The 230,686-nt window shown below is 44.9% G+C and carries 206 protein-coding genes, 1 tRNA gene and 1 riboswitch (1 of these 208 running past the window's edge); of the genes, 128 read left to right on the forward strand and 79 right to left on the reverse strand.

Annotation, left to right across the window (positions count from 1 at the left end):
- The 7 genes from MADE_RS00700 to hemC all read right to left on the reverse strand — a co-directional run.
- On the reverse strand, nucleotides 1-115 hold the 5' portion of the coding sequence (locus tag MADE_RS00700; protein ID WP_012516665.1) for a HesA/MoeB/ThiF family protein. Its footprint begins 665 nt before the window's first position; only the first 115 of its 780 coding nucleotides appear in the window; it begins with the start codon at nucleotides 113-115; the stop codon falls past the left edge of the window.
- Nucleotides 108-1,688 carry a thiamine phosphate synthase gene (thiE, locus tag MADE_RS00705; protein ID WP_012516666.1) on the reverse strand — a complete coding sequence of 527 codons (1,581 nt, stop codon included), beginning with the start codon at nucleotides 1,686-1,688 and terminating at the stop codon, nucleotides 108-110. Before thiE ends, MADE_RS00700 begins: the two co-directional genes overlap by 8 nt.
- The gene (thiC, locus tag MADE_RS00710; protein WP_012516667.1) at nucleotides 1,685-3,613 is read right to left on the reverse strand and encodes a phosphomethylpyrimidine synthase ThiC; all 1,929 of its coding nucleotides are present in this window, start codon (nucleotides 3,611-3,613) and stop codon (nucleotides 1,685-1,687) included. The genes thiE and thiC overlap by 4 nt, the downstream gene beginning before the upstream one ends.
- Before the next feature lie 248 nt (nucleotides 3,614-3,861).
- Nucleotides 3,862-3,973, reverse strand: a riboswitch (TPP riboswitch).
- 131 nt (nucleotides 3,974-4,104) lie between these two features.
- Nucleotides 4,105-5,280, reverse strand: a complete 1,176-nt coding sequence (locus tag MADE_RS00715) for a heme biosynthesis HemY N-terminal domain-containing protein (RefSeq protein ID WP_012516668.1) — start codon at nucleotides 5,278-5,280, stop codon at nucleotides 4,105-4,107.
- A complete protein-coding gene (locus MADE_RS00720) occupies nucleotides 5,277-6,449 on the reverse strand; it encodes a uroporphyrinogen-III C-methyltransferase (protein ID WP_012516669.1) in 1,173 nt (390 codons plus the stop codon). The genes MADE_RS00715 and MADE_RS00720 overlap by 4 nt, the downstream gene beginning before the upstream one ends.
- Nucleotides 6,450-7,181 carry a uroporphyrinogen-III synthase gene (locus MADE_RS00725; RefSeq protein WP_012516670.1) on the reverse strand — a complete coding sequence of 244 codons (732 nt, stop codon included), beginning with the start codon at nucleotides 7,179-7,181 and terminating at the stop codon, nucleotides 6,450-6,452. It abuts the gene before it with no gap.
- Nucleotides 7,182-7,278: 97 nt separating this feature from the next.
- Complete coding sequence (gene hemC / locus MADE_RS00730; protein ID WP_012516671.1) at nucleotides 7,279-8,217, reverse strand: hydroxymethylbilane synthase; 939 nt, start codon at nucleotides 8,215-8,217, stop codon at nucleotides 7,279-7,281.
- Between the two features lie 195 nt (nucleotides 8,218-8,412).
- Here hemC and MADE_RS00735 point away from each other — a divergent pair, with 195 nt between their 5' ends.
- Nucleotides 8,413-9,474 (forward strand): GGDEF domain-containing protein, encoded by a 1,062-nt coding sequence (locus MADE_RS00735; RefSeq protein WP_012516672.1) that lies wholly within the window; start codon nucleotides 8,413-8,415, stop codon nucleotides 9,472-9,474.
- 113 nt (nucleotides 9,475-9,587) lie between these two features.
- On the opposite strand, the gene MADE_RS00740 is transcribed toward MADE_RS00735, so the two are convergent.
- Nucleotides 9,588-10,259, reverse strand: coding sequence for an alpha/beta hydrolase (locus MADE_RS00740; protein ID WP_012516674.1), 672 nt, complete (start codon nucleotides 10,257-10,259; stop codon nucleotides 9,588-9,590).
- 287 nt (nucleotides 10,260-10,546) lie between these two features.
- On the opposite strand from MADE_RS00740, the gene gmk reads away from it, so the two are divergent.
- The 12 genes from gmk to MADE_RS00800 all read left to right on the forward strand — a co-directional run bounded on the left by gmk (nucleotide 10,547) and on the right by MADE_RS00800 (nucleotide 23,262).
- Nucleotides 10,547-11,188 carry a guanylate kinase gene (gene gmk, locus MADE_RS00745; protein ID WP_023559475.1) on the forward strand — a complete coding sequence of 214 codons (642 nt, stop codon included), beginning with the start codon at nucleotides 10,547-10,549 and terminating at the stop codon, nucleotides 11,186-11,188.
- 170 nt (nucleotides 11,189-11,358) lie between these two features.
- The gene (gene rpoZ, locus MADE_RS00750; protein WP_012516676.1) at nucleotides 11,359-11,631 is read left to right on the forward strand and encodes a DNA-directed RNA polymerase subunit omega; all 273 of its coding nucleotides are present in this window, start codon (nucleotides 11,359-11,361) and stop codon (nucleotides 11,629-11,631) included.
- A gap of 143 nt (nucleotides 11,632-11,774) precedes the next feature.
- Nucleotides 11,775-13,886 (forward strand): bifunctional GTP diphosphokinase/guanosine-3',5'-bis pyrophosphate 3'-pyrophosphohydrolase, encoded by a 2,112-nt coding sequence (gene spoT, locus MADE_RS00755; RefSeq protein ID WP_012516677.1) that lies wholly within the window; start codon nucleotides 11,775-11,777, stop codon nucleotides 13,884-13,886.
- A gap of 24 nt (nucleotides 13,887-13,910) precedes the next feature.
- On the forward strand, nucleotides 13,911-14,297 hold the full coding sequence (locus tag MADE_RS00760) for a RidA family protein (RefSeq protein WP_012516678.1): 387 nt from the start codon (nucleotides 13,911-13,913) through the stop codon (nucleotides 14,295-14,297).
- 3 nt (nucleotides 14,298-14,300) lie between these two features.
- Complete coding sequence (gene trmH, locus MADE_RS00765) at nucleotides 14,301-15,008, forward strand: tRNA (guanosine(18)-2'-O)-methyltransferase TrmH (protein ID WP_012516679.1); 708 nt, start codon at nucleotides 14,301-14,303, stop codon at nucleotides 15,006-15,008.
- 174 nt (nucleotides 15,009-15,182) lie between these two features.
- Complete coding sequence (gene recG / locus MADE_RS00770) at nucleotides 15,183-17,255, forward strand: ATP-dependent DNA helicase RecG (protein WP_012516680.1); 2,073 nt, start codon at nucleotides 15,183-15,185, stop codon at nucleotides 17,253-17,255.
- Nucleotides 17,248-18,024, forward strand: coding sequence for a class I SAM-dependent methyltransferase (locus MADE_RS00775; protein WP_012516681.1), 777 nt, complete (start codon nucleotides 17,248-17,250; stop codon nucleotides 18,022-18,024). Before recG ends, MADE_RS00775 begins: the two co-directional genes overlap by 8 nt.
- A 9-nt stretch (nucleotides 18,025-18,033) precedes the next feature.
- On the forward strand, nucleotides 18,034-18,507 hold the full coding sequence (locus MADE_RS00780; protein WP_012516682.1) for a peroxiredoxin: 474 nt from the start codon (nucleotides 18,034-18,036) through the stop codon (nucleotides 18,505-18,507).
- Between the two features lie 347 nt (nucleotides 18,508-18,854).
- Nucleotides 18,855-19,664, forward strand: coding sequence for a hypothetical protein (locus tag MADE_RS00785; protein ID WP_012516683.1), 810 nt, complete (start codon nucleotides 18,855-18,857; stop codon nucleotides 19,662-19,664).
- Between the two features lie 9 nt (nucleotides 19,665-19,673).
- The gene (locus MADE_RS00790) at nucleotides 19,674-20,708 is read left to right on the forward strand and encodes an extracellular solute-binding protein (protein ID WP_012516684.1); all 1,035 of its coding nucleotides are present in this window, start codon (nucleotides 19,674-19,676) and stop codon (nucleotides 20,706-20,708) included.
- Complete coding sequence (locus MADE_RS00795; protein ID WP_012516685.1) at nucleotides 20,705-22,228, forward strand: ABC transporter permease; 1,524 nt, start codon at nucleotides 20,705-20,707, stop codon at nucleotides 22,226-22,228. Before MADE_RS00790 ends, MADE_RS00795 begins: the two co-directional genes overlap by 4 nt.
- The gene (locus MADE_RS00800) at nucleotides 22,228-23,262 is read left to right on the forward strand and encodes an ABC transporter ATP-binding protein (RefSeq protein ID WP_012516686.1); all 1,035 of its coding nucleotides are present in this window, start codon (nucleotides 22,228-22,230) and stop codon (nucleotides 23,260-23,262) included. Before MADE_RS00795 ends, MADE_RS00800 begins: the two co-directional genes overlap by 1 nt.
- A gap of 114 nt (nucleotides 23,263-23,376) precedes the next feature.
- Here MADE_RS00800 and MADE_RS00805 read toward each other — a convergent pair whose 3' ends face one another.
- A complete protein-coding gene (locus tag MADE_RS00805) occupies nucleotides 23,377-24,207 on the reverse strand; it encodes a mechanosensitive ion channel family protein (RefSeq protein ID WP_012516687.1) in 831 nt (276 codons plus the stop codon).
- Between the two features lie 280 nt (nucleotides 24,208-24,487).
- Here MADE_RS00805 and MADE_RS00810 point away from each other — a divergent pair, with 280 nt between their 5' ends.
- A complete protein-coding gene (locus MADE_RS00810) occupies nucleotides 24,488-25,669 on the forward strand; it encodes a BaiN/RdsA family NAD(P)/FAD-dependent oxidoreductase (protein ID WP_012516688.1) in 1,182 nt (393 codons plus the stop codon).
- A 150-nt stretch (nucleotides 25,670-25,819) separates the two neighbouring features.
- On the opposite strand, the gene MADE_RS20545 is transcribed toward MADE_RS00810, so the two are convergent.
- The gene (locus tag MADE_RS20545) at nucleotides 25,820-25,996 is read right to left on the reverse strand and encodes a hypothetical protein (RefSeq protein ID WP_158318437.1); all 177 of its coding nucleotides are present in this window, start codon (nucleotides 25,994-25,996) and stop codon (nucleotides 25,820-25,822) included.
- Between the two features lie 441 nt (nucleotides 25,997-26,437).
- Between MADE_RS20545 and MADE_RS00815 the strand changes: the two genes are divergently transcribed.
- Nucleotides 26,438-27,472 carry an Abi family protein gene (locus tag MADE_RS00815; RefSeq protein WP_012516689.1) on the forward strand — a complete coding sequence of 345 codons (1,035 nt, stop codon included), beginning with the start codon at nucleotides 26,438-26,440 and terminating at the stop codon, nucleotides 27,470-27,472.
- Nucleotides 27,473-27,519: 47 nt separating this feature from the next.
- Here MADE_RS00815 and MADE_RS19940 read toward each other — a convergent pair whose 3' ends face one another.
- Entirely contained in the window at nucleotides 27,520-28,119 is a 600-nt protein-coding gene (locus MADE_RS19940) for an HNH endonuclease (protein WP_012516690.1), read from the reverse strand.
- A 1,233-nt stretch (nucleotides 28,120-29,352) separates the two neighbouring features.
- Here MADE_RS19940 and MADE_RS00830 point away from each other — a divergent pair.
- Nucleotides 29,353-30,381 (forward strand): Abi family protein, encoded by a 1,029-nt coding sequence (locus MADE_RS00830; RefSeq protein WP_012516693.1) that lies wholly within the window; start codon nucleotides 29,353-29,355, stop codon nucleotides 30,379-30,381.
- Between the two features lie 125 nt (nucleotides 30,382-30,506).
- Here MADE_RS00830 and MADE_RS00835 read toward each other — a convergent pair whose 3' ends face one another.
- Nucleotides 30,507-30,974, reverse strand: coding sequence for a hypothetical protein (locus MADE_RS00835; RefSeq protein WP_012516694.1), 468 nt, complete (start codon nucleotides 30,972-30,974; stop codon nucleotides 30,507-30,509).
- Between the two features lie 339 nt (nucleotides 30,975-31,313).
- On the opposite strand from MADE_RS00835, the gene MADE_RS00840 reads away from it, so the two are divergent.
- Nucleotides 31,314-32,948, forward strand: a complete 1,635-nt coding sequence (locus MADE_RS00840) for an IS1634 family transposase (RefSeq protein WP_012516695.1) — start codon at nucleotides 31,314-31,316, stop codon at nucleotides 32,946-32,948.
- A 240-nt stretch (nucleotides 32,949-33,188) separates the two neighbouring features.
- Nucleotides 33,189-34,361, forward strand: coding sequence for a diguanylate phosphodiesterase (locus MADE_RS00845; protein WP_012516696.1), 1,173 nt, complete (start codon nucleotides 33,189-33,191; stop codon nucleotides 34,359-34,361).
- Between the two features lie 48 nt (nucleotides 34,362-34,409).
- Here the strand turns inward: MADE_RS00845 and MADE_RS00850 are convergent, their stop codons facing one another.
- On the reverse strand, nucleotides 34,410-35,294 hold the full coding sequence (locus MADE_RS00850; protein WP_012516697.1) for an ArgP/LysG family DNA-binding transcriptional regulator: 885 nt from the start codon (nucleotides 35,292-35,294) through the stop codon (nucleotides 34,410-34,412).
- A 192-nt stretch (nucleotides 35,295-35,486) separates the two neighbouring features.
- Between MADE_RS00850 and MADE_RS00855 the strand changes: the two genes are divergently transcribed.
- Both MADE_RS00855 and MADE_RS00860 read left to right on the forward strand, forming a co-directional pair.
- The gene (locus tag MADE_RS00855; protein ID WP_012516698.1) at nucleotides 35,487-36,089 is read left to right on the forward strand and encodes a LysE/ArgO family amino acid transporter; all 603 of its coding nucleotides are present in this window, start codon (nucleotides 35,487-35,489) and stop codon (nucleotides 36,087-36,089) included.
- A 107-nt stretch (nucleotides 36,090-36,196) separates the two neighbouring features.
- A complete protein-coding gene (locus tag MADE_RS00860) occupies nucleotides 36,197-36,514 on the forward strand; it encodes a DMT family transporter (RefSeq protein ID WP_012516699.1) in 318 nt (105 codons plus the stop codon).
- A gap of 114 nt (nucleotides 36,515-36,628) precedes the next feature.
- Here MADE_RS00860 and MADE_RS00865 read toward each other — a convergent pair whose 3' ends face one another.
- Complete coding sequence (locus MADE_RS00865; protein ID WP_012516700.1) at nucleotides 36,629-37,345, reverse strand: DUF1499 domain-containing protein; 717 nt, start codon at nucleotides 37,343-37,345, stop codon at nucleotides 36,629-36,631.
- Nucleotides 37,346-37,509: 164 nt separating this feature from the next.
- Between MADE_RS00865 and MADE_RS00870 the strand changes: the two genes are divergently transcribed.
- The 6 genes from MADE_RS00870 (at nucleotide 37,510) to MADE_RS00895 (ending at nucleotide 46,359) form a co-directional block, all read left to right on the forward strand.
- The gene (locus MADE_RS00870; RefSeq protein WP_012516701.1) at nucleotides 37,510-38,193 is read left to right on the forward strand and encodes a DNA-J related domain-containing protein; all 684 of its coding nucleotides are present in this window, start codon (nucleotides 37,510-37,512) and stop codon (nucleotides 38,191-38,193) included.
- Between the two features lie 311 nt (nucleotides 38,194-38,504).
- Nucleotides 38,505-39,650, forward strand: coding sequence for an efflux RND transporter periplasmic adaptor subunit (locus MADE_RS00875; RefSeq protein WP_012516702.1), 1,146 nt, complete (start codon nucleotides 38,505-38,507; stop codon nucleotides 39,648-39,650).
- A 21-nt stretch (nucleotides 39,651-39,671) separates the two neighbouring features.
- Nucleotides 39,672-42,773 (forward strand): efflux RND transporter permease subunit, encoded by a 3,102-nt coding sequence (locus tag MADE_RS00880; RefSeq protein WP_012516703.1) that lies wholly within the window; start codon nucleotides 39,672-39,674, stop codon nucleotides 42,771-42,773.
- A gap of 57 nt (nucleotides 42,774-42,830) precedes the next feature.
- Complete coding sequence (locus MADE_RS00885; protein WP_012516704.1) at nucleotides 42,831-43,328, forward strand: alpha/beta hydrolase; 498 nt, start codon at nucleotides 42,831-42,833, stop codon at nucleotides 43,326-43,328.
- Between the two features lie 212 nt (nucleotides 43,329-43,540).
- On the forward strand, nucleotides 43,541-45,382 hold the full coding sequence (locus MADE_RS00890; RefSeq protein WP_012516705.1) for a bifunctional acetyl-CoA hydrolase/transferase family protein/GNAT family N-acetyltransferase: 1,842 nt from the start codon (nucleotides 43,541-43,543) through the stop codon (nucleotides 45,380-45,382).
- Nucleotides 45,379-46,359, forward strand: coding sequence for a histone deacetylase family protein (locus MADE_RS00895; protein WP_012516706.1), 981 nt, complete (start codon nucleotides 45,379-45,381; stop codon nucleotides 46,357-46,359). The genes MADE_RS00890 and MADE_RS00895 overlap by 4 nt, the downstream gene beginning before the upstream one ends.
- 42 nt (nucleotides 46,360-46,401) lie before the next feature.
- On the opposite strand, the gene MADE_RS00900 is transcribed toward MADE_RS00895, so the two are convergent.
- The 3 genes from MADE_RS00900 to MADE_RS00910 all read right to left on the reverse strand — a co-directional run bounded on the left by MADE_RS00900 (nucleotide 46,402) and on the right by MADE_RS00910 (nucleotide 49,299).
- On the reverse strand, nucleotides 46,402-47,145 hold the full coding sequence (locus tag MADE_RS00900; RefSeq protein WP_012516707.1) for a MauE/DoxX family redox-associated membrane protein: 744 nt from the start codon (nucleotides 47,143-47,145) through the stop codon (nucleotides 46,402-46,404).
- A 121-nt stretch (nucleotides 47,146-47,266) separates the two neighbouring features.
- Nucleotides 47,267-47,785, reverse strand: coding sequence for a DUF6436 domain-containing protein (locus tag MADE_RS00905; protein WP_012516708.1), 519 nt, complete (start codon nucleotides 47,783-47,785; stop codon nucleotides 47,267-47,269).
- Between the two features lie 32 nt (nucleotides 47,786-47,817).
- A complete protein-coding gene (locus MADE_RS00910; RefSeq protein WP_012516709.1) occupies nucleotides 47,818-49,299 on the reverse strand; it encodes a methyl-accepting chemotaxis protein in 1,482 nt (493 codons plus the stop codon).
- 165 nt (nucleotides 49,300-49,464) lie between these two features.
- Between MADE_RS00910 and MADE_RS00915 the strand changes: the two genes are divergently transcribed.
- Nucleotides 49,465-50,337 carry an ATP-grasp domain-containing protein gene (locus MADE_RS00915; RefSeq protein ID WP_012516710.1) on the forward strand — a complete coding sequence of 291 codons (873 nt, stop codon included), beginning with the start codon at nucleotides 49,465-49,467 and terminating at the stop codon, nucleotides 50,335-50,337.
- Nucleotides 50,338-50,478: 141 nt separating this feature from the next.
- Here the strand turns inward: MADE_RS00915 and MADE_RS00920 are convergent, their stop codons facing one another.
- The 4 genes from MADE_RS00920 to MADE_RS00935 all read right to left on the reverse strand — a co-directional run bounded on the left by MADE_RS00920 (nucleotide 50,479) and on the right by MADE_RS00935 (nucleotide 56,025).
- Nucleotides 50,479-51,801: a DUF3300 domain-containing protein gene (locus tag MADE_RS00920; RefSeq protein ID WP_012516711.1), complete on the reverse strand. Its 1,323-nt coding sequence runs from the start codon at nucleotides 51,799-51,801 to the stop codon at nucleotides 50,479-50,481.
- Between the two features lie 168 nt (nucleotides 51,802-51,969).
- Nucleotides 51,970-52,584, reverse strand: a complete 615-nt coding sequence (ribA, locus tag MADE_RS00925) for a GTP cyclohydrolase II (RefSeq protein WP_012516712.1) — start codon at nucleotides 52,582-52,584, stop codon at nucleotides 51,970-51,972.
- Nucleotides 52,585-52,716: 132 nt separating this feature from the next.
- Nucleotides 52,717-55,554 carry an EAL domain-containing protein gene (locus MADE_RS00930; RefSeq protein ID WP_012516713.1) on the reverse strand — a complete coding sequence of 946 codons (2,838 nt, stop codon included), beginning with the start codon at nucleotides 55,552-55,554 and terminating at the stop codon, nucleotides 52,717-52,719.
- 153 nt (nucleotides 55,555-55,707) lie between these two features.
- On the reverse strand, nucleotides 55,708-56,025 hold the full coding sequence (locus MADE_RS00935) for a DUF3630 family protein (RefSeq protein WP_012516714.1): 318 nt from the start codon (nucleotides 56,023-56,025) through the stop codon (nucleotides 55,708-55,710).
- A gap of 104 nt (nucleotides 56,026-56,129) precedes the next feature.
- Here MADE_RS00935 and MADE_RS00940 point away from each other — a divergent pair, with 104 nt between their 5' ends.
- Nucleotides 56,130-56,798: a glutathione S-transferase gene (locus MADE_RS00940; protein ID WP_012516715.1), complete on the forward strand. Its 669-nt coding sequence runs from the start codon at nucleotides 56,130-56,132 to the stop codon at nucleotides 56,796-56,798.
- A gap of 14 nt (nucleotides 56,799-56,812) precedes the next feature.
- Here MADE_RS00940 and recQ read toward each other — a convergent pair whose 3' ends face one another.
- Nucleotides 56,813-58,654 carry a DNA helicase RecQ gene (gene recQ / locus MADE_RS00945; protein WP_012516716.1) on the reverse strand — a complete coding sequence of 614 codons (1,842 nt, stop codon included), beginning with the start codon at nucleotides 58,652-58,654 and terminating at the stop codon, nucleotides 56,813-56,815.
- Between the two features lie 346 nt (nucleotides 58,655-59,000).
- Here recQ and MADE_RS00950 point away from each other — a divergent pair, with 346 nt between their 5' ends.
- Both MADE_RS00950 and rarD read left to right on the forward strand, forming a co-directional pair.
- A complete protein-coding gene (locus MADE_RS00950) occupies nucleotides 59,001-60,338 on the forward strand; it encodes a magnesium transporter (protein WP_012516717.1) in 1,338 nt (445 codons plus the stop codon).
- A gap of 187 nt (nucleotides 60,339-60,525) precedes the next feature.
- Nucleotides 60,526-61,440 carry an EamA family transporter RarD gene (gene rarD / locus MADE_RS00955; RefSeq protein WP_080652882.1) on the forward strand — a complete coding sequence of 305 codons (915 nt, stop codon included), beginning with the start codon at nucleotides 60,526-60,528 and terminating at the stop codon, nucleotides 61,438-61,440.
- Nucleotides 61,441-61,464: 24 nt separating this feature from the next.
- Here the strand turns inward: rarD and MADE_RS00960 are convergent, their stop codons facing one another.
- Nucleotides 61,465-62,745, reverse strand: coding sequence for a GGDEF domain-containing response regulator (locus MADE_RS00960; RefSeq protein ID WP_012516719.1), 1,281 nt, complete (start codon nucleotides 62,743-62,745; stop codon nucleotides 61,465-61,467).
- A 42-nt stretch (nucleotides 62,746-62,787) separates the two neighbouring features.
- On the reverse strand, nucleotides 62,788-64,959 hold the full coding sequence (gene uvrD, locus MADE_RS00965; RefSeq protein WP_012516720.1) for a DNA helicase II: 2,172 nt from the start codon (nucleotides 64,957-64,959) through the stop codon (nucleotides 62,788-62,790).
- Between the two features lie 428 nt (nucleotides 64,960-65,387).
- On the opposite strand from uvrD, the gene cysE reads away from it, so the two are divergent.
- A complete protein-coding gene (gene cysE / locus MADE_RS00970) occupies nucleotides 65,388-66,194 on the forward strand; it encodes a serine O-acetyltransferase (RefSeq protein WP_012516721.1) in 807 nt (268 codons plus the stop codon).
- A 91-nt stretch (nucleotides 66,195-66,285) separates the two neighbouring features.
- Here cysE and MADE_RS00975 read toward each other — a convergent pair whose 3' ends face one another.
- Genes MADE_RS00975 through MADE_RS01010 form a run of 8 tightly spaced genes read right to left on the reverse strand, consistent with a single transcriptional unit; the run spans nucleotide 66,286 to nucleotide 72,606 of the window.
- A complete protein-coding gene (locus tag MADE_RS00975) occupies nucleotides 66,286-67,026 on the reverse strand; it encodes an HAD-IA family hydrolase (RefSeq protein ID WP_015065945.1) in 741 nt (246 codons plus the stop codon).
- A gap of 21 nt (nucleotides 67,027-67,047) precedes the next feature.
- Nucleotides 67,048-67,968 (reverse strand): tyrosine recombinase XerC, encoded by a 921-nt coding sequence (gene xerC / locus MADE_RS00980; protein WP_012516723.1) that lies wholly within the window; start codon nucleotides 67,966-67,968, stop codon nucleotides 67,048-67,050.
- Nucleotides 67,969-67,973: 5 nt separating this feature from the next.
- The gene (locus tag MADE_RS00985) at nucleotides 67,974-68,669 is read right to left on the reverse strand and encodes a DUF484 family protein (protein WP_012516724.1); all 696 of its coding nucleotides are present in this window, start codon (nucleotides 68,667-68,669) and stop codon (nucleotides 67,974-67,976) included.
- On the reverse strand, nucleotides 68,666-69,496 hold the full coding sequence (dapF, locus tag MADE_RS00990) for a diaminopimelate epimerase (RefSeq protein WP_012516725.1): 831 nt from the start codon (nucleotides 69,494-69,496) through the stop codon (nucleotides 68,666-68,668). Before dapF ends, MADE_RS00985 begins: the two co-directional genes overlap by 4 nt.
- 35 nt (nucleotides 69,497-69,531) lie before the next feature.
- Nucleotides 69,532-70,782: a diaminopimelate decarboxylase gene (gene lysA / locus MADE_RS00995; RefSeq protein WP_012516726.1), complete on the reverse strand. Its 1,251-nt coding sequence runs from the start codon at nucleotides 70,780-70,782 to the stop codon at nucleotides 69,532-69,534.
- Nucleotides 70,782-70,973: an LPS translocon maturation chaperone LptM gene (gene lptM / locus MADE_RS01000; RefSeq protein WP_232363092.1), complete on the reverse strand. Its 192-nt coding sequence runs from the start codon at nucleotides 70,971-70,973 to the stop codon at nucleotides 70,782-70,784. The genes lysA and lptM overlap by 1 nt, the downstream gene beginning before the upstream one ends.
- 51 nt (nucleotides 70,974-71,024) lie before the next feature.
- Nucleotides 71,025-72,092 (reverse strand): MJ1255/VC2487 family glycosyltransferase, encoded by a 1,068-nt coding sequence (locus tag MADE_RS01005; RefSeq protein ID WP_012516728.1) that lies wholly within the window; start codon nucleotides 72,090-72,092, stop codon nucleotides 71,025-71,027.
- Nucleotide 72,093: 1 nt separating this feature from the next.
- Complete coding sequence (locus tag MADE_RS01010) at nucleotides 72,094-72,606, reverse strand: phosphatase PAP2 family protein (RefSeq protein WP_012516729.1); 513 nt, start codon at nucleotides 72,604-72,606, stop codon at nucleotides 72,094-72,096.
- A 351-nt stretch (nucleotides 72,607-72,957) separates the two neighbouring features.
- Here MADE_RS01010 and rraA point away from each other — a divergent pair, with 351 nt between their 5' ends.
- Nucleotides 72,958-73,443, forward strand: coding sequence for a ribonuclease E activity regulator RraA (gene rraA, locus MADE_RS01015; protein WP_012516730.1), 486 nt, complete (start codon nucleotides 72,958-72,960; stop codon nucleotides 73,441-73,443).
- Nucleotides 73,444-73,575: 132 nt separating this feature from the next.
- On the opposite strand, the gene MADE_RS01020 is transcribed toward rraA, so the two are convergent.
- The 3 genes from MADE_RS01020 to mpl form a co-directional block, all read right to left on the reverse strand.
- Nucleotides 73,576-74,382, reverse strand: coding sequence for a S1/P1 nuclease (locus MADE_RS01020; protein ID WP_012516731.1), 807 nt, complete (start codon nucleotides 74,380-74,382; stop codon nucleotides 73,576-73,578).
- A 2-nt stretch (nucleotides 74,383-74,384) separates the two neighbouring features.
- On the reverse strand, nucleotides 74,385-75,017 hold the full coding sequence (locus tag MADE_RS01025) for a flavin prenyltransferase UbiX (protein WP_012516732.1): 633 nt from the start codon (nucleotides 75,015-75,017) through the stop codon (nucleotides 74,385-74,387).
- A 73-nt stretch (nucleotides 75,018-75,090) separates the two neighbouring features.
- Nucleotides 75,091-76,449, reverse strand: a complete 1,359-nt coding sequence (mpl, locus tag MADE_RS01030; RefSeq protein ID WP_012516733.1) for a UDP-N-acetylmuramate:L-alanyl-gamma-D-glutamyl-meso-diaminopimelate ligase — start codon at nucleotides 76,447-76,449, stop codon at nucleotides 75,091-75,093.
- A 313-nt stretch (nucleotides 76,450-76,762) separates the two neighbouring features.
- Here mpl and MADE_RS01035 point away from each other — a divergent pair, with 313 nt between their 5' ends.
- The 3 genes from MADE_RS01035 to MADE_RS01045 all read left to right on the forward strand — a co-directional run bounded on the left by MADE_RS01035 (nucleotide 76,763) and on the right by MADE_RS01045 (nucleotide 79,074).
- Complete coding sequence (locus tag MADE_RS01035) at nucleotides 76,763-77,740, forward strand: class 1 fructose-bisphosphatase (RefSeq protein ID WP_012516734.1); 978 nt, start codon at nucleotides 76,763-76,765, stop codon at nucleotides 77,738-77,740.
- A 164-nt stretch (nucleotides 77,741-77,904) separates the two neighbouring features.
- Nucleotides 77,905-78,435, forward strand: a complete 531-nt coding sequence (gene ppa / locus MADE_RS01040) for an inorganic diphosphatase (RefSeq protein WP_012516736.1) — start codon at nucleotides 77,905-77,907, stop codon at nucleotides 78,433-78,435.
- Between the two features lie 141 nt (nucleotides 78,436-78,576).
- A complete protein-coding gene (locus MADE_RS01045; RefSeq protein ID WP_012516737.1) occupies nucleotides 78,577-79,074 on the forward strand; it encodes a DUF3299 domain-containing protein in 498 nt (165 codons plus the stop codon).
- A 20-nt stretch (nucleotides 79,075-79,094) separates the two neighbouring features.
- Here MADE_RS01045 and MADE_RS01050 read toward each other — a convergent pair whose 3' ends face one another.
- Nucleotides 79,095-79,793, reverse strand: coding sequence for a 2OG-Fe(II) oxygenase (locus MADE_RS01050; RefSeq protein ID WP_012516738.1), 699 nt, complete (start codon nucleotides 79,791-79,793; stop codon nucleotides 79,095-79,097).
- A gap of 22 nt (nucleotides 79,794-79,815) precedes the next feature.
- Nucleotides 79,816-80,235, reverse strand: a complete 420-nt coding sequence (locus MADE_RS01055; protein WP_012516739.1) for an acyl-CoA thioesterase — start codon at nucleotides 80,233-80,235, stop codon at nucleotides 79,816-79,818.
- 185 nt (nucleotides 80,236-80,420) lie between these two features.
- Between MADE_RS01055 and MADE_RS01060 the strand changes: the two genes are divergently transcribed.
- Nucleotides 80,421-81,923 carry an Hsp70 family protein gene (locus tag MADE_RS01060; RefSeq protein WP_012516740.1) on the forward strand — a complete coding sequence of 501 codons (1,503 nt, stop codon included), beginning with the start codon at nucleotides 80,421-80,423 and terminating at the stop codon, nucleotides 81,921-81,923.
- Between the two features lie 65 nt (nucleotides 81,924-81,988).
- Here MADE_RS01060 and MADE_RS20630 read toward each other — a convergent pair whose 3' ends face one another.
- Together MADE_RS20630 and uvrA are read right to left on the reverse strand one after the other, a co-directional pair.
- Entirely contained in the window at nucleotides 81,989-82,156 is a 168-nt protein-coding gene (locus MADE_RS20630; RefSeq protein ID WP_012516741.1) for a hypothetical protein, read from the reverse strand.
- A 203-nt stretch (nucleotides 82,157-82,359) separates the two neighbouring features.
- Complete coding sequence (gene uvrA / locus MADE_RS01070; RefSeq protein WP_012516742.1) at nucleotides 82,360-85,191, reverse strand: excinuclease ABC subunit UvrA; 2,832 nt, start codon at nucleotides 85,189-85,191, stop codon at nucleotides 82,360-82,362.
- Nucleotides 85,192-85,787: 596 nt separating this feature from the next.
- On the opposite strand from uvrA, the gene MADE_RS01075 reads away from it, so the two are divergent.
- Complete coding sequence (locus MADE_RS01075; RefSeq protein WP_012516743.1) at nucleotides 85,788-87,125, forward strand: MFS transporter; 1,338 nt, start codon at nucleotides 85,788-85,790, stop codon at nucleotides 87,123-87,125.
- A 68-nt stretch (nucleotides 87,126-87,193) separates the two neighbouring features.
- Nucleotides 87,194-87,778 carry an HAD family hydrolase gene (locus tag MADE_RS01080; protein ID WP_012516744.1) on the forward strand — a complete coding sequence of 195 codons (585 nt, stop codon included), beginning with the start codon at nucleotides 87,194-87,196 and terminating at the stop codon, nucleotides 87,776-87,778.
- Between the two features lie 74 nt (nucleotides 87,779-87,852).
- Here MADE_RS01080 and MADE_RS01085 read toward each other — a convergent pair whose 3' ends face one another.
- Nucleotides 87,853-88,467: a hypothetical protein gene (locus tag MADE_RS01085; RefSeq protein ID WP_232363007.1), complete on the reverse strand. Its 615-nt coding sequence runs from the start codon at nucleotides 88,465-88,467 to the stop codon at nucleotides 87,853-87,855.
- A gap of 211 nt (nucleotides 88,468-88,678) precedes the next feature.
- On the opposite strand from MADE_RS01085, the gene MADE_RS01090 reads away from it, so the two are divergent.
- Nucleotides 88,679-89,542 (forward strand): alpha/beta hydrolase family protein, encoded by an 864-nt coding sequence (locus MADE_RS01090; protein WP_012516746.1) that lies wholly within the window; start codon nucleotides 88,679-88,681, stop codon nucleotides 89,540-89,542.
- A gap of 431 nt (nucleotides 89,543-89,973) precedes the next feature.
- Here MADE_RS01090 and MADE_RS01095 read toward each other — a convergent pair whose 3' ends face one another.
- Nucleotides 89,974-90,975 (reverse strand): LacI family DNA-binding transcriptional regulator, encoded by a 1,002-nt coding sequence (locus MADE_RS01095; RefSeq protein ID WP_012516748.1) that lies wholly within the window; start codon nucleotides 90,973-90,975, stop codon nucleotides 89,974-89,976.
- A gap of 326 nt (nucleotides 90,976-91,301) precedes the next feature.
- Between MADE_RS01095 and MADE_RS01100 the strand changes: the two genes are divergently transcribed.
- The 6 genes from MADE_RS01100 (at nucleotide 91,302) to MADE_RS01130 (ending at nucleotide 98,639) form a co-directional block, all read left to right on the forward strand.
- Nucleotides 91,302-92,324, forward strand: coding sequence for an aldose epimerase family protein (locus MADE_RS01100; protein ID WP_012516749.1), 1,023 nt, complete (start codon nucleotides 91,302-91,304; stop codon nucleotides 92,322-92,324).
- Nucleotides 92,325-92,493: 169 nt separating this feature from the next.
- On the forward strand, nucleotides 92,494-93,549 hold the full coding sequence (locus MADE_RS01105) for a UDP-glucose--hexose-1-phosphate uridylyltransferase (RefSeq protein ID WP_012516750.1): 1,056 nt from the start codon (nucleotides 92,494-92,496) through the stop codon (nucleotides 93,547-93,549).
- Nucleotides 93,542-94,681, forward strand: coding sequence for a galactokinase (galK, locus tag MADE_RS01110; RefSeq protein ID WP_012516751.1), 1,140 nt, complete (start codon nucleotides 93,542-93,544; stop codon nucleotides 94,679-94,681). Before MADE_RS01105 ends, galK begins: the two co-directional genes overlap by 8 nt.
- A 367-nt stretch (nucleotides 94,682-95,048) precedes the next feature.
- Nucleotides 95,049-96,611, forward strand: coding sequence for a sodium/sugar symporter (locus tag MADE_RS01120; protein WP_012516752.1), 1,563 nt, complete (start codon nucleotides 95,049-95,051; stop codon nucleotides 96,609-96,611).
- Between the two features lie 264 nt (nucleotides 96,612-96,875).
- On the forward strand, nucleotides 96,876-97,466 hold the full coding sequence (locus MADE_RS01125) for a single-stranded DNA-binding protein (protein ID WP_012516753.1): 591 nt from the start codon (nucleotides 96,876-96,878) through the stop codon (nucleotides 97,464-97,466).
- A gap of 219 nt (nucleotides 97,467-97,685) precedes the next feature.
- The gene (locus MADE_RS01130) at nucleotides 97,686-98,639 is read left to right on the forward strand and encodes a hypothetical protein (protein ID WP_023559479.1); all 954 of its coding nucleotides are present in this window, start codon (nucleotides 97,686-97,688) and stop codon (nucleotides 98,637-98,639) included.
- A gap of 216 nt (nucleotides 98,640-98,855) precedes the next feature.
- Here the strand turns inward: MADE_RS01130 and MADE_RS01135 are convergent, their stop codons facing one another.
- From MADE_RS01135 to glpK, 5 genes are all read right to left on the reverse strand, one after another.
- Complete coding sequence (locus MADE_RS01135; RefSeq protein ID WP_012516755.1) at nucleotides 98,856-101,432, reverse strand: CIA30 family protein; 2,577 nt, start codon at nucleotides 101,430-101,432, stop codon at nucleotides 98,856-98,858.
- A gap of 17 nt (nucleotides 101,433-101,449) precedes the next feature.
- Nucleotides 101,450-102,466 carry a UDP-glucose 4-epimerase GalE gene (galE, locus tag MADE_RS01140; protein WP_012516756.1) on the reverse strand — a complete coding sequence of 339 codons (1,017 nt, stop codon included), beginning with the start codon at nucleotides 102,464-102,466 and terminating at the stop codon, nucleotides 101,450-101,452.
- A 10-nt stretch (nucleotides 102,467-102,476) separates the two neighbouring features.
- On the reverse strand, nucleotides 102,477-104,768 hold the full coding sequence (locus MADE_RS01145) for a glycoside hydrolase family 2 TIM barrel-domain containing protein (RefSeq protein WP_012516757.1): 2,292 nt from the start codon (nucleotides 104,766-104,768) through the stop codon (nucleotides 102,477-102,479).
- A gap of 168 nt (nucleotides 104,769-104,936) precedes the next feature.
- Nucleotides 104,937-107,594, reverse strand: a complete 2,658-nt coding sequence (locus tag MADE_RS01155; protein WP_012516758.1) for a TonB-dependent receptor — start codon at nucleotides 107,592-107,594, stop codon at nucleotides 104,937-104,939.
- A 445-nt stretch (nucleotides 107,595-108,039) separates the two neighbouring features.
- Nucleotides 108,040-109,524 (reverse strand): glycerol kinase GlpK, encoded by a 1,485-nt coding sequence (gene glpK, locus MADE_RS01160; protein WP_012516760.1) that lies wholly within the window; start codon nucleotides 109,522-109,524, stop codon nucleotides 108,040-108,042.
- Nucleotides 109,525-109,685: 161 nt separating this feature from the next.
- Between glpK and MADE_RS01165 the strand changes: the two genes are divergently transcribed.
- The 29 genes from MADE_RS01165 (at nucleotide 109,686) to tldD (ending at nucleotide 141,860) form a co-directional block, all read left to right on the forward strand.
- Complete coding sequence (locus MADE_RS01165; RefSeq protein WP_012516761.1) at nucleotides 109,686-110,444, forward strand: DeoR/GlpR family transcriptional regulator; 759 nt, start codon at nucleotides 109,686-109,688, stop codon at nucleotides 110,442-110,444.
- 263 nt (nucleotides 110,445-110,707) lie between these two features.
- Nucleotides 110,708-112,246: a glycerol-3-phosphate dehydrogenase gene (gene glpD / locus MADE_RS01170; RefSeq protein WP_012516762.1), complete on the forward strand. Its 1,539-nt coding sequence runs from the start codon at nucleotides 110,708-110,710 to the stop codon at nucleotides 112,244-112,246.
- 144 nt (nucleotides 112,247-112,390) lie between these two features.
- Nucleotides 112,391-112,975, forward strand: a complete 585-nt coding sequence (locus tag MADE_RS01175; protein ID WP_012516763.1) for a phosphoglycerate mutase family protein — start codon at nucleotides 112,391-112,393, stop codon at nucleotides 112,973-112,975.
- Nucleotides 112,976-113,097: 122 nt separating this feature from the next.
- The gene (locus MADE_RS01180) at nucleotides 113,098-113,601 is read left to right on the forward strand and encodes a hypothetical protein (protein ID WP_012516764.1); all 504 of its coding nucleotides are present in this window, start codon (nucleotides 113,098-113,100) and stop codon (nucleotides 113,599-113,601) included.
- Between the two features lie 166 nt (nucleotides 113,602-113,767).
- Nucleotides 113,768-114,682: a hypothetical protein gene (locus MADE_RS01185; RefSeq protein ID WP_012516765.1), complete on the forward strand. Its 915-nt coding sequence runs from the start codon at nucleotides 113,768-113,770 to the stop codon at nucleotides 114,680-114,682.
- A complete protein-coding gene (locus tag MADE_RS01190) occupies nucleotides 114,679-115,305 on the forward strand; it encodes a PilN domain-containing protein (protein WP_012516766.1) in 627 nt (208 codons plus the stop codon). The genes MADE_RS01185 and MADE_RS01190 overlap by 4 nt, the downstream gene beginning before the upstream one ends.
- Nucleotides 115,280-115,927 (forward strand): type II secretion system protein M, encoded by a 648-nt coding sequence (locus MADE_RS01195; protein ID WP_012516767.1) that lies wholly within the window; start codon nucleotides 115,280-115,282, stop codon nucleotides 115,925-115,927. The genes MADE_RS01190 and MADE_RS01195 overlap by 26 nt, the downstream gene beginning before the upstream one ends.
- A 6-nt stretch (nucleotides 115,928-115,933) precedes the next feature.
- A complete protein-coding gene (locus MADE_RS01200; RefSeq protein WP_012516768.1) occupies nucleotides 115,934-116,263 on the forward strand; it encodes an agglutinin biogenesis protein MshK in 330 nt (109 codons plus the stop codon).
- The gene (gene mshL, locus MADE_RS01205; protein WP_012516769.1) at nucleotides 116,247-117,995 is read left to right on the forward strand and encodes a pilus (MSHA type) biogenesis protein MshL; all 1,749 of its coding nucleotides are present in this window, start codon (nucleotides 116,247-116,249) and stop codon (nucleotides 117,993-117,995) included. The genes MADE_RS01200 and mshL overlap by 17 nt, the downstream gene beginning before the upstream one ends.
- Before the next feature lie 2 nt (nucleotides 117,996-117,997).
- Complete coding sequence (locus tag MADE_RS01210; protein ID WP_012516770.1) at nucleotides 117,998-118,900, forward strand: ExeA family protein; 903 nt, start codon at nucleotides 117,998-118,000, stop codon at nucleotides 118,898-118,900.
- Nucleotides 118,897-120,153 (forward strand): tetratricopeptide repeat protein, encoded by a 1,257-nt coding sequence (locus tag MADE_RS01215; protein ID WP_012516771.1) that lies wholly within the window; start codon nucleotides 118,897-118,899, stop codon nucleotides 120,151-120,153. Before MADE_RS01210 ends, MADE_RS01215 begins: the two co-directional genes overlap by 4 nt.
- Entirely contained in the window at nucleotides 120,153-121,865 is a 1,713-nt protein-coding gene (locus MADE_RS01220) for a GspE/PulE family protein (RefSeq protein ID WP_012516772.1), read from the forward strand. The genes MADE_RS01215 and MADE_RS01220 overlap by 1 nt, the downstream gene beginning before the upstream one ends.
- Entirely contained in the window at nucleotides 121,865-123,100 is a 1,236-nt protein-coding gene (locus tag MADE_RS01225) for a type II secretion system F family protein (RefSeq protein ID WP_012516773.1), read from the forward strand. Before MADE_RS01220 ends, MADE_RS01225 begins: the two co-directional genes overlap by 1 nt.
- Nucleotides 123,101-123,128: 28 nt before the next feature.
- Nucleotides 123,129-123,623, forward strand: a complete 495-nt coding sequence (locus MADE_RS01230) for a hypothetical protein (RefSeq protein ID WP_012516774.1) — start codon at nucleotides 123,129-123,131, stop codon at nucleotides 123,621-123,623.
- 44 nt (nucleotides 123,624-123,667) lie between these two features.
- On the forward strand, nucleotides 123,668-124,255 hold the full coding sequence (locus tag MADE_RS01235) for a prepilin-type N-terminal cleavage/methylation domain-containing protein (protein ID WP_012516775.1): 588 nt from the start codon (nucleotides 123,668-123,670) through the stop codon (nucleotides 124,253-124,255).
- Between the two features lie 22 nt (nucleotides 124,256-124,277).
- Nucleotides 124,278-124,769: a type II secretion system protein gene (locus MADE_RS01240; protein ID WP_012516776.1), complete on the forward strand. Its 492-nt coding sequence runs from the start codon at nucleotides 124,278-124,280 to the stop codon at nucleotides 124,767-124,769.
- 1 nt (nucleotide 124,770) lies between these two features.
- Nucleotides 124,771-125,232, forward strand: coding sequence for a type II secretion system protein (locus MADE_RS01245; protein ID WP_012516777.1), 462 nt, complete (start codon nucleotides 124,771-124,773; stop codon nucleotides 125,230-125,232).
- Nucleotides 125,222-125,815, forward strand: coding sequence for a prepilin-type N-terminal cleavage/methylation domain-containing protein (locus MADE_RS01250; RefSeq protein ID WP_012516778.1), 594 nt, complete (start codon nucleotides 125,222-125,224; stop codon nucleotides 125,813-125,815). Before MADE_RS01245 ends, MADE_RS01250 begins: the two co-directional genes overlap by 11 nt.
- Nucleotides 125,815-126,570: a PulJ/GspJ family protein gene (locus MADE_RS01255; RefSeq protein WP_012516779.1), complete on the forward strand. Its 756-nt coding sequence runs from the start codon at nucleotides 125,815-125,817 to the stop codon at nucleotides 126,568-126,570. The genes MADE_RS01250 and MADE_RS01255 overlap by 1 nt, the downstream gene beginning before the upstream one ends.
- A complete protein-coding gene (locus tag MADE_RS01260; RefSeq protein ID WP_012516780.1) occupies nucleotides 126,560-127,021 on the forward strand; it encodes a hypothetical protein in 462 nt (153 codons plus the stop codon). The genes MADE_RS01255 and MADE_RS01260 overlap by 11 nt, the downstream gene beginning before the upstream one ends.
- Before the next feature lie 32 nt (nucleotides 127,022-127,053).
- Nucleotides 127,054-130,707, forward strand: coding sequence for a DUF6701 domain-containing protein (locus MADE_RS01265; RefSeq protein ID WP_041912799.1), 3,654 nt, complete (start codon nucleotides 127,054-127,056; stop codon nucleotides 130,705-130,707).
- A gap of 354 nt (nucleotides 130,708-131,061) precedes the next feature.
- Nucleotides 131,062-132,105, forward strand: a complete 1,044-nt coding sequence (locus MADE_RS01270; protein WP_012516782.1) for a rod shape-determining protein — start codon at nucleotides 131,062-131,064, stop codon at nucleotides 132,103-132,105.
- Between the two features lie 37 nt (nucleotides 132,106-132,142).
- Nucleotides 132,143-133,033, forward strand: coding sequence for a rod shape-determining protein MreC (gene mreC / locus MADE_RS01275; protein WP_012516783.1), 891 nt, complete (start codon nucleotides 132,143-132,145; stop codon nucleotides 133,031-133,033).
- Nucleotides 133,026-133,502, forward strand: a complete 477-nt coding sequence (gene mreD / locus MADE_RS01280) for a rod shape-determining protein MreD (RefSeq protein ID WP_012516784.1) — start codon at nucleotides 133,026-133,028, stop codon at nucleotides 133,500-133,502. The genes mreC and mreD overlap by 8 nt, the downstream gene beginning before the upstream one ends.
- Nucleotides 133,503-133,538: 36 nt before the next feature.
- Complete coding sequence (locus MADE_RS01285; protein ID WP_012516785.1) at nucleotides 133,539-134,129, forward strand: Maf family protein; 591 nt, start codon at nucleotides 133,539-133,541, stop codon at nucleotides 134,127-134,129.
- A complete protein-coding gene (rng, locus tag MADE_RS01290; protein ID WP_012516786.1) occupies nucleotides 134,126-135,592 on the forward strand; it encodes a ribonuclease G in 1,467 nt (488 codons plus the stop codon). Before MADE_RS01285 ends, rng begins: the two co-directional genes overlap by 4 nt.
- Before the next feature lie 26 nt (nucleotides 135,593-135,618).
- Nucleotides 135,619-139,614 (forward strand): YhdP family protein, encoded by a 3,996-nt coding sequence (locus MADE_RS01295; protein WP_012516787.1) that lies wholly within the window; start codon nucleotides 135,619-135,621, stop codon nucleotides 139,612-139,614.
- Nucleotides 139,607-140,425 (forward strand): carbon-nitrogen hydrolase family protein, encoded by an 819-nt coding sequence (locus MADE_RS01300; RefSeq protein ID WP_012516788.1) that lies wholly within the window; start codon nucleotides 139,607-139,609, stop codon nucleotides 140,423-140,425. Before MADE_RS01295 ends, MADE_RS01300 begins: the two co-directional genes overlap by 8 nt.
- A complete protein-coding gene (gene tldD, locus MADE_RS01305) occupies nucleotides 140,418-141,860 on the forward strand; it encodes a metalloprotease TldD (RefSeq protein ID WP_012516789.1) in 1,443 nt (480 codons plus the stop codon). The genes MADE_RS01300 and tldD overlap by 8 nt, the downstream gene beginning before the upstream one ends.
- A 99-nt stretch (nucleotides 141,861-141,959) precedes the next feature.
- On the opposite strand, the gene yjgA is transcribed toward tldD, so the two are convergent.
- Nucleotides 141,960-142,517: a ribosome biogenesis factor YjgA gene (gene yjgA, locus MADE_RS01310; RefSeq protein ID WP_012516790.1), complete on the reverse strand. Its 558-nt coding sequence runs from the start codon at nucleotides 142,515-142,517 to the stop codon at nucleotides 141,960-141,962.
- Nucleotides 142,518-142,589: 72 nt separating this feature from the next.
- On the opposite strand from yjgA, the gene pmbA reads away from it, so the two are divergent.
- Nucleotides 142,590-143,921 (forward strand): metalloprotease PmbA, encoded by a 1,332-nt coding sequence (pmbA, locus tag MADE_RS01315; protein WP_012516791.1) that lies wholly within the window; start codon nucleotides 142,590-142,592, stop codon nucleotides 143,919-143,921.
- A 79-nt stretch (nucleotides 143,922-144,000) separates the two neighbouring features.
- Here the strand turns inward: pmbA and MADE_RS01320 are convergent, their stop codons facing one another.
- Nucleotides 144,001-144,855: an AraC family transcriptional regulator gene (locus tag MADE_RS01320; protein ID WP_012516792.1), complete on the reverse strand. Its 855-nt coding sequence runs from the start codon at nucleotides 144,853-144,855 to the stop codon at nucleotides 144,001-144,003.
- A 104-nt stretch (nucleotides 144,856-144,959) separates the two neighbouring features.
- On the opposite strand from MADE_RS01320, the gene MADE_RS01325 reads away from it, so the two are divergent.
- Nucleotides 144,960-148,085, forward strand: a complete 3,126-nt coding sequence (locus MADE_RS01325; RefSeq protein ID WP_012516793.1) for a beta-galactosidase — start codon at nucleotides 144,960-144,962, stop codon at nucleotides 148,083-148,085.
- Between the two features lie 181 nt (nucleotides 148,086-148,266).
- Here the strand turns inward: MADE_RS01325 and arcA are convergent, their stop codons facing one another.
- The 6 genes from arcA to MADE_RS01355 all read right to left on the reverse strand — a co-directional run bounded on the left by arcA (nucleotide 148,267) and on the right by MADE_RS01355 (nucleotide 155,076).
- Nucleotides 148,267-148,974 carry a two-component system response regulator ArcA gene (arcA, locus tag MADE_RS01330; RefSeq protein ID WP_012516794.1) on the reverse strand — a complete coding sequence of 236 codons (708 nt, stop codon included), beginning with the start codon at nucleotides 148,972-148,974 and terminating at the stop codon, nucleotides 148,267-148,269.
- A gap of 154 nt (nucleotides 148,975-149,128) precedes the next feature.
- Nucleotides 149,129-150,775 (reverse strand): sensor histidine kinase, encoded by a 1,647-nt coding sequence (locus tag MADE_RS01335; protein WP_012516795.1) that lies wholly within the window; start codon nucleotides 150,773-150,775, stop codon nucleotides 149,129-149,131.
- A gap of 108 nt (nucleotides 150,776-150,883) precedes the next feature.
- A complete protein-coding gene (gene glgA / locus MADE_RS01340; protein ID WP_012516796.1) occupies nucleotides 150,884-152,308 on the reverse strand; it encodes a glycogen synthase GlgA in 1,425 nt (474 codons plus the stop codon).
- Nucleotides 152,309-152,478: 170 nt separating this feature from the next.
- Nucleotides 152,479-153,561: a methyltransferase gene (locus tag MADE_RS01345; RefSeq protein ID WP_012516797.1), complete on the reverse strand. Its 1,083-nt coding sequence runs from the start codon at nucleotides 153,559-153,561 to the stop codon at nucleotides 152,479-152,481.
- Nucleotides 153,561-154,280, reverse strand: coding sequence for a tRNA (guanosine(46)-N7)-methyltransferase TrmB (gene trmB / locus MADE_RS01350; RefSeq protein ID WP_012516798.1), 720 nt, complete (start codon nucleotides 154,278-154,280; stop codon nucleotides 153,561-153,563). Before trmB ends, MADE_RS01345 begins: the two co-directional genes overlap by 1 nt.
- A 91-nt stretch (nucleotides 154,281-154,371) precedes the next feature.
- Entirely contained in the window at nucleotides 154,372-155,076 is a 705-nt protein-coding gene (locus tag MADE_RS01355; RefSeq protein WP_012516799.1) for an alpha/beta fold hydrolase, read from the reverse strand.
- A gap of 134 nt (nucleotides 155,077-155,210) precedes the next feature.
- Here MADE_RS01355 and mutY point away from each other — a divergent pair, with 134 nt between their 5' ends.
- The 6 genes from mutY to MADE_RS01385 all read left to right on the forward strand — a co-directional run bounded on the left by mutY (nucleotide 155,211) and on the right by MADE_RS01385 (nucleotide 160,312).
- Entirely contained in the window at nucleotides 155,211-156,278 is a 1,068-nt protein-coding gene (gene mutY / locus MADE_RS01360) for an A/G-specific adenine glycosylase (RefSeq protein ID WP_012516800.1), read from the forward strand.
- Nucleotides 156,279-156,331: 53 nt separating this feature from the next.
- A complete protein-coding gene (locus tag MADE_RS01365; protein WP_012516801.1) occupies nucleotides 156,332-156,604 on the forward strand; it encodes an oxidative damage protection protein in 273 nt (90 codons plus the stop codon).
- A 487-nt stretch (nucleotides 156,605-157,091) separates the two neighbouring features.
- Nucleotides 157,092-157,167, forward strand: a tRNA-Phe gene (locus MADE_RS01370).
- Nucleotides 157,168-157,475: 308 nt separating this feature from the next.
- Nucleotides 157,476-158,573 (forward strand): nucleoid-associated protein, encoded by a 1,098-nt coding sequence (locus tag MADE_RS01375; protein ID WP_012516802.1) that lies wholly within the window; start codon nucleotides 157,476-157,478, stop codon nucleotides 158,571-158,573.
- A complete protein-coding gene (locus MADE_RS01380) occupies nucleotides 158,566-159,717 on the forward strand; it encodes a hypothetical protein (RefSeq protein WP_012516803.1) in 1,152 nt (383 codons plus the stop codon). Before MADE_RS01375 ends, MADE_RS01380 begins: the two co-directional genes overlap by 8 nt.
- Nucleotides 159,718-159,970: 253 nt before the next feature.
- The gene (locus MADE_RS01385; RefSeq protein WP_012516804.1) at nucleotides 159,971-160,312 is read left to right on the forward strand and encodes a DNA cytosine methyltransferase; all 342 of its coding nucleotides are present in this window, start codon (nucleotides 159,971-159,973) and stop codon (nucleotides 160,310-160,312) included.
- Between the two features lie 82 nt (nucleotides 160,313-160,394).
- On the opposite strand, the gene MADE_RS01390 is transcribed toward MADE_RS01385, so the two are convergent.
- Nucleotides 160,395-161,414 (reverse strand): DUF429 domain-containing protein, encoded by a 1,020-nt coding sequence (locus MADE_RS01390; RefSeq protein WP_012516805.1) that lies wholly within the window; start codon nucleotides 161,412-161,414, stop codon nucleotides 160,395-160,397.
- A 128-nt stretch (nucleotides 161,415-161,542) separates the two neighbouring features.
- Here MADE_RS01390 and MADE_RS01395 point away from each other — a divergent pair, with 128 nt between their 5' ends.
- Together MADE_RS01395 and MADE_RS01400 are read left to right on the forward strand one after the other, a co-directional pair.
- Nucleotides 161,543-162,301: a DUF2034 domain-containing protein gene (locus MADE_RS01395; protein ID WP_012516806.1), complete on the forward strand. Its 759-nt coding sequence runs from the start codon at nucleotides 161,543-161,545 to the stop codon at nucleotides 162,299-162,301.
- A gap of 21 nt (nucleotides 162,302-162,322) precedes the next feature.
- A complete protein-coding gene (locus tag MADE_RS01400) occupies nucleotides 162,323-163,072 on the forward strand; it encodes an NYN domain-containing protein (protein WP_012516807.1) in 750 nt (249 codons plus the stop codon).
- A gap of 1 nt (nucleotide 163,073) precedes the next feature.
- Here MADE_RS01400 and MADE_RS01405 read toward each other — a convergent pair whose 3' ends face one another.
- The 6 genes from MADE_RS01405 to MADE_RS01430 all read right to left on the reverse strand — a co-directional run bounded on the left by MADE_RS01405 (nucleotide 163,074) and on the right by MADE_RS01430 (nucleotide 168,270).
- Complete coding sequence (locus tag MADE_RS01405; RefSeq protein WP_012516808.1) at nucleotides 163,074-163,367, reverse strand: RNase H1/viroplasmin domain-containing protein; 294 nt, start codon at nucleotides 163,365-163,367, stop codon at nucleotides 163,074-163,076.
- 58 nt (nucleotides 163,368-163,425) lie between these two features.
- Nucleotides 163,426-163,833 (reverse strand): DUF2787 family protein, encoded by a 408-nt coding sequence (locus MADE_RS01410; protein ID WP_012516809.1) that lies wholly within the window; start codon nucleotides 163,831-163,833, stop codon nucleotides 163,426-163,428.
- Nucleotides 163,834-164,099: 266 nt separating this feature from the next.
- Nucleotides 164,100-164,567, reverse strand: a complete 468-nt coding sequence (locus MADE_RS01415; protein ID WP_012516810.1) for a hypothetical protein — start codon at nucleotides 164,565-164,567, stop codon at nucleotides 164,100-164,102.
- 18 nt (nucleotides 164,568-164,585) lie between these two features.
- A complete protein-coding gene (locus MADE_RS01420) occupies nucleotides 164,586-166,616 on the reverse strand; it encodes an AAA family ATPase (RefSeq protein WP_012516811.1) in 2,031 nt (676 codons plus the stop codon).
- Nucleotides 166,617-166,628: 12 nt separating this feature from the next.
- Nucleotides 166,629-167,522, reverse strand: coding sequence for a tyrosine-type recombinase/integrase (locus MADE_RS01425; protein WP_012516812.1), 894 nt, complete (start codon nucleotides 167,520-167,522; stop codon nucleotides 166,629-166,631).
- A gap of 121 nt (nucleotides 167,523-167,643) precedes the next feature.
- Nucleotides 167,644-168,270, reverse strand: coding sequence for a hypothetical protein (locus MADE_RS01430; protein WP_148291018.1), 627 nt, complete (start codon nucleotides 168,268-168,270; stop codon nucleotides 167,644-167,646).
- A 328-nt stretch (nucleotides 168,271-168,598) separates the two neighbouring features.
- Here MADE_RS01430 and MADE_RS01435 point away from each other — a divergent pair, with 328 nt between their 5' ends.
- The 5 genes from MADE_RS01435 (at nucleotide 168,599) to MADE_RS01455 (ending at nucleotide 173,946) form a co-directional block, all read left to right on the forward strand.
- Entirely contained in the window at nucleotides 168,599-170,704 is a 2,106-nt protein-coding gene (locus MADE_RS01435; protein ID WP_012516814.1) for a DUF3987 domain-containing protein, read from the forward strand.
- A gap of 168 nt (nucleotides 170,705-170,872) precedes the next feature.
- Nucleotides 170,873-172,096, forward strand: coding sequence for a hypothetical protein (locus MADE_RS01440; protein WP_012516815.1), 1,224 nt, complete (start codon nucleotides 170,873-170,875; stop codon nucleotides 172,094-172,096).
- A 304-nt stretch (nucleotides 172,097-172,400) separates the two neighbouring features.
- Nucleotides 172,401-173,288: a DNA-processing protein DprA gene (locus tag MADE_RS01445; RefSeq protein ID WP_012516816.1), complete on the forward strand. Its 888-nt coding sequence runs from the start codon at nucleotides 172,401-172,403 to the stop codon at nucleotides 173,286-173,288.
- Complete coding sequence (locus tag MADE_RS01450) at nucleotides 173,285-173,518, forward strand: hypothetical protein (protein WP_023559480.1); 234 nt, start codon at nucleotides 173,285-173,287, stop codon at nucleotides 173,516-173,518. The genes MADE_RS01445 and MADE_RS01450 overlap by 4 nt, the downstream gene beginning before the upstream one ends.
- Before the next feature lie 83 nt (nucleotides 173,519-173,601).
- Nucleotides 173,602-173,946 carry a hypothetical protein gene (locus MADE_RS01455; protein WP_012516817.1) on the forward strand — a complete coding sequence of 115 codons (345 nt, stop codon included), beginning with the start codon at nucleotides 173,602-173,604 and terminating at the stop codon, nucleotides 173,944-173,946.
- A 790-nt stretch (nucleotides 173,947-174,736) separates the two neighbouring features.
- On the opposite strand, the gene MADE_RS01460 is transcribed toward MADE_RS01455, so the two are convergent.
- The 9 genes from MADE_RS01460 to MADE_RS01500 form a co-directional block, all read right to left on the reverse strand.
- Nucleotides 174,737-175,096, reverse strand: a complete 360-nt coding sequence (locus MADE_RS01460) for a DUF6488 family protein (RefSeq protein ID WP_012516818.1) — start codon at nucleotides 175,094-175,096, stop codon at nucleotides 174,737-174,739.
- Between the two features lie 17 nt (nucleotides 175,097-175,113).
- Nucleotides 175,114-175,626, reverse strand: coding sequence for a hypothetical protein (locus MADE_RS01465; RefSeq protein ID WP_012516819.1), 513 nt, complete (start codon nucleotides 175,624-175,626; stop codon nucleotides 175,114-175,116).
- Nucleotides 175,627-175,646: 20 nt separating this feature from the next.
- A complete protein-coding gene (locus MADE_RS01470) occupies nucleotides 175,647-176,345 on the reverse strand; it encodes a HupE/UreJ family protein (protein WP_012516820.1) in 699 nt (232 codons plus the stop codon).
- A gap of 4 nt (nucleotides 176,346-176,349) precedes the next feature.
- A complete protein-coding gene (locus MADE_RS01475; protein WP_012516821.1) occupies nucleotides 176,350-179,496 on the reverse strand; it encodes an efflux RND transporter permease subunit in 3,147 nt (1,048 codons plus the stop codon).
- A 12-nt stretch (nucleotides 179,497-179,508) separates the two neighbouring features.
- A complete protein-coding gene (locus MADE_RS01480) occupies nucleotides 179,509-180,747 on the reverse strand; it encodes an efflux RND transporter periplasmic adaptor subunit (protein WP_012516822.1) in 1,239 nt (412 codons plus the stop codon).
- Nucleotides 180,744-182,033 (reverse strand): TolC family protein, encoded by a 1,290-nt coding sequence (locus MADE_RS01485; RefSeq protein WP_012516823.1) that lies wholly within the window; start codon nucleotides 182,031-182,033, stop codon nucleotides 180,744-180,746. The genes MADE_RS01480 and MADE_RS01485 overlap by 4 nt, the downstream gene beginning before the upstream one ends.
- 87 nt (nucleotides 182,034-182,120) lie before the next feature.
- Nucleotides 182,121-183,065, reverse strand: coding sequence for a M56 family metallopeptidase (locus tag MADE_RS01490; RefSeq protein ID WP_012516824.1), 945 nt, complete (start codon nucleotides 183,063-183,065; stop codon nucleotides 182,121-182,123).
- Nucleotides 183,066-183,073: 8 nt separating this feature from the next.
- Nucleotides 183,074-183,460 carry a BlaI/MecI/CopY family transcriptional regulator gene (locus MADE_RS01495; protein ID WP_012516825.1) on the reverse strand — a complete coding sequence of 129 codons (387 nt, stop codon included), beginning with the start codon at nucleotides 183,458-183,460 and terminating at the stop codon, nucleotides 183,074-183,076.
- 144 nt (nucleotides 183,461-183,604) lie between these two features.
- Nucleotides 183,605-184,894, reverse strand: a complete 1,290-nt coding sequence (locus MADE_RS01500) for a tyrosine-type recombinase/integrase (protein ID WP_012516826.1) — start codon at nucleotides 184,892-184,894, stop codon at nucleotides 183,605-183,607.
- Nucleotides 184,895-185,989: 1,095 nt separating this feature from the next.
- On the opposite strand from MADE_RS01500, the gene MADE_RS21140 reads away from it, so the two are divergent.
- The 3 genes from MADE_RS21140 to MADE_RS01510 all read left to right on the forward strand — a co-directional run bounded on the left by MADE_RS21140 (nucleotide 185,990) and on the right by MADE_RS01510 (nucleotide 187,890).
- The gene (locus MADE_RS21140) at nucleotides 185,990-186,280 is read left to right on the forward strand and encodes a hypothetical protein (RefSeq protein WP_404978260.1); all 291 of its coding nucleotides are present in this window, start codon (nucleotides 185,990-185,992) and stop codon (nucleotides 186,278-186,280) included.
- 104 nt (nucleotides 186,281-186,384) lie between these two features.
- On the forward strand, nucleotides 186,385-186,876 hold the full coding sequence (locus tag MADE_RS01505) for a DUF411 domain-containing protein (protein WP_012516827.1): 492 nt from the start codon (nucleotides 186,385-186,387) through the stop codon (nucleotides 186,874-186,876).
- A 177-nt stretch (nucleotides 186,877-187,053) separates the two neighbouring features.
- A complete protein-coding gene (locus MADE_RS01510; RefSeq protein ID WP_012516828.1) occupies nucleotides 187,054-187,890 on the forward strand; it encodes a formyltransferase family protein in 837 nt (278 codons plus the stop codon).
- A 935-nt stretch (nucleotides 187,891-188,825) separates the two neighbouring features.
- Here MADE_RS01510 and MADE_RS01515 read toward each other — a convergent pair.
- Together MADE_RS01515 and MADE_RS01520 are read right to left on the reverse strand one after the other, a co-directional pair.
- The gene (locus MADE_RS01515) at nucleotides 188,826-190,232 is read right to left on the reverse strand and encodes a heavy metal sensor histidine kinase (RefSeq protein WP_012516829.1); all 1,407 of its coding nucleotides are present in this window, start codon (nucleotides 190,230-190,232) and stop codon (nucleotides 188,826-188,828) included.
- The gene (locus MADE_RS01520) at nucleotides 190,216-190,899 is read right to left on the reverse strand and encodes a heavy metal response regulator transcription factor (RefSeq protein ID WP_012516830.1); all 684 of its coding nucleotides are present in this window, start codon (nucleotides 190,897-190,899) and stop codon (nucleotides 190,216-190,218) included. Before MADE_RS01520 ends, MADE_RS01515 begins: the two co-directional genes overlap by 17 nt.
- A gap of 747 nt (nucleotides 190,900-191,646) precedes the next feature.
- On the opposite strand from MADE_RS01520, the gene MADE_RS01525 reads away from it, so the two are divergent.
- The 9 genes from MADE_RS01525 (at nucleotide 191,647) to MADE_RS01570 (ending at nucleotide 201,963) form a co-directional block, all read left to right on the forward strand.
- Nucleotides 191,647-192,156, forward strand: coding sequence for a DUF411 domain-containing protein (locus MADE_RS01525; RefSeq protein ID WP_012516831.1), 510 nt, complete (start codon nucleotides 191,647-191,649; stop codon nucleotides 192,154-192,156).
- Entirely contained in the window at nucleotides 192,156-193,520 is a 1,365-nt protein-coding gene (locus MADE_RS01530) for a TolC family protein (RefSeq protein ID WP_012516832.1), read from the forward strand. The genes MADE_RS01525 and MADE_RS01530 overlap by 1 nt, the downstream gene beginning before the upstream one ends.
- Complete coding sequence (locus tag MADE_RS01535) at nucleotides 193,517-195,535, forward strand: efflux RND transporter periplasmic adaptor subunit (protein ID WP_012516833.1); 2,019 nt, start codon at nucleotides 193,517-193,519, stop codon at nucleotides 195,533-195,535. Before MADE_RS01530 ends, MADE_RS01535 begins: the two co-directional genes overlap by 4 nt.
- Nucleotides 195,532-198,669, forward strand: coding sequence for an efflux RND transporter permease subunit (locus MADE_RS01540; RefSeq protein WP_012516834.1), 3,138 nt, complete (start codon nucleotides 195,532-195,534; stop codon nucleotides 198,667-198,669). Before MADE_RS01535 ends, MADE_RS01540 begins: the two co-directional genes overlap by 4 nt.
- A gap of 257 nt (nucleotides 198,670-198,926) precedes the next feature.
- A complete protein-coding gene (locus tag MADE_RS01550) occupies nucleotides 198,927-199,319 on the forward strand; it encodes a copper resistance CopC family protein (protein WP_012516837.1) in 393 nt (130 codons plus the stop codon).
- Between the two features lie 8 nt (nucleotides 199,320-199,327).
- On the forward strand, nucleotides 199,328-200,242 hold the full coding sequence (locus MADE_RS01555) for a copper resistance D family protein (protein WP_012516838.1): 915 nt from the start codon (nucleotides 199,328-199,330) through the stop codon (nucleotides 200,240-200,242).
- A gap of 11 nt (nucleotides 200,243-200,253) precedes the next feature.
- The gene (locus MADE_RS01560) at nucleotides 200,254-200,733 is read left to right on the forward strand and encodes a YybH family protein (RefSeq protein ID WP_041912803.1); all 480 of its coding nucleotides are present in this window, start codon (nucleotides 200,254-200,256) and stop codon (nucleotides 200,731-200,733) included.
- Between the two features lie 34 nt (nucleotides 200,734-200,767).
- On the forward strand, nucleotides 200,768-201,250 hold the full coding sequence (locus MADE_RS01565) for a YybH family protein (RefSeq protein ID WP_012516840.1): 483 nt from the start codon (nucleotides 200,768-200,770) through the stop codon (nucleotides 201,248-201,250).
- Between the two features lie 68 nt (nucleotides 201,251-201,318).
- Nucleotides 201,319-201,963 carry a heparan-alpha-glucosaminide N-acetyltransferase gene (locus tag MADE_RS01570; RefSeq protein ID WP_012516841.1) on the forward strand — a complete coding sequence of 215 codons (645 nt, stop codon included), beginning with the start codon at nucleotides 201,319-201,321 and terminating at the stop codon, nucleotides 201,961-201,963.
- A gap of 503 nt (nucleotides 201,964-202,466) precedes the next feature.
- On the opposite strand, the gene MADE_RS01575 is transcribed toward MADE_RS01570, so the two are convergent.
- From MADE_RS01575 to MADE_RS01585, 3 genes are all read right to left on the reverse strand, one after another.
- On the reverse strand, nucleotides 202,467-203,222 hold the full coding sequence (locus tag MADE_RS01575) for a hypothetical protein (protein ID WP_012516842.1): 756 nt from the start codon (nucleotides 203,220-203,222) through the stop codon (nucleotides 202,467-202,469).
- Nucleotides 203,223-203,231: 9 nt separating this feature from the next.
- Complete coding sequence (locus MADE_RS01580) at nucleotides 203,232-203,543, reverse strand: hypothetical protein (protein ID WP_012516843.1); 312 nt, start codon at nucleotides 203,541-203,543, stop codon at nucleotides 203,232-203,234.
- A gap of 99 nt (nucleotides 203,544-203,642) precedes the next feature.
- Entirely contained in the window at nucleotides 203,643-205,760 is a 2,118-nt protein-coding gene (locus MADE_RS01585) for an SDR family NAD(P)-dependent oxidoreductase (RefSeq protein WP_012516844.1), read from the reverse strand.
- A gap of 433 nt (nucleotides 205,761-206,193) precedes the next feature.
- On the opposite strand from MADE_RS01585, the gene MADE_RS20635 reads away from it, so the two are divergent.
- The 27 genes from MADE_RS20635 (at nucleotide 206,194) to MADE_RS01710 (ending at nucleotide 228,055) form a co-directional block, all read left to right on the forward strand.
- Nucleotides 206,194-206,367, forward strand: coding sequence for a hypothetical protein (locus tag MADE_RS20635; protein ID WP_012516845.1), 174 nt, complete (start codon nucleotides 206,194-206,196; stop codon nucleotides 206,365-206,367).
- Nucleotides 206,368-206,375: 8 nt separating this feature from the next.
- Nucleotides 206,376-206,591, forward strand: coding sequence for a hypothetical protein (locus tag MADE_RS20790; RefSeq protein ID WP_012516846.1), 216 nt, complete (start codon nucleotides 206,376-206,378; stop codon nucleotides 206,589-206,591).
- Nucleotides 206,592-206,606: 15 nt separating this feature from the next.
- Nucleotides 206,607-206,900: a c-type cytochrome gene (locus MADE_RS20795; RefSeq protein WP_226434253.1), complete on the forward strand. Its 294-nt coding sequence runs from the start codon at nucleotides 206,607-206,609 to the stop codon at nucleotides 206,898-206,900.
- Between the two features lie 96 nt (nucleotides 206,901-206,996).
- Complete coding sequence (locus tag MADE_RS01595; protein ID WP_012516848.1) at nucleotides 206,997-207,428, forward strand: hypothetical protein; 432 nt, start codon at nucleotides 206,997-206,999, stop codon at nucleotides 207,426-207,428.
- A 72-nt stretch (nucleotides 207,429-207,500) separates the two neighbouring features.
- Nucleotides 207,501-207,857 carry a hypothetical protein gene (locus MADE_RS01600; RefSeq protein ID WP_012516849.1) on the forward strand — a complete coding sequence of 119 codons (357 nt, stop codon included), beginning with the start codon at nucleotides 207,501-207,503 and terminating at the stop codon, nucleotides 207,855-207,857.
- Nucleotides 207,858-207,885: 28 nt separating this feature from the next.
- A complete protein-coding gene (locus tag MADE_RS20550) occupies nucleotides 207,886-208,731 on the forward strand; it encodes a hypothetical protein (protein ID WP_020742694.1) in 846 nt (281 codons plus the stop codon).
- Nucleotides 208,728-210,662 carry a 2Fe-2S iron-sulfur cluster-binding protein gene (locus MADE_RS01610; RefSeq protein WP_012516851.1) on the forward strand — a complete coding sequence of 645 codons (1,935 nt, stop codon included), beginning with the start codon at nucleotides 208,728-208,730 and terminating at the stop codon, nucleotides 210,660-210,662. The genes MADE_RS20550 and MADE_RS01610 overlap by 4 nt, the downstream gene beginning before the upstream one ends.
- Entirely contained in the window at nucleotides 210,662-211,420 is a 759-nt protein-coding gene (locus tag MADE_RS01615; RefSeq protein WP_012516852.1) for a hypothetical protein, read from the forward strand. The genes MADE_RS01610 and MADE_RS01615 overlap by 1 nt, the downstream gene beginning before the upstream one ends.
- A complete protein-coding gene (locus MADE_RS01620) occupies nucleotides 211,417-212,211 on the forward strand; it encodes a cytochrome c3 family protein (RefSeq protein ID WP_012516853.1) in 795 nt (264 codons plus the stop codon). The genes MADE_RS01615 and MADE_RS01620 overlap by 4 nt, the downstream gene beginning before the upstream one ends.
- Before the next feature lie 12 nt (nucleotides 212,212-212,223).
- Nucleotides 212,224-213,447 carry a hypothetical protein gene (locus MADE_RS01625; RefSeq protein WP_023559481.1) on the forward strand — a complete coding sequence of 408 codons (1,224 nt, stop codon included), beginning with the start codon at nucleotides 212,224-212,226 and terminating at the stop codon, nucleotides 213,445-213,447.
- A 14-nt stretch (nucleotides 213,448-213,461) separates the two neighbouring features.
- On the forward strand, nucleotides 213,462-214,016 hold the full coding sequence (locus MADE_RS01630; RefSeq protein ID WP_012516855.1) for a HyaD/HybD family hydrogenase maturation endopeptidase: 555 nt from the start codon (nucleotides 213,462-213,464) through the stop codon (nucleotides 214,014-214,016).
- Nucleotides 214,013-214,447, forward strand: coding sequence for a hydrogenase expression/formation C-terminal domain-containing protein (locus MADE_RS01635; RefSeq protein ID WP_012516856.1), 435 nt, complete (start codon nucleotides 214,013-214,015; stop codon nucleotides 214,445-214,447). Before MADE_RS01630 ends, MADE_RS01635 begins: the two co-directional genes overlap by 4 nt.
- A 1-nt stretch (nucleotide 214,448) precedes the next feature.
- Nucleotides 214,449-215,447 carry a hydrogenase small subunit gene (locus MADE_RS01640; protein WP_012516857.1) on the forward strand — a complete coding sequence of 333 codons (999 nt, stop codon included), beginning with the start codon at nucleotides 214,449-214,451 and terminating at the stop codon, nucleotides 215,445-215,447.
- 17 nt (nucleotides 215,448-215,464) lie between these two features.
- Nucleotides 215,465-217,342 (forward strand): nickel-dependent hydrogenase large subunit, encoded by a 1,878-nt coding sequence (locus MADE_RS01645; RefSeq protein WP_012516858.1) that lies wholly within the window; start codon nucleotides 215,465-215,467, stop codon nucleotides 217,340-217,342.
- An 18-nt stretch (nucleotides 217,343-217,360) separates the two neighbouring features.
- Complete coding sequence (locus tag MADE_RS01650; RefSeq protein WP_012516859.1) at nucleotides 217,361-217,576, forward strand: hypothetical protein; 216 nt, start codon at nucleotides 217,361-217,363, stop codon at nucleotides 217,574-217,576.
- Nucleotides 217,577-217,593: 17 nt separating this feature from the next.
- A complete protein-coding gene (locus MADE_RS01655; protein WP_231497906.1) occupies nucleotides 217,594-217,803 on the forward strand; it encodes a HypC/HybG/HupF family hydrogenase formation chaperone in 210 nt (69 codons plus the stop codon).
- Nucleotides 217,796-218,182, forward strand: coding sequence for a hydrogenase maturation nickel metallochaperone HypA/HybF (locus MADE_RS01660; RefSeq protein ID WP_012516861.1), 387 nt, complete (start codon nucleotides 217,796-217,798; stop codon nucleotides 218,180-218,182). Before MADE_RS01655 ends, MADE_RS01660 begins: the two co-directional genes overlap by 8 nt.
- Nucleotides 218,172-218,918, forward strand: a complete 747-nt coding sequence (gene hypB / locus MADE_RS01665) for a hydrogenase nickel incorporation protein HypB (protein ID WP_012516862.1) — start codon at nucleotides 218,172-218,174, stop codon at nucleotides 218,916-218,918. The genes MADE_RS01660 and hypB overlap by 11 nt, the downstream gene beginning before the upstream one ends.
- Nucleotides 218,919-218,924: 6 nt before the next feature.
- Complete coding sequence (hypD, locus tag MADE_RS01670; protein ID WP_012516863.1) at nucleotides 218,925-220,058, forward strand: hydrogenase formation protein HypD; 1,134 nt, start codon at nucleotides 218,925-218,927, stop codon at nucleotides 220,056-220,058.
- Complete coding sequence (gene hypF / locus MADE_RS01675) at nucleotides 220,058-222,364, forward strand: carbamoyltransferase HypF (RefSeq protein WP_012516864.1); 2,307 nt, start codon at nucleotides 220,058-220,060, stop codon at nucleotides 222,362-222,364. The genes hypD and hypF overlap by 1 nt, the downstream gene beginning before the upstream one ends.
- Entirely contained in the window at nucleotides 222,364-223,416 is a 1,053-nt protein-coding gene (gene hypE, locus MADE_RS01680) for a hydrogenase expression/formation protein HypE (protein WP_012516865.1), read from the forward strand. Before hypF ends, hypE begins: the two co-directional genes overlap by 1 nt.
- Before the next feature lie 118 nt (nucleotides 223,417-223,534).
- The gene (locus MADE_RS01685; protein ID WP_012516866.1) at nucleotides 223,535-223,945 is read left to right on the forward strand and encodes a MerR family transcriptional regulator; all 411 of its coding nucleotides are present in this window, start codon (nucleotides 223,535-223,537) and stop codon (nucleotides 223,943-223,945) included.
- Between the two features lie 24 nt (nucleotides 223,946-223,969).
- Entirely contained in the window at nucleotides 223,970-226,318 is a 2,349-nt protein-coding gene (locus MADE_RS01690; protein ID WP_012516867.1) for a heavy metal translocating P-type ATPase, read from the forward strand.
- A 9-nt stretch (nucleotides 226,319-226,327) separates the two neighbouring features.
- The gene (locus tag MADE_RS01695; RefSeq protein ID WP_012516868.1) at nucleotides 226,328-226,684 is read left to right on the forward strand and encodes a cupredoxin domain-containing protein; all 357 of its coding nucleotides are present in this window, start codon (nucleotides 226,328-226,330) and stop codon (nucleotides 226,682-226,684) included.
- A 46-nt stretch (nucleotides 226,685-226,730) separates the two neighbouring features.
- A complete protein-coding gene (locus tag MADE_RS01700) occupies nucleotides 226,731-227,054 on the forward strand; it encodes a DUF2933 domain-containing protein (protein ID WP_012516869.1) in 324 nt (107 codons plus the stop codon).
- Nucleotides 227,044-227,697 (forward strand): methyltransferase family protein, encoded by a 654-nt coding sequence (locus MADE_RS01705; RefSeq protein WP_012516870.1) that lies wholly within the window; start codon nucleotides 227,044-227,046, stop codon nucleotides 227,695-227,697. The genes MADE_RS01700 and MADE_RS01705 overlap by 11 nt, the downstream gene beginning before the upstream one ends.
- A gap of 10 nt (nucleotides 227,698-227,707) precedes the next feature.
- On the forward strand, nucleotides 227,708-228,055 hold the full coding sequence (locus tag MADE_RS01710; RefSeq protein ID WP_012516871.1) for a hypothetical protein: 348 nt from the start codon (nucleotides 227,708-227,710) through the stop codon (nucleotides 228,053-228,055).
- Nucleotides 228,056-228,083: 28 nt separating this feature from the next.
- Here MADE_RS01710 and MADE_RS01715 read toward each other — a convergent pair whose 3' ends face one another.
- The 4 genes from MADE_RS01715 to tnpA are packed head-to-tail and all read right to left on the reverse strand — an operon-like array spanning nucleotide 228,084 to nucleotide 230,671.
- Nucleotides 228,084-228,479: a hypothetical protein gene (locus MADE_RS01715; RefSeq protein ID WP_012516872.1), complete on the reverse strand. Its 396-nt coding sequence runs from the start codon at nucleotides 228,477-228,479 to the stop codon at nucleotides 228,084-228,086.
- Complete coding sequence (tnpC, locus tag MADE_RS01720; RefSeq protein ID WP_012516873.1) at nucleotides 228,451-230,028, reverse strand: IS66 family transposase; 1,578 nt, start codon at nucleotides 230,026-230,028, stop codon at nucleotides 228,451-228,453. The genes MADE_RS01715 and tnpC overlap by 29 nt, the downstream gene beginning before the upstream one ends.
- Nucleotides 230,029-230,051: 23 nt before the next feature.
- A complete protein-coding gene (gene tnpB / locus MADE_RS01725; protein ID WP_012516874.1) occupies nucleotides 230,052-230,387 on the reverse strand; it encodes an IS66 family insertion sequence element accessory protein TnpB in 336 nt (111 codons plus the stop codon).
- Entirely contained in the window at nucleotides 230,387-230,671 is a 285-nt protein-coding gene (gene tnpA, locus MADE_RS01730; RefSeq protein ID WP_012516875.1) for an IS66 family insertion sequence element accessory protein TnpA, read from the reverse strand. Before tnpA ends, tnpB begins: the two co-directional genes overlap by 1 nt.
- Nucleotides 230,672-230,686: the final 15 nt, after the last annotated feature.

Raw genomic sequence — 230,686 nt, forward strand, 5'->3', positions numbered from 1 at the left:
GTGAGTTTGCAAGCTTAGCTTGGCCGTCTTCTTCCACGCTCTCAAGCATAAGTTGTCTGCTGTATCGCTGGATATCTTGTTTGTCTAGGGGCTGGGTAAATGAATGGCTATGCAAAACCCGCCTCCTTCGATAGTTTGCAAAACGCATTTAACGGTTCATCAGCTTGGGTAATTGCACTGACGACGGCAATACTATTAACCCCGGTTTTTGCTACATCGGCAATGCGCGCTAAATTGATACCGCCTATCGCGACCGTAGGAATTCCTTCGCATAGGGCTACGTATTTACGCAGCCTCTCAACCCCTTGAGGCTTAGATGGCATGTCTTTGGTATTCGTAGGAAATATGTGCCCTAGGGCTATGTACGAAGGGTGCAAAGCACGTACGCGCTGTATTTCAGCAAAGCCGTGGGTAGAAATACCAAGCCGTAAACCTGCCTGTCGAATGGCCTCTAAATTTGCGGTGTCGATATCTTCTTGCCCTAAGTGAACGCCGTACGCACCTAGCGCAATAGCTAACTCCCAGTAGTCGTTAATGAACAGTTGGCAGTGTGTGTTTTTCGTAAGTGCTATGGCTTCTTTTATCTGTTGGCGAATCTCTTCCTGCGTTCCGTGCTTTACGCGAAGCTGAATGATGTTAACCCCGGTAGGTAATAAGCGTGCTATCCAGTCAACGCTATCAACAACAGGGTATAAGCCCAAGTCGGTTTGCGTAAGGGCGGGAAAGGGGCGTTCTATAGCTTGGCTTTGAACGTGTGACACCTGTTTGGCGCTTAGCAATGACGGCTGCGAGGGCGCGTGTTCCCGTTGATAAAATTTTACCGAAGGAAAGCACAATGGGTTATTGGGGAAACCTATACAGTGCCCAAAGGCAGGGCTGCTTGTTTGTGATGTAAGAGTATACGCTGTGTTCGCACAAGAAGCATGCCTAACCTGGCTAACATAAGCGTTGGCAAGGGTAAGGGCATCTTCAATGCAGTAGTCGTTTACCACAAAAGCCGCTATGGCACTGGCTAACATACAGCCCGTACCGCGAAGCTTGCTGGTCTCTTTTCTTGGCTGACTAAACTGTATGGTTTGGGTGGGGCTGATGAAGGTATCGCATACGTGTGCTTGCCAGTTGGCGTGTCCCCCTTTTATGTAAATCGCGTGCGCGCCCTTGGTTATGAGTTGGTGGGCTGCAGTAAGCAAGCTATCTTCGCTTTTTATCGATAGACGAGTTAACCACGAAAGCTCTTGGGTATTAGGCGTGACTAAATCTACGGTATTTAAAAGTTCTTCTACTACAGGTTCAGACAGTTCGCTTAATTTTCCACCTGATGATGTGCGTATTACCGGGTCCCACAATACAAATGGCCGAGGTTTATCCATTGAGCGAATGCGCGCGCACAACAACAGCGCTTGTTCATCGTTAGCAATAGCGCCAATTTTTATCGCGCTGGCTGGTGTGCTCTCGCTAAGTACCTGCCACTGTTGATTCAGTGCTGAAGCCGTCATACTTTCTTTGCTTAGCATTATCGAATTCGACTGCACAGTGGCCTGCGTAGTAATGACGCAGGCGTGAACGTTTAAGTCGGCAAGGGTAATGGCATCGCGGGTAATACCCGCGCCGCCACTAGAATCTATACCGCCTATACACCATACAACCGGCTGTTTAACCGCAGGCTGCTGCAAGGCGTTCTCTGTCATGGCAATTCAACCTTACTGTCGGCGGTATGATAAAGCTCGGCGCCCGATTTATTAAATGCGTTCGCCATGTCCTTCATGCCTTTTTCCTTTTCTTTTTCTGCGGCTTGGGCGGGAGCTAGGTTTTCCGCCTGCTTAGCGACATCCCGTACTTCCTGAGATATTTTCATGCTGCAGAATTTAGGCCCGCACATAGAGCAAAAGTGTGCGACTTTGCCAGAGGCTTGCGGAAGGGTTTCATCGTGATACGCACGCGCGGTATGTGGGTCTAACGCTAAATTGAACTGATCTTCCCATCTAAACTCAAAGCGCGCTTTCGACATGGCGTTGTCGCGAATTTGCGCGCCCGGGTGGCCTTTAGCTAAATCAGCGGCGTGAGCAGCAATTTTGTAGGTAATTAAGCCTTGTTTAACGTCTTCCTTGTTAGGTAAACCAAGGTGCTCTTTAGGGGTTACATAGCAAAGCATGGCGCAGCCATACCAGCCAATCATGGCGGCACCAATGCCGGATGTGAAATGATCGTAGCCCGGTGCAATATCTGTGGTTAGTGGCCCCAGGGTATAAAACGGTGCTTCATGACAGTGCTTAAGCTGCTCTTCCATGTTCTCTTTAATCATGTGCATTGGCACATGCCCTGGGCCTTCAATCATTACCTGAACATCGTATTCCCAGGCAATTTTAGTTAGCTCACCAAGGGTACGTAGTTCAGAAAACTGCGCATCGTCGTTAGCGTCTGCTACGCTGCCCGGGCGCAAGCCATCACCTAGCGACAGCGCTACATCGTATTTCGCGCAAATTTCGCAAATATCGTTGAAGTGCTCGTACAAAAAGCTTTGCTGGTGATGACTTAAACACCACTTCGCCATAATCGACCCGCCACGAGATACAATGCCGGTTACCCGTTTTGCGGTAAGGTGTACATATTCAAGCAGTACGCCTGCGTGAATAGTGAAGTAATCTACCCCTTGCTCGGCTTGTTCGATAAGCGTGTCTTTAAACATCTCCCACGTTAAGTCTTCGGCTACGCCATTCACTTTTTCCAGCGCTTGGTAAATAGGTACGGTACCAAGGGGGACTGGGCTATTTCGCAGCAGCCACTCGCGGGTTTCGTGAATATTCCTGCCGGTGGATAAATCCATGATGGTGTCGGCGCCCCAGCGCGTAGACCACACCAGCTTTTCTACCTCTTCTTCAATTGATGACGTTACTGCAGAATTACCAATGTTGGCGTTAATTTTCACTAAGAAGTTACGGCCAATAATCATTGGCTCGAGTTCGGGGTGATTAATGTTACACGGAATAATAGCGCGCCCTGCGGCCACTTCTTGTCGCACAAATTCAGGGGTTATCGTCTCGGGTAAATTGGCGCCAAAGTGCTCGCCTTTGTGCTGCTGAGTTAGCTCGGCGTCTTTAATGGCTTGGCGGCCCATGTTTTCGCGTATGGCAATGTATTCCATTTCAGGGGTAATAACGCCCTGTCTGGCGTAATGCAGCTGTGTAACGTTTTTGCCTGCTTTTGCTTTTAGCGGTTTGCGACTGCGTATAAAGCGAAAGTCTTCGGTAAAAATGTCGTTTTCACGTTCTTTGGCAAAGCTTGATGAAACGCCATCAAGCTCACGGGTATCGCTGCGCTCTTCAATCCAGGTTTTACGCAAAGGCGATAAACCTTTGTGTACGTCAATATTTTCCTTTGGGTCGCCGTAAGGGCCTGATGTGTCGTAAACCGGAATGGGTGGGTTGGGTTCTAAGATAGGGTTGTCTTCTGTGCCGCCTACCAAGCTGTCGTGCTGGTGAATAAGGCGCATGGCCACACGGATATCGTCTCTACTTCCACTTTCATAATGGCGTGTTGAGTTGGGGTAGGCTTCGCCCGCTAGTTCATTAATGAATTGTTGCGCTTGTTGGCGCTGTTCGCGTCTGTTCGACATAGCATTTTGGCCTTTTACGTTTAGGTTTAAAAATGCTTGTCAGGAGTGAAGGAGAATACAGTGTGTGAGGTTGAGTGATTTTAACCGCGATTCTAGCTAGAAGGTAATTAACATTGAGTGGTGAAAACTTATCGCAGATAAGAAGTAAATGTTTGCGCCTTGTGCTGCGCTAATCACTTACCATTTACATCACTCGTTGTTACTTACACATTCAAATCACAGCGTTACGCTTATTAAAAGCACTGTGCACATTGTATTTTCTTGTTCCCTTCGCAGGTATTAGCCTGATCAGGTTCTACGGATCCCACTTTCGCGGTCTCAGCTTACTGGGTTACCAGTGAAGCACTCCGACAAGTAATTTGTTTCTATTCGCACTTTATAACCACCTATGCAGGTTGTAAATTAAAGTGCGAATTCAAAATTCCCTTTTACTATATCGCCAATTTTACGAACAATACAAGTACTACCAGCTCGGCTAAATGAAATTTCACTTAGCCCGCTAGCTGCTGACCTTCTTTATAAAGTTGAAGGGCCGTGGCTGTATCTTGGTGGCGCTCACTTATCGCTGAAAGAAGCAGTAAGTCTTCTTTGCGCGACTTCATTTTAGTGGCTTTAAGCAAGGCTTTTTCAGCCAATACATCGTCACCCGAATTAAACGCAACTTGGCCTAGGGTTGAGTAAAGGGCCACGTTTTCTTCATCTTGCTTAATCCAACTTTCTAGTAAGCGAAGCGAGGGGGAAGCATCAGGTAAATTCAGCTGTGTAAACAGCGGGAATAACGCGCTATTAGGCCCGCGCTTTTGCCACTCGACAAGGTGTTGCTGTGCGTCGGCATGCATACCTTGATCAAGCAGCTGCTGAACGTAGGCGGCGCGATAGGCATCGTCATGACGCAGTTTGCGTGGCAGTGTATCCCAGTAGGATTTCAGCTCGACAGCGCCTTGTTTACTGGCAATTTCAGCAAATTTACCTTTTGCAATTCGCTGGCTCCAGGCGGTGTAGTCGGCTTTAGGCAGTGCTTTGCGCCACGTAGATAAGTTTTCCTGAAGCACTTGCCATTTGCCAAGCTTGGCAAGAATTTGCGCTTTTAACTGCACAACTTGCTTGTTCTCGCGCTCTTTTTCGTCTAGTTCGTCAAGCTTTTCCAGTGCCGCGTCGTATTTCTCTTCAGCCACGTCAATACGCGCATGCATCACCGTAGCGGCGACTTTAGCATTAGGAAAATCGGTGGCTTGAACCAGGAAGTACCGGGCTTTAGACAAGTCGTTATTGGCAAAAGCAATTTGCGCAGATGCTAAGTAGTTTACACCTTCAAAATCACCGTTGGTGGTTTTACCCAAAGACTTTTGAGCACTCTCAAAGTCGCCTGCGGCCATAGCGTGAAGACCGTCGTAAAATGCACGTTTGCGTTTGCGTTCGCCAAGGGTCCCAAACCACTTGTGAGAGCCGGTAATTAGGCTTAGCGCCCACAGTGCAAAGCGCGATAGTACGTACCACGCAATAACGGCACCAATAACCAGAATACAAAAACTGATCACCGTCATCTCAATGGCGGTACTACCTAATGAAATTAGTACGTAGCCTTTATCGCCAAGTAGCATGGGGCCGACAATTAACGCAACAACGAATGCGGCTAATACCGCAAGGGCAATAGCTAACCATTTCATAGTGCGCTAGCTCCTTGTCCAAATACCTGTTTAACACGGCTATCGAGTAAACGCTCCAATGGCTTTTGAGACGCAAGCTCGGTTGGAATAGGGCGTGCAATATCGGTAGCACTTAAGTTTTGTAGCGCATCCATAAAACCGGTAACTTGGCTTTTTTCGGTATCAAACTTTTCAGTAAGTAGGGTTTGCGCATATTGCAGTGACTGACTGTACAGGCCTTCATCACCCTGAAGGGCAGCTGTTTGCGCATGCATAAGCTGTAATCTAAGCTGCTCTTTTGCTAGGAACTGCGCTTCTAGCGAAAGCACTGGCTCTACCGGGCCTTCAATGCTTTTTACGGTAAGAAAATCGTCAACCAATGAACGCCACACCTTCGCAAGATTTTCTTGCCAATCGTCAGCCGATTCCGACAATGTCGTGTCTTGTGCATTGCTATCTTCTGGTTTTTCAAAGGTATTCAGAGGAAGCTTATCGATTTGCGCCATCATGCCGGTAAGTGCTAGCGCCACCGAACTTTGCGATACGGGGTTTAACTGCTGTAGTGTTTGAATATCTTCGGCAAGGGTAGCGCGAACCGGTAACACCGATGGGTCAGCCAGTGACTTTAGGCGCTTGTCAGCATTAACTAACAATAGAATTGCCGTGCGAACGTCGTTTTCTAGCCATAGCTTTCTTCCTGCCATACGCACAAGGTAGTCAGCTTCAGCAATTAGCCAATCAGCTGGGCGTCGGCCTTCCATGTTGTTAAGCTGCTGCAGGGTTGATTCTGCTTGAAGCGCTAGCTGTTCGTTTTGTGACTTAAGTTCCGCAACTGTACTTTCTAGCGCTTGGTTTGTTCGCGTGACATTTTCAATTGATGCCAAAATGTCTGCGCGCTCGCGCTCAATCGCGTTTAACTGAGATGCGTTATTTTGCTGTGCAATAACCGTTTCTTGGCTTGCTGATTGCTGCTGCATGTAATACCAATAACCTGCGCCTGCCATACCGAGCACAAGTAAAAACAGGATAATTACAACAAACCAAAGTAGACCATTACCCGATGATTTTTTTTGTTTAGCGCCAGACTTTGAAGATTCACTCTGCGTGGCAGAAGACTCTATTACTTCTTTTTCAGCATCCACTTTCACGAGTTCCTCTTTGTGTGGGCTATTTTCATTATTGTTGGCCATTCAATACTCCCAGTTTTCCTTTACCCAGGCGATGAGTGCCTGATCGGTGGCTCGCTGACAAACGGCAACCTCTTCAATACCTTTATTGGTGAGGGTTTTAGCAATGCGGCTGCTTACTGTTAGCCATGGATAAGCTAAAAGCGCGTTGCCAAATTGTTCTATAAGCTGCAGTGCCATTGCTTCGCTTGTAGCGATAATGCCGCTAACTTCGCCCAGTTTCCACCGTTTTGTGTAAATTGGGCGCGTAAGTGGTTCCCTTTTATAAACGCAAAAGCTGTTCACTGACATCCCTTTTTCGTCTAATCCATTAGCGATAGCGTCCCTTCCACCTTCACCTTTAATAATAACGACTTGTTGACAGTTTGCCTCATTAAGTTGGTGCATTGCCAGTATACCTTCGGATGTATGAACCTTAGGAATGGCAATATTGACGGATGATAGCTCGCTCAGCCCTGCACGAAGTTTATGTGCGGTGGCGTCGCCCACTGCAACAACAAGGGGAGGGGCTGCCGCTGTTTTCTTCAACCCCGAAACGACGGTATCTACAGCATATACGCTGGTAACAATAATTACGTTTATCGCGTTGTGAGATAAAAATTCAGCTGCAGCATATTGCTCTGAAAGTACTGGGACAATATCAGACGTAGCTACACCTACCGCATCAATTCCAGCATTTTCAAAAGCTAACGCGCTCGCTTTTAATTTTGGTAAAGGGCGTGTGAACAGTAGCATTAATACGAAGCCTCATCCTTTTAGTTTTCGAAATACTGCTTAAAAAAGGGAAGGTAAACGGGATAAGAAAATATCCCTATCCCGTTTAGCGTGCATTTTAGCTATAAAGTGCTTTCAAAATTTCGCCAGCACCTTGCTCTAAAAGGGCTTCAGCTACCTCAATACCCATGTCTTTGGCTTTCTCTCTAGACGCGGTAGCTGAGGCAAAAAGAAGCTCAGAGCCATCGGGCTTTCCTACCATGCCAGTGAGCGTTAGCACATCGTTATCCAGTGTAGCAAAACTGCCAATAGGGACTTGGCATCCGCCTTCTAGCCTTTCATTCATGGCGCGTTCTGCAGTAACACGGGTGTGCGTATCTGCGTGGTTTAATGCTTGAAGTAGCGCTATTAGTTCTTCATCGTCGTTGCGACATTCAATGCCTACAGCGCCTTGGCCTACAGCCGGAAGAGAGATGTCAGCAGGCAGAGCCATGCGAATACGCGATTGCATTTTAAGGCGAATAAGCCCTGCAGAGGCTAAAATAATGGCGTCGTATTCGCCTGCATCAAGCTTAGCTAAACGGGTATTTACGTTACCGCGAAGGTCCTTGATGATTAGATCAGGGCGGTATTTGCGAATTTGACATTGTCTGCGTAGGCTAGATGTACCCACTATTGCGCCTTCTGGCAGTGCATCTAGGCTGTCGTGGTTGTTAGACACGAAGGCATCGAACGGATTCTCACGCTCACATATAGCGTGTAACCCAAAGCCTTCCGGGAATTCTACCGGTACGTCTTTCATTGAGTGCACAGCAATATCGGCACGGCCTTCAAGCATGGCAATTTCAAGCTCTTTGATAAAAAGGCCTTTGCCGCCAATTTTGGCCAGCGGCGTATCGAGAATTTTATCGCCTTGGGTGCTCATGGGCACAAGCTCAACGGTCATTGATGGGTAATGCTCCAACAATTTTGCCTTCACATACTCTGCTTGCCAAAGCGCTAAGGCACTTTTTCTAGTAGCAATTCGAACGGTGCGGGTGGTGTTGAGATGACTCATGCTTATTCCAAACTATTAAAAAGATAAACAAAACGACGTATCACAGAACGTCATACGAGATACGTTGTAGTATACGCATTTTCTTGGTTAATGTTTGGAAATAGCGGTGATTTTCTACTTGGTTAATCGTTAACTTTCAGACTATGCTGAGTTGGGCTAAGGGTGTCTGGTAATAAAAGTGGAGAAGGTTCTAGTATGGACTACTCGTCGTTAGGGAAACTGTTAAGAAGCGCTCAACAAGACGAAGCGGAGGCAAAACGCAGAAGACTGACACTGTATTTTATTTCTTATGTTGGCGGCACCATCATGGCCTTTATGGCGTGGCTTAATGTGGGAAATAATACACCGCTCCTTGTAGGAACCCTTACAGCCTCAGCAGCCGTTGTATACATAAACGTGTTGTTGTCTCACATATTCCCGCGAGTCGACGTGTTTTACTACGTTGGCGGCCTTGTTGCAATGTTTACTGTTAACGGCTTGGTGTATACCGGGGGATTAAATAATACCGGCCTTTACTTTGTGTTTCCGCTGTTGTTCTTGCAGATCATAGTGGTGCGTTTTAGGCCCGCGTTGATTTATGTTTCGGTAACATTGGCCATCACTACTTTTATGCTATACAACCAAGAGAATATAATTGCTCAGTATTCCGATGAACACGTATCTCGCTTCCTAATCTCTACGCTTTGTTTTGTTTGTGTGGCCTTTATTGGCGAAAATTTTTGGCATCAAAGCCGAAAGGAGATGTTGAAAGAAAACTTTGAGCGTATGCGCCAAGCCAATACCGACCCGTTAACCAAACTGCCCAACCGCCGTTTTCTAGAAGCCGTTTTTTTTGAAAAGGCCATGCAAGACCCTGCTACATATTTTCCTTTAAGCGCGGTAGTGGTAGATATCGATCACTTTAAAAAGATTAACGATAGCTATGGTCACGATGTGGGCGATCAGGTGCTTATTCATGTTACCAGTTTGATGAAAGAAGCGGTCAGATCTTCTGATGTGGTAGCACGCACTGGCGGTGAAGAATTTTTGGTGCTTTTTCCTCATGCTACGTTGACGCAAGCGGTTAAGTTGGCTGAAACAATGAGGAGGCTAATAGAAGAAAGACCTTTTGTAGCAGGAGACATTAATCACCCTATCACCGCAAGTTTTGGTGTTGCCACAGCGTTAACCGATACCAACCTACATGCCAGTTTAAAACAGGCTGATGATAACTTATACAAAGCGAAAAATGCGGGCAGAAACCGCGTGATGGAATGACAGACGCAAAAAGCGTTAATGCTTCAAATATGTCTTGGCGAGCACAACAGCAAGTAAAAAACGCTGGTAGTAATGGTACGCCAGCGTTTCGAAAAAATTAGCGACAGCAAGTGTTAGTTAAGCAACTTTTGTAACCATGCACTGATGTCATTAAGTTCTTGCATACAAACGTTGTGTTGCATGGTGTAAGTCTGCCACGTTGCCTTAAAACCGCATTCGTTTAGTGTCTTAAAAGCAGCGTTGCCCATGAAAACCGGTACAACCTCGTCCTGCTCACCGTGGGCCATCATTATGGGTGTCTCGCGGTTCACGTCTAGTGCTTCACTACTTAGTAATGCGGGTTCACACATGTAGGTAGAAAGCGCCATAACGCCGGCCAGTTTTTGCGAAAATCTAGGGGCAAGGTGCAAGGCGATAACGCCCCCTTGGGAGAACCCTGCTAAAACGATACGTTCTGCTTTAATGCCGCTTTCAATCTGCGCTTTGATAAGTTGCTCAACCTGTTCTGCCGATTCTTTTACCCCTTCAAGATCTGCGCGGCTTTCAAAATCTAGCGATTTGATGTCGTACCAAGCACGCATGCGCATTCCGCCATTTATCGTGATGGGGCGCTCCGATGCATGGGGAAACAGGAATTTTACGGCCATTGAATCTGGTAATTTAAGCTCGGGCACAATAGGAGCAAAGCCGTGGCCTGAATCGCCAAGACCGTGAAGCCAGATAACGCAGGCATCAGGCGCTGTTGACGGATTTATCTCTACGCACGGCAGAAGTTGCTGAGTCATTCTATATTTCCTAGTTTTGTTGTTGCTTCATTACCAATGGTTATCCTTTCTCACGGGCAATCTCTGTCTTTCGCAAGAATGGTGGGGGGTCAGAGTACTTTTTCTGCCCCACCATTCTTAGAAACTTATTATTGTTATGTATTTTGCTAACGCCGATCGGCAACTTAAATACAGGTCATCATCGATCATCAATGCATAAACCAGATAATCACAGTTACGGCGCAAGGGCTTAATATGCTATCATTGCTACTTGAAATCACCACATCTTGATAAACTTTTAATATCCTATGGCTTCACTACTTGGCAATTTATTTATACTTGCAGCTCCTTCAGGGGCGGGAAAATCTAGCCTTATAAAGGCGCTAATGGAAAAGTACGAAGGTAATGAAACTACGCCTATGCAGGTGTCGGTATCTCATACCACGCGTCAGCCTCGTCCGGGTGAAGTAGACGGCGTACACTACCACTTTGTAAGTCGAGAGCAGTTTGAAGCGCTTATCGAACAAGGCGTATTTTTTGAGTACGCAGAGGTGTTCGGCAATTATTACGGCACATCACGGGTTACCATTGAACAAACCCTTCACCGCGGAATTGATGTGTTTTTGGATATCGATTGGCAAGGTGCTCGCCAAGTCAAAAAGCTTATGCCAGATACCTGTGGTATTTTCATTCTTCCTCCGTCGCTAGATGTTCTTGAGCAGCGTTTAAATAACCGCGGTCAGGACAGTGAAGAAGTCATTGCTGGGCGCATGGCACAAGCGGTGGCGGAAATGTCACACTTTAGTGAGTTCGATAGCGTAATTGTTAACGATGACTTTGCCACAGCACTAGGTGACTTAGAAGCGATAGTGACTGCGCAGCGTCTTCGTACGATGAAACAACAAATGCGTCATCAGGTGCTATTGGACGAATTGCTTGGTAGCGCGTAAGCTTATCAGCATAGACAAATGTTTTAGTTTAAAGGCAGACGATCAGCACATAGCTATAACGATCTGACTGCTTCAAATTCAAACAAAATACTAGGATCGCGCGGTGTATTTGTGTATACTACGCGGCCGTTTTTTGAATAACTTGCTCAACCTAATTTTCGGAGAAATACATGGCTCGCGTAACTGTAGAAGATGCCGTAGATAAAATTGGTAACCGCTTTGACCTAGTGCTTGTTGCTGCACGCCGTGCACGTCAAATTGCCACTGAAGGCAAAGATCCTATGGTTGACGTTCAAAACGACAAGCCAACTGTGACAGCACTTCGTGAAATTGAAGAAGGTTTAGTAACGGCTGCTACGCTTGAACAAGCAGACCTTCAAGCGCAAGAACAGCAAGAACACGCTGAATTTGCGTCTGTTGCAAATATTTTATCTGATCAGTAAAACCCGCTTTTAAGGGCTTTTATCAGTTATTTGGCGCCAGTGCTTTGAAAAAAGCACTGGCGCTTTAGTTTTGGTGTATTGGCTTCTAGCACAATTAAACGTATTCTTAGTGGTGTAACGTTATATAAGGGTCGCGCTTCACTGTGTATTTGTTTGAAGGTTTAAAGCAGAAAGTTTTAGAGTATTTATCAGCCGACCGTGTTCAGCTGGTGCAAGATGCTTTTGTTCTCGCTCAAGAGGCCCATGACGGCCAAATGCGCTCCAGCGGCGATCCGTATATCACTCACCCGGTAGCGGTGGCAGGCATTCTTGCCGATATGCACCTTGATCATGAAACGATCATGGCGGCACTGCTTCACGATGTCATAGAAGATACCCATTATAGCCAAGAAGACCTTGCCGAGGCCTTTGGCGATACGGTTGCTGAGCTGGTAGAAGGGGTCAGTAAACTCGACAAGCTTGCCTTTAGCACCAAACAAGAAGCCCAGGCGGAAAACTTCCGCAAAATGATGATGGCCATGGTGCAAGACATCCGAGTTATCCTCATTAAACTGGCCGATCGCACACATAACATGCGTACGCTAGGCTCTCTGCGCCCTGATAAGCGCCGCCGCATTGCCCTAGAAACGCTAGAGATTTACGCCCCTATAGCTCATCGCTTGGGTATTCACGATATTAAAAACGAGCTGGAAGATTTAGGTTTCCAAGCCATGTACCCCATGCGCCATCGCGCATTGAAATCGGCGGTACGCCAAGCCCGTGGTAATCGCAAAGAGATTATCGAGAATATTCGTGGAGAACTGAATACGCGTCTAGATGCCTACGAAATAACATCAAACGTGATAGGCAGAGAAAAACACCTGTACTCCATTTACCGCAAAATGAAAAACAAAGAACTGATGTTCAACGAGGTAATGGATATTTATGCGTTTCGCATTGTGGTGAGTTCGGTAGACAACTGCTACCGCGCACTAGGCGCTATGCACGGGCTATACAAGCCTATTGAAAACCGTTTTAAAGACTATATCGCTATTCCGCGTACTAACGGCTACCAGTCGTTACATACATCGCTGATTGGCCCGCATGGTATTCCTGTTGAAATTCAAATTCGAACACAGGAAATGGACCAAATGGCGGATAAAGGGGTAGCAGCACACTGGCTTTACAAGGAGCCGGGTGACAACGGTACTACTGCACAGCTTCGTGCACGTAAGTGGATGCAAAGCTTGTTAGAACTGCAGCAGTCGGCAAGCTCGTCGTTTGAATTCATCGAGTCGGTCAAAACCGACCTTTTCCCTGATGAAATTTACGTGTTTACGCCAGACGGACGTATTATAGAACTACCTACAGGCGCAACGGCCGTGGATTTTGCCTACGCCGTACACTCTGACGTGGGCAACACGTGCGTAGGTGTGCGCGTTGAACGGCGCAACTTCAGCTTAAGTAAGCCGCTGCAAAATGGGCAAACCGTCGAGATTATTACCTCTCCAAAAGCGAAGCCGAATGCGAATTGGCTCAATTTTGTGGTGAGTGCTCGCGCGCGTACCCGTATTCGCCAGTATCTGCGTAAACAGCATTCACAAGAAGCGGTGAACATGGGTAATCGTCTACTTCGTCATGCGTTAGGTAGCGTGAAACTCGATGATATTCCAAATGCAGATATAGAACGGGTTGTAGCAGAAACTAAGCATGCAAACTTCGACGACTTGCTAGTAGACATTGGCCTTGGCAACGAACTAAGCGCTATTGTTGCTCGCCGTTTGTTAGGCGAAAGCACCACTGATTTGTCAGACAAAAAGGGCAATGTGGCTATTCGCGGTACAGAAGGCCTGCTTGTGCACTACTCTCGTTGTTGCCACCCTATTCCTGATGATGAAATTGTGGCGGTATTAAGCCCGGGGCGCGGTATGACCATTCATCAGATTGGTTGTAATAACATTCGCAAACTCACCCGTGAAGAGCCGCAACGTGTGCTGCCCATGCAGTGGGACGACAACCCGCAGGGTGAATTCAAAGCGTCGTTACGCATTGAATTAATTAACCATCAGGGCACACTGGCAACTTTAACGAACACCATTTCAGGCTGCGATTCCAACATCATTGGTCTGCAAACTGAAGAGAAAGAGAGTAATATCTACTTTATTGACCTAGAACTTACCACACACAACCGTGTGCACTTGGCCCGCGTAATGAAGAAAATACGCACCATGCCGGAAGTTCAGAAAGTGTCTCGTCATAGTCAATCACGACACTAATTACTACAAAATTTAGGAACTACTATGTCTAAGTCTATTATTCAGACCGATAAGGCACCTGCTGCTATTGGTACTTACAGCCAAGCAGTTAAAGCAGGCACTACCGTTTATCTTTCTGGTCAAATCCCTCTAGTTGCTGAAACCATGGAAATGGTGTCGGACGACTTTGAAGCGCAAGCCGTACAGGTATTTGAGAATATTAAAGCTGTGTGTGAAGCTGCAGGCGGCACCACCAACGACCTAGTGAAAGTTAACATTTTCCTTATCGACCTAGGTCACTTTGCGACGGTTAACGAAATAATGAGCCGTTACTTCACTAAGCCTTATCCAGCACGTGCTGCCGTTCAGGTATCTGCACTGCCTAAGGGCGCACAAATTGAAATTGATGGTGTAATGGAACTGCCGGAGTAAGTCATGTCACCTGAGCGTTACCAGCGCATTAGAGATGTGTTGGAAAAAAGGCAAACCGACCTTACGGTATGCCTTGAAAATGTGCATAAGCCCCATAATGTTTCTGCCATAGTGCGAACCTGTGATGCCGTGGGTATTCACAGGGTTCACACCGTATGGGAAAAGAAATATCAGTTTCGTCGCGGTACGGCAATGGGCAGTCAGCAGTGGGTGCGCCAGACTAACCATGATGGCATTAACGATGCGATGGCTGAGCTTAAAGGTCAAGGCATGCAGGTGTTGGTTACCCATTTATCTGATACGGCGGTAGATTTTCGTGATGTGGATTACACCAAGCCGACCGCTATATTATTTGGTCAAGAAAAATACGGTGCCACTGATGAAGCCAAGGCGCTGGCCGATCAGGATATCGTCATTCCTATGATGGGCATGGTGCAGTCGCTAAACGTGTCGGTGGCCGCAGCGTTAGTGCTTTATGAAGCGCAGCGCCAGCGCACTATTGCGGGTATGTACAATACACAGCAGTTGCCGGAAGAAGAGTGCCAGGCTTTGGCATTTCAAAATGGTTATCCTCGCTTGTATAAACTCTGCCAACGCAAAGGCTTGCCACTGCCTGCGATTAACGCTATCGGTGAAGTGGATGCCGACGATAGCTGGTGGCGAGAAATGCAAATTACCAAAGCGGAAGCTGACGCATTAGAAGCAGGCTAAGTAACTGGTTTCGCTTTTAGTTTTGTTTAGGCCAGTTAAGAAAACTGGCCTAAAGCGTACTCGCCAACCCCGCAACAATCCTTTACACTTCCTTTCTAATAATACGTTGATTAACACCCGCTTGCGCCTTCCAGCGTGAAAGCAATGTAGGTTTTAAAAGAAGGATGTCGCTTGATGCAAGCACTGGCCACTACACCCATAACTGCGCTTAAAGGCGTAGGCGCAAAGGTGGCAGAAAAACTCAATAAAATAGGCTTGTTTACCCTTCAAGATATACTGTTTCACCTTCCTCATCGCTACGAAGACAGAACCCGCATTTACAGCGTGGCTGAGTGCCGCCCGTTTACCCATGTAAGCGTACAAGGCGAGGTAATGGGCGCCGACATTCAATACGGCAAAAAACGCATGCTAGTGGTAAAGCTTAGTGATGGCACAGGCACTATAACCCTAAGGTTTTTCCACTTTGGCGCCGTGCAGCGTTCTATCATGACGCCGGGCAACACGGTACGCTGTTTTGGTGAGGTGCGTACTGGCAAGTGGGGTATTGAAATGATGCACCCCGAATTCAAGCTAGTGGACGAGGACGCGCCACCGACAGAAGAATCACTGACACCGGTTTACCCCACCACAGACGGGGTTAAGCAGCTAACCCTTCGCAATTTAACCGACCAAGCGCTAAAGCTTTTGGACAAAGGGGCGCTGGCCGATTTACTGCCCGAAGGTATATACGATAATCAAATTAGCCTTAACGAAGCCCTTCATTTGGTCCATCGCCCGCCGCCAGATGTCGATGTACACGAAATGGAAGAGGGGCTTCATCCTGCTCAGTATCGGTTAATTCTTGAAGAGTTGTTGTCACACCATTTAAGTGTGTTGAAAGTACGCAAGTTATCTGATGCACAGCCCGGTATTCCAATTAGTGTTAATCAGCCGCTTATCGATAAAATGCTCGCTCAGCTGCCGTTTTCACCCACTGGTGCTCAGGCAAGGGTAGTAGAAGATATTCAAAAAGATATGCAGCACGCACGGCCTATGATGCGCCTGGTACAAGGCGACGTAGGTTCGGGCAAAACTTTAGTAGCGGCATTGGCTGCACTATCCGCCATTGGTGCCGGGCATCAGGTAGCGTTAATGGCGCCGACAGAACTGTTGGCGGAACAGCACGCGAATAACTTTCGCGGTTGGTTAGAGCCACTCGGTATAGAAGTTGGTTGGCTTGCTGGAAAGCTAAAAGGCAAGGCCCGCAATGAGGTTTTAGCGCGCTTAGAAGCCGGTGACATTCAAATGTTGGTGGGCACTCACGCTATTTTCCAAGAAAGCGTGACCTACCAGCAGCTAGCGCTGGTTATTGTGGATGAGCAGCACCGCTTTGGTGTACATCAGCGTTTGGCTTTGCGCGATAAAGGCGAGCAACAAGGCCGCTATCCGCACCAGTTGATCATGACGGCAACGCCTATTCCAAGAACGCTGGCCATGACAGCCTATGCCGATTTAGATACCTCGGTCATAGACGAACTGCCACCGGGCAGAACGCCGGTACAAACCGTGGTGCTCCCTGATACACGCAGAGCGGATGTGATAGAGCGCGTGCGCCAAGCGTGTAAAGATAACGGCCGCCAAGCCTATTGGGTGTGTACGCTTATTGACGAGTCCGAAGTGTTGGAGTGTCAGGCCGCTGAAGACGCAGCGGTTACCCTGCGTACCGCGCTGCCAGACTTACAAGTAGGCTTAGTACACGGGCGGTTAAAGCCCGCTGAAAAAGCGCAGGTTATGGCTGATTTTAAAGACGGTAAGCTTGATTTACTGGTGGCAACGACGGTTATTGAAGTAGGCGTAGATGTGCCTAACGCTAGCATTATGATTATTGAAAACCCTGAGCGTTTGGGCTTAGCCCAGCTCCACCAGTTACGTGGCCGAGTAGGGCGGGGAGCGGTAGAAAGTCAGTGCGTACTTATGTATCAAAGCCCCTTATCTAAAACGGCGACCCAGCGCTTAGGGGTACTGCGTGAGTCGAACGATGGGTTTTACATCGCACAGCGCGACTTAGAAATTCGCGGGCCGGGGGAATTCATGGGTACGAAACAAACCGGAATGGCTGAACTTAAAATAGCAGATCTTGTACGCGACGCCGCCCTTATTCCAAAAGTTCAAGAAATTGCCTATACCCTTTGGGATAAATACCCGTCTCACGCCCAAGCAATCATCAATAGATGGATAGGGCATAAGGAGCAATACGGCCATGCTTAACAGTGTGCCTTTAGTTATCGCACAACACAGTACTCAAGATGATACTTCACTACTAAATAGTATTGGGAATAAGTGGGGCTTCCCCGTTGTTTCTCACAGCGAAAAGCCTGCCGAAGGGTTTTATCTTCAGATACAAAATGGTGTGTTGGGCCTTGCTGATGCAAGCGAGAAAAAAGTGCTGCCGGTTGAGGTTGATTTTGCTTCACCGGCCAGTTTGTATCGCAAACAACACGGCGGCGGACGTAAAGAGCCTATTGTTAAGGCGATTGGCCTTAAAGGTAATGAAGGCTGGCATGTCGTGGATGCCACACCTGGGCTAGGTCGTGATGCGTTCGTTTTAGTAAGCGTTGGCTGTAAAGTAACTATGATAGAGCGTTCGCCGATTGTGGCCGCGCTGCTTGAAGACGGCATACGCCGTTTAGCGCTTAGTTTTCCCGAACTTGCAGCTAAAATGTCGCTTCAACATGGAAATAGCGCTGAGGTAATGCAATACTTCACTGGTGAGAATGTGAACGCTATTTATTTAGACCCCATGTTCCCACATAAAAAGAAGTCAGCCTTGGTGAAAAAGGAAATGCGGCTGTTTCAGCAACTGCTTGGGCATGATCCCGATGCCGATGCGCTGTTACCGCCAGCACTTAAGCTAGCTACGCACCGGGTAGTCGTTAAACGCCCAAATAGTGCAGACGTGCTGGCAGGAGAAAAACCATCAATGGCAATAGAAAGTAAAAAACATAGATTTGATGTGTATTTGTGTCAAAAACCCTAGGAGAGCAACATGATACAAGTTGGTAGCACCTTGCCCGAGGTGGATTTCGGTCTTTTAGTCGATGGAGAAATGACAAACCCAGGCACTAATGAACTTTTCTCGGACAAGCGCGTTGTGTTGTTTGCAGTACCAGGGGCGTTCACGCCAACCTGTTCACAGGCTCATTTGCCGGGCTATGTGGCACTAGCAGACAAAATTAAAGCGAAAGGTATTGATAGCATTATCTGTCTTTCTGTAAACGATGCGTTTGTTATGGATGCATGGGGTAAGGCTAATAATGCAGAAGAAATTATTATGCTAGCCGATGGGAATGGTCATTTCACAAAGCAAATTGGCTTGGATATGAATACCAGTAACTTCGGTGGCTTGCGTTCATTGCGTTATTCAATGTTAATTGAAGACGGTGAAGTGAAGAAAATAAACGTAGAAGACCCGGGTCGCTTTGATGTGAGCGATGCGCAAAGCATGCTAGATAGCTTGTAAATACGTTTCATCACCAAACGTTTCGTTCAAAAGCCCGCAACCATTGTTGCGGGCTTTTTTCTTTTAGCTTTTTGTGAACATTCATTAATTTATATATGCGTATACTTGCCCGTGATTTTCATTAAAATGTAACCCAACTATGATCTGACAGTTTGCTAATTGCGTTGAATATCAATGTGTTCAGCAAAGGTTAATGAACTAATATGCAATATTCTGTATCGAAAATGCAGAAAAATGAAGGGTTAACGTACTGCGTTACGTAGCATGTAGCCTCGTTTAGTTACCTTTACTTGCTTAATGATAATAAGTATCATTTGCGCATTAAGGCAAATGTTTTAGGAATAATGATGACAATAACACTGAAAAAAATGGGGGCGTTGGTGCTGGCCTCTGCCGTAACGTTCTCTATGCTATCGTCTCAAGCGCTTGCGAACGGGTCTATTGGCGATCACGTTAACAACCTTCATGCCCATATCGGTGAGTACACCGAAGAGGTGCACTGGCTAGAAAGCAAGTTTGGCAGTGTTGTTGATGCGTACGAAGCAAAAGACAAATCGTTAAAAACAGACGCGTTAATCGAGTACTGGGAAGAAGTGGACTTTCACTCTGCCATTGAAACCCAATATGTGCCTATTTACGCGTCTATTTGGCAGGGCATTTACGGCGTAAAAGTCGCCATTGATGAAGGCAAGCCAGTTGCAGATGTACGCGTTGAGCAAGAGAAGCTAAATCATGCCTTGTGGCAGGCGCTAGGCGCAGTTAAACTTGCGTCCCAGTACCAAAAGAAAGGTCTGGTTAACAAGGTTCAAACGACTGAAAAAGAGCCGACAACTGGCCCTGAAGTCATCGACGATATTAAAACCCGTCTTGATCGCGTGGTAGCTAAATATGCAGAACAGCTACACGAAGTGGCAACTACGCTTGTTCACGACACCTATCTACAGCGTTTTGAAGGCGTAGAAGGTGATTTGATTGCCAAAGACGCAGCCTTGGTTGAAGACCTAGAGAAAGACTTTAACGTTACGCTTCCTCAAGCCATTTCGAAAGATACTGGCGTAGACGCAGTTCGCAAGGTAGTGGAGTCAATGCAGGCTAAGCTTGACCGCGCTCGCGCACTTTTAGTTGAAGTAGAGCAAAGTCGTAAAGACGTTTTTTAAGGAAGGTGTATGCAACGTAGAACATTCTTACAAGGCTTAGCTGCAGCCGGTGCTTTATCTGGCTTGCCGCTAGGCTTTGCAAACGCTATGACACAAACCGGTAGTGTGTCAGTAGAATCCCTGCCTAAATTAGAAGGTGATCTCACCTTGTACTTGGGGCGCGGTGAAGGCGGCTTGTATGAGAATGTTCTTAAAGCCATTGAAAAGCGCAACCCGAAGTTAAATTTAAAGGTAAGACGTGGTGGCTCAGCAGCATTGGCGAACACGATTGTGGCTGAAACCAAAGCGGGCGTTAAACGCGCAGACCTTTTCTGGGCAGTAGATACTGGCTCAATTGGTGTGGTGACGGACATCGGTGCCGCCAAGCCATTACCTAACGATTTAACGGCACAGCTTCGTGAAGATTTTCAATATCCCAGCTGGTCGCCGGTAACGGGCCGAGTACGTACGCTGCCATATAACACCGAGCGCGTTAAGCCAGAGCAGATACCCGAAAGCGTAATGGCGCTTGCTGATAGCGACCTAAAAATAGGTTGGGCACCCGCTTATTCGTCGTTCCAATCTTTTGTTACTGCTATGCGTATTTTAGAGGGTGATAAAGCGACAAAGTCGTGGCTTAAAGGCATCAATAAGCATTCTAAAAAGTATGCGGGCGAACTTGGCGTGGTAATGGGCGTTGAGCGTGGCGAAGTGGATATTGGTTTTGCTAATCACTATTACACGCTGCGCCTTAAATCAGGCAAGCCCGATGCGAATGTAGCGCTAGCTTACACTAAAGGCGATGCCGGTTGCTTAGTGAATGCGTCTGGTATTGTGGCATTAAGCGAAGGCGACTTACCGGTTAACTTTATTCGTTACTTACTGTCGCAGGAAGTGCAGTCGTATCTTGCTCGTGAAGCCTACGAAATACCGCTTGTTCAGGGCGTCGACCAGCCGCAAGGCTTAGCAAGTTTGAGCACGCTTTCGCCGCCTGAAATGGACCTTCGTAAGCTGGCTGATTTACGCCCCACACTTAACCTTATGAGGGAAGTTGGCGTACTGTGACAAACTGGCCAAAGTCGTATCCACTGGCACTGCTTATTGCGCTGATGGCTTTATTGCCCGTCGGTGTTTTATTTTCTTTAGCCCAAGACAGTGCGCAACTTTTCGATACCCATAATCTTCGTGTTCTAGGTAACACGGTTTCACTGGTGGTACTTACCATTATTGGTTCGGTGCTAATTGGTGTGCCGCTTGCCTTTCTCACTGCCTATGTGCAAATGCCGTTTAAGCGCTTTTGGTTAATTTTACTTGCCGCGCCACTGGCACTACCCAGTTATATTGGCGCGTTTGCTATGTACTTCTCATTTGGCAGAGGCGGTGAAATAGAAAATATATTAGGTATTACCACGCCGTCCATCAGCGGATTGTGGGGCTCTGCGTTAGTGATGAGTCTTTACACTTACCCCTTTGTGATGATGACTACCCGTTCTAGCCTGTTAAGCTTAGATGCAAGCTTGGTGAATGCGGCTCGCACGTTAGGGCTCTCATTAGGCGCTAGCCTATGGCGTGTTGTGCTACCGCGCGTGGTAAATAGCGTAGCGGCAGGCGCTTTACTTGCTGCGCTTTATGCACTATCTGACTTTGGCACGCCGGCCATTATGGGCTTTGACACTTTCACCCGCGTTATTTTTGTTGAATACAATGCCTTTGGCTTGAGTCAGGCGGCGATGCTGAGCTTACAGCTTATGGTTATTGTCGGGCTAATTCTATTTATTGAAAGCCGCATCAGCGGCGCCTCAGAGCGTCCCGGCAGGCATTTATCACTCTTTCCTGGACGATGGCAGCGCAACCTTATGTTGCTCGCTACTATGCCGATAGTGCTGTTAGCTATAGTGCTTCCGTTAGCCATTTTTACCCTTTGGTTAATACGTGAAGGCACTAGGGGGTTCGAGTTAAGCTACGCATGGAACTCTGCTCACGCGTCTTTTATTGCCGCGGTTGTTGCGGTATTGCTGGCTATTCCAGTTGCCCATGCCGCTATTGCGGGTAAGGCAGGGCGCGTTATGGAGCGTATTACTTATTTTGGTTTTGGTGTACCCGGTATCGTTATGGGAACGGCGCTGGTATACGTAGGGCTTAAATATTTACCTGCGCTATATCAAACGTTAAGTTTATTGGTAATGGCCTATGTGCTGCGTTTTATTCCACTTGCGGTGGGTAGCGTAAGAAGTACAGCAGAGAATATCGACTCTGGTTTGGTGAAGGCGGCCCGCGTGCTAGGCGCAAGTCCTCGCGAGGCATTTATGCGTATTACGTTACCGTTAACCCTTCGTGGTATGATAGCGGGCGCAGCCTTGGTGTTCTTAGAGGCAATGCGAGAACTTCCCGCTACTTTAATGCTTGGGCCAACGGGGTTTGAAACCTTAGCCACTTACATGTGGCGTGTGTATGAAGCCGGTTATTTTGGTCGTGCCGCCGTACCGGGGTTATTATTAGTTTTATTATCAGGCGTGGGGTTAATTCTCATGCTGTCGGGCGAGAAAAAAGCCCAATTTACCGTTACCGAGGATGAGCGTTCGTAATGCTAAGTGTAAGTAATTTGTCAGTGAATTATGGGTCTACCCGCGTAGTCGACAAGTTAAATCTAGAACTGGGGCAAGACGAAATTCTCATGTTGGTTGGGCCGACAGGGTGCGGTAAAACCACAATCTTACAAGCGCTCGCGGGGCTTATTCCTATTTCTGAAGGCACCATGCGTTTAGGTAAATGGGAAAGTAGTGCAAATAAGCACATTCCGCCTGAAAAACGCAACGTGGGTATGGTGTTTCAAGATTTTGCACTTTTTCCTCACTTAACTGTTCAGCAAAACGTGTGCTTTCGTTTAAAAGATACATCCCTTGCCGATCACTGGCTTACCTTACTCGGCCTAGATAATTTCCGCGATGTTAAGCCAGCGCGACTTTCCGGCGGTCAGAAGCAGCGCGTAGCCTTGGCGAGAACCTTAGCCCACGAACCGGCCTATGTATTACTTGATGAACCGCTTTCAAACCTAGATGCCGCGTTAAAAGACAGCCTGCGTTGGGAAATTCGCGATGCGCTTAAGAAAGCGGGTGTGCCCGCTATCTGGGTTACCCACGACCAAGAAGAAGCGCTTAGCGTCGGTGATAGGGTAGGTATTTTAAATAAAGGCGTGTTAGAGCAGTTAGACACCCCGGAAGCCTGTTATTCATCACCTGCCAGCCGTTTTGTTGCGCGCTTTATGGGCGAAGCAAGCTTCTTGAGCGCAACATTTGATGCTAGTGAAGCAGATACAGACAAAACGGTCGTTACTGAAATTGGCAAGGTGCCAGGCACGCCGCTTCAAGGTGCTAACGGTAATGTAGATTTACTCGTGCGCCCTGACGATTTAAGCCTAGATGCCACGGTTAGTGAGACCAATTGTACGGTTGAATGGGTGCGCTATGAAGGCGAAAGCCGATTGTATGCGGTTATGCTAGATAGCGGTGATGAACTTAAAGTACGTGTAAGCCACGAAAACGCGATTAAGCCCAGTACCCGCGCTTTTGTTCAGTTAATTACTACGCACCCGCTAGCCGTGTTTCCTAAAAACGTTTAGCAGCGCTTCTTTAAATAAGCGTAGCGCTCAATAACTGGCTTAAAAACAGAATATAACAAGGGCAGCCGTTTGGCTGCCCTTTCACTAACTAAGACATTCTTTATAACATACGCACTATGCGTTTTCGTTAACCACAATGACTTTGCGATGCGGGAATGGAATTTCGATGTTCGCTTCATCTAGCGCTTTCTTAATTTGCTCAGGTACTGAGAAAAGAATGTTGAAATAGTGCTCGCCGTGACAAAACGGCCGAACAATAAAGTCTACAGAACTGTCGTTAAGCGTAGATACTTCTACAAATGGCGCAGGGTCTTTAAGTACATGCGGGTGGTTTGCTAATACTTTGTCGATAACCGCGCGAGCAGCATCAATGTTTTCGTTGTAAGCAATACCAAACGTCATATCTACACCACGAATTTCATGGTGCGAGTGGTTAACGATTTGCTCGCCCCAAATTTGGCTATTTGGAATGATAATTTGCTTATTGTCGAAGGTTTGCAAGATAGTCGTGAATAAGTCTATCTCGGTAACTTTACCAAATTTACCTGCTGCATCGACAAAGTCATTCACTTTATAAGGGCGGAAGATAAGTAACATAACCCCAGCCGCTAAATTAGACAGCGTTCCCTGAAGGGCAAGGCCAATAGCTAAGCCAGCTGCTCCTAAAAGTGCGATGATAGAAGCGGTTTGCACACCGAAGCGGTTAAGAACAGCAATACCTACAAAGGCCAAGATGGTATAACGCGCTACACTGCCAAAAAACTTAAATAACGTATCATCAAGCTGAGGGTGGCTGCTAGCAATAGCAGCAATGGCGTTATAAACCTTACTTGCTATCCAAAGGCCAATAATAAGGATGGCTAGGGCAAGTAAAATATTGGTGGCCCATGCTAACGCAGCAGGCAGGTATTGATTAATATCGAGTGACGCTAAGAACTCTTCCATGGATACAATCCTCTGTAATTTGTGAAGTCGTCGCTATTTCGTTTGTTTGTTCAAATTGAGTTGCACCTCAATTGTGGCGCATAGTTATAAGCGAATTGATTTTTCTTTAGTATTGTTAAAAAGTATTAAAATTTATCAATGTCGACTAAAGAACAAGATTAAATTTCTCGGTAAAATAGGCTTTGCATTGTGCGGTGGGGCTTATTACGTATAATCCCGAATTCCTAATTAGCGCTGAGGCTGGCGTAAGTTATTTGGCTTGAATTAAGGTAAACCGATAGTGATAAAGCGCGATGTAATAGTGATTGGGGCCGGCGCAGCTGGGCTTTTTTGTGCAGCACAGGCAGGCGCGCGCGGACGCAGCGTAGAGGTGCTTGACCATGCCAAAAAAGTTGGGCGTAAAATTCTTATGTCGGGCGGCGGTCGTTGTAACTTTACCAATATGTATGCCGGGCCTGAAAACTTTCTATCGCAAAACCCCCATTTTTGTAAGTCGGCGCTTAGCCGCTATACCCAATGGGACTTTATCGGTTTAGTGGCCGAACATGGCATTGCCTATCATGAGAAGACATTGGGCCAATTATTTTGTGATGATAGCGCCAAAGACATCGTTGACTTACTGCTTAATGAATGTAGTAAAGCGGGCGTTACCATTACTACCCGCTGTGAAATTTTAAGCGTAGAAAAAAACGAAAGTGGGTATTCACTTACAACGTCGAGCGGCGAATATAGCTGTGAATCTTTAGTTATCGCGACGGGCGGTTTAAGCATGCCAAAGCTGGGGGCCACACCGTTTGGTTACAAAGTTGCCGAGCAATTTGGTCTTAAGGTTTTACCTACTCGGGCAGCCCTTGTTCCCTTTACCCTGCACGATAAAGACAAAGATATCTTGGCAGAACTTAGCGGTATCGCGGTAGATGTATACGCAAGCTGTAACGACACCACGTTTAAAGAAGCCATGCTGTTTACCCACCGCGGTTTAAGCGGCCCAGCCATGCTACAAATATCTAGCTACTGGGAAGCGGGTGACAGCTTAAGTATCAACACGCTTCCCAATGACGATGCCACTGCGCTTGTACAAACCGCGCGTAACGAAACGCCCGATGCCCTGCTTGCTACCTCTTTAAATAAAGTATTCCCCAAGCGCATGGTACAGAGCTTTATTGAGTATCATAACTGGCGCAATGTGCCGGTAAAACAGCTTACCCACAGCGAATGTGATGCCATTGCTGATACGTTAGAAAATTGGCAGGTGAAACCCAATGGCACCGAAGGTTACCGCACCGCAGAAGTCACCATTGGTGGGGTAGATACCAACGAGTTATCGTCTAAAACCATGATGGCCAAAAACGTGGAAGGCCTCTACTTCATTGGCGAAGTGGTAGACGTCACTGGCTGGCTAGGCGGCTTTAATTTCCAATGGGCGTGGAGCAGCGGCTGGGCAGCAGGGCAGGAGGTTTAATGTTTTCGTGGAATAGTTTCGAAGACAGTTTTGCCAATTCGAAGACAAGAAGATTTTATTTAAAGCGGTACAGCAAGCTAACTAAATAAGAAATATAAGAATATTTTTGTCTTCGATTCTTGGTTCGTTGATACCGCTCCATATGAAACGTTAATGTCGGAATGTTGTGGTTTTTAATGCTTCTATCTGCTCAGGGCTGAAACCACTGCGAAGTAATTCAAAATCACAGAGTTCAACAGCATGACACGTTGGGCAACCACGCGTATTGATAACCACAGCCTCGCCCGTTTTATCGGTCCCCATCCCTATGTGGTGCTGTCGTGTCATGCCAATATTCCAGAGCCTCACCTTTTCCTTTTTTACGCCTGATGCGTGATCTCAATACACTCGGCACTGGCGGTTGTGAGTTTCATATCTTTTACATTGATATTGATGAGAAAGCCGGCTTCCTACACCGCAGGTGGATCTGATAGGAAGTCACTCGTTGTGGTTTGATGAAATTGCAGAAAGGTACGAAAAATTGTATCAATGCTGAAGATAAACCTTCAGTTATCTGTATTTCACGTATTGATACATCGCCGTAGATAAAGCCTTTTAGGGACAAAGATTAACTGTTGATCTTTAAGAACATGGGTTTACCATACCCCTAAAAAGCGAAAACCCGAGAGGGACTGTTGTCTGTCTCGGGTATCTAGATAGATTGTTGAAGGCGCATGATAATAAATCAGAGGGACCGTTCAACTGCTCTAACAAGGATTCTAGTAAAATATGGCAGAAAGTCAAGTCCCGTATACCTATAACAACAGTGGCGAATTGAAGTCTAACTTATCGGAAGAACGATTTAAGCCCTTTCTGATGAAGGCAGGCTTCAATGAGGAATATGCTTTTAATCTATATTTATACAATGCAAGACTTGCTAAGTCCTTCTTGTATCCATTACACATCTTGGAAGTAACGCTTCGCAACAAGATGAGCGGTATTTTTTCTACTCTTTACGGTCCGGATTGGCCACGCTCCACCACCTTTCGAGGCGAGCTAAGTCAACAGAGCGAAGATGCGTTAGATAAGGGGATCCAGAGGGCGAAATCTCATGACACAGAAGACATCGTGGCAACCCTCACGTTTGATTTTTGGTCAAATCTTTTTCGTTCGGAGTATGACAGGCCATTTTGGCAGTCAAATATGCAAACATTACTGCCAAACACGACCAAAACACGGCATGAATTTCAGCAGCATGTCAAAGATCTGAATAGATTTAGAAATCGGGTCGCCCATCATGAGCCAATATATGGTCTAAATATTTCCAAATATCACACAGACTTACTCGACGTCATTAAGTGGATAAGCAAAGAAACGCATGACTGGACGAAGCATCATTCAACCGTCAATGGTATTTTACGTACGTCACCTAGCGCCAATGGTGAGCCGAAACCACATTTTGGCGAACGGTGTGATAACCAATTTTTGAGAGTCGACAACACCACGACACTGAACGATATCCCGAGCTGTCGATTTTATTATTATGACGGCGATGTGCCGCTGATCATTGAAAAATCGCACCTTCTCGATTTTATGCTCCGAAACAAAGAGTGTGATGGCACTTTAATGCTGGACTTAACGGAAATTACCTTTGGTGAGATCATTAGCACCCTTCAGCTGCCGTCAAACACTCAACGGTGTGGAAGTACTGAAAGTTTAATAAAAGCGAAACAGATATTTAAGCAGCGAGGCATTGATTACATCATCGTTGAAGAAGCGAGTAATGTTGTTGGCATCATAGCGAAAGCGCATAGACAATATTAATAAAGGAACGTAAGCCCAATAAAGCAACGTTCCCTTCCGTTATTCGGTTAACCAAAATGCTTTTGCCTATGACAATTGGGGCATAATGCGATTGCATTTTCCAAGGTATCTTCCCCTCCATGGGCCAACTGCTGAATGTGGTGCACTTCTAGATAAGGGGAGCCATCTTTTCTTCGCGAAAAAGGAGCAGGGTTCTTGCACGATCCACAAATGCCCTTGGCACGAAAGAGGACTTCAGCCACCACATCTGGGTTACGTTGAAGTACGCTCACTTCAACAATGGAGGTCTGTGGGATTTTAGGCGCTTTTTGCAATCGACGTTGCCGCTCTTCAGCGGAACGTTGCTGAGCACGGACAACGTCTTTCTCAAAGTCTTTGTCTATGTCAGAGAGTACCACCGCTTTTGGGGCGAGCAGTGCCGATAAAATATGCCTGACGTCGGTTGAGATAGGAGCTCTGAATGACACGCCTTGCGCACAGAAGTGGCGCTTAAAATTGCTCCAATTCTTATTCCCTCTTGTTTCATGGGGAAGTAACTCGCTAAGTACCCATTCATCCAGTGTGATTGATTTATCGGGGACGGTCTCTTCTCGGAGATGAAAGCGTAAAGGACGATTAGCGGTGGGCTCATGATATCGACCTGTCACTTCGTACAACCCACACAGTTCAAACGTGGGCTACTCTTTTAGTTTTTGAATGATAAAGACTTTATCGTTCGGTTGTACGCGTTCGTACTTCCATCGTTGCTTCTCACTCAGTCCGTAGCCCATGTCAGTGGTAAATGCTGAAGTATTTTCAGGACCATGATAAGCATAATAATAGTGAGACATAACCTCTCCATGTCAGGCGTTTTTCAACATATTGCATATTGCATCAACGCCAATGAAATTGGAAAAGCCGGAATATGCGAAAATAAAGTAAAGCGGACTATATCTTAATGTGAAAATAAACAACAGGTTGGTGGGAAATGGCTACACGTGCCGTTAAAAAAAGCAAAAAATAACGCTACCCAAGAAACGTTGCGTGAACGCGCCAAAAAGATAAGTTTTAAACGCGTCAAACATGCAGAACTGTGCTTGAAAATGTATTAAACATAATGTCTTTTACGGTTTCTTCTTTAATACCAAGTATTTTTTATCTCTTGATAAGCATGACAAGGCAAGTTTGCATACCTTAAAGTTCGTACAAACACGTCTTCGTTTTAATTTGAGATTTGTGCAAGTTTTTAAGGCGATAGCAAAACAGCTGCGTAGAAACTTTGTCTTCGTTACAGTTAAAAGAGTTCAACAGATGAAGATGTATCGAAGGCGGTCTTTCCTTTTTTCGAACTGAAAAGGCTCAAATTTTGATAGTTAAGCCTAAAATAGAGGCTGTCTTCTTTATAGCAAAGCTATTTAAAACCACCACTGCAATACCAGTTGGTTTTGTTCAAGGCCTGATGCATAGCGGTTTTCTGCGTTTAATTTACCAAATACTAATTCTACTTCTTGTTCTCAAAAAGCGCCTCTTACTATATCCCTGGACTAATCCCCTGTGAACGGCATTAGCTGACATTGACGGGCGAGCTGTACGGAATTGGGCTACGTACACTGCTTGATCATATCGCCAGGAACAAGGCTTTACGTATATAAAACCGGCTTTAAGTTCAGTATTCTTATTACTGAATAAGGATTACTGTTTTGCTCTGGTATAAAAGGGGTTATGTTGAAATTTTCGTAGTGTATTGGGTTAATACTCTAAGGAGAATAGATGAATGTGGTTGACGGGCGGTAAGCGTATCACTAATATTAAAAATAACACGCCCGCCAAGCCTCTTAACAATGCTCAAATTGTGCGGGCTTTTTTATGCCTGAATTTTACGTCATGGAAGATAAGGCATAATGAATCAATTCAACAAACCCGCGGTTAGTGTTACAGAACAAATCAGCATTCTTAAAAATCGCGGTCTAGCCATTCAATTTCCAGAGCGTGCGGAAAGATATTTAGAAGTAATAAGCTATTTTCGCCTTAGCGCATATATGCGCCCCTTCCAAAAGAATATAAACAAACGAGGTGTAGACCATCAATTCAAAGATGGAACTGAATTTAAACAAATAGTGAACTTGTACTCTTTTGATAGAGAATTGCGATTGCTCATTATGGACGCTATTGAGAGAGTAGAAGTTGCAATTCGAGCTACCTTGAACAACGTGATGGCTAACAAGTATCAAACTGATGATATATGTAGTGGTTCTCACTGGTACTTGAATAAATCATTATTTAAATCATCATATCAGCACAAACGACTGTTAAAAGAAATCGAAGACAAGCAATCAAAAGAATTCAACGATCTTCAGAGAGACGTAAAAAAGATTGAACGAACTTCAGCTGCCGCAGAAATTAAAGTACGGCGGATTGAAAGAAGAGTTAGAGAGAATTATGCCCGCTTTTACCAACATACATATGATTCGCCTCAGCTTATGCCTGGTTGGGCGATGGTAGAAGAACTAACTCTCGGGAGTATATCTCACCTATATCGGGGGCTAGCAAGAGATAGCGACCGTAAAGACATAGCTAGAAGATTTGACTTACCTCAAGAGGTTCTTGAAAGTTGGTTGCATACGCTAAACTTTGTGAGGAATTGTTGCGCACATCATAGTCGGCTTTGGAATAGAGAGTTGTCTGTTCAGCCCAAAATTCCCAATGGTGATAACTGGCAGATGCCAGATAGATTAGAGCCCAGCCAGGTTCAGCCTAAGCGTCGTATCTATATGGTGTTACTTATGTTAGGTCACCTGATGAGACAGGTTAGTCCAGATAGTCAATGGCATAAGAAAGTAAAAGCGCTGGTTACACTTCATCCCGAAATCCCAATATTTCCTATGGGCCTTCCTGATGATTGGCTTACCCACGAATTCTTCAGTAGTTAAGTACCACTAGACATCAAAACATCTTCATGAAATACAAATTTGCAAAGCCAATGAGTGAGATTAAGTAAAAATCATTCATAATAAAATATATTCGTTTTACTTATCCTCATTTGCAGCCTCTAACATTAAAACGACATACCTATCGCCAAACCCGCTACCACCGCACTTTTATGGTTTCGATGGTAGTCGTAATGAAGCTGGGGCGACACGGTAATACCAGCCATTTCAAATTCGTACAAAAGGCCTAAGCGAGCGACTTCCATTTTATGACTGCCATGAAATTCTAGGCCTGGGCCAATTTGAGCAATGAAGTGGTTAGTAATATGAAGGTCGGCAACCAGTAAGTAGGTATAGGCATCTAAGTCTTCGTATGCGTACTCTGCAACAAAGCCAACGCCTAAAAAGTCATTAAGTCTGTATTCGTAATCGATACCTAGCGTAAATGCGTTGTCGCACTCTTTTGTGTAGGTTGTGCCTACAAGCGCAGACAAATGGTGTGGTGTTGATTGCCAGTGATGAGCATTTTCTTTTGCACCAACGCCAGAGGCATAAGCTGAGGCACCCAGCAAAACGGTTGCTAAATATACTCGCATAGTCTTACTCACTTACGTTCTAATCGTGACTTCCCAGAAAGTTGTACTTCCTAGCACTCATTAAAGCGTAGGTATGATTCACGCCTCTTGCCAATGGACTTTAGTTTAACGACTTTACCAGATAGGAGGTTGATAAGGTTATAGGTTGAGCTAATTGATTAAGGTAATAGAAGTTACCGCCTATCCATACCGCTAAAGTTTCGTTAGATTTTAGTACAAGTGGTGAGCGCAAAGAGTATGAAGAAACTTAATCCGTCATTCCGCACCTAATTAACTGATTTATTTTTCTTGACACCGATCCCCCATTTTGATCTATTACTCATCTTTGGGTGCAGCAAAATGGCTATTTCTACTTCCTCCCTATCAGGGTTAACTATCAAACGCATGGACCATCTTGGTTTAGTATCCGGTATGTGTCGGGAGCTTGGTATCGCTAAGATGATTGATGCGGTTATCCCAAAAAACAATGAGCATAAGGTGACTCATGGAGAAGCCTTTGTCGCCATGCTTCTCAATGGTTTGGGTTTTCACAGTCGCACCCTACACATGTTTGCAGATTTTTTCGCTGACAAACCCACTGAACGCCTGATTGGTCCGGGTGTACAGGCCAAGCACCTAAATGATGATGTACTTGGTCGGTGTCTTGATGCCCTCTATGAAGCAGACGTGTCGTCGCTATATCAAGTCATGGCTGAGCGAGTGGTCGACACGCTGGGGTTAGCCAGTAACGCTGTGCACCTGGATATCACCAGTTTTCATGTCGATGGTGAATACGCTGTTGATGAACAAGATAGCGAGACTAAACGCATTGAGCTGGTTAAAGGTTACAGCCGGGACCACCGGCCAGAATTAAACCAGGTGATACTGGAGCTGATTTGTGAAAATCAAGCCGGTATCCCTGTCTATATGCAGGCTTTAAGTGGCAATACGAATGACCAGAAAGCTTTTGCAGAAGTCACCCGTCACCATATTCAGTGTTTAAAGGCCGCACAACAATGCCGATATTTTGTTGCCGATGCGGCGCTTTATACCGAAGAATCTATCACTGCCCTGGCAACACAGAACCAATTGTTTATCTCACGAGTCCCCATGACCATCAAAGACGCCAGGCAGCACGTAAGCAACGTGACGGAAGCCAGTCTCACTGCCATGGGTAACGGTTACCACGGTTGTTGGGTGGATGCAGACTATGCCGGAGTGAAACAGAAATGGTTGATTCTGCGCAGTGAGCAGGCGACTAAACGGGAGCAGCAGACGCTGGCCCGCAATTTACTTAAAAGCAGTGAAAAAGAGCACAAGCAATTTATTAAATTGTGTAAGCAACGCTTTGCCTGCCAGACCGATGCCGAGACGGCAATGAAAGTCTTTAGCAAGACGTTAAAAACAACCCGCATCAGTGAGTTTGACTGTATAGCCCACCCCGTGTTCTTAGGTAAAGGTCGCCCCAAAAAAGGACAACAGCCAGCATACTATGAATACCAACTCGATGGGCTGATAGCCACCTGTTTGGATAAAGTTGGAATAGCTCAGGCGCAAACCGGGATGTTTATCCTCGCAACCAATGATTGTAGCGGGGAACTCAGTATGCAGACATTGTTAGATACCTACAAATCCCAGCAACATGTTGAGCGGGGATTTCGTTTTCTCAAAAGTCCGGAATTTTTGACATCCTCACTGTTTCTAAAGAAACCGGAAAGGATTGAAGCGCTGCTCATGGTGATGACGTGCAGTCTGATGATATACGCCGCCCTTGAACACCGGATCCGAACGTCATTAAAAGAAAGACAACAATACTTCCCTGACATGAAAAAGAAACCGTCCCAGAAGCCAACGGCACGATGGGTATTTCTGTGTTTTAGTGGGATCCACGAAGTCAGCATTGGTGACTCTCCCCCCGTAATCACAGACAAACAGGAGCGCCAGCAGGTGATCATTGATGTACTTGGCACATTATACCAAGAGATTTATTCCTGAATTTGATGCGGAATGTCGGTAATAGATATGACATAGACAAATTTAATAATGCCTACACTAACATGCCCGCGATAGGAAGCCTTAGGCCTAATTAACGTTGTTTTTTCTTATAACTTTGTCGTGAAGCGGTAGTCTTGTCTATACTCGGATAGTGCGAACAAATATAGGCTTGCTCAGCAGGAAATATATCGTCAAAACCACAATAGAGGAGTGTCATTATTTTAATACGCGGAGTGTCACGTGCTTAAGCAGTTGGTTTATCGAAGCAAAGCTACGGAAAAATTTAGTGAGGAAGACTTATCGAAAATAATGTCAGACTCCCTACCGTACAATGAGCCAAATGGCATTACAGGTATTTTGTTATTCGATGGTGAATACTTTTTTCAAGTGCTTGAAGGAGAAAGCGAAAAAGTCGAAGCGCTCTATGAACATATCAAAAAGGACAGGCGTCACAGTGCTATCGTAAAGGTAACAGAAATTGTTATTCACGAACGTAACTTTGGTGCTTGGCTTTTAAGAACCCTGCTGGTTAATCAAGGTAGTCGCTGTTACTGGCTGCCCACAGACCTAAACCTTAATCGAGAAAGTCGAATATTTGCGTTACTAAACAGTTTTGCTTCAGGTAAATGGCGAAACTGCTTGAGTGATGACGATCGCAAGAAAATTAACGCGAAAGTGGCAGTTAAAGCTGCATCTGTTGATGCTTTCGAAAACTCCAACATTCAGTTCGCTTTCCAGCCCATTGTTGATACGTTTAAAGGCAGAGTCTCAACAATAGAAGCATTGATAAGAAGTGACGACGGCAGATACCCTGAAGCTATCCTCGACAGTTTACACGGTGATGAAAAATATAAGTTTGACCTTGAGAGTAAGGCTATAGCAATAGCCCAAGGGGCTAAGTTACTCAACCCATCCCAATCACTTTCGGTAAATTTATGCCCGGGCGCTATCACACATATGCCGAATGTGGCTGACTATTTGTGCTCTTTATTAAATCAACATAAATTAAAACCAAAACAACTGGTGCTAGAGGTCACGGAAACGGAAATTATTAGTGAAAGTGCTGCATTCTACGACGTTATTGCGCGTATACGCTCGCGCGGAATTCAAATCGCTATCGATGACTTTGGTGCAGGGTACGCTGGTTTATCTCTGCTCGCAGATTTTTCGCCCGATATAATAAAACTCGATAGAAAGATTACTACAGGTATTCATGAAGACGGTCATCGTCAGGCAATTACTGAAGCTGTGTTAGAGTTTGGTAACGCGATGGGCATTCCACTGGTTGTGGAAGGCGTCGAAACCATGGAAGAGTGGCTGTGGCTTCAGCATGTAGGTGTTCAAAGGTTTCAGGGCTTTTTGTTTGCAAGGCCGCGGCTTAATGGTCTATCGGAAATAAATTTCAAGTGTTAAAGAGCAACACACAAGCACTGGGTTCGCGCCTTTATAGCGAATAAAAATTCAGGTGAGTTGTGCCTTGGCCACTTTTTTAACTGCTGTGGTTAAATCGGCAAGTGCTGCTGACTCAAGCGTAGTCCAATGCCAAAACAGCGGTACTCCCAGCTCTTTTTGGGGAAACAGTGGGATTAACTCACCCTCTTTGACCTCTTGCGCTACCTGAAGTGTTGGCAGCAGGGCCCAAACCACGCCATCTAACGCCATTTTCACGAAGCCGTGAGACGAGGGATACCAGTGACAGGTAGTAAACGTAGGCGCAATATTTAAACATTCCCTTTGATAATCGGTAAGTAGCGTCACATCGTATTCATCGTACAAAAGCCCCGGCGTATTCATTACATGTTCAGGCGATATTCCGTTACTAAGGTGCCGCTCTATGAAACGAGGCGAAGCATACAGCTGGTAGCGCATGGTGCCTAACCTGACCGACTGGCCACCGGTGACAGGTGTTCCCGTTTGGCTAATGCATGCCATAACCCGCCCTTGTTGTAATATCTCTCTGGTTTGGGTTTGATCTGCGTTGACGATGTGCACCGGATTGGCGTGCTTTTCACTGAATGAAGCCATAACTTGTGAATACCACGTGGCAAGCACATCATTGTTCACTGCTATACTGATAGGTGCTGCCGAGGCTTCTAAACCACTTTTTATATTTAATGCTTCTTCAAGCACACTCACTTTCTGTATATGAGCAAGCAGCTCTTTCCCAAGCGGTGTTGCTTTCAATGGCTTAGTACGCACCATCACCGGGCCACCCACACTTTGCTCTAAGCGTTTTATCTTCTGAGAAACCGCCGATTGCGTAAGATTTAGCGCCTGCGCGCCCTTTTCAAACCCTCCGTAGCGAAGAACTTCGTGAAAGCATCGTAGCGCGTCGTAATCGAGCATGGTGATCCTGTGAAAAGAAGGTTATTAGTATTAATTTAGCTTATCAAAGACAAAAATCATTAATTTAATTTAGCTGCTTAAGGTGTATAAAATCAAGCCAATTATTTAGGTTGCTACGGCGTATTGATAGTCAATGATGAGCAACCAGCTCGTTCTATTTTATTTATCTATTTACTTTAAGAGGCAGACAACATGTTGGCGGCAACAACAAGTGGTTTCGTGATGGGCGGTACCCTTATCATCGCAGTAGGCGCACAAAACAGCTTTCTGATTGAGCAGTCGATGAAAAAGCAGTGGACCACCCTATTCGTTTTACTGTTTATTCTTAGCGATGCCATTTCAATTAGCCTGGGTGCGATGGGCTTTGGCTTGTTGTTGCAAGAGTATCCAATGCTAGTGACGGTGACCAAATGGGCTGGCGTAGCATTTTTGTTATGGATAGCGTTTAACAAGATTAAGTCGTCGTTAGCAAATGATGCCTTGGTGTTAGCGATGGCGAAAAAGCAACTGTCGTTTAAAAAGGCGCTGTTAATTGCATTGGCAGTAACGTGGCTTAATCCACATTTCTACTTAGACACGCTATTGCTAATGGGGAATTTGGCAAGTCAGTGGCAAGAAAATAAATGGTGGTTTGTGGGCGGTGCGATTGGCGCATCCGTAGTGTGGTTTGTGGGGCTAAGTACCCTGACCGCGCGCTTTGCCCATCATATGCAACGTCCCAATTTTTGGCGCTGGTTTAACCGCCTAAATGCGGCCGTGTTGGGGATGGTAAGTATACAGTTGGCAAGCCTTTAGCTAAGACACGCTGAGTCGCAAAATTCTAAGACGCGTTGAAACCCAGGCTTTCGTTGAAACGGTATACTACTGCGGTAAGTCAAACCACTGATTTAAAGGATGTACAGGTGAGCTGGATTTATTTGATAACGGCGGGCTTGCTGGAAATTGGGTGGCCCGTAGGACTTAAAATGTCGCAAGAGGCGGAAACCCGTGTCATGGGCATTCTACTGGCCATAGGTTTTATGGCTGCCAGTGGTTTTTGCCTTTGGATGGCACAAAAACAAATTCCCATAGGTACGGCGTATGCTGTATGGACGGGCATAGGGGCAGCGGGCACGTTTTTGGTAGGCGTGGTGTTTTACGGCGACCCTGCGTCGTTAGCACGCTATTTTGGCGTGGCGCTTATTGTGGCGGGCGTTGTTGTACTTAAACTAGCGCACTAATGTGGAGGCGGCCAACCTGAGCGGCCAAAAGCAAATAAAAAGCCCGTTCGCTTTTCATTGTGAACGGGCTTTTTTACCTTTCTACGCCTCAATTATGCAAGCGTGGGGCTATATTTAGTAATACCCTAGCTGGCTTCTAAGTTCGGCCATAAAAGTTTCAATACGCTCAGCATTTTTGCCTAAATCGCTTTTCCCTACGCGTGATTTACTGCGTACATCAACAAAGGTGTCATCGCTTTTAGCGGTTAACCTGATAACCACGTCGTCTTTGAAGCCGAACCAAGTGGTGGTGTCGGTGGCTTCCAGTGTGTTAGGTAAAGCGCCATCGCTAACGCGTTCCCAACCCAGTGCCTCTATCGCTTTCTCTGCGGCCATATAAACTTCATTGACGGGCTGTGGCAACAGTTGAGTTTTAATTTCAGGGTAGGCTTCTATCTGCTGTTTGGTGACGTCGCCGCCTTCATAGGCTACCGAGTTAGGCGCGCCTTCGCGCAGTGGTGCGATAGCTACAAATTCGGGTGGGTTTGTCACGTCGGTGGTGATATCGTGAATGGGGGGAACCGCGCTTGCCTTGCTCATCATGCTAACCGGCATGCCTACCGCAATTAGCGCAAGAATAGCGCAAACAAGCGTACTGCCCCAGTTTACGTTTTTACGGTTTAGTAATACCTGCAAAATAATAAGTATGATGGCTGCGCCGCCGACATATACGCCGAAGCGTAACGATGTAAACGCGGTGCCTAGGCTGACGCCAGCGTATTGATACAGTGGGCCAGGCAATACCACCATGAGAAAACCAACTATGCTGGTTAGGGCAATGAGTGCTTTCAAGTGAACTCCAAGGTTGTTATTTTAGTTTGACCAACCTACTTTAACAGTCAAATGGGAATTTTGGATTAGTTTCTCGCAATAAAAATGGGGGCCGTTTATTTTGCTGAGCCCTTTTATTTAAGTAAAAACTCTCTACAGCCCGAATCTAAAAAAGGTAAGTCGCATTGCAAAGTGAGACAGTCGATGAAGCTATTTACGTACAACAAGCTGAGTTGTTGGTTGACCTTCTCTCTACCTTCAAGCCTTTTTTTATAAAGGGTATTAGCGAATACGCGCTTATCGAGCTGTTGAAAAAAGCCCCCTATCAGTTTTTCGATGAAGACGCGCTGCGTGACCCACTTATTCTCTTTAAAACCCATTTCGTTTTGTTTCACGCGCTTTATCAATTGAAACGCGATTGGCGCGAGCGAAATGAAGGCGAGTTAGATATTCATGCGCTTAATATTTCGTTAAAGCCCATTGATAAATCAGACGCTGAGCAAAACGACGGGGCCAAATTAAGAGGCAAAGTAATAACGGAACCAGATAAGCTGGCTGAATACTACTTGGATTGGTCTAACTTCGAGAAGACCGACCGCGATAGCGTTGAAACATTATTAAACGGGTTTTGGCAGCGCATGGCAGGGTTGCGAACCGCCAACTATCAGCAAAGTGATATTGATAATGCCCACGACTTACTGGGGGTAAATGAGGCGGATGGCGTATCGCGCATGTCATTAAAGCGCGCCTACAAAAAAACGCTTCAGCGCGTGCATCCTGATAAAGGGGGTAATGGGCAACAGGCGCAAAAGGTTATTCAGGCATATCAGATGCTATGTGCGTACTATTCGCTAAATTCGGCAAAATAGAATGATACTGAGCGTATAATTTCGCATTATTCGTATAATGTATATGGCCTACGGCAGTTAAACGACAACAACGGTAACTTCAGCTTCATTCTCTTTTATTCTGATGTATAAATGCGCACAATATGAACGATAAGAGCGCAGATTCGTACTAACGAGCGTTTAACTGTGCCACACCTCTTCCGATTATCATCGTATCGGTCTAGTAGGGCTGTAGATAATTAGGCGCATTGGAAGCAAACATTCTTAGTTTTATATTGGAAATACGGAACAAAGGCCGTGTTCTGTAAACGTTATTGGGAAATAGAAAATTTATGAGTCGCATTTTTTATGTTACTGCAGCATTAATAACCCTGTTGGGCGTTATTGGGTGTTCGAACGAAGGTGAGCAAGCGCAGCAAGGTGCTCAGCAAGGTAAGCCTGCACCTTCCGTATCGGTAGTTACGCTGGAAAAACAACCTGTAGTACATGAAATGGTGTTGCCGGGCAGAGTTAGCCCGTCTCGTCAGTCTCAGGTGCGTCCCCAGGTAGATGGTGTTATTACCGAGCGCCTATTTGAAGAAGGCGCTTATGTAGAAAAAGGTCAGCAGCTTTATCAAATTGACGAGGCACGCTACCTGGCGCAGCTAAATAGTGCTAAGGCTGATTTAAAAAGCGTAGAGGCAAACCTTAAAACACTGGAAGCGAAAGCTCGCCGTTACGACGACCTTGTGGCGCAAAATGCGGTAAGTAAGCAGGAATACGACGACGTTATTGCCCAAAAAGACCAGGCGCAGGCCGCCATTAGTGTGGCTGAAGCCGCAGTTGATGTGGCTAAAGTAAATATGGGCTATACCAAGGTATACGCGCCGATAAGCGGGCGTATTAGCCGTTCGTTTGTAACCGAAGGTACCCTTGTCACTACCAATCAGGCACAGCAGCTTGCCACCATAACCCAGTTAGATCCTGTTTTTATTGATATGCAAGAATCAGGGTCGTCAATTATCACATTGCGCCAATCAATGCGTAAGCAAGGCTCTATGGACGTAGAGTTGACGGTCGATGAAGTGACCGGTAAGCGCTATGAACAAACCGGAAGCGTAAAATTTTCTGAAGTCACCGTTGATGAGAGCACGGGCTCAGTAACCCTTCGCGCAGAAATGCCAAACCCTGAAGGCGTGTTACTGCCAGGGTTATTTGTAAAAGGCCACGTTATCACTGGCCGTGAAAACGCGCTATTAATCCCTCAGCGTGCCACCACTCGCCAGCCTGACGGCTCGTTGTCTGTGTATGTTGTTAACAAGAACAATGAAGTTGAAGGTCGAACCTTAGAAATTGGCAAAATTTACCGCGATCAGTATGTGGTTTTAAACGGCGTGAGTGAGGGCGAGAAGGTCATTGTAACTGGGTATCAGAAGGTTAAACCTGGTGCAAAAGTTAACCCGTCTGAATGGCAACCGTCATCACGTGGCTCACGATAGCAAGCAAGGGATTTAAGTAATATGGCTCGTTTTTTTATAGACAGGCCCGTGTTTGCATGGGTGCTCGCAATTATCACTATGATGGCTGGTGTACTTGCCATTACTTCACTGCCAATTGAGCAATATCCCAAGGTGGCTCCCCCTTCGGTGACCATTTCGGCAAGCTATCCTGGAGCGTCGGCAGAAACCGTTGAAAACTCGGTAACGCAGGTTATCGAACAAAGCCTAACGGGTATCGACAATTTGCGTTATTTCTCGGCAAGTAGCTCGAACAGCAGCCTGTCGATAACGTTAACATTCGAACCCGGTACCGACCCTGATATTGCGCAAGTTCAAACGCAAAACAAGGTGCAAGGCGCTTTGCCGCTGTTGCCAACCCAAGTGCAGCAGCAAGGGGTAACAGTAACTAAGGCGAACAGTGCTTTTGCACTGGCGGTGGGTTTTTATTCTGAAGACGACAGCATGACGCAGTATGATCTGAGCGACATGTTAGTGTCGAGTTTCCAAGACCCAATATCCCGTGTAAACGGGGTAGGTAATGTGCGGGTTTTTGGTGCGCAGCGTTCTATGCGTATTTGGTTAGACCCAGATAAACTGTATAGCTACAACCTGACTCCCACGGATGTTCAGGCAGCGGTGCAGGTTCAAAACACCGATGTGTCAGCAGGGCAATTAGGTGGTTTACCGGCTATTGAAAATCAGCAAATAAATGCGACTATTCAAGCGCAAAGCCGCCTACAGACCGTAGAAGATTTTGAGAACATCGTACTTCGCGTAAATACCGATGGTTCGCAAGTGCGAGTACGAGATGTGGCGCGGGTAGAGCTTGGTGCACAAAGTTACGATGTTATTGTTCGCTACGATAGAAGGCCTGCTTCTGGCATGGCCATCAGCTTAGCGTCGGGGGCTAATGCCCTAGACACGATAAAAGCCGTAAAAGCCCGGGTTGAAGAGTTACGTTCAAACCTACCTGATAGCGTAAAAGTGGTTTATCCGGTCGATAGCTCACCTTTTATCGAGCTATCTATTGAGTCGGTGGTACATACCTTAATTGAAGCCGTAGTGTTGGTATTTTTGGTGATGCTACTTTTCCTTCAAAACTGGCGTGCCACTCTTATTCCTACTATTGCGGTACCGGTTGTTTTACTGGGTACATTTGCGGTGCTACTGGCCTTTGGTTTTAGTATTAATGTACTGACCATGTTTGCCATGGTGCTTGCCATCGGGCTGTTAGTGGACGACGCCATCGTAGTTGTAGAAAACGTTGAGCGTATTATGGAAGAGGAAGGCCTTTCGCCTGCCGAAGCCACTAAAAAGTCGATGTCGCAGATTACGGGGGCGTTGGTAGGTATTGCAGCCGTTCTTTCAACCGTATTCATTCCCATGGCGTTCTTTAGCGGTTCTGCCGGGGCGATTTACCGCCAGTTCTCTGTGACTATCGTGTCGGCGATGGCGTTTTCAGTATTAGTTGCCATTGTGCTTTCCCCTTCGTTGTGTGCCACGTTGTTAAAACAGCATTCCGAAGATCATGACAAGAACAAAGGCTTCTTTGGCTGGTTTAACCGCACCTTTAACAAGGGGCGTGACCGCTATCAAAGAACCACCACTCACATGGCGAAACGATTTAAGCGCTATTTCGTGGTGTACGGGTTATTAGTGGGCGGCATGGCGTTTATATTTAGCCAGCTTCCAGGTGCGTTCCTTCCCGATGAAGACCAAGGGCGAATGATGGTGCTCGTCAGTACACCGCCAGGGGCAACAGCAGGACGAACGCTAGAGTCAATTAAACAGGTTGAAGACTACATTCTTGAGCAGGAAAGCGACGCAGTTAACGGTATGTTTGCGGTAGTGGGCTTTAGCTTTGCAGGTCAAGCACAAAATGCCGGCATGGCGTTCTTAAACTTTAACGATTGGAGTGTGCGAGACGAGAGTGATTCTGCATTCGCGGTTACGCAGCGCGCGTTTGGTGCCTTTAGCCAAATTCAAGATGCCTCGGCGTTTCCCATAGTACCGCCACCTATCATGGAGTTAGGCAACGCGACAGGCTTCGATATGCAGCTGGTGGATCGCGGTGGAAACGGTCATGAAGCCTTAATGAATGCCCGTAATCAGCTATTGGGTATGGCTGCGCAGAATCCGAAACTTGCAGGTGTGCGCCCCAATGGCTTAAGTGATGTTCCTCAGTTTAAGATTAATATCGACAGTGAGAAAGCATCGGCACTCGGCTTGAATTTAAGTGAGATTAATAACGCGCTTCAAATTGCCTGGGGCTCAAGCTACGTCAACGACTTTATCGATAAGGGGCGTATTAAGCGCGTATATATGCAGGCTGATTTGCCGCATCGTATGACCCCTGAAGACTTAGATAAGTGGTTTGTGCGCAACAGCGACGGCGAAATGGTGGCATTTAGCACCTTCTCTACGACAGAGTGGGTGTATGGCTCACCTAAGCTGGAGCGCTTTAACGGTATTTCATCGGTGAACATTCAAGGTAGTGCAGCACCTGGCGTGTCCTCTGGTGAAGCGATGGCTGAAATGCAAAAGCTGGTTGGTCAGCTACCGCCAGGGTTTGCGGTTGAATGGTCGGGCTTATCTTACGAGGAACAGGAAGCAGGCTCTCAAGCCCCCATGCTGTATGCGCTTTCTATTTTGATCGTGTTCTTGTGCTTAGCCGCCCTGTACGAAAGCTGGTCGGTGCCTTTTGCCGTCATGCTGGTTGTTCCCTTGGGTATTCTAGGCTCGGTAACCGCCGCGTTCATCTTTAACTTGCCAAATGATGTTTACCTGCAGGTAGCCTTTTTAACAACGGTGGGTTTGGCTGCGAAGAACGCGATTCTTATTGTTGAATTTGCAAAAGAGCAGTACGAAAACGGTGAAGATTTAATGACGGCCGTATCTAACGCGGCCTCCCAACGTTTTCGCCCAATTCTTATGACGTCTATGGCATTTATCCTTGGGGTAACGCCGCTAGCGCTGGCAAGTGGAGCGGGAGCAGCAAGTCAGAACGCTATCGGCATTGCGGTGATGGGCGGCATGTTTGCGGCGACATTCTTGGCTATTTTCTTTGTGCCCATGTTCTACGTGATGGTAGAAAAACTGTTCCATAAAGAAGACAAGCAATAAGCAAGTGCGCTAGAGTGAGAAAAAAACGTTTCATTCTTCTACATAGGGATATTGGTAATGACCACAGTTGTTTTTTCTCACGGCAAAGAAAGCGGTCCATGGGGCAGTAAAATAACCACGCTTTCTAATGTAGCGAACGATATGGGCTTTGGTGTAGAGAGTATCGATTATCAAGATCTCGATTGCCCCGAAGCCCGCTTAGAGCGCCTAAAAGAGACCATTGCTGAAAAGTGTAATGACGTTGTTTTAGTGGGCTCGAGCATGGGCGGCTATGTTTCACTCGCCGCGGCGAGCCAAATATCGGCGAGAGGTGTCTTCCTTATGGCGCCTGCGCTGTACTTGCCCAATTACAAAGTTCAGCGTTTTCCCTACGACGGTTACGTGAGTTTGGTGCACGGCTGGAACGATGAGATTGTGCCAATTGAGAACAGCCTTAAGTACGCTCGTCATCAAAAAGCGCAGCTTTTGTTACTTAACGACGGTCACCGTTTAGCAAATAGTAAGTCGGTAATTTCGCCGTTTTTCAGAAACTGGTTGGAAAAGTTTCGCTACTAACCTTTTGTATTCATAAGGTGTGTTGGCTGAAGGCGTGCCTTAACCCCCATGTACTATGATATTCATAAAGCCCACTTCGGTGGGCTTTTTGCTACCTGCTTACGTCAAACACAACCTACGACCAATCGCTTATAGCGCTTTTGGCTTCAAAAGCAGGAATGGGCGTGTTTTTATGGCATGATGAGATATGGCTATGAACAGGGCAGATGGAAATGACATGTAGTTTACCTCAAGCGCCACAGTGGTCTTCTTTAATTAAATCTGGTTGCCGTGTCTTTGTTGGCGGGAACGCGTCAGTACCTCACGCACTCGTGCAGCACCTTATTGATAACAGCGAAGGTTTTAGTGATATAGAGCTTGTGCACATGCTGGCATTAGGCGACACCCGCTGGGTGAAAGAAGAGTACAAAAATTTATTTAAAGCGAACACCTTCTTTATTGGTGGTGATACGATGCGCAAGGCCGTAGATGAAGGGCGCGCAGATTATACGCCGGTTTTCCTGTCTGAAATTTCAAGTTTGTTCAGCGATGGTACCCTTGCCCTTGATGCAGCGCTAGTGAACGTAAGCCCCCCTGATGAATTTGGCTATTGCTCGTTGGGGCCTGCGGTAGATATCGCTATGTCGGCCATTAGGCAAAGTAAAAAAGTCATCGCCCAAATTAACCCGCAAGTGCCTAGAACATCTGGGCACTCCTATATTCACATTAGTGAAATTACCGCCTGTATCGAGGCAGAAGAGCCACTGGTTGAGGTGTCGCCGCCGCCAATAGATTCGGTCGCTGAACGGATAGGGCAGTATGTTGCTATGCTTGTTGACGACGGGGCGACGTTGCAATTTGGTATTGGCAAAATTCCCAGCGCCACCTTAAAGTATTTGTGTAATCACAAAGACCTGGGTATTCACAGCGAAATGCTGACCGACAGCATTATCGAACTGTTGGAGTCGGGCGCAATTACGAATAAAAAGAAGACCTTTCACCCGGGTAAGATCGTCACGAGCTTTGCTATTGGCACGCGTAAACTTTACGACCTAATTGATAGTAACCCTCATATTGAATTTTACCCAAGCAGCTATGTGAATAAGCCTACTAACATAGCCAAAAACGATAATATGGTGGCGATAAACAGCGCATTAGAAGTGGATTTAACCGGGCAAGTGGTGGCCGACTCTCTAGGGTATGACTTTTACAGCGGCATTGGCGGGCAGGTAGACTTTGTCACTGGCGCGTCTATCAGCAAGGGCGGAAAGGCGATCATCGCGCTGCCGTCTACGGCAAAAAATGAAACCATTTCTCGGATAACTCCGCGTATCAGTGAAGGTGCAGGCGTAGTAACGTCCAGGGGCAACGTGCAGTATGTGGTAACGGAGTACGGCATTGCGTCGCTTAAAGGCAAAAGCATTCGTGAGCGTGCATTAGAGCTTATTCGTGTTGCTCACCCTAAATTTCGCGCAGCCTTGCTAGAAGAAGTTCGTCAGCATTATTGGGTGCCTCATTACCAAGAAAAGTACCCTACCGATATACCCGAATTAGGTGCTATACAGCTTAAAAAGCTCAACATACAAGGCGAAACCTTCTATATGCGGCCCTTGAACCCCGCTGATGAGCGGCGTCTTCAAGAGTTTTTCTATTCCCATACCAAAGAAACGCTGAGGCTGCGTTATAACTACGACCCTAAACAAATGTCTCGTGAAAAGTCATGCAATTTGGTGTCGGTGGATCAAAGCGCTGATGCTGCCTTATGCATTGTAAGGCAAGAAGGCTCTCGCATTACCATTCATGCGGTGGGACGTTTTTACTATAACCCTGATGACAATACCTGTGAGGCGGCGTTTGTAACCAGGGAAACCCAGCAGGGCAAAGGGATGGCAAGTCGGCTTTTAAACGAGCTTATCAACGTTGCCAAGGTACGGGGCATTGCAAAAATGATGGCCTATGTACGCGGTGATAACAGTCCGATGATAGCCATATTTGAACAGGCCCAATTCAAAAGAAAATTTACTGGCGACCCCAGTGACATAGAATTAGTACTCGATGTGGCTTCACTGACATGACAATAAAAATATTTCGCGGCAAACATGGCACTAAACACGATTTGGGCAAAGACCACCCAGAGTCGCCCGACCGCTTGTTTGCCATTGACGATCAGCTCCTTTCCTCTGGTTTAGACATGGTGTGTGAACACGCAGATGCTACGCCTATTGCTGAAGCTTACTTAACGCTTGCCCACGACCCTTACTATGTAAAAAGTGTATTTGAACAGGCTGCTCAGGCAATGTTTAGCGACCATGAAAAAACGCAATACTCAGAAAGAAAGGACAGCGTAGCCTGGCTTGACGAGGACACAGGCTTAATGCGACATAGTTTAACCGCGGCGTTAGAGTCGGCGGGGGCAGGCTGTAATGCGGTAGACTGGGTGATGGATGGTGAAGACCGGCAAGCATTTTGTGCAACCAGGCCGCCGGGCCACCACGCCACTTATGATAGTGCGATGGGTTTTTGCGTTTTTAATAACATTGTTATAGCTGCCCGTTACGCACTTCAAAACTATGGGCTTAAACGCGTGGCGATTGTCGACTTTGATGTTCACCATGGCAATGGCACCGAGCAAATTGTTGCAGGCGACCAACGCATAATGCTGTGTAGCAGCTTTCAGCACCCATTTTACCCCCACAGTGGCTCACCAGTGTCGGCCAGTAATATCTTGTCTGTACCTTTAGACGCAGGAACCACTGGTGAGGTATTTCGAGAAAAAGTGCAGCACTGGTTTGATGCCCTTCGCAACTTTCAGCCAGAACTCATCCTAATATCGGCCGGTTTTGATGCTCATGCAGAAGACCCAATGGCTCACTTGCGGTTAGTTGAAGATGACTATTTCTGGGTAAGCGAGCAGCTGCGAATTATTGCCGATGAGTGCTGCAAGGGGCGCATAATCAGCATGTTAGAGGGGGGATATGATTTAAGCGCATTAGGGCGCAGTGTTGTAGCCCACCTTAAAGGGATGAGTCGCCCGTCATCGATAACCCCTTAGGGACGAGGGCGACGTTCTGCGGCTTAGCTCGAACTAACTATGTTAGAGGGCGAGCCAGTTAACCAACATATACAGGCCTGCACCAAACATGGCGAGATTCTCTGTTAACGAGATAAAGCCAAGGGGCAGGTCTGAATTACCGCCAACGCAGGCACACTTAAGCTCTCGCTTGTCTACATATACTGCTTTTATGACAGATACAGCGCCGATTGCACCAATGAATATAGAAACTGGCGATACCATAAGCGCAGGTAGCCCGGCGAGCATGCCTAAACCAGCGTAGGCTTCAGCAAAGGGGTAAACATAAGCGTAACGCACGTGCTTCATTGCCAGCAGATCATAGGTGATAAACTGGTTTGAAAACGCGACTAAATCCTGCAGTTTCTGTAAGGCGAGAATGACCATAGTGATACCGATAAAGTTCATCACAAACGGTTCTACATCAGCGGCTAGGCCGCCTTTTAGCATAAGTGCAGCTACCATCAATGCAGCTAACGAGAAAATAACGATAATGGGCGTATAGCGAGACCCAAATTCACTTTCTTGCTTTAGGTTAAAATAATCTCTTAGGTCGTCGTAACCGCCAATGCGTTTGTCATCAATAAAGGTTTGGGGCGTGGTTTTTACCTCATGCTTTTCTTTAAATGCATCGGTTTCACTGCGAGTCGTTAAATGGTGGTCGTTAACCTCAAAGCCTTTTCTTTCCAGCAAGTCTTTCGACTTGAGCCCAAAAGGACAAATATGGTTCGGCATGACCATACGATAAAGGGTGGCGCGTTTAGACATATTCGACTCCTTGTAAACCTTGCTGTTTTACATTACATGTGAGTAAGAAATACCCAAGTTTGACTGTATTTCAGACAATAAATGACTTTACAAGAATAGCTTACATAATTTGTGCCAGTGACTAGCAGAAGCAGCCTTGGGCATCAGCATTAATGACGGCCCCGTTATAAGGGGATTGGGTGGCGTAGCTTACCACTTGCTCTACTAGGTTTTTACCTGTAAAGCAGCCGTAACCTGTGGCGTAGGGGCCCAAATAGCGCAGTTGATTTTGATTATCCAGAACGATAAGGGCGGGGACAGCGTGAAGCATGGCTTGTAGTGCTGGCACTTCGTCTATGTTAAGCCTAACGCTTTGATACCCTTCGCCAAGCGAGGCTAACAGCTGGTTTTGGTGAGGCGAAGTAAGCGATTCACAATAGCAGCGCGAGGTTGTGCCTACATGAACAACTGAGCCCGCCTTGATGTTTTGATGGTGAAGCAGTTGAACTAGCTTTGTATCGAAGCTAGGCGCAGTGCTAAGGTGAAGAAGCTTTCCGTCTGGATCAAACGAAGACAACTGGCGCTGGCCATACACTAACAGGGCGGTGAGCAGGCTTACCGCCCATAATGCTAACAGTGCCCAGCCTAGGTGTTTTCGCATGTTTCCTAGCGCCTATAATTCGCCGATAACCATTAAAGCTTAAAGCGTTCGATGGCGCTGCGCATGCGCTTAGAAACTTGTGACAACACTTCAACTTCTTCGGCAAGAGACTCGGCTGTTGCTAACTCTTCAGAAGTGAATTCGCTTAAACGGGCAGTGCTTTGTGCAATAGAGGCTGACGCAGTTTCTTGTTCAACGGCCGACGTTGCAATTTCAGTCATGCTCTCGCTCGCCTCGCGAATTTGCTGCATAATCTCAGTCATCGCCGACGTTGCGCTGTCACTAGATACCACGGCTTCATCGACAAGCTGAATACAGGTTTGCATTTGATCTACCGAGCTTGCGGTTTGCGCAACAAGTTGCTCGGTAATACTGGTAATCTGGTCTGCACTTTCTTTAGAGCGAATGGCGAGGGTACGCACTTCGTCGGCAACCACCGCGAAGCCTCTACCGTGTTCACCTGCGCGCGCAGACTCAATGGCCGCATTTAAGGCTAGAAGGTTAGTTTGTTCAGCGACTGCAGTGATTGAGCGCATTGCTTCAGAGATATGCGAGCACTGCTCGTTAAGGGCAGAGTTTGTATCGGCCGCTACATTAAGCGTATGACGAAGCGATTCAATGGTACGACTGGAGTTGGAGATGCTATCGCGCGTGCTTTGAGAAGACGTTTGTGCAGCAGACGCCTTATCGCTGGCAAGGGTGGTTTGCTCAGTAGAAAGCTGCATGGTTTGCGCAATCTCTTCAGATGATGCCGAAACCATCGCGAGCTCTTGGTCGGTATTGCGACTGATCTCGAACATATTATTCGCCGCCGACTCCATCTTATTGCAGCCATTGACTACATCATCGGTAAGGTTTGAGGCCAGTTCAATTAGCGACTTCACTTGGTCAATGAGTTCGGCGAAAGGCTTCACAATGTTACTTTGACGATTTAATGCTACTGTTAAGTCGAGCTTGCCGTCACTTCGCTGCATGTTATCAATGGCTAAACGCAATTCAGCGGCGCCTGCACCTTCTTGGTGGCTTTGTTTTGCCATGTACATCAATACACCACCTTCAGCTAACGCAAACGCGGCATGCATGAGGAGGATTGAAAAGCTAATGTGCCCTTCTTCGAAAATGAAAAGTGGCGCGCCACCCGCCTGTAAAAAGAAAAATGAGATATGGTGAACGGCTACCCCAGCCGTACCTGTTGCTATCACTTTCCAATCTCTAAAATAGGATAGAAACGCGAGTAATACGAATATTTCAAAGTGCACTTCAATCAATCCAAACGACTGGTGAATATGCAGTGCCGTAAGTAGCTGCACCCCGATGGCCATGGCGTGGCGGCTAAGTGCAGAATACGGCGACTGAAAGCTTAACATTAAAGGGACCGCTGCGATTGGCACGCCAAAGATAAATGCAGGTAATAATTCTCCGGTAAATACGCCAATTGCAGCAGCAATGACGAGCTGAACAACGATTACTACGCGAAAAATTTTATGACCTTCAAGGAGCCAAGGGTACTGCATGCTATTCTCCAACAAGTGTTTGGATTAAAGTGTAGGTTATAAGCGTGGGCTGTGCTAATTTCCCTCAATTTTACGTAAGGTATAGATTTTGCGCCATTTAACTTTAGGCTAGTCGTGAATCGTTACTCACCTCAAGTCGTCTCTACTATTATCAAGGAGCCTCTTATGCCTTCAGTTGCCTTTCTTTCCACAGATAACCTTGAAGACTTTTTTGTCTATGACGAATTACTCATCCCTTACTTCAATCAAAAGGGCTGGATAGTAGACACCATATCTTGGCATGCGGCGTCGGTGAACTGGGACGCTTTTGACTATGTTATTGTAAGAAGCACTTGGGATTACCAGCAAGATGCCAATGCGTTTCTTTGTTGTCTTAAACAAATAGAAGCCTCCCGCGCCACACTGTTCAACCCTCTTTCTCTTATGCAGTGGAATATAGAAAAGTATTATCTTAGAGACTTAGAAAATAAAGGCGTTCCCATTGTAGAAACGGTGTGGGGAGATACCTTTAATAACACTGTTATAGGCGATGCCTTTTTGAAGTTCGATAGCGATACCCTCGTCATAAAACCGGTTTTAAGCGCTAATGCCGACGATACCTTTAAGCTATCGCGAGACACATGGGAAAAAGATGCACACCTATTAAGTGAAACCTTTGGGCAGCGAAATTTTATGGTTCAGCCCTTTTTAAATAGTGTGGTAGAAGAAGGGGAATACTCGCTGTTCTACTTTGGTGGCGCGTTTAGTCACGCCAATAAAAAAGTGCCCAAGCAAGGGGATTTTCGGGTGCAAGAAGAGCATGGAGGAAGCTTACACTTAGTTACTGTAGACAGTGAACAATTGGATATTGCCCAAAAAGCGCTATTGGCGATGCCTTGTGAAGCGCTCTATGCGCGAGTGGACTTGGTTCGTCAAAAAGGGGAATGGGCCATCATGGAGTTGGAGCTTATCGAGCCATCGCTGTATTTTAATTTAGATGAGCAGTCGCCACTTCGCTTCGTCGAGGCATTAGTCAATTGTTATGAGGCGCAGAGCTAAAGGAATACAAAAAGGGCTTGCAAAACCTTCTCTGCAAGCCCTTAAAAATATCATCGCAGGTGGCGGATAACGCTATTTGCGTTGCGCGGTTGTTTAACATTCCTTTTTAAAGTGTCGTGAAAAAAGACCTTCAATAGACATTCAGTGCTTATCGCTATTGCCTCTCGAAACGCTTCGTTCTACTCGAGATACCTGCCGATTGGATTTCTCCCGTTTTACTGGTCTATTGTTGCTTGCTCGCTCAATACGCTTCGGTTTGTTGTTTGCTCGCTCAATACGCATTGGCTTAGTACTTTCCCGTGCAATCGAGCGATTCTGTGGGCTTGTTTTCTCAATGTGCTGGCGATTAACGTGTCGTTTAGGTAAGCGCTGTATTTCGTCTCCTCGATTAGCAAACCGTTTTGGCGCTTTTACTGGCGCTACGCTTTTTGCATTGTCTCGTTTTAACTGCTTTAACGTGTTGTTTCTTTGTGGCTTTTCACTTCTAACATGGGATTGGTTTCGTTTTAACGCGTGCTCAATCGACGGCTTGCGATTTATTGTGCCTTGCTTGTTAGACAGATGCTTTGCCCGGGCCACGCCCGCTTTTTCAAAGCGTGAAGGAGCGCTATGCACAACGGGGTTTGAGTAGCGAGCACGGCGATGCACCGTATTGTGTTCCCAACGGCGATAGTCCTTACTTACTACACGCTTTCTGGGACTGCCACGATAATACCGGCGCACGGGCTCGCGGTGAATCACCACATGGCGGTTATGCCAGTGAACACTGCCAAAAAAGAAAGCGGTGGAAAGATGTATACTGGGTGACCAAAATACATTGCTATGGTGGTGATAACTTACCTGATGGCGCCAGCGTACGGGCGATGTTGTATGCCACCAATGACCGTATACAATGTGGGGGTCGTAGTAGGGCACATATACCACCTCTCGCTGGCGGGGCTCGATATAAATGACTTCACGGGTGTGCCGGCGCTCGGTTTCAACTTCAATATAGTCGTTAGTCACCAAGTTGCCTGTATTATGGGCGTGTTGGCGAAGCACCTGCACACGGTCAAGGACCCGGCTTTGGTCAATTAGCACATTGTCGCCAAGTTGCTGTAACCACTGAAGATCATTCGCCATGGTGTTAAGCAAGTCAGTAAATGACGCGAGGGCTTTTACACTGGGGTCCCAACTTACATTGGCAAGTACATTATCTACCTGTTGAGGCGTAAGGTGCTTATTGCTTTGACGCCAGCGATCGGCGGCCACCACATCTAATGGATAGGTGGCAGCTATCAAGATATGGGTAAGTAATGTATCTGGGTACAGCGCTATGGGGGCAAGCACGCTGTCTAATTGCGCATCAGAATACTGCTGCGTAGATGCAGAAGTTTGGGTTAAGCCCGTACTGGATTGTGCTAAGGCAGGCAGTGCGGCTGTGCTTGAAAGCGCAAAGAGTACAGATAAGGTTATGCTTTTCATACATTCTCCTTACATTGCCATTAGGCGGTTACGACCGCTTTTTACGCGCAATGTGGTAAGTCTGTATACGTTATAACCCACCTAGAATTAACCCAACCTGAATAGAAAACGCCCACGTAGTTTGTGGGCGCTTTACGAGATTATTTGGGCTCGTTTACTTAAGCATATTTATTTGAAAACGTGGGGGTCAAAGGCGTGACCTAGCTTCTCCGTCTTTGTTTTTAAATAATTTTTATTGTCTTTGGTAATGCCGTGATCAATAGGCTTTCTCGCCACCACGTCAATACCTAATGCTTTAAGCGCCGCCAACTTTTTAGGGTTGTTCGTCATCAGCTCAACGTGTTTTACGTTTAGCGTATCCAACATAAGCTTACAAATATCATAGCTTCTTAAATCGGCGTCAAAGCCGAGATGTTCGTTAGCTTCAACCGTATCCATGCCGCTATCTTGAAGGTTATAAGCACGAATTTTATTTAAAAGGCCTATTCCGCGCCCTTCTTGTCGCAAGTAAAGCAGTACACCATGACCGTTATCAACGATATTTTGCATGGCTTTTTCTAGCTGGAAGCCACAGTCGCAACGGGTACTAAACAAAGAGTCACCGGTTAAGCACTCTGAATGAATACGAATTGGTACCACGTCATCTTCTTTCCACTCTCCATAGGAAAGGGCAACGTGCTCTTGGCCGCTGGCTTCTACAAAACCGTGTATTTTAAAATCACCCATACGTGTGGGTAATTTTGCGGTACTGACATATTCGTATTTAGGCTGTTTGCTGCTCATGTTACTTCTACACTTTGGACAGTAGGCAATAAGTGGGGACGACTTCTTTTTTTGCAAGTCTACCACTTTATTATACGCGAGTTGATGCTTGTGCTATCACTTTTTTCGCGCAGTGTGCATTACGAAAGGTTATTACAGGGGTTTAAAATCACGTAGTGGGGCAGGTTTTGCAACGCCGTACCCTTGGGCAAAGTCGACACCCATTTTGCCTAACTGCGCCAGAGTTCCTTCATTTTCAACAAATTCGCCAACGGTCTGCATGCCCATCGCTTTCGCAACATCATTAATTGACGCGACCATGGCGGTGTCTACACTGTCGTTGAGCATATCTTTGATAAACATTCCGTCAATCTTAACCTGGTTCACCGGCAAGCTTTTTAAGTAGCTGTAAGAAGAGAACCCGCTGCCAAAGTCATCAAGAGCAAATGAGCATCCCAGTCGGTTGAAGGTGCGCATAAAAGAAAGGGTGTCTTCCATTTTGATAATGGCGACCGATTCGATGACTTCAAAACACACCTTGTTGTAAGGAATATTAAAGGTTTCAAAGGCATTTAATATGAATAAGGTGAAGTCTCTATCTGCCAAAGAGTGACAGTTAAGGTTGATGCTGCAACGCTTAAGCTCAGCAAGGTGTTCAGGGTTTTCCGATAGCCATTTAAACGTATTGGTCACCACCCATTTATCGACGTTCACATTCATCTCAAAACGTTCTGCGGTAGGCAAAAAGTTAGCGGGCTCTACTAAGTTACCGTTCTTTTCTCTAAGTCTTAATAACACCTCGTAATAGTGACCGTCGGTGGTTTGATTTAATGGCCTTAGTGACTGGTAATAAAGCTCGAAGCGACCCTCTTCTAATGCGTTGTTAATCGACGATACCCAGTCGAGCTCTCGCTGATAACGCTGCATACTTTCGTCGTCTTTATTGTATCTGTGAACTTGATTTCTGCCTTGTTCTTTCGCGAAATAGCAGGCGGCGTCAGCCATACTCAAATACTGTCCTGCGTTTACCTCTGTGTCTTCACACACCACCATGCCTATACTCACGCCCAAATTGAAAATGCGGTTATCCCACATAAATCGATAGGCCTGTACCGCATTTAGTATTTTTACCGCGTTTAGGTATACTTCGTTAGCATCAACGTCTGTATAAATGACGCCGAACTCATCGCCACCGAGTCGCGCTAGCAGCGCTTCATCATGCAAGGTGTTCTCAATTAAGCGGGCGATGTCTTTTATCAACACGTCGCCGGCTTTATGGCCGCAGGTGTCATTGACAACTTTGAAGCGGTCTAAATCCATAAAAAGTATGCAAACCGGAATATCGCTTTTTTGTGAGAGCTTTTCTCTAAAGTCAGTTTCAAACTGGCGTCTGTTGTATACCCCGGTAAGCGAATCGTGAGTAGCTAAGTATTGAAGGCTTAAGTCAGACTGTTTTTTCTCAGTAATATCAATGATAGAACCGTAAAGGAAATTACCGTCGTCGCTTTCTCTCATCTGGCATGACAGTGAGAACCAAAACTCACTACCATCTTTGCGTTTTCCACGAATTTCTTTACCCGTTACATGACCTTGTTGAGAGACCTCGCCAAGTAGCACTTGTCTGTCTTCTGGCGAGGCGTAGAAAACTTTGGTGCTGGCAGCATCGGCAAGCATTTCCTCTTCGTTCTCGTACCCAAATACCTTACACGTGGCAGGGTTTACCGACTTTAGCTTTCCATCCCAGGTAGAGGTGTAATGTCCCTCGGCTGAATTTCTGAATAGATCATAGAAGTGGTTTAAGTTTGAAATAGTCTCTGCTTGCGTAGATAGCTGATCCTGATTTTTGGCTTGCTCCTTGGTAATGACAGAGAACCCTAGACACAAGAACCCCAAGGTGATGAACAGCAGCATGCCCATGGCAACATCAACCGTATAAATAAGGTCGCTAAATAAATTCAGAGTGACTAAGGCATAGAACGCGAAAAACGACAGCCATGCTAATGCGTAGGTAGTGCTAACCACACGGCTGACCTTGTCCTTAAATAAAAGGGCTAGTGCCACGTGGTAGAGGCCCATAACCGCTATAAGCAGTAGCAGAGATATTGTTGTGGTATAGGCATCAACGGTTAAGCAGTAAATGGTAGCGGCGATGGGCGCAGCATAATTAATTGCACGCAATAAAAAAGGCACGCGAGGAAACAGATGATGGGTTACTTTGCCAACGCACAGTAAAAGCATGCCGAAGCATACGGCGAAAAAGTTCTCGCTGGCATTCGTTAGGTTGGGCCATACGGCTAAGCCACCTTCGGTTATAAAAAGCAGTGCGATAATGACTAAGGTTGTCATAGTGAGCCAGAACCGAGAAGGAATACGCTGATATAAATAGGAAAATAAAAAATAAAAGGCGATAAGCGACATCACGCCTGCTACTGCACCTAATAGCGTAAGCATATTGGTATCGTGCTGATGAAGCCGATCTCTTTCCCATAGCGCGATTGGAAAATACTTAAGGCCGTCATCTTTAACAGCAATTAACAGTCTCGCATCTTGATAGGGCTGAAGTGTAAAGGCGAGGCGTATATTTGGCAGGGGTTGGCGCAGCGAGTAGTCCCCTTTACCGGCCTGATAGCGATAAGATTTGATAATTCGCTGACTGTCGTCGAGCAAGTAAATTTGTAGGTCGTCTATGTTTAGTCTATCGATATTAAGCACTAAGGGAATAGGGCTGTAGCCAGTGTGTTGAAGCGATGTTGAATACCACACCCGCTTATTAGTGTTAGGTCCTGGCGAGGGGGCAACGGCGCTGCCGCTTAGAATATCAAAGTAAGTCGTGCTGCTCGGCGCTTCTAAACGCTGGGCGAAATGATTAATAATGTCTCGCTCGAACGATTCATTGATAACCAGGGGACTACTCGCGAAAACATGAAAGCTAAACATTACCCAACTAATGAGCAAAGCTGATACATACTTTGTTAGCCGGGCTAATACCACTTGTTAATTCCTTCAAGCGCTTAATCAGAGGATGCTTAATTATCAAAGATAAAACGTAGAGTCGCTAAGTCTACTGATTCCTCGCGTGTTTTCTTTAGAATAATACGAGTTTGGCTGAAAAGCCAAACTCGCAACTCTGTGCAGTATGTCGTGCTATACGCTTTGAAGATAGTCATTAATGACGCCGGGAGACTGCTGCGTGCCTATAGGTTCAAGCCAGATGGCTTCACATAGCCATTCTATACACAGCATGCATTGTAAGTCAGTATTGCTCGATTGTGCCGTAAGTATGGCTTGAAAGCGATCTGCCCCCCAGTCTGCCTCAGATAGTGTGAAATTAAATAGCTGGCAAAACTGCTCTGCCCACTGCTGCGTTTTAAGTGGAGTGGTGGGCAGTGAAAGGCGAATTTCTACGCTGTGTTCGCTAACTACTGTGTGTTGTCGAATGTCATTTATGGTTAAAACCGGCATAGAACTTATCAATTTAGTGGTTTTATAAACCCGCTTGGGCAAAAAGAGGTATATAGTACATCACAATAACAAAAGCGTTAAACCAAGCGTATTAAGGACGGGGTATGCTAACACTTCATCATTTGAATAACTCTCGCTCACAGCGAATTCTTTGGCTACTTGAAGAGCTGGGGGTAGAGTACAAAATAGAATTTTACCAAAGGGACAGCCAAACTAACTTGGCGCCTGACTCATTGCGCGCGGTGCACCCGTTAGGACGCTCTCCCGTACTCACCACGCCACATGGTGCAATTGCAGAATCTGGCGCTATTGTAGAGTATCTCGTGCGCAACCATGCGACCGCGTCGTTCACTGTTCCACAAGACCCCGAAGCACTTCAGCAATATTGGTTCTGGCTGCACTTTGCAGAGGGCTCGCTAATGCCGCCACTGGTGGCTAATTTAGTTCTGGAGAAAGCACGTCAAAAAGGGTCTAAACCATTTTTCATTAAGCCAATTACTAATAAGCTGATAGATGGCATCATAAACGCTTATTACGGACCGAATTTGGCGCAAAGCTTGCGTTATGTAGAATCTTACTTGGCAAAGAATACCTGGTTTGCTGGTGATGAACCCACCGGTGCAGACGTACAAATGATATTTCCGTTGGAGTCATTGGTAGCAAGTGGTCGTGCAAAAGACTTTAGTGCTATTCAAGGGTATGTGAAACGGGTTCATGCCAGAGAGACATATAAAGCCGCCTTAGAAAAAGGTGGTGAATACGCCTATGCCTAGCGCTTATAAGTGCGCTAGTGCTCGCGGTTGATATAATCGTCGATAAGTTGGATAAAGGCCTCGCCGTAGCGCTCTAGCTTGGTTTGGCCTACACCGCTCACATCTAGCATAGTGTTGCGCGTGGTAGGCAGTTTGCACGCCATATCAACTAAGGTTGCGTCACTAAATACCACGTAGGGCGGCACCTCATTCTCTTCTGCCAACACTTTCCGTAAGTGCTTAAGACGAGTGAATAAGGTTCTGTCGTAGTTGGCAGGCGCTTGCTTCGCTTTTTTCTTATCCGGTTTAAACTCAAGTCGCGGTACAGCAAGCTGAACGTCCACTTCGCCTTTAAGAACTGGGCGGGCCGCTTCTGTTAACCGCAAGGCCGCATGAGCGGTAATATCTACACGAATAAGGCCTTTGTGCACAAGTTGATTGATAATGTTGTGCCAATAACTATCTGATTTATCTTTACCTATACCGTAGGTAGAAAGCTGGTGGTGCCCGGCTTCTTGAAGTCGCCTAAGCTGCTTTCCGCGCAGCACATCGATGACGTATTGGCTTGACGCCTGCTGCGAAAGCCGCAGTACACAAGACAGTACTTTTTGAGCGATAACCAAACCGTCAATCATCTTTGGCGGGTCTAGGCAAATATCACAATTGCCACAGGCGCTGTCACTAAACTGAGAAAAGTAGTTTAGCAAGACTTGCCTACGGCAGGTTTGGGCTTCAGAGAAAGCTTCCATTGCTGCGAATTTCTGCAATTCTATTTGGTTGCGCTCGGCAATCTCACCTTGCTCTATCCACTGCTTTACACGGGCAGCGTCTTTTTCATCAAACAATAATAAGGCTTCAGATTCCAGACCGTCTCGCCCAGCGCGGCCTGTTTCTTGGTAGTAGCTTTCTACACTTCGCGGCACATCGTGATGCACCACATAGCGCACGTTAGATTTATTAATGCCCATGCCAAAGGCCACCGTGGCTACAACGATATCGATTTTGTCATTGAGAAACTGGCGCTGAACAAGCTCTCTCTCGTCGCTATCCATCCCTGCGTGATAGGCCGCACATCGAAAGCCTTGTTTGAATAGCTTCGCGTGAAGGTCGTCTACTTTTGCCCGGCTGTTGCAGTAAATAATACCGCTGCCTTCCTGCTGCTTAACATAAGCAACCACTTGGTCGAATGCCTTGTACTTGCTCATTACCCGATAGCGTATGTTGGGTCTATCGAAACTACCTTTGTAAACCAAAGGGGCGTGCAAGTTAAGCTGGGTGAGTATGTCAGCTTGCGTTGCCGTATCTGCGGTGGCGGTTAGCCCGATTACGGGAATAGAGGGAAAGCGAGATTTAATTTGGCCAAGGGCGCGATAGTCTTGCCTAAAGTCGTGCCCCCAATGAGACACACAGTGCGCCTCATCGATAGCAAAAAGCGCAATGTCGGCATTGGCAAGCGACTGCTGAAAATAGTACTGCATCAAACGCTCAGGTGACACATAAAGCAGGTCTAGCTTTCCTGCCTGCAATGCGTCGTTAATACCCGCTTGCTCATCGGCTTCTAACGTGGAGTTTAGGTAAGCTGCTTTTACACCTAAGGCCTTCAGCTGCTCTACCTGGTCTTGCATCAATGATATAAGCGGCGACACAACAATGGCTGTTCCATTTCGCACCAGCGCAGGAATTTGATAACACAGCGATTTACCGCCACCAGTAGGCAGCAGCACGAGTGCGTCTTTACCTTCACATACGCGGTGAATGACTTCGCCCTGACCGTCGCGAAAAGCGTCGTAACCGAAGACATCTTTTAAAATGCGTTCTGGTGTTTTTGCACTTTGCGTGTTGGAGCTTGATTCAGATGGAGCAATTGCAGTTGTCATGGCGCTGGATTTTACGCGTTTTTAGCGATGTCTTCACGGGGCAATTTAAAAAACTAGACTAAAATTCAGCGATAGCCTTTCTCATCAGGCACTTGTGTTACCTGGTGGTATATTTAATGAACAAAACTAATAAGCAGAGTAAATGAAATACGGTGCTATAATTCGCAGCGCAGTATGCCGGTGACTTGCAGGATGAAATTGCATCATGAAAAAAGCGAACATATTGCCTTAAGCACAGGTACCTATATGCTGGAGTAGGATGCTGCTTAGCGCGTGTAACGCCGCCTTGTAGCGCCAAAGCTCGACAAGTGCAAGTGATGTGAGTGGTATCAACGGGAGATGTAATATGGCAGAGCCATTACCAGATTTAATTGAAGAAATTGTTACCGACAGCATGGGTGATGACCCCGCCACCTTATTGGCCGCGTTAGCCGGGCAAGACGAAGTGTATATCGCATCGCTACTTGAATCTTTGCCTGTAGAAAAGCGTTTGGCGGTGTGGGAAGGTATACCTCGCGACCGCAAACTCGATGTGCTTGTTGAGATGCGTAGCGACCCTCGTGAAATTCTCATCGACAATACACCACATAATGAATGGGCCTCCATTTTTGCTGATATTGATGCCGAAGACTTGCTTGAGCTTCTCGACTCATTGCCAAAGCGACTCGTTGATATGGCTTATGAGTCTCTCGACTCAAAAGAACGTAAGTATTTTAGAGAGGCCACTCAGTTTTCCGATAATCAAATAGGCCACTGGGTAAATCACGAACAGTTGGTGCTGCCTTCAAACGCTAAAGTGCGTGAGGGGTTGCGCTTGCTTAGGCGAGATGTTCCCCAACATTGTGACAGCATCTTTTTGGTTAACCGTTCAGGGCAGTTTTCGGCGTTAGTTAAAATAAACCATTTGTTTACGGCCCAAGATCACGTGTCGCTTTTCGATTTGTCAGAAGAGAATGTAACCACGATCCAAGGCGAAGACGACACCATGAACGCTTCGTTGCTGGTACAGCGCTCTGGGCTTGCCTCGCTGCCGGTCGTTGATGAAAATAATAAGTTGCTGGGCCGCCTTGACGTGTCTTCAGCGAGTGAACTGGTGAATGAATTTTACGAACGCCAGGTAATGTCATCGGCGGGTATGGATGAGGACGAAGATTTATTCTCGCCGGTTGCTAAAAGTGCGAAAAACCGTGCGCTATGGCTAGGCATTAACTTGCTTACTGCTTTTATGGCCTCGTGGTTTATTGGTTTATTTGAAGGCACGCTGCAGCAGGTTGTCGCGCTTGCCGTGCTTATGCCGGTGGTGGCGAGCATGGGCGGTATTGCCGGTAGCCAAACGTTAACCCTTATTGTTCGGGGCTTAGCGCTCGGTCAGGTCACACCGGCTAACTTACGGGCTCTAATGGTAAAAGAGCTGAAGGTGGGCGGCGTGAACGGCGTGATTTGGGCCTTGGTGATTGGCGTTGTCGCGTACTTTTGGTTTACTGACGCCATGTTAGGGGTGGTTATTTGCCTGGCGATATTGTTCAACATAGTCGCGGCGGCACTCGCGGGTGTGTTTGTGCCTGTCATCTTAGATAAATTAAAAATAGACCCTGCGCTATCAGGCTCGGTCATTCTTACTACAGTAACCGATATCGTTGGCTTCGTAGCGTTCCTTGGTTTGGGGACCCTCTTCTTACTTTGATGTTGCGTCATTTATCGCGGCGTCGTTAACCGCTTCAGAGACGGTACAAGGATGTACTGAAGGGATAACCTTGTTATGCCGCTTGCTATACTCCCTTTGCCGCATAGGAAAGCGGTAAAGGTTGTGTATTGAACAAACCTGATAAACAATACGCGCCTTCTAACCCTTTATGTCTTTGGAGCCAGCCTTGTCAAAGCAAGCCAGTGCCGCTCAAGTCGGTGTTATTTGCGCTATTGCCGCATACAGTATGTGGGGCGTTGCGCCTGTTTATTTCAAGCAATTAATGGTGTTGCCGGCAGCTGAAATCCTTATGCATAGAGTGATATGGTCGGTGGTGCTGCTTGTTGGTTTTATCGCTGCGTTAAAGCAATGGCCTAAGGTTGGTGCAGCCTTTCGCAATAAACGGGTTATGCAAATCTTGTTCGTTGCCGGGCTGTTACTCGGGGCTAACTGGCTTTTATTTATCTGGGCGATTAATAACGACCACATCTTGGATGCCAGTTTAGGGTATTACATTAACCCGTTAATTAACGTGTTTTTAGGGCGGCTTTTCTTAGGTGAGCGGTTACGCAACTTACAGCGTGTTGCGGTTGGGCTTGCTGTTGTTGGCGTTGCCATTCTTATCTTCTCTTACGGTCATGTACCTTGGATTGCCTTGGTGCTTGCTGGCAGCTTCAGTGTATACGGCCTGCTCCGTAAGCAAGTGGCGGTAGACTCACTGCCTGGCCTTTTCATTGAAACCTTGATGTTATCGCCGTTAGCGATTATCTACTGGCTATTCTTTGGTTCTGAATATAGCAACCTATTTAATAATGACGCCACGCTAAACACCCTTATCCTAGCAGCTGGTATTGTTACTACAGCGCCATTACTCTGTTTCACAGCGGCAGCAAGGCGCATTATGTATTCAACGCTAGGCTTTTTTCAGTATATCGGGCCAACGCTTATGTTTATTCTGGCGGTATATCTATACGGCGAGCCGCTAGAAGAGTCTAGGCTGGTTACCTTTGGTTTTGTATGGATAGCGCTTATCTTATTTAGTGCCGACTCATTGGTGAATTATCGCAGTCAGCGCAAGGCGCAAAAGCGCTTTGCAGAATAGGTGCTAAAAAAGCAGAGGTCTTGGCTAAAGCAGTGAAGCTTGTTCTTGATAAGACGCCCCTGGCGCTTCGCACTTTACTTGGTTTCTGCCATCGTGTTTTGCCGCGTAAAGCTGTTTATCGGCTAAGCTTAAAAGCTTATCTACCCGTTGGGTATGGGTGCCACTCACGCCAATGCTGCAGGTAACTTTGATATCGGTCTTAGGAAGTTGAATAACTTCGGCTTCTACCACTTTTCTGAAATCTTCTAAGCGTTTGCAGGCGTTCTCTAGTGTTATTGACGGCATGTAAATACAGAATTCTTCGCCGCCAAATCGAGAAATAATTTCGTCAGGGAAATAAAATTCAATTAGCGCTGCTATGGCCTTTAGTACGATATCGCCCGCATCGTGACCATGGGTATCATTGATTGATTTAAAAAAGTCTAGGTCGATAAGGGCTAGCGCATGATTTTCTAGCAGCTTTTGGTGCTGAACCGTTACCATGTAAAAGAAATGACGCCTATTGGGCAGCCCCGTTAAATAGTCTGTATTGGCAACGCGACGAATCTCTTCCACACTTTCAATATACTCAACGTTTTGCATAACCCGGCATAAAAACTCTTCGTGGCAGTAAGGCACACGCAAAAAGTCATTTGCGCCGCTTTTGATGAAGTGGGCCGACATCAACATACCTTTGCCTCCGGCTACTCCCATAATAGCTAGCTGCTCTTTCGAAAAGGCTTTGCGAAGACTAGAAACAAAATGTGTCCCTGTCATGTCGGGAAGTGTGTTGTCGGTAATAACCAGGCGCACATTATTGTGCTCCGACAAACACTGCATTGCATCGGTGGCGGTTAAACATTCAAAAGCGATAAAGTTATGGCGCTGAAGCAGTGAGACCGTTTTCGTTCTTAGTACTCGATTAGTACTTACTACTATTACGCCGGTAGACTTATTTTTTTCGAGTCGGCCAATAAGACGATTTAAGTAATCGTAGTTTTGGGAATTTTCTTTAGGGATATAATCGACAACATCACGTTCGAGGACTTTGTCGCGAATGGCGCTGTCCAAACTCTCGGTAGTGGCTATGGTGGGGATGAAGGATTTCACCGTAAAGTCGATAGCCTCGCCTTTACGGGCATCAGGTAGAGAATACGCTACAATGGCGCACAGAAACGTTTCTGGCGCATCTTTTTGCGAAAAACGCGCCTTACCTTCTGTTAATGAGGTCGCGCCCACGGGCGTAAGGCCCGCGCGACGGACTAATTTCGCAATCAGTTCAAGGTTGCCTTCACCATTTTCAAGGATCAGCACGTGTTGCTGCATACATTTCAACTTAAGGTTAGGCTACCTTGCCAATGAATAATTTTACGCTTTCTCCAGCTTTGCGTAAGCAAGTACTAGCCATTTGCTGCCAAACTCGTCAAAGTTTACTTGAACGCGGCCGTGCTCACCACTTCCTTCATAGTTTAGAACAATCCCTTCACCGAATTTACGGTGAACCACACGCTCACCTAAACTAAACCCGGTTTCTTCAAAGCTTGCATGCGACGTCGCCTGACTAAAGCGATTATGCACTGGGCGGGAAATCGTCGATTTTAGCCTTACTTCTTCCACGCAATCAGAGGGCATTTCGCGAATAAACCGAGACGCCGTATGGTATTTGTCTTGACCGTATAATCGGCGGCTTTCGGCGTAAGTGATATACAATTTTTGCATAGCCCTTGTCATACCAACATAGCAAAGTCGGCGCTCTTCTTCCATTCGGCCAGGCTCATCGTTGGTCATCTGGCTAGGGAACATGCCTTCTTCAACCCCTGCTAAGAATACCAGTGGAAATTCTAGGCCCTTAGCCGTGTGAATGGTCATCATTTGAACGGCATCTTGGTCTTTATCTGCCTGTGTCTCCCCCGCTTCTAAAGACGCATGCGCCAAAAAGGCAGCAAGAGGCGTCATTTCTTCGGCCTCTTCAGGCACGATAAAGGTTTTACAGGCGGTAACCAGCTCTTCCAAGTTTTCTAATCGCGCTTGTGCTTTCTCGCCACGCTCTGCTTGGTACATGGCGTATAAGCCAGATTGTTTAATGGCTTTATCTGCTTGCTGGTCTAGTGGCTCATCTAACGTGGTCTGTTCCAGTTCAGTGATAAGCAATACAAAGCTTTGCATTGCGTTTAGCGCGCGACCTTTAAAACCGCCTTCATTAATAAGTAGCTGACAGGCTTGCCACATAGAACAGTTATGCATGCGCGCGGCGTCACGCACCTGCGATAGGGTTTTCTCGCCAATACCTCGACTTGGTGTGTTTACCACGCGCTCAAAGGCTGCGTCGTCGTGGGGATGGCTAACCATGCGTAAGTAGCCTAGGGCGTCTTTGATTTCTTGGCGTTCAAAGAAGCGCAAGCCGCCGTAAATGCGATAAGCGAGGCCTTCATGAAGTAAGGCTTCTTCTAGAACACGAGACTGGGCATTGTTTCTATATAAAATTGCCGTGTCGCTAAGGGCATTGCCTTGGTTAAGCCAATCTTTAATTTTCGACACGATAAAGCGGGCTTCGTCTAACTCGTTGAACCCCGCGTAAACAGAAATGAGTTCACCTTGTGCGTCTTCAGTCCAAAGTTCCTTACCTAAACGGCCTGTGTTGTTGTCGATAACCGTGTTGGCGGCCTTAAGAATATTGCCCGTAGAGCGATAATTCTGTTCAAGGCGAATGGTGTTTGGCTTATTAAAATCTTTAAGGAAATGCTGAATATTATCTACGTTTGCACCACGCCAGCCGTAAATTGACTGGTCGTCGTCGCCAACAATCATAATATTGTTGTCACCGCCACTACATAGCATACGAAGCCATGCGTATTGAATGTTATTGGTATCTTGGAATTCGTCAACCAGTACCGCGCGGAAGCGGCGCTGATAATGGGCCAATACTTCGGGGTTTTTCGCCCACAGTTCGTGAGCACGCAAAAGCAACTCCGCAAAGTCAACTAAGCCTGAACGGTCACACGCGTCTTGGTATGCGGCATATACCTCTCGCATGGTTTTTTGAATATGATCGCCATGAGTTTCAATGTGCTGAGGACGTAAACCTTCATCTTTGTTACCGTTTATGTACCACTGAATTTGTCTAGGCGCCCAATGTTTTTCGTCTAAATTCATGGCCTTTAGAATTCGGCGAATTAAGCGATACTGATCGTCTGAGTCGATAATTTGGAAGTTCTCAGGCAGGTTGGCTTCAGCGTGGTGCGCGCGCAGCAAACGGTGTGCAAGGCCGTGGAAGGTACCAATCCACATATTGTGCAGGCTGCGGCCCATCAAAGACTCAATACGGCCACGCATTTCTTTTGCTGCCTTATTGGTGAAGGTAACGGCCAATATTGAGAAAGGCGCGATGTTTTCGACTTCCATCAACCACGCTATACGGTGCACTAATACACGGGTTTTTCCGCTCCCTGCGCCCGCAAGTACTAAAGCGTTAGACAATGGGGCTGCTACTGCTTCACGCTGTTTGTCGTTAAGCTCGTCTAGCAGTCGAGATACATCCATAGTGTGGCACCTGTTAGTTGATAGTGTTATACATTCAGCAGCGGGCTATTATGCCATCTGCCTGTTAATTTATACAGTCCAGTTTTGCTGCCGGCTTCCAGCGCGCACGTGTCTGCTGTGAATCGAATGCTTATTGAAACAGTGCCGGTGTAAGAATGCATGCTTATAAATAAGCTACATTGTTTCAACGTTGGTTATAACGGTTATTAGCTATAACGAATTAATTCGATAAATTGATCGAATTGTGCGCTCGGGCGGTATCTCATTGGTATTGAATCGTCTAAAACTCAGGTAAACTTTCACCCTGAATTCAGCTTTTTTGCATTTTACTGCTAAGCCCTAACACGTTTTTTGTAGCAGGCGTTTAGCTATGCTTACAGTCACAATTTCCAGTACACGAGACTTTCATACATTAACGGGACATGCTCATGACCGCACTATCTACGCCCATCGATTTTTGGTCGACGTTAAAACAAGAAGCGCAAGTTGTTGCAGACAAAGAGCCGTTGCTGTCGAGTTATGTTCATGCCAGTGTACTGGCGCACCACAACTTTGAGTCGTCTTTAAGCTTTATTTTGTCAAATAAAATGGCTGATGACGTTATGCCTGCGCTGGCAATTCGCGAAGTGTTCGACGAAGCTTACCTGCTTGAGCCCGGTATCAGCGAAGCGGCCAGTGCGGATATACTGGCGATCAAAGCGCGCGACGCCGCAGTGAATGATTTTTTAACGCCGCTACTGCACTTTAAAGGCTTTCACGCTGTTCAAGTTCACCGCATGGCCCATTACCTTTGGCTTCACGGTCGACATCAACTGGCCTTGTTTCTACAAAGCCGTAATTCAGCAAGCTTTGGGGTGGATATTCACCCGGCGGCCCGCATAGGTAAAGGGGTGATGTTTGACCATGCTACCGGCATTGTTGTGGGTGAAACGGCGGTAGTTGAAGATAACGTGTCTATTTTGCAAAGCGTTACCTTAGGCGGTACGGGTAATGAGTCTGGTGATCGTCATCCTAAAATTCGCCAAGGTGTGCTGATTGGCGCAGGGGCTAAAATCTTGGGCAATATCGAAATAGGCGAAGGTTCAAAAGTCGGCGCAGGAAGTGTTGTCCTTAACAATGTACCTGCCCATGTAACTGTGGTGGGCGTACCTGCGAAAGTTGTTGGGAGACCTGTTTGTGAAAGCCCTTGTGAATCTATGCGCCAAAACGTATTAGAGGACAACTCCCACGTTTGATACCCCTCTAATATTGGGGGGTCAGTGTACTTTAACGCTGCACCCCTTTTGATGCGGGTAAATGTACTCTGACCCTCACTGTTTTTATTTGCTATAGAAAATGCGTTAACTCGCTAAGATTATTCAATGCCACATGAGGCAGCACGCTAACAGGCTCATTGTGTAAGGTCATTGGTCTGTTACACGCAAACCACGCGGCCTGATACCCGGCGTTAATCGCACCGTAGACATCTTTAATTATGTTATCGCCCACATGCAGTATGTGCTTAGGCGCTACATTCAACCGTGCTGCGGCTTCATCAAACATATGCTGTGCGGGCTTCATGGGGCGCGACGTGCTGGCATGCAATATGGTATCGAAATAGCTATCAATACCTATTTTTTCAGCGTTAACATTTCCGTTTGTAATGCCAACTATCGGTAAACTTTTACTGACTGCTTTAAGGGCGTTGTGAACGTCCTTGGCTAGGGTAAAGTCGCTTCTCGCGTCATAGAAACAATTAAAGCAAGCTTCTACCGCTTCCGTTAGCTCGCCTTCTTTTTCCAACTGCGTTGTTATCTTGTCTGGCGCGGTGTTAGAGAGTGCAGCTGTGAGTACTACGCGGCGTAACTGACCCATATCTGACGCTAAGCGTTTGTCTTTAGCAATGGCCGCACGCTTCAGTGACAGCCAGTCGCTAGCGGAGAGTGCTGCGGCATGTTGATGGTGCTTTGCAATGTGTGCTTCTAACGCTTTTTCGGCGCGGCGGATAATAGGGTCGTTATTGTAAAGGGTGTCATCAAGGTCGAATGTCATGGCCTCGACCTTATTGATAGACCTAAAAAACTGCATGGTTACAACCTTAATCTAGCTTTATTTTTTATGCGCCCGGGGGTGAGCTTCATCGTAAACATTGGCGAGATGCTGAAAATCTAAATGGGTATAGACTTGTGTTGTCGACAGGTTAGCGTGCCCTAAAAGTTCTTGTACCGCGCGCAAATCACCACTGGACTCTAATACGTGTGTCGCGAAGGAATGGCGCAATTTGTGAGGGCTAACTTTTTGCGACAGCGAATGCTCTTTAGCCATTTTGTCGAGTCTATTTGCCACTTGTCTGTTAGAAATACGGGTTTTGCGTTTGCTAACAAATACCGCGCTTTCATAAGGCGAAGCGTAAGCAGGTCGCACTTTAAGCCATGCGTTTAACGCTTTTTGTGCGTGACGACCTAACGGTAAAATGCGTTGCTTACTCCCTTTACCCATAACTTTCACCGTGCCGTCTTTAAGGCAGTCGGCCAAATTTAAGCCGGTTAGTTCGCTTAAACGCAATCCGCAGCCATAGAGAAGCTCAAACATAGCCACATCGCGAAGCTGCATTCCTTCGTCTTCATCGCTGCTTTGAGGCGAGGCGTTGAGCAACTGCTGCATTTCATCAACACTTAATTGCTTAGGGAGCGGCTTGCCTTGTTTAGGGGCTTGAATACCTTCTACTGGATTGCTGAAAAGCTGTTGATGTTCAATAAGGTATTGGCAGAATGTGCGAAGGGCAGAGAGCCGAAGGGCAATACTTCGAGGGCTATGTCCCGACATTTTAGCGTCGGCCATGACCCGTTTAATATCGCTTGGCGTTAAGCCTGACCATTCGTACAAACCCAATAGTTTTGCAACTTCAGTTAACTGGCGTTTATAGTTTTTAATGGTGTGAAGAGATAAGCCGCGCTCAACCTGAAGGTGAAGCAGAAATTTATCTAGCCATTGTTGGCAGGGTTCGCTAATAAGCGCGTCCGTAGACACGGCACTTAATATCCCATCATTTCAGGTAGTATGATATTAAGCACCTGCTGTAGTTGCTGTAGCAGCAGTGTATCCATATCAGGCGTAAAGTGGCTGGCGTCGCTACTGCTAATGCCTAAAATACCTAAATCGCGGTTATCGCCAAGTAGCATTAGCGCTACAGATTCCGCAGGACTTTCTCCGAAAAGAAGTTGACGTTCATGCTGAGATAGTCGGCCAAAGAAAAAGTTGGTGTTCTTGAAGCGCTTTTCGGTGAACAGGCGCTGCTGTAACTCAGGAATAGCATGGGGGCCTTTGAAACTTTTGATTACAGCAGATGAAAGCTGTAAACGCTCTTGCAATACATCTTCTAACGTAAACTGGACTTCTGCAACGCTTTCACAGCGTAGAAGCTGTACGTTTAGGTCGGTGTAAACGCGATAGATTTTTTCGTTTTGCTTGGCGATGGTTACCAGTTGATTGAGCTTGAAATTAAGCTGCCTTACTTTTTGTCTCAACTGGTCACTTTGAATTTCAACAAGCGAAACACTGCCTTTGTGTTCATGGGGAAGCTTAATTTTTTCGAGAAGGTCTGGGTACTGAGCAAAGAACTCGGGGTTTTCTAACAAAAACGCGTGCACATCTGTACTCGACAATGTAGAGGTGTCGTTAAATGGCTCAATAATTTGCGTGGCGTTAGATTGCCCCGATAAGTCGTTCATAGATTTATGTGTCCGTCATATACGTGTTCGGCAGGCCCTGTCATTTTTAATACATTATCTGGGCCGGGCCAGCGTATACGTAAACTGCCCCCGGGTAAGTCTACCCGCACGTCTTTACTTAATTTACCCTGTATTTGACCAATTGCAACTGCTGCGCACGCACCGCTTCCACAAGCAAGGGTTTCACCCGAACCACGCTCAAATACTCTTAGCTTAATATGCGAGTCGTTGATGATTTGCATAAAGCCTACGTTCACGCCTTCTGAAAAGCGTTCATGCTTTTCAACTAGCGGGCCAATTTCAGCGACGTTGGCGGTATCGACATCGTCAACTTCCATTACGCAATGAGGGTTGCCCATTGACGCTGCGCCAATGAATAAGGTGCTTTCGCCGACGCGTAAGATATAAGTATTTTCTTGCTTGTTGGCTTTAAGGGGAATGTTAGCCGGTTCGAACTCTGGCTTACCCATATTGACGGTAACTTGCCCGTCTTTCTCTAGGTAAAGCACCATTTTGCCTGCTTTGGTACTCACTACAATTTTGTTGCGGTTTATCAAGCCCTTTTGCTTAACAAAGCGCGCAAAGCAACGTGCCCCATTACCGCACTGCTCTACTTCAGAGCCATCGGCATTGAAAATACGATAATGAAAGTCTTGTTCAGGATCGTAAGGCGGTTCAACCATCAACAGCTGGTCGAAGCCGATACCGAAATTTCGGTCAGCCAGTTGTTGGATTTTTTCTTTAGAGAAAAATACGTTTTGAGTAACGTTATCAATTACCATGAAATCGTTACCCAAACCGTGCATTTTGGAAAATTGAACCTGCATTAAACGCGCATCTATCTTTTTAGTTTGTCTCTAGTTTACGGAAGTTTATGCTCACCTTGCCAGAGATCTTTTTGTTTTTCTCTTTCGCGAACCACAATGGCTTTGTCACCATCTACCATAATCTCCGCTGGGCGGCAGCGGCTGTTGTAGTTCGACGCCATAACAAAACCATAGGCACCGGCACTGCGAACTGCAAGTAAATCGGTGGGCTCAATGGCTAATTCACGGTCTTTGCCTATAAAGTCACCGGTTTCGCACACTGGGCCTACCACATCGTAGGTGTGTAGTTTTGCGGTGCTTTCTTCTTTTACCGGGATAATCTTTTGCCACGCTGAGTAAAGCGCTGGACGCAGCAGATCGTTCATTGCCGCATCGACAATAGCAAAGCTTTTCTCTTCGCCTTCTTTGATGAACTCGACCTCGGTGACTAAAATACCAGCGTTGGCGGCAATAGCGCGGCCCGGCTCAAGGATAAGTTTGAGGTTCTCTCTGCCGACCATTTTTTCAGCCATGGCTTGTGCATAGGCTTTAGGGTGGGGTGGCTCTTCATCGTTATAAGTCACGCCCAGGCCGCCGCCCACATCTAAATGTTCGATGATGATGTTGCGCTCAGCAAGCTCATCAATAAGCACAAGCAAACGCTCTAACGCATCTACGAAGGGACCTATTTCAGTTAACTGAGAGCCAATGTGGCAATCCATTCCCACTACATTCAAATTTGGAAGCGATGCCGCTAGTTCATAAGTCGCCAGTGCGCGCTCGCGCGCTATTCCAAATTTATTGGCCTTTAAGCCAGTTGAGATGTAAGGGTGTGTCTTAGCATCTACATCTGGGTTAATACGCAAAGAAATAGGGGCTTTTACGCCTACTTCACCGGCCACTTCATTAATGCGGTGTAATTCAGGCTCTGACTCTACGTTAAAGCACATAATGCCTTGCTCTAACGCATAGCGAATTTCGTCGTGCTTTTTGCCTACGCCAGAAAAAACCACTTTGCTAGCGTCGCCACCGGCTTCTATAACGCGGGCGAGTTCACCGGCTGAAACAATATCAAAACCTGAACCCAGCTTCGCTAATACACTTAATACGCCAATATTAGAATTAGCTTTAACGGCATAACAAACCAGGTGAGGGTGCTCACCAATGGCATCGTTAAAAGCGTGCCAATGACGTTCTAACGTGGCTCTTGAATAAATATAAACCGGCGTTCCGTGCTGAGCTGCAATATCAGAAACAGCGACCTCTTCAGCGTGAAGCTGACCTTGGCTGTAGGCGAAATAATCCACTAATTCTGCTCTCCAGAGGTAGGTGCGGGGAATGTGTTGTTTATGTCAGAAGACGAATCAGCGTCTTCAGAGGGCGCTGGTTCAGCAGGGGTGTTTTGCGCAGGCGCTTCAGGAATATAGAGCGCTCCTTTGTAACCACAACCACCTAATGCCGTGAGCGTTAGCAAAAAAACAACTGACTTTTTAAGCACGAAAAATCCCGCGAAGAATACGATAAATGCCGCTATCATCGCATTGCGGTGTTAAATTGCAAGAGCCAATAATCGTTCTTGTGTTTTATCGCCGTATTGAACGTTTTTCCAAAGGGCATCGCATAAGCGTTGGGTGTCAGAAAAGTCTCTGCGTTTAAGCCAGTCAATGAGGATGTTTGGGTTATCTGGAAACGTAATTGCTTCGTTTGCTGGTGCTTCCAGCCACTCTTCAACAATGTCAGTATCTAACTGAAAAAGCGTTTGGCACAAGTCCAATTGGTTAAGCGTTAAAACGTTAGATAGCTGCTCAAACTGTCCGTGTAATGGCTTAATTAGAAGCTTTTTGCCCAGTTGCAGCGCTTCACTTGATAGCTCAAAGCCACCGTTTGCAATGACACCACTACAATGTTGCAAGGCCTTCTGAAAATGTTTCTTCGACGTGGGGTGCCAGTGAATGTGACCTGCCTCTTTAACGTCTTCGATATTAGGATGGAAGCACTCAAACACTTGGTCGCTCAATGGCTCAAGCATTTGCTGTATATCTTCTATTTCCTCGAACGGTAAGTAGACCAGTACATGTCCGTTGCCCGAGGTTAGTGCTGGTTTTTCTGCCACAAACGGCGGAATGATAGGTTGGTTGAAGTGGTACCAATGAACACCTAATTGAAGCTCCGTAGGGGCGAATACCTTCATCAACAGGGCGTCAAAAATCGTATTGCCGCTTTTGGGAACATCGTAAGCAAACGCTGCTTGGTGACTGATGGATATTGAAGGTAACCCTTGGCGCTTAGCGGCCCATGCGGTGACAGGTTCAAAATCATTAACCAATAAATCGTATCCGTTGGTATCAAAGGCTTTAGCGTCTTTTAGAAGCTGGCTAATATTCGCTTGTTTAACTGTGGCCCATTTGTCAACGCGACCGCCTTTGGTGATAAAGCTCAGCCCGGTGAAGGTTTGATAGTCACCAAATACATCCATGTCGAAATACTTTTCTGGCGCACGGCCAGTAAAAACAAAATCTACGCTGACATCGTCGCGTTCGGCGAGGGCGGCAGCCATAATTCGCGCACGCGCAATGTGTCCATTTCCGGTGCCTTGCACACCATACAATAATTTCATACTACCCCAGAATGTAAATACTCAATGTCGCTATCGTGCAGCCAAGTAAGGTGCCGGCTATGACATCAGATGGATAGTGCACACCTAACAACACGCGTGATAAACCAATCAGCGCCGCCCAACTATATGCAAGCACAGCGAAAGGAGGGTAATAGTGCGCAATAATTGAAGCCATTAGCGTCGCTGCTGCAGTATGACCGGAAGGCAATGAAAACTTATCCGACGGTGTGACATGTGCCGTTAAATTCATTAGAAAATCGCAAGGGCGCGGGCGCTTGAACATTTTCTTAAGCAGCACATAAATAGGTAATTCAAGCGCATAAGCCATCAGCGCTGTATAAAGGAAGAGCTCTCCGTGCTCAGGCTCGAAAGCCCATAGCAGCATACCGATAACAAAATACAGATATCCATCGCCCGTTTTCGACAGCCAAATAATACTGCTGCAGTCTCTTTTCTGCGTCAGTCTATAAAGGCGATAAAATAAGTTAGTATCGTACTTGGTCAAGGATTTCATCAACATCGCCTTGTCCCCTATCGGTTAATTACTGTACAGGCTAAAGTTTGTCTGTGACCAGTGGGTGACGAAAAAAAGAAACTTTTTTGACAGCACGCTTCTTCTCACTCTCCATTACAGCGCTTTTTAAAACTACAGATTGGTGTGGTTAAAAGCTAAGCAAAATACGTGCTCATGTGATGGCTTAAAGGTCTACTTCATGAACTTTATTGATGAATGGTAAAAATTCGACGAAAGGCGTTAAATCAAACGTTTGCATCACTACATTTAATGCTATGCTAGGTCAAGAGGTGCAATTAGCGCTTTGTTTTCAACTAATTTTAGTCTTCTCAATTTTAGTAAGGCAGAACAATGGAATACAACACATCTGAATTATGCGATTTGTTTGCTGATAGCGTGGACGTGGTAGACCCGATTTTCGCGAGCTTTGGCGGCAGGTATTCCTTCGGTGGCGAAATAACCACGGTTAAGTGTTTTGAAGATAGGGGGCTTATTGATCGCGTGCTTGCTCAGCCTGGTGCTGGAAAAGTATTGCTTATCGATGGTGGTGGCTCAAGTCGTAGGGCTTTGTTTGATGCATCATCTGCTCAGGTTGCTATCGACAATGATTGGGAAGGCGTAGTTATTTACGGCAGCGTACGTGAAGTGGATAGCCTGGCAGAACTTGATATAGGCGTATTAGCTGTAGCTGCTATTCCTGTGAATGCCGAATGCGAAAGTGTTGGCGAAGTAGACCTGCCGGTGAATTTTGGTGGCGTGACATTTTTGCCTGAAGACCATCTTTATGCCGATAGCACAGGCGTTATTCTTTCTCCTGAGCCGCTAGATTTAGATTAACGCTCGCACGCGAGAAGACGCTAGCTGCTTTGAAAAACAAAGAAATAGAAACGGAGGCATCATGCCTCCGTTTCTATTTCCGCCTACCACTATTTAAGCGTGGCCTGCGCCGGTATACCTGATGTGAAACTACTAATTTGATTCGTCAAACACTTGGTTCAGATACATAGCAATGCGAATGCCCGCCATTTGTAAACGCTTTTTAGCGGTAGGCAAATGGTTGTACAAATAATCGTAGCTCATGTTATTCGCATCTTCTGGATAAATGGTATCGCGAATAGCGGTGCTTTCTTCAATCCACACCATAGGGTCGGTGGTTGCCCAACTGCGAATTTCTTTTGTGCCTATCGTTTTTGTTAGCCATTGTGTCCATTCTGAGTAAGACAAGTCGCGCTGGTCTAGCATTTGCGAATCCCAAACGCGGTGAAGATTAGAGTCTTGCCAGAAGAAACGCACTTTTACGTCGTTGCCACCACGGTCAGTGCCGTTGCCTGCGTGAAGAGGTTGATGAAGATCGCCAATAATGTGTACGATAAACTGAAGTGCTAAGCGCTTTTCTTCAACACTGGCTGTGTCGCTTTTTAGGGTTTCGGTAAATTGCTTTAAAGCGGTAACCGCATCACCTTGTTTAGGTGCACTTACTTCATTATACGTTGTGCCCTCAGGCACAGTCACATAATGCCAAGGGCTAGCTGTTTTTTGCCAAAATTCGCTGGGGTTCGAGCGCATTTCATCTGCATGGGTAGAAGCTTCTGCTAACGAGCCATGAGGCAGTAGTTCCATAAGTGCGGCTTGTGATAGCGGGCTAAGGTACTGCTCGGCGATAGCGCCGGTTACTCGGTGGCCCGTTTGGCCCCAGCCAAAGGCGGGTGAAGCAACGCAAAGTGTTAAAAGGGTGCTCAGCGCAACAGCGCACGTCCTGTTTGCAAACGCGAACATGGTTATACCTCTGAATGTTTAGACGATTGGTAGCCCCACCTGGCGACAAGAGATTGTTCTATGCCAAGATGGTCAAGTATACGCGCCACGACAAAGTCCACTAAGTCTTCGATAGTTTTCGGATTGTGATAGAAGCCTGGCGCGGCGGGCATAATAGTAGCACCCATTTGCGAAAGCTTGAGCATATTTTCTAAATGGATAGAAGAAAGCGGCATCTCACGTGGCACCAATATAAGTTGCCCTCGCTCTTTAAGCACTACGTCAGCCGCTCGCTCAATCAAGTTGTCGCTTGCGCCAATACTAATGGCCGATAAGGTGCCGGTTGAGCAGGGGCATACCACCATTTTCGACGGTGCGGCTGAACCTGAAGCCACAGGAGAAAACCATTCCTCTTTACCAAATACTTTGATTTGATCGGGCTTAGCATCGCAGTGTTTGCTAAAAAAAGCGGCAGCATCTTCAGGACGCGCTGGAATTTTTACGTCCTCTTCGGTAGCAAAAACAACCTTCGCGGCTGAAGAGATAAGAACAAATACTTGATAGTCAGCATTAACCAGTGACTTCAATAGCGTAAGTGCGTACGGCGCGCCAGACGCGCCCGTAATAGCAAGCGTAACTTGCTTGTCGTGTTTCATTACATTGCCTCTGTAGGCACTACGTCTGAGTATTAGCTTTTTTAGCTGTAGCTAATTTTAAGACTCGTGCTTTCTATAATTTAAATTTCGACGCTAAGGCATCTAAAATTCGGCCGTGGATCCCTTCGAAACTGCCGTTACTCATCACAAGTATGTGATCGCCTGGTTGTGCTACGTTGCAAACGCCCTGAACGATCTTCTCTACACCTTTGAAGCACTGAGTTGGCGCGTTACTGTGAGCAACCGAGTCAACTAGCGACCAGTCCATTCCCTCTGGTTCGTAAAGGTAAACCTCATCTGCTTTTTGCCACGAATTTGCTAATGTATCTTTGTAAATGCCCATTTTCATGGTGTTTGAGCGAGGCTCTAGCACCGCCAAAATTCGCGCATTACCCACTTTTTTGCGAAGACCATCTAACGTGGTGGCTATCGCTGTAGGGTGGTGAGCAAAGTCATCATAAAGCGTAATACCATTTACCTCGCCTTTTACTTCCATTCTGCGTTTAACATTTTTAAACAGAGATAGCGCGTCAATGGCATCCGTTAGGGTGACACCTGCGTGGTGCGCTGCGGCGATTGCCATCAGCCCGTTGTCTACGTTGTGTTGACCAACGAGTGACCAGTTAACGGTACCGACTATAACGCCGTTATGTAGAACGTTGAACTCACTGCCGTCTTTTTTAAGTAGTTCAGCATGCCATTCTTTGCCTAGTGATTGGCGCGAGGACCAGCAGCCTCGTTTAAGCATATCTTCAATAGAAGGCGTGTTATTAGGGGTAAGTATTAGGCCGTTTTCAGGTACCATTCTCACTAAATGATGGAACTGGGTTTGAATGGCCGCAAGGTCAGCAAAGATATCGGCATGGTCGAATTCAAGGTTATTGATCACCAAAGTCTTAGGGCGATAGTGCACAAACTTAGAGCGCTTGTCGAAAAACGCACTGTCGTATTCATCGGCCTCGATAACGAAAAAGGGGCTGTCACCCACGCGTGCCGACACACCAAAATTCTCCGGAACGCCGCCAATCAAATAGCCTGGGTTAAGGCCCGCGTGTTCTAAAATCCACGCAACCATGCTGCTTGTTGTGGTTTTCCCGTGAGTACCTGATAGACCAATCACCCAGCGATCTTTAAGCAGGTTATCCAGCAGCCATTGGGGGCCGCTAGTGTAGGGCAGGTTGCGATTGAGTACATACTCAACGGCGGGGTTTCCACGGGACATAGCGTTACCAATCACCACCATATCAGGCGCTGGGTCAAACTGGCTTTTACAGTAGCCTTCGGTAAGCTCGATGCCTAATGCTTCTAACTGTGTGCTCATGGGTGGATAAACGTTTTTATCTGACCCTGTAACTTTGTGGCCTAGTGACTTAGCAATGGCGGCGATGCCACCCATAAAACTTCCACAAATGCCTAAAATGTGTACATGCATAGCGCATTCTCTATGAATTATCATGTTGTTGGCGATACTGTATCAGAACCTCATGGCGTATAGATAATTCAATTTTCTTCACCGGGTTAATGCGTTAATCCTTTATACAACGCAGCGCTTAAAAAATTTCACAACATTCAAACTGGTATGGTGTGTGTATGACATTTTACTGGTGTGTTCCACTTAACCAAGAACACGGTTACAATCTAACCACAGGTGACTACCACCTGTGTGCTTTCAGTTAAAAGCCAGTAAGGAAAGCTGAGCAACTGTAAGTACAACACCCTACACACGAAAAAAAGGCTTACACTTAATGAAACGTTTAAATTCCCAATTGCAACAAGATGGTGCACCGCTTGAGTTAATTTTACTCATTCGTACACTGCTAGCGGGCTGTAAAGAAATTTCTTTCCGCGTGAGTCAAGGCGCACTTGCTGGCGTGCTCGGTTCAACCCTTTCAGAAAACGTACAGGGCGAAACACAGAAAAAGCTCGACGTTATCTCTAACCACATACTAAAAGACACGCTTAGGGAATCTGGCTACGTTAAAGCCATTTCGTCTGAAGAAGAAGATGATGTTGTGCCTTGTGATCCTGAAGGTAAGTATTTAGTTAGCTTCGACCCGCTTGATGGTTCGTCAAATACCGAAATTAATAGCCTTATCGGTACCATATTTTCTATTACCCATGCGCCGCAGTGGATGAAACCAGACGACCCGTCGGCATTTCTACAGCCTGGTACGCAAATGGTTGCGGCAGGTTACGTGCTTTATGGCCCATCAACCATGCTTGCATTGACCACAGGTCGCGGCACACATATTTATACCCTTGATAAAACCCACGGTGGTTTCCTGCTTACTCACCCAAATATTCAGGTGCCAGAACAAACCTCTGAGTTCTCGATTAACGCCTCTAATCAGCGTCATTGGGAGCCGGCAATGCAGGCATACATTGCCGATCTTCTTGCAGGTAAAGATGGCCCTCGAGGCAAAAACTTTAATATGCGCTGGGTAGCGGCAATGGTGGGGGATATTCACCGCTTGCTATGTCGTGGCGGCATTTTTATGTATCCGTTTGATAACAGAGACCCGTCAAAGCCGGGTAAGTTACGTTTGCTGTATGAAGCCAACCCAATGGCGTTTTTGATGGAACAAGCCGGGGGTAAAGCGGAAACCGGCACCGGGCGAATTCTAGAAGTAATGCCTGAAGAAATTCACCAGCGTGTACCCTGCATTATCGGCTCTAAAGAAGAAGTTGATATGTGCTTAAGCTACAACGACAACGCGAAGTAATGGAAAAAATGGCCCTGATGGGCCATTTGGTTTTTAAAAAGCAGCAAAATTTAACTAAAAATAAAGAGATTAGTACGACATGGGTCGTAAAGCGTTTTTATTTTGCCGCTGTCACCGTATACTTACGACCAAAATTTTTAATCTATCATTGAAAGGACCTAAGAATGAGCTTGAGTGCAATTTCTGCTGGTAAAAACGTACCAGACGAAGTAAATGTGATCATCGAAATTCCAGCGCACGCTGACCCGGTGAAGTACGAAGTAGATAAAGACTCAGGTGCACTATTTGTTGACCGCTTTATGGCAACTTGCATGCACTATCCAACAAACTACGGTTATGTAAACAACACATTGTCTGAAGACGGTGACCCAGTTGACGTTCTAGTGATGACACCATTCCCACTACTTGCGGGTTCTGTTATCAAATGTCGTCCAGTTGGCGTACTAAACATGACTGACGAGTCTGGTAAAGATGCAAAAGTACTAGCGGTTCCTGTAGACAAGCTTTCTACTATTTACCGTGACGTTAAAGAAATTGCAGACGTACCTCCGCTTCTTCTTAAGCAAATTGAGCATTTCTTCGAGCATTATAAAGATCTTGAAGAAGGCAAATGGGTGAAGATTGACGGTTGGGCCGACGCTGCAGCTGCAAAAGAAGAAATTACCGCAAGCATCGCGCGTTTCGAAGCAGAATAATTCACGCTGCTTTAAATTGATGATACAAAGGGCTGGTGTAATACCAGCCCTTTTTGTATGTGGCTAAAAAGTGAAGATTGAAAACGACAAGCAAAAGCCGATACAAAAAAGCGAACAAAATACTCAACGATAGAGAGCAGTATGATCCACCATAAATTATCCATGACTTCATTGTTTGCTGTAATAATGATGGTTGTAACTTTCAACGCACTGGCAGATGAAGCGCCTGTAAAAGCTCCTGTAGAGGTATATTGGGAAGACTTGGTGCCCGAGGGCTTTAATGAGCTCGCGCCACCTTCAGTTCAACACAATGGCGAGATGAGTCAGCTTCAGCCTGACGCACCCGTTGTCGATACCTTTGATGGTAAACGGGTGAAAATCCCGGGTTTTGTTGTGCCGCTAGAAGGTACGGCAGAGCTAACCACTGAGTTCTTACTTGTTCCATATTTCGGAGCCTGTATCCATGTGCCCCCACCGCCGTCTAATCAAATTGTTTACGTAAAATTTGAAGAAGGTGTGCGCATAGATAATATTTACGATGCAATTTGGGTAACCGGCGAACTGTCGACTGACGGTTGGAAAGGCGACATTGCGTCTGTAGGTTATCGCTTGACGGGCGAAGCGGTTGAAGGGTTCTAACAAAAGCTAGCCTTAGTAGGCTAGCTCTGCGTATAAATCTGTTCAGCGCGGTTAAACAGAAGCCAAGACGTTAAAATGTACTTGTCGTTACTTTTTGGAATTTGGCCGCGATGCGTGTGAGTAAAATAGGCAGGCGCAATCACCATTCTGCCTGCTTTAGGCTTAACCGCACGGTTTTGATAATAAAACTCCGTCTCGCCGCCTTCTTCCACATCGTTTAAGTAGTACATAAACAGCAATACGCGGTGCAGTGCGTCGTTATGTTGAAGCTGTGGATAGACCTCTGAATGCCAGTACGGGTAGCCACCATTGCCCGCGGTGTAGCGCTGTGCATTTACATCGCCGACCCGAAACAGGTAATTCACCAAATTCGCCAAATTGGGTTTGCCCACTTCATCAAAATTTTCACCTGTTACTTTTACCGGTTCACCAGTTTTGGGATGGCGTACGGTCAAGCCAATAGGCCCAACAAGCGCAAAGTAGTACTTTTCAATGTAGGAGACCAGCTGCTGCCCAGTGTGCTGCATCACTTGTTGAAATAAGTCTTTAAATTCCGGGTTGCGACTTATCGATACATCCATGCTGCGCTTTTTATCTAAGTCGACGCCACCACCGGTGCGGCCTTGAGACAAATTAGGGCTGCTTTCAAAGCGTTCCATGAGTTGTTTGCACAGCTCTGGTGGTAACACATCATCAATAACTTCAATTAAATCGCTCATGGAGACCTCGTACTGCGCTTTATTACTGAGTTGGTACTTCTTTAAAGTGAGACTGTAGTTCTGATTTCACTTTATCTGGGATAGGCGCAGAGCGCTGTGTTTTATAGTCAAAATGTACCATGGTGGTGATGCCTGTTGAGCACAGCTTATCGTCTTGCCATAACTCTTGAAACACGTCGAATGCACTGTTGCCTAGCCGGCTAACGTAGGTTTTAACCGTCACAGGTTTGCCATAAAAAATTTGAGCTAAAAAATCGACTTTGTAGCTGGCTAAAATTAGCGGCCAATTTTTTAAGTCTAGCTCAGGGGTAAAAATTCTGAAAATAGGCTCTCTGGCTGCTTCAAACCAAGCGACTAATGCCGTATTACTAACATGTTGTAAGGCATCTGTTTCACAAAAACGTACGTCAAAAGAAGTGATAAGTGGTGCTGTATTACTCATAAATTATTGTAGGCTTTGTTATAAGTTTGATTTCCACTTTAGCATTATAGGCGGGAGTTTTCAGTAGCCCTTATAAAAGCGATTGTGTTTAGGGTAAATCGTTGTGTTTTGATTAGCTTACAGGGGGTGTGCCGTTAGGTTCTTTTGCATTACAATCCGCTTCTAACTTTTTGAGCGAACATACTATGACTGCGATTGGGATTGACTACGGTACATCAAATTCTGAGGTTGTGTATTTTGATGGAACGGCCCATCAGCACATCAAACTCGACCCGTTAGATAAGAAGGGCAATAAAATCCGTTCTTCGGTGTTCATCTACTTTGAAGATGAACTGCCGCCGCCTCCTGATGCCATGGTTGAAGCGAAAGTGGCGCAGTTACAGCGCGTTATCAGTGAGCAAATAGATAAGGCGAAGGACGGCTATTATTCGGCAAAAGATCCAAAAGAACAGGCGATGTATAGCGACCGTGTCGACTCGCTGCGCGGTGATTTGCACAACAAGCCTGCATTACAGCGTAAAGCTATTGCACAATTGATGCATGCCATGTCGCTAGACGAAATCCCTTTGCTGCGGTTGGTAGAGCACGGCAAGTTTGCGTTTGGTGAAGAAGGGTTTAGGCGCTTTCTTAAAATGCCGGACAAAGGCCGTCTTATTTATTCACCTAAGAACTTTCTAGGCGCCTCGCTAGACGGTGACCAAAAACAAGCATTCATCGGTATTATTGCTAAGCAGTTAGCGTACTTTAAACAGTGTGCAGAGCAGCAGCTAGGCAAGGCTGTTAATAATGCGGTAATTGGCCGTCCAGTTAAGTTTCACGGTACCCGCGGTGAAGAAGGGAACGCGCAGGCCATTCAAATAATGACTGAAGCGGCGACGAAAGCCGGGTTTTCAGGGGTTAATTTCCTAGATGAACCCATAGCAGCGGCGTATAAAATTGAGCAAACCCTACCAAGGGATACCACTACGCTGATTGTCGATATTGGTGGGGGTACCACGGATATTTGCTGTATTAAGCTTTCTCCCGAGCGTTCCAATCAGCTTGATCGCAAAGAGGATGTTCTGTCGGTAACAGGCAGACGTTTAGGCGGCATGGATTGCGATAAGAGCTTGGTGCTTAAGGCTATTGCCCCTGAAATGGGAATGGGCCTTAAGATGATCAACGGGCTTCCTGTTCCGCCCACGTACTTCTCTGATATGTGTGCGGTTGATAACATTCCTGCTCTTACTCGCTTTTTCTCTGACGATTATGGGTTAGATATTTCTCAAACCATGTCTGTGATTAAAGAGCCAGCCCAATTAGAGCGCTTGCTTATTGTTCAGGAGAAAAAGTTGTCTGCCCGTGTGGTGAACTCGGCTCGATTAGCCAAGGAACTACTGTCGAGTAAGCAGAACATTACCTTGCCGCTGCACTATATCGAAGATGATTTTGACGTGGAGATTTCGCAAGACTCGCTCAAAAAGGCATTAAAACCTTGGCTTGATAAAGTGAAAGCGCTGGTGGTGGAATGCTTGGAATACAGCAGTGAAAAGCCAGAAGTGGTGATGATCACAGGTGGTATGAGTTTGTCGCCAATCGTGGTTGATGCGCTGTATGAAAACCTGCTTACCGGTTTACCGCGATTGGAGAATGACGCCTTCAACTCGGTGTGCGAAGGATTAGCTATTCAAGCGGCGAAGCACGCTTAATATCTTATTATAAATAAACACTAAGCCTTAGCGTAGTAGCCTTTACTACGCTAAGGCTTTTTTGATCAGTGCTTAAGGATATTGTGTTCTTTTAGATAAATCGCGATGGCCTCGGGCGACTCGAAGGCTTTTAACAGCATTTCTTGTGCGCGTGCTTTCACATCATTGTCTTCTGATGATGACAGTAGGTGATACCATGTTTTCACTAAGGCTAATGGCGGCGTTTGGTTCATTAGTTGTCGCTCCAGCAATTCTTACTGCAAAAATACACAAAAATCATCGTAACGTATGATTTGCCAAAACAAGCTTTGACCAGCATGGAAAAACGTGTAAATAAACGTCAACGCGCACTTCTTACAAGCTGCTGTGTTAATTACACAGCAGCAAAATAGAAAACGAGTGCGCTTTACGCTAACGGATTTACCTCGTTACCGGCTCAAGCTTGTGTGAGCATGGGTTTCAGGAATCGACCTGTATGTGAAACTTCTTGTTGTGCCACATGCTCAGGTGTTCCCTCTGCAATAATCTGGCCACCTCCGGATCCACCTTCGGGTCCAAGGTCAACAATCCAGTCTGCGGTTTTAATCACATCTAGGTTATGCTCAATAACCACAACGGTATTACCGTGATCGCGCAGCCTGTGAAGGACGGCTAATAACTGTTTAATATCGTGGAAGTGCAACCCGGTGGTTGGTTCGTCCAAGATATAGAGTGTTTGCCCAGTGTCTCTTTTTGACAACTCTTTCGCTAATTTCACGCGCTGTGCTTCACCACCTGATAACGTAGTGGCTGCTTGGCCTAGACGAATATATGACAAGCCAACGTCCATTAGGGTCTGCAATTTACGTGAAATAGCCGGAATAGCATCGAAGAACTGACGGGCATCTTCCACCGTCATTTCCAACACTTCGTGAATGTTCTTATCTTTGTACTTTATCTCAAGGGTTTCACGGTTATAGCGTTTGCCCTGACATACGTCACAAGGCACATACACGTCTGGCAAAAAGTGCATTTCCACTTTAATTACACCGTCACCCTGACACGCCTCACAGCGACCGCCTTTTACGTTAAAGCTAAAGCGGCCAGGCTTGTAACCCCGTGAACGCGACTCTTGTGTACCGGCGAACATTTCACGAATTGGAGTGAAAATGCCTGCGTAAGTCGCCGGATTAGAGCGCGGTGTTCTGCCGATAGGGCTTTGGTCAATATCGACCACTTTGTCGAGCTGATCTAATCCGGTCATCGACTTATGCGGTGCCGGTTCAGAAGTAGTCGCCTTGTTCAGCTCGCGCTGCGCTATTTTGTAGAAAGTGTCATTAATCAGCGTTGATTTGCCCGAGCCCGATACACCGGTTACACAGGTCATTACACCAGTAGGTATACGTAAATCAACAGACTTCAAGTTGTTACCGGTAGCGCCTAAAAGCTCTAGCCACTTGTCGTCTTTAACCGGTGTGCGTGTTGCAGGGATATCTATCTTCTCTCTACCAGATAAGTATTTTCCAGTAAGTGAGTGTTCACTGTTTTTGATATCTTCAAGCGAACCTTCGGCGATAATCTCACCACCATGCACACCCGCCCCCGGGCCGATATCTACAATGTAATCGGCTTCGCGAATGGCATCTTCGTCGTGCTCTACAACTAACACGGTGTTACCTAGATCGCGCAAGTGTGTAAGCGTGCCAAGTAGGCGTTCGTTATCCCGTTGATGAAGACCGATAGAGGGCTCATCCAGCACGTACATAACGCCCACTAAGCCTGCGCCAATTTGACTTGCCAGTCGAATGCGCTGAGCTTCACCGCCCGATAGAGTATCGGCGCTGCGCGACATAGAAAGATAGTTAAGACCTACGTTTACCAAGAAGCGCAAGCGGTCCATGATTTCTTTCAAAATCTTTTCGGCTATCTGAGCACGTTGACCTTCAAGTTTCAGTGTCTCGAAGAAGCCGTATGCATCGGCAATCGACATGTCAGCAATGGCTGGCAGGTTGGTGTCTTGTATAAATACATGACGTGCTTCAACACGCAGACGCGTGCCGTTACAGCTGCTGCAGTGCTGCTGGCTTAAATATTTTGCTAGCTCTTCACGCACCGAATTCGACTCGGTCTCTCGATAGCGACGTTCCATATTAGGGATAATGCCCTCAAATGGATGCTTACGCTCCATCACGTCGCCACGCTCGTTTATGTACTTAAACGACAGCGACTTGCCTTTAGACCCATAAAGCACAATGTCTTGGTGCTTTTTATCGAGCTCTTCAAATGGTGCGGTAAGGCTAAATTTATAATGGTCTGCTACTGCCTGTAGCATTTGAAAATAGTAATAGCTGCGCTTGTCCCATCCGCGAATAGCGCCGCCAGACAAACTTAATTCGGTATTGCCGACTACGCGTGCTGGGTCAAAAAACTGTCTTGTACCTAGCCCGTCACAAGTTGGGCATGCACCCGCTGGGTTATTAAATGAAAACAGACGAGGTTCAAGTTCACTAATGCTGTAACCGCAGTGTGGACAGGCGAAGTTGGCAGAAAATACAATTTCTTCTGCGTCTTTATCGTCCATATCAGCCACAACCGCGTTGCCGCCAGCAAGGCTAAGCGCCGTCTCGAATGATTCAGCCAAACGCAGTGCCATATCGTCGCGCACCTTGAAACGATCTACCACCACTTCGATGGTGTGCTTCTTGTGCAGGTCTAGCGGCGGCGGATCCGATAGGTCACATACCTCTCCATCAATGCGCGCACGAATAAAGCCCTGTGCTGAGAGGTTTTGCAAAGCTTTTACGTGTTCACCTTTACGCTCTTTAACGATAGGCGCTAATAGCATTAGCTTACTGCCTTCTGGCATCGCCAACACTTTATCCACCATTTGACTGACGGTCTGGGCGTCTAGCGGTACATCGTGATCAGGGCAGCGAGGCGTACCTACACGGGCAAACATCAGTCGCAAGTAATCGTAAACTTCGGTGATGGTACCTACGGTAGAGCGAGGGTTGTGTGACGTTGATTTTTGCTCAATGGATATTGCAGGCGATAAACCCTCAATATGATCAACATCGGGTTTTTCCATCATGGAAAGGAACTGACGGGCATAGGCAGACAAAGACTCAACGTAACGTCGTTGGCCTTCTGCGTATAGCGTGTCAAATGCTAGAGACGATTTACCCGAGCCAGAAAGGCCGGTTATCACCACCAGTTTGTCTCGTGGCAGTGTTAAATCGATGTTTTTCAAGTTGTGGGTGCGAGCACCGCGAATTTCGATTTTATCCATTGAAGCCTAAATGAGAGAAAAAGAATCAGTATGCCATAGGTGTCAACTAAAGTGATATGACATTCAAGTTATACTGTGAGTAGAGGGAGCAGATCACCTTACCGGTGTTTACTCGCCTTGTAGTTGTTCAATGTGGTGGTTTATTCCTCACTTTTAAACCCCACACTATGCAAATGATTAACGCCAGCGTTGATTGCATTAATCGAATTTAAGGTAAGTGGGCGTAAGTGATACCAGTCCGCATAGATAATTACACACTCAGCGAGACTTAAAATGTTCGTAATCGCGGCGTGTTACCGCAGGTATAGTGGTTCTACATCAAGGTGACACAACAAAGAGTACGGACATTTTAAACTCGCCCTTCGGGAAGGTCTGGCAAGCTTCCTAGCTTCATTCTGGGAATTTAAAAGGGAACAGCCATTCCTGCATTCCCACGCTTCGCTAGGAAACTTGCCAGCACCTTCTGAGTGGGCAATTATCTATGCGGACTGGTATTATGCTACACTTCGCGACTTTATTCTTCTTGCAGCAGAAACCGGTGTTCTCTGCGCGCTTTTTTGTTTTTTTGATTTTACTTATTGAGGGACACAGACGCTTTGAACGCTTTGGAATTACGCGCCGCGCTTGCACTTGCCTCCGTTTACGTTTTACGCATGATGGGGTTGTTCATGGTTATGCCAGTTTTGGCGGTTGCTGCTATGGACTACCCTGACTATTCTCCGCTATTGGTGGGGCTTGCCGTGGGGGGATATGGTCTAACGCAGGCCGCGCTTCAAATTCCCATGGGCATGATGTCTGATAAATGGGGGCGCAAACCTGTCATTTTGTTAGGGCTTGCCGTATTTGCATTGGGAAGCTTTGTGGCCGCGAATGCCGACAGTATGGTCATGATGATTGTAGGGCGTATTCTTCAAGGTGCGGGAGCCATTGCAGGTGCAATAATGGCACTTGCTACCGACGTAAGCCGCGAAAGTCAGCGGGCTAAAGTATTAGCCATCATAGGAATCGCCATTGGCTTTTCGTTCTATTTGGCCGTTATTTTAGGGCCACTTATTGCCAACAGCTATGGCCTTACAGGCGTTTTCGGCATTACTGGCATCTTGGCCATTCTATGCATGCCGCTGGTTAAATGGGTTGTCCCAAACGGTGTACAGCTGAGCAGTGGCGATACACTTCCTCAAAAAGATCAGCTAAAACGTTTAGTATTTTCATCTCAGTTATGGCGTTTAAATATCAGCGTGATGATTTTACACATGATGATAACGCTGCTTTTCGTGCAGCTTCCGGTCACGCTGCTAAATTTCGATATGGCGTTAGACAGCCATTGGACCGTTTATTTACCTGTACTAGGCGCATCCATTGTTGGCCTTATTATAATGATGGGGATGGCAAGGGGGCGAACGCCTAAATCGCTGCTTGTCACAGGTGTAGTGTTAATGGGTGGCGCATTTTTAGCGCTTAGCTTGGAAGACCACAGCTGGTGGTGGGTGACGGCAGCGGTCGTGCTGTTCTTTACTGGCTTTAATTACTTAGAAGCGAATTTTCCTGCGTTGGTGTCGAGCATTGCGCCGGCTGGGCAAAAAGGAACGGCCATGGGGCTTTACGCCAGTTTCCAGTTTTTTGGTGCATTTTTGGGAGGCGTAATATCTGGTTTGGTTACTGATATTTGGTCTCAAGACATCGCCTACGGTATTGGCGCTGCCAGCACATTGCTTTGGCTCTTCATCATTTTTGGGGTGAAGGAAGCGAGCCGTGTTAAGCGTGTGATGATGAACGGTGAGTTTGATAATTCCAATATCTCCAGCATCGAAGCAGAACTAATGCGAGTACCAGGTGTACTAGAAGTGACATTAAACAGTCAAAATAACGCGGTATACCTTAAGGTTGACCGCGACTTTGACGCGGTCAAAGCGCGAGATGTGTTGTCAGCGTAAAAAGGGCAGTGCATTAAAAACCAAAACAGGTTAGCACCACAAGGTTTGTTAAAAAGGAAGGGAGCACCATGATTGACCTAAGTAGTTACAAAGCCATCATTTTTGACATGGACGGCACCTTGGTCGATTCAATGGGCGCACATATTGATGCGTGGCAGCTTACGTGTGACGCATTCGACTACCCCTTCGACCGAGACTATCAATATAGTTTAGGTGGCGTTCCTACCTTTGAAACCGTACACCTCATGAATGCCAAGTATGGCAAAAGCCATGATCCTGCAAAGGTTGCTCTATATAAAAAACAGGCCTTTGAAGGGCTAGACCATGTTCCCAGACTTATTCAAGATACCCTGGACGTGTTTAATCACTATAAGGGAAGCGTACCCATTGCTGTGGGGACAGGCTCAGATAGGCAGCACGCGCAAATGGTGTTAAATGAGCATGGCTTACTCGCCCAGTTATCGGCGTTGGTAACCGCAGATGATGTAAGCAAAGGCAAACCACATCCTGAAACCTTTTTACGTGCTGCGGAATTAATGGGCGTTGCACCACAGCATTGTGTGGTGTTTGAAGATACCGACATGGGCCGAAAAGCGGCCGTTGACGGTGGCATGGCGTGCTTTATGGTCGATAATACGCGGCTTATCTACTGAATCTTAGCCCGATTGAAAGTTCGAGCTTAGCGCTTACGCTCACTCAATCGCGTTCACTCTATAATTTCTTAAGCTTATACCGCCTCTAGTTCGCTTAGCGCATTTTTGCAATTGTGTAACAGTGACGACTTTATACGTTTGGTGGCATCATCAATGGCGGTTTTCATGGCATCGATAGCAATCTGATTGCTCTCTTTTTCACTGACACTGGCGTTTACATTCACGCTTTGCCCTTTGAAGGTGGTGGCCGGTGAATACTCATCTGCATAGTCAGGCTTGTACTTAACCTTAAGCACCACAGTGGCAACCATATTACTTCCTAAGCTTTTTATAAACGCGCGATTTAGTACTACTTTAACGCTATTGGCTGCTTCAATATCTGGGCTAACATTCATCGCTTCTAAGCTTTGCTGTAACAGTGAATAGAGCGTGTCTTCTAATCCATTACTGCTTCTAACGAGCAAGTCTTTACTCGACCGTATGTCGATTAATTCTGCCAAGTTAATTGGACAAGCTTTCGCTTTAGACATGGTTAGCTGATAGTCTTTTCTCTGCGACGCAGGAATTAATGATGAATCAAGCTCGGGTGGCGTAGACTCGCAGGCAATAAGCAAGGGTAGGGCACAGCAGGCAACAATAAGTCGAGCTGGTGATGTAGCGTAAGACATGGAAAATGTTCTACTTTTCATTAAATTATTTTTGTTTTATGCAGATAAATTATGCAAGTAATATTGTCTTTAGTATAAGAAAGTTTGTATCGCTAAGAAACAGAACAACTGTTGCAAACTGTTACAGCTTGTTTAGCATAGGTGAGGGACTGTTGATCAGCGACACAACCATTACACCTATATAACCTGAAAATAAATTTCGCTATAACCAATCAACACGGACAGTTCTTTAATGATGAGCTTAAAAAACGCGGTAATCAGTGTAGTTGCAAGTGTTTCACTTATTGGGTGTGCAATTAACGTGTCCCCTTCGGCCTTCTTTCATCAAGACTCCCAACAACAGCCCATTGATACCACTAAGCTACATGCTGCCATTCAAAACGATAAAACTGCTGCGGGTATTACCCGTATTGAAGTAAAAAACAAAGAGGGCCTTACCCTTCGAGGTGTTGCGGTTTCTTATCCCAACCCTATCGTTAATATTGTGTTTTTTGCCGACAATCGCATGCCGATAAGTGAAAATAATAGCGTTATACATAGGCTAGGGAAGCTACCCGCAAATATTTTGTGGTTAGACTATCAGGGGGTGGGCGCTAGCGATAAAGCAGAAGACTTAAGCATTAACGCTATTAAACAAGATGCGTTAACCCAGTTTGACTATGTAGAAAGTGCATTCGACGCGTCTATTCCTACAATTGTTCACGGTCGAGGCATTGGCAGTTATTTCGCAAGCTATGTGGCCGCTAATCGGCGTATTGACGCACTAGTATTAGATGGCGCGTTTAATAATATTTCAGACTTAATTGCCAACATGATACCAGGGTTTTCTAACTCGTTTACTAATATGAAGCTTCACGACGAAGTGCATAGCATGCAAATTGCGCCAATTCTGCGCCATTATGATGGCCCGCTTTGGTTGCTAGTAGGTGAAGACGATAAGATAACGCCTTATCCCATCAGCCAGCAGTTGCTAAAAGATGCATCAAGCAGCGAAAAGTATATTTCAGTTATTCCTAGCGCTACCCACAATGCAACGTTAAAAAGCGACTATTCCATTGAACAATACCGCCAGTTTTTAGCTAGATTTACACAATAAAGAATTCCTTACTCGTTGTGGATAACTCGTGGAAAACCTTGTTGGTAAGTCTGTTAATAGCCATATAGAACAACTGATCACGATCTTAAAGGCACTTTCTGGTCGGATCACGAAAAATCAGTTAAATCAAGCGCTGTAGAGCCATTGATGCTGATCTTAATATTATTTGATCGTAAAGCCATACAGGATCAGGCAATTTTCCCCATTGGGGATAAAAGTCTGGAGCAAAACGATCAAGCAGTGATTTTTGTCAATACTTTACTGTCATAAAATTTTCAGAATACGCTTGAGCAGTATTACAACGAATTGCGATTAATCAGCCACCAAACCACGTAGAATTAGCTAAAAAAATACCCGCCGTCGGCAGGTATTAATAATTGCTATATAGCCATCGATAGGATGTGGTTTAAAAAACTGTACCAGAACGTGTATTAAATTCGAATGATGGAGTCGCGTTTGACTACCGTTGGGGTATATTTAAATGTTAGGCCGTCTTCTGGCTTACTGCCCGATGCATATTTCAATGCGAGTTCAGCCGCTTTGGCTGCCATCATTTCCACAGGGTATCGAAGCGTGGTTAATTTAGGTCGGCAGTATTTAGCGAGCAATACGTCATCGTAACCCATTACCGACACTTGGTCGGGCACACAAATGCCATGATCTTGCAGCATTGTCATCGCCCCTGAAGCCATTGCATCGTTGTATGCTAACACGGCAGTAAATTGGGCGCCTGTGGCAAGCAAATTCTGCATCGCTAATTCACCGCCCTCCTGATCGGGGGTGGCATACTCAATCATACTCTCAGTCAAACTTAACTTTGCGTTGTCGACAGCGTTTCTAATACCTTCTAAACGGTGGTTAGGGTCGTCGATACGATATTGGCTACTAATTACTGCTAAATGCTTATGACCCTGACTGATGGCATATTCGGCCATAAGGCGGCCGCCTGTCACGTTATCTAGCCACACGCACCTATTTGCAATTTCAGGAATGTATCTATTTATCAGCACAAAGCCAGGGACTTGTTTAGCAAAGCCGATAAGCGTTTCATCATCTAGCGCTTTACTGTGAACAACCATGGCTTCTACGCGGTGTTCTAACAAGGTTTCAATAGCGCGAAGTTCGGTTTCTTTTTCTATGGAGCCCGCGCTCAACAATATTTGAACGTTGTTCTTTCGCGTTATCGACTCGACGCCGTGGGCGAGCATGGCAAAAAACGGATCGTGAAGTTCAGCGATGACCACACCTAGCGACGCACTGCGTTTTGTTACAAGCGCACGCGCATTAGCGTTGGGACGATATCCCATTTCTTCCATGATTTTTTTAACGCGCTTGCGTGTGTCATTGCCCACTTTCGGGCCATTATTAATAACCCTTGATACGGTAGCCAATGAGACACCAGCGGCTTGGGCTATATCTTTTATTGTTGCCATTTTCTTTTCAAACTTCGTTTTTATTGCATGGGGGCGACTAGGCCTAATAGACATAGCGTACAATATATTTACAAAAAAAGATAAACATCTCACTTAAGCAAATTTATAAATAATCGACGTTATTTGCGTTTGAAAGGGGTGAATTTATTTAATTTAAAGTGGTCCCACCTTTTATATTTATTCAGCTATACGCTATAAAATAGAACGGAAAACGTATAACCTCTCTGCGCTTTATTATTCAAATTCCACCGTTTGTATTTAAATAGGTGAGCCTAAGGCCTGTTCTCTAGCGCCTTAGTTGTGCAGATTAAGGTAAAAATATTGTTATGAAAATAAACGTATCTGTATTCGGTGAAGTAAACGGTAACACGGTCAACGCTTTCACATTAAATAACGCCAATGGCATGTCTGTTACCTTGCTAAATTACGGCGGTATTATAAAAGACATCACTGTGCCAAATGCCGAGGGAAAACCAATACACTGTGTTCAGACCTTTGATACTTTGCAAGAGTACATCGACGACCCTAGCTATCGCAGCGCGATTGTAGGGCGTTATGCAAATAGAATAGGTCATGGCACCTTTTGCTTAAACGGTACGCAGTACACGCTGGATAAAAATGGTGGAGAGCACAACCTACACGGCGGTTTTGCTGGTTTTCACAAAAAAATATGGCAGGCAAGTACGAACGAGTTAGACAACAGTGCTAGCGTAACCTTTAAACTGCACAGTCCTGACGGGGAAGGCGGTTTTCCGGGTAATGTGAAAGTTGAAGCCTGTTATACATTAAACAATAACAATGAACTTTCACTCGAACTTTCTGCTACGACAGACAAAGAAACCCCGTTGAGCTTTACCCAACACGCGTACTTTACCTTGAGCAATGACGATAAAGTGGGGAGTACCCTGCTACACATTGATGCTGAACAAGTGACTGATGCCGACAGCTCGCTATTACCGACCGGTAAATTAGTGGACATTGGCGGTACGCCATTCGATTTCTTATCACTAACCCCCATTGAAAAAAGAGCGAGTCAACAAGCATCGCATGCGTTGTTTGATATGGTTGGTGGGTACGATCACAACTACGTACTTCGTGCGGCAAAGGGTAGTGAACCCCAAGCCACTGTAATGGCGCCTGATACAGGTATTTCGATGGAGTTATTCACTACACTACCAGGCTTGCAGTTTTATACAGGTAGCCTTGATAGTGATGAACAACTCGGCGCCCTGTGTTTAGAGCCACAACATTTTCCCGATGCGCCGAATAAGCCGGCTTTCCCTAACTGCTTCGTTAAGCCTGAGGAAACCTTTAAAGCCGCTATCCGCTATAAGTTTAGAGCCGGCTAATTCCGCTACACTAGTAAAAGAAAATTAATTGTTATTAATTTAACAATTATTTTTCTTTGTTACTTAATTGATAAACCGGAACGCATGCTATATTATTGTTAGGGTAAACGTTTAACCCTATTTTAAGTTGCGCACTAGAGCGTAGCTGGCCTATTCAGAGAGAGTGATTATGGGAACGCCTTTTGACCCTACAAACGATCCACATCGCCGTTACAATCCATTGTTGGGGGAGTGGGTGTTAGTGTCGCCTCACCGTGCTAAGCGTCCTTGGCAAGGGGCCTCAGAAGAGCCTAACAATGAACAAAAGCCGTCTTATGATCCAACGTGTTATTTGTGTCCAACCAATACGCGAGTAAACGGGGAAGTGAACCCTGATTACAAAGGCACGTTTGTTTTTCAAAATGACTTTGCCGCACTTAAGCAAGACACAGAACAAGCTAGCGAGAAAAAGGGCCTATTTCAGTTTGAAACCGAACAGGGGTGTAGCCGTGTTATTTGTTTTTCACCTGACCACAGCAAAACACTGCCTGAGCTTACTGATGAAGAGCGAGTAGACGTAGTTAACATGTGGAAAGCGCAAACTGCTGAACTAGGTAAGACCTATCGCTGGGTTCAGGTTTTTGAGAACAAAGGCTCCATGATGGGCTGCTCGAACCCGCACCCTCATGGACAAGTGTGGGCACAGCAACACATACCCACTGACCCTGCCAAGAAAGTATCGCAGTTAAAGCAATACTTCACTGAAAACGGCACGCCTATGCTTTTAGACTACGCAGAACAGGAAGTGGCGAAGCAAGCGCGTGTGGTTTGCCAGAATGACGATTGGGTTGTCGTTGTACCGTATTGGGCAGCGTGGCCTTTTGAAACGTTACTATTACCACGTTTCAACGTGCAATCCCTGCATAAATTATCTGATCATCAGTCGCTATCACTTGCCAAAATTATTGGTGAGATAACCGCAAAATACGATAATTTATTTGAGACGTCTTTCCCTTATTCAATGGGGTGGCACAGTGCGCCGTTCGATAATGATGAACACCAAGAATGGACGCTTCACGCGCATTTCTTCCCGCCACTTCTTCGTTCAGCGAGCGTGCGCAAGTTTATGGTTGGCTATGAAATGATGGCAGAGGCTCAGCGCGATTTAACGCCTGAACAAGCAGCAGACAGATTAAAAGCACTGCCTACAGTGCACTATAAAAAACGTGAGAAGACGAATGGATAACCAAGTACTTTCTTCAAAATTTGAAGCGCAGTATGGCGAAGCGCCAGCGTTAATCGCACATGCGCCGGGTCGAGTGAACATTATTGGTGAGCATACCGATTATAACGAAGGGTTCGTATTTCCGGCTGCAATCAATTTTGGAACGTGGGTTGCGGCAACAAAGCGCGCAGATAATGACATCGTGGTTACCGCGATGGATTACGAAAATCAGCAAAACCAGTTCTCGTTGTCAGACATTAACTATGACCAAGAACAAGGGTGGGCAAACTATGTTCGCGGCGTAGTGAAAGTACTTAAAGAGGCCATTCCAGATTTTGGCGGCGCTAACTTATTGGTTACGGGCAATGTGCCACAAGGCGCTGGGTTAAGCTCTTCGGCATCTTTTGAAGTGGCTATATTAAAAGCGTTAAGCGCGCTGTATGAGTTGCCCCTAGATGGCGTACAGGCAGCACTGTTAGGGCAGAAAGCCGAGAATACGTTCGTAGGCTGCTCATGCGGAATTATGGATCAGTTAATCTCTGCTATGGGTAATGAAGGCATGGCAATGCTGCTTGATTGCCAGTCGCTAGCCATTGAGCATTCACCACTACCAGACTCGCATCAAATCGTTATCATCAATTCGAATGTTAAACGTGGCTTGGTTGATAGTGAATACAACCTGCGTCGCGAGCAGTGCGAGCAAGGTGCATCTCTTCTTGGTGTGTCTTCATTGCGTGAAGCATCCATTGAAATGCTGGAAGAAGCCAAGCCGCATATGCCCGACGTGGTTTATCGCCGCGCAAGGCACATCATTACTGAAAATGCCCGTACCCTAACGGCAAGTCAGGCACTTAAAAGCGGTGACATTGAAACGGTAAGTAGCGCGATGGCACAGTCTCACGTGTCGATGCGTGATGACTTTGAAATTACCGTGCCTCCTATCGATTATCTTGTCGAAATTATCGATGGCGTATTAGGTCAGACTGGAGGCGTGCGCATGACCGGTGGTGGTTTTGGCGGCTGCGTGGTGGCATTAGCGCCTACCGATAAAGTTGAAGCGGTTAAGCAAGTCGTTGCCGACAAGTATTTTGGTGAAACTGGCTATAACGCAGATATTTATGTGTGTACTGCGACACAAGGGGCCTTTGCTTAGTTCAATAGTCACATCGCGAAAACCATTTTTTAACGACAAACCTCTCCTTTTAGCGAACACCCTATTCGTTAGCATAGTTTGTGTCCCTTAAGCCGCATCTTTGGATTGCGGCTTTTTTTTACATAATTTGCACATTTCTAGTTAAAAAAAGTAAACAAAGTGTGATACTAATAGAGCCCGCATACGCGAGATGCCTATATTTACGTTTTTAGAACATAAATTATGCAAATAGCGTGTTGCGAACGCGCCTTTTAAAGGCGTGACACTGGTGTGGCAAAAACCAATAGAATAATAAAAACAATTTTTCACCTGTGTACCCTGCATAAAAATAATCGCCGCACCCAAAATAAAAACTTTGGGAAAAACTATGAAATTAGCATCAATAGATATCACATTATTTGTGGTATATGTCGTCGCGCTCGTTGGAATTGCGTGGTGGGTTTCTCGTGAAAAGCAGGGCCACCAAAAAGATACAAACGATTACTTTCTTGCAGGCTCAAGCTTACCTTGGTGGGCAATTGGCGCATCACTTATAGCGGCCAATATATCAGCCGAGCAAATCATTGGTATGTCCGGCTCGGGATATCAATTAGGCCTCGCCATAGCTTCTTACGAGTGGATGGCCGCCATCACGTTGCTTATTGTAGGTAAGTTCTTTTTACCGATTTTTTTAAAGCACAAGATTTACACCATGCCTCAATTTTTAGAGCAGCGCTACGACCATCGCGTGCGAAAAGTCATGGCTATCTTTTGGCTAGGCGTGTATGTCTTCGTAAACCTCACCGCTGTGCTTTGGCTTGGTGCCCTTGCCATTACCACCATCGCAGGTGTGGATATGATTTACGGCATGATGTTCCTTGGCCTTTTCTCGCTAACCTATTCCCTTTACGGCGGTCTTAAAGCTGTAGCCTTGACCGACATTATTCAAGTGGTTTTATTGGTACTGGGCGGTTTGTTCCTTTCATATACTGCGCTGAACTTAATCAGTGACGGCAATGGCGCTATTCAAGGGTTCGTCGATTTAACTAACAAGTTGCCAGAGAAGTTCGACATGATATTGTCGAAAGACAATCCGCACTATATGGATTTACCGGGTATTTCAGTGCTGGTAGGCGGTATGTGGATAATGAACCTGTCGTATTGGGGCTTTAACCAATACATTATTCAAAGAACGTTAGCCGCAAAAAGTGTACAGGAAGCACAAAAAGGGATTGCCTTTGCGGCTTTCTTAAAGCTGTTAATGCCGCTTATTGTAGTGCTGCCTGGCATTGCAGCCGTGCTAATAGTGCCTGATTTAGCTAAACCTGACCAAGCTTACCCAAGCTTAATGACGCTTATGCCTGTCGGTCTTAAGGGGATAATTTTTGCGGCGTTAGTTGCGGCTATCGTCTCTTCACTTGCGTCAATGACAAACAGTGTCTCTACTATTTTCACTATGGATTTATATAAAGATAAGCGTCCTAACGAGTCTCAGCAGCACTACGTGAAAGTAGGGCGTATAGTGAGCTTTGTAGCACTGATAATCGCCATGATTGTTGCCAAGCCGCTATTGGGCAATTTCGACCAAGCGTTCCAATACATTCAGGAGTTTACTGGTTTCTTTACACCAGGTATTTGCGCGCTGTTCGTGCTGGGTATGTTTTGGAAGAAAACGACGGCGAACGGTGGTTTGCTTGCCGCGCTCGGCTCGTTTGTACTGAGTATTGTATTTAGACAAGTTTGGCCAGAACTACCGTTCATCGACCGCGTGGGTATCGTATTCCTACTTTGCGTTGCGCTTGCTGTAGTTGTTTCGCTTCTAGAGAAAAAAGGGGTCAGTGAAAACGCCGTTGATATAAACGATGTTGAATTTAAAACCACGAAAGGGTTCAACGTTGCATCAATAGCCGTAGTGCTTGTTACAGCAGCGTTTTACATTACCTGGTGGTAAAATTGATAGGGCGTATTTACTTCATACGCCCTTATCATACTTTATGAAAAACAACGCGAAAGTTCAGAAGACGCTGACAATAAATTTTGCTAAGTTCTAGAATGTGTTGCAGTTGGTAGCGTATAAGTGGGGCGAAAAACTTCAAATTTCCCCAATAAAATACGATATACTAACCGGCTAATATTCGATGAACTTTCGCGCTTGCTGATGTCTTAATTAAAAGAGTTATACAGCAAGCCACTAAAAACGTTACAGGAGACATCAATGGCAACGAAAGGCGTTAATAAGGTTATTCTTGTTGGAAACCTTGGCAATGATCCTGAAGTTAGATACATGCCTAACGGAAACGCCGTTGCGAACTTAAGCCTAGCAACTAGCGAAAGCTGGAAAGACCAACAGGGTCAGGTTCAAGAGCGCACTGAGTGGCACCGCCTTACAATGTACCGTCGCTTAGCAGAAATTGCCGGAGAGTACCTGAAAAAGGGCTCGCAAATTTACGTAGAAGGTAAATTGCAAACGCGTAAGTGGCAAGATCAGCAAGGTCAGGATAAGTACACCACTGAAATTATCGTAGATCAAATGCAAATGCTTGGCGGTCGCGGCGGTGATGGTGGCGGCGGAAACGGCGGTTACCAGCGTCCTCAAAACAACCAAGGCGGTTATAATCAAGCGCCAGCGCAAGGTGGTTACAACCAGGCTCCACAACAAGGTGGAGGCCAGCAAGGCGGCTATAACCAGAGCCAGGGCCAAGGCGGTGGTTATAATCAAGCGCCGCAGGGTGGTAACCCGTCACAGCCTAAGACTCCGCCTATGGCTGAACCAGACTTCGATTTTGACGACGATATTCCGTTCTAGTCCGTTTACCTGATACATATCACGTGTTAAAAATATTATAAGAGCCGCTTTATAGCGGCTTTTTGTTTTGAGCTAAGTTCGCTTAATTATGAGATTGATGCCCGCCATAGCTTCTCTCAATTATCTTAAAATGATTTCAGTATTCACCTATGCGGTTTACCAAATAAGCGTGAACAGCGAGCGTTTAAGATTCTCATGTAAGAAAAATCGGGTTTTACAGTGTCAGTAGTAGTAACAGTGGTGGCTTTTCTTTTGTTGTCCCTAAAGAGCGGCATGTTATTTGCCCAAACAGGTGGAAAATGTGAAGGTGAAAAATGCACTTTTCAAAAGCCTACAGTGACCTGGGTACGCCCACCAGAGCTTGGACTTGAAGGCAATGGTGTCAGCATTACAGCGGGCCCGCTTTACGACGTAATGGCCTATCTTTCTACATACTTAAATGGTTATGAACATAAGTTTGAAGTTTACCCAGTGAAGCGTGCATGGTCGCTAGTCCGGAATACGCATTCTTCTGAAAAAGTTTATTGCTTTTATGGGGCTGCCTATCAGAAGGAACGAGTAGAATGGGGATATTTCACCCAACCTACCTCTATTAACTTACCGCTACTGATCGCTGCTAAAAAAGCATTACATTCCTCCTCGAATAAGAAGTTAGTCGCCGGGCATGCTAACCCAATGTTGGGTTATTTTGAGTCCGTTTCATTGCGAACACTTCTTCGACAAAACTTGAGAACGGTGCTTTACGACGAAGTGAACAACGTTTATGCCGATACGGTCGAGCAATGGGCTACACCGAATAATGTGGTGCGTTTAAATGGTTTAGGGAAAGATTTAGGCATGCATACAATTGAGCTACTGGAAAGTGGCAGAATTGACTTTGGATATGTAGGTCACCGCGAGTTTTCAGTATTACCAAAAGAAGAGCTCGACGTGCTTCATGTTTATCAAATCAGCGAACTATCGCAAGAGTTAAGAGGAACAAAACGCGTACTTTGTTCTAAAAGTGAGCTAGGGCATATAGTCACTAATGCTTTAGATAATGCATTTACGGACATCATGTCTAACCCTAAGCAAAATCAAATTTTTAGAGACATCAATTTTGCAGCAGATGGATATCCTTTATTTTTTAAACCACTTTTCGATGAAAGGTGGAGTAAAGTTATGGTCAATTAATCATGCGATAGTACGGCTTCATTTGGAGCTCTACGAAAATCTATAGTTCAGCGTCACTTGCTAATCAGGTGAGTTAAAAAGTTATCTTACGTGACACCAACCCAATCCTTTTTACCAGTCGTCGCGCCTGAATAATTGGTGATCCCGAACTCCATTTCCAAACTCATCACTTTAGCGTGAGGTTGGAAATGGAGGAGATGCTTACGGTAACTTAGCTTATTCCATCTTCACCAGTGCAACTTTACCCACTTCAATGCCACGCCAACCGTTTTTAGGTGCGCGTTTGAGTGGTGGTAATATAAATTGAAGCCCTGTGATCTGGTGAATATCCAAAGGAGGTTGCTCGTCAAATGGCCCCATGGTAACTGGCATAAACATAGGGTACGCACGAGTTAATAAGGTCGCCGTGGGTTTTAGGGCCGAAACAGGAAGAATCAAGGTTTTCCATTCGTCACTTACAGTAAAATCAGTGCCGTAGGCCAGCCCATCGTTAGCAATAACGCCAAATTGCAACCGGTCGCTATTGCCTAATGAACGAACGCGTAGTGCAATAGCGTTATATTTTTTCAAGGTACGGTCTATCAAAGTGGCATTTTTAGGGAGATCCGTACGCAGTAATGGCCCACCAGATTGAAGGTTATCGTCAAAGACTTTGAGCGTAACTGTTTCGCCATCGGTGGTCGCCGAAGAGGCCGGCCAGCTCACCGTGTTTTGCGGTGGTACAAACGTCCCTCTCGCTTCGCTTGGGTTAAAGAGAAGTACTGGACTGCCTGCAGGTTGCAATATCGTGTGATAGTAAGCATTATTCGAGAAATCCCAATCCTGCGGTTTTCCACGTTGCTTACCAGGGTAAGTTACTGTGGTATTTCCGTCAGTAATGGTAAAGGCGTATTCCAATTTACCTGAGAGTTTCCACGTATTGTCATTCGGTAGTGTAACTTGATAAACCCCTTTATCTCCTTGTTGCATAGGCAAAGTAACGAAGTCACTGTGGCCCTCATAACGTACATTTAAGGTAACGAGGGGATTAGGCGTTACACTTTGCACCGTCGCACTAAAGGTCAGGGTATCACCAAGAGTCCGCTGACGTTGGGGTTGGTGAGTCACTATGGTTTCACCTGGTTTGATTGGCGGTAAGTAATAGGCCGAGTCTATGTCACCTGGTGGCTTTGCCTCTGATGGTGATAGCCAATATACCCCAGGCGTGACAACGAAATTACCTCCTGAAGCCTGAGACTGGTAGTTGTTGCCGTCGTTAACACCAGTCACCCCAAAGCGCTCGCCCAGACCGGGAAGGAAAAGAGTCATGCTATTGGCTTTAACTGACAACCGACTGACTTCTCGGTTAAGACTAGAGTTCTGATGTGGGTCTTGTAGATTGATCACATCGGGGAATACCTCTAATCGCCACTGCGAGTCTCCCAGTTTATCCAAGAAGTATGCACCGGAGCCCGTGTATTTAACCAGCTCAGATGATCCAACCCCTGCAATGTGAGTTAGGCTATCAACATCTTTAGGGCTGCGAGTGGTGCTGTTTGTGTAATAGAACTGTTTAGTATCATCAAACACGGCCAAGTCAGCGAGGTAGTCCAGTGTTGTATGATGAAATTGGTTACTCTGCGGGTAATCTGGAGCTTCATAGTCCTGAGGTAAATTACGAAACTCTTCACCGGCAATCATCAAACTTATTGCTTTCGCTGGCGTATACAATAAATTTAAGTAGTGAGTATTGTAGTCTGAGTTACTGTCTGCAATTACCGCAGGGTCGTAAGCAAACTGAGTGGCCCATTGAAACCCCGCGTCGCGAAAGCTGCGTGCCATCGCGGGGTACGTTACGCTATTTGTGATATCCGCCGCGTCAAATTCGTAAATCATGCGCGCTTTATCACTGCACCCGCTGATATCACTAAATGGGTTGGTATACGTTGAAACCGCAGGCAGTACATTGGTATTCAACGCACTGTATTTTAATAAACCAGTGGGATACCACTGATACGCGATACCATCTATTGACGTGTTACATACCGCTTTGGCAAAGTCTCTCTGGTCACCTTGTTCACTAATGTTATAGAACAAAGGCTTGGTAACACCTGCGTCTTTAACCGTTTTAATTAAGGTTTCGATATACGTCGCACTCTTTTGTGGAGCTAAGCGATGTTTGGGCTCATTAAAAAGCTCAAAGGCGATAATTTCAGGGTCGCTGCCAAGGGGTTGCCCAGTGTAGCGGTTTTTATGCGCCATAAACTGAGTCAGATAGCGCTGCTGGGCGGCAATAAGCGCAGGCTTTTCATTCATATCGTTTTTGCTGTAGCCCACTGCAAATCCAGGCTCAGCGGGATCTTGTTCGGGATAGCCCGTTCCCCACCATGCAATGGGAGTGATGATAGCGCGAATGCCATGCTCTTGAAGGCGCATCATCAAATAATCGAATAACTCAAGATATTCATTGTCGATGAGATTGCCTTCTTTGTCGCTGATGGCTTTGTCCCATACGTGAATGCGATAAGCATTTAGCTTAAGCCGGGTCATATGGTCCACGTCTATATCGATCGCGGCTTTGTGATCAATTCCACGCCGAGCGATAGCGCGATATCCATAGGCAAACGGCGCACTGTAGTTGGCACCAAACAAGTAGACTGGGTCGCCGTTGTCCCATAACAACCGGCCGTTTTCTACTGTCACGGGAGTAGGGGGTAACGTGGTATCGGTCAAACTTACTGCACTACTTAAGCCCGCTCTAGTTAAGCCCATAGTAGCCAAAACGATTGAGGTTACGAATATTTTTGAGAACATCTTAATTTTCCTACAAGTTAGGCTTCGCGATAGCCGTTAGGGTTAGACGACTGCCATCGCCAACTGTCTTTCACCATGTCTTCTAAGGTGCGGGTGGCTTGCCATCCCAGCACCTCTTTAGCGTGACTTGAGTTGGCGTAACACTGTGCCACATCGCCGGGGCGACGGGGAGCAATTTGATAAGGGATAGGTCGGTCACTTGCTTTCGCGTAGGCGTCTACCATCTCTAGCACTGAAACACCGCTACCCGTTCCTAGATTTAAGCAGTGACTGCCCGGTTTTCCATGCAATTGCTCCAAAGCGCGAACATGCCCTTCCGCTAAGTCACATACGTGTATATAGTCGCGCACTCCAGTGCCATCATTGGTGGGGTAGTCATCGCCAAATACGGCCAGATGAGAGCGCTTGCCCACGGCCACTTGTGCAATAAAAGGCATTAAATTATTTGGGATTCCACTTGGGTCTTCTCCAATCCGTCCGCAAGGATGAGCGCCCACTGGGTTAAAGTAGCGCAAAATAATACCGTTAAATTGAGCCGTGGCAGTCGCAAAATCTTGTATGATTTGCTCTACCATGAGTTTACTTCTGCCGTAGGGATTGGTCGCGCCGACGGGAAAGTCTTCCACAATAGGTACAGTTTGCGGGTCGCCGTAAACTGTCGCTGAAGAGCTAAACACTAACGTATGTACGCCAGCCTGATGCATAGTTTCTATTAAAGTCTGGCTGGCAGTAACGTTGTTTCGGTAATAAAGCATAGGTTTCTCAACAGATTCCCCCACTGCTTTTGAGCCGGCGAAGTGAATGACGCCATCAAAGGTGTGCTCTGAGAAAACACGTCTGAGCAGCTCTTCATCCCCCACGTCACCCTCATAATGAGGGATCTCTGTATTACAAATACCTTCTACCCGCTTAAGTGCTTCGGCGTGGCTGTTAGAGAAGTCGTCAATTACCACAACAGAATGGCTTGCTTCAACTAACGAGATACAGGTATGTGAGCCGATATAGCCAGCACCACCGGTGACTAATATATGCATGGGTCTTTCCTTACTTTTCAAGTGATAATGTTGCAGGTTTTAGACCTTTGGCAGTAACCGTGATTTTGGCGTTTTTAAGTGTTTCACCAATTTCAATTAATAAAGCGCCTTCTCCCTGAGAGGTGGTAATGGGGCTTTGATTTAATAATTTAATATCGCCTTCAACTTCAGCATTCAGCTCGATGTTATTTGTGCGAACAGGATTGCCCTTAGCATCTACCATTTGTGCGTATATAAATACTTTGTCTTTCACGTAGGGAGTAGGAGCAATACCTGAGGTGTCGAGTCGTAGCGTTAGCGCAGTGGCGTTCTCTGGCGTTGTGACACTATGACGAGCGACAATATTCTCACTAATTAGCGCTTCAGCACGCAATGTACCAGGCTCGAAGTTATCTATTGAGAAGGTAAAGGGAGGATGCGCTAAGTGCGTACTCAAAGCATCAGTGTCGGGGCTTTGCGTCGCAATTAAGCGATCGTTGAGGTAAAGCGCGACGCGCTCGGCATTTGAGAAAACGCGCACATTAGTGCTTGACGTTTCATCCCAATTACTTGCGATATACACCATGGGACCGCTTTCAAATTGCGGGGCGTGTTCGCCTGCATTCCGTTGACTTTGGAAAAAGTAATAGCTGAATTTAGGCTGACGATAAATACTGGCGATACCCGAAGCTTCAATGTCATCGGCATAGCCGCGGTTATAATCAAACATTACCCAGTAACCGTCTGCAAAGGCGGGTACGGTAAAGTTGTCATTGTGGGCTTCTTGAAGGTTCTTTGCCTGTTGCAGCAGGCGCTTTTCACCGCTATTTAGTAATTGACGGCTAGTACGCTCATCTTCCTGCAAATCTTGCCAGCTATCCTGATTTAAACCCGCGTTTTGCGCGTAATATTCCCAGTCCCCGTACTCAGATACAATGTAAGGGACTGTGGGTGTTTCGTAATGCTGAAGTCGGTGTTGACGGGCTTGTACAAAAATATCGTAGCCTAGTTCCCATCCTGCGGAATAGGCGCCAGGGTATTCGGCATGTACTGTATCAGATAGTGCTGCGATAAATTCGCCCGGCATGTCTGATTCGTTTAATGAGCACTCCCATGCAATGACGCTAGCGTGATTACGGTCTCGGCGTAGTAAATCAGCACACGCTTTTAAGGTATGAGCTTCGAACTCTTTAGTGGGGTTGTAATATTGCCAACCCAATATTGCATCCAGTAATACTAAGCCCAGTTCGTCAGCCGCCTTCATAAATGCTGTTGAGTGAGGGTAGTGGGACAATCGAACGTAGTCGAAACCCGCCGATTTGATTTTTACGGCATCGCGGTAATCAGCCTGAGCAGAGGTTGCGTAGCCGACAAACGGATATTCCTGGTGGCGGTTGACACCGCGAAGAAAGGTTTTTTCACCGTTTATCAGTAGCTCATTTTTATCATTGAAGACAAAAGAGCGAATACCGATGTTTCGCGATTGATGTTCTATAGTTGTATCGCCATGCGACAATACAGTGTCCAGTGTGTATAAGTTGGGGTGCTGAGGAGACCATAAGGCAGGTTCAGCTACTGTAATTAACTGATTAAAATGACGCTTTTCACCTGCCGGCAGGGTGTATTGTTGGCTTACCTCATGAACTTCACTTCCATCAAATGACAAAGTTTGGGTAAGGGTAAACGTTTTTTCTTCGCCGCTGGTGTTAGCTACATGCGTTTTAATGTTTACTTCAGATTTCACTTTATCTACAAAAGGGAAGGTTACAAAAACACCGCCACCGGCTACTTCGTTAGCGTGCATCTCATCAGTAATCATCAAGGTGTTTTTTACCAGAAGATTAACATCGCGATATAAGCCACCGTAGGTATTAAAATCAAGCAATGTAAGTGGCTTCGGGCCAGTCACGTCATTGTCACGGTTATCTAAACGAACGCGGAGGGTATTCCTTCCTAACACGAGGTAAGGGCTTAAATCGAGAGTAAACGGCAGATATCCACCTAAGTGAGTACCCACTTTCTCATCATTAAGCCAAACTTCTGTAGCATTCATTGCGCCCTCAAAACGAATCAACACCGCTTGCTCAAGCCATTCTGCCGGCACTGAAAACGATTTTTGATACCAGGCAACACCTTGCCATTGGTCGTTTACCACTTCAGGCTCTAACCGGGGAGTATGTGGAAGAGCAATGTTTTCCCATGCTTGGGTTATTTGCTCAGGCGTAAGCGCCTCATCCGCCTTCTTAAACTGCCAGTCTTGATTGAAAGGAACTACTTCACTTAGAAAAGGCGATGAAGAATGCGGTGGATTAGAAGAAGACATGAAGGGCTGGCACGCGCCTAACCACAACAGACAAAAGAGTAAAAAGCTAAATCGGGAAATAGAAGTCATTGCTCTAGCCTGGATGAAATCAAAAATAGACAAGCCTAGTTGGCTTAAACGCAAAAAGGCACTGCCCTTATTTGAAAGAGCAGTGCCGATACAACACATTTACATCGCGTATTGGAAGCCTAACAAGTAACGGCGTCCCCATTCAGCGTATTGACGTGGTCGGGTAGGGTCGTTGTCAAAGTATGACGTAGACGCTTCATTCGTTAGGTTCTGCCCTTGTAACATTACTTTGAAGTTTTCGGTCACTTCGTAGGCAATGCTGGCATCAACCGTGGCTTCGTCATCTATAGTGAAAACGGCACCTGGGTCCCAGCTACCTACGCTAGTGTATGCACTGCGGTAGTTATATGACACCTTCGCATCAATACCTGCTTTGTAATACCAAAGGGTTAAACTACCTACATTTTTAGATAAGCCCCCCATAGTCAATGGGTTGTTTTCAGGCTCAAACTCAGTCACATTCGTATCTGTATAGCTGTAGTTGGTATAAATCCCCAAGCCATCAAAAGGTTCTGGCAACATGTTAAACGCTTGCTGATACATCACTTCAACGCCGCGAATCTGGCCACCATCACCGTTCACTGGGCCGGTAAATTGGTAACTCTCACCATTGATATTAAGAGTATCTGTAGCAGCACCTACATGACTCTTTAGGTCTTTGAAGAAGAGTGACACGGTAAGAGCAGCATCTTCAGCAAAGAAATATTCATAGCCCAGGTCAACTTGATCCGCGATGAACGGATTTAGCTGAGGGTTACCGCCAGAAGCAGAGTTAACTGTAGAAGATGTATTAATTTGTAAGCCTGTACGCATTTCAATGAGTGGCGGACGAGATATAGCACGTGAAAGTCCAAAGCGAATTTGCGAATCGTCCGTAATGTCAAAACGTAAGTTTAGCGCAGGCAGCACCTCACTGTAGTCATGGTCAATCGATACCGCAGTTAGCTCTCCCCCGTCAGCTTGCTGGAAACCTGTTGAAGTAGATTCGGTATTGATGTAGCGCACACCTACATTACCTGTGTACGAGATACCGCCAATTTCACCTAACAGATTAAACTGAACGTACAATGCAGTATTAGTTTCTTGAACATTCCAGCTATTAAGTATATCGGCATTAGTCTGGGTATGCTGGTTGCGGTTATCTATCCCGCCAAACGCTTCCTGCGCTACTTCTGACCAATTTTTTATGCTGTAAAGCGCAGGGACGCCATAGCCTTCACCAAGCTCGTAAGTAAAGGCGTCTACATTGGCACTGCTATTGGCTACACTTTGTTGCCAGCTAACCACATCATTGTCTTTTTCTCTATCTGTCCAACGCCCGCCGAAGCTCATTGCATCAATAATTCCCCACTCGATAGGTCGAGAGAAATCAAGCTTGGCAGTGATCATTTCATCTTCTAACAGGCGGTCGTTGTCCACCTGCATATAATCAAGACCGTAATCCGTAACATCGCTCATGTCATAACCAGTGCCAATGGATAAGCGCTCAGCGGTAGTGTCCCAGCTATAGTCCATGCCGTTTGCATCAGCATCTGCATCCCAATACCAAGACTGAATGTTCACCCAGCGAGAAGTTATTGAAGCTTCTGAATAGCCAATGTCCGCATTTACCTTCCAAACGTCACCTAACCATTCAGCATTTAAGCCTGTACTGACAAGTTCGTTTTCTTGGAACCAAGTAGAATTATTTGCAGTGTGGCTACCGCCCCACAACATTCCACCTGCAACAATTTGTTCTGAACCATCGGGTTTAGTAATGATTTGCGGTGGGTTACTGGCATTTGCAACGTTCCAGTTATTTAAGCCACCCCAGTTACCCCAGCCGTCGAACCAGATTTGGTCTTCTCGTTCTTCAATATCAAATTTGGAATAAAAGAGGTCATACTTTAGCTCTAAACTTTCATTTGGTAGCCATTGAAGTACCGTCATTGCACCAATTCTCTGGTTGTCACCGCCTTTCGTAGCCGTCTGTGCTCCCCAAGGGGCCGCTTCAGGGATGCCATTACCATTAACATCACCCTGATCAGCCGGAACATTGTTGTATTCCCACGAGGTAACATCTTTTTGTAGCGAGGGTTGGTCTTGAACGGCAACGCCAAACGCAATACCAAATGTATCTGAAATAGGGTCGATATAACTGAAATTAGCGCGATAACCTTGGGAGTCGGCTGTGGGAATATCGTCAGCTAAAGGGTAACTCATCAAGTGCCCGCTGATGTTGACGGCCCTTTCATCTTTGGTCAAGGGTTCAACGAACTGCATGTTAACTAGGCCAGAGATACCCCCTTCAATATTACTTGCTAAAGGGCTTTTAAATACTTCAACTGAGCTAATAAGCTCCGCAGGGAATTGTTCATAACGAACACTACGACTTGGTTCACCGCTAACAATTTCTCGGCCATTCATGGTTGCAAGGTTAAGGCGCGGCCCCATACCTCGAATAGAAATCTGACTCGCGTTTCCGCGATCACGGTCTGCTGCAATACCCGGTAAGCGCGCGAGGGCATCAGTGATTGTCACATCGGGAAGTTGTCCCAGGTCATCCGTGGAGATAATTTCTACCGTCGAATCAGCTAACTTCTTATGCTGTAGTGAACGGGTTAATGTGCTACCGAAACCACGGACAGTGATAACTTCGGTTTCGCTGATATCAACTTGTTTATCAACATCGGCCGCTTCTTGTGCTGAAGCAATGCTGATATTTAAGCATTGCGCTACCGCAAGTGCAGTCAAACCTAACTTGAATTGTGTCTTCATTCTATTACCCCCAAGGTAAATTTTTTAATAGTGTCTTGAGTCGTGTCGAGTGTGTTTTTAGCGTCTTGGTAGGCGTTTGTAGGGATGGCTACCATAAACAGTAACAACTTTATAACATATTTGGGTAAACGTTTACCATAAAAATATTCAGAGAAATTGAATGTTTTATAGACGGTAATAAATAGTAGGCTGAAAACAAAGAATGCTGTCGAGGTGAGTTTGAGCGCTGCACGCTAGATTTTTAGGGCTCTACAATAACTTTTTGAATGCAGAGATTTTACTTAAATACAGAGCTTTCAAGTTGTTTGTAGAACGGTGCGGTATGGGAGGAAGGAAAACGATAATGCCCTAATAATAAATATTAGGGTTTATCGTTTTCCTTTGTGCCAAACAGGAGAGTCCTATTTGGTTTTCAGGGACGCTCTAATGCGATGCTCGCTACAAATTAGCTACAGCGGATGCGGGCAACAGCCGATTTCCAGCCGTCATAGGCTTGATCACGTTCTTGCTTGGTCAATCTTGGAGTGAAAACGCTATCACTCTTCCAACAATGGGTTAAATCGTCGATTGAATTGAAGACACCAGCCTGTAATCCTGCTAAGAAGGCAGCACCAAGAGCGGTGGTTTCCGTAATCTCAGGGCGCTCTACTTCAGCGCCCAATATGTCTGAAAGAAAGCCCATAACCCAATCATTACGCGACATACCGCCATCTACACGAATAGTTGTGGGGCGAGCGCCATCGCTTTCCATTGCTTTTTGCAGGTCCTTAGTCTGATAGCATACAGACTGAAGTCCCGCTGCAACGATTTCGCTAATGCCTGTGTCGCGGGTTAAACCTAAAATTGCGCCACGCGCGTCTGGATCCCAATAAGGCGCGCCCAGGCCAGTAAATGCGGGTACTAGAAACACGCCATTGTCTTCTCTGGCACGCTGCGCAAGTGCTTCTGATTCAGCGGCATCGTCGATAAGTTTTAAGCCATCGCGAAGCCATTGCACCGTGGCGCCAGCCATAAATATACTGCCTTCTAATGCATAGGTGGTTTTGCCATTAAGTCGGTAACCTACCGTGGTAAGTAAGCGGTTTTTTGATTGCAGGGGCGCATCGCCGGTATTTAAAATCATAAAGCAACCCGTTCCATAGGTACTTTTTGCCATACCTTTTTCAAAACAGGCTTGGCCTACCAATGCGGCTTGCTGGTCGCCTGCAACGCCCTGGATGGGGATGGCCCTACCAATAATCTCTTCTTTAATAACGCCGAAGTCAGCTGCACAATCCATAACTTCAGGTAACATTGAGGCAGGGATATTGAATTTACTTAATAGCTTTTCATCCCAACACTGGTTGTGAATATCAAATAACATGGTGCGCGACGCATTAGTCGCGTCGGTTTTATGCGATTCACCGCCGGTTAGACGCCAAATAAGATATGAATCCACTGTGCCAAAGAGCAGATCGCCGTTTTCTGCTTTCTCGCGGGCGCCTTCCACGTTATCTAATATCCATGCGATTTTCGTGGCCGAGAAGTAAGGGTCGAGTAAAAGCCCTGTTGCTTCGGTTATATAAGAAACAAACGCCTCGTCTTCGCTAAAATCACGGCAGTATTGTGCAGTGCGTCTGTCTTGCCACACGATTGCATTGTATACGGGTTTACCTGAGTGTTTATCCCATACCAAGGTTGTCTCGCGCTGGTTGGTAATACCAATGGCGGCGATGTCAGATGGAGCGACACTACATTTGTTAAAAACTTCTTTCAGAGTAGATACAACGCTTTCCCAAATCTCTTCGGGATCGTGCTCCACCCAGCCGTCCTTTGGATATTTTTGAGAGAACTCTTGTTGCGCAATGGCATCAATGCTGCGTTTCGGAGAAAAAATAATACTGCGAGAGCTTGTTGTGCCTTGGTCAATGGCAAGAATATGTTGTCCCATAAGGTCACTCCTGAAGATAGTTTTCGTAGAGTTTGCATTATTTACACGGGTTTAACAATGCTATATTTTCGAAAACGAACATTTCATGTTCGTTTAATCGTGGGAACTTTGTCTTTAAGCACGTATAATTAATTATAATTTTAAATTCATCAGGACTCGTAATGAACCAAACACAAAGACACGAAAAAATTGTTGGCCTTATTAAGCAGCATGGTTTCATGTCTATTGATGATTTGGTTAGTGCTTGCGACGTTACGCCGCAAACTATTCGACGAGATTTAAATCAACTTGCTGAAAGTGGCGTAGTGAGCCGTTACCACGGCGGGGCGGGGTTAAATAGAAGTTGGGAAAATACCCCTTATCAAGAGCGAAAGACCCAAAACAGTGAAGTGAAGGAGAAAATCGCCGAAGCTGTGGCGGCAATGATACCCGATGGTGCTTCATTGTTTATCAACATCGGTACAACCACAGAGATGATTGCTACAAAGCTGCTCAACCATAAAAATCTCCACGTTGTAACGAACAATATTCACGTTGCTACTATTCTTTCCGCCAAAGAGGATTTCTCTGTCATTATTGCTGCAGGTGAAGTGCGGTACCGAGATGGCGGAATTATTGGTGAGGCTACGTGCGATTTTATCAGTCAGTTTCGTATGGACTATGGCATTATCGGTATTTCGGGAATAAGTGCAGATGGCGCATTACTCGATTTCGACTTCAGAGAAGTAAAAGTTTCACAGGCCATATTGGAACACACCCAACACGTTATTCTTGCAGCTGACTATAGTAAATTCGAGCGTCGGGCTATGGTAGAGCAGGGGCATATATCTCAAGTAGACTGCCTTGTTTGCGACAAAACTCCTCCACCGGCTATCAGTGACATTATTGAAGAAAACAATATAGCTTTTGTTAAAGCTTGATTACCTACACCTAATACTGCGCTGCTCAGCCTAATAATTTCACTGCTTTATTTTTTCATTCGTTTAAACGGGTTCGTTCTCCTTTATAGCCTGTCATTTAACAAGGCTCCCTCTTCTATTTTACCCTCGTTTTTTCTTGTTCAATCTCGTTTCCTTAACTTTCTTTAATTTCCTTAAATGTTCGTTTCTGTTCGTTTTGTGTTGACATGTTTTCTTTTTGGTTGTCAAATAGCCAACTATATAACGACCATTTGGGGTAACGTATGATTCACAACAAACAATCTGAAAAAACGCTAGACGTTTTAGTCGTAGGCGGCGGTGTAAATGGCGTGGGTGTAGCGCTTGATGCAGCGGGCCGAGGGCTGTCGGTTGCTTTGTGTGAAAAAGGCGACTTAGCTGGTGCGACATCATCTTCAAGCAGTAAACTCATCCACGGTGGTCTTAGGTACCTAGAGCATTACGAGTTTCGTTTGGTTAAAGAGGCATTAGCTGAACGGGAAGTACTGTTGAAGAAAGCGCCGCATATCATGTGGCCTTTGCGTTTTCGTCTTCCTCATCAAAAGCATCTACGTCCAGCCTGGATGATTCGAATTGGCCTATTCATGTACGATTCACTGGCAAAGCGCAACATGTTGCCTCGCTCGCGCAAGCTTTCAACCACCAGTGAAAGCCCTTTAGTTAGCGATATTTCAACGTGTTTCGAATATTCTGACGGTTGGGTAGATGATGCGCGCCTAGTGGTACTTAACGCGTTAGCTGCCCAGGATCAAGGCGCTCAAATTTATACTCGAACCGAGTGTGTTAAAGCAGAAAAACAAGATAATTTGTGGTGCGTAGAACTTAAAACCGCTGAAGGGAAAACGTTTACAGTCAAAGCGAAGTCGATTGTGAATGCGGCAGGCCCTTGGGCTGTTTCTTTCCTTGATCGCCTGGTAAATGTTAACAACCCTAACGCCATGCGAATGGTGAAAGGTAGTCACTTCATTGTACCTAAGCTATACGACACAGATGAGGCCTATATTCTTCAAAACAAAGACGGCCGAATAGTGTTTGTGATCCCTTATGAAGGGGATTTCTCTTTGGTTGGCACGACAGATGAGGACTTTAAAGGTAATCCGTCTGATGCTGCGATTTCAGATGAAGAGACGGAGTACCTTGTCGATGTGGTTAACCACTACTTTAAAACAAAGATTACCCGAAATGATATCGTGCATTCATACAGTGGCGTGCGCCCTCTTTTAGAGGAAAAAAATGCGTCTGCGCAAGAGCTCACCCGCGACTACAAAGTTGAATTAAAAGGTGAAGCTGGAAAGCCTGTCTTACTTAATATTTTTGGCGGAAAGATAACGACATACCGAAAGCTTGCTGAGCACGCGGTTGATAAACTCGTAACCTGTTTTCCAAAAGCGAAAAAAGCGTGGACGAAAGAAGTGCCGTTGCCGGGAGGCGCGTTTGAAGATCAAGCCTCGCTGGTTTCAAAACTAATTAGTGAGTTCCCGTGGCTAGAACAATCTATTGCACAGCGATACGCCCGCCAGTACGGTTTGTTGTGCTATAAGTTTCTAAAAGGCGTAACGTCTGTAAAAGAAATGGGTGAGGATTTTGGTTTCGGCATGTATCGCGCTGAGGTCGACTACCTTATCGATTGTGAATGGGCTTACACAATAGAAGACGTGCTATGGCGAAGAACCAAGCATGGGTTGCGTTTAAATAAAACGCAGCAAGAGGTCTTGGCGCAGTATATTTCCAGTAAAGTTGCCGATACGACCGACACGGTTGGTGTAACAGCTGCGAGCGCGTAACCTTTTAAAATCACCAAAGCCGTGAAGCCCACTTTTGTGGCTACACGGCCTGATGCTTTTTTAGACAATAGGTCGTCAGGTAGCAAACAGGCCAGTCTCTCTCTAACCTAACCATTATTTACGCGTGTAAGAAACAAGGACGTTATGGCTCACAATCAGATCAGAGAAGTGGTATTTATTCGTCATGGAAAGCCGCTTTCTGCACACAATGAAAAGATAAACTCGGCATGCTACGCAAACTGGGTTCGTCAATATAATAAGTCGCTTCTTGACCCCGCTAGCCACCCTAAAAAGACAGTACCTCTTGAAAATAGCTATATCGTGACAAGTCCGTTGTTAAGAGCCAAGCTCTCTGCTGCATATTACGGCGTAACGGAAGTAAACGAAGAACTGCCTTACTTAAAAGAGATGGATATTCCTTATTATAAACTCCCGTTTACTTTGCGCAGTTGGCATTGGGTAGTACTAAGCCGTGCACTATGGTTTTTAGGGGTTACAGGTCGCTTCGAAAGCTTTAAGTTTGCTAAGCAAAGAGTGAAAAAGCTTGTTTGCCATGTTGAAAAATTGAGTGAAACACATCAAAGAATCGTGCTTTTCGGGCATGGTATGACTAACTATTACGCAGGGAAATTTTTAATAAAAAACGGATGGGAGCTTAAGCAAAAAGATCGCGATTTCTGGGGTGTGACTGTCTTGCAGAAAGCAGAGGCCACTAATGCGAATGCATAGACAGACGACTTTCATTTAAGGATTGTTTATACCGTACTTTATATTTCCTTCAGAATGCCGATAGAATAGCGAGGCAGTGTGTATAGCGCTATCTAATATAAGTAAAGGCAGAGGGAACATCGGTGAAAAAAAACAAAGAAAAAATATCTTCCACCGCAAATCTTATTAAAGCCGCAGTGGCCATCTTGTTTGCAATATCTTTAGGTGTTGCTGTTAACGTTTTGCACACGGGGGAAGAAGATACCACAACGACAGCCTTTGCCACTCAGTTAGATACCTTCAAACGTCACGTTGTTTCTTCCCACTGGCAGTGGCGAGTACGTCAACCTACCACCATGATTATGCTTATCCATTACGATGAAAAGGGCAATGAGGTCAACCGAAAACCCGTTCGAATGAATCACGAGGGTTGGCCTACTGCAGACTTATCCGACCCTGGTTGCGAAAAAATATGGAAATCCCTAGTAGCAAGCCCGCTGCGCGTCGACGGTTTTAAAGTTCATGCAAGGTATTATGCTGAACTCGATGAGGGGGAAGACAATTACTGGTGCCGCTATAGCCTAAGTCGAGGCGCTCATTTTGATTACTACCCTGCAACGGGTTCAGTAACGAATCTAAATGAATAATTACATACCGTAAACTGAGTCTATTAATATAAATTTATACTTATGTAGGTGTTTGTTCTACTTAGATAATTAGTCTACTTTTGTGTTAGTGCCATGTAACTGATTGGCGCGTTAAGGTATTGTCGATTATAAGATACTACTGGATATTAACGAACTAAGTAGACATATGCTAACGGGCTTATTCTCTTCGCAAACAAACAAAACAACGCTCACAGTAGGGGTATCGGTGAGTGCCGCTGAGCTGCATGTTGTTGCCATCGATTATGATAATAGCACTGTGTCGCTTAGTTCAGTTTCGTCTGTACCCTTTGACCCACGTCAATCGCTTGATAAACAGGTCAATGATGCATTAACGGCATTTGAAAAAGCGCCCTGTCGCGTATCTGTCGTACTTTCCCAAGATATGTATCACATGGTGCAGGTAGAAAAACCAGATGTACCAGAAGAAGATATTACCACCGCGTTACCGTGGACTTTGGGTGATCTTGTCCCTTATGACGCGAGCAACATTGTTTTAGACTATATTGATTACCCTGTTCAAACCCGTACTGGTGCAAAAAAGATAGATGTATTCGCTGCGGAAAAATCTTCGCTTTCAGCAGTAGTCGAGAGTATGTCTAAGAAGAAAGGGCAAACCTTAACCCATATTCACACCAAAGAAGTGTTAGCGACTGAAATGGTGCCCGACGACGACTATGCACGCTTACTCATAATACAAGAATCTAACAGCGAACCGTTTTTGATGATCGTCCGCTCTCGTGCAATATGGTTATCGCGACGTCTACGAGGGTTTGTAAATAAGGCAAACGGTAACGCAGACCTGTCACAGCTAAGCGATACACTTGGCTTAGAAATTCAGCGTTCAATGGACTTTTATGAGTCTCAGTTGAAGCAGCCGCCTTTGAAAGAAATCCTATTTAAAACACAGTTTGATTGTATGCCAGTGATAGAGCGCTTAAAACCGTTTCAACCGGCAGCGATGAATGTATTTTCGCCTGAACTTGATTTGTCTGATGTGGTTGACCCTTCGTGTCACTTTGCGCTGGCTAGTGCCCTTGTTGCAGCGAGGGAAGCGCATTGAAAAGAACGATAAACCTTTACCACCCATCACTGCAGCCTCAAAAAGAGCGACTCCCCCTCGCAAAAGTACTTTGGGTTAATGGCGTTGCCTTTGCCGTAATGCTTACAGCTGTGGTTTTGCTCAACGTAACTTTAAGTGGCAAGCAGGAAACGCTAAAGCACCAGACGGCGGCGGTGAGTCAAATAAATGACGAAATAAAAGCGTTAACCGCTGCACTTGAGAAGAAACGAGATACCAAAAACTTACAGCAGCAGTTAGCGCGGGTAAATACGAAAATAGAAAACAGAAAGCAGTTACTGGCGTACCTTGAAAGTGGAGAGCTTTCCTTCGATGCAACAAAATACGGTGAAGTGATGGATGATTTAGCGAACTATCACAACCAAAACCTATGGTTAACCCGCATTGATATAGATACGCAGAAAATTCGCCTATCTGGGCAAACAATAGCGCCTTCATCAATACCCCAGTGGCTTAAAAAGTTACAGCAGTCTCCTTTTTTTCAAGGTAAAGCCTTTTCATCGGTGAAATTTGATGAAGTGGAAGATACCGACAACGTAAAACAATTTTTAATTTCTACCGACTTTGAAGGAGAGGATGATGAGCCAGTACCAACAACTCTCTGAAAAGTTTTCGGCCCTTGAGGGGAGAGAAAAGCAGCTTATTTTATGGGTGAGTTTTGGCCTCATCGTATATCTGTTCTTCTGGTTTGGTATTTTGCCCGCGCTTGACGATTTATCAACAGCCGACAAAGCAGTGAAAAGAAAAAGCAGTGAGTACAACGCCTTGGTTATTCAACGAGATGCCGTTCAACAGGCGCTTTCTATCGATTACACGCAGCGCACCCAGCAAGAGCTGGATAGCGCAAGAAAAGCCTTACTTGCGATAGATGAAGAGCTACTTTCATTGAACGAAGGGTTCGTGGCAGCAGACAGAATGCCGGAATTACTGATGACGCTATTAAACGAAGAAAACAACGTGCGTTTGGTTAATTTCAACGTTGAGCCTACTCAAATCGTTCGCTTTGGCGAGGGAGAGTCGCAAAGCACGCCGTTTTATCGTCATAACATGCGCTTAATTATTGAAGGTAGTTATTTTGACCTACGCGGCTATTTAGCGCGTCTTCAAGCGTCGCCAGAAAAGGTGATAGTAACTGACTTTGCTTACCACGTTGCACAATACCCAAACGCTACATTGGCGCTTGGTCTGGCAACGGTTAGCAATAACGAAACCTTTATTTCGCTGTAAGGAGTTATGGTGAAGCTATTTAAAATTGTAGTTACAGCGTTAGCGATAGTCAGTGTGACCCTGCCAACCGCATCAGGGGCGGTAGACCCAACCAAACCGGCGGTTTCAAAGGCTTCTATGCCTGGCGATAAAAATACCATTGCGGGCGAGTTAACGCTTCAATCTATTTTTAAACGCAGTACAGGCTATAGCGCCATTATTTCGGGAAAGTCCTACCGAGTTGGCGACACGCTTGACGAGTACACCATTTCGAAAATTAATCCTAAAAATGTGGTTATCACTGACGGACGTCAGCAACAGACACTAAGAATGTATGCATATGAAATTAAAAAGTAGTCTCACTTTACACGCATTTTTTTTGACAGCGGCGCTTGTAGTAAGTGGTTGTCAAACTTACGGTGTTGGCGAGGAAGTGAAACCTCATATACGTGACGAGTTAAACCGCTCGCAAAATAAGCCCACCGGTGTGCCAACGCCTCCACCTCAGCTTAATCAGGAATTGTTGTCGGAAGTTGCTCGTTATCAAGCGCTTCCAGCACCAACATCGCAAAAGACCTTTGCAGTGTCAGCGAATAACGTAGACGTGCGCCCCTTCTTTGATGCGTTAGTGGAAGATACACCCTACAGCGTAGCGGTTCACCCTGCGGTATCTGGTCAAATTAGCCTAACGCTAAAAGAGGTTGCCCTTGACGATGTATTAACCATTATTTCGAGAATGTATCCGCTAGATGTCTTCTTAGAAGGCAAGGTTATTCAAGTTATGCCGTCTCAATTAAAAACAGAGTCTATTCCGGTTAACTTTTTAATGATCAAACGGTTTGGTGTATCAAACGTTAGCGTTATCGCTGGTGGCGTAAGCGAACAAGACCAAAATAACGGCGGCAATAATGGCGGTGTCAACGGTAACAATAATATAAGCGGTAACTCATTAGGTGGACAAGGCGGTATTGGCGGTCAAGGTGGGCTTGGTGGCAACAATATTCAGCAGCTTAATGGCTCTAACATACAAACCACCAGTGAAAACGACTTTTGGAGCGATTTAAAAGAAGCGCTTAAAGTACTGGTTTCACCCACCGAAGGTCGCCAAGTTGTGGTTTCTCCGCAGGCGGGGCTTGTTACCATACGCGCATTGCCAAGTGAAATTGCGGTAGTGAAAGACTTTTTAAATCAAAGCCAAGAAAGCTTACAGCGCCAAGTGGTGTTAGAAGCGCGCATTATCGAAGTTACACTTAATGATGGTTATCAACAAGGCGTGCGCTGGGACCGAATTGCTAGCGGTTTAACTGGCAGCGTCAATTTTGGTTTTAGCGGTGGCGCACTGGCGTCTAATTTCGCCGCGAACACCGCTGCAGGCATCGACCCTGCAATCAATGCAGTTAATGCCATTGGTAACACCATTTCTACTGATATTGGCGGGGTCTCTACGTTGCGTATTTCCCGTGGTGACTTCGACGGTGTTATAAACATGCTGCAAACCCAGGGTGATGTGCAGATGTTGAGCAACCCTAGGGTCACGGTAACAAACAACCAAAAAGCAGTGATTAAAGTAGGGCAAGATGAGTATTTTGTTACTGACGTTTCTACCAGCGAAGATCAGAGCACAACGAGTACTGAGAACGAAAACGATATTGAGCTTACCCCTTTCTTTTCAGGTATCGCACTTGATGTAACACCGCAAATAGATAGAAGCGGCTCGGTCATCCTGCACGTTCATCCGTCAGTGACGGAAACGGCAGAGCAAACTAAAGTGATTCAAGTGGGCGACCAGCAAATTTTACTGCCCCTTGCACAAAGTAATATTCGCGAGTCAGATACAGTAATTCGTGCCCGCGATGGAGAGATAGTGGTTATCGGTGGGTTAATGGAAACCGTTACCAGCGAGCAAGAATCTAAAACGCCTTTATTAGGCGACATCCCTTTTATTGGTAATGCCTTTAAGAACAAAGCGAAAACTCAAAGTAAGCGCGAATTGGTTATATTAATTCGCCCTTCTGTAGTACAGCCCGACACCTGGGAAAAGCAGCGCCTTCGCACCCAGTCGTTACTTGATCAATGGTATAGAAACTAACCATGTACCAGGGCTTTTTTCACTTTACCGAGATGCCGTTTTCGCTTACCCCGAATACGGACTTCTTCTGCGCGCTAGCGCCGCATAATGAAGCGTTGAAAGTCATTTTGTCGGCGTTGAGTATGTCTGAAGGCTTTATCAAAGTAACCGGTGAAGTTGGTACGGGTAAAACCCTACTGTGCCGTAAGTTAATCAACCACCTTTCTGACAAATTTGTGGCTTGCTATTTACCCAACCCTTACCTATCACCAGATGAGCTTCGCTTAGCGTTTGCAAAAGAGCTCGGTATTGATGTCGATACTACAGGCGATATTCGGGGCTTGCACAGCGCCATAGAGGCCAAGCTTTTAACCCTTAAAAAAGAGGGCCGACAGGCGGTGCTGATCATTGATGAAGCACAGTCGCTAAGTTGGGACGCCCTAGAAATGCTTCGGCTGTTTAGTAATCTCGAAACGGAAAAAAGCAAGCTGCTTCAAATTGTTTTATTTGGTCAACCTGAACTTGACGATAACTTAAATAACCCAAAAGTGAGGCAAATTCGCCAGCGTATTAGTTTTTCATATAGGTTACGCACCATGACTTCTGCTGAGGTTGATTATTACATTGGCCATAGGTTGACCACGGCAGGGGGGAGCGAACACTTAATCTCCAAAGGCTTGCGTGCCTTTGTTGCTTTGGCTACTAAAGGTACGCCAAGGCTGGTTAATATTGTCTCTCACAAAATCCTTCTTCGCGCTTATGGTCAGGGTAAAGCTTCAGCGAACTGGGCGCATACGGTTAGCGCCGTATTAGATACCGACGATTGCAAGCGCCGTCTTGTACCGAGGCAAAGCATTATTATTTTGTCGCTTGGCGTAGTCGCCGCGCTGGGTATGCTTCACGTATACGGGGCGGCTAGCCTATGAGTATCTTAAATGACACGTTAAAGTCATTGGACAAGCGCAATCAAAGCGAAGACTTTGGTTTACCTCCTACGGTTCACCTCGCACAACGACCTCTTTGGCCGAAAATTTTCATCGGCATCGCAATTATTGCCTTATTAGGCTGGTTTGTATTAAGCGCTGTGCTTAGTAACCGTGATGACGGTACTACTGTCAGCAGTACAGAGGCAGATAAATCAGCCGCTCAAGCGCCGGATTCAACGCTAACAAAAACCGAGCGTGTGCCGGGGCTCACCCAAACCGGTAAATCGGCAGGATCCGACGAACAAGCGGAAGGCCAAACCGGCACTACAGGCCTTGAAGCCAATGATGAATTTGAGGGGATGCGGTCAAGCCCCTTATCAGAAAACGATATAGCCCTTCAAAACTCGCCTACCGATGTGGCGGCGCTCGTCACTAATAGCGTTGATGAGACGCGAGAAGACGATGAAGCGCAGTACCGAGTGGGCGCTTCAGATAGTAGGAAAGATACACCAATCGAAACAATACCAGTTAAAGCAACGCCAGCCGAATCTGCACCAGACGAGGCAGCACCGGCCGAGACAGGCGCGGCAGAAACAATGTTAACTGAAACAAAGTCAGCTGAAATAATATCGCGACCGCCTGTGGTAGAAGTGGCGCCTAAAACCCCTCAGCAGCAAAGTGCAGTGCACTTAGAGGCTGGCTTAAAGGCTTATAACTTTGGCATGTATGGTGAAGCGCAGAAAAGCTTCACCCTGGCACTTTCTACCCACCCTGAAAATGACGAAGCCCGTAAACAGCTGGCGGCACTTTACTTTGGGCAGAACAATAGCCTACAAGCGCTGCAAGTTCTGTCTGAGGGAGTGATGCTTTCGCCTCAGAGCTTAATGTGGCGGGAATTGATGGCGAAAATTTTGATGCAAGAAAGCCGTTTTGAAGAAGTGCTAAACCTTATGCCAGACAGCTTAGACGCCAAAGCGTTAGCTGAAGGACGCGCCGATTACTTAATTATAAAGGGCACGTCAGCCCAGACCATTAACAAACCAGCACAAGCGGTGTCGGCATTCAGTGCCATGACATCGCTACAGCCCAATAACGCGAAATGGTGGCTGGCGTTAGGGGTTAATTACGATGCGTTAGCAGACGAGCGGCTAGCAATATCGTCTTATTCCAGAGCGCTTGCCATAGGCGGTCTTTCTTCTGCGTCAGCGAAATATGCTAGCTCGCGTCTCACCGAATTACAGGAGCAACCTTAATGCAACCTCGATTAAAGATGCGCCTTGGCGATTTATTAGTCCATGAAAACATTGTTACCAGCGAACAGCTTGATAGCGCATTATCGGCTCAGCGTTCATCAGGCCGGAAACTCGGTGATACCCTTATCGACTTGGGGTTCATTAGCGAACCTCAACTGCTTCGTTTTCTTGCACAACAGCTAAACATTCCATTTTTAGATATTACACAACGCCGTATCGACCCTGAACAAGCGCAGCTTATTCCTGAAGCCTATGCAAGGCGCTACCGCGCGCTGGTGCTTGAGGCTGATGATGAGGAAGTACTGCTAGGTATGAGCGACCCCACCGACTTAGGCGGTCTTGATCAGTTAGGTCCGCTAGTAGCGCCGCGCAATATCGAGCTGGCAATAGTTCAAGAAAATCAGATGTTAGAAGCGTTTGATTCCGTTTATCGTCGTACCCAGGATATAGCGTCATTTGCAGAAAAGTTAGGTGAAGAGTACGCCGATGAAGCCGACTTTGAACTCTCTGCCTTAGACGATACCACCTCTGATGCCACCGTAGTAAAGCTACTTCACTCTATTTTTGAGGATGCGGTTCAGGTGCGAGCATCAGATATTCATATAGAGCCAGATGAAAAAATTCTTCGTATTCGCCAACGTGTTGATGGGGTGTTACAGGAAAATACATTAAACCAAGTAAAGATTGCTTCGGCACTAGTACTTAGATTAAAGCTGATGTCGGGCTTAGATATCTCTGAAAAGCGCATACCGCAAGACGGCCGCTTCAATATCAAGGTAAAAGGCCACGTCCTCGATGTGCGTGTATCCACCATGCCGGTGGCAAATGGTGAAGCTGTAGTGATGCGTTTGCTAGACCAGTCTGCGGGCCTGTTAACGTTAGACCAAACGGGAATGCCCGATGCTATGGCGGAAAAGTTTCGCGCCGCTATCAACCGCCCTCACGGCATGATATTGGTAACCGGGCCAACAGGGTCAGGTAAAACGACAACCTTGTACGGCGCACTAAGCGAGCTTAACAAACCTGATTTGAAAATTATTACCGCTGAAGACCCCATTGAATACCGCTTACCTCGCATTAATCAAGTTCAGGTGAACAGCAAAATCGGCTTAGACTTCGCGGCTATTTTGCGTACCACACTTCGTCAAGACCCCGACATTATCATGGTGGGGGAAATGCGTGACCAAGAAACCGTTGAAATTGGATTAAGAGGCGCGTTAACGGGCCACTTAGTATTGAGTACGCTTCACACCAATGACTCTGTAACCAGTGCTATTCGTCTTATTGATATGGGAGCGGCGCCCTATCTTGTGGCTACGTCGTTACGTGGTGTGTTAGCACAGCGACTTGTGCGTAGAGTGTGTGAGAACTGCAAGCAAGAAAAAGCGCCTTCTGCGCAAGAACAAGCCTGGGTTGGCTTTTTAAAACCTGAACTTACAAACGCTAGTTTTTACAAGGGGCGAGGCTGTAACAGCTGTAATCATACCGGTTACAAAGGACGTATTGGTGTCTTTGAGTTTTTAGAAATGAATGAAGACATGATGGAAGCGCTGCGCGACGACAATACGCAGGGTTTTGTTGATGCAACAAAGGCAAACAAAGACTTTGTTCCGCTGTCTCATATGGCGCTAGATTATGCGGCAGAAGGCAAAACTTCTTTAGACGAAGTTTTCAAAGTGGCTGAGTTTGTACCAGAGGTTGTGAACCACTAATGCCTCAGTTTAGTTACGCGGGTAAGTCGGCACAGGGCGGGCCTTTAAAAGGCATAATTGAAGCTGCGTCAGCGCAAGCCGCGGCGCAAGCCTTACTGTCGCAAAACATTGTACCCATCTCGATTGAAGAAACAAAAAAAGTATCGGGTACGAACAACAGTAGTGGATTTGATATAGGGAGCTTGTTGGAGCAAAAGGTAGGGTTAGATGAAATGATCATCTTTTCTCGCCAAATGTATTCGTTGCTGAAAGCGGGTATTCCTATCATTCGGGCTATAAAAGGGCTAAGTGAGAATGCCTCTCACAAACGCTTCCAAGAAATTCTTAAAGATATTGCCGATCAGCTAGAGCAAGGACGAAGCTTATCTTCGGCTATGGTTAAGTACGAAAAAGTGTTTACACGCTTAACCATCTCAGTGGTGGTTGTGGGCGAGAACACGGGTAAACTAGACGATGTATTTTTGCAGCTGGCACTGTATTTCGAACGCGAGCAAGAAACCCGAAAGCGCATACAGTCTGCATTGCGTTATCCCACCTTCGTGTTAATCGCACTTGCCATCGCTATGTTTATTTTAAACCTGTTTGTAGTGCCTGTATTTACGCAAATGTTTGAGCGCTTTGACACCGAGCTTCCCATAATGACCCGCGTATTAATCGGAACCTCAAACTTTTTCGTTAACTATTGGTGGCTAATTTTAATCGTATTAATCGCAACAATTATCTCTGTTAAACAATACGTTAACTCGACTAATGGACGACTCAAATGGGACAAATTTAAACTAAAGTTGCCTGTTGTAGGCAGCATTATTGAGCGATCATTATTAGCAAGATATAGCCGAAGTTTTTCAATGATCTTGCGTGCAGGTGTGCCGTTAACCGCTGGGCTGTCATTAACCGCCGATGCCGTTGATAACGCTCACATGCAGATGCGGATTAAAACAATGCGTCAAGGCATAGAAAAAGGCGATAGTTTGTTACGCGTTTCGAAAAATAGCGAACTGTTTTCTACACTTGTATTACAGATGATTGCAGTGGGCGAGGAAACGGGGCGTTTAGAGCAGCTTTTAGAAGAAAGCGCCGATTATTATGAACGCGAGGTCGACTTCGACCTGAAAAGTTTAACGGCCAAGATAGAGCCTATATTGATAGGGTTTGTTGCGGTAATGGTGTTGATACTGGCGCTTGGCATATTTACACCTATGTGGAACATGATGTCGGCGGTAAAAGGCGGCTAAGTGTGCGCGATTATTACTGGGGAATAAAGTGGCTGGCGCCAAAACAGGGTTATTGAACTTTATTGTGATTGGCATGCTGCTGACTGTTGTTGCTGCATCGGTTGTATATCACGCGACCCCCGTTATTGAAGAAGCTGAAAAAGTTAACAAAGAAAACGCCGTTGCCCAGTTTCAACGCGTGATTATGTTGGCAAGGGCGCAGTGGATAAAGACCAAACAACAAACGGTGTTGATCTACGAAACTGAGTTTGATGCTAGCGGCAATATAAGACAGCACAAAGACGTTGCGGCCGAGTTGTTCGTTAACCGAAAAGGATGGCCTGAAGGCTTTAAAGAAGGTCAGGGAAAGGCCTGTGAATATTTATACACGTTGGCAACGTTAAGAGAGGCCGATGTGTCATCCGAAATATCGGTTAGCGATAGATACGCGAATGGATATTTGCAATGTGTATTTCGCATTCAAGACAAAATTTGGTTTGAGTATAACGCTGGTAGCGGCGTTGTGAGGGAAGTAAACAGGTAACTAAGCGTTGGAACAATCGCTTATTTTGTAACTTAGGAGATGGTATGAACACCAAACAGCAAGGCTTTACGCTTATTGAGCTTATCATTGTTGTCATTATTTTAGGCTTGCTTGCGGCAACTGCTTTACCGCGCTTTATCGACGTTACTGATGAAGCCCGTGAAGCCAGTGTAGAAGGTGTTGCGGGTGGCTTCGCTGCTGCCGTTGGCCTTGTAAGAGCACAATGGGAAGTAGAAGGTCGACCAAGCGGCAATAACGGGAATGGTAACGGTACGGTTGTCACCTATGACCAAACTCAAGTTGGAGTTGATGGCACCATTGGATACCCAACAGGTAGCCCAACAGGCAACACGCTTATTTCGACAGTGAATGCGACTGAATGTAAAAACGTGTTTGACCTTATTCTTCAGTCATCACCAACCAATACTACGTCAACTAATGACGCGGTGGTCGCAGATTTCAGATATGCAGTGCGCGAAGACGATTCGGGAACAAATGCGCTTTGCGTTTACTATCTTGTCGAGTCTATGGGGTTACCAAATACCTCTGCACCCGCAGACGGTACGCCCGACGGCACCAGCTTCGACGGTTTCACTTACAACCCTGCCACTGGCCAGGTTACTGTTTTTTAATCAATACTCAGGAAGTCTAATTATGCAAAAAGTTTCAACACAAAAGGGTTTTACCCTAATCGAGTTAATCATCGTTATTGTCCTGCTGGGTATCCTTGCGGTAACAGCAGCACCTAAGTTTTTAAACCTTCAAGATGATGCACGTGACTCTGTATTACAGGGCATCGCTGGGTCAATTGAGTCAGCCGCCTCCATTGTGTACGGAAAAGCGCTTATCCAAGATGCAGCTGGTAGCGCAGATTCGTCTGTAACTGTTGACGGTACAACATTAGACGTTGTTTACGGTTACCCAGATGCAAGCGATGTTGCCAATTTAACAGCCATCATTGAGGTCGATTTGGGCGCAGAGAGTGATTATGCTGCTGTTTCAAACGATACAGATACAGTGACAATATACTATACTGGCGACTATGATGAAGCGCCAGATCCAGGCGCTGCATGTTCTCTCTCGTATGTTAACTCTGGAGCTGAGGGCGAGCGTCCAGCTATTACGGTTACGCCTTGCGAAGGTTAATGTGAAGAAAAACGGTTTTACACTCGTAGAACTTATTATAACCATCTTGGTTATTGGGGTGCTGGCGGTAACCGCCGCACCTCGCTTTCTTGGTAACGACACCGAAGAGGCCATTGCTCTTCGCGACCGAACCCTTCAATTTGTACGTAATATGCAGCTTCGCGCCATGCAAAACGTACAAGACATTAGCTGTGTGAAAATATCCGCGTCAATTATTGCACCGCCTGCTGGGCACGACTGTGCAAATGCCCTATCTACCGCCTTCGATAGTGATCAAGTTGTCAACGCATCCAGCACCGATTTTACGTTTCAAACGGCAGATGAGAACGGCGATAGCTTTTCTCAAATCCAGTTTGACGGCTTTGGCCGCCCACGAAATATTGCCTGCGCCACCACCTGCAAAATTCAAATAAGCACCTTTGCGATGTGCCTTCAAAATGAAGGGGCAATTTATGCGTGCTAAGTTACCTAAGTCACAAACCGGTTTTACCTTGCTAGAACTGGTGATTGGTATTGTTGTATTTACCATTAGCCTAACTATTGTGCTGTCGCTTATTGTTCCGCAGGCAGAACAAACCGCAGAGCCATTTCGCCAAGTAAAAGCAGCTAAGTTAGGTCAGTCTTTAATGAACGATATTTTAAGCCGCTCTTATGATGAAAACAGCGACCGAAGCCCGCCTTTTGTCACCTGCGTGGATAAACCTGATCCGTCTAATGCCAGCGATAACTTGTGTTCCGACGCTCTAGGCCCGGACGCCGGTGAAACCTCTGAAGAAGCTTATGACGATGTGGATGATTATAACGGTTATTCAATAAGTAATGCTGGCGGGAATTATAATGGCTTTGCATACAGAGTAGATGTTATCTATGACTCTTCAATAGATGTTACTTCTGCTTTTCCAGCAGTTGTACATTGCCCAGACCCGGAAGAGCCAATTAATGCCTGCGTCCCTCCCGAGCAAAAACAATATAAACGTATCGATATCGCAGTCACGGCTCCAGATGGCCAAGTTTACACCTTCCGCGCGTATCGAGGGAGCTATTAATGTCCCTACCAATAGCACAGTACCAGCGCGGTTTTACGCTTATAGAGCTTATTTTAGTGATCACCATTTTAGGCGTAATTAGTGTATCTGTGGCGCAGGTGATTTCTTTAAGTGCGCAAATTTATATAACCGGTGCAGAGCGTACTCGCCTTGTTTCAGAAGCGCGCTTTATTATATTGCGATTGGAAAAAGAACTTCGAAATATTGTGCCTAACTCGGTCTCTTTTGACGCTAGTTTAGGGTGCTTAACCTACTATCCAATTGTTATGAGTGGTACATATACCGAAGACCCTTTCGATAATGAGCTGCATTCTGTTGTATTTGAAATGAAAGAGCCTACAGCGGGAGATAAATTAGTTATCTACCCAACAAGCCCGCAAAGTGTGACTGACAACAGTGTTGACTATATTGAATCTACTGTCGCCACCGATGATGAAGGTAATAATTTGGAGCATCAATATATTATTGAGTTAGGAGCCGTAAACACTCAATCCTCACCGGGGAAACGCTTTTTTTTGTTTAATGAGAATCCAGTGTCAGTGTGTAAGGAGACCACTTCGCAAGGCGAGGCCTTGGTGCGAAGAGAAGGAACGAGTACAGGTATTATAGCTACTAATGTAAGTAGTTGGAGTGCAGACGTAATAACGCCAAGTTTGCGACAAAACGCTTTGGTTGATATAGACATGACGCTCACCAGTAGTAGCGACGAGTCTTTAGCTTTCTCGCATGAGGTACATTTCCCCAATGTTCCCTAATAGACAACATGCGCTATCGCCCTCTCAAACTTTATCGAATCAGCGTGGCTCTACCACCATTGTTGCGATAATTATTAGCGTTGTACTGCTAGGTTTAGGTATTGCTTTATCCAATCAGATTTCATCAAACATTCGTCAACAATCTGTTGAGTATTATGGCGCTCGTGCTTACTTAGCGGCGCAGAGCGGTGTTGAAATGATGATATCTCGGCTTGTCGAACTAGATGACCCACTGTGTCCAAACGAATATAAGCTTCCGCTTCAAAGTACGGTTTCTTTCCCTAATTGTGTTATCAGCGTTAAATGCGATGAGGCTTTAGATGTAATTGAGCCTGATGTCGCCTCGGGAGAGATAGATGTCTACGAGTTCACCGCAACGGCAAGCTGTAGCAGCGGGCAAATTGATACCTCTAGAAGAGTAACTGTAGAAGTAAGGCAGGAACAATTGTGAACTTTAATGTTGTTTTAAAAAGTTGTTTTCTCATATTACTTGGGCATTCCTTATTTATTAAGGTACACGCCGTTCCCCAAATCGAAGGCCGGTTCATTGAACTTCAAAATACCTACAATAAAGCTGAGTGGACAACCATAAGCTTTTCGCAGGTATACGATGATCCGCCCGCGGTATTTATGCTTTCAACAAATCAAGGTTCGAACCCTGCCATCGTTAAAATTCGCAACGTTACCAGAACCGGTTTTGAAGCCCTGCCGCTTGAGCCCTCTGGTGAAGACGGCCCTCATATCACCATGGGGGGACATTATTTAGCAATTGCCTATGGCATTCACGAGTTTCCTGATGGCGACATTGTTGAAGTAGGCAAAATGGAATTAGATGCCGATACTATCCAAGCTTCAACCAACTCCCCGTGGTACGCACCAACCGGGCCCTTACTGCCAGGAACGGAAGATACTCGATATGCACAAGTGCCGCTGCAAACAGATTTTGGTGAGCAACCGGTTTTCTTTCACTCTATTCAAACCGTTAATAATCAAATTGATGTGAATGGAAAGAAGCCGCCCAATGAACATTTACTGCCATTTCTAACCATTGCAGCTAAATATGAACCGCCGTCATATTATATCGCCTTTGAAGCATCGGAAACCGATTATGAGCCCGTAACGCGCACCGAAACGGTTGCCTATATGGCCACCACTGAAGGGTTTGACCGCAGGTTCTTCGATGACAACGGTGTAGAGGTGGTTTGGGAGGCTGACTTTGCAGATGTGCGTATTCAGGGCTGGAGTGACGGCTGTTTTCGAAACAACTTTAAAAACAAATATGATCAAACGCCATTAGTTGCTGCAAGTAAAATTAGCCGCAATGGGGCAGATGGCGGTTGGCTACGCAGTTGTCAAGTGAGTAATACTAGACTAGGTCTTCGCGTTGATGAAGACCGAAGCCTAGATTCAGAACGAAATCACGCGGAAGAAGACGCCAGTATTCTGGCGATGACGTCAGAGTTTGTATTTAGTGGTGAAGTGCCAAGTTGTGAGATAGCTTTTCCCGGCGCTCTGTCGACTTTTAACGGCTCAGGTATATTTTTATCTGCTAGAAGTCGAATTATTGATGAAAATAATGGAGCCTTAACTACTGTAAGCTACGATACCGATGCAAGAGGAAATGGTCGCAACCTTCCTGATTGTGGCGTTGATGCAATTGATTGCTTCGCCACTAACACTGATGCGCTAACTGCTTCTCAGGCAAAAGCGATACCCTCTGTGGCGATTGAAGATACAGGACCTGCGATCTTAGATAGAGAACTTGGAGGCGACTACTACTTTAAGCGTGAACAAGTATCTTTCGTTGGCAGTTACAACATCATTGCTCCTACACGTATCTTTTTGGCAAGCCCTTCAAGCTTAACTCAAACTCGCCTTATCATGGAAAGTGCCAGTATCAATGTTGCGGATGGCGCTTATTTAGCAATATACGTTGAAGGCGATGTCATACTAAATAATTCAAATCCAAATGCTTTTGTTATAGCGACTGGTGAGATTAACTTTATCAATATTCAAGATGGTCTATTAGTTGGTCGCTTTACCGCAGGGGGAGGTATAACCACTGGTGGGCAACTATTCCTTAATGCCACTCAAACGGTGCCAACCAATATTCCCGGCATATGCGGACGCGAGGTTATTGAAGTACTAAATCACTATCGCTACGAACTAGTGGATAACAAAGGCAGTAGCTGTGCGGCGAAAGAGATCACGCTTAAAGCCTGTGCAGATGTAAATTGCGACCTCATTTACTCTCAGCCGTCTACGGTTAGTCTATCTCCTCAAAATAGCAATAATTTTGAGTGGAGCGGAAGCGATGTCGTCTCGTTTACAGGGCAAATTTCGTTAGCGTTAGACAGCTTGAAAGGGAACGATACAAAACTCGCAACGTTAGGTGAAACGCCATCGTCCCAACTACGCTGTTTCATTGGCGGAAAAGATGTTGGTATCGAAGGCTGCAAAATTAATTTTGAAGACGATGGTTTAGTATTTAAAAACCTCACAGACAATAACACTACCATTGTACCCCAGCTATCAGGTAAGCCTTCAGACCAAGGGTTTAACAGTAAAACTTATGTAATAGAAGCCTGCGGTAATTCAGAATTTTTGAAAAACAAAATCGTCGATGTCGACCTGAACTATAGCTGTTCAAGCTCTAGCAACTGCTCGAACAAGCTAGCGTTGTCTAATAATAACAATACGTACGAGCTTGGACTAACGCCAGAAACCGTTGCGCTTCAGTTCGATGGGAACTCTCGCGCTGAGTTTTCAGTGCAGTATCCAGACGCGGGTGAATTATCGTTATCAGGTACCATCACTGACAGAACTTCGATTTCAGGGTCGTCTAATATTTTCAAAGTGCGCCCCTTTGGTTTTGCGATGGACATTCTTAATGACAGCGGAACAAGCACAAACCTCAACGGGTATGCTAACAGTGCCAATGGCACCTTGCTTAAACGTACCGGCGAAGACTTTGTGGTTGGGCTGCGCACAGTACAGTGGGTCGACGGTGAAGACAGCAACAACGATGGTGTTCCCGACAACTTTGACGACTTGGCGAATAACAATACCGCTGAGCATTTCACAGGCACGGTAACCTTAGCGCCGCAGCAACGCCTGCCTGCGGGCGGCACAACGGGCGCGTTAAGCACATCAAGCGTGCTATTTGATGATGAAGGGAAGGTGAATGTTAGCCTTAATTACGACGAAGTTGGCACCATTTCGATTAACGCACAAAGCACCTATCTCACAGACACAACCGTATTAGGCAAAGTTAACAACGTGGGGCGTTTTGCGCCTTCTAATTTTGCGCTTTCAGGCTCAGTAGATGCGGCGTGCACGGCTAGTGGTGCCTTCACCTATTTTGACCAGCCACTCGCTGATGTGAGTTTTTCGCTTACTGCGCTTAACCATAACGGCAGTCGCACGGTGAATTATTATGATGGCTTCGACAAACTGACGAATTTAAGTTTGCAGGTGGAGCATGCCGGCAGTCTATTGAACCGGTTAGCAAACACCAGTGCTATCACATGGCCGCAAAACGCGAGCGCTGGGCAAATTAGCTATGCAGATTCAGATATTGCGTTTAGCCGGCTAAGCGGCGCAACACTAGACGGCGCTTATTTAGATGCCAACATCGTTTTAGTCGCCCAGAGCAGCCAACTCGACGGTGCCAATTTTAACGGGTTAACGTGCTCAGGTACCTGCGTGGCTGATATTGGCGGAGCGGTAAGTTTCGCCTACGGCAGAGCAACGCTTATCAACAATTATGGCGGTGCCGATGAAGCATTGTTGCTACCTATGCGTACCCAATATTGGGATGGGAATAACTGGCGCATAAACAGCTATGACAGCTGCACAGGCTTTGAACACGATAACATCAATGATAACTCAGGTGAGCTGGTATCGTCAGAAAACGGCAACCTCAGCGAGGGCGCCTATGAGGTGGGTACGGGAATGCGCGTGTCATCACCTAATGGGGCAGGGAATTACCCGGTAACTTATACGCCAGATGCATGGCTATTGTGGGACTGGGACGGTGACGGGCAGGCTGATAACCCGCCAAGTGCTACGTTAACCTACGGTGTGTATAGAGGTAACGACAATATTATTTATAAACGCGAGCAAATTAACAATTAGAAAAGTAGGGGCTTTATCTGGTCTTGACGCCGTGCCTAAAAACCACCATCGCGACCTCAATACAAAAAGGCCTGGCTAATCGGCCCATTGTTTTTGAACCTTCCGTTTTTCGCGGGGTCATTAGTGGGTCTAATGTAGGAATTAATCGATTAACGCGTAGATGCTATGCCTTTATGGGGTAGACGCCGAATTTGCTTGTTAATAAACTAGTTATTTTGGCTCTAAGTTGCAGCATTGCTTGCCCAAAATTGCCCCCATTGTTAAAGTGTGCGAATAAATATCGACTTCACGTTAAAGCGTCGCCATCTCACCTTTGCAAATACGCGTTAACACAGAAACAGGAATACACTCTTCATGTTTAAAAAGCTTCGAGGCATGTTCTCTAATGATCTGTCCATCGACCTCGGAACAGCTAACACGCTGATTTATGTAAAAGACCAAGGTATTGTTCTAAACGAACCTTCAGTAGTGGCTATTCGCCAAGAGCGCGCAGCTGGCCCTAAAAGCGTTGCAGCTGTGGGTGCGGAAGCTAAGCGTATGCTTGGTCGTACACCGGGTAATATCCGTGCTATTCGCCCCATGAAAGACGGTGTTATTGCCGACTTTTATGTTACCGAAAAAATGCTTCAGCACTTTATCAAACAGGTTCACGATAATAACTTCTTACGTCCAAGCCCTCGCGTTTTGGTCTGTGTTCCTTGTGGTTCAACCCAAGTCGAACGTCGCGCGATTAAAGAGTCTGCACTAGGAGCAGGCGCGCGAGAAGTCTTCCTTATCGACGAGCCTATGGCTGCGGCAATCGGTGCGGGCTTACCAGTGTCTGAAGCGCAAGGCTCTATGGTTGTTGATATCGGTGGCGGTACTACCGAAGTTGCTATCATCTCACTAAACGGCGTGGTGTACTCATCTTCGGTTCGTATTGGTGGTGATAAATTTGATGAAGCTATCATCAACTATATTCGCCGTAACTTTGGTTCACTGATTGGTGAAGCAACCGCCGAGCGTATTAAGCATGAAATTGGTGCTGCTTACCCAGGTGAAGAAGTTCGCGAAATTGAAGTGCGCGGTCGTAACCTTGCAGAAGGTGTACCACGTGGCTTTACGCTAAATTCCAATGAAATTCTTGAAGCCCTGCAAGAGCCGCTTACCGGTATTGTTTCGGCCGTTATGGTGGCACTGGAACAGTCTCCACCTGAACTTGCCTCTGATATCTCAGAGCGCGGTATGGTGCTTACTGGCGGTGGCGCATTACTTAAAGACTTAGACCGACTACTCATGGAAGAAACGGGCATTCCAGTGGTTATCGCTGATGATCCGTTAACCTGTGTAGCACGCGGCGGTGGTAAGGCATTCGACATGATTGACCTTCACGGTGGCGACCTGTTTAGCTACGAATAAACAGGAAAGGCAACCGTAAGGTTGCCTTATTTGTATCATGGATACTATTTTTACTCGCGGTCCTTCCTTAAATATCAGACTTACGCTGGCCCTTGTGTTGTCAGTAACGCTGATATTTGTCGATCACAAAATGGACGGGTTCAAATCTACGCGAGTGTATCTAAACTCTTTAATGAGCCCCCTTCAGTATATCGCTAACCTCCCCGGACTTATGCTAAGTGAAAGCGCCCAGCGTCTTACTTCACAAGAGCAACTATTGACCGAAAATCAAAAGCTCAACAATCAGCTTTTGCTAATGAGCGAAAAGCTTCAGCAATTCGACGTGATCGAAAACGAAAACGCACAGCTTAGAGAATTACTGCAAGCGCCAGTACGTGAGTCATCCAGAAAGATGGTTGCCGAGTTAATGGCCGTTGACAAGAACCCCTACAGTCAGCAGGTGGTGATCAACAAAGGCGCGATAGACGGGGTTTATCCGTCTCAACCGGTTATTGACGACAAAGGGATTGTAGGTCAGGTAATGGAAGTGGGGTCAACGAACAGCCGTGTATTACTGCTTGCTGACGTTACTCACGCTATCCCGGTCCGTTCTCTTCGCAACGACATTCGTTTTATTGCCACGGGGAGTGGCGCCTTAAACGAATTATATCTTGAGCACGTACCGCACAGCGTTGACATTCAAGAAGGCGATACGCTTATTTCTTCTGGGTTAGGAAAGGTTTTTCCCGAAGGTTACCCGGTGGCTACCGTTACCCAAGTGGTACGCGATGAAAGCCGCCCCTTTGCCCGTGTAATAGCCACGCCTTTGGCGAACTTAGACAGGCTTCGTCACCTGCTATTGCTATGGAAAAAAACTAATCCTGAGCGCGATGTAAAAGATGAGACCAAGGGCGAGATGGTAAACGAGGAAGAATCGACCGATGCGTAAACGTAACCTCGTGATCTGGATTAGCCTATTAGTGGCACTGGTTCTACAAATTGTGCCCCTACCTACACAAGTTGACCTTTACCGGCCTGACTGGGTATTAGTGGTGCTGGCCTATTGGAGTATGGCGTTACCGCATCGAGTGAACGTGGGGATCGCCTTTTTAACGGGTGTCGCCATGGATGTTTTGGTAGGCACTACCTTAGGCATCCACAGTTTTGCGCTTAGCATTTGCGTTTATATACTGGCTGCTAATTACCAACGGCTGCGTAATTATTCCGTATGGCAGCAAGCTATTATCATCGGCCTTCTATCATCGTTATATCACCTGATGACATTTTGGGTTCAGCACCTTCTGACCGATATTTATTTTCAAGTGGACTATTTATGGCCGGTGTTAACTTCTATGGTGCTATGGCCTTGGGTATTTTGGTTACTTAGACGTACACGTAGACAGTTTTCTATTTCGTAATTCGAACGCCTTTTTGTTAATTCCAAGGGTAAGACAATGACAAAATCGGTAGTGTTAGCGTCGGCATCACCAAGACGCACCGCGTTGCTCAAGCAAATGAACATAGCTCATACTATACAACCCGCCGATATTGACGAATCGCCGCGCCTGAACGAAACGCCACTGTCGCTGGTCTCACGGCTTGCTGCTGAAAAAGGCCTGGCGGTGAAAGCGAAGTTGGCGTCAAAGCAAACGTTGACTGACGATACGGTCATTTTAGCCAGCGATACCCTTATTGCTTTTAACGGTCAAAGCGTAGGTAAGCCAGAAAACAAAGCCGACGCTAAACGCATTCTCACGATGCTTTCTGGTAACACTCACGAAGTGCTAACAGCTATCAGTGTTTTGAATAACACTCGTCAGCAAACCCAAGTCATTACAACGTCTGTAACTTTTGCAGCATTGACGAATGAGCAAATTACCGCATACTGGGAAACTGGAGAACCTGCCGATAAAGCAGGAAGTTACGCTATTCAAGGTATTGGCGGTGAATTTGTGGTCTCAATTAATGGCAGTGCAAGCGCCGTAATCGGTTTGCCTCTTTACGAAACCCGTCAATTACTCAACGAATTTGGAGTTGTGTCGTGAGTGCTGAACTGCTTATTAACGTTACCCCGTCAGAGTCGCGAGTAGCGCTTATTGAAAACGGAATACTGCAAGAAATACACGTTGAACGTCATACAAAACGCGGTCTTGTGGGTAATATTTATCGCGGTAAAGTAAGCCGGGTACTGCCTGGTATGCAGGCTGCGTTCGTTGATATTGGCCTTGAAAAAGCAGCATTTTTGCATGCCTCAGATATTGTTATTCACAATGAAATTGCTGAAGAAGTCTCGGCAAGCCATATTCAAAAGCAAGACATCCGCGAGTTGGTGCGAGATGGCCAAGACATCGTCGTTCAAGTGGTAAAAGACCCTATCGGCACCAAGGGCGCGCGTTTAACCACAGATATCACCATACCCAGTCGTTACCTCGTATTTATGCCGTCGGTCACTCACGTTGGCGTATCGCAGCGCATTGAAGAAGAAGTGGAACGAGAGCGTTTAAAGTCGCTGGTACAAGAGTTTTGCGATGAAAACGGAGGCTTTATCCTACGTACTGCTGCAGAAGGTGTAGGTAAAAATGAACTCCAGTCTGACGCGGCGTTTTTACGAAGGTTGTGGGACAAAATACAGTCTCGTATGAAAAAGCGTAAGTCGAACGTGCTTTATGAAGATTTACCGCTTGCGCGACGGGTGTTGCGAGACTTTGTTGGTACTGAGCTAGACAGAATTCGCATTGACTCGAAATTATCATTTAATGAGCTTCACCAGTTCACCAAAGAGTACGTGCCAGAGATGAATGGCAAACTAGAGTACTACACCGGTGATCGACCTATCTTCGATTTGTACGATGTTGAAAACGAAGCGCAACGGGCATTAGAGCGTCGCGTTGATTTAAAATCTGGCGGCTACTTGATTATCGATCAGACCGAAGCCATGACCACGATAGATATCAATACGGGGGCCTTTGTTGGGCACCGTAATTTAGAAGAAACGATTTTTAATACCAATACTGAAGCAACGCAAGCCATTGCGCGTCAGCTAAGATTACGCAACTTAGGCGGCATGATCCTTATCGACTTTATCGATATGATTGAACCAGACCACAAACGGCGTGTCTTACATTCGTTAGAGGTGGCGACGAACAAGGATAGAGCCAAAATTAATATTCACGGTTTCACTGCGTTGGGGCTTATTGAGATGACCCGCAAGCGCACCCGTGAAAGCATAGAGCATATACTGTGCGGCGAATGTCCGGTGTGTAAAGGCCGGGGCACAGTTAAAACCATTGAAACCATTTGCTTTGAAATAATGCGTGAAATCGTTCGCGTGAACCGCGCATACGATGCGGATAAGTTTGTGGTTTACGCCTCACCAAAAGTGGCAGAAGCCCTAATGGGTGAAGAGTCTCATATGCTGGCAGAACTAGAAGTATTTGTATCTAAACAAATTAAGGTACAAACAGAAACATTGTACAACCAGGATAAGTACGACGTCGTCATGATGTAATGCATTAACGTATACAAAGGCAAAATGTGACAAATTTTTCGTCGGTAGCCGCTTATCTACTTAAGAAGTTTTGGCTGCTACTTGCCGTATTGCTTGTACTTTTCGCGCTAGTATTAAGCGCTGCACGCTATGCTCTGCCGCATATTGAGCACAACAAACATTTGTTGGAAGACTATATTAATGAGCAGTATGGCGTAAACCTATCAATAAAAAGCGTGCATGCGGTTTGGCAGCGCAGCGGCCCTAGCATTGTGCTAAATTCGGTATCGCTCGCCAAAGATGAAGCTTCACCTGTTGCCTTAGACATTCGACAAATTTACGTTGAATTAGATTTCTGGCAATCACTGCGCGATCAGCTTATTTCTTCTACCCGTTTTGAATTGCGGGGCCTTCGCCTAGATATCGATGCCGATCGCCTTTCCGGCGGTGGCAAAAATAACTTCCCTGTGGTTAACGCGTTAGAGCGCTTGTTCTTAGAGCAATTACAAAGCTTTTCGTTAGAAGATGGGGCGGTGTCAATTACACATCTTAACGAGACCAATTCTTTCGACATTGAAAGCTTATCCTGGAATAACCGTAAACAGCGACATCAAGGTTTAGGCCGGCTTAAAGTTGCTGATTTAGCGGCAAACTCAGCCTCTTTCATTATTGATATTAACGGCACCCGTGAAGACTTTGACGGCGTCTTTTATGCCAAAGCTGAAGAACTCGACATTTCGCCTTGGGTTAGCGACCTGATAAAGACCAAGCGTCCACTGGCTCAAAGTCGTGCTAATTTTGAGGTGTGGGCAAATTTTGCCAACAATGAAATTACCAGCGTGCAGGCTGAGCTTAATGACAGCTTGTTAGAGTGGGGCGATGGGCGTGCAAAAACGATAACCGGCATCAGTAGCGGTAGCTTACAAGCACTGCCTAATAAGAAGAGCAAGCGTGGCGGTTGGAACGTTAGGGTAGATCAGCTTGTACTGAACTCAGGTAACGAGACAATGACGACCGACCTTATTGGTAGTATCAGTGCAAATGGCGACGCGCTCATCAATACGGTTAAGCCTGTTCAGATCAATCCCTTTTTATTGCTATTGCCACTTTTCATGGATGACACCGGTGAAGACGAAATACGCGGGCTGAACCCGAAGGGAGAGCTCGCCACATTGCAACTTCAATGGCGCAGTGGTACCCCCTCTCTCGCGGCCAAAATAGTTGATTTGCAGTGGGATAAAACAAATAAAGTACCGGGGTTATCTTCTCTCGATGTTGACCTATTCTGGTATAAGAATAACGGGGCTATTTACTTACAAAGCACTGATAGCGTATTAAGCGCGAGTGGGGTTATCAAAAAAGACCTCAAGATTAACGCGCTAACCTCGCAATTTTATATTTATCCCGAAACGGCAGAAGAGCCCAACAAGCAGTGGGTCGTCAAAGGGGACAATATGCTCCTCGATAGTGATGCCGTTACCCTTAAGCCGCAGTTTAAACTTAATACAGCGACGGGATTTATGTCGCTTTATATAGATATAAGCCCGATAGCGTTAAATACAGTGAGCGACCTTTTCCCTGCTGGCGTTATGGGGGCAAACACAGATAAATACCTAACCCGGGCGTTTACTGGTAAAGGCGACATCGAAAATGCTCGCGTGCTGTGGCATGGACGTACCCGAGATTTTCCGTTTGAAGACAACTCAGGAATTTTCCAAGCCTATGTGGATATCAAAGATGGCGACTTTCTTTTCGCACCAGATTGGCCTGCACTGAATGATTTAGACCTTTCGCTATATTTCGTAAACAATGCACTGGTAATGGAAAGTCCTAGCGCCACCTTAGCGGATATGAAAATAAGCAATATGTCGGCGGCCATTCCAAGCTTTAAGCCAGGTGCTCGTTTAGCGATTTATGCGACAGGCGAGGGAACGGGAGACGCATTAACCGACTTAATGATGAACTCCTCGTTGCAAAAGTCCTTAGGTAATGTGCTTAACAATGAAGTGCAAATTAGTGGCCCACTCTCGGCAGATATTAAGCTAGATATTCCATTTAAAGGCAAGGACGTGGTGGCATCGGGTACTGCGCATTTGTCGAATAACCCCGTCTATATCGCTAGCACCAAAATGCTTTTCGACAACGCATCAGGCGATGTGACCTTTACCAACGGGAATATCGACGCCAATGCGCTACAAGCACGGTTTCTCAAGCAGCCTGTAGCGCTCTCCTTAAGTGGAAGGCAAGGGGACACTTACGACCTTCATGTTGAATTAGGGGGCCGCTGGCACGTGCACCCCCTTGCAAACTACGTGAATACAGACCTCACTGATTATATTGATGGGGAAAGTGACTGGAAAACCGTTGTTGATCTTACGCTGTCTAATAGCAGTTTTTCCTACACCGCCAATTTGAAAGCTGACCTAACGGCAACACAAAGTGTGTTACCTGCTCCATTTGATACGCCTGCAGGCACCAGCCTCCCTTTATCTATTGTCAGTGAAGGTAACGGTAAAGCGTCAAACATCGAAGCGAGACTAGGAGAGCGCATTCGTTTTGACGGTGTTCTGCCGCATAAAGAAATGCAATTCTCCCGCGCACATTTAGCGTTAGGCGAGAGCGACATTGCCAACATAGGGACTGGGTTTAGCATTAGCGCAAATTTAGCTGAAGCCGATGTACAAGAGTGGTTTAGCACGATTAATATGCTGCTTTCTGGCAAAGGTAAAGCGGATAAGCAAAAATCGAACGCTGAACTTACGAGGGTTGATACTGCGCAAAAAGATGAGAAACAGGTTAATTTGTTTGGCACCCCATCACGCATTTTCGCCAAAGCTGAAAAACTCAATTTTGCGGGCCACAGTATTAAAGATGCTGAGCTTAATGCCACAGAGCGCGATAGAGATTGGATTTTAAATTTAACCTCGCCACAGGCGCGCGCTACCGTTCGTATTAACAGCGATTTAGAACAACAAGGTATCGAGATAAATGCCGATTATTTATCGCTAGAAAAACCGAGTGAAAACATTGCCACCTCCACGACCGCAGATACCTCACAGACTCCGCCGGTTGTTGCCAACAATCAGGCCGTTTCAGACGATGAATCGCCGTATGATATTGACCCCAACACGTTGCCGCCTATTTATTTTTACTGCCAAAGCTGCGGTATACACGGTATAGATTTTGGGGAGATTACGCTAGATATTGCGAAGGAAGATAACGGCTTAGCCATTCGCCAGCTTTTAGTGAGGTCGGATGATACTAACATTACCGCAAGCGGTTACTGGAAGCATGTTGGTCGGGATATACAAAGTGCGATAAAAGGCTCGCTAACGTCGCCTGATGTAGGCCAAATGCTTAAAGAGTATGGTGTAGAGTCTGGCATAAAAGACTCGAGCGCAGAGGTTAAGTTTGATATTAGCTGGCCTAACGCGCCAATGGATTTCGGGTTTGAAGCGTTAAACGGTGACGTAGAATGGTCGCTGTCAGATGGTTATTTGACCGAGCTTAGTGATCAGGGCTCACGTATCTTTACACTCTTTAGCCTTAACTCGCTGGTCAGAAAGTTAAGCCTCGATTTTAGAGATGTCTTTGCTAAAGGCTTCTTTTACGATGATATGGGCGGAACCCTTAAGGTTGTAAACGGGAAAGCCTATACCGATGATACTGAAATTGACGGTGGGGCCGGTGAAATTGAAATAACGGGCTTTACCGACCTCAATACCGGCGGCCTAAATTATAACGTGTCATTTGCGCCAAACGTGACGGGTAATCTGCCCTTTTTAGTTTATTTCTTGGCAACGCCACCTACAGCACTGGCAGCCCTTGCTATTGATCAGGTATTAACGTCGGCGAAAGTCATCTCAAATGTGAACTATCGCGTGACAGGCACCATAAAAGATCCTAAGTTCGATGAGGTTGAACGCAATAGCAAAGACATCAGTTTGCCTGCACAAAATGCGCCTGCACCTGCCAATCCCCAAGACAGGCCATTAACGGAAGATGATGTACGCAGGCTTAAAATGGAGGTGATCGATGGTTAACTTAGTTGCACTACAAATGACATCCACGCCACATGTGGAAGAAAACCTGAATATTGTCGAAAAAGAAATGGCAACAGCGGATATCGAGAGAGATAGCCTGGTCGTGTTACCGGAGTGCTTTGCCTGTTTCGGCGGCAAAGAAAAAGGTCAATTAGCGGTAGCTGAAGTAAAAGGCGATGGGATAATACAGCAACGTTTATCGGCGCTTGCTAAGCAGCATCAATGTTACATTGTGTCAGGGACGTTTCCGGTAAAAACACAAAACCCTGATAAATTTTCTGCTGCTTGTATGTTATTTGGTCCGAATGGCGAGCTTTTGGCTGATTACCGTAAAATTCATATGTTCGACGTATCGGTAAACGACAATACAGGCAGCTATAAAGAATCTGCTACCACAGAAGCAGGTAATGAGGTAGTCACTGTTCGAACGCCAATTGGCAACATTGGGCTTGCGGTGTGCTATGATGTACGCTTTCCAGGGTTGTTTTCTGCAATGGGCGAAATTGATATTTTGGTACTGCCCGCGGCTTTTACCCAACGCACCGGCGAGGCTCATTGGCACGCTTTACTTAAAGCCAGAGCCATTGAAAAGCAGTGCTATGTGGTAGCCCCCAACCAGAGCGGCGTACACCAAAATGGCCGCGAAACTTACGGACACAGTATTATCTTGTCGCCGTGGGGCGATACGCTTGGGGAACGTAAAACCGAAACAGGGTTTGTGTCGGCTAGCGTAGATATTGCAGAAAGAGAAACCATTAAACAGAATATGCCGGTTGCCGAACATAACCGATTCAGGAGTCATTTTGTCTAAATCTGTTGAGCGTCATTTATTATCTGACTCAGGCCTAGATATTACTAAGCTAGAGCGCGCGCTAGCGACCATTCACCGCCACGATACCGACTATGCCGATTTGTATTTTCAGTCGAGCCAGCACGAAAGTTGGGTGCTAGAAGACGGCATTATCAAAGAAGGTAGCTACAACATTGAGCGCGGTGTAGGCGTTCGCGCCATTAGCGGCGAAAAAACGGGGTTCGCTTATTCTGATGAAATAAGCGAAGAAGCGTTAACTAAAGCGTGCAAAGCAGCCCGAGGTATCGCACCAAGCGGTGGTACGCAGCAGGTTGCAGCGCTGGGCCATAAGCCCGTTGAGGCCCGTTACAGCGAAAATAACCCCATTCTTGCTATGCAAGATGCGGAAAAGATTGGCTTACTAAAAGCGGTAGACGCTTACATTCGCAAGCAAGAGCCTTCTGCCAATCAGGTAGTGGTAAGCTTAAGCGGTGTATATGAAGAGATTTTAGTTGCTGGTAGTGATGGCACGTTAGCGACCGATATTCGCCCTCTGGTGCGCTTAAACTGCTCAGTATTGTTAGAGCAAGGTGATAGACGCGAGCGCGGTTCAGCCGGCGCTGGCGGCCGTTATGCCTATTCGTTCTTTAAACAGGACGAAAATGGTAAACCTTACTTTGAACAACTAGCCGATGACGCGCTTCACATGGCGCGTGTTAACATGCAGTCTGTGGCATCGCCTGCAGGCGCTATGCCTGTGGTATTAGGAAACGGTTGGCCTGGTGTATTGCTACACGAAGCCGTCGGTCACGGCCTTGAAGGTGACTTCAACCGTAAAGGTGCGTCAACGTTTAGTGGGCGTATTGGCGAGCGAGTAGCAGCCAAAGGCGTAACTGTGGTAGATGATGGTACATTAAACGACCGTCGTGGCTCGTTATCAGTAGATGATGAAGGTACGCCAACGGCTCATAACGTGCTAATTGAAGACGGTATTCTTAAAGGCTACATGCAAGATAAGCACAATGCGAAACTAATGGGTGTTGCACCCACCGGTAACGGTCGTCGTGAATCTTACGCCCACTTGCCTATGCCCCGTATGACGAATACCTACATGCTGGAAGGCCAACATGATCCGCAGGAAATTATTGCCTCTATCGACAAAGGGATTTACGCGCCGAACTTTGCTGGCGGGCAGGTGGATATTACTTCGGGCAAATTTGTATTCTCTAGCGCTGAAGCTTACCTTATTGAAAACGGTAAAATTACCGCGCCAGTGAAAGGGGCCACCTTAATTGGTAACGGCCCAGAGGTTATGCAAAAAATCTCAATGATCGGCAACGACACAGCCTTAGATAAGGGCGTTGGTGTGTGCGGTAAAGACGGTCAAAGCGTACCTGTAGGCGTTGGCCAGCCCACGCTTAAAATTGACGAGTTGACCGTGGGCGGCACAGCCTAAGATTTCTTTCCCGGCGAACTCAATTCGCGATCTATATTCAAAAATAAAAAGGTTGGGCAATTGCACCAACCTTTTTTGTATCTGGGCTCAGACGCTTAATCACTCTTCGTGAATAACGTCTTTCAAATACTGAAACAACTCTCTGAACGCTTTAGGCGGCGCATTCTTTTCACGCTCTTTTTTAATTTGGCGGTGAAATTGGCGTAGCTTTTGTCTATCTAGCTCAGGATATTGTTCGATGAGCTTCTGTATTGCCGGGTCGCCTTGCTCGATTACCGCTTCGCGGGCTTTTTCTAACGCATGGAAAGCCGCGTTAGCAGCCTGATGCTGGTGCGTTAACTTCGCTAGCGCTTCTTCTATGTCAGTCGTATCGCGATTACGCAGTGCCTTACCAATAAACTGAAGCTGGCGGCGGTAACCGTCTTTCTTCTTATTTACCTTACGGGCAATAGCAACTGCATCGGCCAGCTCTTCATCCATAGGGATAGTGGCAATGTTTGCATCAGTTAAGTTAACCAAGGTTTCACCTAGCTTGTGAAGCTCTTTCGCTTGGCGTTTTAGCTCAGTTTTACTGACAAACTCTTCCTCTTCGAACTCATCTGCTTGCGCATCTTCGAAGTAAGGATCTTCAGGAGAATTGTATTTCTGATCACTCATTTCAAACTCATTAGTGTTACACTTTAGCTAAATTGTAACTATCACAGTCGAATTAAGACAGCGAAACTTACTATGCAAATTGAGCAGCAGTTAGCCGACATTCAAAATGTCGTAGATGATGTACTAAAATTAGCCGTTTCAAAAGGCGCTACGCAAGCCGAAGCCAGCATGTCAAAAGTGCAAGGCATTGCCGTATCTTCACGTATGCAAGAAGTTGAAAACGTTGAGTTTACCAACGACGGTGGCCTAGGTATTAGCGTATATGTAGGCAAGCGAAAAGGCAGTGCTTCTACTGCTGATCTAAGCAAAGCAGCGTTAACATTAGCGGTAGAAAAAGCCGTAGATATTGCACGTTACACCAGTGAAGATCCTTGTACTGGTTTGGCCGATGCTGACCTGATTGCTACTGAATTCCCAGATTTAGACCTGTATCACCCCGAAGAATTAGATACTGAAAAAGCCATTAAAACTACCATTGAGGCTGAAAAAGCAGCAATGGATTACGACTCTCGCATTACCAATTCAGATGGCGCGTCGTATAATGCAAATTTAGGTATGCGCGTTTATGGCAATACCCATGGTATAAACGCAGGTTACCCTAGCAGCCGCTATTCTTTAAGCTGTATGGTCATTGGCGCACAAGATGACGACATGCAGCGCGATTATGCCTACACCGTAAGCCGCAAGTCTTCACTGCTTCAATCGGCAGCCTCGGTAGGTATCGATGCCGCAAAAGCCACGGTAGACCGCTTAGGCGCCCGTAAAATTAACACAGCAAATGTACCTGTGCTTTTACATCGGGATATCGCATCTAGTTTGTTTGGTCATTATGTAGGTGCCATTAGTGGGGGTAGCTTGTACCGTCGTTCAAGCTTCTTACTCGATAGCTTGGGTAAACAGGTATTTCCCGAATGGTTGAATATTGAAGAGCGCCCGCTTATTAAAGGCGGCTTAGCTAGTTCAAGCTTCGATAACGAAGGCGTGGCGTGTGCTGACATGACGATTGTCGACGCAGGGCAGTTGGCTACATACCTTTACACCACTTATTCGTCGCGCAAACTTAATACCCGCTCCAATGGTCATGCCGGTGGTATTCACAACTGGCTAGTAGGTGATACGGGGCATAGCGACGCTGACCTTCTTAAAGAAATGGGCACAGGGCTATTTGTGACCGAGCTTATGGGGCAGGGCGTTAATGGTGTGACCGGTGACTACTCACGCGGCGCTGCGGGCTACTGGGTTGAAAATGGTATCATTCAGTACCCTGTACATGAGGTAACCATTGCCGGTAACCTTAAAGACATGTTTAAAGGCATTGTCGCGATTGGTGCTGAAAAGGATGTACGCGGCAGCGTACAGACGGGCTCAGTGCTAATTGACCAAATGAAAATAGCGGGTAGTTAGAACTAGCTCGTTTTTCTAAATACAGGTTTTATCTATAACGCAAAGAAGGTTGTAGATAAAACCGCTGAAATATAAGCTATCACGTGTTGTTACAACGAAACGCAGAAGGCGACAGCCCTGTCGACTTTTTAAAGCGTTTTGAAAACGTAAATACGTTGGCATAACCCACGTAATTGGCAATATATGAAACGGGCCACTGCGTACTTAGCAATAAACTTTTGGCGCGTAACATTCGCAAATGAATAACGTGCTGTTTCGGGCTCCGTCCAAAGGCTTGTAAACAAAGTCTGTGAAGGTGGGGCGCGGAATAGTGCGCCTTTTCGCTTAAGCTTTTCATATCCCAATCAAACTGCAGTTGCTTGTCTACAGCAGAAAATAAGCTATTAAGCCTGTTGATTTGACGTCTTTCTTTTTCATCATTGGGGTGTGTGTGCCCTATATACACATCAATAATTCGACAAAGGTAGCTTGAAACTATCGTTGTTGCGGCCCGCCGGTTTTCACTATCGTGCTCTAAATATAACAGCTCCATAGCGTGGTGCAGGCCCTCTAATGCCGCATTATCTACAACAACTGCGCAATCTTTCTCGAATGCTTTCCAGCGCTCCGTGTCGGCTAGGTTTACCCAAATGATGTCCCACTTTGCGCTAACAATACTCACTTCAAAGCTTTGATTGGCCGGCAAGACGATAAGCTGCCCTTCGTGCAAAGCGAACTCGCCCGATGGCGTTCGAAATTTGCCCTCCCCATTTATACTGTAAAACAAGGTGTGATTGGGCGGGGAAATACGTCCTACGGTATAATTACCTGATAAGTTAGAGCATCCAGCAAGCTCTATTTCTATATCGCTGATCTCTGGCGCATTACTGCTATCAATAAAGCGTTCAAAGCAGCGCGGGCCAATATCTACTATGTCTCTAAAGGGAAGTTGCATAAACGTTAAATAATAGCTTTGGATAAATAGATGAAAGATTAGAGCATAAAGTAAAAGGGAAAACTTCGCTATATTCCAACTATTGATAATAGAAAGGATACGAAATGAAAACCGTTGCGCAGATAGTGGCTCAAAACGATTGGCAAAACCCCGTGGTATTTCAGAGAAACCGAGTAGGCGGCCACAGCCCACATCACGGTTATAAAACGTTAGAAGATGCCCTACATAACGCCAATGCGCAAAAGTACCTTTTAAATGGAGAATGGGACTTTTGTTTGTTCGACGCGCCTGAACAGGTGCCCGAAAGCCTGCTGGCCGCTACATTAAGTGCCGAAGAGCGGGCAAAATGGCAATCCATTGTTGTGCCCTCAAACTGGCAACTAAAGGGCTACGATAAACCTATTTACTGCAACGTTAAGTATCCTTTCCCGGTAAACCCACCGATAGTACCCAGTGAAAACCCTACCGGATGCTACCGAACCACGTTTAGCGTAACCAGCGCGCAGTTATCTCAACGCAACCACATTGTATTTGAGGGGGTGAACAGCGCCTTCCACTTATGGTGTAACGGTGAGTATGTTGGCTATTCGCAAGATAGTCGTTTACCGGCAGAATTCGACATATCCAATTTGTTGGTCGAGGGCGAGAACCGCTTAGCGGCCATGGTCATCAGGTGGTCTGACGGCAGCTACTTAGAAGATCAAGACATGTGGTGGCTAAGCGGTATTTTCCGTGATGTAAGCTTAATTACAAAGCCACGTCAGCACATTCAAGATGTGTTTGTTACGCCCACGCTAGATGCTTGTTATCGCGACGCTACTGTGTCTGTTCGAACGTCAATTAAAGCGCAGTTACGCTGCAAAGTAGGTATTCAGCTTTTCGATGGTGACACGACTGTTACCGAACAAATCGTTACGGGCACCAACAATAAGCGTGTCGACGAGAAAGGCGGGTGGGACGATGTCGTCTTTCAAACCCTAGAAGTTAAAGAGCCAAAACACTGGACAGCAGAAACCCCTTACCTTTATCGCATTGTTGTATCGCTGATTGATGATAGCGGTAATGTGATAGACCGTGAAGCCTACAACGTGGGTTTCCGAAATGTTGAAATGAAAAATGGGCAGCTTCTTGTTAACGGCAAGGCTGTGCTTATTCGCGGTGTAAATCGTCACGAACACCATCAAGTAAAAGGCCATGCCATCAACGAAGATGATATGCTTGAAGATATTAAACTATTAAAGCAGAACAACTTCAATGCGGTGCGCACTGCGCATTATCCTAATCACCCTCGCTGGTATGAACTTTGTGATGAATACGGGCTTTATGTGGTTGATGAAGCCAATATCGAAACCCACGGTATGTTTCCAATGGGGCGGCTGTCCCGCGACCCGCTATGGGCTGGCGCTTACATGGCGCGTTTTACCCAAATGGTAGAACGCGATAAAAACCACCCCAGTATTATCATCTGGTCGTTAGGCAATGAATGTGGTCATGGCCCTACGCATGATGCCATGTATGGCTGGGCAAAATCTTTCGACCCGTCTCGGCCTGTTCAATATGAAGGTGGCGGTGCCGACACTACGGCTACCGATATCATAGCGCCTATGTATGCACGTGTAGATACTGACGTAGAAGACGACGCTGTGCCTAAATGGGCAATAAAAAAATGGCTGTCGCTACCTGGTGAAAACCGGCCCGTTATTTTATGCGAATACGCCCATGCTATGGGGAATAGTTTGGGGAGTTTTGATGAGTATTGGAAAGCCTTCAAAGACTATCCACGTCTTCAAGGCGGCTTTATTTGGGACTGGGTTGACCAAGGGCTGACGAAACACACTGATAGCGGCGACGCGTTCTGGGCTTACGGCGGTGACTTTGGCGATACCGACAACGACAGACAGTTTTGTATCAACGGGCTGTTATTCCCTGACAGAACCCCACACCCGCATTTATTTGAAGCGAAATATTGTCAGCAACACCTAAGCTTTTCGTTAACGGAAGAGACTGACAAGTGGCAGCTTAGCGTAAAGAGTGACTACCTGTTTAGACATACCGATAATGAGCTGCTTCGCTGGCAGGTGTTAGAGAATGGTAAACCCATCATAGAAGGGGAGTGCCCCATTTATGTTGCACCACAGCAAGCCCAAACCGTTAGTATCGCGCCCGAAATCAATTTTAAAGCCGGCGCACTCTATCACCTAAATATCGACGTTGTATTAGCTAACGACTGTGCATGGGCGAAGGCAGGCCATGTTATCGATACCGCGCAGCTTGCGCTAGCTAACAAAAGCGGGCTAATTCCTTTTGTCTCAACCGCTAACGTCGCAAATGAAAATGCTGAGTCTGGAGTGACGGTCAAGGCAGAAAACACCACCTTATTAGTCAGTGTGAAAAATAACGTATTTAGTTTTAATAGCGAAAGTGGGCTTTTAACCTCGTGGCTACATGAAGATAGCGAGATGCTCAGCGCACCGCTAGAAGATAACTTTTTTAGAGCCCCGCTTGATAACGATATTGGTGTAAGTGAAGTTGATAACCCCGACCCAAATGCATGGGAGTCGCGCTGGCGCCGTGCTGGTATTGGAAAGTGGGACCGCATCTGCACCAGTGTAGACGTAGAGCAGAGTACCTTTGATGTGCGCATAACGTCGTTATTTGAGTATCATTATAACGACAAGCTCATTGCCGCAACCAAGTGGGTTTACACCATTAACCACCAGGCAGCGTTAACCGTAGAGGTAGAAGTGTTATTGGATGATAGTTTACCGCCCATGCCTCGAATTGGTTTGCAAGCCGCGGTACCGGCGCCCCGTAGCAACGAGCAAGAGCGAATGCGCGTTACATGGCAAGGGCTAGGGCCTTTCGAAAATTACCCAGACAGGAAAGCGGCAGCGCGTTTTGGTGAGCACTCGTTGTCGATAGCCGATTTGCAAACACACTATATATTTCCTACTGACAACGGTTTGCGTAGTGACTGTAAACAATTAAATATTAGTGGGCTAAGAGTGAACGGGCAGTTTTGCTTTAGTGTAAGCGAGTACGGCCAAGTGCAGCTAGATACTGCAAAGCATACTAGCGACCTCATGCCGCAAGACTGTGTGTTTGTGTATATTGATCATGCACATATGGGCGTAGGCGGCGACGACTCGTGGAGCCCTAGCACGCATAAAGCCTTCTTGATAGAAGAGAAGTGTTACCGTTATTCGGTGACATTCTGTGCGAAGGTATGATGCACGTTTAGGAAGCGTAATGAGCCTGTTGAGCGGTATTACTCAACAGGTAATGAAGTTGAGCTCAATTTAGCCATTGACGAAATGCATACCCACAAAAAAGCCGCTACATTGTTGTAGCGGCTTTTTTAATTCTTGAACCGGCTCTCAAAGAGGGCTAGCGCCTTTTAATATGTGATGGTTAACCATCAACCTGACCGCAGAAGCGGTAGCCTTCACCGTGAATGGTTACGATCAACTCTTCATCTGTCGGGTCTGATTCGAAGTGTTTACGAATACGGCGAATGGTTACGTCTACCGTACGGTCGTTAGGACGAAGCTCACGACCTGTCATTTCCATGATGAGCTGTTCACGAGTAAGGATTTTACCTGGATTGCTAAGGAACAGGTGTAGTGCGCGGAATTCACTACGCGGTAAGCGGAACTCTTTACCGTTAGGTGAAATCAAAGAACGGCTGTCACCATCAAGCGTCCAACCGTTAAAGTTTACACGGCTTGGTAAATCGTCGTCTTCTGAAGAGTTGGTTGTGCGAGACAGTAAGTTGCGCGCGCGAATAGTTAATTCACGTGGGTTGAACGGCTTTGTCAGGTAATCGTCTGCGCCGATTTCAAGACCTAAGATACGGTCAACATCGTTATCTCTGCCCGTTAGGAAGATAAGGCCAACATTTTTACGGTCGCGAACTTCACGCGCTAGAATCAAGCCGTTCTTTCCAGGTAGGTTAATATCCATGATAACCAAATTGATAGCGTGATTCTCGAAGAAATCATGCATTTGATCGCCGTTTTCGGCTTCAAATACATTATACCCTTCCGCTTCAAACAAACTCTTAAGCGTGGTACGGGTTACCACTTCATCTTCAACAATTAACACATTTGGCGTCTGCATGGTGTTCTACACTCTTTCTAAAATACGATTTAAGCAACTAACTGGTTAAAGTTTAATATTCATGCACTTGATTGCAAGCAACTTGTGAATATTCTTACTGTTTAGGTATTGGGGTTAGCCAATAAAAATCAAGAAAAGTTCATACTTTATACAACTATTCTGAGGTTTTCGCATTAACAACGGGGAATATTATTACAAATTCCACGCCATCACCTTCTTCGCCGGTAATTGATATTGAACCGTTGAGGGCTTGCGTTACCAAGTTGTATACCAAGTGCATCCCCAATCCCGAACCACCTTGCCCACGCTTTGTTGTCACGAAGGGGTCGAATATTCGCTTGCGAATTTCAGGGGGAATGCCTTTACCATTATCGGTATAAACAAGCTTGAGCTTATTGTTACTCACCAACTCGACACGAATATCAATCGTGCCTTTTTCCATAGATTCAAACCCATGAATAACTGAATTCATAATCAGGTTAATCAAGATTTGGTTTATTGGGCCAGCCTTCGTTTCAACGCTAAGGGTAGGGTCGCAATTTACGTTGATGTTGTGTTTTAATTTTTTGAGTCGAGGCTGCAATGACAGTAGTATCTCATTAACTAGCTGTACAACGCAAAAACTTCGGCTAGTTTCTGACGTTTGATCGACTGCAACTTGCTTAAAACTGCTAATAAGCTCGGCAGCTCTGTTCAAATTGCGATAAATGATGTTTAAGTTTTCATTACTCTCATCTAAAAAACGCTTCATTGCGCTCGCTTTTAGCGTTTTATTTTCAAAATCTTTTTGAATAACGGCTAATCTGTCTAACATCATGGTCGACGCAGTGACGCCTAAACCGATGGGGGTGTTTACCTCATGAGCGACCCCCGCCACCATATCACCAAGTGACGCCATTTTTTCATTTTGTACAATTTGGCGCTGGAACTGGTGAAGCTTTTCTAGCGTTTGGATTAACTCTTGATTAGCGTCCTTTAAGGCAGTGGTACGATGGCTAACCATATCTTCAAGGCTAGCATTAAGCTTGCGATGCTGTTCTTCGGCTTCCCGTTGCTTTTGCATATACTCCTGCATGCGATACAGCATGACATTAACGGCGTCAGCAAGAATATCTAGTTCTTTGATTGTCGAGCCGCTGGCTCGCGCGGAATAATCTCGTTGCCGAGAAGTACGCTGTAAGAAATTCGCTATATTTTCCACAGGCCCGGTAACAATGCGCTGCATTCGCACCGCCGAATAAAAACTAATGGCCAATAGCGCGAGTGCTACCGCCAAATTAAGCCAAATAGACTTTCCAACAAGCTGATTAAAGTTGTCAGACGATACCCTTAAATAAACCCAGCCTAATGAGATGTTGGTTTCTGTGTCGAACACCTTGGTGCTTAGCTCTAGGTACTTACCGTTATCAGCCAGTTGAGGCGCCATAAAAAGTGCTGACAACTGGTTTTCTTTGCCACCCAGTAATAACTGGCCTTCTTTATTATATGAAGCAAAAATTTGAGGCGCTAACGACTTGTTTTGCGCCTTATAAACATGAGCGTTTAGCACGTGTTCGGCCGCAGTAAGGTTGCTTAAGGCTGCTTCAATACGTTCCGGTGTCTCGTCGTAAAGGTATGTCGCTGCGCTTCTGGCGACAAGTTTCGCAAGCATGAGCGCATTAGATTCAAGTTCGTGACGGTAGGTTTTAATTTGTGTGTAAACGGCAAGGCTAGACAGCACCGCAAGGGAGAAAGTGGTAATTGACATTACCACCCAAAGAAAAAGGCTTTTTATCGAAAGCTTGACGGCTTTATCTGTCATATCCGTTTTGGCGTTAGGTCCATCCGCGTCGTCCATACATCAATAGTGGCGCAAAATTGTGCAAAAAGAAAGAAGCCCATAAACAATAATTAATATAGGCTGAGACCGCTAGTGCTGTGTTGATGCATAGAGTTGCTGATAGTCTTTTGCGGCGGCTTCCCAAGTAAACCGTGTGCGCATTCCCCGTTGCTGCATTTCTCTGAATTTCCCTGCATCTTCATAAAATGCCAGCAAAGCACGGCGAATGCAGGATAGCAGGGCATGTGGTGTAGGGTCGTCAAACACAAAGCCGGTGCCATTGTCGCTGTTACTGTAGTCAATAACCGTGTCTTTTAGGCCACCCACAGAACGAACGATAGGTATTGTACCGTACGCTAAGCTGTACATTTGATTAAGCCCACAAGGTTCAAATTGAGAAGGCATAAGGAAGAAGTCTGCACCCGCTTCAACTAAATGTGCATGCTCTGAACTAAAGCCGTTAATAAATGCAAATTGGTCGGGGTGTTGCTGTGCAAATTCCCCAAGATCCATACACACTTTTGGGTCGCCCGTCCCCACAATGACCATTTGAATATTGTGTTTAATTAAATCATCCAATATAGGTAGGATATAGGCAAAGCCCTTTTGTTCTGTCAGGCGGCAAACCATACCTAATAGCGGTACTGCCGCTTTTGGCGGTAAACCACACTTTTCCTGCAATACCCGTTTACACGATGTCTTAGGGTGGAGGTTATCGACACTGTAGTTCTCAGGTAAGAATGTGTCAGTCTCTGGGTTCCACTGGGTGTAATCACACCCGTTAAGAATACCGCTTAAATCAGCTTGGCGATTAACTAGGCGCTCGTGAAGGCCGTGGCTGCCTAAGTCGGTGAGTAACTCTCTGGCATAGTTAGGGCTAACGGTGGTCACCTTACTGGCAAATTCAATACCGCTTTGCAGCATGTTGATATAGCCACCGTGTACTTGCGCTAAAATATGAGGGTGGTGGCGAAGGAAAGGGATAGTTTCCAGCTTATGAACCCCTTGGAATGCGGCATTGTGAATGGTGAAGACGGTTTTAGTCTCTTTAAAGAAACCAGATTGTTCATAGGTGAGCAAAAATGGCAGCATCGCGGTGTGCCAGTCGTGACAGTGAATCACATCTGCTCGTGTATCAATGGCTTTTAACGTTTGAAGTACAGCGCCGCTGAAGAAACTAAAGCGTTCACCATTGTCTTCATACCCCTCAAAGGCATTGGCATAAAGCCCCTCGCGCATAAAATGAACAGGCGAGTCGATAAAATAAACAGGGATGCCGTGCCATAGCATATGGCGGATATCAAAGTGGTAAACTTGGCCTTCGGTAAATAAGGTTTGCTGTTCAGTTACCGTAGGTAAGTTGAGCTGGTCAGCAAGTACTTGATAATAGGGCATGACAATAGTGACGTCGTCACCAAGCGCGTTAAGCGCTAGTGGGAGCGCCTTTCCAACATCTGCCAGACCGCCGGTTTTTACCAATTCTTCAACTTCTGAAATAGCAAATACAATGTTCACAGGTGATCTCCAGAGCGAAAAGTGCTTCATGCTTTTTATGCGTATAAGCCGAGCACTTGTCATACAACTAATAAGTACGGAAAAAGCGCTAAGGGCCATTGTGTGGTAAATACAATGGCCGCACGCAACAGGTAGAAAACTAACCTAGCACAAGCTTAATGCTTTTTTAATTACAAAGTCGCTTGGTAAACGGAAAATTGAGACGTTTGTGCTGTGGTGTATACCGTTTGAAAATGCTCAGATAATAAGCCAGGGTAAGGCAAAAAGCGGTTGGCGACCATTTGCATGGTACCCCCACGGGTTAAACGTGCTTTCGCATCTGAAATGAAACGTTTAGTCACCGTGTAGTCAGTTTTAATACCCGTGTGAAATGGAGGGTTGGTAACGATGTGCTGTACCTTGTTAGTCATGCCGTGCAGTCCATCGGCAGCATACAAGGTCGCTGCCAGCTGGTTTTCCGCCAAAGTCAGTGCGCTACAGTAAATAGCAAGGGCGCTGACATCGGTCAAATGCAGCTTCAAGTGTGGGTATTTAAGCATGATATAGCTCGCTATAACCCCGGCACCGCAGGCAAAGTCGAGTACGTCGCCGCTGAGCGACGTAGAGAGCTTTTCTAATAAAAGCTCCGTACCTGCATCTAGTTCTTTATAACTGAATACACCCGGCATAGAAGCCACTTTCCAAGACGTACCTTCAACGGCATACGTATTGGTATCAATCCATGCTTCGGCTTCAAAGGCAAGATGAGGCGCTTCAACAATAACGGTAATCAGGCTGCAATGGCGCGCAGAATCTACCTTTTGCGTTGCGCCATATTGCTGCATTAATTTGGCGGCGCTTTTAATGCCGCCTTTGTTTTCACCAACAACGTGAATACGGCCATTTTGACCAACCATGCTGGCGGCCATTCTTAACAGCATCTGAAAATGGGTTTTTGCTTTAGGTAAAGAAATCATCACATCAGTGTGTGACTTTTCTAGCGCCACAAATGGCGTAAATATATGGGTGTGGTTGCCTACCTTTTGGGAAACCTCGAAACCTTTACTGGTAATATCTCTACTATCGAAGGACGCTGAAGGTATTACCCTTACACACTCAGCAAAAATATCAAAATACTGGTGAATAACCGTAACTTCCTGAGATTTTAAGCCGTCTAGAAAATAGGCATCAGACGGGTTAATAAAAGCCCATTGTCCTTCGTCGAATAGCGCAATATTACGCTCTAGTAATTGGCTTTGAGGAGATAGAATCATTATTTAGTACGCTCGTAAATCAAATCCCATACGCCATGGCCAAGTTTTTGACCACGAGTTTCAAACTTGGTGATAGGGCGGTAGTCTGGGCGAGGTACATAGTCACTATCGGTCGCTGTATTGGTGTAGCCTTCAGCATTATTCATTACCTCGGCCATATGCTCAGCATATTGTTCCCAGTCTGTTGCCATGTGGAAACAACCGCCTACAGCGAGTTTCGTGCGTACTAATTCAACGAATTCAGGCTGTACAATACGGCGCTTATGATGGCGCTTTTTGTGCCATGGATCGGGGAAAAATAACTGCAGGCGAGACAGAGAGCCGTCAGGGATCATATTTTTAAGTACTTCAACCGCGTCATGCTCCATCACACGTAAGTTCTCAACGCCTTGTTCGCTTGCATCAGCTAAGCACGCACCAACGCCCGGTCTATGTACTTCAATGCCGATAAAGTCTTTTTCTGGGGCGTTCGCGGCCATTTCAACCAACGATTTACCCATGCCAAAGCCAATTTCAACCACTACAGGTGCGCTGCGACCAAACACATCTGGCAAGGACAGAGTAGACTCTGAATAGTCGATGCCTTTTGTCGGCCAATAGTCTGCCAACGCTTTCTCTTGTGCTTTGGTAAGCCTACCTTCGCGTTTCACGAAGCTTTTCACTTTGCTTACGTATACTCCAGCGGCTTCTGCTTCCGCCTGACTTTTGAATTGCCTCATTTGCAATGCCTTTCTAACCCAATTTTCTGGTGGCGCATTATCCACTTACCCGCAGGTTATGCAACGCTATCGTGGTAAAAATGCTGTATTTTTATACGCCAATTTGTTTTGCAATAATAGACGCTACCGCATCGGTTTGCTCTAACACCATCATATGACCGGCATTTTCTATGACTTGAAAGTTTGCCTTAGGCAGTTGCGCTTTAAGTTGCGCTATTGCTGCGGCAGGTGCAATCGCGTCCTGTTGAGCAGCAATAAGTGTTGTCGGCGCGTTGATCTTAGCCAGCGCTTTAACGGTACTTTCTCGGGGCGTAGTCGCAAGGGTGTGATTAAGTAAGGTCGTTTTACCTAGATCTTGGGCCATCGATTTTACAACACCAGCAACCTTGTCATCGTTAAGGCGTGAAGGGTGAATAAAACGGGATAAATAGGCATCGTTATCGGGTTTGAAATTCCCTTGCTTAAGCATGGAAGTAAGCTGTTTTCGCTTGGCGATTTCCTCTTTTGACAAGCCTTCAGGGTTATAGCCAATCAGGGTTACCGATGCGATATTATGTGGGTTGCGCTGTGCCACCAGCGAGGCAATAAACCCGCCCATGGAGTAGCCCACTAGATGCACTTTTTCGTTATCTAGAATACGGTCTTCGCTTAATGCCAGCATCTCTTCTTGTGACGACGCCCATTGAAGGGGCACGTAGCGGCGTTGCGCTATATTTAACTGTCGCCATAGCGATAAAAAAATACGTTCATCGCAAAGTGTACCGGGAAAAAACAAAACAGGGTGCTGCACAGACACGTGTGCTCCTTAACAATAAAATGGCTAGTTACATGCTACCATAGCGCGCTTTTTTATGAACGGTTGTACGCACAAAACAAATGTACGTCGTTACACAACGGGCAGACGATATCCACTACCAAACATAGACGATTATGACAGAACAACAATACACAGGCAGCTTTGCAGAACGAGTGCTTGCATGGTTTGACAAACACGGGCGAAAGCATCTGCCTTGGCAGCAAGAGGTCACGCCGTACAAGGTATGGGTGTCGGAAATTATGCTCCAGCAAACCCAGGTCACCACGGTAATTCCTTACTTTGAACGTTTTATGGCGTCATTCCCCACCGTACATGACTTAGCGAAAGCATCCCAAGACGATGTGCTTCACCATTGGACAGGCCTTGGCTACTACGCACGAGCAAGAAACTTGCACAAAGCAGCGAATAGGTTGGTGGATGAATACAACGGTGAGTTCCCCTTTAGCCTAGAAGAAGTCATAGACTTACCAGGGATAGGGCGCTCAACCGCAGGGGCCATATTGTCGCTATCTCGCAATATGCGCTTTGCTATTTTAGATGGCAATGTGAAGCGTGTGCTGGCGCGTTACTATGCGATAAGCGGGTGGCCGGGGCAGAAAAAAGTGGAAAACCAACTTTGGGAGGTGGCCGAGAAAAACACGCCTACCAACCCAGAAGGTGGACGTTGCGCCAACTACACCCAAGTGATGATGGATTTGGGCGCGATAATCTGTACGCGAAGCAAGCCCAAGTGTGATGAGTGCCCGCTTCAAGCCGACTGCATTGCCTACGCTCAAGGCGCACAAACCGACTACCCGGGTAAAAAACCTAAAAAGGCATTGCCAGAGAAAGCGACCTTTATGATGGTAGCGCAGTTTAATAGCCAAGTGTACTTAGAACAGCGCCCATCAACGGGGCTATGGGGCGGTTTATACGGGTTTATCGAAGTGTCTTCAATAGAAGAAGGTATTGAGCAGTTTAAAAAACGAGGCGTAAATGTTGAAGAAACTAAAACACTTGAAACGTTTCGCCATACCTTCAGTCACTTTCATTTAGATATCACCCCGGTAGTGGCCGTGGTAAACTCTCCACCAACAAAACGCGTAGCCGATACGGCATTTCGTTGGTTTTCGTTGGGTGAGCCTATTGAAGTGGGTTTAGCAGCGCCGACTACCAAAATTATTAAGCAGTTAATAGGCTAAGCTATTCGTAGCTGCCTATATGAACAGCTAAGCAGAAAGTGAAAGGAAAGAACATGGCAAGAACCGTATTTTGTCGTAAGCTTCAAAAAGAAGCCGATGGCTTAGATTTTCAACTGTACCCAGGCGAGCTGGGTAAGCGTATTTTTGACAATATCTCAAAAGAAGCATGGGGCGAGTGGCAAAAGAAACAAACCATGTTAATCAACGAGCACAAACTAAATATGATGGAACCGAATGCCCGTGCATTTTTGGAAGAAAAAATGTCGGCGTACTTGTTCGACGACGTTGAGCCTACAATTGAAGGCTATGTTCCGCCTGAAAAATAAGCAAAAAAGCGCTTTTTGAGCAAACAATGTGCAAACAGTAATAAAAGCGCAAAAAAAGCGAGAAAAACGGTTGACTTGTGAAGGCGAAAACCGTTTAATACGCACCCACAGCAGGACAGGCAGCAAACGCCTAGAACGCTAACAAGTTTCAGCCTCGATAGCTCAGTTGGTAGAGCAGCGGATTGAAAAGTGCAAGCACTTCCAATCAGATTTACCAGAAAAGCTTTTGGAGCAATAGTTTTAAAGTTAGTAAGCACTTCGATAAAGCTTGCAAAGTTTTGCAAAGTTTTTTATAAAGCTTACATAGCACAGTTTAAGTGCCTCGATAGCTCAGTTGGTAGAGCAGCGGATTGAAAAGTGCAAGCACTTCCAATCAGATTTACCAGAAAAGCTTTTGGAGCAATAGTTTTAAAGTTAGTAAGCACTTCGATAAAGCTTGCAAAGTTTTGCAAAGTTTTTTATAAAGCTTACATAGCACAGTTTAAGTGCCTCGATAGCTCAGTTGGTAGAGCAGCGGATTGAAAATCCGCGTGTCCCTGGTTCGATCCCGGGTCGAGGCACCACTTATAATGAAGCCCTGATCATAAATGATCGGGGCTTTTTTATTTTCAGTAATGTAATATTAGTGGGTCGTAGTGGAACTCAAATCGGAGTAGCTATGACTCTATACCACCTATGGGCAGCATTCCTGTTGTTGCTTATATTATCTACCATGCATTCCCTATAGTTGTCTTATAACATCTCTATATTTTACCCAATTCAATTTCCATGATATTCGAGCACCTCAATGGCTCGTAATAGAGCAGTTGTCTTTAACTATTACATTGGTAAACTCATTTGAGAAAATTGTTAAACTGGGAAGTTTATAAAAATGAAGATAGAAGTTTCTGGCGGTATAAGCATACCCTATAAACAAGATGACGAAACAAAAAAATGGGTTAGCACTATCGGACACTCTTGGGATGTTACAAATAGCTATGTTGTTGACTTTGCGAAGGAAGCTGAGCAAAAAATTCGCAAGCGCTCAAAAAATCACGCTAAAATTTCTTTTCCACCTAAGCCAAAATCACTAGCTAGTAGCTTTCACAATCATTTAATTAGTGAAGGCAAAATAAGCTTCTTTGATTTTGTCAAAAGTATGCAAACAGAGAACAGTATTGCGCTAAAGACATCGCGAGTTCAGAGTAAAGTTGTTCAGATCTTTCTCAAATACAAGAAGGAGAGAGAAGATAGTACAGAAGACAACACATCGTATGTTGAAAATCTTTTAGTTGTGTTGTTAAAAGATAAGTCAGCACTTCGTTTTAACGATGATGGAGCTCCGAGAGGCACAAATATAATTGATTTCGAAGATGTAATGCAAGGAGCCATAATTAACATAGGTGAATTCGTTGAATCTATTTCAGAAAAAAAAGATATAGACGTTTCATTCATTAACGGAAGTGGCGGCACAACTAATTACTTTGTTGATTTTTTTGATGCAGATAATTTGATTAAGAACAATGAGAGCGTTACTAACGTAATTGATGCTTTAAATAAATTTTTAGAGCATAAAAAATTAGATAGAACACAGCGTGAAGAATGTATAAGTAAAGTTGTTGGAAGAATTGACTATAATGAAAGGCAAAGTTTCGCAACTAAAGTTCATGAGCTGAGCGCTGTGATTTATTCTACGCTTCGAAAAGAAGAAAATATTGAAATATCTTCATCATCATTCGAAGATTTTATACATGAATATAACTATAAAGTTAATGAAGAATTTAAAGTGACAAAGAGTGATAGGGACAAACTTGTCTTTATTTCTTTGGATACTGAAGTTGGTGAGTTAAAACTTAAAAAGTCCCTATTTAAAGGAGTGGGTAGGAAAGGGAATGTTGATTTTAATAGCAACAATAATGAGCTAACTGTAAAAACGAAAATAAAAGACCCTGCTATTATAGAAGAACTTAAGAAGTTACAAGATGACTAAAATATCTGCAAATTTAAAGCAGTTTTTTTGTGAGGGAAAGTTGTTTGTAAACGGAGATTTTTTGACATCAAAGGAATTGGAGGAAGAAAAATTTAAGCAACTCTTTTCTCCAATTAACCATCAAAGTTACCATTTTGATGTTAATAGTAATGTTGGGACAGTCTCTGTTGAAGAGCTAGATTTTATTTATGAAGATTTTCATGATTTATTAGAATCAGCACTATCATACAATGAAGGAGCTTACCCGGATGAAGTAATAATCTTAAGTGCTGGAAACTCTTTCGTGAAAGTTGATGATTTTATGAAGAATATTAATGGTTGGTTCGAATTTTTTCGAATGACTGCTGATCATTTTTTTTCGAATGACCGAGAAGAGAGAAGTTTTTCCTATGTATTCATAGATCATAGATCTAATAAATCTTCTACAGTCGTTACTTTTAATCCTGCTGATATTTGCTCATCAGTAATAGAAGGTCTTGTAGATTCTATTACTGACCCATCGAAGTTGTTAAAGTCATTAAATAAGAATGATGCACATAAAGGTGAGAAGCTTTCGACTATGAGGGTTTCTATTATCGATATGGTGAAAAATAATGGTTTATGTTTTGTTGATTTTTTAGAGTTTGGAGAAGAGCTTTTAAATAAGTTTCACATCAATTATGAAACTTATTTAAAAAGTTTTTCGTTTGAAGACTTTGTTAAAGATTTGGAAGAGGATGTAGGTGATTTTATAAACAAAGTGGAAGAGCAGATTCAAGGTTTTTACATGCAAGCATTAGCTGTCCCTGGGGCTGTAATACTCGCTTCAGCTCTGCGAGGTGCCGAAAAAAGTGTCAGTCTGGCATTAATTTTTAGTGCCTCATTAGCTCTTTTGTTAGTTTTCAGATCCTTAATAAGTAAGAAGAAGTTTATAAAACGTATAGCGGAAAATACCCAGACGAAGCTGCAACTATATAAAAGTCGTACAGCCGATATTAATAACAATTTCGCAAAGAGCATTATTTCAGAGAAAATTGAAGCTGCAATGACTTCAGTAACTGAAACGGAGAAGGATAGTATCAAAGATATTAGAAATCTAAGGGATATAATTATTTCGGTCATAGCAATGTACTTAATATGTGCAACTGTATTTTGGAAGTTTTGAACAGGGCGCATGAAAAATGGCGTGAATGTTATAAGTTATCGTTTAAATTGTTAGATGTGCGTCTCTTCCTCTGTACTAGTTCTGGCTTTTAATTACTTTAAAAACTGACAGCTTCTGCCCAGATTGTAGAAAATTGCCTTCCCATATCCGGTATATGTCCTTTGCTTTTTCGATATAAAAAACAAATAGGTTTTTGAACACACCCGCCTGAAAGTCAAAGTCGAGGTTTTAAGCTATCTTTGCAAACGAGCCAATGCCATATCGCTTTGGCTCTAAAGCAGAACTTGAAAATTACTTGAAAGCTCATCCTACGAAGAAACAAACTCAAAAAGCCTTAATTGCTAACTCACCTGCACCTGCTGCTTTATCCATTCCGGATGATGCTTGTCACTATGATGATCACGAGCTTCGAGTACTGACAGTTAGAGAAATGGCTCGAATTCAGTCTTTTCCCGACCAATTTGTATTTCGTTTAAAAGTTACTACTGGTGGGAACATGAGAAAATTTGAGGTTCCTCAATATACTCAGGTAGGTAATGCAGTTCCACCAATACTAGGGGCTGCACTAGGTAGCTGCTTATCTCGGCTTTTATAAAAAATTATTGGAGTTTTATGGGGGAACGAGCGCAAATCTAAATTTCATGTAGTTCCCTGTCAGCTGAATTTTCCCCTATCTTTTAGTTTTGACTCTTTGAACTGTTTATAAACCTCCGCTTAAACTCCTTTTTTCTTGCCTCAGGCTCGACCGCTTTAAGTCCAGTGCACTTGTGAGTAGCATGCGCGTCCCATCCAAACGGCCATCGTTTAAATTCATGCTGATGACAGGCAGGACAAGAACGCTTATTTTCTGCATTGGAGACAACCTGTTTTGTCTTGGTTATGGGAATGGGCTTTGTCGGTGGCTTTGCAGATATACCGTTTATAGGCTTAACTTTTGGTATCCAGATAGCATCGCCTTTCTCTGGGTCACCAAAACAGGTACGCTCCATTTCGGGTAAGCTGGCTACCCATGCGGCACTATAGGCGTCCACTCTATCGTGCATCGGACCAAGACACATGTTGGCTGCTTGTTCCCAGTCTTCGTTAGTTATCGGCCAACCCGTATATTGCGACATGGCAGATAATTGTAACTCGGCCTGATTCCCTTTGCTTTTATGGATATCAGCAACGCCTAATTGTTTCACTGTCGCGTGTGGATAGACTTCTATGCACTCAGCTACTTTGCTTAGCCGCTCGTTCAGTGCAAAACCTAATAGCATAAATATTTGATGAGCATGTGGCAGGTTTTGTATTGGCTTATCTGCTTGCAGATGATCAATACCCTTTGCCTTAATGGCTTCGAAATCGTCTCTCGATGGCGTTGTGTAACAACTGATGCCTGCCTTATCGAGTGCCTGTTCCGCGAGCCTGCGTTTAAGCCGGTTATCTCTTGGTCTAAGTGGTGAGTCAATGCCAATACGAACAGGATTCAACTGATAGGTGACGCATACCGTTTCAATGTAGCGCGCGACATCGCTTGCAAATGCTTGATTTACTTTTTCGTGCAGTGTTAGAGCGTTTCCCAACCCTCTAGGTGATTTTATTTGGTAATTAGCTAATGGAAACGGCAATAATTGTCCATTTTGTCTGGTGCAAATCACCAGCGGTAAATACTTATCTTTCGCACAAGCGACATCAATGCCGATAAACACGTCCATGTTTACCTCTCCTATTTCTCAAAAACCTACCGTCTATTGTTAGACGATACTACACGATTGAAATTAATACCCAATCAAGATATTGCCTGAGTTAATATATTTTTGATATTTAACAAGGATGTTTGATTATGCCTAGAAAAAACACATCTTTTGCTGACCTTCTTTTCCAAGCGCCATGGTGGGTTTCAGTTACAACATCGGCAATTACCTATTTATTGATGGGCCATTTGCTGCCTTCTATCGAGACGAATAATCAGCTAATCAATATGGTATTTAAGGCGCTCGCAGTTCCTGCGCCTTACTTTGCAATTTTCATATTACTCATTGCTCCATTTTCATTTTTTAATGCTCGACGCAAGGCCAAGCAATTAGATGCTCAAAAGAGTATTGAAACTATACGTCAGCTGCACTGGCGCAACTTCGAAGAACTAGTGGCAGAAGCCTATCGTAGACAAGGGTATCGAGTAACCGAAGGTGGGTTTGGTGCTGACGGTGGAATTGACCTAGAGCTTAGGAAAGGCGATGAACGAGTCATCGTTCAGTGCAAACAATGGAAGGCACAAAAAGTTGGTGTCAGCGTGGTACGTGAGATGTTTGGCGTGCTCACCGCTAGCAATGCAAACAAGGTTATTATTATTTGTTCGGGTAAATTCACCCAGCAAGCTATAGATTTCGCCTCTGATAAGCCCGTTGTACTCATTGACGGAGACGAGCTGCTTTCACTTATCCATGATGTGCAAACGGAGCCAAAGGTAGAGGAGATAAAAAAGACCACTTGCCCTAGGTGCGGAAGTGATCTTGTTGAACGGCAAGCAAAGCGTGGAGCCCATGCAGGCAATACCTTTCTAGGTTGTTCTGCCTTTCCTAAATGTCGTTACACAGAATAAGTATTTTTAAGGATAAAATTGATGAAAGACTTGGATGTTCATAAAAAAGTAGCGGTACTAATTGATGCTGATAACGCTCAGCTGTCGAAACTTTCTGCCATTTTGGATGAGATATCAGCACACGGCCATGTTCTCATCAAGCGTGCCTACGGGGACTGGTCTATTGATGCGTTGAAGAACTGGAAGACGCCTCTTAATGAATTAGCCATACAGCCGATTCAGCAATTTGCTTATACAACGGGTAAAAACGCAACAGATGCGTCGATGATTATTGATGCGATGGATTTACTCTATTCTGAAAAAATAGACGCATTTGCTTTAGTATCCAGTGATAGCGACTTTACTAAGCTAGCGTCACGTTTGAGAGAATCAGAGAAGTTTGTGTTTGGCGTAGGTGAGAAAAAAACGCCAGTGTCATTTCGCAACGCCTGTGATGACTTTATATTCACCGAAAACCTAGAGGCTGGTCAGGTTTCTAAATCAGGTAAACCTAAACAGGAGCAAAGTAGCGCTGGTAATGGTGCAGAAGAGCTAATACCAGCAATGCTTAAAGCTTGGGAGTTATATCAGAATGATGATGGTTGGGTGAATGTTAGTCCAGTTGGTAATTTTCTAAAACGTGCAAAACCTGATTTTGACCCAAGAACTTATGGTGCAGCAAAAGTGACCGATATTGTTTCCAGTCTGCCTACCGTCTTTGAAATGACGAGACAGAAAGGAAAAGGGACGACACAAATTATCTTGTACCGTCCTATCTTCGCGACCACTTAGCCTAATCTAATTCCCAAGGAGGAAGATCAACGTTTTCCATATTCGACTTTAAAGGTTTCTTTTGCTTGGTTTTGCGTTTTGTCTTGAGCACTATTTTGCCCTCGTCCAAAAAGCGTCTGTAGGCGCGTTTTGCTTCTTCGATAGACGCGAAACCTTGGTAACGGCTTCCTGAATAGCCATTCACTAGGGCTTCAGCTTCTTTCCACGATTTGTAAACTCCCGGCGTTCGACCTTTAAAGACTACGTAAGCGGCATACCTGTTGGTGAAGTTGTAATTGGAAAAGCGTCTCGACATGATTACCTCCTTTGGATTGTCAGCTTTCCCAACGTGTTTACACTTTTATGTTTTGTAGCTACTCGGATACCGATATCGAGAAGACATCTAATTCCAGCCAGTAATGTAAGAAGTTACCTTCCCATATTTGGTACATATCGGTTGCCTGCTCAATAGGAAATACACCAAACAAGTTTTGAAAAACACCTGCATCGAAATCAAAGTCGAGGTCTTTTGCTAGCTCTGCATAGGGGCCGCTTCCTAGATAGGCGAAGTCGGTGACGTAGCAAAAGTGCAATGCGTTATTGCGTTTCTCCAAACGAATCTCTACAGGATGAAAACCACCATTTTCAGCTGAGTAATTAAGGTCTCTGAAGTTAATTGTCACGCTTGTTTGTGACACGCTATGCTGCACAAGTAAATCGACGAGTGCTTGTGCAAATCGCTTTGAGACAGGCAAAGCGAGTCCCTCATAATGAATATGCATAATAAAAACTCTTCTAATTGAAATCTATGAATGTGAGTGCTGCCTAGCGCGTCTGTACGACGCTTTCAAGCAACTAAGTAAAGAGCAGCTGACTAGCAATTTGCAATGTCTTCTACGTCGCTTTCAGTAGCGTTATTCGTTATGCTTCTGAAACGCTAGTGCGACTTACTTTTATAAAATAGACAGCACTCGATTCTTGGTTCGCTATCGTTGTTCGCGCAATCAAGCGCTAAGGACGATAACTGATGAGTAGAGCAGGGGGCTAACTACGATTTTGCTAACTTTGCGTTGGTCGGAGTCTTCCCCTTTGCGACAGTCTTTGGCGGCGATATTAAGAACTCATCAAGCTCTCCTTTTTCTACCGCGCTTATCAAGAGGTCGATGACCTCGGGAAGCTTTTCTTTAGCGCCAACATCTATGGCTGGTTTCCCCTTTTGTAACTCGATTGCTCTTATGCCCACTTTTACTTCCAGGAAATAGTGGTTATCTGTGTCGTAGTACCAAGGACGAACAGTAGCCTGCCAACGTTTTTTAATCCGCTCTCCTGTTTCTGGATCTTTGACTGTTTTTTCTTTGTATGCCACGAATGGTGTGCCTTCAAGCATACAAGTGGCGAGCTTTTTTTGCTGTTCAAGTCGGTTGATTAGCTTCATACGCTTGTTCAATACCGGTGGCTTTTGCTTGATTTCAGGACGAGCGATAACCTTGAGCGAACTCAATACAGATGTAGTCATAATGTTTACCTTTAAATGTTAAGGGCGAATAAAGCCCATTGGTGTGTGTTTCTGCTTACGCAGGTTTTCGTCTGCCAACAGGGTGATGGCAAAGTCACGAATTTGAATTTTGGGTTGAAACTTCTTTCGACGAGCCAATAGAGCGAAATCACCGGGTGTAAGGTTGCGCAGTGAAGATAGCTTTTGTGTCTCAGCTTCCTTGAGCGTTCTAACTTTAGTGAGTTTTTTGTACAACTCTACTACTTGAGTAGACGTAAGGTATTGGCAGTCTAGTTTGAAATCGAACCGACGTAACACGGCTTTATCAAGCTTGTCGGAAAAGTTAGTAGCAGCGAATAAGGGCTGTGTGAAACACTCTATTTGCGTTAAGAACTCATTAACCAGCTGATGTTCGTGATGAGCAGTGAGCGCTTCACGTGAGCTTAGTAAGCTATCCACTTCATCAAGCAATATGACTTGCTCCTCATCATGAGCGCGCTGAAATAGCTCAGCCACCTTTTGCTCACTTTCACCCACCCATTTACTTAAAATATCAGAGCATTTAACACGCAGCAGTTTCCTACCATGTAGCTCTGTCAAATAGTGCGCGAAAGCAGTTTTGCCTGTTCCTGGAGGACCTGAGATTAATGTCCTCGCTGGTTGGTTTTGCTTAAGTGCAAACGCTATCTCGTTGAGATACTCCTTTGACTGCTTAATATTTAAGTAGCTCGTATCGAAAGGTAGCTCACTTTTGTACTCAAGTTTATTTTGCCATTGCTCCGTTGCTCTTAGTGACGCTTCGACAACTTGACCGATTACAGCTTCTGCGCGAGCACGTTTAGCGTTTACAGCGTGAGCGACATGTGTTGCGTTAGCAACAATTGCTGGCGTAATGTTCTCTGTTTGACTAATCATTTTTCGTGCTGACGGAGAAACACTCAAGCCGTGATAGTAAGGCCGCGTTATCTGTTCGATTTCTTCTGGTCTTAACGTAGGAACGTCTAATACGAGCTTGAATCGCCTTATAAAGCTTGGCTCAAGATATTGGATATGGTTTGTAATCCAAATGCAGGGAATTTCGTTTTGCTCAATGAATCGCTGTAGATGTTCTTTACTGTATTGGCTGTCAGCACAATCGAATAAACTCTCGCATTCATCTACCAGCAACATAGCGTCCGCCTTACGCGTCAGCAATGATTGAAGTAACGCTAAATAACGTAGCCTTTCTTTGTTTGGAAAGCGGCTATTGAACTCATCTTCAGAGAAATTGCTAGCAAGTGCAGTAGAGCGAATTTCGTAAAGTGTTCTATCGCAGTATTTGGCAAGTGTCCTCGATAACTCTGTTTTACCTGTTCCTGAAGCTCCATAGAGCAAAATACTTGCTCCAGACTGTCTAGACTTACTAGCAGCAGTGAGATATTGCGACAAAAGCGCAGTATTCACGTGAGGAAAGTCATCCAATGTGAAGTTTGCATCGGGCGAAGGATGCAGCAACGGTGCTATAAGTGTTTCCCTTGAGGTGATTGTTTCACTTAACAACGTTCGAACAAGTGCTTTTGGCATTGCACCATACTCGAAGGACAAAAAGTCTGTATCAGGCAGAAAACCATAATGATTGAGCTGTGCAGTTGCGTGAGAAAATAGTTCGTCACTGATGCCTGAAATGTCTTTGAGGATTTCGTTTAACGAAAGGTGACTCGTTTGCATGTGCACCTCAGAAGAAAGCGCTCTAATCCACTTGTTAACCTGCGAGAGCAAGGCGAACTGAATCAGTAACTCGGTTTGCTTAGGCAAGTCCATCACGGTTCTGATATAGCGACAATTTGCTAAAAAGGTTTTCGTTACCTGAGGCTGAGTATCAGTAATAGTGAGGCAAGCTTTGTAATTGACGTTTTTGCTTCTACCTATGAAAAACGATTGGGTAGATACCTTGCTACCACGTAAGTTACTGGCAAGACTTTTACCGAGTATATCGGTATCGACTAAAGGCAGATAGTTGAGCAATCGCTTGCCCCATTCACATGCAAGGTAATTAAGCTCACTCGACTTATTGAGTACTTTATAAGACATGCTAGCGCCCCATTATTGATAGGAAAGTAGAGATGCAGCTTCTTTCATCACTTTTTCATCTCGCTTGTCGTACATGATGGTTGTACTGATATCCTCATGCCCTGCCATTTGGCGCACAGTGTTTATATCTACATTTTGTTCAAGTAATCGTGTGATAAACGTTCGTCGAAGGTCATGCGGCGAGACTCCTTCTATGCCAATTGATGCTAGCGACTTTTTAGTGAGTGAATAGATAGAGCACGATGACAACGCGGTGTTGTGTTTAATATTTCCACCTTTTGCAACACGAACAAACAAGTGGCCGTTGCTTTTACTTCGAAGTGTTAGCCATTGATTCAGCGCAAGTTGCGTCCATGCTGGCAGATGAACAGTTCGGCTCTTGTTACCTTTTCCTTTTCTGACGATCAGAGCAGTACCTTCGATAAAGTCTTCTACCAAGAGTGCTACTAGTTCACTTCGTCGTAACCCTGTGCCTAAAAGTGTTGAGATTAACGCGTAGTTTCGAATGCCAAGAACAGATTTATCGCGTTGTAACTTTATCAGCAGCTTATTGACCTGCTCAGTTGAGAGAGGCTTTCCATCATGTTTGCCATGATTCACTTTGCTGATAGCCCGAAGTTGAATTGACTGCATTTCTGGTACGAGCCCAGACAGTACAGCTATTTTTACGATACTTCTGATTGCTATCATTGCTCTGTTGATAGATCTAGCTGACCAACCCTGAGTGATAAGTTTCGTTTTGATATAGGTAGCTTGTTGAAAGTCGATATGATGATATTTATCTTCTCGCTCTTCATCAGTCCAACCCATCATGTCTGCGATGCTATTTAGTTGTGAAGCAATAGAGCGCTGACTATTAGGCGCAAGTCGACCTAAATACAGCGCATAGGGGCAAGCTGCATTCATAAAATGCTCCGAAGTTGTAGTTAAAAGTATTGAATTTGAATGGAAGTGCTTAGAAAGCGAAAAAGATAATATCAGGCGATATTAGTGATTTATATGGCTGTTTTGTCCCAGTAAAAAATAGTTATTTTGTTGATTTCCCCCAGCGCTTAGTGAGATCTATTTTGTTGAACCGCTCATTGAGACGGATGTGAACAATTTTGGCATCTTTAGATAACAAAACTTCTTCCTTCGTGTACTTGAAGCCTATCCTATTTACAGCGAGGTTTTCTTCACATAACTCTGTACAAGTTATGTAAAAGAAACTGTGTAGTCTATTGAGCAAACTAATAAGATGTGATGTATCCAAGTCCAGCCGACATTTATTAGCAATGTCTAACAGACTTTGCTTTTCCAAAAAGTCATATCCAAACTCACAGTTGCGAGTGCCGTGAAAGTAGAGCACCCCATTTTCTCCAATTTGTGACATATGGAAGTCAGACATTGGTATGAGAAGAAAGCTTTGGCTTCCTAAGTTGTGCTCAAGTAAATCAAACAGTAAAAAGCCGAGCCGAATATCGTCAGCATCAAGTCTCGGATTTCTGACTAAATTTTTTAAGTAAAGGTCGAAAGCTTTCTGCGGGGATTTCATTCTACTTAATTCAATATTTACATCGCCACTACGACCTAGCCCTGTCGCTTGTTCTAACGCCTCACGTTTAGTGTTGTCTGGCACCAGTCTGATTCGGTTTTCTTCCGTACCTAATTTCATAATCATTTAACTCCGAACTATTGGAAAGTTTTTTATTTTAGCTTTTTCAGCCTATCAGTTTTTTTTGTCAATAAGAACAATAGCTTAAATAGATAAATTTTCCCTAGCATAAAAATTGACTGGCACACTTTTAAACGTGTCAGAAGAAAATAGAAAAAAAGCACGACCTATTGTTTTTAAGTTGTTGATATTGAGTGATTTTTTTCTTTTTTTTGTGGGCTGTTTAATATGCTTTTTTCACTGAGGACAACACTGCTACACATCCGGAAAATAGGTTTTGATTTAACACATCGAATGGTCATCAAAGTAATTTTTTGGAGTATAGCCAATGAAAATAAAAACATGTATTTCTACATTAAGAAAACTACAGTTCAATCGTATTAAGGATGTTGACGAGCTGATTGAAATAACTGGAATGGTGTATGAAGACTTAATATATGGTGTATTTAATGGGGAAAATTCATCAAGAAAAACATTCAAGAGCGTAGCTGAAGGAAAAAACTGGCTAAGAGTTAAAAATAACGAACGCAAAAATGTCCTTATCAGAAATGACGTGTGGCCCAAAAATAGGGAATTAAAGGGCATTCAAGGTATGTTTGAGATTGTTAATGTGGAAGAAGAAAAATTTCTTAAAAGTGTCTCTCATGCCTCAGTCATTACAAAAATAGGAGAAAAAAAGTACAGTGTAACATGGTTCGTCTGTCTAGAAGACGAAGAACAGCATGTGAAGTTAGCTGATGCCATAAAAGCAGAAAAAGAAGGTTGCATTAGCGCAAAAGTCATATCCTATTTTCCCATTCGACTTCCAGGCTCAAAGAACTGGAAGCAAAACGCTTTTGCGCAAATGCTTTGGTTTAAATATCAGCCGCTTACGCCAGTAGAGTTCGTTCTTAAGAATGAGCTAAAAGTATGGGTGTCACCATCTAAATTAAACGCGGATGAGGGGACCAGAGAATCTTTACCAATTGATTCTCTCCCTGCATTAATGCAAGAAACTGTAAGAAGCTTTAGCAAAGCCTATTGTTGCCCTCCTGAATTTGCTTTTGCTCCGCTTTTGACAATGATTGGTTCTGTCATAGGTCATAAAATTCACGTAAAACCTGAGAAAAATAGTGATTTAGTTATAGCGCCAAATTTTTGGGCTATATCAATAGGAGACTCGGGAGCAGGAAAGTCACCTGTGCATTTGCGAATGAGGGAGTTTTTTTGCCCACTGAATGATAAGGCCCTGTCAGACTACGAAGATGCTATAGAACGGTATGAAGCGCTGAAAAAAATAAGAAAAGAACGTGAGAAGACTGTTTCAAAGCATATCAGACAGCGCATTACCGCTATCGATAAAACCTTAGACCCTATAGAAAAAAGAAAGATGGAGGAATTACTAGCATCTGAAGTAAGCGAAAACTCAAGACAGCCTCAAAAGCCGACGTTAGTACGTTATACAACCAACAAGGCAACGTATGCCGCCCTGCAACACATGCTAGGCGAAAATCATAATGGCATTTTGATGGACCTTGAGGAGCTAAAACTATTTATTTATCAGCTTCGAGGCTCTAAAGGGTTTGAATATCGTTCATTCCTACTGGAGTGTAATTCGGGGTTTGGTCAGCATGATATCGATAGGCTAAACACGGGCACTACGTATGCCAGTAACATGCTCTTGTCGATTTTTGCAACCACCCAACCATCTGTTATTTATCCGCATATTCGAAATACCTTAAAGGGAAGTGAGGAAAATGATGGACTGTGGCAGCGCTTTAACATTCTTCTTCATCCGAAAACTACTGACAACGTTTCATCTGCTTCCGGAGAAGTGGAAGTATCATTAATTTCGAAAGTACAGAGTCTCTTTAGTTCAATTAATCGATGTGATTTCGGTTTCCAGCCAAATCTTGGCTTGAAAGAACGCAGCGTTTGCTTGTCAGAGCGAGCATTGGGTGTTTATAAACAGTGGTACCGCGAGATTACTTCCTTCAAGAGTAACAAAGACGTACATAATGTGTATCAAAACTACCTATTAAAATATAGAACGCTAGTGCCTAAACTTGCACTGCTTTTTGAAGTGGTTGAAAGTTTTGACGATGCGAAACAAGTTGTCGGCCCTATAAAAAGCGTTTCCGAAACCTCAGCTAAAAAAGCCGTCAGAATTGCAAAATTCTTGGAATCTCATGCTCGCCACGTTTTTGATGTTAGAACAAATGTTGATACTGCTAATGCGATACTGATTTTAAAACGAATAGATCGACTCCCGTCCAAGTTCTCGGCTCGTGACATAGCGCAAAAGAATTGGAGCGGGCTAAACACAAACACCGATGAAGTGAACCGAGCCATTATGGTTTTAGAGTCTGCATTAGTGGTTAGAAAGGCTACAAGTTGCAGACAGAAACCTTTGTGGGAAGTGAATCCTTATATCACTGAAGCTGGTGCCCAATGATATAAGCCTTAGTAGTTGTTTGAGGTGCATTTTTAGTTCAACAAAATGCACACTCAACACCTTCATTTTTAGTTGTTAATGTCTGTAATACCACTGTAACTATCTAATAATACACACTACTAATATACGGTATAGGCAGACACTTCTACGTATTAAAAGAGTGTTTTTATGGCAGATCGCAAAAATACACAGTCATGGATTCGTAGCACTTTTGCTAAGTCTCGCTATGAACTTATTAACGACAAATACAATTCGCAGTTGTTGGCATTGCTTGATTTGGAAAATTCTGTTCCTAGTTTTATGGGAATTGATTGCGCTACAGCATTGTTGCAAGACATGGCTTTATGCCAGTACCAAGCAAAGTTACTGCGAAAATATAGTAGTGAACCACAACGATATCTGACTCTCGATTGTGATGGGATTACTCTCACGGTTAGGTGTTCAAAGGTTGATGTTGATAACGTACTAAAACCTATTGGTAAAGATGGTAAACCACGTATTTACAAAGCAGGAACAGCTGCAAAGCCAGCTGCCTTTAAAGTTCTTACCGTTTCAACATATGAGTTAAACAAAGGCCCTACCTTAGGTAACGGCAAGCCGCGTTACTCACACGGATTCGAGCTTCGCTTTTACGGTGATAATTATAAGTCCTTGTTCTTATATTTAGAAAGCAGCGAAAATAAGTCCGGTAAGCATTCTCTACGATTATCGTTTAATCCAAATAAGCTAACACGGGATGAAATAAAGCAGGCGCTAATTCATGTTCAAAAACGGATTGGTGGTGAATACCGGTATATGCAATTGTTCAGCAAGGCCAAAGTGACAAGAATCGACTTCGGCATTTTATTACCTGGTGTTTCATCAGCGTTTGTACAAGCGTTCAGAAATAACGCGAAACGTATCGTATCTGAGTGTATACCGTTTGATGGTCAACGAGTTGTAGAAACCACTTATCTTGGCAAAAGGCAGAAATCCAGCCATTGCATCGTATACGAAAAACTGCTGAAAGAAAGTAAGGATTATTCAGAAGTCAAAACAGCAATCGATTGTTTGGCTGTCACTACGCGTATTGAGTGGCGACACTTACCTAACCGTGAAGGTCATAGTTCCGAATTAAAGGGTTTGACTGCATTTCCATCACGACTTAAGCAAATGAGGCTAATATCTCCTAATTACTTTTACCTACAAAGTAATGACATTTTGCAAACGATGCTTACAGACAAGCGACAGGAAAGTGTAAAACTAAGGAGAAGTCATATACGACGCGTATTAAAAAGCAAAGGTAAGAGAATGTCAGTATATAAGATTGAACCGACGTGGTTAGAGCAACAGCAACAGTTGCTAACCGGGAAACTGGTCGAGTTAATATTGTATCCAGAATTTGAATGCTAAGCCTATAAAACAGAATTTAGTATTCGAAGTAAAATACTAATTTATCAGAAACGAAAAAGACAAAGCACAACTTCAAGGTACGCGAAATAATAAAGATAACTTGTGATTACTTTCAGTTTACTTAATACATAGTGTGGGTTAGATGAAAATCAAAAAAAAATGTCAAATGATAATGCGTATTCTTGACTTACTGCATTCTGACTTGTAGTGCAGCACGCGTTATGACATTCATCTATTCACCGTTTCGGCAATTTAAATTCGATGATAGACTGGTTAAAAATACAGTTTGTGAGAAATAAATTAAATGCAGCTTAACCTTTCAAACCAAAGTGAATTTGAACCTATAAGTCCAGCGACTGAAATGGGTGCCTATGAAGCTTTATGGGCAGAACAAGGTGCGACATTCAAACGTATTGCAGAAAAATTTAAGAGTTCACCTAGCTCTCTACCATCTGACTTTGTTGAACCCGATGAAATTGAGAGCTACAAAAAGGAAGCTTTAGGTCTTATTCACAAGGCTGGGGTTGAGGATTTCGGTATTCGTATTCATGGTACCGCTGAATATATGCCGAAATTAAGAGATGCCAGATATCCTATTGAATTGATGTACTATCAAGGATTTTGGGATCTTGCGAGTTCTCCATCAATAGCAATTGTTGGCACACGTGAGCCATCGGATGATGGAATCAAGCGTACTCGAAAGCTAGTCAAGTTACTCGTTAAAGATGGATACACGATTACTTCAGGGCTAGCCAAAGGAATCGATACTGCCGCGCACAAAACTGCGCTACAAGCTGGCGGGAGAACAATGGCAGTGATTGGCACACCGTTATCTGAAAACTACCCAAAAGAAAATAAGAAGCTTCAGGAGTTTTTGAGCAAAAACTTTCTTGTGATCAGCCAGGTACCTTTTGTTCGTTACTCAAAGCAGACACCGATGTATAACAAGCTTTTCTTTCCTGAAAGGAATAAGTTGATGTCGGCAATTACTGAAGCGACTGTCATAATTGAAGCAAGTGAAACTTCTGGTACTTTAGTTCAAGCAAGAGCAGCCTTGGAGCAAGGACGAAAGCTATTTATCTTAGAAAGTTGTTTTCAAAACCCTAACATTACTTGGCCAAGCACATTCGAAAAGAAAGGTGCTATCAGAGTGAGAGAGTATGATGACATCAAGGAGCATTTACAGCCTTGACTTTCCGACTTCAAAAAGTAGATGAATTGAGTCTTCGGGATCACTATCATCTAACCGATAATGATGAGTGTTGGTACTTTGGCGAATATACCGCCTATAAAGATTGGTCTTTTAGTGAGACCAATCAGCTTATTAAAAACTTGAAAAAGAAAATGTCCGTACAAGGCACTAATCAGTGGCCTTATAAGTTACGGGCAATTGAGCATGTAGGTGACTTGTTGGCAGTGTAATCGATACTTCCAGGCTTCAAAGGTCTTTATTTGTCCCTATTCCACCCTCAAAGATCGTTGGTGATCCTGATTATGATCCGAGGATGAGACAGACATTAGATAATGCTGCTGCAAAATTGAATTGTCGCCTGCCAATCGCAGAATGTATCACGCAAGTCTCAAATACTGAACCTGATCATGAGTCTGTTGATAGTCGACTTTATCCTGAAGATAGGGCTGATACCTATCAAGTCCATCAGGAAACAATACCTTCAGGTACAGAGGCTATCCTTCTTATAGATGACGTGCTAACGACAGGCAGTCATTACAAAGGTGCTGAAATCGCGATAAAAAGACTATATCCGCAAATGCGGGTTCAGGGTTTGTTTGTTGCTCGCCGAGTTCATGAAAACCCTTTTGAAGAAATTGATTTGTCTGACTTTTTTTGAACGCGAATTCAACTTCAAGGTGCACTACTCGTTAACTAAAGTAGACCTACGAAAGTCATTAAGTGCATTGGCACGTTACCTGAAACCAATACGCTTTCTCGATCTGACATTTAATGTCTGTGCAATCTAGCTAATACAACAAACTTGTTGCTCCATGCTAGCAGAAGAATAAAGCAGATAAACGTTTTATTCAGGAAAACTGTTGGAACGTAGTTCTTCAGAAAAAGACCGTTTTGTTATTCCCTTTGACTACGTAAAAGTGGCGATAAATCAATCTGCTTCACTGCAATAGCGTCTCGAATAGTTGTTAACTAGCAAGTAGCTCCTGTAGCTTTCGATAATCGCTACTAAAGGATAGATCACGTTAATGTAGATTAACGTTACTATTATCTAATAATAGATTTTTCAATATCTTTTATTTGAAGGCGTGTACGTATTTCCATTAGCGTATAAGAAGCAAAAAGTTCAAACGAAAATTTGTCTAATATAATCTAGTCGATTGATATCAAGCGTTACGTTACTCTAACAGCTTGCGTATCAGTCTGATTTAACTTTTTAAAGTAATGCTTACCAACTATTCAAATAGTTTAATTTTACTCGTAAATCTACACCTTCTTTAATACCTATCCTTAGATACAAAAAAAGCGAACAAGAGATTGCTTTTTACTTCTTTGTCCAAGAAGATTGAGGGTATGGCTAAGCAAGCGTTTCAGAACCAAAAGCACGGTTGGGGCTGACTTTATGATTCTGAAAATCTCTTGTTCGAAACTTAAATTCTCATTAATCGAAGTTAATGAGAATGGCCATGACCTTTGTCAAATGAGGTTGCCTTTTCAACATTGAGGACTTTCCCTTTTTTGCTAATGCTAAAGAAAAGAGTTTCACCGTTCTCAGAGTTTATCGCTTTAACTATATATTCTCTCTCTGTCGCTTCAACTAATTCGAAATCTCCCTGTGCGACCTTATTCCATGAAGTGTCCAGCTTCCCTACAGACATTCCATTGTTTTTAAAAGTAAGTGTTTTAGCCGTTGTCTGGGCAGCTTGGATGACCTCCATAACACTTACCTCGCCATGCGCTCCTCCATGTGCGAAAGCATTAGAAGAAGCTAAAAGCGCAGATGCAATTGTTAATACTTTTATGTGTTTCATTCTGTGATTCCTCATTTTTACTTTAAACCTTCAACGATGTATTCACCGCTGAAAATTAGTTGAACATCAATATCTTTGTCTGTGTTGTTTTTCCAATACCAGCCATGTGACCCGTTAAAAGGAACAACAAAACTCCCTTTCATACTTTCAACAGTAGCGACAGTGTATGACTTAAAATAGCCAGTATTATCACCATCTGGTTCACCATGAAGATCGACATATAGCTCGCCATTACTTGTTTGCCATTCATAAGTGACCTGCTGGCTCTCCATCATGCTGAGCTTATACTCGATACCTTTACCTGCTGGAACAGTAACGACCACTGTATCTTGGTCACCGTCTGTACTTGTCTTAGCAGATGGAGATTCTCCGTCCTGATTAAATACTGTTAGACCGAGCTTCTTTCCGACACCAGTAGGGTCAATGTCATACTCAGCAGGTAAAATAAATAACACTAGAGTCACTACTGCTACTGACAATGCAATTACAGTCGCTTTTATCAGTGCTCGATTTGTTTGATTAGATTCCATAAATATATTTCTCATAAGATTTAGCTAACAAAATACCCTGTTAGTTGCATGCCAACTAACATAAAACCACCACTCATCAAGGCTGTGTTCGTTGCCGCAGAAAAACGGTCGAAACTCTCGAATTGACGCCAAAAATTAATTAACAGAAGAATAAAAATAAGAGCCATAAACTGACCAATTTCTACTCCAATATTAAAGGAGAGCAGATTTAGCGCTAGCCCATCTTCAGGTAAGTGAAACTCTTGGATCTTTGTTGCTAATCCGAAGCCATGAAACAAGCCAAAAATAAGTACAGCTTTCTTAGGGTCGGGTTGTTTACCAAAGAAGTGGGTGAATCCTCCGAGGTTATCAAACCCTTTATAAACCACTGATAAACCGATAATTGCATCAATCAGGTATGCATTAACCTGGATATTAGCTAGGACTCCAGTCATTAGAGTTAAACTGTGACCTATCGTGAACATACTTACGTAGAGCAAGACGTCTTTACTATTTCTCAGAAAAAACAGCACTCCCACTAGAAACAGCAAATGGTCATAACCCGTAACCATATGTTTAGCTCCGATATACAGAAAAGGAATTATCTGGATACCAGTGTTGTTTTCTAAGAAGTTACGTGTACTGTCGTCTACACCGTGTGCAAAGGCTTCAAACGAAGCCATTGCACACAGAGATAGAAGAAGGTACACCAAATGCGTTAGCTTTAATTTACCTAACATTTATTTACCCTTCGCTTTTCATTAATGAATTCCCAGAAATGTGCTCTTCAGACTTGTCGTTCGAATGTAAAATTCGAAATAGTGCGGGTAAGACGAAAAGCGTTAAGATTGTTGAAGAAATTACACCTCCTATTACAACGGTTGCCAATGGTCTTTGAACTTCAGAGCCGATTCCTGTGTTTAATGCCATTGGAATAAAACCTAGCGAAGCTACGAGAGCTGTAGTGATAACAGGTCTTAATCTCGTTACTGCTCCTTCGATAATTGCACTTTCGAGCAATTGGTTCCTCGAAATTAAATCTCGAATAAACGAAACAAGCACTAATCCGTTCAGAATTGCTATACCAGATAACGCTATAAAGCCGACTGCCGCAGATATTGAAAAAGGGATGCCTCGAAGGTACAGAGCAAAGATCCCCCCTGTAAGTGCTAATGGAACCCCTGAAAAAATAATGAGCGAGTCTTTTATCGAACCTAGTGCTAAGAATAAAAGTAAAACAATAAGAACAAGTGTGACTGGCACCACAATGCTTAAACGCTCAGACGCAGACTGTAGCTTTTGATAAGTACCACCATATTCAATCCAGTAACTGGCAGGTAATTTAACTTTAGATTTAATCGCTGCCTGTATATCTTGAACAAAGCTACCTAAATCTCGACCACGCACGTTGGCAGTAACAACGACTCTGCGCTTTCCGTTTTCGCGGTTGACTTGATTAGCTCCTAAAATAACTTCCATATCAGCAAGCTCTTTTAGAGGTATATGCTCACCATTTGGTAAGGAGATAGGCAAATTAGACAGCGAATTTACATCTTGGCGCTTTTCCTCAGGAAGACGCGCTACAATATCGAAACGTTTATCGCCTTCGTAAAATTTTCCTGCGACTTGCCCCCCCATAGACACAGCTACTTGTGTTTGAAAGTCTTCAAGGCTAAGTCCGTATAATGCGAGCTTTTCTCTGTGCGGTAGAAAAGTGAGTACTGGAAGACCTTTAGTTTGCTCTACCTGCACATCACGTATACCTTCAACATCCTGAATTGCCGTTTCGATTTCTTTCCCGAGTTCAGCCAAAGTATCAAAATCATCACCAAATACTTTTATTGCAAGCTCTGCTCTAACTCCAGCAAGCAACTCATTAAATCGCATCTGTATTGGTTGGAGAAATTCATACCTATTGCCTGGCACAGGTGTAACTAGTTCTTCTAATTCAGCAACTAGCTGTTCTTTAGTCTTATTAGGGTTAGGCCATTCGCTTCTAGGCTTAATAATTATAAAATTATCAGCAACGCTAGGAGGAACTGCATCTGTAGCTACATTCGCGGTACCTATTTTTGCAAATACGCGCTCTACTTCGGGTAACGCTTTTATTCTCTCTTCAAGTACTTTCTGCATCGCAATAGATTGCGATAGTGAAGTACCAGGAATTCTCAGCGCATGCATCGCGATGTCGCCCTCATCAAGGTTTGGCACAAACTCACTGCCGAGCCGCATCCCCATAAATGAAGCCAGCACAACTAATGAAAATGCAACTATAATGACCAGCCATCTCGCCTTTAAAATAACCTTCAGAGCAGGCCTATAAAGTGATACTGAGGTATTGATAATGATGTTTTCTTTCTCAGTTACCTTGCCTTTGAAAGTTAGCGCAATAGCAGCAGGGATAAATGTAATTGAAAGTACCATCGCGCTAACAAGAGCTATTACTACCGTTATTGCCATTGGGTGAAACATCTTTCCCTCAACACCTGATAGCGCAAATATAGGTAAGTAGACTGCGGTTATTATGAAAACCCCGAATAAAGCAGGTCGAATGACCTCTCGTGTCGCATCGTAAACTAAGGATAAACGTTGTTTGGCGTTAAGCTCGCCTTTTTGAGTGGCATGAGAAAGTCTCCTCAAACAATTCTCAACGATAATGATAGCCCCGTCGACTAACAATCCAAAATCGAGTGCACCTAAGCTCATCAGATTCGCTGTTGTTCGTGTTTGAATCATTCCCGTTACAGTCATAAGCATGGCGAAAGGAATAACTAAAGCTGTCAAAAATGCGGCTCTTATGTTGCCTAATAGTAAGAACAGAACAACAATGACCAAAATAGCCCCTTCAGTAAGGTTCATTTCGACCGTATCTAATGTTGTATTGACTAGTTTTGTTCGATCGTAGACAGCGTTTACGACTATTCCTTCGGGAAGTGACGCGCTAATTTCTTTTATTCGTTCACCAACACCTCTCGCGACCTTTTGGCTGTTCTCGCCTATCAACATAAAGACTGTACTCAGCACGACCTCTCGACCATTCTGTGTTGCAGCCCCAGATCTTAGCTCCTTACCTTCTTTTACTTCCGCGACGTCTTTTACTCGAACAATCTTGCCAAGGTCTGTAGGCAAAGGAATCTCAGAAATTTGTTTAAGCGTTTCCACTTGTCCAGGCAGTCGAATTAACCATTGAGCACCATTTTTCTCAATAAAACCTGCACCTTTATTTGAATTATGCTTTCCTACTGCATTTATGACATCTTGCTGAGTCAAACCGAATAACAATAATTTATCGGGGTTCAGTGCAATAAGGATCTCGCGCTCAAATCCTCCAATTGGGTTGACTTCAACAACGCCTTCTACTTGCATCAATTGTGGGCGAATTACCCAATCATGAACTGTTCTTAAGTCTGTCGGGGAAATTGGACGACCATCTTCATTGGTTGCCCCTTCCTTAGCGTCAACCGTGAACATGAATATTTCACCAAGTCCCGTAGAAATTGGCCCCAACTCAGGCTCCAGTCCTGAGGGAAGTTCAGATTTTGCAGCGTTAATCCGTTCATTGACTAATTGCCTAGCAAAATAGATATCAGTGTCATCATTAAAGATCGCAACTACTTGTGATAATCCATAGCGAGATACAGAACGCGTATAAGACAGGTTTGGAACTCCTGACAATGCGGTTTCAAGAGGAAACGTGATACGTTGCTCTACCTCCAGTGGGGTATACCCAAGTGCCTCTGTATTTATTACAACCTGCACATTGGTAATGTCTGGTACAGCATCAATTGGCAGCTTTTGGAAGTTCCAAAGGCCAAGCATCGCTACCGCGAAAACAAAAACGAGAATTAGCTTACTTCTCTCGATTGAAAATTTTAAAATAGCATCTAACATTCAAGGAGTTCCTTAGTGGTCGTGAGACGCGCCCGACTTCTCAATATCAGCCTTTATTATGTAGCTGTTGAGAGTGACATATTCTGTTCCAGAGGGAATGCCGTTTAGTACTTCAACCCATCCCTCTGCTTTTCGGCCGAGCTCAAGCATCCGAACTTCGTATTGATCACCAAACTTTCCATAGACCACCGTGAAATCTCTAAAAGCCTGAAGGGATTCCTCTTTCACAGCTCTTTCAACGGTGAATGAGTCAAAGAGAATTTGGGCAGTTATAAACTGTCCTGGTGAGTAAAAGCCGTCATTATTATTGACAATGGCGCGATAGACTTTTGCTTGCGAGCCGTTAACGGCATAAAGGCTGTCAAAAATTTTAGTGCTTATCGTCTTATCGTGACCCGGAACTTGTATATCGACGGGAGCATCTAACAATTTCTTGTTTTGGTCTTCTGGATATACGTTCAGCTCTGCTATTAATTGCGAGGTATCAGTAATAGCGACTAGTTTCTTGTCTCCCGATTGTTCGCCTACCCCAATATCCTGAAATGTAATTAGGCCATCAATCGGCGATTTAACTTGATAACTTTGCAAGCTTTCGCTTGATTGGATAGTGAAAAGAGTCTGCCCTTTCTTTACTGCTTGACCTAAAATGACATCAACAGAAGTTATTTCGCCTGGATAACGCGCAGATATATTCCTCACTGCATTGGGGGGTAAAACTAACTGGCCATATACTTTCAACCGCGCGTTAAGTTTTTTACTCGATACGAAATCGGTTTTAATGTCCATAGCCTTTGCTAGTGAATCATCTATTTTTGTCCTTCCTTCATAGTTATCGTAAGACCATTCGTATGTTTTGCCTTGGTAATTGGCAGTAAGTGAAACTAAAAAAGAGTGAGGTTCATAGATAACCATGTCACCGCGCAGATAATTGCCCTCAACATAAAAATCTATGTCATCGATGCCATCTCCCAAACGCGTGAGTTTTACGTTCACTTCAATGTCTTCAGCTGATATTCGCTGTCCTGCATAACTAGCGTATACACGAAATTCGGGAGGGGTGTCGGTTTCATAAATCGCCAGCTCGATAGCAAGGTCACCCTGTCTCAATACTCGACCATTATTAGGGCCTTTCTCTACTTCTTCTTGAGTAATTTCTTTAGCTGACTCAGCAACAGCTAGGTTACTGATTGCGGATAAGCTAATGCCAATATGGGCAAATGCTATTAAGGTAAATAATTTGCGAAGTTTCATAGTGCTCTCTCATTCTTGGATACCGAAGTACCCGTTAATCTCTCTAATTCAATGTTAAATAGTTGAATGTTGGTATAGGCATCGATTAGGCTCTTCTGCGCATTTAACAGTTCTTTCTGGACCGCAAAGAGGTCCGTATATGAGTAACTTCCGATGTTGTATGCTCGACTAGCTTGCTCATTTGCTTGCTCTAACATCGGAATGGAACTGTTTGATAATTTTTGGATTACATGGAGGCTGTGCTTTAATTTGTGAGTCAACAACAGAGCATCAGTGGAAATACTTTGAAGTAAGGCATCAGATTCAGCAGCACTTTGGCTCTGCTTTGCACGCAAAGACGTGATTAATCCTTTATTACGACCTTCGCCTCCAATAGGTATTGATATCCCAGCTACAAATGCAAAGTCGTCAATTACTTCGTTTCGTCTAATGCCTGTCGACACTTCCCAAGCGGGTGACTCCTCTACTACTGCCAAATCAATTTCAGATTCAATTTCTTGTTGCTGTAGTATGTAGCGTTGGATTTTCGGGTTTTCCTTCAATCTTTTCAAAACTTCATCTAACTCAGAAATTGAAGGAATATTTGTAAGCGTTCCAGTTACTGAAAAGTTTGTAGTGCCCTTCCACTGCGCCGCTAATGCAGATTTTGTTGCTGCAATCTCATGAACAAGATCTTCTACTTCTAGCTCGTACAAAGATAGCGAAGCGCGAGCGCGGAGTTCATCGATAGCGTTAGCTTTTGCTGCTTTTACACGACCTTCTACATTGTCCAAGAGATCTTTCGCTTGGTCTTCTGCAATCTTCGCCAACTTTAAGTTCTCTTTTTGAGCCAATAAGGTTATATACAATCGTGCTGTATTTGCTGCGATATCAACGGCTTTAACCTCTTGATCAATTGTAGTTGCGTCAGCTTTCGATGAAGCTAGATTGACCCTAGACTCGATAATGTCATTTTCAAGTAACCATGAAATGCTCAATGTTGCTTGCAATCCAGATACCCCTGAGTTGTTACCAGAGCCCAAGAAATCCTCGAGTTGCGCATTAACTACTTTAGGCGTGCCAACCTCAGCTTGAGTAATAAGAGCTTTTGCAGCCTCTGATTTATGTGTGAATACATGTAATTCAGGATGTTGTTGCAGGGTTAGACTAATTGCATCATTCAATGTGAGTATTTCTTGTGCATTAACACCAACAGACATCCCACTGATGGACATGCTTATAAGCATACCACTCACAAAATACCGATTGATGATCGGTTTTTTGCTTAATTTTTTTCCAAAAAACATAAATAAAATCCTTATGAAAGCTTTTTAAAAGCCTTCGACTAAGTTTGAAAATAAAAACCGTTCACCGATCGGTTTTTAGAATAAATTTTAATGGCTAAACACCGTTTCAATAAGATGATGAACACCGTCTAAAGAAGTCATACATAGAAAAAATAATGCAATGGCAAAAGAGAACGCTACAGTCTTATTGATAGGTGACAACTGCAACCTACCCAAGAGGAAATAGATGCGTTGCTCAAGGACATCTGCTCCGAAATTTACAACTAAAGCGCTTGATTTAAGTATGTCCTCTTGCGCATTCAGCTTTGCAACTTTAATTAAAGTGCTTGCAACGAATATCCGGTCAATTCCTTCTTCTAATACAGCATTGTCTGCATCTTGTTCCATAGCCAACACCATCTGTAGAGTTAGTAATCTTGCTACTGGTGCAAAATAAAATGAGACCAAAATACTAAAAAGCCACTTTTTCAGGGGATCATTATTTACAACATGCGCTCTTTCGTGCTTTAAAATGACATCAAGTTCTTCGGGAGTAACCTCATTCAAAAGCCCTGTAGTTATGAAGCATTTCTTGCTCCGTATTCCAGAGGTAAACGCTGCAAATTTAGGTATCTCAACTTCATATACCCCCCGGCTTAAGTTTTTTGAGAGGCAAGTTAGCAAGCTCACCTCCTGTCTATGAAGCCATAGCTGTCTCGTCTTTGAAGTCAATACAAACATCATGTAAGAGAGCAGGAGTATTATTGTAACTGCATGCCAACTAAACCAGTTGAAATCTGATATATGATGCCAATGAGCATATTGTTTAGTTTCAAATATGCTTGAGTAGACATATATATCAAGTAAGTAAAGACAGACTAAAATGCTCATTATCCATGGCATTGAAACACAAAACCAAAGCAGAGCTTTCCTTGGTTTTAACTGAACAGATGTTAACTTTTGTCCTAGTAAAGATACGCCAATAGACACAACCAAATTAGTTATTGCGAATGCAATAGTAAAAATTGCTAGCAGGTTGAAGAATATTGTCATTATTTTACTTAATCCTTGTTCACTGACTTGAGCTTTTTTTGCTCTTCTATAAGTTGCTCTAGTTTAGTTAGTTGGTCGACACTAAATTCACTTGAGATGGAAGAAAAAGCTGCGATAAGGCTGCTATCGTCGCCAGCAATAAAGTCACTAGCAACTGACTTTATAAGCTGTCCGATCAACTCGTATCTCTCGACTTTTGTGTTATAGATATATGCATGCCCCTCTTTTTTTCTGGCTAGAAGTCCCTTTTTGAAAAGGCGATCAAGTGTACTCTGGTAGGTATTTAAGCTTCCTCCCCTCACATTTATGAAATGCGAATAAAGTTGCTTTACATCAACATCTTTGTGCTTCCATAAATAATGTAGAACTAGCTTTTCAAGTTCACCAAGATTCATATTCGCCGCACCCTTTTAAAAAACCGATTAACGATAGGTATTATACATAGAGAGTACCGACCGGCAATCGGTTTTTATCTCAGTTTTTTTTCACTTCATCGTTAGGCGGAACTTATTAATAATATTATCTCACTATATTTTGCACTAAATACACCCACGCTTTCTCAACTCCTCAGCCCATTCTTTAAAGCGTTTTTCGTCGCGCTCTGCGGTCTTTGCACGTCTGTTCAAAGTTTTCTTAGACAATGCTTTGGGCTCTTCTTTGTCAAATGTTACTCCAGACAAAGCATCGGCAAACATTTCCGGCTTTACGTGACTATAGTGCTGCTCGATCATTGCTGTACTGGTTCCACATTGGCGCGCAATTACGTCCATGCTGGTTCCGTTGAGAAGCTGCCACGTAATGTAGGTATGTCGAAGAGAGTATAGCGTTCGCGGTCCTCTGGGTGACTCTTTTAATCCCGAACTTTGGAGAGCTTTCTCAAATGCCTTACCTAATTGCTTTGTGGGTTCACCATTTGCTAGCAAAAATAGTTTTTGGTTAGGTGTACGCAGTGGAAAACGTTCTCTGAGTCTAGTTAAAGCACCAATCACATCACGTTTACAAACTACTTTACGAGGGCCTGTATATTTTGTTGTTTTACCTTTGGTGATGTGAATGAAGAATTGAGCTTTAGACCCTTGCGTTTTTATTTCGATGTCCTTCCACGTTAAGGCGTCCATTTCCGTTCCGTGTCTAATACCAGTATTTATTGTTATTTCACAATAATCATAAAGTAACTCACAGATCTGACGAGTTTTTTCACTATGGGCATTAAATTCTCTTTCTAGTATTGCGTCCAATACAGCTTCGTATTCCTCTTCCGAAAATGCAGAGCGGCGTTTGCCTGCTTCACCTTTAGATGAAAGAACAGGTACTTGAGCGGCGATCATCCATTTTTGCTCAATAGCTTCTTTAAAAACGAGCTGAAGAGCAGCATTGTGAGTTAATAATGTAGAGGAGGCTGGAGACTTCTTCATCCGCCCTTTACGCCACTCATCAAATTTAGATATTTCTTCTTGGTCAATTGAAGTAATAAATGTCCGTGAAAAGTAAGGTATGTGGTAGTTTTCTAAAGCTCGAATATAGTCTTTATAGGTGCGTTTACCGCCCCCGTGTTCTAGTTGCTCTTCAAGCTTTTCGATGACGCGGTCAGCTACGTCTTTGAATCGCTTACTTTGGACTAGTGTGTTATTTTCGTGTCTAATTTGGTGGTCTAAGAAGATTCGATGTGCCATGGCGATAGCTTCGTCTTTATCTTTCTTCTTAGTTGATTTACAGAGCCATTTTTTGTGATTGGTTAGTATAAATCGCGCGTACCAGCGTTCACTGTTATCTTGTTTAAAGATATACAGCTCATCGTTTATGTCGTGTCTTTCAGTCTGTTTTGCCATAGCGCCAGTAAAACAGAAAAGAGTTCTTTTTGCAAAGAATTTGCAAAGAAATTAAAAGTTGCTTATTTTCAAAGAGTTAAACTGGTGATTTACATTGAAAATCCGCGTGTCCCTGGTTCGATCCCGGGTCGAGGCACCATTATTCAGAAAGCCCTGCATGAAAATGCGGGGCTTTTTGTTTTAGCAGTCTAACTTTATTTTACTGTGAGTAAGTTTGAAGTTTCGGTAATTGAATATGTGTATAAAATCTTCAGAGAATTTATACAATTTAGATTTAGGGTCTTTGATATTGTTATTAGGATAATATCCCTTCCCAAAAAATTTGCTTAATATAATTTTGACAGTCTTATGGAGGCGGCCGAGAATGGAAAGGATGATCTGCGTGGACTATTCCAATGTTGTCAAAGTTCGTTTCAATAGATATCGAAAGAGGTAACTTGTTAGCTAAGTTAAAATATTTATTCTTAAGCTCATTGTCTAAGTATTGCCACCATTTACCTTCATTCTGATACCAAAGCTCAGATTGGTATAGCTTGCTCAAATTGATTTCTAATATTAGTTTTTCATGATTCCCTAATACAGAAAAGAATCATTTCTCATCTAATAAATTCAAACACCTCTCAGAATTTAGGTTTCTGTCAATAAGGTCGCCGACATCAAAAACTCTATCTGTCAGAGCGCGAGTTCCTCAAGCATTTATTTGTCAGCCTCCTCAATTTTTTGTGTAAGTCCGGGTACCTCCTGTTATAACGTTAATGGAACTGGACAAAGAGAAAGCATTGTGGCAACTACTTAGAGCGTTCAAGTTCTATCGCAGTATCTGAATTACGGATTTAGTGGCGCGGCTAAAAATTTGCATGGTTGTAGGCTATTTCTCTCATCATGACTATTTCTAAAATTCTGCCGATGAATGGGCTATTCTGATTACAAATTAGTCTCGACTGTTTACCAATTCGAAAAAATCCATTATTCTCCGTATAGGTTATGTTCAATGCTTAAAAAATGTCTAAATCCCTATCAAAATTAATACTAGTATTTACAGTGCTATCTGCCCTCGTTGGGCAAGCTATGGCTATAGATACTATGAGTTTTGAAATGGCTATTGACAACAAACACTACAATAGCAATTCTGAATCGAATTGCTCTATGAACATGAGCCATGGTATGAGAGTAGATTCTAGCAGTTCCGAGAACGCTAGTATTAAAGATTGTTGCAACACTTCGGAATGCACATGCCCACCAGGTGGTTGTACTCATGCTCCCGTCCTTATAGCTTTCATGATGATTGTTCAACGCCCAGTGGTGCCGGACGCTTCATTTGGCTTATTCTTCCAACAACCAGTTACAGTAACTTCCTCACTTTTTCGCCCCCCGATATTTGCCTAACACAGGGTTAGTGCGTCCAAATTTCACGCACAATTTGTTTCAGTTCCTGTTTATTATCTAGGTGCTAATGTACCTATATGTGCCAGCTTTGTCTGGAGGCAAAAATGTTAAAAAAAATCACCTATCAAGCTGCGGTATTACTGCTAATTCTACCTGGCGTTGCCATGGCAAATATCCACCATGGCGCAAACGATGTCTTCGAATTATTAGTTTATAAATCACCATCGTGTGGATGCTGTAAAAAGTGGATAACCCATCTAGAAAGCCAAGGGTTTCACCTACGTACAAAGGACTTTCATAACTTGAGCAACATCAAGAACGAATACGGAATTTCGCCAAGTCTTCGCTCTTGCCATACCGCTGTTACAGAAAGTGGCTTTGTATTTGAAGGCCATGTCCCTTCTAAGTTTATAAAACGATTTTTGTTAGAAGAACATCCAAAGGCTATCGGGTTATCTGTTCCGGCTATGCCAGTAGGTTCACCCGGAATGGAAGTAGCAGAGCAATTTATGCCTTATACCGTTTTCATTATATATCAAGATGGGAGCTACGAACCTTACGCGAAAGTAGATAGCTACGACAGTCAATTCGATTGAAGTCAAAGTTAAACAAATAAATGCGCACTTTTGACAATCAAAGTAATTTTAATTTTTAAAAACCGAATATTAACCAAAGATAGAGGTAATCATGAAAGCACTTGTTAAATCATTTGCAATATTTAGTGTACTGCTAAGCAGCATGGCATTCGCTACTCTCAGAAGGTGCAAACATATATGAAGATAGTTTATTTTGGAAGTGACTTATTCTCGAATTGTTTGTCACTTCTAATCAAAATTAGATTGAACATTGAGCTCGTTTTCATAAACGATGTTCAGGAAAATGCGAGCTTTATCAAACGAATTTGTCGTACACACAATATTGTTTATTCCACCGAACGCCCAAGTGTCGTGACTCTTAAAGAATATTTAAATGACGAGCAGACAGTCTTTGTTGTAGCAGATTACGGATACAAACTACCCATAAACGAAATAAAATATGCGATTAATATCCACCCATCTTTACTACCCAAAAGTAGAGGCCCAACCCCACTAACCTACATTATCGACAACCCTGAGAACGCGGGTGTTAGCATTCATAAACTTACTGAGAAACTTGATGCAGGTAGCATCCTAATCCAAGAGAAATTTGAGGTCGAAGACAATGAAACGATATCATCATTGATGGTCAAGTCTCAGTTACTCGCAGAAACTCTGTTAGAAGAATTACTCAATAACTTTAATGAGCTTTATAATAACGCCACACCTCAATTGGAAAAGCTAGCGTCATTCCAAAGTCTACCTCCAGTAAAAAGAAGGTTTGTAAATTGGGATCAAAACACCACTCAATTTAGTCATGCTCTTCGACAATACGGGCACTTTGGGATTCTTATTTCGTTAGATAACGCGTTATATATCGCAAATGATGTCGAAGTCACAACTTTCAGTCACGATTTCACGTGCGGTAGCGTAATCTTTGAGGATGCACTAATTAAAAGCATTGCTATAAATGATGGCTATGTTGTACTTTCTAAGCGTAGTTTAAGGCTATATGAATCAAGAGTACTAAACTAGTTGATTACGGCTTTAATATTTAAAGGCCCTACGCACTTTTTTGTGTTGATCTGCGTCAAAGTAAGAATAACGGAATACCGCTACTATTTCCTTACTCACTGATGGAGTTTATTTGTGTCAGGCATTTATAAATGGTTTAAATTAGTACTAATAGCTGCGCTGCTTTCACAGCATGGCTTTGCTATGACGAACCCAATTATATGTGATGGTCACGACACATCAGAATCTCATATATCCTCAAATGATTCCTTATCAAACGTAGAACATACTAATTTAAATAATCACACACTTCATTCAGAAAAAGAACCAAGATGCACAGCACTGCGAAGGAAATGATCAATCGATATGCGCGTGCTGCATAGGTGCTTACTGTGCAACTTCTTTAACCCAATTTTTTGCTCCTGCGCAATCCGTTTTTCGAAAAATAGCATTTTGGCTTTTTATAAACATACACAATGGCACTGATATTTGTGGCGTCACCGTCCGAGCGTGTGGGAAAATTTCAAACGATGCGAATGAAATAGTCCTAAGTGTGATTGGCCACAATGAGTCAATGATGACGACTATTATAGCAGCTGAAACAACACGACAGATGTGCGTTTTCCATCTGGCTCCAGGTGTTTTTCACTGTGAGCAGGTTATCATTCTTTATCCAATAATTGAGGAACTGAAAAATGAGTTTCCCAATTTGGTAGTGAGGCTCTAGGCTTGGTTTTTTCCGAAGGTATTAATCAACTTATTCCGAACTGTTAGATCAATCGTTGATACACACAAGTTAAGCCTATACCAGCAACTGTATTAAGATTAATGATGAAATGTCCAGTTTTATGAAGCAGGTGTTGGAAAGTGCAAACATGACAAATGAGGGGAAGTGGCCGATACATCAGCTTCAGAAAGTGACCACCTGTTTAGAGTCCAGGACGAAGTTTGATTGATTATTTGTGGAATGAAACAACAAATACGGTTAAGTTGTCATCTGAGCTAACCGTTAGTTTAGCTCCGTTCATGTGAAGCAATGAACGAGCGATAGTCAATCCTAAACCAACGCCTTGACCATGATTTTTTCGTGAAGGGTCTGCTCTAAAAAAGCGATCAAAAAGTCTCTGAAGATGGTCATCAGAGATTTTCGGGCCTGGATTTGAAACGGTAATTTTTGTATGTTCATCGTTGGTAGATACTGCTACCTTAACAATCGCGTTTTCGAAGGAATATCGAATTGCGTTTGATAATAGATTACTCATAGCTTGTCGAAACATGGACCTATCGCAATCAATTGTGGCATCGGCCCCTCGGATGCGAATTTGAATTTGTCTTTCTTCTGCCAGTAGTTCAAAATACTCAACTAATTCTTGAAGCTCTGCTCGGCAATTTAGTCGCTCTAACTGTGGCTTGACGAGTCCATGTTCCGTTTTGGCTAGAAGTAACATGTCACTGACCATCTTGGTCATACGTTCGTATTCTTCCAAATTAGAATATAAAATATCAACATATTCACTTTCAGTGCGCGGTTGATTCAGAATAACCTGCGTTTGAGTTGTCAGGTTTGTGACCGGTGTTCTCAATTCATGCGCAATGTCCGCAGAAAAATATGAAAGTTGCTCAAAGCCAGCTTCGAGTCGTTCAATCATAGCATTAAACGACCCCACTAATCCTGCGAGCTCGACCGGTACCTCTAAAGGATTTAGTCGGATATCGAGCTTGTCAGCAGTAATAGAACCTATTTTTCTACTCAGTTTTCGTAGCGGCGAGTGGCCTCGATACACAGCAAAACGTGCCACTATTATCGTGATCAAACCAGACACGAAAATAATGCCCCATAACGTCTTTTCAAAGTCTTCCATGTAATTCATGTGAAATTCCATGTTGGAGGCTACCACAACACGGTATGTAGACTTATTCTGACCAGTGCTGACGGTCACGAGAGCTTCAGTTGCTCGCAACATATGGGATCCATCAAAAAAAAGTGTCAACATATCAGGCGTTATGAGATCGTTGTCAAACAATTGACCGGGGTATTTGTGCAAGTCAACGCCTTTACTCGAAAATACGGATTCTCCATCTTCATTTTGCACAAGGTAATAGACTCCATGATGACCAGACACTGCTTCAAAGAGGATACTCGAAGGTGCCACCTTTTCAGTGTATGCTTCGCTAAGCTTTCGTTTTACAGCATGGAATACCTCATTTAATTCATCAGCATCCTGTTCAGCAAAATGCGTTGCAATTGATTGTTGAACGATTAAGCTGATTATTGTAAGGCACAAAAATACGGTAATGCCAACAAGTATAGTGACTCTAAACGCAAGAGAGTTTGGCCGTTTTAGTTTATTCGTTACTATCATCTACACTCATTTTATAGCCCATCCCCCTGACAGTTTGAATTAGCTTTACAGGAAAGTCATCATCAATTTTTGCGCGCAATCTTCGGATAGCGACATCAATGACATTCGTGTCACTGTCAAAATTCATGTCCCATACCTGAGAGGCGATCAAAGAACGGGGCAATACTTCACCTTGACGTCTGACCATTAGTTCAAGCAATGTAAACTCTTTAGTCGTCAGATTGATTACTTTGCCACCGCGCTTCGCAACGCGAGAAGGGATATCAAGCTCCAAATCTGCAATGTGTAACGTGTTGTTAGGGACAGACGTCCCTCTCCTGATCAAGGTGCGCACTCTTGCGAGGAGTTCCGCGAAAGCAAACGGTTTAACCAAATAATCGTCTGCGCCTAACTCAAGTCCTTTGACTCTGTCATTAACGTGATCGCGAGCGGTTAAAAAAAGAACGGGTGTAAATTTACCAGATTCTCTCAATGAAGACAGGATTTTCCAACCTTCTATGTCGGGCAGCATTACATCGAGTACGATTAATTCATAATCACCAATCATCGATTTGTGGTGACCATCCAGGCCAGTCCTTACTAATTCTACAACAAAGCCGGATTCAATGAGCCCTTGTTTGATGTAATCGCCCGTTTTTACTTCGTCTTCGACTACAAGTATTTTCATGGTATGTGATTAACCTGCTGCATAGCTTTAATTCAATGGAGTAAGCCTGTTGAATACACCGCAATCGTAAAATGCTGTTAGTATACTAATAATAAAACGTATGCCAGCAACCAACAGAGTATTCAATATACTAATGAGCGCGCCACATCGTAGCTCGAAGTCGCAAATATTCAACTAAAAATACATTTTCGCTATCAATATCGCTCATGATTACAAAATTGTAATGTCAAGGTAATCTGTCTGTCAGGGCCATTTGATATTCTCATTGCCGTAGCTAATCCGTGAAAACGCGTTTCATTAAAGGAGTCAGGTTTAAGTGAAACTTTCATTCGTCAAATACCTCTTTGTTATCGCTTTGTTGAGCGTGCAAGTAAGCGGGTCTTTCGCGAGTGTAGCTACGCCATGTGCAAGCGATATGGTGCATGAAATAGATAACAGAATCGGTCATCACATGGACCACTCATCACACGACGCATCAGAGAGTTGTTGCAATCAAAATTGCTGTTGTCCCATGGCAGTCTTTCAGCTCGGCATGTTGGCTGGGGAGAGTTTCGAAACACCAAAACTGTTGAACACCCCAGCCCTAAGCAAACAAACAAGGCTGCATAAAGTCTTTATCGCTATACATTTACGCCCCCCAAAATACTCTCTCGTGTAATTAGATTAGTCGATGTAAAGACTAACAGTTACTGCACGTGACGTTTCCATCGTAAAGCGTGCAAAATCCAATATATGTGAGAGTTGTTTATGAACAAAAATATACCGTTTGGGGCTTTGTTTTCTTTAGTCCTCTTTTTAACGGCGTGCAGTGATGTACTGCAGGCAAAGAATGATGCAAAGTCTGCAACACAGGCACCGAAATTCACATTACATGTCTACAAGAGTAGAACATGTAAATGTTGTCAAAAATGGGTGCGACATGTTGAAGAACATGGCTTTGAGACAGATGTGACAAATGTCACGCTAATGTCCGGAGTCAAAGATAAATATGGCGTCGAACCCCAGTATCGCTCCTGCCATACTGCTCTTTCTCAGGACGGGTTTGTATTTGAGGGGCACATACCCGCAAAATACATCCAACAATTTTTAGAAAACCCTCCTGAAGGGGTTTTAGGGTTGAGCGTTCCAGCCATGCCAATTGGATCGCCGGGCATGGAAGTTGACGAACGATTCCAACCTTACCTTGTATTGCAACTCAATGTAGATGGTTCAGTTACGACCTTTGCTGAAGTCAACACCTATGAGGAGCAATTCTAATGAACCGGTTTTGTCTTTTTGTTTCTATTTGGGGAGCGTTCTCGTTCTCGATGGTCTCTCCCGCTATCGCGAATGAAAAATTAACGCTCAAACGTGCAGTAGAAATAGCGGTAGAAAATGATCCATGGCTCGTTGGCAGTACACATCGTGAACGTGCCACATTGTCCAGTAGTGTCGTCGCCTCGAGCCTACCAGACCCCGTTGTCAACATCGGTTTAGCAAATGTACCCACTGATGGTTTTGCGTTTGATCAAGAGCCCATGACTCAGCTAAAAGTAGGTGTGTCACAGATGTTTCCTCGTGGTGATTCGTTAGCCATAAGGTCTCGTCAATTGCGGGAGCAAGCAGCAGAGCATCCCCTGATGAGAGCCGACCGAGTGGCCAAAGCACGCGTTCAAGTATCAAACTTATGGTTAGAAATATATCGGGCGCAGCAAAGTGTAAAGCTAATTGATGAAGATAAAGCGTTATTTGAACAGCTCAGCGATATCGCAAAGGCAAATTATTCAACTGCCTTTGGACGCGTAAATCAGCAAGATATCGTTCGTGCAAAGTTGGAATTAACAAGGTTGGAAGACCGACTTACTAAACTACGAGCATTAGAAGAAAGAGCCACAGGGAAGCTTCTAGAGTGGCTAGTTAGAGATCAAAATTATCCAAGTCAATCGGGATTTGATGCCTTTTCTCGATTAACGTTGCCGCATGCCCTACCTGAGATCAAAAACATGGGGCAGAATATGAGAACAATACTTGAGCGCAGAGATCAACAATCGCTTGCAATGGTTCTCAATCAACACCCTTTGATCCTCTCGATAGAGCAAAGAATTCGCGCCAGCCAAACCGGTATTGACCTTGCCAAAGAAAAATACAAGCCACAATGGGGGGTTAACGCTAGTTACGCCTACAGAGACGACACGCCCGACGGTACAAGTCGAGCAGATTTTTTATCGATGGGTGTAAGTTTCGATGTACCTCTTTTTACAGAAAACCGCCAAGACCAAGAGGTTTCGGCTGCCGTAAGCCTATCTGAAGCCATTAAAACCGACAAGCGCTTAGTCCTCAGAGAAATGATGTCATACATCCAGTCTTTATATGCGGAAAATGAGCGATTAATGGAGCGACAAGCGCTGTACGAACTCGAATTGTTAGAGCAAATGCAAGAGCAAGCTGAGGCATCGCTCAATGCTTATACCAACGACGAAGGAGACTTTGCTGAGGTAGTGCGTGCTCGTATTGCGGATCTTAATGCCAGAATTGACGCACTGGATATCAGTGTGGATTTGGTCAAAACAAAAATTCAACTCAACTATTACTTTGATACCAACGCAGGTATTCCTTTGTCTCAAATCGGAGAACAACAATGAGCACAATTAAAGCACTCGTCATAGGCGGGGTAGCAGGCGGTATTATGACTGCGTTGGCATTCACGTTTCTGATACCATCTTCATCATCCACCGCGAATAATGAGCAAAACGAAGAGAAGCAACCGTTGTATTGGGTTGCGCCGATGGACCCAAATTACCGCAGAGACGAACCAGGAAAGTCTCCGATGGGCATGGATCTCATTCCTGTCTACGAAGAAAGTTCAAGTGGTGATGCGGGCCCAGGAACAATTACTATAGCGCCAAATGTGGAGAACAATCTTGGTGTTCGAACTGCGAAAGTGCAGCGCCGCGCGCTGCATGTCCCTATTAGAACTGTCGGGTACGTTCAATACAACGAAGAAACATTAATCCATGTGCATCCTCGCGTTGAAGGCTGGATAGAAACACTGCATGTAAAAGCATCTGGAGAATATGTTAAAAAAGGGGAACCACTTTACTCTCTATACTCGCCTGAGTTAGTGAATGCACAAGAAGAATTGCTGCTTGCTATGCGCAGAAACAACAAAGATCTGATCGTAGCTGCTCGTTCTCGCTTAAATGCATTGCAAGTGCCTGAAGACGTCGTGGAGACGTTAACAAAAACAAAAAATGTTCAGCAAACCGTTACCTTTTCCGCGCCCCAAACCGGATTCGTAGATAATTTAAACATTCGAGAAGGTTTCTTTATAAAACCTGGCGTTACAGTCATGTCGATTGGTGCATTGGATGAGGTTTGGGTTGATGCAGAGGTATTTGAGCGACAAACCGCCCAAATAGTGGAAGGGCTGCCTGTTACTATGACATTAGATTTCCTCCCCGGAAAGACGTGGCAAGGCGTTGTAGACTACGTCTACCCAACCCTTGAACAGAGTACCCGCACACTGCGTGTGCGTCTTCGCTTTGCTAATCAAGATTATACGTTAAAGCCGAACATGTTCGCTCAAGTGACTATCCACTCTGATATGGATTCGACCAACTTGATCGTGCCAACCGAAGCGGTTATTCGAACAGGCAATCAAAATCGCGTTGTATTGGCATTGGGAGATGGAAAATTTAAATCAGTTGCAATCAAAATTGGGCGAGTGGTTGACGAGTTTACAGAAGTACTTGAAGGACTGATCGATGGTGACAGCATTGTCACCTCCGCTCAATTTATGCTTGATTCAGAGAGCAGTATTAGCTCTGACTTTAAGCGAATGGAACCCCCTGAAGAAAGTCCAACATCGGTCTTCACAGAGGTGATGATCACAGACGTGATGCCTTCTCACAACATGATAACTGCAAAACATGGTCCAATTCCAGAATGGGATTGGCCGCCGATGACCATGGATTTTGTGGTAGCGGAGCATATCAATTTAGCAACGGTCAAAGGTGGTTCATCGGCACATATCGAGATCAGTAAGCAAACTGATGGTCAATATGTGGTGACAACCGTGCACATTATCGATTCAGCACAAAGTACACAGGCGACTATGTCTGAAAGCGTTTGGACTGAAGTCAAGATTAATTCTGTAATGGATGGGCATCGAATGATAAATGTCGATCATCCCGCTATAAAAGAGTGGGATTGGCCCGCGATGACGATGGATTTTAACGTGGCAGATAACATTACCTTGTCTGATTTGGCCTCTGGAACGCTTGCGCATATTGAAATTTCAAAATCCTCAAGTGGCGAATATCTTGTTTCTACCATTCATGTTGTTGAAGAGGCAAGTAGTGAAACAAGTACCGCTGTCGACGCTGTGTGGACTCAAGCAACGGTCAATGCAGTGATGAGTGCTAGCAACCAGTTAAGCCTTGAACATGACCCTATTGAGGCGTGGGATTGGCCTGCAATGACAATGGATTTTAACGTCGCTAATGAGGTTGATTTATCTGACATTACCGCTGGTATGCGACTGCACATCGAAATTACCAAAACCCAAGACGGTGCGTACGTTATTACCACAGTACATATACAAGCATCTGATAAAGGAACGATGGATCACAGCCAACATGAAGGAGCGCACGAATGATAGAAGCAGTCATACGTTGGTCGGTCTCAAACCGCTTCTTTGTTTTACTCGCAACCATCATCATAGTCGGTGGCGGTTTAGTTACAATGAAAAATACGCCAGTAGATGCGATCCCAGATTTATCCGATGTCCAAGTGATAATCAAAACGAGTTATCCTGGTCAAGCGCCACAAGTTGTAGAAGATCAGGTAACGTACCCGCTAACGACCGCCATGCTTTCCGTACCGGGTGCACAAACGGTTCGAGGTTATTCGTTTTTCGGTGACTCCTACGTTTATATCATTTTTGATGATGATACCGACTTATATTGGGCAAGAAGCAGGGTGCTTGAATATTTATCGCAAGTTGCCCCCAATCTACCTGAAAACGCCAGGCCGCAATTAGGTCCAGATGCCACAGGCGTTGGTTGGGTTTATCTGTATGCATTGGTTGACAGAACCGGCCAACACGATATTTCTCAATTACGCAGTTTGCAAGACTGGTTCTTGAAATTTGAGCTCCAAACTGTGCCTGGCGTGTCCGAAGTCTCGGCGCTAGGGGGTATGGTGAAACAGTATCAAGTGAAAGTAGATCCTGAAAAACTCCGCGCTTACGGTATACCGCTTTCTCATATTCAGATGGCAATAAAGCGAGGGAATCAAGAAGTTGGGGCCTCTGTAGTGGAGCTTGCAGAAGCTGAGTACATGGTTCGTGCTACGGGGTATATTTCTGATAAGAAGGATATCGAAACTATTCCTCTTGGCGTCAATGACAATGGCACACCGCTTTTAATAAGGGATATTGCCACTGTAGATATCGGTCCACAAATGCGCCGCGGTATAGCAGAGCTAAACGGCGAAGGGGAAACAGTCGGCGGTATTGTCGTGATGCGTTTTGGCGAGAATGCTCAAAAAACGATAGATGGCGTCAAAGCAAAACTAGAGGACTTAAAAAAAGGACTACCTGATGGCGTTGAGGTGGTCACTGTTTATGACCGTTCCGCATTAATTGAAAGGGCCGTTGATAACCTAGCTTCAAAACTATTAGAAGAGTTTATCGTAGTCGCTTTGGTATGTGTCGCCTTTCTTTTTCATGTTCGGTCGTCACTCGTCGCTATCATCAGTATTCCTGTTGGGATCATTACCGCGCTAATCGTTATGTATATGCAAGGTATCAATGCCAATATCATGTCGTTGGGCGGCATTGCTATTGCCATTGGCGCCATGAGTGATGGTGCGATCGTTATGATTGAAAATATGCACAAACACATGGAAAAGACGCCTCTTACCAAGGAAAATCGCTGGCAGGTTGTTATCGATTCTGCGGTCGAAGTTGGACCTGCGTTATTTTTCAGTTTGTTGATCATTACGGTTAGTTTTGTACCTGTTTTTACGCTTGAGGCCCAGGAAGGGAGGATGTTTTCCCCTCTTGCTTATACGAAAACATATGCAATGGCTGCATCAGCGGCACTTGCGATTACACTGGTCCCAGTCTTAATGGGGTATTTTGTACGTGGAAAGGTGTTGCCTGAACACAAAAACCCAGTCAACAAGTTTTTAACGTTTTTATACATACCGACGCTCAAGACAGTTTTGCGCTTTCCAAAGTCAACGATGGTCGCAGCATTGATTGTCTTGGCTATCGGGGTTTGGCCAATTGATAAAATTGGTAGTGAATTTATTCCCCCGCTTGACGAAGGCGATTTGATGTATATGCCGACCACCTATGCCGGCATATCAATCGGGAAGGCACGAGAGCTTCTTCAACAGACCAACAAATTAATAAAAACCGTACCAGAAGTAGAAACGGTATTTGGCAAAGTAGGGCGGGCGGATACGGCGACGGACCCCGCGCCACTGACCATGATTGAGACATTCATTCAATTGAAACCCAAAGAACAATGGCGAGAAGGGATGACCACGCAGGACCTTATTAAAGAGTTTGATGCAGTGGTCAATTTACCGGGCTTAACCAACGCATGGGTGATGCCAATAAAAACCCGAATTGACATGCTTGCCACAGGAATTAAAACCCCTGTTGGGATTAAAATTGGTGGTCCCGATCTAATGGAAATTCAAAAAATCGGCCAACAAATTGAGTCAATATTAACTGACGTCGATGGCACGGCTTCAGTGTATTCTGAACGCGTCGCTGGCGGTCGCTACTTGAAAGTCGACATTGATCGCGAAAAAGCCGCCCGATATGGGCTCAATATCGCTGATGTTCAGCAAATTGTCTCTAGTGCAATTGGCGGTGTTAACGTAACACAGAGTGTAGAAGGGCTGGAGCGCTATCCAGTAAATATTCGTTATCCGCAGTCATACCGAAGCTCTCCAGAGTCGCTTTCTTTGTTACCTGTAGTGACACCACAAGGAAAACGTATAGCCTTAGCTGATGTTGCTGACGTCTACATCGAAGACGGACCACCGGGTATCAAGAGTGAAAACGCGCGGCTCAATGGATGGGTGTATGTTGACATCGATGGTGTAGACATAGGCACGTATGTGGCTACCGCGCAGCAAGTTGTTGCTGAACAACTCGTTTTACCCGCCGGCTATTCAATTAATTGGTCTGGCCAATACGAGTATATGTTAAGGGCAAAGGAGAAGCTCACTTACGTTGTGCCTTTGACGCTCGCTATAATCGTTATTCTATTGTACCTCAACTTCCGAAACTTCATTGAAGTGGCGATTATTATGGGGACGTTGCCATTGTCGATGGTTGGCAGCATATGGCTTATGTACATCGAAGGCTTTAATTTCTCCGTGGCCGTAGGCGTAGGTTTCATTGCCTTGGCCGGTGTCGCTGTAGAAATAGGAGTCATTATGCTTGTATATCTCAATCATGAATATCAGGCACTGATGGATAGATGCAAAGAAGGGGGTACCTTACCGAGCGCCGAGATGTTGACCGAGGCAGTACTGCACGGTGCAGGATTGCGTGTTCGTCCCGTCATGATGACAACGGCCACTATCATCTTTGGATTGCTGCCGGTTTTATATGGCTCTGGTACGGGGTCCGAAGTCATGAGTCGGATTGCCGCGCCGATGGTGGGAGGAATGGTTAGTGCGATTATTCTGACACTACTCATACTGCCTGCCATTTATTTAATATGGCGCAAACAACAGCTTAAATACTTGGCTGTCGTTGCGTAATGAAAGGACCTGTTCGCCGTTCACATCGTTGGCTTATGATGCTAGTCGGCGGGCAGGTGTTGTTTTGGTCGTTAAGCGGCCTTTACATGGTCTGGTTTGATATCTACTACATTCAGGGTGAACATTTTTTTACCTGGGCCCAGCGCGATGATGAAAGACGTCACAGGCTTGCTGATCGACAATACCATTGACCCAAATGCCATCAATATTGAAGCATTTGTGTTATCTATAACCCATCAAGTCTAAGGAGACTTTAAATGAAACTAATCTTTTCAATGCTCATGGTAGCCTTAAGTTTTTCTACTTTTGCTCACACAACACTTAAGACATCTACGCCTAAGGATAATGCAATGTTGATGTCATCTCCACCTGAACTATCATTGGTTTTTACCAAGCCTGTAAGGTTGGCTAGAGTAACGTTGCAATCAAAAAGTGGGGAAACCATTCCGTTTGAGTTTAAGCCAAGTACGGAACTCGCTAGTGCCTTTAGTTACGAATTACCCGGATTACCAGTAGATACATACACTGTCAATTGGATGTTGCTAGGTCAGGACGGTCACAAAATGGAAGGGGCTTTTAGTTTTATGGTGCATGCTTCAATGATGAAACATAACGATAAAAAGCACGACAGCACGCACGGCAACCATTAGAGGACGCTATGGACATTTGGCAGTTGGGGTTGTTGATTTCAAAGTTTGGTGTTTATCTCGGCGTATCAGCGCTGCTTGGTGGTGGTTGGATTTTGTGCATTACCAATACTGATATTGACACCAAATTTACTTTACCCGCAAGCTTACAAACAACGGTAACAAGGCACATGTGTTTGTTTGCGGTCATTGGCATCATTTTTAGTGCTTTTGACTTTTTGTTTCAGGTTGGGCAGCTCGCTCAATCTGGATACGCTGGTATGTTTGACCCCATTATGCGAGAGATGGTCACGCATTCAACGCTCGGAGATGTTGCAAAAAGTCGACTAGTGCTGTTCGCAAGTGCGCTACTATATTTAACCTACTTAGGTCATTCAATTAGAAAAAATGCTTTTATTTCAAATCGCTCTCTTGGAATTTTCATTGTTATTGCGTTGGCAGGATTTGGGTATACATTTACATTAACTGGGCATACTCAACAGTTACAACCTAGTTTCAAGTTTATCCTGGCTGCTCATGCCGTTATTGCGCTCGCGTGGGTGGGTTCACTCTGGCCTCTTTCAAGGACGTGCGTAGAGCTTTCTACCCCCAATTTGCACCATGTCATGACAAAATTTGGGAAATCGGCGATGTACCCCATTGGGGGGCTAATTATTGCTGGTTTACTACTGGCTTGGCAACTTGTGCGTTCTGTTAGCAGTTTGCTCGACACAAACTACGGCTTTGTATTGCTTGTTAAGCTGTTGTTTGTTGGTGCCATCTTTCTAATCGCGTTGTTACACAAACTGCGATTGGTTCCTCAGCTTTTAACCGGCATAACCAGTCCTCGAACGCTTCAAAAATCAATCCAAATCGAACTTTGTATAGGGATATCTATTTTAATGGTGACGGTGGTGTTAAGTACCGCCGTAGGCCCCAATTATTGAAGAAACACAAAATGAAAAAAATCTACTTGTTGTCAATCATACTCTTTCCTTTGCTGTTAACTAACTGTGTTAATGCTCATGATAAAACGCATAACGACACCAGTAATAGTCCTATGTTCTCAGGGCTAGACTCCGACGCAGGAATAATAGCAAAACAATTCCACAAAGCACTCTCCGAGGCTAATGCAGAGACAGTCATGAGCTTACTTGCCGATGATGTCCTTATTTTGGAAGGTGGCAGAATTGAGCGCAGTGCCGACGAATATCGTGCACATCATTTGCAAGCAGACATGCAATTTTCATCTGCCGTAACCACGAAGACGATTGAGCATCATGTTCGTGTGCATGGTAATACAGCTGTCTCCATTTCAAGAAGTCACACTTCTGGAAACTATAAAGGTCGAGATATTGATAGGACAGGCAATGAAACGCTCTTTTTAACGCTGATCAATGGACAGTGGAAAATCAGTCATATTCATTGGTCTCACTAACTCCCCACCAAATTAAAATAAAAAGGTCAAAACGATGAAACTTTTCTATGCAAGCTGCGTTGTTATTTTTTTAGCCACATCACCATACATTTATGCGTCTGAGCAAACGAACGACGAAACCGAGATACTAGAAATGATCCAAGATATTGAAAAGGGGTGGGAGTCTGGTAACGGTATGCCGTTCTATCAACATTATCTTGGCCAGGTAGGTGCGCGTTACATTGAGTCAGGCGGTCAGAATAAAGGGTTAGAGGATTTGGTCAAAAATCATGTAGAGCCGGAAAAAGAGGTATTGAAACGATTGACCATTGATATTCTAGATATCGAAACAAACGTTGAAGGAGACTTCGCTTGGGCAGTTACGACAGTAAATGTTTCAGGAGAAGTACGCAAAACCGGCGCAGTTTTTGATAAAAAAGGATTTCAAACCTATTTGTTTCGCCGAACTGATGAAGGATGGAAGGTCATTCATTCGCATTCATCTACCCGTGATAATAAGCCACATAAGCACCGTTAACAACGTTGAATTCCGTGCAAAATCGCAATATCACATTGGATGCAATACGAACGTTAGCCATTGTGTTGATGGTTGTATTCCATTTTGCTTACGACCTTCGTTTCTTTGGTTGGGTTGATTGGAATGTCCCCAATGGAAAAGGGTGGAGGGAGTTTCGGTATGTAATATTGACGCTCTTCTTCGTGAGTGTAGGCGCGTCGCTCGTGCTCGGGAATTATCGAAAATTTAGTCTAAAAATGTTTTTACTGCGGCTGTTTTCCATAGCGTTCTGGGCCGCGGTAATATCGCTTTTTACGTATTATTTTTTTAATGCAAACTGGATATTCTTTGGCGTATTGCATTTTATTGCTGTAGCGAGTGTTTTGTGTGTTCCGTTGATTAGAAAACCCATATTGTCGCTGTTGTTGGGTTTTGTTGCGGTCACGTTGTTTAACATTGGCCTAGTATCCAGTAAATGGCCATTTAATCTGATCAGTTTGTCACTACCTCATTCTCCAAACGATTACGTTGCGATTTTTCCATGGATAGGTGTTGTATTGTTTGGTATTGCGATAGGGCACGTTTTGAAAAGCGGATTTGATCCGTTTGCAAAATGGAATATCCCGAATAACTTGACTCTTCTCGGACGGCATAGTTTAGCGGTTTACATATTGCATCAACCTATCTTTTTTGCGCTGTTTGGTACTATCTATTGGTTTAGCTCATCGGTGTAACTATGCACCTTTTACTTTGCCATAAATCACCTTCAGTAATTAATATCCGCTATGCTGCCGCAGACATAAAATTACGATGAGATATGCACATTTTTTTTTGGGGGGGGGGGGAGAGTCAAGGCAGCAGAGTAATGCTTGATACACGCATATGCGCTTGCGCGCAAATGCGTGTGTCGATACACTCTCGATATCAACGCTAATGTGTTTACAGCAACGCAAGATTAATTCGGAGAAGATTGTGCTTTTAGTGCCAACAAACCCAGACTACCGTTAATACTCAAACAGTTTTGGTCGTTCTTCTTTGAAGTTGGTGTATTTTGACCACAAAGAGTTGCATTCTCTTGACTCTATTACGTCAGTTATTTGTCTTACAGTAGCCATATCGTTTTCTACCAGCAATGCAGACACTTGTGATAACATTTCGGCTTTAGCGGGTTGTTATTCAAAAATTTCATGAAGTCTCAAACATCCCCTGATAAAAACCAAGCTGTCTACCATGCAGATTACGCGAAAAATGAAACGCGGTAACCGCTCTGGTGTTTTGTATTCGCTTCGTTTAACCAAAAGAGTAAATTCTGCTCAAAAGCAACAAGGTTTTCATTGATCCGTTGCGTCGCATCGACATTCAATATACCAAACCGCGACATTTCAGCCTCATAAAATGCAAGATCTAGTAATGCTTCGTAATACAGCATTTTAGCATCTTCTAGCTTGTTTTTGACTTTTTCAAACCGTAAAATTGCGTGCTCTTGAATTGAAATCACTTCTCTTAATATGCTTGGATCACACCGAACCGTTGCTGTTTCATCAATTGAAGTAAGCGTTAAGTCGTTAAAAAACCGATCGTAACCATCTTCCACTAAGAACCGGCGAAGATATATGGAGACCGCGAGGTTTTTAAATATCAGCCCATTTTGTGTTTCTGTTTCTCCCATTAGATTTTCAAATGCTGTCTCTGCATATTGAACCTTGTCTAAATTTAATTGCTCAAGACGCCTTACTTCTTCCTTATGGTCTTGAGTGAGGCGAACAATATCGTTTTCGTGCCTCTCAGTCAGTGAATTAATTTGCCGCTGCGTGTTCATTTGTAGTTCTATCAGTTCACGATCCGTTGCTTCTCTCAAGGCAACTAAGTCGCTTTCAGCTTCATCTTTAACTGCCTTCGTTCGCGAACTTTGAACATGGTTCATCCAAGAAGCGAGTAGTGTTTCAGATTTAGTCGATTTATGCAGTTGATTTAAATGGGGTTGCAATTGCATTCGAATGTCTTACATGTTGAGAACCTGCAAAGACCGCTTTACCTGCTCTAACTCTTGAGCACTCAACTCACGTAACTCTGCGTCAGAAGCCTCTGAAATTTTCTTATTTGCGTCATCAATTTGTTGCTCAATCCGAGCCAGTCGCCTGTTGACTTCTGAACTCGAAAGGGTGGCATTTTCCAGCAAAATCAAGTCACGATTAATTTCATCAATTTGTGCTTTAAGACCAGTTAATCCTCTGTAAAAATCGCCATGCTCACGATCATTTGGATGTGCGAGCGATGATGACATCACAAGAAACAAACATATCCATCTTTTCATAAACTATTTCCTTGTTACAAGTAACCACAATGCCAATTCAATATGGGTAGAACATACGTTCACAATATCGAAATCGTCACAGCAATGACTAAAAGTTTTTTAGTCAGGGCGCAGAAGAGAGCTCATAAACAGACCAGTAGGATCGTATTGTTGTTTTAATAATTTCAAACGAGCTGTGTGTTGGCCGTAGTAAAGAGCAAGTGACGACCCATTCCCCATGTCATAATTTTGGTAAGAATGACCATTAAAAAACGGTAATAGCAAATCGAAAGATTTATTCACCCAATCGATAACTTCAGTATCGTCACATTCAGCTTGAGTGATCCCTGTGATACTACAGACGAAAGAAGCGTTGCGGTGAATAAATGCCGAATCGTCAGCGTTTACATCCTGAATAGCGCCACAAAGCGGGTCTAGCATAAATCCACCTGAATTTCCCGGACAAGCTCGGTAACACGATAAAAGTGTTTCAATGAATTCGTCTGATAGCTCGCCTTCAATTATGCCATTTCGCCAATACAAACTCAGATCACTATCGTAGTCATTGGATTGGCATTCAACGTATTGCGACCGCCTACTTAACAATTTGGCACCGTCTTGCCATTTGGCTACAGAATCCAAACCCTGCACCGAGTCCTCACTAAACCCCATTATCGAAATTCGAGCTTTATCTTCCATCGATCGCGAGAGATATGCATATAGAAAAACCGATCTGTTATCACTGAGCACTGTTTTGCTATATTGCCTAAGAATAGATCGTGCGTGACATAATGGCCACTCGAGTATTCGGCCATCAATATTTTGGGGGGCATCGTGTAATTTAAACGTGATATCGGTCACAACGCCAAATTGACCATGGCCACACCCTTTTAATGCCCAAAATAACTCCGCATGTTGGGATTCTGTCACTTGTCTTACTTTACCGTCAGCAGTTATCAATCCAAACGCGAGCACATTGTAGCAACTCAAACCAAGCTTTCTGGACAAAAAACCGATCCCCCCTCCCAATGTTGCGCCGACAACACCAACATCGGGACAGGTACCCAAAGGAACCACTTTATTGTGTTGCGCTAGAAAATGGTCCAATTCACTATTTTTGACGCCTGCGCCGACGTTTACTGAGCTCTTATCAACATTCAGTACAGTTGTTTTAAACATCGACATATCAATTACAATTGCATTGTTAAGGACCGACATGCCACTTACACCATGCCCTTGACCCTTAATTGTAATGGATAAGCGCAACTGCTTTGCACATTTGACAATGTGTATAATATCGGTCTTTGTCTTAGGTTGAATAATTACTAACGGAAAACGCGAAACACCTTGATTGAATACTTTCCTGTTTTCTTCATATTCTGCACTACCCGGTGACCAGAATGCGCCGCCAACAAGACTTGCCAGTTCTACCAGGCTTGTTTCAGTAGCACGCGTGTCAATTGAATCAGTTTTTGTCTGTTTTGCAGGTGAAACTTCAACAATACTCTCTAGTAAATTCCAACTACGACTTCCAAAAGTGTTTGGCGTGACATCGCTTAGCAATTGTCGCAGATATTGTGCAACTAATCGGGGAGGTAAAAGCTTGTTTGCCGAAAACATACTGCGCATTAACTCCGATGCAGGCAAAACTCGATTTGAGGCTTGCCTTATCGTTTCCTGCATTTTGGTGTCGACGTTTCCAGGAGCCACAGTTGTAAAAACAGCAATATCGTTATCGACTTCAAGTTGAAAACACTGGCACAGCATATTTAATGATGCTTTGCTCACACAATAAGCTGAGGCGCCAGCAACGGGTTGTACTGGCAAATCACTGGTTAAAAACATCACGCGGCTATGACTAAATTTTTTTAAGCATATCTGCGTTAAAAGGCGAGGTACTTCGACATTTATCCATTGGGTTGCCTCCCACTCATCAGGGGCGACGTTGCTAATATCTCCAAATGGCATGACAACACCTGCGCAATGGATCAGGTAGCTAAAGTGAGTATGCTGATTGACAACGTTTTGAAGGCTTTTAATACAATCCCTATTAGTGAAATCGATACACTCGATTCTGACCCTATCCCCATAAGACCTTTTAAGCTGTTGTAAAGTTTCTGGATTTCTACAAAGTGCTACGATCTGGATAAAAGGGTAGGAGAGTAGAAGCTCTTTTGTAAGCGCAAGTCCTATACCAGAGCTAGCGCCTGATATTAGTGCTGTCTGTTGATACAACATCTTAAAAGCCTATTTCGTAGAAGAGTGAAAGCTCACTTATATGTTTGATAGCTTCAGCATAAGTAAAGTCCTTGAATGGATAAATAAAGTTAATGATTTGATTACAGAAATGTAATCAAACCGTAATCGATTCGTTGTGATGCTTTGATCTGAATCAACTACAGTTGAAATGAAATCACTACGATTAAATACATAAACATTTTATTAAGGTGCCTACGACGAACAAGGACAACTAGATATCACAGCCAATGGGTTTGATATCAACTTTATTAGTACTCACGCCATCATCAGAGGCGAGTATATTAAAACTGAAACGGACTCATTTGTTGAGCGAGATCATGAGCAAACTATTGACTCATTTTCACGCAATGGATGGTTTTTACAAGGTACTTTCTTCGTTGGGCATGCTTTTCAATCCCTAGGTAGTACTGAATTGGTCCTTGAATATGCTGAAACCAATAAAATTGAAGAAGCGGAGCGCTGGATGGTAGGTGTCAACTATTGGTTGGACCCTCGTTCAGTTATTAAGGTGGGCTATGAAGATACAGACGTAGTTGAAGGCCCTGATGATACACGGTTTGCTGTGCAATTCAGCTATGGATTCTAGGGGATATCATGAACAAGAAATTAATTATATGTGCACTAATCACATTTATTTCGTTACCGAACTTGGCAGACGATGAAACCACACTTTCTGGCGCAGAGTTAATTAATAACAACTGTGCGCGTTGTCATAACAGTAGGCCTGTGCGTGAGTTTTCTATCAGTGAGTGGAGAGTGATCATGCCACACATGCGCGAAAAAGCGCATTTAACCGGCAGCGAAGTATAAGCCATTCTTGAATTCATGGAAATAGCTTCTAGTCCTGCTCAACCGGTAGAGGTGACTCTGGCTAAATCATTAACAGTCAATCCACGTGACGTACTCACTCGATATGGTTGTCAGGGGTGTCATCAAGTGCAAGGCGCAGGCGGAACACTCGGTCCATCGCTGGATAATGTTATTAGCGAAAAAGGCAGGGCATTCTTTTTGCGCAAAGTTAAGGAGCCTCAATTTAATAACTCGTCGTCCGCAATGCCGCAAATGCCGATTACAGATGATGAGCTTGAAGCTTTAGCTGAGTTTTTATCGTCCATATAGCCTATTGACCTGAGTCTAAGACATTAGATTAAGGTGACAAGACGTAAACTTTAAACCTAAAACGCTCAACTGAGCATAATCAAAGGAAACAATCTTATGAAAAAGCTTACTTCACTATTACTGGCCAGTGCTTTAGTCGTTGCGCCAATAGCGACTTCTTTTGCATATCAACAGACTGACAAATCTGATATGCCGATGATGGATGGTCAGATGATGCAAAAGATGCAGACGCATATGGAAGAAATGCGCGCAGTATTGGATGCCGTTAAGAGTGAATCGGATCCGGAGAAGCGCGAAGCCATGTTGCATGAGCATGCCCAAAAGATGCAAGACATGATGGGCATGATGGAAGGAAGCGACTCGATGGGGATGAAAGCGGGAAAAGGAATGAAACACAAACACACTGATATGTCCACCGAAGACAAAATGAAAATGATGGAACAGCGTATGTCGATGATGGAAGACATGATGAGCCAAATGATGGGGCACACCGCTGAAAAGTCTAAACCAATACATAAACACAAATAGAGCTAATCACCACGTTACGAGGCAGGAGGTGACCTGCTGTCTCGCTTATTTCAATAATCACAGGAGTTTTACATGAATAAATTAATTAAGTTTTTTTCAATTGTAGTCTTGTCAGTTGGACTCCTCGGAGGATGCGCAAGCCAGGTTTATCACGACTACATCATGAGTGGGCAAGTTGTTACAGTCGATGATAAGCAAGCAGTGGTATGTGTATCTGATACGGATGGTTTGAAGGAACATCAAGTTTTTAATGTCTATAGAACTGTCTACGACCCTACAGCAATCTCAGAAGGTGAAAACAGCTATTCACGAGAGTTCGTTGGGAAAATTCGTCTTGGAAAAACTAAGGATAAGCACTTCGCGGAAGCTATTGTGCTGGATGGCGAAATTACGCGTTATGACATGGTCGAGTTTGACCGTGGTTTTTGATTAATATTTTAATTAGGAGTATGCCGTTGTGAATAATAGAGTTTATCACCAACCCTACCGTATAGCGGTTATTGTGACGCTGGTATTAGTGAGTGTCTTATTCACAACCGCGTGCTCAGCAGTACCACAAAGTACTGAGCCAGACAAAAAAAACAATTCATCAGAAACTAAAGAAACTCAGCCTGAGTTAAACGTTGATGACTTCGCTAAAATCCAAACCGCTTTGCGCTCGTTAGACAATTCATTAGCGACCCAGCCAAAAAGCAATGAGAGTGTAAATCCGAGTGATACCAGTGTTTCACTCAATACATCATCAATGCCACTTTCAGCAACAAACACAATGAAAATGGGAAAGAGTAAGAATAAAGGCATGATGCCAATGCGCGGGAAATCGTGCATGGGAATGATGTGCAAAATGATGATGAAAAACAGCTCAATGATGGGTACACCACCTGAACAAAATAAAACACAGATATCTGGTTCTCCATTAAATGAAAGCTTACCCGGTGTCAGTGGAGCGCTGCATTTATACCACGTTGGAGAGCAAGCTTTTTTCTTAAACCACAAAGAGACACTCGAATTGACCGATGGTCAGTACCAAACGCTTCTCACGATCCGAACTGAATGGGAGTCTACTCAACAAAGCTTTACGCTGCAGCGAAGTGCGTTAGAAGCATCGTTGTGGGAATTGACCGCTCAGGGGCTACCTCAATACGACAATATCAAAGACACCATTGCTGAAATAGAAGCCACAAACAGCGCCTTGCGGTTGCAGTTTATTACATCGGTAGGGAAAGCGGTATCAGTATTAACGCCCTCTCAGATCGCTAAGATAAATAGCCTGTGGATGGCCGAACAAACAGGTGAGTTATGAGCATGTGGTGGCCACACACATCATTTTTTCTGCGTTACGCCGTCATTTTGAACGTTATGCTGTTATTCGCAACGACGAGCAGTTACGCACAGCAACAGCCAGAGGATAGTGAGCATGCGAGCCACCATCCTGAAGCTACCAATGATCCCACTGTCAACGCTAATACGGATGTTTTGCCGACTGCTACACAAGGTAAAGGACCGCTGGGCAATGCTGACGCCATGATGGGACCCGGTATGGCAAAAGGCATGGATAAAATGATGGAGAAAATGGGTGCACCCAAACCTAAAGATCTCTATCCCACGCTAATGCGCATGCATTCAGCTACACCCGAACAAAGAGAGACTGTTCTGATTAAAGCAACCGCAAGAATGCAACAAGGAAGTGAGCAACTTGCTACAGGTTTTGATTGGCTTGCCCGCGCAGCTGCCACTGATGACTATTCCCAAATGCAAATGGCTGTTGAAACAGTTAAAGAGGGTATAGCCCATTTTGACAGTGGTCTTGCTGCGAAACGTGCCATACAAGACGGGCAAGAACCACGAAGAGTGGCATTAACCTGGTTCAAGTCACAAATGAATTTGCTTCCCAGTGCGCCGGAAAAAGGTACTTCAACCCTATTTGGTATGACACCGTTTCACAGCGCAGTGATGCTCGTTTTACTCATATTTACAATTGTTATGGTGTATGTGTATGGATTTAAGATGCGCAGAGCTGCCGCGCTGCTCGAAGAGCTTAAGTCTACTGACACCGCAAGCACATCTGCGCCAACGACAAAAGTTTCCTCTGTTGTCGAATCTAATCCGGCTGCCCAGCAGCATGCTTCGGCACCTGCGCAAAGTAGCGAGCCAGCATTGTCATCCACTGCCTCATCGCGCAAGGGCACGTTTAGTGGCGGTATGGTAGTAACCGCGATTTTTAATGAAACCCATGATGTTAAAACGTTACGTCTAGCCAGCCCAGATGGAAAAACCATTCCATTTGATTTCGAACCAGGTCAATTTGTCACGTTCACACTGAACATCGATGGTTTTGAAAAGCCAGTTAAGCGCTCATACACCATTGCATCATCGCCCACTGAACAGTATTACTTTGAAGTTACGATAAAACGAGAGGAGTTCGGTGTGGTTTCTCGTTATATGCATGATGCGGTTGAGGTAGGAAATACGCTTTCAATTAAAGCCCCCGGCGGTAAATTTTATTTCAATGGTCATGGTGCAAACAGCGTTGTGTTGATTTCTGGGGGAGTGGGGATCACACCGATGATGAGCGCTGTCCGCTACTTAACGACGACGTGCTGGGACGGAGATATTTATTTTCTGTTTTGTACGCGAACGTCCAACGACTTTATTTTTGAGCAGGAATTAAAATATCTGCAAGCACGTCACCCTCGGTTAAAAGTACTGGTCAGTATGACTCAAGCAGAGGGTACATCCTGGATGGGTCCCCAAGGCCGCTTCTCATCCGCAATGATAAACGAATTTGTGCCAGATATTGCCTCAAAAACTGCGCATATTTGTGGTCCTCCTGCAATGATGGATGCAACGAAAAAAATGCTAGCCGAATTGGGTATGCCTGACACGCATATTAAAACCGAAGCGTTTGGGGCTGCTAAACCAAAGCCCGCCCCCGTTAAACCTCAATTAGCCACTAACACCAACGCAGGCAACAACAGACAAGTACGGTTTAGTCTTTCAGACGTCGAAGCCCACGCGGGTCCGGATGAGACCGTATTAGACGTCGCTGATGGACTCGATGTAGATATAGAGAATTCATGCAGAGCGGGTTCGTGCGGGAGTTGTAAGGTGAAACTGCTACGTGGTGACGTCGATATGGAGGTTGATGATGGGCTGGAACCTGAAGATAAGATCAGTGGGTATATTCTGGCGTGCCAAGCTATCCCTAAATCTGATGTGGAGGTTGAGGCTTAATGAATTCTCAAGAGCGCACAATTGTAAGCAGCTTGGTTGTCCTAATGATCCTGCTATGGCTCGGTTTTGTATGGCATAGAGACCCAGCATTCCCAGGCAGTTTTATTGGATTTGGCGTGGGTTTAAGCGCTTCGGTATTAATGCTTATCCCATTGGTATACATGATCATTAAGCGTAACAAATCACTTAAGAAAGTCGTGACGAAGCACATCGCTATGCCAACGCTCCTGCGTATACATATCTATGCTGGTGTGCTGGGGCCTATTCTAGCGCTGATCCATAGCGCCCATCGTTTTGATAGTGCTACTGGAGTTTCGCTAGTTATCTTTATGATGGTCGTTGTGATCAGTGGGTTTGTGGGTCGATATGTACTCGGTCTTATTTCATCGAATGTGAAAGAGAAAAAACGCCAAGTAAATGAACTCCACGTTGCGCTTTCTAACGCAAAACAGGCGTTGAAAGACGCAGTCTGTGATGTCAGATATTCGACGTTTGCCCAAACATCCGCACGACATATTCCTTACATTACGTTAAATGTGCCTACTTCAGCACAAAGTAAATTGTTCAAACAAGAAAGCCAGGTTCTGTCCATCATTGATACAATTTCCGATGTTGAGTACAGCATTCTCATTCATGACACCGCGAAGGTGTGGTTTGCTCGTTGGTTAAAATTTCACATCGTGATTTCAATGACACTTTATGTAGTCCTGTTTTTTCACATTTTCAGTGAAGTTTACTTTGGACTGCGCTGGTTATGATGAAATGGATAATAATCGTTCTTGGCTTAGTTGCTGCTGGCTTTGGCGTCAGTCATTTCATTCATATGCCTGAAGATAGCGCACAAATTCCATGGGAAAAAATGGTTGAACCCGGTTCACTCAGTAAGGCACATGCCTTTCTCGCGGATGACTGTTTGAGTTGTCACACACCGGTGAAGGGCGTTGAGCGTGACAAATGTGTGGCGTGTCATGCAAATGATACGCATATCGTAGCGCGTCAACCCACTGCATTTCATACCGACATCAAAGAATGTGCAAGTTGCCATGTAGAGCACAAAGGTGAATCGGCCAATATTTCGCTCATGAGCCATATAGCGTTAGTTGACATTGGTTTCAATATGCTCCCCAACCCAAATGTCCCGTTTGACGAGGGCGCTGCCACCATGGCGTTTTTGGAGAACATACTAGCGAATAAACAAACTCCTGATCCCTTGTTTGTGCACCCTGAGGTCAGTGATAAAGAAGCCTTACTAAATTGTACGCAATGTCACAGCAACGATGATCGCCATTTAGGTCTATTTGGAGAGGATTGCGTGCAGTGTCACAGCACAGACAAATGGTCACTGCCAAAGTTTATTCACCCGTCGAGTCAATCACGTGATTGCAATCAATGTCATGAAGCGCCGCCCAGTCACTATATGCAGCATTTTAAAATGATTTCCGCCAAAGTGGCAGGCGAGCCTAAAGCTAAAGTTGAGGAATGCTATGCCTGTCATCAATCTACGTCCTGGAACGATATTAAGCGTGCCGGATGGTATAAACACCATTAAGGGGTACAAACTGTGATCACAAATTCCATTGCGCTCGCAACCTCGGTGCTGATCGCAATAGTATTGTTTCTGCCTCGCTTACGACAATCTGTCCAATGGCGGGCAACAGTCACACCGTTGGCTTCCATTATTGGTAGCGGCTTTTTGATCATTGCACCACTGCTGCATTCGGTAATGGGGAAATGGGCTCTGCTTGGAATAGTGTTGTTGTCCATTCTGGCATATGCGCTGGGGTCGGTTATTCGCTTCAATATACGCCATGCAGAACCTGAGCTAGCTAGCAATCAACAAAGCAGTATTGTGACGCTTGAAAAAGCAAGTCAATGGGCGCTTGGTGCGGCATATGCCATTTCCGTGGCGTTTTATATTAGTTTGTTTGCAGCGTTTGTTTTTGATCGTTTATCAATCTCTGATACGACGTACATCAAACTGTTTACCAGTGGGTTGCTTGTCATCATTACGGTGGTCGCTTGGCTCCGTGGTGCTAGGGGGCTAGAGACCATTGAGCTATTCGCCGTGACAATAAAGTTGGCTATTATAGTAGGTGTGCTCGCAGCGCTGGCAACCTACGACATACAAGTACAAAGTGCTTGGTTTCAACATGAAGCGATACAGGCATTGAGCCATTTTGAAACTGTTAGCATGCTCGCAGGCATGCTCATGGTAACGCAAGGGTTCGAGACAACCCGTTTTATGGGGAATAACTACACGCCAGAACAGCGCATTAAAGCGAGTCGTTATGCTCAGTGGATCGCTATTTTTCTCTATGTTGTTTTTATCGGTCTAACGTGTCCTATTTTTCTGGATTTTCCGATCACGGAATTAAACGAAACAACGATTAGCTACACCCTAGGGCAAGCAATATGGGTATTGCCGATTTTATTACTGGTTGCCGCCACGGCAAGTCAATTAAGTGCAGCATTAGCCGATACTATCGGTGGCGGAGGCCTCTTAAAAGAGCTTTTCCATTTACCTATCTCCCCGCAATTTTACTACGTTTTAGTCATCGCCATCGCAGGTATATTAGTTTGGTCATCCAACGTATTTGAAATTATTAATCTCGCTTCAAAAGGGTTTGCACTTTATTACCTGATCCAAACAATAATCGCGGTCAAACTCGTGATGCGTCAAAGCACAGGTCAACGCATTAGGTCAACAAAATTACTTGGTCTATCGGTGATCGTTCTCTGTTTATTCTTTGTGATTGGCTGGTCAATTCCAGCACCTCATAGCTAATAAGGAAAATACCGATGCTATCAGTAGAAACTACACCACCAATTGACCAAATCAAAAACGCGGCTAAGCGCTACGCTATCATTGGTGTTGGAAATCTATTGCAGCGAGATGATGGCGTTGGTGTGCACGCGGTTCGTGCTATGCAACCCCTGCTAAAGTCTTATTCAAATGTATCTTGCATTGACGCTGGGACACTGAGCTATGAACTTTTGGAGTGGGTTGCGAGTTCCGATCATACGATAGTCATCGACGCGGCTTATATGCGCTGTCCGCCTGGCACGGTGAGAGTGTTTGAGAACGAGGCAATTGCGGATCAGTTTCAGCAAGCGACGACCCATTCCGTTCACCAGATCACGTTACGCGACACATTGTTGACCAGCCAAACGTTATATTCAAAACCTTCTGCGGTGACGTTAATTGGCGTAGAGCCGGAGGCGATTGAGTGGGGAACCTCTTTGAGTCCAAAGGTAAATGCAGCGCTATCATCGATCATGGATATCGCATTTGCTTGCTTATCAGGCGACAACGTTCAGACCTATAAACCGGCAACCCAAAAGGAGGCACGATGACCGAAGAACTCATTTTTATGACATCAAATGCTGATAAAACGGGCAACGTAATGCCGCTTTTGCATCAGATACGTCATGCGTTGTCTCAGTTAATTGAACGACAAGAACAAACCACGATTGATCTGCGACGATTGCCTTTAAGCGCTAGCGAAGAAGCGCAGTTAGAAGCTTTTCTTGGGCATGGAGAGGTTAAAGCTGATATTCAGGCGCTGGGTGATACGGTGCTAATCGAATCACGCTACGCAGGCGTTTGGCTTGAAATTCACTATAACGAAGATGTGGAGATCATGGGCAAATACGTTCATATCTGTACCTGTCCACCAATCATAAAATCTCAGCCAGAAGATATGGTGTTATCGCTCAGCAATATAGTGTCTGACATCCATTCGTTGTCTCATCAATCTTCTGATGAAACGGCTAAGGAGGATTGAAATGGCGCTACCAACATTAAACAAGCAGTTACAAGCGTCCGGTATCTCAAGACGCACATTTCTTAAGTTTTGCGCTACAACGGCGTCTTTACTGGCATTGCCGCAAAGCGCTGTTGCCGATTTGGCGACTGCCCTTGGCAATGCGAGAAGACCCTCTGTGATTTGGTTGCCCTTTCAAGAGTGCACAGGGTGTACCGAAGCAATATTGCGCTCTCATGCTCCCACATTGGAAAGCCTTATTTTCGATCATATTTCGTTGGATTATCAGCATACGATAATGGCTGCTGCGGGAGAGCAAGCTGAAGACGCTAGGCGTGCGGCGATGAACGCGCACAAAGGGCAATATTTGTTGTTGGTTGATGGTTCGGTTCCGGTGGGTAACCCAGGATACTCAACGATCAGTGGCATGAGTAATGTCGATATGCTGAGAGAATCGGCAAAAGATGCTGCGGGTATTATTGCCATCGGTACCTGCGCGTCTTTTGGCGGGATCCCTAAAGCAAACCCAAATCCGACGGGGGCAGTGGCAGTAAGCGACATTATTACAGACAAGCCAATCGTAAACATTTCAGGCTGTCCGCCACTGCCTATCGCGATTACAGCTGTGTTGGTTCATTACCTGACGTTTAAGCGTTTCCCTGATCTCGACGAATTACAACGCCCACTCGCTTTTTTTGGTGAAAGCATCCATGACAGATGTTATCGACGCCCATTTTTTGAACAACGTAAATTTGCAAAATCGTTTGATGATGAGGGGGCAAAAAATGGGTGGTGTTTGTTCGAACTTGGTTGTAAAGGGCCCGAAACCTTTAACGCATGTGCAACGGTTAAATGGAATCAAGGCACGAGTTTTCCTATCGAATCTGGCCATCCGTGTCTTGGTTGCTCTGAGCCCGATTTCTGGGATAAAAGCAGCTTTTACCAAGCCTTGGGTCCATGGGAGTGGTACAAATCCAAACCCGGCAAAGGTGCACAGAAGCATGCTGGGAAAAACTCATAAGATAATAGGCAAGGCTCATGGAAAATACAGCAAGTAACAACCGGTTAGTCGTCGATCCTATCACTCGAATTGAAGGGCATCTTCGAATAGAAGCTGAAATGGATGGGAATACCATCAAACAGGCGTTCTCATCAGGCACGTCTGTTCGGGGAATTGAACTGATTTTACAAGGCAGAGATCCGCGTGACGCTTGGGCTTTTGCGCAACGTATCTGTGGCGTCTGCACGCTGGTGCATGGTATGGCATCGGTGCGTGCTGTCGAAGATGCAATTAGAAAAGCTTGGCGGTCAAACGCAAAATTAGGGGTTGCCATTGGAAAGCCCTCCATGACATCTATGCCAAAAGGACCGATGCAACATGGTAAAAAAGGGCACCGACAGTCACGTACTTCAATAGGCGTACTGAGTGAAGCAGAAATGGCTATCCCTCAAAATGCACAACTGATAAGAAACATCATGATTGCAACCCAATATGTGCATGATCACGTGATGCATTTTTATCACTTGCATGCCCTAGATTGGGTTGACGTTGTTTCTGCACTAGATGCAGATCCAACGAGAACCGCTACGCTCGCCGGTCAATTGAGTGATTATCCTCGTTCATCGCCGGGATATTTCAAAGATGTGAAGCAAAAAGTCAAAACGCTGGTTGAGTCTGGGCAGCTAGGGATATTCAGTAACGCGTATTGGGGGCATCCTGGCTATAAACTGCCACCTGAAGTTAACTTGATGGCATTAGCACATTATTTAGATGCGCTAACGTGGCAGCGTGAAGTTGTAAAAGTTCACACCATATTTGGAGGGAAAAACCCTCATCCTAATTTTGTCGTTGGCGGCGTGCCTTCACCGATTAATCTCAATGCGTCAACGGGTATTAACACGAGTCGATTAGTGCAACTACAAGATGCTATCACGCAAATGAAGAGCTTTGTCGATCAGGTGTATTACCCCGATATTGTGGCGATTGCGGGTTATTACAAAGAGTGGGGGACACGAGGGGAAGGGCTGGGTAACTTTCTTACCTATGGAGACTTACCTATGACATCAATGGATGACCCTGATTCTTTCTTGTTTCCACGAGGTGCAATACTTGGTCGAGACTTGAGTAAAGTGCATGACCTTGATCTAGATGATCCCTCTGAAATTCAAGAATTCGTCTCTTCCTCCTGGTATCGATATAGTGGAGGGAACGCAAGTGGTTTACACCCTTTTAATGGACAAACAACACTCGAGTATACTGGTCCGAAACCGCCTTACAAGCACCTAAATGTAGGGGCTGAATATTCATGGTTGAAAAGTCCGCGTTGGAAAGGCCATGCGATGGAGGTGGGACCGCTGGCTCGCGTGCTAATGATGTATGCTAAAAAAGATGCCGCTGCGCAAGACATCGTTAATCGATCTCTTTCTATCTTGGATTTAGAGACCTCTGCACTTTTCTCCACACTCGGTAGGACGCTCGCCAGAGCAGTGGAAACAAAAATTGTGGTTAACCAGCTACAGTCTTGGTATGACCAACTATTGGATAATATCGCAAAGGGCGATACCGATACGTTTAACCCTCTGTATTTTGACCCTACCAATTGGCCAATTAAAGGCCAGGGGGTAGGCGTGATGGAAGCGCCTCGTGGCGCGTTGGGGCATTGGTTGGTCATGCAAAATGGCAAAATTGAGAATTACCAATGTGTCGTGCCTACGACATGGAACGCTGGACCTCGAGATCCCAACTCACAGGCAGGTGCTTATGAAGCCGCTCTGCAAGATAAACATACGCTACATGATCCTGACCAACCTTTAGAGATTTTGCGAACACTTCATAGTTTTGACCCCTGCTTAGCATGTGCCGTGCACGTAATGGACGAAACAGGGGAAGAGCGTTTGCGTCTAAAAGTTCGTTAACCTTACTTGAGGAATATTATGAAAATCAAAAATAGTATTAGAAAGTCAGTTACTTCTTTAATTGCCTTTTTTTACCTGGTGGTAGGTTCACCCGTTAGTTATGCGCACCCGGGTCATCAAGGCGATCATTCACTACTTTTGGGATCGCTGGTGTCAACAATCGTGCTTGTCACCGTTGCGCTGTTTATTTATCGAGCTAGAGCAAGTAGGCCCTATCAACGGGTAAAACAGTAATGTGTCTCGCTATCCCCATGAAAGTCATTGCAATTAAAGGCTTTAACGCAACGTGTGAAGCGAAAGGTGTCTCTCGCGAGGTGAGTTTACATTTAGTGCAAGGGCTAGAGGTCAAAGTTGGCGACTATGTGATGGTACATGTTGGTTATGCTCTCCAAGTGATCACCTATGATGAAGCGCAGGTGACATGGGAGATGCTCGATCAGGTCATTGCTTACGATGCATGAAATTAGTCTTTGCTATAGCTTGCTTGACACAGTCGCTGTTCACCAGCGAGCAAACATGAATAAGTCTGTCAGTCTGGTTCACGTCAAAGTCGGCCCACTGTCAGGTGTTGAGCCTGACTTGCTGCACCATGCGTTCTTGGCGTGTAGAACTCACACCATTGGCGATCAGGCAACGCTTAGAATTGACACAAGCGCTATCAAGATACGCTGTAAATTGTGTGGCGAATTCAGCCGAGTTTCGGTGAATAGCATCCTATGTGCAAGTTGCGGTGCTTGGCAAACCGACCTCATTGAGGGCGATGAATTTATATTGCAACGAATAGAGTTTATCGCACCTGACAATTTTACAGAATCAAAGGAGAGAAAACATGTGCGGTAACTGTGGTTGCGAAACGCAAGTAAAATCAGAGAAAACTGACAAGCCATCAGCAAATATCGTTGAGGTTCACGCAAATTTAAAAAGCAACAATGACAACCAAGCGATAGCAAACCGTGCTTTATTTGACGCACATAATGTACTAGTGATTAATTTGATGTCATCCCCAGGCAGTGGAAAAACCAGGCTACTCGAAGAAACGATACGTGCGCTTAAGTCGCAATACGCGATGGCGGTGATTGAAGGCGACCTCGAAACTGAAAATGACGCAAATAGAATTAGACGTCATGGTGTGCAGGCGGAGCAAATCGCCACGGGCCAAGGGTGTCACTTGGACGCCAGTATGGTGCAAAAGGTACTTGGAAGATTTAGCTTACAAAAACTAGACGTTTTGTTTATAGAGAATGTTGGCAATTTGATTTGTCCAGCGTGTTTTGATTTAGGACAGCACTTAAACATTATTTTGCTGTCCGTACCAGAAGGTGATGATAAGCCTGAAAAGTACCCAGTGATGTTTCGTGCCGCGGACGTCATGCTTATTTCTAAGACCGATTACTTGCAATTTCACGATGAATTCAATGTACCTCGCGCGATTGAATCATTTCGTAAAGTGGGCAACGATGCGCCCGTTCTCGAAGTGTCTTCATTGAAAAGTCAACATCTAGAGCGTTGGTTTTCTTATTTTACGCACGCCATTACAGCTCATCAGTCTCAGTCGTTACAAAATAGCGGAGTCTAAAGTCTTATGTACAGTGTTGAATCGTTGCTAAGAGACATTAAGAATACCTCGCTTTCAAAACCGTTTCGTATTCTTAATGTTTGCGGTGGCCATGAGCGTGCGATTACGCGCGCTGGATTTAGAACGTTGTTTCAGCACAATATTCATCTGATACCTGGGCCAGGGTGCCCCGTTTGTATTTGCCCCGAAGAGGATATTGCATACGCGATACACTTAGCCATTAACGAAAATGTCGTTATCGTTAGTTTTGGTGACATGCTCCGCGTCCCAGTCGAACACGAAATGGGTGGCTGTAGCTCATTGATAGACGCAAAAAATCAAGGGGCCGATATCCGTCCGATATCTTCTCCTCAAGAAGCGGTATCTATAGCATTGGAAGAACCTCGTAAGGTTATTGTGTTTTTTGCTGTTGGTTTTGAAACGACTATGGCACCGATTGCAGCAACACTGCTTAATGATTTACCCAATAACTTTAAAGTATTATTGTCTGGACGACTTACTTGGCCAGCAGTTGCCCATGTGCTTGAGAGTCAACCGAATACTTTTGATGCACTGATTGCGCCAGGCCACGTTGCGACAATTATGGGTAGTGAAGAATGGCAGTTTGCAATCGACCATCATAATTTGCCTGTCAGTATTGCTGGTTTTCATCCAGAAAGTTTGCTGTTGTCGCTCCAAACGCTGCTCGGTAATTGTTCAAATAAAGTCGTCACACTGAGTAACCGCTATCCCGAAGTGGTAAAGCAAAACGGCAATGCAGCAGCTAAAGCAATAATCAATAAAGCGTTCACTATCGTTGACGCACATTGGCGAGGAATTGGTGTTATTCCTGGTTCTGGATTTTCCTTTGCTTCGAGACTATCGCACCTAGACGCCACAAACGATTATGCGCCAGTCGATTTCCCTTCGCAATGTGCGCAAAACGTTCCTGAAACCACATCGCCCTGTGAAAAAGTGATCCTCGGAAAAATGGCACCTGATGCGTGCCCGTTTTTTGGTCAGGAATGCAAACCAGCATCCCCTAAAGGCGCATGTATGGTGTCTGATGAGGGGGCTTGCCGAATTTGGTATAGCTCTGGTGAGCGCTCGATAACAAATGTTATCAAAAAGGGGAATACGCTAAAGGTGGAGATGAAGTGATGACAACTGCCCGCACATATGTTGCCAATACGAATAAGAGTAAAACTATCGCCTATGAGTTGAACATTACTGGAGTCATCCAGGGGGTTGGGTTCAGACCGTTAGTTTACTGCTTAGCGTATGAAAAAAGTATTGTTGGTTGGGTACAAAACGACTGTGGATGTGTGCGAATACACGCTGAAGGCACTGAGCTAGACGTTGAACAATTTGTATTCGACTTACTGAACAATGGGTCGCTAGTTTCCATATCCTTGCTGGAAAAAAAGCAGGTTAAACTGAGTAATGTAGACTCGTTCACGATAAAAGAAAGCGGTCATGATATAGCGTGCGGGGCGATATCAATCCCCAAAGATGTCTATTTGTGTGGAGCGTGTAAAGCTGAGTTACTGTCAAATACTAACCGACGTGGCACCTATAGCTTTATCGCTTGCAGTAAATGTGGTCCACGATTTTCTATGCTGCGAGCAATGCCATACGACAGAAAGAACATGAGTATGTCAGCATTTCCAATGTGTGAGTTATGTCGTAAAGAATATCAATCGCCAACTGATAGGCGCTTTCATGCTCAACCAATAAGCTGTCGCGTATGCGGGCCTGAAGTATTTTGTTCAACTGTCGGCGGGCGCGTGGTCTCGCAAGGCGATGTTGATGTTGTAGCAACGGTTGTCGCGTATTTGAATCAAGGCAAAATTGTCGCGTTAAAAAGTATAGGCGGTTATCACTTGCTCTGTGACGCACAAAGCACTGAAGCGGTAGACCTTTTACGCCAGCGTAAAAATAGACCAGATAAACCTTTCGCGGTCATGCTCCCAGAGCCTCGTGCAGACGAAACAAGTGAGGATTGGTTAGATAAATGCGTTGCTGTAGACAGTCATCAAAGAGCGCTCTTACTAAGCCCCGTGCGACCCATTTTACTTGCAAAAAAGCAATCGAATGTACCCATTGCAGATAACGTAGCGCCCATGCTTCGTGATTTGGGGGTGATGTTGCCGTGCAGCGGACTGCATTTACTCATTATGCAGCAATTCAATCGCCCCATGGTGGCTACGTCAGGAAATATTTACGGTGAACCGATGGTCACATCGACGTCATCGGCACAGCAACACCTTTCGATGTTGGCAGACATCTTCGTGCACCATAATCGAGACATTTTTCACAAACTGGATGATTCTGTGCTGCGAACGCTTAAGTCAGGCACCATTCCAATTCGCCTGGGGCGGGGTATAAGTCCGATAGAATTATCATTGCCATATACTGTGCAGGAACCAATGCTTGCTGTTGGCGCGAATCAGAAAAATACAGTCGCAATAGCTTTGAACAATCGACTTATCGTAACACCGCATATTGGCGACCTCGATTCTCCGATAATGCAAGCGCACTTTGAAAAATGTATCAGTGACTTTCAAGCTCTCTATCATGTTCATCCACAGCGTATTCTTTGCGATAGCCATCCTGGCTATATCAGTTCCCGTTGGGCCAAAGGCAGTGAACTACCGACTACTAAAGTTTTACATCACCACGCTCATGCATCAGCGTGGGCATTAGCTGCTGAAATATCGACACCAAGCTTGGTTTTCGTGTGGGATGGAACGGGATTAGGCGAGAATGGCGAGATGTGGGGAGGGGAAGTTTTTTGTGGGACGCCGGGCAATTGGAAACGTGTTGCCTCATTAGCGCCTATGAAGTTGCAAGGCGGCAACAAGGTTCCAAATCAACCATGGCGAAGTGCAGCATCACTAGTGTGGGGTACTAATTTCACCGGCATTGATTTTAAACCATTTGATCCACAACAATTAAGCTACAACGCATGGCAAAACGAACTCAATTGTCATGTTAGTAGTTCAATGGGAAGACTGTTCGACGCGGCGGCATTTGCCTGCTGTGAACAGAGCGAAGTCTCTTATGAAGGGCAGGCGCCGATGATGTTGGAAAGCGTTGCGTCGACGCCCTCTAAGGTTATGCCGTTAACGTTGGTCCAGAAAAACGACGAATTTATTCAAATGGATTGGCGAACACTGGTACCGGAACTATTTGATTTCAAAGTGTCTCCTCAAACTCGTGCTGCAAATTTCCACGCTTCGTTAATTGAAACGGTATGGGAGGTAACCCTACATTGCCGTAAAAAGTTTAATTTTGACCACATTGGATTGGCAGGAGGCGTCTTCCAAAATCGCATTTTGTGTGACGGTATATCACAACGGTTTTTACAATCAGACATTCCTGTGGTTATTCCAAGTAGTTTGCCATTAAACGATGCCGCAATAAGTGTTGGGCAAATCCACGAATACTGTTCACGGAGGTCATAATGAAAAGCGCAGAGGGCAATAATCATTCATCATCAGAGCCGTTGGGCACGGAATCTATTCAATTAGCTCAGGGGAACGGCGGAACACTGACAAAAAGACTCATTGATCATGTTTTTAAAAATAAAGCGAACAAAGATCTAGATCTGCTTCATGATGCCGCCACAGTAACTTTTGATGGTCCTTATCTGAGTATAACAACGGATAGCTTCGTTGTATCCCCCCCAACATTTCCAGGCGGCAATGTAGGCGCGTTGAGTGTTTACGGTACCGTCAATGATTTAGCAGTCGTTGGGGCAACACCACGGTACATCAGTACTGCATTTATTATTGAAGAAGGCTTTTCCCTTTCAACATTGAAACAAATCGTTAATGGAATGCATCAAGCTGCCGAAGAAACGAAGGTCGCCATTGTAACAGGTGATACGAAAGTTGTCCCGAAAGGCAGTGGTGGCGGCGTTTTTATCAATACAACGGGTGTTGGAGACAGCCGAGATGCGCCGATTTGGGATACCAGTCTTATAAAGGCAGGCGATCATGTACTGGTTAGTGGTTCTGTAGGTGATCACGGTGCGTGTGTCCTGCTTGCTCGCGAGGACTATGGTTTGCAAGGTCAGCTAAAGTCTGATTGTGGAAGCGTTGTTCCTCTTATTGATCCAATCAAGCATTTGGAAGGTGTTCGTTTTGTGCGTGACCCAACTCGTGGAGGGTTGTCAGTATTACTCCATGACGTTGCTAATGAAACAGGCTTCGATATCGAGTTAATTGAAAATAATATTCCGGTGCGACCTGAAGTGGCAAGCGTGTGTGAAATATTAGGCTTTGATCCGTTTGTTTTAGCGTGTGAGGGACGCATTGTTGCTGTTGTTGCCCCTGACATAAGCGGTAAGGTGCTAGAACACTGGCGGAGCATTCGAAACGGGGAGCAGGCCGAACACATTGGTGTAATAGTAAAAAACACCGAATCAAAAGGGCGCGTGACCATTGTTACGCCAATGGGAGGAAGACGTTTCATGAATGAACTCGAAGATGAGCCGCTTCCAAGGATCTGCTGAAAGAATAGGTGTTGACCTGTGAGCAACACATAGGTTTACCCTAGTAACGTGAGAGTAGAACATAGGATTAAAGGCGTGCTTAACCGCATATCTATGTTGATAAAAGAGGAGCGTTAAAATGCGCGTTAAACAAATTGCAGATGCACTAGAGATTAGCGCGGACAGCGTACGGTATTACACGCGCATTGGTTTTTTGGTGCCAAGTAAATCGCACAATGGTTACAAGTATTACAGGCCCGCTGATGTGACACGACTACGGTTTATTTTAAGCGCGCGTTCATTAGGTTTCTCTATCAATGATATTAAGGAAATTCTGTTCACGTCATCACAAACCAACGCGCCATGCCCGACGGTTCGGCGCCTTATTGAACAAAGGTTGAAAGAAACTGAACAGCGGTATCAGGACATGCATGAGCTAAGACTGCGCATGCGAAAAGCAATCTCAGAATGGGAAAATACACCGGATCAGCATCCAACGGCCGATACGATTTGCCATTTGATTGAAGGTTTCACATCACTTAAATCATAACATTATTTAGAGAGGGAGTGGCTCATGAATTCAAAAACGGACGATGCGAAAATTCATTCGTGTTGTGGCGGTGACAAAAAAGTATCAACCGCTAGTAAGGCGGTCGAGAGTGAAACAAATACTGAGCAAGTCTCTGCGTCTTCGGGTGAGCTACAACTCAATATCCAAGGTGCAAGTTGCGCCAGTTGTGTGTCTAAAATTGAAGCGGCCTTAAAACAGGTCTCGGGTGTCACCAATGCTGAGATGAATTTTGCTGAACGCTCGGTGTTGGTGATGGGCAGTTCATCCTCCCACGCATTGATTAAGGCGGTAGAGCAAGCTGGGTATAACGCAACATTAGCGAATACGGATTCAGATGAGGCTGCCATTGAAGAAAAGGAACAGGCGGACTGGGCATATTATAAAAAACTAATGCGAGACATGGTCATTGCATTATCTCTTGGTGTGCCACTGATGCTTTATGGCTTGGTGACGGGGGAAATGAGCGTCAACACGACCACTGAGCGGATCGTGTGGTTGATTGTAGGGATCATGACATTGGGTGTTATGGTGTTTTCTGGTCGGCATTTTTATGTAGGTGCTTGGAACTCCTTTAAAAATCACGCCGCGAACATGGATACTTTGATTGCATTGGGGACAGGAACAGCCTGGTTGTACTCTATGGTCGTTGTGTTTTTCCCCGGATATGTGCCTGAAATGGCGCGGCATGTCTATTTTGAAGCAACAGCCATGATAATTGGTCTCATTAATTTAGGCTTAGCGCTTGAGATAAAAGCACGCGGTAAAACGTCCGAGGCAATTAAACGACTGATTGGTTTACAAGCCAAAACAGCTCGCGTCATTCGTGATGGGCATGATATAGATATTCCGATTGAAGATGTTCTGCTAAATGATCTTATCCGGGTTCGCCCTGGGGAGCGCATCTCTGTTGATGGCTTAGTTGTCGAGGGCCAGACAAGTATTGATGAATCAATGCTAACGGGTGAACCCATGCCCATAGAAAAACGAAAAGACGATGAGGTCGTTGCCGGCACGATAAACAAATCAGGCTCTATCGTCTTTCGAGCAGAGCGCGTGGGAAAAGATACCGCGCTTGCTCAAATTATTAACATGGTAAAACGCGCACAAAATTCTAAACCGCCTATTGGTCGATTAGCTGATATGATTTCCGCCTATTTTGTACCGGTCGTCATGATCATTGCCGTGATCAGTGCGCTGGCCTGGTTGAATTATGGTCCATCTCCTGAAGTAGCTTTTGCAATCGTTTCTGCGACCACAGTACTGATTATTGCCTGCCCTTGCGCCTTGGGTTTGGCCACACCGATGTCGGTGATGGTCGGTGTGGGAAAGGCGGCTGAAGCGGGGGTTCTTATCCGAAACGGCGAAGCGCTGCAATCTGCATCAAAAATAACCACTATGGTTCTAGATAAAACAGGCACTATTACTGAGGGGGCCCCTAAAGTAACAGATGTCGTTATAGCTTCAGATCATAGTCACAACGATGTGCTTTCTTTGGCGGCTAGCCTTGAGTCTGGTTCTGAGCATCCACTTGCCATGGCGATCGTTGAATCTGCAAAGGAGCAAGGTGTGCCGATCCATTCCGTTACTGATTTTCAGTCCATTGCGGGGAAGGGGGTTGAAGCCATGCTAAATTCTCAACGCCTGCTATTTGGAAATGAAAAATTGATGATAGACCAAGGGATCGAGCTTCATCATTACATCGACAAAGCGCAGAGGTTAGCAGCGGATGCAAAGACCCCTATGTATTTTGCTATTGATTCTACATTAGTTGCCGTAATTGCCGTCGCTGACCCAATAAAATCTGACTCAATAGATGCGATAAAGCGGCTACAGCATAACGGGATACGAGTTGTGATGTTAACCGGGGATAATCGACTGACCGCAAAAGCCGTCGCCCGAAAAGCGGGGATTGCAGATTACGTTGCCGAAGTGATGCCGGAAGATAAGGCAAACAAAATACTTGAGCTTCAACGTGAAGGCGAAATTGTGGGTATGACCGGTGATGGCATAAATGACGCACCGGCCCTTGCTCATGCCAACGTCGGCTTTGCGATTGGGACTGGGACTGATGTAGCGATCGAAAGTGCGGATATAACGTTGATGCGCGGCTCCCTACATGGGTTAGCGGATGCAATTGCCGTGAGCAAAGCAACACTGCGTAACATCAAGCAAAACCTCTTTGGCGCATTTATTTATAATGTCGCCGGAATACCATTTGCGGCAGGCCTCTTTTATCCATTCTTAGGGATACTGCTTAACCCAGTCATTGCTGGTGCAGCGATGGCATTCTCATCACTAACGGTGGTGACCAATGCTAACCGATTACGTCTATTTAAAGCGAAAGAGCACTAGGAGTACACAATGATGATATGGATTAATTTAGCAGGGCTTATCCTGATTGGGCTTATTGTTTGGTGGTTTTGGCTTTACAAAGCACAATCAACCCAGATAAAAGACGGCAGTATCAAAGTCCTTGTAAAAGACGGCGTGTATCAGCCTGCCAATATCACGGTGCCGGCGCATCAGTCCGTTCAGCTTATGTTCGTCAGAGAAGATGCAACGCCCTGTGCAGAAACGTTATTGATCCCGGAGTTGGATATCAATGAAACATTAGCGCTTAACAAGCGAGTGACGGTCACTATTCCTGCTTCCAGTGCCGGCGTTTACCCATTTCATTGTCAGATGCAAATGTATCGTGGCACGTTGGTGATCAAGTGATTAAACGCTTTTTATTAACGTAAAAGATACCTAAGCGAGGTGTATTATGAATAAACAAAAAGTCCCCTTTTGGCGCACACCCAGTGGTTGGTCTGCCATAGGCCTTATTACCGCCGCGAGCTACTTCTTGCTGGTTGAGCATGGTGAGCATGTGTTTAGGTATTTACCTTACTTGATCTTGTTGTTGTGCCCTGTCATGCACATTTTTATGCACGGCAGTCATGGCAAAGGACATGAAACACATGATCACACCGAAAAGACATTTAAAGAACAAACCGAGGACAATGAGCAATATCGAAAAGGCTATATCGAAGGGTTAGAGCAGGCCCGTAAAGGAAAACATAAAACGGAGAATAATAATGCACGGTGATTCTGATTATGGGCTCTGGGCACTAGTCATCATAAACTCAGCCATTTTTATCTTTTTTGCGTTTAGTTTCATCAAGCCGAAGTCGAAAACAGATTGGCGAAGCTTAGGTGTATTTTCCGCTTTTATCGTGGCCTTATTTACCGAAATGTATGGTTTCCCCCTGACAATATACTTCTTGTCAGGGTGGTTAGCGGAAAGTTATCCAGGGGTAGACTTTTTAGCGCATGAAAATGGTCACTTGTGGCATACCTTGCTAGGGCTATCCGGCGATGCTCACTGGGATGTTTTACACATCTTAAGTAATGTCATCATCATTTTAGGTTTCCTTTTACTATCCGCTTCTTGGAATGTCCTACACCACGCGCAAAAATCGCATAGTTTAGCCACTACTGGTTGGTACGCGCGCTGCAGGCATCCTCAATATGTTGCATTTATACTGATCATGTTTGGCTTTTTGTTGCAATGGCCAACACTGCCAACCTTACTTATGTTTCCAATTCTTATTGTCGTTTATGCTCGACTCGCCACGCGAGAAGAGCAGCAAGCTGAATCCGAGTTTGGTGATAGCTACAGACACTATAAACAAACGACGCCAGGTTGGTTTCCCCGTATGGGTATTTCAAACGTTTCAAGCACTAATTAAGGATTACAAAATGAACAAAGTACTACTGTCATTACTGTTCGTCGGAGGGTTGTTACCCGCGACATTTGCTGCTGCTCAAACGTCGATGAGCGCGGATGATATGCTTCGAAGTAATGAGCTTGTCATGGATGCACTAATGCAACGCATACAACGGATCAACGACGTCTCTGATAGGCAAACTCTCATCGTTGAGCATATGAAAATGATGGAAATTTATTTAACGAATATTGAGAAGAGACTCCAAAGTGAAACAGACCTGCAACACAAAGCACATCTGGAAGAAACGTACACAAATGGCCTTCAACGAAGTCTCGTTCTTATCGACAGCGGTTTAGCAGGGGGCGACTTTGTAGTGTAAGCGATCAATATAGACCGTTGTGATTCGTTTAGTGTTTGAGGCTATCTTCGTTTAAGGAGATGCGTTCTATATCTAACCGTGCTTCACAGCCGAAGATAAAGTCCCCTTGCTCTTCTCTTATCCAGTGATCTCCAACCGCGCGGATATCATCGCTAAACTTGGTCTTCTTTCTTTTTATCAATCGTTTTACTTGAAGTTGTCCTTCTTTAGGCGCTTGAGAGAGTGCATCAAGCACCATTTTTTCATTTTTGTCTGTGTTGTGCCAAGTGTCCAATACAATGGCATTCCACACGGTTATTATCGTCAGCATAGCATCTTCCATTTCTGCCTGGCTGTAATCAGCAGGGAGTGCATTTAACACTCCTTTACCGAACTCCATAATTGTGGCTGAGATTTTAGTGTTGGGAAGTGAGTATTTTGACATCGCTGACTAACCTGTTTTGATTGTATTTTTGTTTCCAGAGCCGCGGCGTGAGGTCGATTACGTCCCTGGCCGGATGTAATGCCACGCGTTGTAATACATCCACCAGATAATGGTAGGGATTAACGCCTTGCAGGCGGCAAGTCACCATCAGGCTTTGCAGTATGCCCAGCTGTTCAGCGCCAAGTTCAGACCAGCAGAACAAATAGTTTTTTCTCCCCATGGGAATAACACGCAGTGCCCGCTCAAGATGATTGGTATCCATGGGTAGAGCTGGATTGCTCAGGAACACCTTGAGTTGGCTTTCTCGTTCATGCGCATAATGGAGTGCCTTGGCGAAGGGAGACTTGGGGAGTAAATCAGTGCGCTGTCGTTGTTGATAAACCCACCGGAAGAAGTCAGTGACTAAGGGTTCGCTGTGTTGTTGCCGGTAAGCATGGATATCGGCCAGGTCTAATTGTTTATGCCTGATGTGTTTTTCATGCCGGTAAAGCGTGGCGATGATATCCAGTGCCTGCTGCGCGGTGTGCGGCTCACTGTCGAGGGCTTTTTCAAAGCCCCTGCGCATGTGTACCCAACAGGCTGCATGCACAATCTGTTGTTCGTATTGATTTAATTGTTCAACCGTTTTGGTGTAGGCGGCATAACCATCGGTGAGCAAGGTGCCGGTAAAGTCCTGTAACTGTGCTTGGGCATGCAACATACCCCGGCTGTTACTCCAGGTAAACGCCACTTCATCACTGTCACCGTACAGGGGCCAGAAGTAGGTTTGTTTCATGTGTCCGAGTTTTCGGCCAGCGCCTTTAGTGCGACCTGCTTTAATGGGCACTTCATCCATGGCCAGTATTTTACTTTGCAGAATGTGTTGCCACTGGGCTTTGGCGATGGGTCGAAGCAGCTCAATGCCTTTTTGTATCCAGTTGATTAAGGTGGCCCGGCTAAGGGTAATACCGCTATCCAGCATCCGTTGATGTTGGCGGTGAAGCGGTAAGTGATACACCGCTTTATCAACCATCAGTCCGGCGAGCAGTGAGACATCGCAGTAACAGCCTTCCAGCACATTGCCTGGCGCTGGGGTATCCTTAATGGTTTGCGTGGTTTTATGACGCACGACCTGTCGACGGAATCTCAATACCACATAACTGCCAGGCTGTTGTGCTAAGCGACAGGTTTCTTTGGTATCCACTAATTCATACTGGTCGGCATCCGCCCCCTGTAATTCTGGCGCAGGTATATCAATAATCTGTTGCGGCACTGTCTCATCAAAACGCAGGCCTTCATCATTCAAATCCGAGTCGCGACGTTGCTTTTGTGAGGAACGAGTATGTGCCTTCACCGGTTTTGTTTCTGCCGGTAAGGTGAGGGTTTCCCCCTCATCAAACAAACTGCTCTGCGCCGGATTATCCGCTAACACCTTTTCAGACTTACGCCCGAACAACTGACGTTTAAGCCAGTCGAGTTGCTGCTTGAGTTGCGCAATTTCATCGGCTTGATGAGCAAAGGCAGCCTCAATTTCAGACGGTGAAAGGTGACTAATAGAGCGTGTTTTCATGGGCTAAATTATAACAAAATCAGTTAATTAAATCGCCTGTTTTGTTTGTCTTTTTGCCAGTAAATCCCATCAATCAAACACTGTAACTGGGCACTGTTGAGTGGTGTTTTGGTGTTGCCGTCAGACACGTTAGCGAAGGTGCCTTTTTCTAACCGTTTGCTCCACAAACAATAACCGCCCTGGTAGTAATACAACACCTTCAGCTGAGTACGGCGCTTATTGATAAACACAAACCAGTCACCACAATGCGCCTGCATGCCCAACTTGCGCTGTACCAGCGCTGCCAACCCATCAAACTGTTTGCGCATATCGGCATTGCCGGTGTACAACCAAATACGCCCATTAGATAAGGGTAACATCAGACGGCTCGGTTCATCCGCAGCACCACACCACCGGGTAATACCAGTTCTATCTCCCACGCTGAATCTATACTCTGGTTTCCGCTCGCTGGCATATCAAAAGCAAGCCAGTTATCCTGCTGCGCAAACGGTTGACTATCATCGCTCAGCTTTTTACGCCACAGATAAAAATTTGATACTGTTAACGCATGCTGTGCACAAAATTCACTGACTGTCAGCTCGCTTGCTGCTTGCTTGTCAACCAATCTTTGCCATTGCTCACGTGTACGTCTTTTTGTTGCCATCAGTAAAGTCTCCGT

Source organism: Alteromonas mediterranea DE, assembly GCF_000020585.3.
GTDB classification, from domain to species: domain Bacteria; phylum Pseudomonadota; class Gammaproteobacteria; order Enterobacterales; family Alteromonadaceae; genus Alteromonas; species Alteromonas mediterranea.

Coding starts and splice junctions, on each gene's coding strand:
- thiE (WP_012516666.1), bottom strand. CDS start 1,688: ATGACAGAGAACGCCTTGCAGCAGCCTGCGGTTAAACAGCCGGTTGTA.
- thiC (WP_012516667.1), bottom strand. CDS start 3,613: ATGTCGAACAGACGCGAACAGCGCCAACAAGCGCAACAATTCATTAAT.
- MADE_RS00715 (WP_012516668.1), bottom strand. CDS start 5,280: ATGAAATGGTTAGCTATTGCCCTTGCGGTATTAGCCGCATTCGTTGTT.
- MADE_RS00720 (WP_012516669.1), bottom strand. CDS start 6,449: ATGGCCAACAATAATGAAAATAGCCCACACAAAGAGGAACTCGTGAAA.
- MADE_RS00725 (WP_012516670.1), bottom strand. CDS start 7,181: ATGCTACTGTTCACACGCCCTTTACCAAAATTAAAAGCGAGCGCGTTA.
- hemC (WP_012516671.1), bottom strand. CDS start 8,217: ATGAGTCATCTCAACACCACCCGCACCGTTCGAATTGCTACTAGAAAA.
- MADE_RS00735 (WP_012516672.1), top strand. CDS start 8,413: ATGGACTACTCGTCGTTAGGGAAACTGTTAAGAAGCGCTCAACAAGAC.
- MADE_RS00740 (WP_012516674.1), bottom strand. CDS start 10,259: ATGACTCAGCAACTTCTGCCGTGCGTAGAGATAAATCCGTCAACAGCG.
- gmk (WP_023559475.1), top strand. CDS start 10,547: ATGGCTTCACTACTTGGCAATTTATTTATACTTGCAGCTCCTTCAGGG.
- rpoZ (WP_012516676.1), top strand. CDS start 11,359: ATGGCTCGCGTAACTGTAGAAGATGCCGTAGATAAAATTGGTAACCGC.
- MADE_RS00760 (WP_012516678.1), top strand. CDS start 13,911: ATGTCTAAGTCTATTATTCAGACCGATAAGGCACCTGCTGCTATTGGT.
- trmH (WP_012516679.1), top strand. CDS start 14,301: ATGTCACCTGAGCGTTACCAGCGCATTAGAGATGTGTTGGAAAAAAGG.
- recG (WP_012516680.1), top strand. CDS start 15,183: ATGCAAGCACTGGCCACTACACCCATAACTGCGCTTAAAGGCGTAGGC.
- MADE_RS00775 (WP_012516681.1), top strand. CDS start 17,248: ATGCTTAACAGTGTGCCTTTAGTTATCGCACAACACAGTACTCAAGAT.
- MADE_RS00780 (WP_012516682.1), top strand. CDS start 18,034: ATGATACAAGTTGGTAGCACCTTGCCCGAGGTGGATTTCGGTCTTTTA.
- MADE_RS00785 (WP_012516683.1), top strand. CDS start 18,855: ATGACAATAACACTGAAAAAAATGGGGGCGTTGGTGCTGGCCTCTGCC.
- MADE_RS00790 (WP_012516684.1), top strand. CDS start 19,674: ATGCAACGTAGAACATTCTTACAAGGCTTAGCTGCAGCCGGTGCTTTA.
- MADE_RS00800 (WP_012516686.1), top strand. CDS start 22,228: ATGCTAAGTGTAAGTAATTTGTCAGTGAATTATGGGTCTACCCGCGTA.
- MADE_RS00805 (WP_012516687.1), bottom strand. CDS start 24,207: ATGGAAGAGTTCTTAGCGTCACTCGATATTAATCAATACCTGCCTGCT.
- MADE_RS20545 (WP_158318437.1), bottom strand. CDS start 25,996: ATGACACGACAGCACCACATAGGGATGGGGACCGATAAAACGGGCGAG.
- MADE_RS00815 (WP_012516689.1), top strand. CDS start 26,438: ATGGCAGAAAGTCAAGTCCCGTATACCTATAACAACAGTGGCGAATTG.
- MADE_RS00830 (WP_012516693.1), top strand. CDS start 29,353: ATGAATCAATTCAACAAACCCGCGGTTAGTGTTACAGAACAAATCAGC.
- MADE_RS00835 (WP_012516694.1), bottom strand. CDS start 30,974: ATGCGAGTATATTTAGCAACCGTTTTGCTGGGTGCCTCAGCTTATGCC.
- MADE_RS00840 (WP_012516695.1), top strand. CDS start 31,314: ATGGCTATTTCTACTTCCTCCCTATCAGGGTTAACTATCAAACGCATG.
- MADE_RS00850 (WP_012516697.1), bottom strand. CDS start 35,294: ATGCTCGATTACGACGCGCTACGATGCTTTCACGAAGTTCTTCGCTAC.
- MADE_RS00855 (WP_012516698.1), top strand. CDS start 35,487: ATGTTGGCGGCAACAACAAGTGGTTTCGTGATGGGCGGTACCCTTATC.
- MADE_RS00875 (WP_012516702.1), top strand. CDS start 38,505: ATGAGTCGCATTTTTTATGTTACTGCAGCATTAATAACCCTGTTGGGC.
- MADE_RS00880 (WP_012516703.1), top strand. CDS start 39,672: ATGGCTCGTTTTTTTATAGACAGGCCCGTGTTTGCATGGGTGCTCGCA.
- MADE_RS00885 (WP_012516704.1), top strand. CDS start 42,831: ATGACCACAGTTGTTTTTTCTCACGGCAAAGAAAGCGGTCCATGGGGC.
- MADE_RS00890 (WP_012516705.1), top strand. CDS start 43,541: ATGACATGTAGTTTACCTCAAGCGCCACAGTGGTCTTCTTTAATTAAA.
- MADE_RS00895 (WP_012516706.1), top strand. CDS start 45,379: ATGACAATAAAAATATTTCGCGGCAAACATGGCACTAAACACGATTTG.
- MADE_RS00900 (WP_012516707.1), bottom strand. CDS start 47,145: ATGTCTAAACGCGCCACCCTTTATCGTATGGTCATGCCGAACCATATT.
- MADE_RS00905 (WP_012516708.1), bottom strand. CDS start 47,785: ATGCGAAAACACCTAGGCTGGGCACTGTTAGCATTATGGGCGGTAAGC.
- MADE_RS00910 (WP_012516709.1), bottom strand. CDS start 49,299: ATGCAGTACCCTTGGCTCCTTGAAGGTCATAAAATTTTTCGCGTAGTA.
- MADE_RS00915 (WP_012516710.1), top strand. CDS start 49,465: ATGCCTTCAGTTGCCTTTCTTTCCACAGATAACCTTGAAGACTTTTTT.
- MADE_RS00920 (WP_012516711.1), bottom strand. CDS start 51,801: ATGAAAAGCATAACCTTATCTGTACTCTTTGCGCTTTCAAGCACAGCC.
- ribA (WP_012516712.1), bottom strand. CDS start 52,584: ATGAGCAGCAAACAGCCTAAATACGAATATGTCAGTACCGCAAAATTA.
- MADE_RS00935 (WP_012516714.1), bottom strand. CDS start 56,025: ATGCCGGTTTTAACCATAAATGACATTCGACAACACACAGTAGTTAGC.
- MADE_RS00940 (WP_012516715.1), top strand. CDS start 56,130: ATGCTAACACTTCATCATTTGAATAACTCTCGCTCACAGCGAATTCTT.
- recQ (WP_012516716.1), bottom strand. CDS start 58,654: ATGACAACTGCAATTGCTCCATCTGAATCAAGCTCCAACACGCAAAGT.
- MADE_RS00950 (WP_012516717.1), top strand. CDS start 59,001: ATGGCAGAGCCATTACCAGATTTAATTGAAGAAATTGTTACCGACAGC.
- MADE_RS00960 (WP_012516719.1), bottom strand. CDS start 62,745: ATGCAGCAACACGTGCTGATCCTTGAAAATGGTGAAGGCAACCTTGAA.
- uvrD (WP_012516720.1), bottom strand. CDS start 64,959: ATGGATGTATCTCGACTGCTAGACGAGCTTAACGACAAACAGCGTGAA.
- cysE (WP_012516721.1), top strand. CDS start 65,388: ATGACCGCACTATCTACGCCCATCGATTTTTGGTCGACGTTAAAACAA.
- MADE_RS00975 (WP_015065945.1), bottom strand. CDS start 67,026: ATGCAGTTTTTTAGGTCTATCAATAAGGTCGAGGCCATGACATTCGAC.
- MADE_RS00985 (WP_012516724.1), bottom strand. CDS start 68,669: ATGAACGACTTATCGGGGCAATCTAACGCCACGCAAATTATTGAGCCA.
- dapF (WP_012516725.1), bottom strand. CDS start 69,496: ATGCAGGTTCAATTTTCCAAAATGCACGGTTTGGGTAACGATTTCATG.
- MADE_RS01005 (WP_012516728.1), bottom strand. CDS start 72,092: ATGAAATTATTGTATGGTGTGCAAGGCACCGGAAATGGACACATTGCG.
- MADE_RS01010 (WP_012516729.1), bottom strand. CDS start 72,606: ATGAAATCCTTGACCAAGTACGATACTAACTTATTTTATCGCCTTTAT.
- rraA (WP_012516730.1), top strand. CDS start 72,958: ATGGAATACAACACATCTGAATTATGCGATTTGTTTGCTGATAGCGTG.
- MADE_RS01020 (WP_012516731.1), bottom strand. CDS start 74,382: ATGTTCGCGTTTGCAAACAGGACGTGCGCTGTTGCGCTGAGCACCCTT.
- MADE_RS01025 (WP_012516732.1), bottom strand. CDS start 75,017: ATGAAACACGACAAGCAAGTTACGCTTGCTATTACGGGCGCGTCTGGC.
- mpl (WP_012516733.1), bottom strand. CDS start 76,449: ATGCATGTACACATTTTAGGCATTTGTGGAAGTTTTATGGGTGGCATC.
- MADE_RS01035 (WP_012516734.1), top strand. CDS start 76,763: ATGAAACGTTTAAATTCCCAATTGCAACAAGATGGTGCACCGCTTGAG.
- ppa (WP_012516736.1), top strand. CDS start 77,905: ATGAGCTTGAGTGCAATTTCTGCTGGTAAAAACGTACCAGACGAAGTA.
- MADE_RS01045 (WP_012516737.1), top strand. CDS start 78,577: ATGATCCACCATAAATTATCCATGACTTCATTGTTTGCTGTAATAATG.
- MADE_RS01050 (WP_012516738.1), bottom strand. CDS start 79,793: ATGAGCGATTTAATTGAAGTTATTGATGATGTGTTACCACCAGAGCTG.
- MADE_RS01055 (WP_012516739.1), bottom strand. CDS start 80,235: ATGAGTAATACAGCACCACTTATCACTTCTTTTGACGTACGTTTTTGT.
- MADE_RS01060 (WP_012516740.1), top strand. CDS start 80,421: ATGACTGCGATTGGGATTGACTACGGTACATCAAATTCTGAGGTTGTG.
- MADE_RS20630 (WP_012516741.1), bottom strand. CDS start 82,156: ATGAACCAAACGCCGCCATTAGCCTTAGTGAAAACATGGTATCACCTA.
- uvrA (WP_012516742.1), bottom strand. CDS start 85,191: ATGGATAAAATCGAAATTCGCGGTGCTCGCACCCACAACTTGAAAAAC.
- MADE_RS01080 (WP_012516744.1), top strand. CDS start 87,194: ATGATTGACCTAAGTAGTTACAAAGCCATCATTTTTGACATGGACGGC.
- MADE_RS01085 (WP_232363007.1), bottom strand. CDS start 88,467: ATGAAAAGTAGAACATTTTCCATGTCTTACGCTACATCACCAGCTCGA.
- MADE_RS01090 (WP_012516746.1), top strand. CDS start 88,679: ATGATGAGCTTAAAAAACGCGGTAATCAGTGTAGTTGCAAGTGTTTCA.
- MADE_RS01095 (WP_012516748.1), bottom strand. CDS start 90,975: ATGGCAACAATAAAAGATATAGCCCAAGCCGCTGGTGTCTCATTGGCT.
- MADE_RS01100 (WP_012516749.1), top strand. CDS start 91,302: ATGAAAATAAACGTATCTGTATTCGGTGAAGTAAACGGTAACACGGTC.
- MADE_RS01105 (WP_012516750.1), top strand. CDS start 92,494: ATGGGAACGCCTTTTGACCCTACAAACGATCCACATCGCCGTTACAAT.
- galK (WP_012516751.1), top strand. CDS start 93,542: ATGGATAACCAAGTACTTTCTTCAAAATTTGAAGCGCAGTATGGCGAA.
- MADE_RS01120 (WP_012516752.1), top strand. CDS start 95,049: ATGAAATTAGCATCAATAGATATCACATTATTTGTGGTATATGTCGTC.
- MADE_RS01125 (WP_012516753.1), top strand. CDS start 96,876: ATGGCAACGAAAGGCGTTAATAAGGTTATTCTTGTTGGAAACCTTGGC.
- MADE_RS01135 (WP_012516755.1), bottom strand. CDS start 101,432: ATGTTCTCAAAAATATTCGTAACCTCAATCGTTTTGGCTACTATGGGC.
- galE (WP_012516756.1), bottom strand. CDS start 102,466: ATGCATATATTAGTCACCGGTGGTGCTGGCTATATCGGCTCACATACC.
- MADE_RS01145 (WP_012516757.1), bottom strand. CDS start 104,768: ATGTCTTCTTCTAATCCACCGCATTCTTCATCGCCTTTTCTAAGTGAA.
- MADE_RS01155 (WP_012516758.1), bottom strand. CDS start 107,594: ATGAAGACACAATTCAAGTTAGGTTTGACTGCACTTGCGGTAGCGCAA.
- glpK (WP_012516760.1), bottom strand. CDS start 109,524: ATGGGACAACATATTCTTGCCATTGACCAAGGCACAACAAGCTCTCGC.
- MADE_RS01165 (WP_012516761.1), top strand. CDS start 109,686: ATGAACCAAACACAAAGACACGAAAAAATTGTTGGCCTTATTAAGCAG.
- glpD (WP_012516762.1), top strand. CDS start 110,708: ATGATTCACAACAAACAATCTGAAAAAACGCTAGACGTTTTAGTCGTA.
- MADE_RS01175 (WP_012516763.1), top strand. CDS start 112,391: ATGGCTCACAATCAGATCAGAGAAGTGGTATTTATTCGTCATGGAAAG.
- MADE_RS01185 (WP_012516765.1), top strand. CDS start 113,768: ATGCTAACGGGCTTATTCTCTTCGCAAACAAACAAAACAACGCTCACA.
- MADE_RS01195 (WP_012516767.1), top strand. CDS start 115,280: ATGAGCCAGTACCAACAACTCTCTGAAAAGTTTTCGGCCCTTGAGGGG.
- MADE_RS01200 (WP_012516768.1), top strand. CDS start 115,934: ATGGTGAAGCTATTTAAAATTGTAGTTACAGCGTTAGCGATAGTCAGT.
- mshL (WP_012516769.1), top strand. CDS start 116,247: ATGAAATTAAAAAGTAGTCTCACTTTACACGCATTTTTTTTGACAGCG.
- MADE_RS01210 (WP_012516770.1), top strand. CDS start 117,998: ATGTACCAGGGCTTTTTTCACTTTACCGAGATGCCGTTTTCGCTTACC.
- MADE_RS01215 (WP_012516771.1), top strand. CDS start 118,897: ATGAGTATCTTAAATGACACGTTAAAGTCATTGGACAAGCGCAATCAA.
- MADE_RS01220 (WP_012516772.1), top strand. CDS start 120,153: ATGCAACCTCGATTAAAGATGCGCCTTGGCGATTTATTAGTCCATGAA.
- MADE_RS01225 (WP_012516773.1), top strand. CDS start 121,865: ATGCCTCAGTTTAGTTACGCGGGTAAGTCGGCACAGGGCGGGCCTTTA.
- MADE_RS01235 (WP_012516775.1), top strand. CDS start 123,668: ATGAACACCAAACAGCAAGGCTTTACGCTTATTGAGCTTATCATTGTT.
- MADE_RS01240 (WP_012516776.1), top strand. CDS start 124,278: ATGCAAAAAGTTTCAACACAAAAGGGTTTTACCCTAATCGAGTTAATC.
- MADE_RS01250 (WP_012516778.1), top strand. CDS start 125,222: ATGCGTGCTAAGTTACCTAAGTCACAAACCGGTTTTACCTTGCTAGAA.
- MADE_RS01255 (WP_012516779.1), top strand. CDS start 125,815: ATGTCCCTACCAATAGCACAGTACCAGCGCGGTTTTACGCTTATAGAG.
- MADE_RS01260 (WP_012516780.1), top strand. CDS start 126,560: ATGTTCCCTAATAGACAACATGCGCTATCGCCCTCTCAAACTTTATCG.
- MADE_RS01270 (WP_012516782.1), top strand. CDS start 131,062: ATGTTTAAAAAGCTTCGAGGCATGTTCTCTAATGATCTGTCCATCGAC.
- mreC (WP_012516783.1), top strand. CDS start 132,143: ATGGATACTATTTTTACTCGCGGTCCTTCCTTAAATATCAGACTTACG.
- mreD (WP_012516784.1), top strand. CDS start 133,026: ATGCGTAAACGTAACCTCGTGATCTGGATTAGCCTATTAGTGGCACTG.
- MADE_RS01285 (WP_012516785.1), top strand. CDS start 133,539: ATGACAAAATCGGTAGTGTTAGCGTCGGCATCACCAAGACGCACCGCG.
- MADE_RS01300 (WP_012516788.1), top strand. CDS start 139,607: ATGGTTAACTTAGTTGCACTACAAATGACATCCACGCCACATGTGGAA.
- yjgA (WP_012516790.1), bottom strand. CDS start 142,517: ATGAGTGATCAGAAATACAATTCTCCTGAAGATCCTTACTTCGAAGAT.
- pmbA (WP_012516791.1), top strand. CDS start 142,590: ATGCAAATTGAGCAGCAGTTAGCCGACATTCAAAATGTCGTAGATGAT.
- MADE_RS01320 (WP_012516792.1), bottom strand. CDS start 144,855: ATGCAACTTCCCTTTAGAGACATAGTAGATATTGGCCCGCGCTGCTTT.
- MADE_RS01325 (WP_012516793.1), top strand. CDS start 144,960: ATGAAAACCGTTGCGCAGATAGTGGCTCAAAACGATTGGCAAAACCCC.
- arcA (WP_012516794.1), bottom strand. CDS start 148,974: ATGCAGACGCCAAATGTGTTAATTGTTGAAGATGAAGTGGTAACCCGT.
- MADE_RS01335 (WP_012516795.1), bottom strand. CDS start 150,775: ATGACAGATAAAGCCGTCAAGCTTTCGATAAAAAGCCTTTTTCTTTGG.
- MADE_RS01345 (WP_012516797.1), bottom strand. CDS start 153,561: ATGATTCTATCTCCTCAAAGCCAATTACTAGAGCGTAATATTGCGCTA.
- trmB (WP_012516798.1), bottom strand. CDS start 154,280: ATGAGGCAATTCAAAAGTCAGGCGGAAGCAGAAGCCGCTGGAGTATAC.
- mutY (WP_012516800.1), top strand. CDS start 155,211: ATGACAGAACAACAATACACAGGCAGCTTTGCAGAACGAGTGCTTGCA.
- MADE_RS01365 (WP_012516801.1), top strand. CDS start 156,332: ATGGCAAGAACCGTATTTTGTCGTAAGCTTCAAAAAGAAGCCGATGGC.
- MADE_RS01375 (WP_012516802.1), top strand. CDS start 157,476: ATGAAGATAGAAGTTTCTGGCGGTATAAGCATACCCTATAAACAAGAT.
- MADE_RS01380 (WP_012516803.1), top strand. CDS start 158,566: ATGACTAAAATATCTGCAAATTTAAAGCAGTTTTTTTGTGAGGGAAAG.
- MADE_RS01385 (WP_012516804.1), top strand. CDS start 159,971: ATGCCATATCGCTTTGGCTCTAAAGCAGAACTTGAAAATTACTTGAAA.
- MADE_RS01390 (WP_012516805.1), bottom strand. CDS start 161,414: ATGGACGTGTTTATCGGCATTGATGTCGCTTGTGCGAAAGATAAGTAT.
- MADE_RS01395 (WP_012516806.1), top strand. CDS start 161,543: ATGCCTAGAAAAAACACATCTTTTGCTGACCTTCTTTTCCAAGCGCCA.
- MADE_RS01400 (WP_012516807.1), top strand. CDS start 162,323: ATGAAAGACTTGGATGTTCATAAAAAAGTAGCGGTACTAATTGATGCT.
- MADE_RS01405 (WP_012516808.1), bottom strand. CDS start 163,367: ATGTCGAGACGCTTTTCCAATTACAACTTCACCAACAGGTATGCCGCT.
- MADE_RS01410 (WP_012516809.1), bottom strand. CDS start 163,833: ATGCATATTCATTATGAGGGACTCGCTTTGCCTGTCTCAAAGCGATTT.
- MADE_RS01415 (WP_012516810.1), bottom strand. CDS start 164,567: ATGACTACATCTGTATTGAGTTCGCTCAAGGTTATCGCTCGTCCTGAA.
- MADE_RS01420 (WP_012516811.1), bottom strand. CDS start 166,616: ATGTCTTATAAAGTACTCAATAAGTCGAGTGAGCTTAATTACCTTGCA.
- MADE_RS01425 (WP_012516812.1), bottom strand. CDS start 167,522: ATGAATGCAGCTTGCCCCTATGCGCTGTATTTAGGTCGACTTGCGCCT.
- MADE_RS01430 (WP_148291018.1), bottom strand. CDS start 168,270: ATGAAATTAGGTACGGAAGAAAACCGAATCAGACTGGTGCCAGACAAC.
- MADE_RS01435 (WP_012516814.1), top strand. CDS start 168,599: ATGAAAATAAAAACATGTATTTCTACATTAAGAAAACTACAGTTCAAT.
- MADE_RS01440 (WP_012516815.1), top strand. CDS start 170,873: ATGGCAGATCGCAAAAATACACAGTCATGGATTCGTAGCACTTTTGCT.
- MADE_RS01445 (WP_012516816.1), top strand. CDS start 172,401: ATGCAGCTTAACCTTTCAAACCAAAGTGAATTTGAACCTATAAGTCCA.
- MADE_RS01455 (WP_012516817.1), top strand. CDS start 173,602: ATGAGACAGACATTAGATAATGCTGCTGCAAAATTGAATTGTCGCCTG.
- MADE_RS01460 (WP_012516818.1), bottom strand. CDS start 175,096: ATGAAACACATAAAAGTATTAACAATTGCATCTGCGCTTTTAGCTTCT.
- MADE_RS01465 (WP_012516819.1), bottom strand. CDS start 175,626: ATGGAATCTAATCAAACAAATCGAGCACTGATAAAAGCGACTGTAATT.
- MADE_RS01470 (WP_012516820.1), bottom strand. CDS start 176,345: ATGTTAGGTAAATTAAAGCTAACGCATTTGGTGTACCTTCTTCTATCT.
- MADE_RS01475 (WP_012516821.1), bottom strand. CDS start 179,496: ATGTTAGATGCTATTTTAAAATTTTCAATCGAGAGAAGTAAGCTAATT.
- MADE_RS01480 (WP_012516822.1), bottom strand. CDS start 180,747: ATGAAACTTCGCAAATTATTTACCTTAATAGCATTTGCCCATATTGGC.
- MADE_RS01485 (WP_012516823.1), bottom strand. CDS start 182,033: ATGTTTTTTGGAAAAAAATTAAGCAAAAAACCGATCATCAATCGGTAT.
- MADE_RS01490 (WP_012516824.1), bottom strand. CDS start 183,065: ATGACAATATTCTTCAACCTGCTAGCAATTTTTACTATTGCATTCGCA.
- MADE_RS01495 (WP_012516825.1), bottom strand. CDS start 183,460: ATGAATCTTGGTGAACTTGAAAAGCTAGTTCTACATTATTTATGGAAG.
- MADE_RS01500 (WP_012516826.1), bottom strand. CDS start 184,894: ATGGCAAAACAGACTGAAAGACACGACATAAACGATGAGCTGTATATC.
- MADE_RS21140 (WP_404978260.1), top strand. CDS start 185,990: ATGGCTATTGACAACAAACACTACAATAGCAATTCTGAATCGAATTGC.
- MADE_RS01505 (WP_012516827.1), top strand. CDS start 186,385: ATGTTAAAAAAAATCACCTATCAAGCTGCGGTATTACTGCTAATTCTA.
- MADE_RS01510 (WP_012516828.1), top strand. CDS start 187,054: ATGAAGATAGTTTATTTTGGAAGTGACTTATTCTCGAATTGTTTGTCA.
- MADE_RS01515 (WP_012516829.1), bottom strand. CDS start 190,232: ATGATAGTAACGAATAAACTAAAACGGCCAAACTCTCTTGCGTTTAGA.
- MADE_RS01520 (WP_012516830.1), bottom strand. CDS start 190,899: ATGAAAATACTTGTAGTCGAAGACGAAGTAAAAACGGGCGATTACATC.
- MADE_RS01525 (WP_012516831.1), top strand. CDS start 191,647: ATGAACAAAAATATACCGTTTGGGGCTTTGTTTTCTTTAGTCCTCTTT.
- MADE_RS01530 (WP_012516832.1), top strand. CDS start 192,156: ATGAACCGGTTTTGTCTTTTTGTTTCTATTTGGGGAGCGTTCTCGTTC.
- MADE_RS01535 (WP_012516833.1), top strand. CDS start 193,517: ATGAGCACAATTAAAGCACTCGTCATAGGCGGGGTAGCAGGCGGTATT.
- MADE_RS01540 (WP_012516834.1), top strand. CDS start 195,532: ATGATAGAAGCAGTCATACGTTGGTCGGTCTCAAACCGCTTCTTTGTT.
- MADE_RS01550 (WP_012516837.1), top strand. CDS start 198,927: ATGAAACTAATCTTTTCAATGCTCATGGTAGCCTTAAGTTTTTCTACT.
- MADE_RS01555 (WP_012516838.1), top strand. CDS start 199,328: ATGGACATTTGGCAGTTGGGGTTGTTGATTTCAAAGTTTGGTGTTTAT.
- MADE_RS01560 (WP_041912803.1), top strand. CDS start 200,254: ATGAAAAAAATCTACTTGTTGTCAATCATACTCTTTCCTTTGCTGTTA.
- MADE_RS01565 (WP_012516840.1), top strand. CDS start 200,768: ATGAAACTTTTCTATGCAAGCTGCGTTGTTATTTTTTTAGCCACATCA.
- MADE_RS01570 (WP_012516841.1), top strand. CDS start 201,319: ATGGTTGTATTCCATTTTGCTTACGACCTTCGTTTCTTTGGTTGGGTT.
- MADE_RS01575 (WP_012516842.1), bottom strand. CDS start 203,222: ATGCAATTGCAACCCCATTTAAATCAACTGCATAAATCGACTAAATCT.
- MADE_RS01580 (WP_012516843.1), bottom strand. CDS start 203,543: ATGAAAAGATGGATATGTTTGTTTCTTGTGATGTCATCATCGCTCGCA.
- MADE_RS01585 (WP_012516844.1), bottom strand. CDS start 205,760: ATGTTGTATCAACAGACAGCACTAATATCAGGCGCTAGCTCTGGTATA.
- MADE_RS20790 (WP_012516846.1), top strand. CDS start 206,376: ATGAACAAGAAATTAATTATATGTGCACTAATCACATTTATTTCGTTA.
- MADE_RS20795 (WP_226434253.1), top strand. CDS start 206,607: ATGGAAATAGCTTCTAGTCCTGCTCAACCGGTAGAGGTGACTCTGGCT.
- MADE_RS01595 (WP_012516848.1), top strand. CDS start 206,997: ATGAAAAAGCTTACTTCACTATTACTGGCCAGTGCTTTAGTCGTTGCG.
- MADE_RS01600 (WP_012516849.1), top strand. CDS start 207,501: ATGAATAAATTAATTAAGTTTTTTTCAATTGTAGTCTTGTCAGTTGGA.
- MADE_RS01610 (WP_012516851.1), top strand. CDS start 208,728: ATGAGCATGTGGTGGCCACACACATCATTTTTTCTGCGTTACGCCGTC.
- MADE_RS01615 (WP_012516852.1), top strand. CDS start 210,662: ATGAATTCTCAAGAGCGCACAATTGTAAGCAGCTTGGTTGTCCTAATG.
- MADE_RS01620 (WP_012516853.1), top strand. CDS start 211,417: ATGATGAAATGGATAATAATCGTTCTTGGCTTAGTTGCTGCTGGCTTT.
- MADE_RS01630 (WP_012516855.1), top strand. CDS start 213,462: ATGCTATCAGTAGAAACTACACCACCAATTGACCAAATCAAAAACGCG.
- MADE_RS01635 (WP_012516856.1), top strand. CDS start 214,013: ATGACCGAAGAACTCATTTTTATGACATCAAATGCTGATAAAACGGGC.
- MADE_RS01640 (WP_012516857.1), top strand. CDS start 214,449: ATGGCGCTACCAACATTAAACAAGCAGTTACAAGCGTCCGGTATCTCA.
- MADE_RS01645 (WP_012516858.1), top strand. CDS start 215,465: ATGGAAAATACAGCAAGTAACAACCGGTTAGTCGTCGATCCTATCACT.
- MADE_RS01650 (WP_012516859.1), top strand. CDS start 217,361: ATGAAAATCAAAAATAGTATTAGAAAGTCAGTTACTTCTTTAATTGCC.
- MADE_RS01655 (WP_231497906.1), top strand. CDS start 217,594: ATGAAAGTCATTGCAATTAAAGGCTTTAACGCAACGTGTGAAGCGAAA.
- MADE_RS01660 (WP_012516861.1), top strand. CDS start 217,796: ATGCATGAAATTAGTCTTTGCTATAGCTTGCTTGACACAGTCGCTGTT.
- hypB (WP_012516862.1), top strand. CDS start 218,172: ATGTGCGGTAACTGTGGTTGCGAAACGCAAGTAAAATCAGAGAAAACT.
- hypD (WP_012516863.1), top strand. CDS start 218,925: ATGTACAGTGTTGAATCGTTGCTAAGAGACATTAAGAATACCTCGCTT.
- hypF (WP_012516864.1), top strand. CDS start 220,058: ATGACAACTGCCCGCACATATGTTGCCAATACGAATAAGAGTAAAACT.
- hypE (WP_012516865.1), top strand. CDS start 222,364: ATGAAAAGCGCAGAGGGCAATAATCATTCATCATCAGAGCCGTTGGGC.
- MADE_RS01685 (WP_012516866.1), top strand. CDS start 223,535: ATGCGCGTTAAACAAATTGCAGATGCACTAGAGATTAGCGCGGACAGC.
- MADE_RS01690 (WP_012516867.1), top strand. CDS start 223,970: ATGAATTCAAAAACGGACGATGCGAAAATTCATTCGTGTTGTGGCGGT.
- MADE_RS01695 (WP_012516868.1), top strand. CDS start 226,328: ATGATGATATGGATTAATTTAGCAGGGCTTATCCTGATTGGGCTTATT.
- MADE_RS01700 (WP_012516869.1), top strand. CDS start 226,731: ATGAATAAACAAAAAGTCCCCTTTTGGCGCACACCCAGTGGTTGGTCT.
- MADE_RS01705 (WP_012516870.1), top strand. CDS start 227,044: ATGCACGGTGATTCTGATTATGGGCTCTGGGCACTAGTCATCATAAAC.
- MADE_RS01710 (WP_012516871.1), top strand. CDS start 227,708: ATGAACAAAGTACTACTGTCATTACTGTTCGTCGGAGGGTTGTTACCC.
- MADE_RS01715 (WP_012516872.1), bottom strand. CDS start 228,479: ATGTCAAAATACTCACTTCCCAACACTAAAATCTCAGCCACAATTATG.
- tnpC (WP_012516873.1), bottom strand. CDS start 230,028: ATGAAAACACGCTCTATTAGTCACCTTTCACCGTCTGAAATTGAGGCT.
- tnpB (WP_012516874.1), bottom strand. CDS start 230,387: ATGTTACCCTTATCTAATGGGCGTATTTGGTTGTACACCGGCAATGCC.
- tnpA (WP_012516875.1), bottom strand. CDS start 230,671: ATGGCAACAAAAAGACGTACACGTGAGCAATGGCAAAGATTGGTTGAC.